We start from the raw sequence: 230,686 nt of genomic DNA, 5'->3' as shown, positions 1-230,686 counted from the left end.
TATCGGAGAGGATGTCGCCCGCCAGATTCTTCACTACCTGGTGAACTCTTACCTCTGTCTTGCCATCTTCGCGTTCGATAACCTCGATCGGCTCCACATGAGGATCAAACTCGCTCCACTGGCGTTGCCAATAGGAACGGATCTCCTCTTTTCCGACGACACGACCACCCTCGGATGCCTTGGGCCAACTGACGTCCTCACACATGAGCGCAAGCGCGCTTTCGATGTCACGTTGATTGAAGGCTTGGTAGGCGTTGGCTATCAGCGTCTTCGTGCACATGGTGAAACCTCCAGATTGCACTGTTGCGGGTGAGATTAGCTCCAGTCGTCGCGGACGGCGGCCTGGTCGGCGATGACCTGCTCGAAGCTGTCGGACTTCTTTACCAGAATGTCCCCGAGCTGCTGCATTTGGCGCAGCACAATGGCCTGCAGACGAACGAGTTCGAGCATGGCGAGGAAGGTGCAGATCAGAGCTCGCTCGGATTTGCTATTGCCAAGCATCTTCCGCAGACTGATCGGGCGATCTTCCATGATGAGGCGTTGTTTGACGAACTGAATCATCTGCGCAACGGTGACCGATTCCTCGTCGATGGAATGGATGGGGCGATCGCGCAGCCGCTGCAGGACATCTTGAAAGACACGGACGAGGTCTACGGTGTCAGCATCGATCTCGCGTTCTTCATCTGCGGAGACGATGCCCTGGTCCTTGAGAAAGGTCTTCAGTCCCGGTTGCGTCCAGGAAGCATCTTCGATGAGTTGCTTCTGCTGCAACATCTGTGCAGCCGCTTTGAATCGCTCGTGCTCCAGCAGACGTTCGACGAGCTCGCGGCGAGGATCGTCCGCTTCGCCGCCAGCGACCTCTGCGGGATCACGTGGCAGCAGCGTCTTTGACTTGATGTGGATGAGAAGTGAGGCGACGTAGATAAACTCACCTGCGGCGTCGACATCGGTCTGCTTCAGGTGGTGCGTGTACTCAAGGAACTGCGCGGTGATCTTCGCAATAGGAATGTCGTAGATATCGATGTTCTGCTTGCGGATCAGATCGAGCAGCAGGTCCATCGGGCCTTCGTAGACGCGGCCTACGGTGATGGAAAAGGGCGACTGCGAAGCCTCTTCTCGGGCTTTGTCTTTCTCATTGCCGCGACCGCGCGCAGGCTTTTCAGGCGTGGGTGGAGGCGTGGGCGGATGTTCCAGCGCGAAGGGGCGAGCCGGGTTCGCCGGCTGTGTGCCTTCAGGCGCGGCGTCTTCGGCCTGCGGTCTCTGCTGGTCTTCGACAGCCGCAGATGTTGCGGCCTCTTCGACTTGATCGGGCATGTTGTTCTCTTCGGGCATTGGTTAGTTGAGCCCCATGGCGACGTGGACCTCGTCGAGTGTCTGCTGTGCGCGTTTCGCGGCGCGTTCTTTGCCGTTGGCGAGCACGTCCTTGATGACCGATGGACGGCGCTCGAGGTCGTGGCGACGCTCCTGTATAGGAGTGATGCGGGTAACGATGGCATCAGCGACCCAGCTCTTGCACTCGATGCAGCCGATGCTTGCTGTGCGGCAGCCATCGGCTGCTTTCAGCTGGGTTTCTTCAGAACTGAAAACCTTATGCAGATCGAAGACAGGGCAGACGTCAGGGTTGCCGGGATCGTCGCGGCGGACGCGCGCGGGATCAGTAACCATCGTCTTTATCTTGGAGCGTACATCCGCGGGCGACTCTGAGAGCGAGATGAAGTTCCCATAGCTCTTCGACATCTTGCGGCCATCGAGACCCGGCAGCTTGGGCGATGGCGTCAGCAGCACTTCGGGCTCTGGCAGAATGTCGCGACGGGCAAAGCCAGAGATCTTCTTGGTTTGCTGCGCAGCCTCGAAAAGCTGGTGCGTCGAGAAATCGGTGCGTGTGGAGCTTTTGGGCTCGCCTGCAAGCTTGCGAGCCTTCTCAAAAATGGCGGCCATCTCCCACGGGGCGGCGTCGGGCGACAGGATGAACTCGCCAGGATAAAGCTGGTTAAAGCGGCGGGCCACCTCTCGCGTGAGCTCGACGTGAGCGACCTGGTCGGCACCGACTGGGACGAAGTCTGGCTTATAGAGCAGGATGTCCGCGGACTGTAGCAGCGGATAGCCGAGAAAACCGTAGGTCGCCAGATCCTTCTCGCGAAGCTGCTCCTGCTGGTCCTTATAGGTGGGCACACGCTCCAGCCAGCTTAGCGGCGTGAACATGCCGAAGAGTGTATTTAAACGATCGTGCTGATAGACATCCGACTGGCGGAAGATGACGCAGCGGCCGGGATCGAGTCCTGCGGAGAGAAAATCGAGTGTGATCTCCAGGGTATTCGCCTGCACCTTGCTGGGATCCGCATAGTCCGTGGTGAGGGCGTGAAGATCGGCGATGAAAAAGTAGCAGTCGTAGTCTTGCTGCAGATTGACCCAGTTGTAGAGCGCGCCCATGTAGTTGCCGAGATGCAGGCGGCCAGTGGGACGCATGCCGGAGAGGACGCGGGGACGGGGTGTGCGAAGTGCGGAGCTCATGCCTGGGTTGGGTTCTCGATCGTTAGTTCTGGGTTAGTCAGCCGCGCAGCGCGAGGCTGCCGTTAAGGATACATGGGCAACGCCGCGATGCGGAGCTCTGATAGCATTCGCGTATCCCTTGTTTTCAAGAGTTTTTGTCCGTTTTTCAAGAGCTCTATCGACTGCAGCAATCTCTTTGGAGGCTTGTTCCATGCGTATGCGTGTTCTCGTTGGCCTATTGGCCGTCTCCTTACCCTGCGTCGCTGCCCTGGGGCAGGGACGGAATACGAACATGACGGCGGAGCAGCGCGCCAAGATGATCGCCCAGCGCGAGGACGTGGAGAAGCAGCTTGAAGCTGTCGCCATCATCGACCGCAAGGTGATGGTGACCATGCGCGACGGCAAAAAGATGCAGGCGGACATCTATCGTCCGAAAGACGCGACGAAAAAGTATCCGATCATCTTCAGCCGTACACCTTACAACTTTAATTATTGGGACGTGAAGAGCGGCACCTACCGCGACATGTCCACCGAGCTGGACGCCGTGAAGCGCGGCTATGCGTTGGTGGAAATGAACGAACGCGGTCATTTCTTTTCTCAGGGGGAGTACGACATCCTCGGGCCGCCGCTGACCGACGCGGATGACGAGTTCAACTGGATGGCTAGGCAGGAGTGGGCTTCGGGCAAGATCGGGCTAATCGGCTGTTCGTCCACCGCAGAGTGGCAACTGGCGGCCGTGGCGCTCAACAATAAGGCGCTAACGACGTTTATCCCGCAAAGCTTCGGTGCAGGTGTCGGCAAGGTTGGGCCCTATAACGAACAGGGCAACTGGTATCGCGGCGGCGCGGTGCAGATGCTGTTCATCGACTGGCTATACGGCGAGCAGAATCAGGCGCGCCCACAGTTTCCGTCCGACATGAGCCAGAAGGATCTGCTCGAGGCTGGCAAGATGTTCGACCTCGCGGCGCAGATGCCTCCGGTGGACTGGGCAAAGGCCTTCGAGCACCTGCCGGAGAAGGACATCATCGCTGCTGTTGGTGGGCCCAAGGGAATCTACGCAGACAGAATGCCGGTGGCGACGGGCGGGGCGATGATCGAGAGGACGCCGGGCGATCCCGCGTGGCGCAAGGGTGGGCTGTGGCAATCGGACACCATGCCGATCAATCGGCCGGGCTTCTGGTTTATGACCTGGTATGACGTCTCGACCGGGCCCAACCTTGCGGCGTACAACTTCGTGCGCTCCTCCGCCAAAGGTGAGGTGAAGGATGAGCAGTACGCTGTGATCGCACCGACGCTGCACTGCCAGTACAAGCGCGCGACGGAGCACACAGTTGTTGGCGAGCGCGATATGGGCGATGCGCGTCTGGACTATGACTCGCTGACCTTCGCATGGTTCGACCACTTTCTCAAAGGCGAAGACAACGGCTTCCTGCAGAAGCAGCCGAAGGTGCAGTACTACGAGATGGGCGCGAATCAGTGGAAGAGCGCGAAGACCTGGCCGCCTGAGGGCGCGAAAGAGGTCAAGCTCGAACTCACGAGTGACGGCCATGCCAACACGCTGAAAGGCGACGGCAAGATCGTTCTCGCAGAGGGATCAAGCCCGTTGCTGAAGTTCAAGGGCGATCCGCTCAAGATGGAGTCGAAGGATGCGCCGGATACCTTCACCTACGATCCGATGCACGCCACGCCGAGCTATGGCGGTAACGTCTGCTGCGCGGCGAACACGATCCCTGGTCAGGGAGGAGCGCTCGATCAGCGAAAGATGGAGGAGCGCGACGACATCCTCGTGTACACGTCGGAGCCGCTGGCAGAAGGCATTGAACTCTCAGGGCCGATCACGGTGACGTATTACGTCTCCAGCGATGTGAAGGACACTGACGTGACCGCGAAGCTGATCGACGTGCTGCCCGATGGCAAGGCCTACAACCTCGACGAGACCATACAGAGGCTGCGTTACCGCGACGGCGATGCGAAGAAAGTGTGGATGGAGAAGGACAAGGTGTACAGGGTGACACTGACTCCGATGAACACCAGCAACTACTTCGGCGTAGGGCACCGCATCCGGCTTGAGGTCGCGGGTGCGAACTTCCCGCGCTTCGATCGCAACCTGAATACTGGCGGCGACAACTACAGTGAGACGACGAGTGTAATCGCGCATACGTCGATTCATCATTCGGCGGAGTATCCGAGCTCGATGACGATCACCGTGGTGCCCGAGACGAAGTAGAGCCCTTTGAATGCAAACAAGAAGGGCTATGACGTCACGTCATAGCCCTTCCTGTTTGCGTGGTTGCTTGTAGCCTCACAGCGTGAACAAAAGATTATTGAATACCGCGAAGAAGGGCCGGAAGAAGAGCATCACAATGGTGAAGCCGATGAAGAAAAAGATGAACATGAAGTACATGCTGAAGCGCTCGTAACTCTTCGCCATCTCGTAGGGCAGATAGTTTGTGAGGATCTTGCCACCATCGAAGAACGGGAACGGCACCAGGTTGAAGACGAAGAGCAACAGGTTCACGAGGATGACGTAGTAGAGAAGAAGCAGCACCGGAAAGCTGCCGGGCAGGCCTTCGGTGCCTACCGAGTGGCCGTTGGCGAGCATGGCGGCGATCACCAGCGGGCCACCTAGATCAGGGTTCGCGTGGCGCAGAACAACGAGCACGATGAGCGCGATAGTCGCCAGCAGGAACTGAGCGGCAGGGCCAGCGAGAAGCGCCAGGTTCTCATCGCGGCGCGGCCTGCGAAAGTTCCGCGAGGTCATCGGCACAGGCTTCGACCATCCCATCACGAAAGGAGGGCGCAGCACGGTGTAGATCAGCGGAAAGATGATGGTGCCGAGCAGGTCATAGTGCACTGCTGGGTTCATCGAGATGCGGCCCATCATCTTGCCGGTGGGGTCGCCGAGACGGTTCGCCATCCACGCTTGCGCACAGTCGTGCAGCGAAAGCGATAGGACCATCACAGCGAGTTCAAAGACCACAAGGGCGTAACTAGTCGGCAACATAGAGATAGTTTACGGGAGTGCGGCTACTCGATGGCGAAGACCGCATAGACAGTTGCCGACTTGGTGATGCGTTCGGGCGAGATCGCTAGCGGCTTGAGGTTTTTCATTCGTACGCTCATCGCCGCACTCTCCGTGTTGAGCGAGACATTGCCGAAGCCCATGTTGGCGAAGATGCCGCGCGGCGGCGTCTGATTGCTGGCATAGACGAGCGGCCCGAGCTTCGTGTTCAACCCCTTCGCCATCTGGTCTGCGATCTGGCGGGCGTGTTCCAGCGCTTTACCGGCAGCCTCAGCCTCCAGGGCATCGTCGTGGACGAGCTCCCAACTGATATCGCCGCTGTTGTTAGCCCCGTTCAAAATCGCAATGTGCAGCACGTCTGAGGCCTGCTCCGCCCGGACCGTGATCCTCCAACCCTGCGAGAAGGTGAAGCGCATCCCTTGTGCGTAGCGGGCCTTGTCGTCGTCGTTGTTGGGGCTGATTGGCCCGAGGTTCTGGTTAGCGCTCTGGATGGCATCCTTTTTGACACCGGACGCCGCAATGGCTGCAATGACTGCGTTCGAGGTCTTTGTCGCGTCGGCGTAGGTGGCGTCCTGGTCCTTGCCGTAAGTGGTGAAGCCGATGTTCACAATGGCTGTATCCGCCAGTGCGGAAGCTTCATCGCTCGTGGTGATGGCGATAGTTTTGTTCTCTTTGCTTATCTGAATTTGCTGCGCGGTCAGTGGGAGAGCCGAGGCAAGCATGAGTGCGGTTGTGAGTCGAAAAGTCTTCATCGAGAATCATCCTTGGTGAGCAGGTCGGCGAACGTTTCCTTGTGCTTCGGCTTCGCAGCCGCTTTTTCTTTGACGGTCGGCAGCGGTCGAGAGGGTGGCGGCGTGCCGACACGATCGCGCGCGTTGGCCTTCACAGCTTTGGTTATGGAGAAAGTCTTCTTTTTCGGCGCCATCGTACGTCTCCCAATCCTGTCTTCGCGATCAAGCCTACATCGAACGCAGTCTGATTGTGCAGCTTTGACGCAGTTTCGCAACAGAAGGTCCGCGGGCGTATTCTTGTGTGGGTTGTGGCTCATGTCGGGCTACTGCAAGGGCAAGGAGTAGACGGATGGATGAGCGCGAGTTTTTTGAAGAGCGGACTGAGCAGAAGGTGCACATGCTGGTCTGCCCGCATTGCAGCCAAGAGAACGAATACCAGGTGAACTGGCTGGTCCGGCGCAAGCGTCAGCAACCACCGCGGGGAGCTGACGATCTAACCCGCGCGAAGTTTGCCAAGGCCTCCAGCTACATGGTCCGCAGAGATGACGTGCTGGGTTGCAAGAACATCCGCTGCCGCAAACGTTTTGAGGTAACAAGCCTTCAATCGGTGGCTGAAATCAACGATACGAAGGTGGCTCATGGAGCCGATCGAGAGGCCCGCCTGCGGGCTGCCTTCGGGCGCAGGTCCCAGGGCTGACGATAGGGGTTTTCGTGCGGTTTTCGGTCACCGGCGGGACTTGTGATTTAATAACAGTGTAAGCAATGCAGCAGGAGAAGACGATCATGGCGAACATGTTGATTCCGATTGAAGAGCGCAACCTTAGCCCCGAAGAGGTGGCCCATCTCGACGCGCGTCGTCGTCGTGGCCAGCTGCTGATCGTGATCGGCTTTCAGACCGCCATCGTTGCTACGGTGCTGACGCTCTGGAGCGGTCAGGATGCGACCTATTCGCCCGGCTTCGCGCACCCGGTCCTTTATTGGAACCTGCTGGTTGCCGCTGTTTCGCTGACTTGCTTCGTCACCGGCCTGCGCCTTCGTCGCGGCCTCAACGAATTCTTCAGCTACTAATTTGTTCCTCGTGGAACCAGAGCGGCGAGCTTAGGCTCGCCGTTTGTCGTTAATTACAAAACCAGCCAAGTACATAAGGAAGACCATGTTCTCGCGTGTTCCGAAGTCGACGATGGTATTGCTGGCCTTCGGCAGCGTCTACCTTTGCTGGGGCTCAACGTACGGAGCGATTCGCATCGCGGGTGAGTTGTTGCCCGCGCCCGTGGTCTCCGGTACGCGCTCACTGATCTCAGCCACTCTGATTGTGGCCATCGCACTAGCCCGGGGCAAGAGCCTGCGTGTGCCGAAGAATGAAATCTGGAAACTCATTCTGGTTGGTGTCCTTTTTATGACTTGCAACAATATGGCGATTACCTGGGGCGAAAAGACGGTGCCCAGCGGCTTCGCGTCCCTGATCGTTTCGACCGTTCCGATCCTGATTGCGCTTTTGGAAATGGTGAGTGGCGGCGAGGCGCTAAACCTGCGCGGCTGGGCAGGGACGTTGCTTGGCACGATGGGTATTCTGGTGTTGGTTTGGCCATCGATTCATCGGCACGCAGATAGCCAAGGTCATGCAGGGTTGGCATTGCTAGCGGTGCTGTTTGCGGCGTTCGCGTTTGCGCTGGGTAGCGTGCTGAGCCGCCGCTTTCGCTTCAAGGCTGATACGTTTGTCGCTACCGGATGGCAGATCGGCGCTGCTGGTCTCTGCAATATGGCGATTGCACTGGGTGCTGGCTCGTTTCACCACGCGGTGTGGACGTGGCGCGGCATGAGCGCGATCTTGTATCTGTCGATCTTCGGCTCGCTGATCGGGCTGGTAGCCTTCACCTATCTGCTGCAAAACGTACCGGTGACAAAGGTAGCGACGTACGCATTTGTGAATCCGGTGATTGCGGTGCTGCTTGGAGTGCTCTTCCTGCACGAGAAGCTGGGTCCAGCCGAACTGGTGGGCATGGCGGTGATCGTGTGCGCGGTGGCTCTGGTGATCTACAGCAAGGTGGACCGCACCAAGCGCGCAGAGCAGGCGGCGGAGTTCGTCGGCACAGCAGGCGAGGCCATGGAATGATGCGCCGATGGTTGCTGGTCTTCGTTTGTGTATTACCGATGAGCGCGCAGCAGGTCGGTACGGACGCTCGCGCGGATCAGTTGATCCAGGAGCTGAAGCTGACGGTGCTGCGGAAAGAGTCAGGCTATCTGGGCATCATCGGTGTCACTCCGCAGACGGTACAGGTCAACGATCGCAGCCTCGCGGTGCAGAGCCAGAACTACTACATGCTCACGCGCGCTTTGCCCATCAACTATCTGCACAAGCTGGAGCCGGCTGACACGCACATCCTGATCGAAGGTGGGCCTGTCGATTACTACATCTTTCATCCCGATGGCCGCGTCGAGGTACAGACGCTGGGCATGGATATGGCACACGGCGAGCGGCCGGTGGTGGCCGTTCCTCCGGGCTGCTGGAAGGCTCTGGTGCTGCGCCAAGGCGCAAGTTATGCGCTGATGGCCAATGCGCTCTCCCCGGAGTTCACGCCGGATCGTGTACAGATCGGCGAAGGTGACGCGTGGGTGAAGCGCTTCTCGGCGAAGGCTCCGTGGGCAACGCCTGAGTTCCTGCGCATGCTGATCGGGCCCAACAAGAAGTAGCTCACTGCTGTTCCAGCGCGCTTACTACCGTTTCCAGCGAGTCTATTGCCGCTTCCAGCGGACACCATCCTTCGAGTCCTCGAGCAGGATGCCTTTTTCGAGAAGCTCGTTGCGGATGGCATCGGCGCGGGGGAAGTTGCGTTGCTTCTTCGCCAGCGTGCGCTCGGCAACGAGGGCATCGATGTCCGAGTCACTCAGGCTTCCGGCACCAAACTTCTCCAGCACTTCGGGCGAGACATCGGCCATGCGACCTTCGGTCTCGGCCCAGGCTAGAGCGGCCTTGGTCAGCTCGGCGTCGTCATCGACGAGAACAGCGAAGATGCTATCGAACTTGTCGAGGACTGCGAGCGTGGCCTTTGCGTCTGCTTCGGTCACCTTGCCATGATCGGCTGCGGTGTTTACGGCGCGCAGCATATCGAAGATCGCAGCGCGGGCTTCGGCCGTATTCAGATCGTTGTTCAGTGCGGCGATAAAGTCAGCTTCTGCCTTTGCGATGACAGGTGCCAATTCGCTTTCGCCAGCAGCCTCGGGCCACTTGCCCGTCTTGATACGTGTGGTGAAGGTGCGCAGGCGGTCGATAGCGTTCGTGGATTCCGTGAGGCCGTCGAAGGTGAAGTTCAGCTGGTGGCGATAGGGTACGCTGAGCATCAGGAAGCGGATGGCCGAGGCGCGATAGCCCTTCAGCAGCAGGTCGCGGAGGGTGTAGAAGTTGCCCTCGGACTTGGACATCTTCTTGCCTTCGACGAGCAGGAAGCGCACATGGAACCAGTGCCGCGCAAACTGCTTGTGCGTGCAGGCCTCGCTTTGGGCGATCTCATTCTCGTGGTGCGGGAACATCAGATCTTCGCCGCCAGCGTGCAGATCAAAGCTGTCGCCGAGATACTTCATCGCCATGGCGGAACACTCGATATGCCAGCCTGGGCGACCCGTACCGATGGCTGTCTCCCAGCTCGTTTCACCGGGCTTGGTGGACTTCCAGAGGGCGAAGTCGCGGGCTGAATCCTTCTCGTACTCGTCAGAGTCGATGCGCGCCCCGTCCTGAATACCTTCAAGATCTTTGCCGGAGAGCTGACCGTAGTTTGGAAAGCGCTTGATGCGGAAGTACCAGCTGCCGTCCTCGGTCTGATAGGCGATGTCTTCGGCTGCGAGGTGTTGAATCAGCGTGACCATGCCGTCGATGTTGTCCGTGGCGCGGGCGATGTCTTCGGGGCGCTCGATGCCGAGCGCGTCGAGGTCCTCGAAGAACGCCTTCTCGTACTTTGCCGAGTACTCACCGATTGGCTTGCCGGCGGCGAGGGCGTTGCGAATGATCTTGTCGTCCACGTCGGTGATGTTCATGACGTGGTGAAGACCGAGGCCGTTCAGGCGAGCGGTGCGGCGCAGCACATCGACATGCAGAAAGGTGCGGAAGTTGCCGATGTGGCCGTAGTCGTAGACGGTGGGACCGCAGCAGTAGAAACGCAGGGCTTTGCCGTCAGAGGCAAAGACGGGTTGGACAGTTCCGGAGAGGGTGTTAAAAAGTTCGAAGGCCACGCTGGGTCGGGATGCTTTCTAGAGCCTGTTCGGTAGCTCAGTTTTCGCTGCTTCGATTCTAGCTGAAAGGCGTGACCGAATAGCCTCTTAGCCAAGCCGAAGCTGTGGCGTCGGTTCCAGCGTGCTGGCGGCAAAGTCCCGGGCGACGAATTTGGGCCACGCGGCTGCGGCGATCATGGCGGCATTGTCGGTTGAAAGCGCAAGAGCCGGGAAGGCGATCGGCAACTTCGCGATTTGAGCCTTCGTGGTGAAAATTGTCCGAAGGTGGCTGTTCGCAGAGACGCCTCCGCTGACCAGGATGCCGCGTGCGCCGTAGCGTTCGGCTGCCTGGAAGGTCGAGCGTGCGAGGTTTTTGACGATGGCGTTCTGAAAGCTCGCGATCAGGTTGAGTGTCTGTGCATCGAGGCGCGGCAGAGCGAGAGCGAGATTCTCGGCGTTCGGGCTGGCTTTGTGGAGTCCTAACTCGCGCAGAGCTGCCTCGCGCAACGCAATCGCTGGTTGCATCTGGTGCAGCTCAACATAGCGGCGAACGGCGGTCTTGATGCCGGAGAAGGACATGTCGAAGCGTGTGTCCTCAAGGGCTTCGGAGGACTCGCGCGAGAGCTTTGGTGCGGTCTTTCCGGTGACCTTCTGCTTGATATGCGCGAAGGGAAAGAGCATAGTGTCCGCTGTACCGTGCGCGGCGAGAGCGTCCATCCAAGGACCTCCCGGATAAGGGAGACCGAGTAATTTGGCGACCTTGTCATAGGCTTCGCCAGCAGCGTCGTCGAGGGTCTTGCCGACGTTGCGGTACTGCCAGGTATCGTTCGTGCGTTCGGCGAGGTAGAGGTGCGTATGGCCTCCGCTGACGACGAGCGCAAGCAAGGGTGACTGTTCGAGGTCCGCTGCGTGCTGCATGAGGACTGCGTGGATGTGGCCTTCAAGGTGGTTGACGGCGATGAGCGGCTTGTTGAGTCCGAAGGCGAGCGACTTGGCGAAGGTGATGCCGACGAGTAACGCTCCGGCGAGACCTGGACCTTCAGTGACGGCAATGCCATCTAAATCTGAGTAGCGAAGGCCTGCCCGTTCGAGGGCTTCGCGGACGACGGGAACGATGGCGCGAAGGTGTTCCCGGCTGGCAAGCTCGGGAACAACTCCGCCGTAGTCGGCGTGGATGAGCTGCGAGGCAACGACGTTAGAGAGCAACTCGGTGCCGTTGCGAAGAACGGCTGCTGAGGTCTCGTCGCAGGAGGATTCGATGCCGAGGATGAGTTCGTTTGCCACTAGAGCTATCGTACTAGTGAAGGAGAGAAGGCTTTGGCGAGGTTGAAGAGTCCCACGTACGAAGCGGCGTTGCGCGTGGTGGTGAGACTGCGCGAACTGGCACATGCTGCGTACTTTGCCGGAGGTTGCGTGCGCGACATGCTGCTCGGCGTTGAGCCGCAGGATTTCGATGTTGCGACGGAGGCGACTCCGCAGCAGGTGATGGAGGCGTTTGCGCGCACGGAGGCTGTTGGGGCGCATTTCGGTGTGGTGCTGGTGCTGGACGAAGTAGCTGGTGAGCGAACGGTGACCGAGGTTGCGACGTTTCGGCATGACGGCGTTTACAGCGATGGCAGAAGACCCGATGCGGTGCGGTTCTCCCGCGAACCGCGCGAAGATGTGTTGCGTCGCGACTTTACGATCAACGGGCTGCTACTGGATGTGCTGAAGTACGAGGCCTGCGATCGGCTGGAGGACTGCATTCTGGATTATGTCGGCGGCCGCAGCGATCTGGAGGCGAAGCTTGTGCGCGCCATCGGCGAGCCGCAGCGGCGCTTTACCGAGGACAAACTGCGGATGCTGCGAGCGGTGCGGTTTGCGGCTCGATTGGAATTTGTCATCGAGCCGAGGACGATGGCTGCGATGCAGGCGCAGGTTGCAGAGATCGGCGTTGTTTCAGCTGAACGTGTTCGCGATGAGCTGACGAAGATCCTGACCGAAGGTCATGCGCGCCGCGGCGTGGAATTGCTGGACGAAGCAGGTCTGTTGCGACAGGTGCTGCCCGAGATCGTGAAGCTGAAGGGCGTCGAACAGCCGCCGCAATATCATCCTGAGGGCGATGTCTGGATACATACGCTGATGCTGCTCGAACACTTGCCAGCAGGCGCGAGCGCGACGCTTGCGTGGGGAATGCTGCTGCACGATGTGGGCAAACCGGCGACCTTTACAGCTCCCGATCCGACGAAGCCAGGCGATCGGATTCGCTTCAACGGGCATGTTGAGGTTGGAGTTGCGATCGCGCGGGCGATTCTGAATCGGCTGCGTTTCAGCAACGATGAGTGCGAGCAGATCCTATCGCTGGTGCAGCATCACATGCAGTTCGGCGACGTGATGAAGATGAAGCAGTCGACGTTGAAACGTTTCTTACGGCTGCCGAAGTTCGACGAGCATCTCGCGCTGCATCAAGCGGATGTAATGAGTTCGAACAAGCATCTTGAGCTTTACGAGTTTGCGAAGACGAAGCTCGCGGAGCTTGGCGAGGATGAAATTCGGCCCATTTTGCTGCTGAATGGGCGCGATTTGATTACCGCGGGTTACAAACCTGGAGGCGCGTTCAAGGAGATGCTGCTGATGGCGGAAGATGCTCAGCTGGAGGGTCGTGTGGCGACTAAGGAGGAGGCTTTGTCTTTTGTAAGGAGCCAGTTTCCACGATCCGGCTGATTACCCCCCCCTCCCCCCCCATTTTTGGCTTATAGTCTTCAAAATAGGTGAGTTACGAAGTACCGGAAGAGGAAAGTCTTCAAAAGAAAGGAGTTGTGGGCGCTTGTGCGAAACAGGCCTTCAGCTCTACTTCCTTCTCCACTTATTATAGCAGGTTGAGTCAAGGGGATGCAGGATATTTCTCCTTTTGAATGTGTTGTTTAGGGGTAATAGAGCTTGACAGCTTTTCTGTGAATCTGAACTCAGGCTTTCGGTTTGAACTGTCATACGGTCCAGCCGTTGGCGCTGGGTCGCGAGGCCAGAGATGTCAGACAGGTTGTAGTATGTCGTGCCATGCGTAGAGTGATGATTTTAGGCGTGGCGATGATGGTGGGGCCGATGCAGGCGGCGGTGATCGGGATGAATACGCCGGTGAAGCCGCTGACGGTAGAGCGGGTGCGGACCGAGGTGCCGAAGGGGGAACAGGCGGCGTGGCTGGCGTATCTGCGGCGGTCGACCGAGCAGATGGGTGCGGACAAGGCTGCGCTGGCGGCGGAGCGAGCGGGCATGACCGAGGTGCCGGGATTGCCGAAGCAGGGCTTTTCGGGGCGGGCGCTGCGGCTGCATGAGCCAGCAGCTTTTTATAAGAGCGAAGAGGCGCGAAGAACGGGGGAGATCATCCTGTCGTTCCAGACACCTGCGGGCGGGTGGTCGAAGAACCTGCTGATGGATGCGCCCCGCTTGAAGGGCCAGAGCTATGCGACGGCGAACCTGGCTCCGACGACGGCCTCTGGTGGAGCTGAGGGTGCTCCGAGTGACTTCGACACTCCGAAGGATGCGAAGTGGCATTACGTGGGAACGCTGGACAACGATGCGACGAACACGGAGCTGCACTTTCTGGCGAAGCTGTCGGCGGCGTGGCCGGGGGCTGAGGGCGATGGGTTTCGGGCGAGCTTTCTGCGGGGCGTGCAGTACCTGCTGCACGCGCAGTATCCGAATGGGGGCTGGCCGCAGGTTTGGCCGCTGGAGGGTGGATACCATGACGCGGTGACGTTCAATGACGATGCCGAGGTGGAGTCGGCGGAGTTGTTGACGCGGGTGGCTGGTGGTTATGGTCAGCTGAGAGATTCGCGTCCCACCCATCCCGGCGGTGAGGCTGCCGGTATGGATGGGGCACCCGGTCAGAAGGTACCCGGTGTCGAGGCTTCACCCGGCGTCGAGGCTGAGGAGGACTATTCGTTTGTGCCGGGGGCGGTGAGGCACGAGGCGAAGGTCGCGGTGGCGAAGGCTCTGGACTGTGTGTTGAAGGCTCAGGTGAGAGTGCCGATGGTTCCACCCGCGTCCCAGAAGCGGGACATGGGGCACCCAGATTCTCGGGGGGGCTCAGGTTCTGGTGTCGTCCATCCAGATGCTCGTGGAGTGCTCACGGTGTGGGCGCAGCAGTATGATCCGCTGACGCTGGAGCCGGTGTCGGCGCGGAACTATGAGATGCCTGCGCTGAGTTCGGGAGAGAGTGCGAGTGCGATGGCGTATTTGATGTCGCTGCCGAAGCCGAGTGCGGGGGTGGTGCGGTCGGTGGAGGCTGCGGAGGCGTGGTTCGAGGCGGACAAGATCATGGGTTATACGTGGAGCGGTGGGCGCGAGACGCCGGGTGGGCGGTCGCTGAAGAAGGTGGACGGGGCGGGGCCGCTGTGGGCGCGGTACTACTCGCTGACGACGGAGAAGCCGATCTTCGGGGACCGCGATCGGACGATCCATGACGAAGTGATGGAGATTTCGCTGGAGCGGCGGAATGGATATGCGTGGTACTCGGGTGGGGAGGAGAAGGTGCTGGAGGGGTTTGCGGGGTGGGAAAGAGCAGTGAGAAGACAGGAGTGAAGAGTGGAAGAGCAGATGCAGGAGCAAGGCAAAATCGGGCGCCTCATGTTGAAATGGTGCGCAGCATGAAACTCGCCTTCCTACTTCTTCTCGCGATCCCTTGCGTCTCTCTGCGCGCACAAGTTGCCAACCCCTGTGGCATGCCGACGGGTTATGTGGTCTCCCCAGCTGTATCCGACGGGAAGAGGCATACGGATGCAGAGATCAATTCGATCAACCGGCGGTTAGCCGCCGAGGGAAATATCGAAGCGAAGTTCCAGCTAGGCCTGGCTTACATGCAGGGAGTTGGAGTTAAGACAGATGCTGCGATAGCAGAAAGATACTTTGCGGAGGCCGCAACCACTCCGGAGAATACCGCATTCTGGGCGGGTTTCTACTGCACTGGATTGCTTCCCGAAAATCCAACTCGAGCCGCTGAACTGTTCCAGAAAGCGGCGCGCAGCGGAGATCTCTTCGAGGCCGCGCGAATCTATCAGGTGCTGATGCAGCCACCTGCTCTCGATAAGGCGATTGCGCTTTACAGGAAGCTACTGCAAGATCCGGCTGCTCCAGAACATCGGAGAGCTGAACTGGAGATGGGAAATCTTGTGCTGGACGGAAGATATAGTGCCGGTGATGACGCTGAAGGCCGTCAACAAAACCTGGATTGGGCGAGGAGTATCAGCCAGGAGCTATTAGGTCAGGTCGAATACACCATCGCTGTCGCTTACAGCGCAAGGGTAGATGGAGTTCCTGAAGATCGAGAGATGTGGCATCGTTTCTGTCGGCGTGCAGCGGCTTACGACATGGATCTCGCGCAGCGTTTTTATGCAGACGACATCTTCACGGGCAAGGTCCCAAACGCAAATGTATTTGAAGGGTATGCGTGGTTGCGTCTCGCTTCGGAGAAGCAAACTGGCAATAAAGTCGTCGTTGAGAAGTTAGAGCAACGCATGAGTCCACAGCAGAAGGTCGAAGCTTCTTCTTACTATGAGGGCTTGGTCGAGACCCGCGAGAAGGACGGTGCTTACTACTCTGCAGGTGATCCATTGCGAGAGCCAAGTCTAAGCGAACTTGCTGCCATGCCGCAGGACGATCCTGATGTTCAGTTGCGCGAAGCGTTCGCCCTTGGAATGCAAGGAGGCGCGGAAAATTACGTGCGGGCAATGCAGCTATATCGAACGGTCCGTGACCGTCGCGAAATCGCTATCAAAATGGTTTTGTCACATGATTATCAACAGGGAACGAATGGAGTTTCGAAAAACGAGAGGCTGTCCAAATATTGGATGGATAGTGCTTCAAAGCCGCATTGAGCGGATATGGTGTGAGAGCATCGAATCCGATATGAGTGATGCATTTGATGTGCTGGTGGTTGGGGCGGGGATGGCTGGGTTGGTGGCGGCTCGGGAACTGGGGCGGCGGGGGTTGCGGGTTTGTGTGGTGGAGGCGCGGGCGCGGGTGGGGGGGCGCGTCTGGTCGCAGGCGGTGGAGGGCGGGGTCGTCGAGCTGGGTGCTGAGTTTGTGCATGGGCGGGCGGCGGAGCTTTGGGCGCTGATCGAAGAGGCGGGGTTGACGACGGTGGAGCGCGAGGGCGAGATGCTGCAGGAACTGCCGGGTGGGGGGCTAGGTGTCGAAGAGGAGGATGAGGAGCGGTTTGGGCCTCTGGAGACGCTGAAGGAGTACGTGGGCGAGGATGTGTCTTTTGCCGAGTGGGTGAAGGGTGCGGGGCTGGCAGCCGAGGATGTGCAGGCGGTGTCGGGGTTTGTCGAGGGGTTCAATGCGGCGGACGCTGCGAAGATCGGGGTGAAGGGGCTGGGCGCGCAGCAGGTGGCGGAGGATGCGAGCGAGGGGATGCGGGCGTGGCATGTGGTGGGTGGGTATCAGCAGCTTGCGGAGTATCTGGCTGGGGAATTGAAGCGGCTGGGCGTGGAGGTGCGGCTGGGGTGGGTGGTGTCGGCTGTGCGGTGGAGCGAGGGTGAGGTGGTGGTGGAAGGGCGAGGGCAAACGCAACTGCAAACGCAGATTTCCTTCGGGAATGACAAATCAAAAAGTTCTGGGAATGACAGACTGGAAAACGTGCAGGTGAAGAAGTGCGTGGTGACGCTGCCCCTGTCGTTAGTGCAGGCGGTGAATCGCGAGGGTGGATTGAGGATGGTGCCGGAACCGCTGGCGGTGGAGCCTGCGCGGCGGATGGAGATGGGTGAGGCGGCGCGGTTCACGATGGTGTTTCGTGAGGCGTGGTGGCTGGGTTCGGGAGTGGCCGATCGAGAGCTATTGAGGAAGATGAATTTTCTGATGACGCCGGTGGGGATGCCTCCAGTGTGGTGGGTGGGCGATCCGACGGGGGCTCCGACGCTGACAGGCTGGGTGGGTGGGCCGCGGACGGCGGAGCTGGCGGGGAAGACGGCGGCGGAGCTGGGTGAGGCGGCTGTAGGGACGCTGGCGAAGGTGTTTGGGGTGAGCGAGAGTGTGGTGCGGGCGACGCTGGTGGGGACGTATACGCATGACTGGTCGGCGGATGAGTTTGCGCGCGGGGCCTACAGCTATGTGCCGGTGGGCGGGCTGGATGCGTCGAGGGAGATGGCGAGGCCGGAGGCGGGAACGATGTTCTTTGCGGGCGAACACACGGATGTGACGGCGAACTGGGGGACGGTGCATGCGGCGGTGCGGAGTGGACTGCGTGTGGCCGAACAGGTGATCCAAAACAGCGCAGCAGATGGGAAAAGGATGGGCGGGCGATGATCGATGTTGTTTCAACAACGATGCCGGTTGGCGTAGCATCCTAAGCATTATGACTAACCCGGAGATCGTCTCGAAGCCCCTGCTGAATACGCCTGTAGTTTTTATTGCCGATACGACGGTGCATGTGGATGGGGTGGCGGTGGCGGCGCAGATCGGTGAACCGCTGATTGCTGCGCTGAATCGGGCGGCGGAGTTTCGCGGGGCGGAGAAGGTGCCGCAGGTGTGTTATCTGCCAGCGATGGGGCCGATCGGGTCATGCGACACGTGCATGGTGGAGGTTGATGGCAAGCTGGTGCGGAGCTGCGAGGCGCGGGTGGCGGGAGGCGAGCGGGTGCTGACGCAGGAGTCCAGCGATACGGTGGATGTGGCGCAGCGCGAGGCGTTCGACCGGCTGCTGGAGAATCACGAGCTGTATTGCACGGTCTGCGACAACAATAACGGCAACTGCACGGTACACAATACGACGGCAGAGCTGGCGGTGAAGCATAACGCGCGGCCATTTCGGAAGAAGGGTTATGAGAAGGACATGTCCAATCCCTTCTATCGGTACGACCCGAACCAGTGCATTTTGTGTGGACGATGTGTGGAGGCGTGCCAGAACGTGCAGGTGAACGAGACGCTGACGATTGCATGGGACCGCGAAATTCCGCGGGTGTTGTGGGATGGTGGGGAGACGATCGACGGGTCGAGCTGCGTGAGTTGCGGGCATTGCGTGACGGTGTGTCCGTGCAATGCGCTGATGGAGAAGGGCATGCTGGGCAAGGCGGGGTATCTGACGAACACTCCTGAGGGCGTGCTGGATATGATGATCGACCTGGTAAAGAACATCGAGCCGTCGACGGGGTATCCGCCGATTCTTGCGCTGAGCGAGGTCGAGGCGGAGATGCGGCATGACCGGATCAAGAAGACGAAGACGGTGTGCACGTACTGCGGTGTGGGGTGCAGCTTCGACATCTGGACGCATGAGCGGGAGATTTTGAAGATCGAGCCGAGCGAGGGTGCGGTGAACGGCATTTCGACGTGCGTGAAGGGCAAGTTCGGGTGGGACTTTGCGAACTCGCCAGACAGGCTGACGAAGCCGTTGAAGCGAGTAAAGCGACAAGGCGTGCATGGAGCGATGGAAGAGACGTTCGTCGAGATCGAGTGGGACGAGGCGATTGCGCTGGTCGCGGATAACTTTACGAAGATCAAGAACGAGCATGGGCCGGATGCGCTGGCGTTTATCGCGTCGAGCAAATGTACGAACGAAGAGAGCTTCCTGATGATGAAGCTGGCACGCGCGGTAGTCGGCACGAATAACGTGGACAACTGCAGCCGCTACTGCCAGACGCCGGCGAGCAAGGGGCTGTCGCGCACGGTGGGGATCGGCGGTGATTCCGGTTCGATCTCGGATATTGAGACGGCGGGGCTGGTCATCATCATCGGATCGAATACGTCGGAGAGCCATCCGGTGCTGGCGACGCGGATCAAGCGCAGCCACAAGTGGCGCGGACAGCGGCTGATCGTAAGCGACATCCGCAAGCATGAAATGGCGGAACGGGCGGACCACTTCATTCGGCCGAACCCTTCGACGGATGAGGTCTGGCTGCAGGCGGTGACGAAGTACATCATCGACACGGGAAGGCAGGACCAGGCGTTCATCGATAAGTGGGTGAACAAGTGGCCGGAGTTCCAGGCGTCGCTTGAGGGGTACACGCTGGAGCATGCCGAGGCGGTGACGGGGATTCCTGTGGCCACGCTGAAGGAGGTCGCTAAGGAGATTCTGCAGGCGGACGGCGTGTGCATCTGCTGGGCGATGGGTGTGACGCAGCACTGTGGCGGTTCGGACACGTCGACGGCGATCTGCAATTTGCTGCTGACGACGGGGAACTTCGGTCGGCACGGGGCAGGTGCGTATCCACTGCGCGGGCATAACAATGTGCAGGGAGCGAGCGATTTTGGCTCGATGCCGGATATCTTCTCCGGCTATCAGAAGGTGGACGACTCGGCGATTCGCGGCAAGTTCGAAGCGGCTTGGGGCGTGACGCTGCCGACGACCACGGGGCTGGACAACCGGCAGATGATCTCGGCGGCGCTGGAGGGCAAATTGAAGTCGATGTACATCAAGGGCGAGGACACGATCACGTCGGATGCGAACGCGAATGAGGTCGCCGAGGCGTTCGGGATGCTCGACTTTATGGTGGTGCAGGACATCTTCTTCTCGGAGACATGCAAGTATGCGGACCTGGTGCTGCCCGCGTCGCCGTCGCTGGAGAAAGATGGCACGTTCGTGAACACGGAGCGCCGGATTCAGCGGTTGTATAAGGTGTGGGAGCCGCTGGGCGACTCGAAGCCGGACTGGGAGATCATTCAGCTGATCGCGCAGAAGCTCGGTGGCTCTGGCGGATGGGAGTACAAGCATCCGAGCGAGGTGATGGACGAGGCTGCGAAGCTGACTCCGAGCTTTGCCGGCGTGAGCTATGAGCGGCTGGAAGGCTACAGGACGCTGCAGTGGCCGGTGAAGGAGGATGGGACGGATTCGCCGCTGCTGTATACGGAGAAGTTCGCGCTGCCCGACGGCAAGGCGACGTTCTGGCCGCTGCAGTATGTTCCGCCAAGCGAAGAGGCGAACGAGATTTACGATCTGCACTTGAACAACGGCCGCCTGCTGGAGCACTTCGAACAGGGCAATATGACGCTGCGGGTTCCGGGCGTGCTGGAGATGACTCCGAATAATTTTGTAGAGGTGTCGCCCGAGCTGGCCGAGGAGCGCGGCATCCACAACGGAAGCTGGGTACGGCTGGAGAGTCCGTACGGCAGGGTGCGAGTGCAGACGGTAATTACCGACCGCGTGCGCGGCAAGCAGATGTATATGGGCATGATCTCGGTGGATGACCCCGTGAACAAACTGACGAGTTCGCATGTTGACCGCACTACGCATACTCCTGCCTACAAGGAACTGAGCGTGAAGCTGACGGTGCTGGAGGAGCGCGGCAAAAATCCGCTGCTACGCAGAAACTTCCGCAATGGCACGCGGACGCCGACGACCGGCGTCGAGGTGGATCGCAAGCGGTCTAGGGCGGACTACCATGTGCCGGGCACGATGGCGAAGGACAAGCTGGTGCAGATCGAGACGATGAAGCCGGTATAGAGCAGTGAGAAGAAATTAGTGAGAAGAATCAGAAAGGCAAAGACGAGATGGCTCATCCGATAAGTTTTGTTCCGCAGAAGCATGATCCGCAGAAGGAGTTGATGGCGCGCGTGGAGGCGGCTCCGGCGGCCCATGCGGAGGCGCTGTTGATGGCGTGGGAGGTGTTGCAGACGGCGCATGACAAGGGCATGCTGGATCTCGCCAAGGGGTTGATCGGCGGCAAGGACGTGATCACAGGCAAGCTGGCCGAAGCTGCAAATACGCCTGAGGTGGTGGCCGGGATTCGCAATGGCATGGCGGGAGCGCGGCTGTTGGCTTCGGTCGATCCGGCGATGCTGCAGAGGCTGGCGCAGGCGCTGGAGGGTGTGAATCGAGAGCATGCCGAGGAGAAAGAGCCGCCCAGTTTGTGGCGTTTGTTCCGGCGAAGCACGTCCAGGGATGCGCGGCGAGGGCTGTCGTACATGACGCGGGTGCTGGAGGCGCTGGGCAAGGCGACGGAGAGCAGCGAGAAATAGGCGATAGGTGAGTGAGGTCGGCTTGACCCTTTTGGGGCAGGCTGCGGCACGAAAAATCTGCGCAGACGGGAAGGCCACGCGGTACACTTCCGACATCTCCCAAAGATGTTGATGAGGTGTTGTATGGCAGAAGAAGTGGTGCTGGTAGAAGGCCCGGGCTTGTCGCAGATGGAGCGCGTGATCGATACGTTTGTCGCGCCAACGAAGACGTTTACCGATATTCTGCGCAATGCGACGTGGTGGTTACCGTTCGTGCTGGGTACGGTAGTGTCGTACCTGCTGGCGTGGGGCATTCAGACAAAAATAGGCTGGTCACAGATCGTGGACAACGCGATTCAGGCGAGTCCGGCGCTGCAGACCAAGCTGACGGCGATGACGCCGCAGCAGGTGGCGTTGAACCACAAGATCATGCAGGGCAGCTTTCAATACTCGTTCTATGCTGCGCCGGTGATCAATCTTTTAGCTTTGCTGATTGTCTCTGTAATTCTCTTCGCGACGATCAACTTCGGCTTCGGCGCGAAATCAGAGTTCAAGGCCGTTTTCAGCATGGCGAACTATGCGTTTCTGCCGGCGTCGATCAAGGCGATTGTGGCGGGCATACTGGTGCTGGCTGGCGCTGCGCCTGAAAACTTTACAGTTGAGAATATGCTGGGAACCAACCCGGGCTTCTTCATCAGCACGCCGGGTGCACTGAAGACGTTCCTAACCTCGCTTGATGTGTTCACCATCTGGGTGGTGGTGCTGATGTCGATCGGCCTGGCGATCGTCGCGCGAGCGAAACGCAGTCAAGGTTTCATCGTGGTGGTGGGCTGGTGGCTGGTGGTGGTGATCGTCGGTACCGGAGTGAAGGCGATCTTCGGGTAGGCAAATGGTTTTCAGAAACACGAAGGGCATCCGATGATTCGGATGCCCTTCGTGTTTGCGGGAAGTGGATTACTTGAGGAATTCGAGCAGTGCGGTGTTGACCTCGGTGGCATGCGTCCAGTTGAGGCCGTGGGGGCCGCCGGTGACAACGTGGAAGCCTGCGTGTGGGATGAGGTCTGCGGTGCGACGACCGGTGGCGTCGATGGGGAGCACCTGGTCGGAGTCGCCGTGGATGACAAGTGTGGGGATCTTGATCTGCTTGATGTCCTCGCGGAAGTCCTCTAGCCACGCATCGACGCAGTTGAGCATGCCGTAGTAGCTGGAAGTGGTGGCCACCTGAATGAAGGTGTGGATGGCTGCATCCGAGATGTCCGCACCGCCGACAAGCTGCTTGTTGTAGAAGTTTTTCGCAAAGCTGTGCAGGAAGTCGAAGCGGTCCTTTTCAATGCCCTGCTTGATGCCTTCGAAGACGCTGGGGTCGACGCCCTCGGGATTGTCGCCGGACTTGCGAAGTGCGGGGACGATTGACGACATGAAGACAGCCTTGGTGACGCGGCCTTCGTTGTACGTGCCGAGGTAGCGGGCGACCTCGCCGCCGCCCATGCTGAAGCCGACGAGCGTGGCGTCCTTGAGGTCGAGGGCTTCGAGCAGATGCCAGGTGTCCTTGGCGAGCGTGTCGTAGTCATAGCCTTCGGTGGGCTGTGAGGACTTGCCGAAGCCGCGGCGGTCGTAGCTGATGACACGGTAGCCGGCGGCGACCAGAGCCGCCGTCTGGCGCTCCCACGAGGCGCTGCTGAGCGGCCAGCCATGGATGAGGACGACGGGCTTACCGGAGCCGTGGTCCTCGTAGTACAGCTCGATGTCGGTGGAGTTTTCTTTTCCTACCTTCAGAAATGCCATTGTGTGCGTTCTCCTTGTGATGAGTTGGATGCTGGATAGGGGAGGGAGTAGGGAGTAGGGAATAGGGATTAGGCTTCATTTCAGTGAAAAAGCCCCGCTCGTGGGGAACGGGGCTTTGGGGGGAGCTGTAGTGATTCGGGAAAAGCAGATTCCCTGCGGGAATGACAAACAAAATCGGCAGGTTTCCTGCGGTAATGACAAAAATAGGAACAGCGATGCTAAGAAGCGAAAGAGCTACTCTGCGCCCCAGCGTTTGAAGACGAGGGAGCCGTTGGTGCCGCCGAATCCGAAGGAGTTGCTGAGCGCGTAGTCGATTTTGGCGGGCTGGGGCTTGTTGGCGACGTAGTTGAGTCGGCAGGCGGGATCGACGTTCTCCAGGTTCATGGTGGGAGGCGCGATCTGGTGCTGCATGGCGAGGATAGTGATGCCTGCTTCGAGTCCGCCCGCGCCGCCGAGAAGATGGCCGGTCATGGACTTGGTGCTGCTGACGAGGAGTGTGTGGTTCTTGGCTCGCTCGCCGAAGACGTTTTCGATGGCCTGCGACTCGAGGGCGTCGCCGAGAGGCGTGGAGGTGGCGTGGGCGTTGACGTAGTCGATCTTGTCGGGCGAGATGCCGGCGACCTTGATCGCTGCGTTCATGGCGCGACGGCAGCCGTCGCCTTCGGGAGCCATGCCGGTCATGTGGTAGGCATCGCCGGACATGCCATAGCCTATGATTTCAGCCAGGATGTTGGCGCCGCGTGCCTGGGCGAACTCGAGCTCTTCAAGGATGAGGATGCCTGCGCCTTCGCCGACCACAAAGCCGTCGCGGTCCTTATCGAAGGGGCGGCAGGCGTGGGTGGGGTCGTCGTTGCGGGTCGAGAGCGCCTTCATGGAGGCGAATCCGCCGACCGACAGAGGGGTGATGGCACCTTCAGCGCCGCCTGCAATCATCGCGATCGCGTCGCCACGCTGGATCGTGCGAAAGGCATCGCCGATGGCGTGGGCGGAGCTGGTGCAGGCGGTCGCGGTGGCCTCATTGGGGCCTTTGGCTCCGTACTTGATGGAGACATGGCCTGCGGCGAGGTTGATGATCGCAGCGGGGATGAAGAAGGGGGAGATGCGGCGAGGTCCGCCGTTCATCAGCGCGGTGTGCTCGCGTTCGATGACGTCGAAGCCGCCGATGCCGGAGCCGATGTGGACGCCGATGTTTTCGGCGTTCTCGGGGGTGACCTGCAGGCCGGAGTGCTGCATCGCTTCCTGCGAAGCAGCCATGGCGAAGTGGATGAAGCGGCCCATCTTGCGGGCTTCCTTCTTCTCGACGAACACGTGCGGGTCAAAGTTCTTGACCTCAGCGGCAAAGCGGACGGAGTGGCCTTCGAGATCGTAAGCTGTGATCTCGGCCATGCCACTGGTACCCGCCATCAGGCTGTCCCACACCTGGCTGGCGGTGTTGCCGACCCCACAAAGGAGGCCCATGCCGGTTACTACGACGCGGTGCTGCTGCTGCATTTTTTTCGTTCCCCATGGTTATGCGGGACCGTCTTCAACGAAGCCTGATCAAGCTGCTGTGTCGGTGAAACCCGGTCGAACCCGGATCGTTCTTCACGACAGGCAAACTCGATCAAGCTTGGTTTGAAGACAATATCCAGCGGTGGTTACTTCTTCTGGTGAGCCTCGATGTAATCGACGGCATCCTTGACGGTCTTGATCTTCTCGGCGTCTTCGTCGGGGATCTGGATGTCGAAGGCTTCTTCGAACTGCATGACCAGCTCAACGACGTCGAGCGAGTCCGCACCCAGGTCTTCCTGGAAGCTGGCGCCGGGGGTCACTTCGGCTTCATCCACCTGAAGCTGCTCGACAATAATCTGCTTCACTTTTTCGTCTACTGCTGCCATTGCACGATCTCCTAGAGTGTCCGGAAGGACGGGTGAACTACGAACTGATGGGGAGGGGAGAAGGAGCCGCTTACGGCGCCGCCTCCAGTTGACCGCCCCAGTGAGAAAGCATACCGGCGCATGGGAGCGAAGTAAAGCAAGCCCTGTTCCAGAAAAGAACACGGAATGAAGATTTTGGGCCGATACACCTTTAAGGGGATGGAACGCAGACTAGACTGTGACCATCATCAGGCGGAGGACTCAAAAGGATGATGGGCCAAGCAATCAGAAAGCACTCTTGCCCGAAGTGTGAGCAGGGTGAGTTGCGGCGGTTGAACCGGATCGGGTTTATGGAGCGGGAGTTGCTGCATTCCTTTGGAATCTTTCCATGGGAGTGCGTCCTGTGCCGCAAAAAGAGCTATATCCGCGACGATGGTCACGCTGAGATGTCACGACGTTCGGGCCGCAAGTCTGTTCCTCAGAAATCAACGGCTTAGGCCGTTTCAGACGTTATTCGAGAGTGTCGTCTTCGCTTGCGGCCAGCATCGGCAGCAGGCCATCGAAGGCTGTTGCCTTCCCTGCGGGTAGAGTGTCTGCCTGGGTGTCGAGGCTGACGTCGCGCAGTGTCCGGTTGATGGCCCGGGTGCGGACGCCGAGCTTGTCGATGGTGCCTTGGACCTTGCCTACATCGGCACTCATCTTGTCCATCAGCGTCTCAAAGGTGCCGAACTCCTTGCGCGCACTGGCAAGCACCTTCCAGACTTCGTCACCTTTTTCCTGCATCTGGAGCATGTGGAAGCCCATCTGGAAGCTGGAAAGAATGGCTGACAAGGTGCTGGGGCCAGCGATGGTGACGCGGCAGTTCTGCTGAATGTCCGACTGCAGGCCATCGCGGCGCATGACCTCGGCGTAGAGGCCTTCGGTGGGCAAGAACATGATGGCGAACGAGGTGGTGTGGGGCGGGGCGAGATATTTTTCGCAGATTTTCTTGCCTTCGTTGCGGATGGCGGTCTCAAAGGCCTTGCCTGCACTGGCGATCTCTGCGGCTGTGCCGGAGGCGTAGGCGGTTTCGAGGCGTTCGCCGGCCTCGCGTGGGAACTTGGAGTCGATGGGCAGCAACGCCTCGCCCTGCGGCGTGGGTAGCTTCACGCAAAATTCGACAATATCGTTCGAGTCGGGGCGCGGCTTCACGTTCTTCTGATACTGGTTGGGGGCAAGCATCTGCTTCAGCAGCATCTCCAGCATGACCTCGCCGATGGTGCCGCGCGATTTGACGTTGGTGAAGATGCGCGAGAGGTCGTCGACGCCTGCGGAGAGCTTGGTCATTTCTCCGAGGCCGGTGTGGACCTTGGTGAGTTGATCGGTAACGGCGCCGAAGCTTTCGGTGAGGCGCGTCTGCAGCGTGGCGTGCAGCTTCTCATCGACGGTCTGCCGCATCTCTTCGAGCTTGGCGGCGTTGGTGAGGTTGAGTGTGTCGAGGCGCTGCTCGACGGTGGCGCGAAGTTTTTCCTGGTGCTGCGACTGCGCAGTGCCAAGTTCGTTGAGGCGGTTCTGCAAAGCTTCGCGAGTGTCGGTGGCGTGGCGCGTGGATTCGGAGGCGAAGCTGGTGAGTCGCTGTGCGAGTGCGGCCAACTGGCCGTCGACGGCGAGGCGCAGTGTTTCGGCTGATGCTGAGTTGTCTTTGCGGAAGTCCTGCAGGGTGGCGCGCTGGGTTTCGCCAAGCGTGTTGATGCTGCCGACGATCTCGCTACGCAGAGCGGCGCTTTCGTTGCGTAGGGCCGTGCTGGAGGCGGTGGTTTCTGCGCGAAGGTCGGTGAGCTGGCTGCGGAGATGGGCGTCGAGCGCCTCGGAGCGGGCATCGACGCGGGTCATCTGCGTGGGCAGGTCGGCAGCGAGTAACTGTGCGAGGCGAGGGTCTTGAACGGCCTCTGCCGCCTGTGTTGGCTTGCGCAGGAGTACCAGGATGAGGGCAATAAGAGTGACGAGTTGGAGAGCTGCAAGAGCGTAGAGCATTTCGGTTTTCCTTCGCTTATCTGCTTGCTGGGAGGATAGCATCGCGTGGCCATGAGGAAGGTTGTGCGGAATGGGTTTGTGGATTCGGTATGCGAGGTGATTGAATACATCCAGAGCAACTTTGCTCGCAAAAGGGAAGCCATTGCGTCCATACGGTATGTCACGAGTTCTTGCTGCAGCTCTTTCTGTCACGATGTCCAGCCTGATGCTGTCCGGCGCTGCTGCGCTGGCCCAAACCGCTGTTGGGGGCACGGTGTCGCCGTTCAAGGACACCTCCATGCTGAAGCCGCCTGCAGGCGTGAAGGTCGCCATCATTGAGTGGGAAGATCTGGAATGCCCGGCCTGCGCGCACGCGTTCCCGCTGGTGCATCAGGCGTCCGATCACTACAAGATTCCGCTTCTACGTCACGACTTCCTGATCCCCGGCCACATCTGGAGCAAGGACGCGGCTGTGTACGCGCGCTATCTGCAGGACAAGGTCAGCGAAGGTCTGGGCACTGAGTACCGCCGCGAGGTCTTCGCGTCGCAGTTCAAGATTGCTAGCAAGGACGACCTCATGAAGTTCACGCAGGCGTTCTTCGCGAAGGCTGGCAAGCAGATGCCGTTCGTTGTCGATCCATCGGGGGCCTTGCTGAAAGAGGTTGACGCGGATAAAGCGCTTGGCGACAAACTGGGGCTGAATGAGACGCCGACCATCATCGTGGTGACGCCGAAGGCATGGATCCAGGTGAAGGACACGATGGATCTATACCAGGCGATCGACCAGGCGGAGGCGATGACGAAGGAGACGGCTTCGGCTGCTCCGGTACGGAAGACGACCTCGAAGAAGTAGTCGGCCTTAGAGGCTTCCGATGAAATGGTTCAGCCGTAAGAAAGAACAATACGCCGTCCGGATTGCTTGCGATCCGGACGGCGTTTCTGTTTTCGGTGCCAGTGGGGAAATCCATCGGATCGTCTGGGCAGAGATCGAGAGGGTCCTTGCTTATAAGAAGGACTGTTTCGGCTACGACCAGATCCAGGTCACTCTTATCGGTTCGAGCAAGACTGTTTCGCTCACTGAAGAAGAGGCGGGATTCACGGAGTTTGTGACGGACCTTCCGCAGTACCTGCCGCCGGTTCCGAGGGAGTGGTACGTGGCTCTGGTCGCCTCCCCTGCCTTCGATGCGACCATCCACACGCTATATCAGAGAAGCTAGGACGGCCAGTTCTTCAGGGCTAGATCAGTCACGTGGAGGAGCTGTTCGCGGGTGAAGCCGCTAGCCGCCTGCACAGAGAGGCCGTGCATCATGCTGGTGATGTAGAGAGTGAGGGCTTCGGTGTCGGTGGTGGCGGGGAGGTCGCCGTCGGTGCGGGCGCGGTCGAAGCGGGCACGGATGCTGGCGATGCCTCCGGCGCGAACGTCGCGGAGGGACGACTTGATGGGGGCGGCTTCGGGGCTGGTGGCGAGCGCGGACTGAACCCAGAGGCAACCACTGGGGTTGGCGGGATCGGTGGCCATGGCGACGGCACCGCGTAGCAGAGTTTCAGCGACGAGGCGAGCGGTGGGCTGGCCGAGGGCTCGGCGAACGTAGCGGCCGGGGCCGACGCCGTAGAGGGCGACGGCCTCACGGAAGAGAGTGGCTTTGTCTCCGAACGCGGCGTAGAGGCTGGGGCGATTGATGCCCATGGCCTGGGTGAGTTCGGTGAGGGAGGCGCCTTCGTAGCCGTGGCTCCAGAAGACGCGCATGGCGGCATCGAGGGCCTGATCGCGGTTGAAGCCGCGGGGGCGGCCAAGGCGGGGCTGCGAGGTCAGCGGTGCGGGGGCGGTGCTCATAAAACTATTAGAACGCCGATTGAGCGGCTCGTGAGCGGCAGGTATACCAGACGGTACATATTTCTGCTGGAGGCTGAAAGGAGGGAGCGGAGTGTTTACCAGTTTGGTTCCACGTGGAACACTCGTCCGCTGTGTGGAAAATGCGGCGCCAACGAAAAGCCCGCTCTAAAGAGCAGGCTTTCTTGTATCTTGTTGAAAGGATTAGTGAATCTGAACCAGATCTTCGCCGTGACCAGCTGCGCCCGGGGTGGTGGTGCTGGTCTGCGGGGCACGCCAATGGTCAATGTAGCTGACTTGGTGGACGCAGCTGATGGTGCAGTTGGGAGCGCAGGTTTTTTCGGTGAGGAACTCGCGCTTGACGTCGGCGGTGGTGTATTCCGCGACGGGGATGCCGGGATAGCCGCGCTGCTGCGAGCAATAGCTGACGATGCCGTTCTCGTCGACGTAGAGGTAGCGCGAACCGGCACGGCAGCGCCAGTCGTTGGGCTGACCGTTGGCGATGGCTTCCTGGAAGTGGTTGAAGCGTGAATAGCTGCGGCGGGTAAGGCGGCGGACTTCGTCCCAGACCTTGCGTTCGGCTTCGCCGAGGGGCTTGAGCTGACCGGAGCCGTCGTGGATGATGCCGATGGTGGAGCTGAAGCCGAGTTCGAGCGCGCGCTTGGAGATGGTGAGCGCGTCTTCGGGATTGGCTGTGCCGCCACCTACGACGGAGTTGATGTTGACGTGGAAGTCGGCGTGCTCGGCGAGCATCTGCAGTTTCTTGTCGAGAACTTTGAGGGACTTCTTCGAGACATCGTCGGGCATGACGTTGTCGATGGAGATCTGCATGTGGTCGAGGCCGGCTTTGTTCAGGCGCTCGATGCGATCGGGCATCAGGAAGTAGCCGTTGGTGATCATGCCGGCGATGGCGCCGGTCTTGCGGATGCGGGCGATGATCTGGTCAAGCTCGGGGTGCAGCAGGGGCTCGCCGCCGGAGATGGTGATGACGGAGGTGCCGAGGCGGCCGAGATGGTCGATGCGACGAAGCATCTCGTCGATGGGGGTGGGGTTGGAGACATCGTCGAACTCGTTGCAGTAGGTGCAGGCGAGGTTGCAGCGGCGCATGGGCACGATGTGCGCCATGTATGGATGCGAGGTGGAAGCGACGGCCGAGGCGATGGAGCCAAGCTCCCGCATGCGGCGCGAGGCCGCGATGATGCGGCGACGGGCGGTCATGCGACGCGCGGTCTTGGGGAGCGTGGGAGCGGCTGGCGGGGTACGGGGCTCTATCGGTGTCTGGGTCGGCATACGGCTGTCGTTATTCTATCGCGATAGCGCAGTACACTGGGGTTCTGGAGGAGCTGACGATGGCTCGTGAGATTAATTGGACCGACACGCTGGAGATTGGCATTCAACTGCAGGAGATGTATCCGGACACAGACCCGTACTCGGTGCGGTTTACGGACCTGCACAAGTGGGTGACGCAGTTGCCGGGATTTGTGGGCGATCCGACGAAGTCGACCGAGGGCATTCTGGAAGCGATCCAGACGGCCTGGCATGAAGAGTATGTCGACGCAAAGGATGCTTAGAGGTAGGGATTAGGGAATGATGCGTGTGGTGCTGGCGAAGTCTTAGCTGGCGGCGGAGGATCGTTACCTCAGGGGCTGAAGCCCAATCGCTTTCAAAAGGAGTCTGATGTACGGGCTGAGGCCCGTACCCTTCAACGCTGCAGGCGGGGTGCAGGGTTTAGCCGCGGCGCAGGATTTGTCTGGGGAGCTTGCTGCCGGTGGCTACGAGCACGATAGCTGCGGTGACGAGCCAGGCGGCGGAGCCTGCGGAGAGCATCAGGAGATCGCCGAAGTGGGTGGTGACCGAAGGCAGCTTGTGAACCAGCGCGTAGGCTGCGATGAAGCTGACGATCGCGGCGATGAGGGCTCGGGCAAGCTCGGGGTATTCCAAGTGAGACAGAGAGACGAGCCGCTTGCCGTGGAGCAGGATGGCGAGTGCGGCCGTCTGGACGAGCATCGCGAGATCGGAGGCGATCGCCAGCCCGGTTAGTCCGTGAAGCTTGAAGAGCAGCCAGTAGAGCGGGATTGAGACTACCGTGGCGAGGATGCCGGTGAGCGCCGGGGTGAGGGTGTTGGCGGCGGCGTAGAAAGCCCGGGCGTAAATGCCTTGCACTGCCCAGATAGCCAGCGTGATGGCGAAGATGGAGAACAGGAACGAGGTCTCTTTCGCGTCACTGCGATGGAAGGCTCCGCGACGGAAGAGGTCCATCAGCCACGGAGCGAGGGCGATCATGCAGGCGCTGACCAGCATGCCAACGGCGAAGAGTCGCGAGACGGAGCGCGAGACCGAACGCGAAAAGTCTTCTAGACGCTCCTGCTGAAAGAGCGAGGCAAAGAAGGGGAGCGAAGCCGCACCTGCCGCCGGGCCGATGATGTTGAACGGAGCGTTGAAGAGGTCTTTCGCGGTCTTGATGATGGTGAGGTTGCCGACGCCGGCAGAGGCGAAGTAGGTAAGAATCCACTCATCGGCTTTGACGAGCGAGACGCCTAGCAGCAGTGGTAGTGAGAGCAGGAGCCACTCGTTGAAGATGGGATGGCGGAAGTTGATCTGCGGACGGAAGCGGAGGCCGGTGCGGAGCGCTCCCAGGGTGTTTAGCAGCGTGGCCCCTAGAACCACGCCTGCGACAGCACCGACCGCGAGTGAGTAGATGTGGAGGCGTGTGTGCAGCAGTAGCGCACCGAGGATGATGCCGGCGTTGTAGATCAGCGGTACGAAGGCCTGGTAGATAAAGATCTTGCGCACCTGCAGGTGCGCGCTCATCATGCTGCCAAAGAAGAAGAAGAGCTGCACCGGTAGGAGGATGCGCGTGAGCGTGACGCACATGACGAAGCGCGGCGAGCCAACGACAAATCCCTTGATGAAGATGCGGACGTAGAGCGGAGCAAAGATTTCGGCGAGAAGAACTCCGGCGATCAGCACCGCCATCATGGAGGAGAGGATTACGGAGAGAGCTTCGTGGCCGCCCTTCTCATCGCCTTTTTCTCGGTAGCGGTTGAGCAGAGTAACGAGCGAGATGGACGCGGCAGAACCTGCGAGGAAGTAGGCGAGCATCTCCGGCAGCTGGAAGGCCGCGCGATAGGCGTCCTGCTCTACGCCTGGACCCCAAAGGTCATTGATGTAGGCGATGCGGACGAGTCCGAGCAGGCCGGAGCAGAGAGCGCTCGCCATGAGGAGGGCGGCGGCTGAGCCTGCGGTGTGACCTTTTTTTGGGGAGACAGAGACTTGCTGGGGCGAGGTCATTCGGCGGAGAAGAGGTCCTGCTGATCGAAGAGGACGGGGCCGAGCTTGGGGGCTGCGGGCTTTGGCTCGAGGCGTGGCCGAGGTTTGACCTCGGCCACGAGGCGGGGGCGTAGCGGGGTGGGTGCGAAGGTTTCGCTGATGGTGATGGGTGCGGAGAGCTGCAGGTGCAGCGCGCGGAGTTCTTCGCGGAGAGCGTGGAGCGCCGGGATGGAGGCGATGCCGGGTATCTGGGCGGAGGGGAGCGCTTCGGTGTTCTTCGACTGCGATAGCTCGACTCGCTGCGCGCTCTCGGGGGTTTCGCTTAGGGTGATGGCGTGGCTGGCGGCGGGAGCGAGCTCCGGGGTGGCTGCTGCGAGAGCTGCGGGCGGGGTGGCTTCGGTGCCGGGCTTGCTATCGTTTTTGAAGACCTGGCGAGCGCCGGGGATGGTGTAGCCGAGGTCGTAGAGGAGGTGCTTGATGCGGAGAGCTGTCTCAACGTCCTTACGACGGTAGAGGCGCTGGCCGGTGCCACCTTTGTTGGGCTTGAGATTGGGGAACTCGGTCTCCCAGAAGCGGAGGACGTAGGCAGGAACTTCGCAGAGTCGGGCGACGTCGCCGATGCGGAAGTAGAGCTTGTCCGGGATGACCGGAGTGGGTGCGGCGACGGTCTTACGGATTGGGTGGTGGGTAGCCATGCGCGAATCTCAGCTTCGGAGTTCTGGATATGGCTCCGCTTGCGAGCACTGAAAAAAGTATAGGGCTCTGCCGAGGTTCAGAGGAAGTCGTCTGCTAGATACCCCCTTTGTGGTGAAGGGGTTGGCGGTGGAACCAAGGGAGTTAACCCGAGTTGAAGTGCTGGTTTAAGTTTTGGGCGCAAATGCGATTTGAGGTCCTTCGGCGGAGGATCAAGCCGGAGGACCTCAAATCGATTACTTCGTGACGGCAGGTAGCGGTTCGCGTCGCGAAGGCTTGCGGACAGCGGCACGCTCGTACTGCTTGGGGTAGCTCGGTGTCTGGTGAACTTCTTCGGCGGCGTGGAGGGGCCAATAGGGGTTGCGCAGCATCTCGCGGGCAAGCAGCACGACGTCGGCCTGCCCGGTGCGGATGATCTGGTCGGCCTGTGCGGGCGAGGTGATCATGCCGACGGCTCCGGTGGCGAGGCCGGTTTCGCGGCGGACGGTCTCGGCGAAGGCCACCTGATAGCCAGCCCCGACGGGAATCTCTTGGCGCGGATCGTTGCCGCCGGAGGAGACGTCGAGCAGGTCGATGCCTTCGGCTTTGACGAGGCGGGCGAAGTCGGTGGTGTCTTCGATCGTCAGACCGCCTTCGACCCAGTCGACGGCCGAGACGCGGACCCAGACGGGGAGATGCTGCGGGAAGGTCGCGCGAACGGCTCGGATGACTTCGAGGGGGAAGCGGGCGCGGTTGGCGAGCGAGCCGCCGTACTCGTCGGTGCGGGTGTTGGAGACGGGCGAGAGGAACTCATGCAGCAGGTAGCCGTGGGCGTTGTGGACTTCGACGACGAGGAAGCCTGCCTGCTCGGCGCGCTTGGTAGCGGCTATGAAGTCGGCGACGACTTTATCCATGCCTGCGCGGTCGAGCTCGCGGGGGACGGGGTAGGTATCGGAGAAGCGCAGCGCGGAAGGGGCGACGACGTTGGTCCAGCCGCCTTCTGCGGGGGGCAGGGTGCGGGGCTCGTCCCAGGGTTTGGCCATGCTGGCTTTGCGACCGGCATGGGCGAGCTGCATGCCGGGGACGGCGCCGTTGAACTTGAGGAAGTCGGTGATGCGGGAAAGCTGGGGGATGTGGTCATCAGACCAGATGCCGAGATCGCCGGGAGTGATGCGGCCTTCGGGGGAGACGGCTGCGGCTTCGGTGAAGACAAGGCCTGCGCCGCCGACAGCGCGGCTGCCGAGGTGGACGAAATGCCAGTCGGAGGCGTGGCCGTCGACGGAACTGTACTGGCACATGGGCGAGACGGCGATGCGGTTGGAGAAGGTGACAGAGCGCTGGGTGAGCGGCGAAAAAAGGTGGTTCTCGGTCGTCGGCATGGTGATTAGATGACGCCGGAGAGCCAGGTGACTTCGATACCTACGATTCCTTGATGCTGCGTCCAATAGAATAGAAGAGATGAGTGCTCCTGCCATTCCGAGTTTGCCGCCTGCTCCGGCTACGATCAACAGTTGTCCGCAGTGTAGCCATTGGCTGCCGGATGGGACGCTGGCGTGCCCGGACTGCAGTACGCTGACCTATGGGCAGTACCTGAGTCAGCTGGCGTTCGAGGCTCAGCAACTGGAGCAGCAGCAGAAGTGGAACGAGGCCCGTGCCATGTGGCAGGCGGCGCTGGGCTGGCTGCCGACGGACACGCAGCAGGCGGCGAGCATTTCGCAACATGTGGCACGGATCGATGCTCGACTGCTGGCGGAAGAGGATCAGAAGGCTCGATGGACGAAGCGGCTGGGGCCTCTGGCTCCAGTGGCGTTGTTTCTGCTGAAGGCGAAGTCATTTATCTTCCTGGCGTTCAAGCTGAAGTTCCTGCTGAGTTTTCTGCTGTACCTGGGTATCTACTGGGCGTTGTTTGGGCTGCCGTTTGCACTCGGGTTGACGGCGTGCATTCTGATTCACGAGATGGGGCACTACTTTGCGGCCAAGCGTCGCGGGCTCAAGGTGGATATGCCGATTTTTCTGCCGGGCTTTGGCGCATATGTGCGCTGGTATAGCAACGGCGTATCGCTTGTAGACATCGCGAGCATCGCGCTGGCGGGACCGCTGTTCGGTCTGACGGCGTCACTGGCGTGTGGAGCGCTGTACTGGGGAACGCACCTCAACGTTTTCCTGGTGCTGGCGCACCTTGGAGCTTTCTGGAATCTGTTCAACCTGCTGCCGATCCTCGGGCTAGATGGCACGCATGCGACGTTTGCATTATCCCGGATACAGCGGGCGATGATTGCGGCGACATGCCTGCTGTTCTTTGGGCTGACGGCTTCGGCAGGCAATGTGGGCGGCGACCTGATCGGGCCCAATGCGCAGTGGATGTTCCTCATCGTGGGTCTTGGGATGGCGTGGCGTTGCTTTACGCGCGACCTGCCTGAGAAGGGCGAGACGAAGGCGTTTGTGTACTTTCAGGGGCTCGTGGTAACGCTGGGCTTCCTGATGTCGTACACGTATCCGCTGGTGGACAAGATCCAGAAGTAATGACTGATATCGCACGGAGGGTGCGGTGATATCATCGTCTGAAGGTCGGAGGAAGTCATGCCAGCGATCACAGTCCGGAATATCTCGTCTGAGGCGCATGAGGCCTTGAAGCAGCGAGCCAGGCTGCGCGGCACGAGTGCGGAGGCTGAGGTGCGCGCGATGATTGAAGAGGCGGCGTTTCCAAAGGGTGAGGGCTTTGGGACGAAGCTGCACAATATCTTCCGCAAGAGTGGAGTCACTTTGCCAGAGATCAAGCGCGACCAAAGACCTTCTGAGCCGGCGATCTTTGAATGATTGTTCTCGATACCAATGTGGTGTCGGAGATGTCCAAACCATATCCAAACACTCGGGTATTGTCGTGGGTGAACCGGCAACCTCAGGAGCTGCTCTACCTGACAGCGGTCAGCGTAGCGGAGTTGCAAGAAGGACTACTGCTATTGCCGGAAGGCAAGCGGAAAGGTCTTCTACTCAGCCTCATGGAGAACATCACCGACGGCTTTGTAAACCCGGTATTGGTATTCGATAGAGAGGCGGGATACAAGTACGCCGAACTAGTCATTAAGGCGAAAGCTAATCGCTATACGTTGCCGATAGCAGACGGATATATTGCGTCTATCGCAGCTATACATGGCTTTGCGGTAGCAACTCGAGATATAGACCCTTTTCGGGCTGCGGGTGTGCCCGTCATCAATCCGTGGGAAGAGTAGACCTTAGCCGTAGATGACTTTTGAGCTGGCCTTACGGACGACGCGGCCCATCACGACGGAACGTTCGTTCATGCGCGTAAGCACGGTGCGGGCCTTTTTGAGCAGGGCTGCCGGGACGACTGCCACCAGACCGATGCCCATGTTGAAGTGCCCGTACATCTCCTCATGATTCATGCTGCCGAGTGATTGCAGGTGCGTGAAGAGCGCGGGCGGATCCCAGGTGGTGAGGTCGACCTGTGGGGCCAGGCCTCGGGGGAAGATGCGCGGGAGGTTTTCCGTGATGCCGCCGCCGGTGATGTGGGCGAAGCCGCTGACGACCTCGGCCTGGATGAGCTTGCGGATGGGCGCGAGATAGCTGCGGTGGGGACGCATGAGCGCAGCGCCGACCTTGTCACCGAGTTCATTCACATATTGCGTGGGCGCGTAACCAGCGGTCTCGAAGAGCAGCTTCTGCGCAAGGGTGTAGCCGTTGGTGTGCAGGCCGTTTGAGGGTAGACCAAGGAGGCAGTCGCCTTCGGCGATCATTGCGCCTGTGAGCAGGCGAGGGCGGCTGACGACGCCGGTGATGAAGCCCGCAAGCTCGTAGTCGTTGGGCGCATAAAGCGAGGGGCGTTCCGCTGTCTCGCCGCCGAGCAGGGCACAGCCATTGGCTTTGCAGGCGTCGACGAGGCCGCTGATGATCTGCTGAACGATCTCGGGATCGAGGCGGCCGGTGGCGAAGTAATCGAGAAAGAAGAGAGGCGTGGCGCCCTGGATGGCGATGTCGTTTACGCAGTGGTTGACCAAGTCGGCACCAATGCTGGCGTGCAGCCCGAGCTGCGCGGCAAGCTGCAGCTTACTGCCGACGCCGTCGGTGGAGGAGACGAGTACGGGGTCGGGGAATTTCTCAGCGTCGAGCGAAAAGAGGCCAGCAAAGCCGCCGATCTCGGAGATCACGTTCTTATTGAAGGTGCGACGGGCGAGGCCCTTGATGCGATCGTTCGCGAGCAGGCGTGGATCGGTCGGCATGAGGCCGCGGTCATCGTGCTCGGCCGCACGTGCAGAACTGGAGGGGATACCGGGCTCGAGGGGATGCTTCACTACGGGGGCCTCTTACGGTTAAACACAAGGCTGAGGGTTTGGGCGTGGCGAAGGCCGCGTCCTGAAGGTGTACAGGAGATGAGTCTGGTGCCTGTTCCGGGTGGGAAGAAGTCAGTCAATGAGGCTTGTTGGGCAAGTGTATCAGCGACTTCTATACTGGAGGTTATGAGTCTTTCATTTTCGCGTTCCGAGGTATTGCAGAGGCGTGCAGAGGGTTTCTTGCCGGGTGGCGTGGACTCGCCGGTGCGGGCGTTTCGTGCGGTGGGCGGGCATCCGCCGTTTGTGGAGAGCGCGGCTGGGGCATACCTGACCGATGCGGATGGCAACAGATTCGTAGATATGTTCGGCAGCTGGGGCCCGATGTTGCTGGGCCACGCATATCCGAGCGTGGTGGAGGCGATTCAGCAGGCGGCAACGAAGAGCGCGTCGTTTGGAGCGAGCACGGCGGCTGAGGCTGATCTGGCCGAGTTGGTGCAGCGGTGTTATCCGAGTGTGGAGAAGCTGCGGTTTGTAAGCTCAGGCACGGAGGCCTGCATGTCGGCGATACGGCTGGCGCGCGGCTTTACGGGCAGAAACTTCTTCATCAAGTTCGAGGGGTGCTATCACGGCCACTCGGATGCGCTGCTGGTGAAGGCTGGCAGCGGCGTGGCGACGTTCGGGATTCCCGGTTCGGCGGGTGTGCCTGCGGATACGGTGAAGCATACGATTGCGCTGCCGTACAACGATCTGGCAGTGGTCGAGGCGGAGTTTGCGGCGCGGCCCGAAGAGATTGCCTGCGTAATCCTAGAGCCTGTGGTGGGCAATGCAGGAACGATTGCGCCTGCGCCGGGTTATCTGGCTGGACTGCGGGCGATTACGAAGAAGTATGGCGCGCTGCTGATCTTCGACGAGGTGATGACGGGCTTCCGGCTGGCTCCGGGTGGAGCGCAGGAGCTATACGGGTTTACCAGCGGCGAGACTGCGCCAGATTTGACGACGCTGGGCAAGATCGTCGGCGGGGGGCTGCCGGTGGGTGTGTTCGGTGGGCGGGCGGAGATCATGGATTATCTGGCTCCGCTTGGGCCGGTATACCAGGCAGGCACGCTGAGCGGCAATCCGCTGGCGATGGCTGCGGGGATGGCGACGCTGAAGGCGTTGCTGGCGGGCAAAGATTCGATGTATGCGGGGCTGGATAAGACGACGGCTGCGATGGCGGACGGTGTGGCGAAGATCGCTGTGGAACTCGGCATCGGGATGACGACGAACCGGGTGGGCAGCATGTTTACGTGGTTCTTTACACCGCAGCCGGTGACGGACTTTGCGACGGCGGCGACTTCGGACACGGCAGCGTTCGCGCGTTTCCATCGCGGCATGTTGGAGCGCGGCATATGGCTGCCGCCGAGCCAGTTCGAGGCGGCGTTTGTGAGCGCGGCGCATGGCGAGCGTGAGGTGGAATTGGTGCTGGAGGCAGCGCGAGGAGCTTTGAAAGACGCTGTGAAGTAGAGCGTAGAGATCTCCCGTTATGATGTTGCGTGCTCGAGAGAGCATCTTCGGGAGATCTCTATGCGATCGCAGTCTCTTCTTCTTTCGTGTGTCGCTGTAGCGCTGATGAGTGTGCCGGGCAGTGCGGCGCAGACTGCGTCGGTGGCGTGTTTTCCGGCGATGCGTGCGAAGGATATCAATCCGGACACGCACCTGGTGCTCACGTTTGCGAGCGCACCGACGGTGGGGACGTCAGGGAAGATTCGTGTCTACGATGCGGAGACGCATCAGCTTGTAGATACGCTCGATTTGAGTGTGTCAGCAGGGCCTGATCCGGCGCACCGTGTTGCTATAGCGGGGCAGGAGATTGATCCGAATCCGCCGACACCTACGACCACGACGCCTGCGGTGAAGACGGCTCCGCCGGATCTGAAGAAGTATCAACTGAATACGATCGGCGGACTCGCGGACTTCCACTTTTATCCGGTGATCGTGCACGGAAATGTGGCGACGATCTATCTGCATAACAATGTGCTTCGATATCACCATCGGTACGTCGTGCAGATGGATGCGAGTGTGTTGACGGTGGCTAGCGGTCGGTTCGAGGGATTCACGGACGACAAGGCGTGGACGTTCTCGACGAAGGCGGCGGGGCCGAAGAGCGATGCGACGCGGCTGGTGGTTGCGGCCGATGGCAGTGGGGACTTCAACACGGTGCAGGGAGCGATCGATTCTGCGCCTGCGGACCCGACGAAGCGGGTGACGATTTTCATCAGGAACGGCATGTATGAAGAGATCGTGTTCTTTCAGCACAAGTCGAACCTGACGATTCGTGGGGAGGACCGCGAGAAGGTGCAGATCGGCTATGGGAACAACAGCGCGTTCAACCCGCCGATGCCAGGACCTTCGCGACGGTGTGCGTTCTCGGTGTATGACTCGAACGGGATTACACTGGAGAACTTTTCGGTGACGAACTATCTGTTCGGTCAGGCTGAGGGGCTGCTGGTCTATGGGTCGAAGGACATTGTGAGCCACGTGAACATCAAAGGCTCGGGCGACGCATTGAATCTGCGCGGGAAGATTTATCTGGCGGACAGCAGGATCGTTGGGGATGGCGATACTGTGCTGGGCGTGGGAGCGGCGTTCTTTTATCGCTGCGTGCTGGAGTCGATGGGGCCGTTCATGTGGATTCGCAATACCGACGGCAACCATGGCAACGTGTTTGTGGAGTCGACGTTTCTTGCGCGCGACCGTCCGGCTGTGACGCCAGCAGCAGGACAAAGTGCACCGGTGCATCCGTTGAGTACGGCGTTCTTTGCGCGGCTGCCGATCAATCATGGACTGAACTATCCGTATGCCGAGGCGGTGCTGATCCGCTGCAAGCTGAAGGACATCCCGGCGATTGGGTGGGGAACGATCGAGGGCGATACGTCGCATCTGCATCTGTGGGAGTTTGCGAGCACACACCTCGATGGGAAGCCAGTCGATGTGACGCAGCGTCATGCCGCGTCGAAGCAGCTGACGCTGCCGCAGGATGCGAAGACGATTGAGGAGTACAGCGATCCGGCGTTCATGCTGGGTGGATGGAAGCCGATTGTGGAGTAATCGAGTTACACGGCGGGGTGGGCTTCGGGCTCCATCCAGAGCTTGCCCGCTACGATGAGCACGACGAGCATCGCGGTGCAGATACCGAAGACGGTGCGCACGCTGGTGTAGTTGGCGAGGATACCCGAGAGCAGAAGGCCGCCGATCTGCGCGCCGAAGATGGAGGACATTGTGGTGGAGCCGACGCGTCCCATGAGCTCGGCGGGGGTTTCCATCTGTATGAGGGTCTGGGCTGGAACGATGATGCCGGCGCAGGAGAAGCCGATGAGGAAGCAGCCGAAGACGGTGATGACGATGGGCAGGGCAAGGTGCGTGAAGGGCACGTTGATGTCGGCAAGGGGCGCGGCTGCGAGCAACAGCGTGCCGACGGCGATGCCTCCCAGCCCGAGGTAGACCTGGGTGGTGTTGGCAACCTTCTTGGCGAAGGAGTTCAACACGTTGATGCCGACCAGCATGCCGACGCCTATCATGGCGCTGGTGACGGCGAAGAGGCTCGGAGGGGCGTGCAGGGTGTCGCGCACATAGATAGCGATGAGCGGACCGAAGCAGCCCATGACGAACATGCCCGCGGCGAGCGAGGCGATGACGAAGAAGAGCGCGGCGTGATGGAAGATGAAGCTGGCGCCGACCTTCATGTCGGTCAGGATGCCGCCGATGGCGCCGGTGTTGGGCTTTGCGGGCGTGACTGGCTTCTTGGGGACGATGAGCGTTAGCGAGGCGATGAGACAACCGGAGGCGAGGAAGCTGGCGGCATCGATGCCATAACAGGACCTGGCACCGAAGACCTTGACGATGGTGACGGCGATGGGGCCGCCAAGGATGCGCATCATCATCATGACCTGCTGCAGCAACGCGTTAGCGGAGCGCAGGCCGTTCAAGGGGACGATGGAGCGGACGGCGACTCCCTGGGCGGGAGAGAAGAAGCTGGAGAAGATGCTGATAGTCGCCATCACGACATAGAAGCCAATGATGTTGTGGACAAAGAACAGTCCCAGGCAAAGCGTTGCGCGGATGAAGTCGCTGCCGACCATGGTGAGCTTGAGCGGCCAGCGATCGACGAAGACGCCGGAGAGGATGCCGAGCACGGCGATGGGCAGCAGGTAAGCAATGTTGAGGCCGGTGACCTGCTGTGGTGTGGCGTGCAGGTTGAAGGTCATGATGTCGATGATGGCGAAGAGTGCGAGGAAGTCGCCAAAGGTGGAGACGATCTGGGCGTACCACATGCGGCGCATGGCCGGGATGCGCAGGACCTCGCCCATGCCGAGAGGTTCGGCGGTGACGGGAGGAAGGGGAGTGGGCACCTCTTCGTTGTTGAGCGCGGCTTCGAGTGGTGTGGGTTCGCTCATGGACATTCTTCTTTACCTATACACATAGTTGGTGCGATTCTTACACATAGAGGTGCGGTGATGCGAACGAACATTGAGATTGACGATCTGCTGATGAAGCAAGCCATGAAGGCAAGCGGAGCCAAGACGAAGAAGGCGGCGGTAGAGGAAGCTTTACAGATGTTTGTGCGGATCAAAGGGCAGGGAGAGATTCGCAAGCTCTTCGGGAAGGTGAAGTGGGAAGGGGACCGCGACTGGTCCGGAAGCAAGGATAAGTGGGCAGAGTCAGAACAGCGTGAGCGTGAAGCGAAGAGTTCCAGCCGCAACCGCACAACGGCTGCATGACAGTCATCGAAACCAGTGTATGGATCGACAGCTTTCGCGGGGTGCTGAATCCTCAAACGGCGTGGCTGAACGAGCACATGGATCTTGAAGAGATTGCTTTGACGGACCTTATTTTCTTTGAAACGCTTCGAGGATTTTCGGACACTTCTCAGTTCAAACAAGCGTCGGGTTACATGTCGAGGTTTTCAATACTCGATACGGGCGGTGCTGTGGTGGCGGCCAAAGCTGCCGAGTATCACCAGGTGCTCCGCAAACGCGGCATTACCGTGCGCAGTGGTATCGATTGCGTGATTGCAACGTATTGCATCCGTGAGGGGCACAGCCTGCTGCACAATGATCGTGACTTCGAGCCTTTTGAAAAACATCTGGGGCTGCGGGTGATTCACCCGTAGCCCCAGATGTTTCTGGTTTAAGGAAAGGCCTCAGTCGACGAGTTCGACGAGGATGACCTGTTCGTCGTCGTCGATCTCTTTCAGCTTGACCTCAATGATCTCGCGGCGGCTGGTAGGGACGGTGCGGCCGATGAAGCGGGCCTCGATGGGTAGCTCGCGGTGGCCGCGGTCGATGAGAACGAGAAGCTGGACGCTCTTGGGGCGGCCGTGGTCGAAGAGTGCGTCGAGCGCGGCTCGGATGGTGCGCCCGGTATAGAGGACATCGTCCATCAGGATGATGTCGCGACCATTCACGTCAAAGCCGATGTCGCCCTTTTCGACGACGGGCTTTTTATCTTTGGTGGAGAGATCGTCGCGGTAGAAGCTGATGTCGAGGACGCCGGTCTGCACGGGTGCCTTCTCGATGGTTTCGATGAGCTTGGAGATGCGTTGGGCCAGCGGCACGCCGCGGCGCTTGATGCCGACGAGGCCGATGTTGGAGGCGCCGTTATTGCGCTCGACGATCTCATGCGCAAGGCGGACGAGGGTGCGTTCGATCTCCGAAGCGGAGAGAAGACGACCTTTTTCGCGGAAACGAGGCTGGGCGGAGGTGCTGGCGGTTTCGCTCATGACTGGAATGATGATACCAGCGGAGTGTCAATGCACGATTGCGCAGGGACCGGGGTGGACTACTTTGCCGTCGAGCGCGAGCGCAGAGCGCCGGAGAAGGCACCCGCGGCAGTGGAGTAGACGGAGTAGAGGATGACGACAAGGGCGCAACCAGCAAGTGCAAGGCCGGCGTGGAACTCGGGTACCTTCAGCATATCGAGCATGTACTGAAGGGTCGCAGGATCATTGGGTGAGACCTGGGTCAAGGTGGTGCGCATCTGGTCGAGCGAGGCGCCGAACTGGCTGTCTAGCTCTGCGCCGTGATGCAGAATAAAACGTTCGACAAACATCGCAAGGATATCGACGGTGATAAAGGTGGAGCCAATGGTTAGGCCGGAGAGCAGGCCAAGCCGAGCTCCAAAGGCTGTCGTAACACGAGTTGCCGGGTTCTTCGCGCAGTAGATGCCCAGCAGGATGATGGGCGCGCCGAGCATCCAGAGCAGCACAACCAGCACCAGCGGCGGCAGGGCCAGCATGAGCGTCATCGCTGCGGCGAAGATGGCGCCGGCGAAGGCGATGAGGTTAAGGGCGCGGGGCCATACAACGGCTGAGGGATCGATGACGACAGGCTCGGCGGACTCAGGCGGAGGTCCTGCGGGAGTGATGCCGTCGGCTGCATGCTGCGCTGCCAGCTGCTGCTGCTCGAACTGCTCGCGAAGCTCTTCGGAGAGCTGAATCTGCGCTGCTCCGCAGTGGGGGCAGTAGGTCAACTCGCCAGTATCTTCGGTCGAGAGGTCGTTATGGCAGCGAGAGCAAAGACGGAATGGCACAGATCAAAGGGTAGCAGAGCGACAGAGGAGAGGAGGTAGCGGAGGTGGAGAGTGATGAATCGCTTCTCTCCTTCTCCGCCCTTCTCCGCTGCTTTACTCTTCGCTCTTTTTGTTGTGATCGGAGAGGTGCGAGGGCAGGTCGAGTAGCACTAGACCGATCTTTGTACCGCCGTCGTGACGTTCGACACCGACGATGTGCTGGTGCTGCTGTGAGCCTGCGCGGAGTTCGAGATTCGACTTGTCGTCGTCGCTACTGGTGATAGAGAAACCCTTGTGGCCTTCTTTATCGCTGGTGCTGATGTGGTTCTTGTCGCCATCCTCGCAGGTGAGGCCCTGGCTGGTGCGGGCAGGAGAACCGACGGTATCGTGACCGCGGCAGGCGATGACGTCGCCGTAGCGGCTGGCGAGGTCCTTGCGATAGAAGGCGAGGACCTTGTCTTGGGAGTCGGAGGTCTGAAAACTGGCGGCTTTCACGCCGAGGTGGAAGTCTCCGAAGCTGAGATTGACGTCGGCGTTGTTGCCGTCTTTATCGTCGCCATCCTTGACGGGAGTGGCTCCGGGGTAAGCGGTGAGGCCGATGGCGGAGGTATCTCCGGTATTGCTGGTGTTGACCTTCATAGAGCCGAAGGGAGTGCCGATGTCGACGTTTTTCTTATCGCCGTTCTCGTTGGTGGTGACGTGGCAGCCGGTGAGGAGAGCGCAGCTAAGCGAAGCAGCAGCGAGTATGCCAAAAGCGAATGAACGAGAAGCGGTCGAGTACGCAGAAAACATGGTTCCTCCAGAAGCGAGTTGCGTGATTGGGCCTCGACTTCGGGGCCTGACATGAGAAGCATACGCAGGGTAGAGCGGAGCGGTTCCAGAAAAAGTACGGAAATGTGGAGACGGCTCACTGGAAACAGAATCGCGGTAATGAGCGGCTGTAGGTAGCAATGACCGAACGTAGGCGGTCGGAGATTTGTGTCTTGTCCCGCTACATCTTTTGATTTCAAAGAGGGTTACACTTGCTGCGCGTTGAAATGCGCGACAGAAGGATGGCAGCTATGAACGAGGTTATCGGCAAAAAGGGGCAGCAGACGGTTTGGATGGCGGTGTCGGTGGGCGCAATGCTGCTTTATGGGACCGCAGGGGCACAAAGCTATAGCCAACCGGGGTATCCGCAATCCGCGGGATACGGGCAAGTGGGCTATGACGACGCGCAGGCAGGTGATCCGCCATCGCGAGTGGCCCGTGTCAGCGTGGTGGTGGGCAACGTGTCGTTCGAGCCTGCGAGCGTGCAGCAGTTCAGCGTGGCCGAGACAAATTATCCGATGACTTCAGGCGATCGCATCTATGCGGACCTGGGAGCGAATGCGGAGATACAGACCGGGCAGCTGGCGGTGCGGATGGGACAGCAGACCGACCTGACGGTGACGGCGATGACGGACACTGTGGCACAGTTCGGGCTGGCGCAGGGCAGCGTGCATCTGCGCAGCTTCGATCTGGACCAGGGCGAGGTTGTGGAGCTGGATACGCCGAATGTGTCGCTGACGGTGCTGGAGGCGGGTGATGTGCGCGTGGATGTGGATGCCTATGGCAACACGGCGATCAATGTCATCAGCGGACAGGTGCAGGTGGATGGCAACGGGGTGCAGGAGGTGCTCTCGCAGGGCGAGCGGATTTACCTTGTGGGCAACAATCCGGTGCAGGCGCAAAATCTGCGTGGCATGCGGGCGGACGGGCTGGATCGCTTTTCGCAGCAGCGGGATAGCGTGTACGAAGGCGCATATGCGGCGGAGCAGAACTACTTGAATCCCGGCACCATTGGGGCAGAAGACCTGACGGCGTACGGAAGCTGGGACAACGATGCCGATTATGGCGCCGTCTGGTACCCCACCACGATCGATGTGGGCTGGCAGCCGTATCGCAATGGGCACTGGGCTTATGTGGGCCCGTGGGGATGGACCTGGATCGGAGCGGAGCCGTGGGGCTTTGCACCCTATCATTACGGACGCTGGAACCGCTTCGGCAATCGCTGGGGATGGATCCCAGGGCCGCCGGTGGTGCGTCCTGTGTACTCGCCTGCGCTGGTGGCGTTTGTGGGCGGCGGAGGTTTCGGTGCAGGTGTGACGGCGTGGTTCCCGCTGGGGCCGCGTGAGGTCTATCAGCCGTGGTACCAAGCCAGCCCGCGATATGTGAACCGCGTGAACGTCAGCAACATCTACAGCCGCGATAGCAATCAGGTGCGCAGCATCTACAACCAGCGGTCTGTCGTGAGCATGTACGCGAATACGGGCAATCGTCCGTACGCGAACCGCATGGGCGCGACGGTGGCGGTTTCGCAGGAGAACTTTGCAGGCGGACGGCGCGTGGACCAGTCGATGGTGCGGCTGAATCCGCAGCAGGTCGCGGGCGGGCAGGTGATGGCGCAGCCTCCGATGGTGCGGCAGCGGCCACAGGGCGGGCAGGCTCCGGCGCGGGCGGTGCCGCAGCAGATGCAGCGTCCGGTGCTGGCCTCGCAGGGAGCAGCGGATCGGCGGCAGGGCAATGGCGGCCCGCGGATGCCTCAGCAACAGCAGCAGTCTGGACAGCAAGGGCAGCAACCACAGCGCGGACAGCCGAACCAGCAGCCAGGACAGTTCCAGCAACCTCAGCCGGTGCAGAATCCTCAAGGGCAACGGCAGCAGGGGCAGCCCGCTCAGGTGCAGCAGCAGGCGCCAATCCAGCAGCAGCAGCCTGGCCGTGGACAACAACCACAAGGCAACGTGAACAATCCGCATCAGGTTGTAGAAGGGGAACAAAACCCGCAGAGCTACCGTCAGCAGCCTGTCCAGGCGCAACCGCAACAGCCCAACCGCCAGCAGCCGTCGCAGTCCATCCAGCAAGCTCCGGTACAGCAGGCCCCTGCGCAACAGCCACAACGACCGGACCGCTTACCGCAGCAGCCACAGACGGATACTCAGAACAACGTGTATCGTCCGCGCACGGAGCAGGAGCGCCAGCCAGGACAGCAGTTCAATCGTCCACAGCAGCCACAGCCTGCTCAACAACAGCAGCAGCCGATGCAACCGCCGCACGTCGTGCAGCAGCAGATGCAGGCTCCGATTCAGCCCCAACAGCCACAGCGCGTCCCGCAGCCGATGCCCCAGCCGCAACCGACACAACCTCAGCCCCGTCCCGAGCCGGCGCAGCCGCAACCGCGTCAGCAATTTCAGCAGGCGCCATCTCAGCCAAGGCCGCAGGCTCCAGTTGGAGCGCCACCTCCGCATGCCGGTCCGGTGCAGCCGGTCAACCAGCAGCCAAAGCTATAGTGCGCTCGAAGGGGAGAGCCTGCATCTCACCAGAGGTGTGGGCTTTTCCAATTGAGGTTGATTAGACAAATCCAGCACGGAACGTGAATCCTGGAAGCATTCGCAGTCAGCCTGTTGAGCGTTTACAGCCAAACTCCAGCGGCACGAGTACACTGGATAAGCACTTGAAGCGACGCCTTCAGGCGCACGGTGAGTTCGTGCGCGCGCAAACCCTAAGATGAGGACAGTAATGAGCGACCAGCAGCAGCAAGATGCACTCGATCAACTTTCTATCAACACCCTCCGGCTTCTGGCCGTCGACCAGGTGGAAAAGGCGAAGAACGGCCATCCGGGAGCGCCTCTGGGCTGCGCTCCGATCGCCTACCTGCTGTACCACAAGTTCATGAAGTTCAACCCTGCCGATCCGCTCTGGAGCGACCGCGACCGTTTCGTTCTCTCGAACGGACACGCCTCGTCTCTGCTGTACGGCGTCCTGCATTTGACCGGCTATGACCTGCCGATGGAGCAGTTGAAGCAGTTCCGCGAGTGGGGCTCGCACACCGCCGGTCATCCGGAATCGGGTGAGACGCCGGGTGTGGAAGTCACCACCGGTCCGCTGGGACAGGGCTTTGCCGAGGCCGTCGGTCTCGCCATCGCTGAGAAGCACCTTGCTGCTGTATATAACCAGGCGGGCGACACCTCCAGCGGCTACAACACGCACACGCCGGTCGATCACCATACGTACGTTCTGTGTGGCGATGGCGATCTGATGGAAGGCATCTCGCACGAGTCCGCTTCGCTCGCCGGAACGCTGGGCCTGGGCAAGCTGATCGTGCTGTATGACGACAACCTGATCTCGCTCGACGGTCCCACGGACTTGAGCTACACCGAGGACGTGACCAAGCGTTTCGAGGCCTACCACTGGCATGTTCAGATGGTGGACGACGGCAACGATCTAGTCGCTCTGACGAAGGCCATCGAAGCTGCAAAGGCAGAGACGACCAAGCCCAGCCTGATCCGTGTGCGCACGGTCATCGGCTACGGTTCGCCGAAAGCTGGAACGAACAAGGTCCACGGTGAGGCGCTGGGTGAGGCTGCCACGAAGGAGACCAAGATCAACCTCGGCTTCGATCCGGAGAAGAGCTTCTTCGTCCCCGAAGAGGCTGGCAAAAACTGGCTGCAGGCTGTCGAAAAGGGCAAGAAGGCGCAGGCCGAGTGGAACGAGAAGTTCGCGGCTTACACCAAAGCCTACCCGACGCTGGGTGCGCAATACTCGCGGACCACGGCAATGGAGTTGGCTGAGGGCTGGAACAAGGACATCCCTGTCTTCCCGACAGACAAGCCCGTGGCTACGCGTAATGCTGGCCAGGTGGTGATGAACGCGCTCGCGAAGAATGTTCCTGAGCTGTTTGGCGGCGCTGCCGATCTGACGTCTTCGACCAAGACGATCTTCAAGGACTCGCCCAGCTTCCACGTGGACCCCAAGGGCCGCAACGTGTTCTTCGGCGTGCGTGAGTTCGGCATGATGGCAGCTGTGAACGGCATTGCTGCACACGGCGGTCTGATTCCCTTCGGTTCGACGTTCTTTACGTTCAGCGATTATTGCCGTTCGGCGATCCGCATGGGCGCACTGCAGAGCTCGCACTCGCTCTACATCTTTACGCACGATTCGATTGGTCTGGGCGCCGATGGCCCTACGCACCAGCCGGTCGAGCACCTGATGGCGTTGCGCGCGATTCCCCAGCTCACCGACTTCCGTCCTGCGGACGCGAATGAGACGGCTGTGGTGTGGCAGCTCGCCCTGGAGCGCAAGTCGGCCAGCTTCATGGCCCTCAGCCGCCAGGACCTGCCAGTGCTGGATGCCGTGAAGTACAAGATCAACGAGGGCGTTCGCAAGGGCGCTTACGTGCTCGAAGCGTACGGCAAGGACGTGATCCTGGTCGCGGCTGGCTCCGAAGTGGAGATCATTCTGAAGGCTGCTGAAGAGCTGAAGGCTGCGGGCATCAACGCAACCGTCGTCTCGATGCCGAGCTTCCGGATTTTCGAGGAGCAGAGCGCAGAGTACAAGGACTCGATCTTCCCGCACGGTGTGCCGAAGATCTCAGTCGAAGCCGGCGCCACGATGGGCTGGTGGAAGTATATCGGTCGCGATGGCGTGGCGATCGGCGTCGATAAGTTCGGCGCTTCGGCTCCGGGTCCGCTCGTGATGGAGAAGTACGGCATCTGCGTATCGAATGTCGTCGATCACGCGAAGAAGCTGGTGAAGAAGTAGCTTTTAGCTTCTGGCTACTAGCTGCTAGCTTGTTAGGGCTGGATGAGATCTCTCATCCAGCCCTAACCGTTTCTGGGTTTTCAAATGGTTTTAGCTAAAAGCTGAGAGCTGGGAGCTTTTTTATATGACACAGGATGAGGCAAAGGCACTCGTAGGCAAGCGCGCAGCGCAGCTGGTGGAAGACGGCATGGCCGTTGGGTTGGGAACCGGCTCTACGTCGACGATGTTCATCAAAGCGCTGGGCGAGCGCGTGAAGAACGAAGGTTTGAAGATCCGGTGCGTCGCTTCAAGCGATGCCAGCACCGAGTTGGGGCTTTCGCTGGGTATGGACGTCGTGACATTGAACGTGCTGCCGGAGCTGGATCTCTACATCGACGGCGCGGATGAGGTGGCTCCGGGTTTCGCCCTGATCAAGGGCGGTGGCGCTGCGTTGCTTCGCGAGAAGATTGTGGCCAGCTCGGCGAAGAAGTTCGTCTGCGTGGTGGATTCGACGAAGCTGGTCGAGAAGCTAGGGAAGTTTCCGCTGCCGATCGAGGTCATCAAGATGGCCTTGCCGCTGGTGGAGAAGCGGCTGAGCGAACTGGACCTCAATCCGAAGCTACGGATGCTAAAGGATGGCAGCGGCCCGCTGCTGACGGACGAGCAGAACTACATCCTCGACTGCCATTGCGGCGTGATTGAAAATCCGGAAGAGACGGCTGCGGAGATTCGCAACATTGTGGGCGTGGTGGAGCATGGGTTGTTCCTCGGCCTGGCGAGCATGGTGCTGGTGGCAGGCGAGGATGGCGTGACGGAGATCACAGAGTAGTCGCAAAGAGTTGATTCGGTTGCATCGTTGACCCGTGTGAGAGCGTCTCATCTCTATGAGCGAGCAGGCACGTCAGCAAGTTTGGTTGATTACAGGAGCTTCCAAGGGTTTCGGTCTTGATTTGGCCGAGACCCTTCTTCATACAGGGCACAGGGTGGTGGCGACGGCGCGCAGGCCAGAGGGCAATCTGGCTGCGCTGGTCGAGAAGTATGGAGAGCTGGTACTGGTGCTGGAGCTGGATGTCACGAAGTCGGAGCAGGTGGATGCCGCGGTGGCCGCGGCGACGCAGCGCTTAGGACGAATCGATGTGCTGGTGAACAACGCGGGCTATGGCATGGTTGGTGCCATTGAAGAGTCTGACGAGCGCGAGTATCGGCCGATGTTCGAGGCCAATGTCTTCGGGCTGATCCGCATGACGCAGGCAGTGCTGCCGCAGATGCGTGCGCGGAAGTCAGGGCACATTGTGAATCTGTCCTCGATTGGCGGCCTGGTGGCGACGCCGGGCTTCGGTATGTATAACGGCACGAAATTTGCGGTCGAGGGCATCTCCGAGGCGCTGGCGGCGGAGGTGAAGCCGCTGGGCATTACCGTTACCATCGTCGAGCCGGGACCGTTCCGGACAGATTTTCTTGCGCGGCAGGACATGCCCGCGTCGCACCACATCGCCGATTATGACCAGACAGCCGGAAAAATGCGGGAGTATGCCGAGAAGCAGAACGGCGTCCAGCCAGGCGATCCAAAGCGAGCGGTAGCCGCGATTGTGAAGGCGGTTGAGGGTGAGAATCCACCGCTGCGCCTGTTGCTGGGAGCGAGCACGATTCCTCGCCTGCAGGGCAAGATTGACGCACAGTTGAAGGACGTTGCCGAGTGGCGCGAGACGACGATCGGGGCGGACTTCCCGGCAGGAGAATAAAGAGCAAATAAACGAGTTTGGCGTTCTTTTAATCGCCTATGCAGATTTCAATAGACAGGTTGACGTGCCGTTGACAGCGATTCGGATTACTCTCTAAGAGGTGTTCTTTCCACCGACTGGCGTCGGCTGGAACGTCCCGCTCGGTTTGCGGGCGCAATCTCAAACACGAAGTTTTGGAAGAAGGAAACTGACATGGAACTTGGAATCATCGGACTCGGCAAGATGGGCGGCAACATGGCGGAGCGTCTCCGCCTCGCGGGACACCGCGTCATCGGCTTCGACTTCAACAAGGATGCAGTCGCAAAGTTGACAGCCGCCGGTTCGGTTGGCGTGAACTCGTTGAAGGAGATGGACGAGGCCTTCACTGGCCGCCGCGCAGTGTGGATCATGGTGCCCGCAGGAGATCCCGTCGACCAGACGATCGCTGGTCTCAAGGCGTTCATGGAGCCCGGTGACATTTTCATCGACGGCGGCAACTCGAACTACAAGGATTCGCAGCGTCGCCACGACGAGCTGAAGAAGGAAGGTTTCGAGTTCGTCGACGTAGGCACGTCGGGCGGCATCTGGGGCATCACCGAGGGCTATTCGATGATGATCGGCGGTGATGAGGATCCGGTTGCATATCTCACGCCTATCTTCGAGGCGCTCGCTCCTGCTGCGCACGAAGGCTGGGGCCGCGTGGGTCCGGCTGGCGCGGGTCACTTCGTGAAGATGGTGCACAACGGTATCGAGTACGGCATCATGCAGGCGTATGCAGAAGGCTTCTCGATCATGAAGGCGAAGACGCCGCTCGCTCTCGACCTCGTGCAGATCTCCGAGATTTGGCGCTATGGTTCGGTTGTGCGTTCGTGGTTGCTCGACCTGACCGCCGATGCATTGAAGAAGAACCCGACGCTCGATGGACTCGAGGCCTATGTGCCTGACTCCGGCGAAGGTCGCTGGACTGTGTTCGAGGCGATTGATCTGAACGTGTCGGCTCCGGTGATTACAGAGTCGTTGATCCGCCGCCTCCGTTCGCGTGAAGACAACAACTTCACCGACCGTATGTTGAGTGTGATGCGTAACGAGTTCGGCGGCCACGCGGTCAAGAAGTCGTAAGGAACCTGGGTCAGAAACAACCGTAAGGAGTAGTGATGGCAGACGATGTGAAGACCGCCCAGACGGGCGTAGGAAAGAAGCAGGAGCGGATTCCGGAGCCCTGCGTCGTTGTAATCTTTGGCGCTTCGGGCGATCTGACCAAGCGCAAGTTGTTGCCCGCGCTGTACCACCTCGAGCAGGAAGGTCTTCTGCCACAGGACTTCGCGGTTGTAGGCGTTGCCCGCCGCGATCTTTCGGCGACCTTTGCTCCGGATATGCAGGACGGCATCATCAAGGGCGGCGGTGTGGAGCAGGACGATCCCAAGCTCAAGCCCTTCATGGATCGTGTGCGGTACTTCACGACCAACTTCGACGACGACAACGGCTTTGCCGGGTTGAAGGTGTTCCTGGAAGGCATCGACAAGGAGCTTGGCACGAAGGGCAATCGCCTGTTCTATCTCGCGGTGGCACCGGAGTACTTTGCCGATGTAACGCAGCGTCTGTCCAAGCAGGGCATGACGAACCCGGCGGCCCCGTCGTGGGCACACGTCATCATCGAGAAGCCCTTCGGCACCGATCTTGAGTCGGCGAAGAAGTTGAACGATGAGATCAACGCTGTACTGCGCGAGGATCAGATCTTCCGCATCGATCATTACCTGGGCAAGGAGACGGTGCAGAACATCCTCGTCTTCCGCTTTGCGAACGCCTTGTTCGAGCCCATCTGGAACCGCAACTACATAGACCACATCGAGATCACCGCTGCCGAGTCCATCGGCATTGAAGGTCGCGGCCCGTTCTATGAGAAGGCCGGCGCTCTGCGCGATGTTCTGCAGAACCACGTGATGGAAGTGTTGAGCTTCGTCGCGATGGAACCGCCAGACAGCTTCGAAAGCGACGCTGTTCGCACCGAGAAGCTGAAGGTATGGAAGGCAATCGAACCGATACCTGTTACCGATACGGTGCGCGGCCAGTACGGTCCCGGCAAGGTCGACGGCAAGGACGTGATTGGCTACCGCCAGGAAGACCGCGTCAACCCCGAGTCGAACACCGAGACCTTTGCAGCGATGAAGTTACAGATCGAGAACTGGCGCTGGGCCGGTGTACCAATCTACATCCGCGCAGGCAAGCGTCTCGCGAAGCGCGTGACCGAGGTGACGGTGACCTTCAAGCAGCCGCCTCTTCACCTCTTCAAGGGCAACGACCAGACCACGAAGGTACAGCCGAACGTGCTGCAGCTTCGCATCCAGCCGGATGAGGGCATCAAGCTCACTTTCGGAGCGAAGATCCCCGGACCGACCACGAACGTGAAGCCAGTGGATATGGACTTCAGCTACGCGGAGAACTTCGGCAAGAGCTCAGCGAACGGCTATGAGCGTCTGTTGCTCGATGCCATGCTGGGCGACGGCACGCTGTTCGCTCATCGCGATGGCGTGGAAGCGACCTGGGCGCTGATGACCCCGATCCTCGAAGCATGGGAGAAGACCGCAGCTGCGGGCTTCCCTAACTATGAGTCGGGCAGCTGGGGGCCCGAAGAAGCGGATGACCTGCTTCGTCGCGATGGCCGCAAGTGGCACAAGCTGTAAACAGGCATAGAAGCATTCAACAGGGAGTGGCAAATTTTATTGCTGCTCCCTGTTGATCGTTACAGCGATTATTGCAACGGCCTCTAAGGTTGTTGTTGGAGTAAGGGCGCAGATTTTACTTCAAGGAGTTTGTTGAGCTATGGCACGTTCGGTCACGGTGACATACGAGGTTTGGTCGAAAAAAGAAGACACAGCGCTGGCTGTTGCTCGGCTGTTTGCAAAGCGTACGGAAGAAGCCATAGCGACGCGTGGCGTGGCTCGCATCGCGATCTCGGGTGGGTCCACTCCTCAGGCGAGCTTCAAACTACTGGCCGATCCCGCAGGCCCGTTCCTCAACACAATCCCTTGGGATAAGCTGCATCTTTACTGGGTCGATGAGCGCTGCGTGCCTCCGACCGATCCTGAGTCGAACTACGGGGTGTGCAAGGAGTTGCTGCTCGACAAGGTACCGCTGCCGGCGGGGAACGTATACCGCATGGAAGGCGAATTGGACCCTGAAGAGGCCGCGTCACGCTACGAGAGCTACCTGCGCAACAGCATGAAGCTGGAGGGTGCGGAGTCGCCTGCGTTTGACTTGCTGCTGCTGGGCATGGGGCCGGACGGTCATACCGCTTCGCTGTTTCCTCATACGGAAGCGTTGGAGAACATTACGAACCTCGTTCTCGCGAATCATGTTCCGCAGAAAGATACGTGGCGCATCACGTTGACAGCGCCGGTAATCAACCAGGCGAAAGAAGTTGTTTTTGCTATTGAAGGCGAAGGGAAGGCCGATGTTCTTGCTGAGGTGCTCACCGGGCCGCGCGACATCGATCGTCTGCCTTCGCAGCTGATTCGGCCCTCGAACGGCAAGCTGCTGTTCCTGCTTGACGAGGCTGCGGCGGCAAAGCTTCCCTCGCCGAGTATCGACACGGGCTCGCACAAGATTGGCACCCTGGAGCTTTAACTCAGACAGTGGAGGAAAGACAGTAGACAGCGGTGTATTCCGTTCACTACTGTCTTCCCCTCTACTGTCTAACTAATTTTTGAGGCGCAAATGATTCTGGCAGGCGATGTAGGCGGCACGAAGGTCCATCTGGCGTTGTATAACTTTGTCGGCGGCAGGCTAGCATCTGTGCGTGACCACAAGTTTCCCGCGCATGAGTACAAGTCACTCGACGATGTGGTGAAGGCCTTCCAGGCGCAGGGCAAGGATGAGCCTGAGATTATTGCTGCCTGCTTTGGCTGTCCCGGCCCCGTCCGTGATGGCCGCTTGAAGCTGACGAACCTGCCGTGGACGCTGGACGCGCGCGACCTGCAGAAGTCGCTGGGCATTGAGCATATCTTCCTCATCAACGATCTCGAAGCCAATGGCTACGGCATCCCGGAGCTCGCGCCGGAGAGTGTCTTCACGCTGATCGAAGGCGATGCGAAGTCCGTTGGGCATCGCGGGTTGATCGCTGCGGGTACAGGCCTGGGCGAAGCGCTGCTGATCTATGACGCGAAATCGCATACACATCTACCGTTGCCCTCCGAGGGCGGTCATGCGGATTTCCCAGCACGCAACGAGCGCGAGATCGCGCTGCTCGAATATCTGCAGCGCACGCTCAATGGTCGCGTCAGCAGCGAGCGCGTCGTCTCCGGTATCGGCATCAAGAACATCTACGCCTTCCTGCGCGACGATGTGAAGATGGAAGAGCCGCAGTGGTTGAAGGACCGCCTGGAGAAGGAAGATCCCAATGCTGTGATCGGTCAGTGTGCCGAGGATGGCTCCAGCGAGATCTGCGCGGAGACGATGCGGCTGTTCGTGTCTGCGTATGGAGCGGAGGCTGGCAACATCGCTCTGAAGGTGCTGGCGATGGGCGGCATTTATCTTGGCGGCGGCATTGCGCCGAAGATCCTGAAGACGCTTCAGAACGGCGAGTTCACGAAGGCCTTCCTCGATAAAGGACGACTCTCGCCGCTATTACACGCGGTGCCGGTCCGGGTGATCCTGGATGACACCTGCGCTCTTTTGGGGGCCGCAGCCTTTGCGGAGGCACGCGCGGCGGAGCTTTCTGGACGTTCCGAAAGAGCAGGTTCGTAGCCCGTAAATACCTATTGAAACAACGCCTTACACAGATGACGCCCCGGAGATCGACATCCCGGGGCGTCATTGCTGTTTGACCGCCTTCATTTCCGACTTGACATGTTTTACAGCGAACGCGGATAGTGTTCAACGCGAGAGAAACAGTATCTCTGAACCTGCTGAGCGTCAACTGTTCCACAGTGCGTATCAACAGGCTCCTGCAAGACCTTTTAGGAGTCCATGTGAAGCATCCATTGTTTTCCCCTTCTGTCCGTCGCGCGCTACGCGTACTGATCAACCCGATCGGTGTAGCCTGTCTGACCGCCTTCCTGATGATGGCTGCCATGCCAGCGCAGGCGCAACTTGCCGGTAAAGGTGCCGTCTCCGGCACGATTCAGGATCCGACCGGCGCCTCCATCCCTGGCGCAACGATCGTCATCACAAACACGGCGAACAACATCTCCACTACGACCACCAGCACCTCGGCGGGCGACTACTCCGTGAACACTCTGGATCCCGGGGTGTACACGATCACTGTGACGGCTCCCGGCTTCCAGAAGCTGTTGCAGAAGAACGTTCAGGTCAATGCTCTCGAGACGCAGACCTTTAGTCCGAAGCTGCCTGTTGGCGGAAGCGATCAGGAGGTCACGGTATCGACGCTGCCTCCGCAGCTCGAGACGACGAACGCGACGCTCGGCGCAACGATGGAGAACGAGATGTACTCCGCGCTGCCGATCGAGATGGGCGCTTACGGCCAGCCCGATCAACGCCGTGCTACCGACTTTGCGTTCCTGATGCCCGGTGTGCAGGGCAACAACACCAGCGGTAATCCCACGACCAACACCGGCATCGTCAACGGCTCCGGCAGCAAGGGCGCTGTCTCTGATGTTTATGTAGACGGCGTGGCGTTTGTGCGTGCCGGCGGTAACGGCGATCCGCGCTACGTGTGGACGGCCATCTCGGTAGATGCTGTCGACCAGTTCCAGGTGCAGACAAGCGGTTATTCGGCCATCTACGAAGGCCAGGGCATTCAAAACTACACCATCAAACAGGGTGGCACGAAGTACCACGGAAGCGTGTATGAGTTCTTCCGCAACACGGCACTGGACACGTATGGATTCTTCGGCAAACTGCCGAACGCACTCGGCCAGGTGAAGAAGCCGGTTGAGAACAGCAATGAGTACGGTATCAACCTCAGTGGTCCGCTGGTGCCTTTTGGCAAGTGGAAGGAAAAGCTCTTCTTCTTCGGTAACTACAACGGCTTCCGCTATGCCAGCGCAACACCCACCTACAACACGTTCCCCACGCTTGCACAGCAGGGCGGCGACTTCAGCGCGACGGGCATTGCTATTTACGATCCTTCTACGCAGACGGCCTGCACGGCGCACAGCACCACTGGCCCTTGCCGCTATCAGTATGGATATGGCCCTGGAGCAGCTACGGGTCCCGCTGGAAACCCTGTCGCTACGGGCGCTGCGGTCAACGTGATTCCAGCCAGCGAGTTCTCTACTGTCGCCAAGAATATGCAGCAGTTTATTCCGACGCTGACCAACCAAAACCTACAGAACAACTACCTCGCTCCTAACAAGACGGGCCTCGTCAATTGGTCGACGACCGACCGCATCGACTATGTGATCAATCCCAAAGACACGGCCGCCGTGGGTCGCCAAGCCAGCTCTAACCCTGTTGGTCAGACAACCGCCGGTCGTGGCGTTGGCCCGCTCCCCTATAACTACGGTCAGGCGTATGCTCCAAAAACCGTTGTGGCGGTTGTAGAAGAGTCGCACGCTTTCACCGAGCACCTCGTCAACCAGTTCAAATATGGCTACGCTCGCTACAATGGGCCCACATTCGACTCCGATCAAGCTCCTACCTACGCCGCAACTGCGATGGGCATCAGTGGACAGCCCAGCGGTCCGGCCAGCTCCGCCTTTCCCATCACGACCTTTGCCGGTACGGACGCGCCCACGCAGTGGGCGGGCACGACGCCCGGCGTCACACTCGCTGAGAACTATACCCTTGTTGACAACCTGCAATGGCAGAAGGGCAAGCATACGCTCACCTTCGGGGGCCAGATCCAGTGGATGCTCTACAACGTGGTTAACGCCACGGGCGGTAGCACACCTCTCACGCTGGCAACGGCGGTGACGGAAACGGCGGGCCTCACGCCTTCCACGAATGCCTCCCCGAAGTATTCAGCGCTTGCGAACACCGGTCTTGCTTACGCCAGCTTCCTGGTAGGTCAGATCGACAAGACGAGCTTTACAAATTACCTTCAGCAAGAGTTCGGCGCGCGCTTCCGTCCTATCTCTCCTTACGTGCAAGATAATTGGAAGATTACGTCGAAGTTGACCGCTGACCTTGGTCTTCGCTGGGACTACTATCCTTCAGTCCGTGAAGTTCACAACGCGGGCAGCTTCTTCAACCCAAACCTTGCGAACCCAGTTACTGGCATCAATGGGGCGCTTCAGTTCACTGGTACTGGCCCGAACACCTGCAACTGCTCGACGCCGGTACAGAACTGGTACAAGAACTTTGGTCCGCGCATCGGCCTCGCCTACCAGGTTGATCCGAAGACCGTCATCCGTGCCAGCTACGGTGTGATGTTCTCGCACGGTGGAGCTGTAGGCGGTGGCGCGAGCAGCCTGGGTACTCTCGGTTTCTCGTCTGCGCCTTCTTTCGCTTCGAATGGATCGCTGCTGAGCACCGCCCCCTTCACCGGAGCCAATGGCGCAATTCCTACCTACCCTGTGGCTTCTGGAACAGCGTCGGGACCGCAGTATGGAACCGGCTACACGACGACCTCTGGATATACCGGCACACCGTCCAGCATCGGCTACGACGATTCTTATTACGGTTCGCGTGCGCCTGAGTTCCTGAACTACAACTTCGGCTTCCAGCACCAGTGGACGAACGCTTTCACTTCGACTATTTCGTATGTCGGTTCGCAGGGCCACTTTCTGCCTGTCGATAGCGGCAGCCCTCGTGGCTACTGGTCGAACGGGCTAGATCCGAAATACCTTGCTCTGAAGTCCAACCTGACTTCGCTTGCGACTACGGCAAATTGCACGGCAGCGGGTGTCACCTGCCCGACAGGCTTTACTCCAACCCAGGCGATCTCGGCAGCTCTCAAGCCCTTCCCGTTCCAGGGGGTATCGGATACGTTTGGCTACACTGCAAACGCTAACTACAACGCACTGCAGGTGTCGCTCAACATGCGTCCTTCGCATGGGCTCACCTTCATGGCGAACTACACCTGGTCGCACTCGATCGACGATGGCGGCACCTTCCGTACAGGCTATGCCATCCCCGCGGGTACGATTGCAAACGAGCCGAATGTCAGCTTTGCTGCGGACCGGATCGAGCGCTCGAGTTCAACGACAAACCAGCCTCATCACATCGTAGTGACGGGTGTGTGGAACCTGCCTATCGGGGACAGCATTCTCGGAACGAACCACCTGGAGCGCGCTGTTCTTGGAGGCTTCAAGTTTTCGGAGACCTTCCAGGCATTCTCCGGCTCGCCTCTTTCGATCACGTCCTCGGCATGCCAGACCAACCCGGCGCAGAGCTGCAATGAAGCGAACTACAACCCGAACTTCTCGGGCCAGGTCCGCGTCAATGGCAAATGGGGTCAGGGCATTACGGCAGCCAATCCTACCGCCATCTCCTACATTGCTGCCAGCGGTGGAACGCAGGCGGCTCCAACCGGTCCGTTCATTGCGCCTTCGCAGTTGGCCGCATCCACGGCATTTCCCAATGGCTCGCCATTCGCACCTCTCTATACGTTTGCGAATGGAGCGCGCACGGCCGCTTATGGTCTCTATGGTCCTGGAAACTACAACCTCGACGTCGCCCTGGTGCGCAGCTTCCCGCTGCATGTCACGGATACGACACGGTTGAACTTTCGCGCAGAGTGGTACAACATCACGAATCACACGTGGTTTGCTGTTGCGAGCTCTCAGCTTGGCAACGCCGCTTTTGGCACCGTCACCAACAATCTCAGTGCAACCCGGAAGTCAGTGCAGTTGTCGGCTCGTATCGAGTTCTAACCTCAACGCAACTCTAAACAGCGAGGCCATCCGTTCGCGGATGGCCTCGCTGTTTGTGCGTTACATGATGCGGAAGCGTTCTCGCATCAGCCGCTGGAAACGCGGCTTCCAGATCAGATCGTAGGCGAGTTCCTTGCCGGGAAACATGGCAAGGGCGGCGTTGCGGCTGTCGGCGATCATCTGTGAAGCATCGTCGACGCTGAGAGAACTATCCTGCGCGATCGTCTGCATCACAAGGTTCATCATCAGCTGCAAACGACGAATCAGCTTGGCTTCTTCAAGTTCTTCCTGTGTCTTAGGAGTCTTGATGGGTGAGGTTGCGGCTGTGAGGGTCGAAGGCTTTTCCATAAGTCTCCTGCGCGGTTGGCGTGCGTTGGATTTGGAGCGTCCCGTTCAAGCTCAGCTTGCTGGCATTCTAGTCCCAGGGCTCTGTGGAAACAGACAGCGGAACAAGCGCGGAACTGGCGGTGATCGCGCCGTCTCTGTCGAGCAGGAAGGTCTCCACACCGTTACGGTCCGTGCGATAGGTGCGGGTGTGCGCTGCTTCCAGGCGCTCGAGCACCTCAGCGCGCGGATGCCCGAAGGTGTTATGGCGGCCCACGCTGATGACGGCAGCGCGCGGTGCGACGGCATCGAGGAACTCCGCAGTGGTGGAGCTCTTGCTGCCGTGATGGCCCACCTTCAGCAACGTGACTGGGGAAAGACGATGGTGGTTCAGCATCGCGTCTTCGCTGCTGGCTTCCGCGTCGCCTTCGAGCAGCGCGCTGGACCGATCGTAGTCGATACGGAGTACGAGAGAATCGTTGTTTACAGGAGCGCGATCATTGCCATAACCCAGTTCAGGCGCGAGCACCGCAATTTGAGTGTCGCCCCAGGCAAAGGTGTCTCCCGCACGCAAGTGTCTTACAGGAATCGACAATCGCTGGGCCTCGTCGAGTAAGGCCTTGAGACCTGGCGAATCGGCAGGCTCAATGCTAAGCCACAACTCACGCGGGCGGAGGTCACGTAAGACCGCTGGCATGCCACCCATGTGGTCGGAGTGCGCATGCGTGAGAGCTACGACGTCGAGTCGCCGGATGCGTCGCGACCATAGATACGGTGCGACGATCTCTTCGCCGATGTCCCAGCTGCTGATCGCGGTGCCTCCGCCGCGACCGACCGGGCCGCCTGCGTCGATGAGCAGGGTGTGGCCATCGGGCGCGACGGTCAGCAGCGAGTCGCCCTGGCCAACATCGAGCGCTGTGATCTCGAGCACGCCGGCATGGAGAAGGGGTCTTGCCGGGTACAGCGTTACAAGAGGAACGAGTAAGGCTAGAGTGGTTCCAGCGATGACGAGCGTGCGGCTGCGTTCGCACAAAAGGATGCAGCCTGCAGCGATCATCGCGATGGCGACTGCGATTGCCAGCATGGATGGCGCGGGCATCCGGATATCTGCGAGAGGTGCGGTTTGCAGGTGCAGCACCGTGAAGCGCATGGCGTGCAGTAGCAAAGCGGTGAGAGCTGCGGGGATTGCTGCGAGCCAGTTGCTGATCAGAGCTGCGCAGAACATCGTTAGAGCTGCACACAACAGAGCGGCAAGCAGGGGTATATTCAGCAGGTTCAGAGGCAGCGCCAACAGTGTCGCGCGGTGGAAGTAAATCGCCATCGGTATCACCAGACAGAGCTCGGCGGCGAGGCTCACGATACAGGCTTCGGCGAGGTGATACATCAGCCGCAGCAGCCAGATCGGAAGAGAACGAAGCGGGCGACCCAGCAGGCTTTGAGCGAGGATGCAGAACATCCGAACACGCACGCGGAACTGCGCAAGCCGTGGCGGAAGGAAGGCATCGAGTGCGAGAACATGCAGCAGCTTGAGTGATCGCGCATACGGATGCAGTGTGCGTTGAATGATCGGCGCGGCGACGCCTGCGATGGCGACGATGACGAGGAAGGTCATTTGAAAGCTGGACTCGAAGAGGCTGCGCGGATCGAGCAGCAGCACGATGCAGGCAGCGAATCCCAGCGCGTTGAGTGCATTGCTTTCGCGGTCGAGCCACAGTGCAAGCAGATAGAGCGAGGTCATCAGCAGTGCGCGTTGTGCTGGTACACCAAAGCCGGTGAGCAGAGTGTAGGCGGTCGTCAGGGTGATGGTTGTGACGACGGCTGCGCCTTCGGGTAGTCGCAGGCGACGAAAGATCCAGAAGAGACCGCTCGCCAGCAGGGCGACGTGCAGACCTGAGACAACGAAGAGATGGAAGGTGCCGGTGCGCTGAAAGGCATCCCGCAACGTTGTACCGAGTGCGGTGCGATTGCCAAAGAGCATCGCGTTCAACATGCCTGCGTCTTCGCGGCTTATCCGCAACGTCGCTGGCAGCGTTGCGTTGGCGCGCGAGGCGAAGTAGGTATCGAGTCGCTCGCCAGCCCATGCCTGTGCAGCGTAGATACGGCAGCGGACGCTGGCAGATGCGGCGTCAAGTTGCACGACGCGGTTCGGCTTTGTACTTGCCGTAAGGTCGATGCCTTCGCTGAGCAACTGGTTCGCGTAGGAGAAGGCTCCGGGGTCGCGATAGATGTCCGGTGTTCGCAGGCGCAGCGGAATCTCAACGACGTTGCCGCAGTGCAAGGGCAAGGTGCCGCCGGTCAGCAGCACGCGGACGCCGCCGGAGTTGGGCTGCATGATGTCTGTGTCGGGGGTCATCTCTTCGACAGCGGAGATGTCGAGGTCGACCGACTGCAGCGGCGGATTCGTGTCGGTCTCCCATCCGCCGGGTTCGATCTCCCAGGGATGCAAGGGCCGTTCCTGCATGGATTGCTGTGGAGGCAGCAGGCGCACGCGCACGATGCGGCCACGCACGATGCGATTGAGGCCGTCCGCGTAGGTTTGCAGGGCACGGTGCTCGGCGAGTGGGGGTTGCATTTGCGCGCACCAGCAGCCAGCTGCACACCACATGGCGAGAGCTGGCACCAGCACTACGCACGGAGCAATGCGCATACTTATTAACGTGAGTACCAGGAACAACGCAATGCATAGTGCGAGCAATAGCGTCGGCTGCCAATGGCGCGCAAGTATCTCACCTGCGGCGAAGCTGATGGCAGCGCACAGCATGGGCACTCGTCGCAGGCGCAAGGGCTCTACGACTAAAGGTTCGTTCATCCAATGAGTCGCAGCGCCGACTGCCCGCATGAGAAGCGCCTAAAAACCAGGATCAGGGATTAAGGATGAGGACCCGCGTGGAGGGATGCGATAAGTTTAGCTTGTTCGGCTGAGGATGGCGACGGTCTCGAGATGCGAGGTCTGCGGGAAGAGGTCCATCAGGTGCAGCGCGTCGATCGTGTAGCTGTTTTGCAGCACGGCGAGATCGCGAGCGAGTGTCGTTGGATCGCATGAGACGTAAACGATGTTGCTGGGTGCGATGCGCAGCAGCAGTTCACAGGCTTCGACACCTGCGCCAGCACGTGGCGGATCGAGCACGACCAATTCAGGGCGTTCGCGCTGGAGGTTGGCCTTGCGTAAATAGTCGAGGACGGTGGCTTCGACTGCGGTGTACGCAGGGCCAAGCTTGCGGAAGGTGTTGCGCAGATCGGCAATCGCGCCGGGATGCGACTCCACGGCAGTGACCTGCGTGAAGCTGCGGGCCAGCACGCGAGAGAAGAGGCCGACTCCGCTGAAGAGGTCCCAAGCCAATGCGCCTTTGCGATCATCGCAGACGAGGTCGACAAGGGCTTCCAGCAGGAAACGGTTGATCTGAAAGAAGCCGCCGCGGGTGATCCAGTAGGTTTCGTCGCCGACGCGGTAGTTCAGGCCGGCTGCGCCATCTTCGGCGAGCGTGCGACCTGTTGGGCCGGTGCGTGGATCGCTGGCGATGGCTCCTGCACCGACGAGCGTAATACCTTCCGGTGCGTGGTTGCGGAACGTCTTCAAGGCGCGGATGAAACTGCCCTGCGGCGACTTGGTGCGGGGAGCGCAAAGCAACGTGAGTTGAAGCTGCGTCGCGTCATGATTGCAGAAGAACTCGACCTCGCTGGCAGCGGCGAGCCAGAAAGCTGCGTCCCGATCCTCGTTCGCAGCGGCGAGGAGTGACTGCGCGGTGTTCCAGAGTGCAGGTGCCGCGATGGGGCAGGTGGTGATCGGCAGGAACGTTGTCGTGCCGCGCTCGTTGTAACCGAGCTGCAGCTCGCCGTTCATCGTCTCGACGCGGAGACGGATGCGATTGCGATAGCCGTAGGGCTCGGATGCGTGTGTCTGGATCTCCGCAAGCACGTTTACACCAGCACTGCGAAGCAGCTCGGCGAGTGACTCTCGCTTGAGCGAAAGCTGGGCTTCGGTCGAGAGGTCCTGGTACTGACAGCCACCACAGCTCCCGAAGTGCGGACAGCGCGGCGTTAGGTATTGGACTGGCTCGCTCATTCTTCGTGGCCCATATAGAAAAGACTGAGGCGTGGAATAAGGAAAAGCTCAAGCAGCCTCTTGTGCAGGAACTGTGTCTGCACCTGGCGTAGCTGCACGGTGCTCATCTTGCTGCGGTAGGGCGCGAGTTCTCTGTCGGCCTGCGTCTTCAAAGCGACGAGTTGTTCTTCTGTGGCTGCTGCCTGCAGCGACGCGAAGAGCTTTTCTTCTAGCACCGTCAATGTGCGGTCGAGATCGTCAAGCGCGATCGGCGCCTCAGAACGCATGGTCGCTGCGAGTTCGCGGAGGCGTGTCGCAGTGGAGGTGATGCTTTCCCATGTCCGAGAATCCGGACATGGGGCACCCAGATTTTTGGAGGACTCCAAGGCGGCTGCGTTGCGTTCGAGAAAGATTGCGACGCGTTCGGTCTCGAAGCCGCTCTCCTGCGGCTCGCGTTTGGCGGGCGCGGTACCGGTGGCGGCTTCGACCATCTCCTCGGCAGCTTCCATCACGGCCTGCGAACACCAGGCGAGGCCGTTGACCTTGCGGTTGCGGCTACCGGCCTTCTGCGTCTTCAGATCGTGCTTGTCGAAGGCGTTGTCTATGCCGCGCAGGACGGCTTCGAGCGGAATGCCCGCTTCGCGCCATGTCTCGATCAGCGCCCAGTCGAGCGTGCTCAACAGCAGGATGCTGCCGCGCCGAGCGCTGAAGCGCTCTTCGATTTCGGAGAAGTATTCAAAGTAATTCATGAGGGGCAGTGAGAAGACAGGAGTGAGAAGACAGGAGTGAAGGGCGTTCCCTCTTTTCACTCTTGTCTTCTCACTGCCTTACCGTCGGCGGTGCCGATCCTGATTGCGTTCGTAGATGATGCGAAGACCGTTGAGTGTGAGGCGTTCGTCGACCTGGTGGATGTACTTGCTATCGGCGGCGATGAGCTTGGCGAGGCCGCCGGTAGCAACGGTCTTGGTATCGGGACCGAGCTCGTGGATCATGCGTTCCAGGATGCCGTCGACGAGGCCGATGTAGCCGTAGTAGAGGCCGATCTGCAGATTGTCGGTGGTGCTGGTGCCGATGAGCTTGGCGGGTTTCTTAATCTCGACGCGCGTAAGGCGTGCGGCGCGGGCAAAGAGTGCATCGGCGGAGATGCCAAGGCCGGGAGCGATGGCACCGCCGAGAAACTCGCCCTTAGCGCTAACGACGTCGAAGGTGGTTGCAGTGCCCATGTCGACGATGATGGCTGGCCCGCCGAGGAGTTCGAAGGCGGCAACGCAATTGACGACGCGGTCCGCGCCGACCTCGCTGGGATTGTCGGTGAGAATGGGCAGGCCGGTTTTTACGCCGGGCTCGATGAAGAGCGGCTTGACGTTGAAGTAGGTCTCGCAGACGCGACGCAGTGTGGAATCCAGCGGCGGAACTACGGAGGAGACCGCGACGCCGGTGACGACCTCATGCTTGATGCCGCGCATGGCGAAGAGCGTCTGGAAGAGGACGCCGAGTTCATCGGCAGTCTGCTTGTACGGAGTCGTGATGCGCCAGTCAGCGACAAGCTGGGCGGGAACGCCTTCCGCTGCGAGCTGGTATAGCCCAAGAACAGTGTTGGAGTTGCCTACATCGAGTGCCAGTAGCATGAGCCTTCTTGCCTCGTCCTTCGTGATGTTGAGTGATCCGCACCGAGGGTTCTGCGCTAGATGAGGTCGCGAACGCCGCCCGAAAGGACGGTGCGTCGTGTGCCGTCATCGGCGTCGACGAGGAGGAAGCCCCGGCTGTCGAGACCTGCGGTCGTCCCAGTATAGCCGCCTTGTTCGGGCACGCCGACGCGGCGTCCGTGAACCCATTCGGAGGCCTTGGCGAAGCGGTCGAGCACGGACTCCTGCTCGCCGTTTGCGTTCGGGGCATTGGCTTCTTCGAGCAGCGTGAGTTCACGGTCGAGCGCGCGCAGCAGCGTGATGAGCACCGACTGGCGGTTTTGCGGGTTGCCGGTGACGAGGCGGACCGAGGTGGCGAGTGGATAGAGCTCTTCCGGAAAGCTGGTGTGGTTCAGGTTGATGCCGATGCCGATGACTGCGTAGTGGAGCGGGGCGTCGTTGCCGGAGCCTGCGGAGGTTTCGACGAGGATGCCGCCGAGCTTCTGTTTGCCGATCAGCAGGTCGTTCGGCCAGCGGAGGTCGACGTTGATGCAGGCTGCGGTGTGGATCGCTGCTTTGGCTGCGAGACCTGTGGCGAGCGAAAGCCAGAGAGCTTCGCGCAGCCGCAGGGAAGGCTTGACGAGGACGCTGAGGTAAAGACCGTCGTCTGGAGCGGAATGCCAGTTGTGGCCGCCGCGACCGCGACCTGCTGTCTGCTCGTCGGCGACATAAACAGTGCCTTCAGGCGCGCCTTTGGCGGCGGCTGCGATCAGCGCGGAGTTCGTGGAGTCGATGGTGAGGAAATGATGGAGGTGGTTGGCAAAGCGCGTTCCCACCAGCGCGGCCCGAAGTTCTTCGTGATGCAACATGTGCGATGCCGTCCGAGGGAGGGTACCCCCCCCTCCCCCCGTACTTTTCCGATCAAAGTCTTGATTCGAGGTTGGTTAAGTCTGGGTTGAGTCTGTTCCATTCGGGTCGACTCCGTGAGCCATCCGAAGAGAGGTTCGTTTCTCTTTTTCACCCTATAAGTTAATTCTACCGAATGGAGAGGGGTGAAAGTGCAATTTTTATCGCTTTTAGAATGTTGGAGATAAGGGGTACCGGGGCTTGACAGGAAATTCGCGGGCGGAGGGGTGGGAAGTGTGGAACCACGGGAGTTAACACCCACCTCAAGCTCTACTTTAAGTGTTGGGTGAGGGCGTCAGTGGTCTTGGCGATGCTTTTGGCTGAAGCCCGATTTTTGGGCGATGCGGAGAGTCTGCGCCAAAGCCCAGACTTATCCAGAAGCAAGAGCAAAGGCAGAAGCAGATTCCCTTCGGGAATAACAAACCAGAAGGCAAAGGCAAAGGCAAAGGCAAAGGCAAAAGCAAAAGCAGAAGCAGAAGCAGATTCCCTTCGGGAATGACAAACCAGAAGGAGATGCAGATTCCTTCGCTTCGCTGCGGAATGACAAAAAGGGGCGTCTTTGCTGCAGAATGACAAGGAATAGAGGTGGAGGCAAAGGTAAAGACAACAGCAGATTCCCTGCGGGAATGACAACGAAAGAAGAGAAGCTGCTTTAGCCCGGAGGCCATGCCATGTGGCGTTTGCCGAGGATGTGCAGGTGAAGGTGGGGGACGGTCTGGCCGCCGTCGTCACCGGTGTTGATGACGGTGCGGAATCCGTTTTCGAGTCCCTGCTGTTGCGCGACCAGGTTGGCGGCGACGAGGAGCTGGCCGAGGAGTGGGGCATCGGTGGCGGAGGTGTGTGCGAGCGAGGTATGGTGCTGCTTCGGGATCAGGAGGACGTGGACGGGTGCCTGGGGGTTGATGTCGGGGAAGGCGAGAACGAGCTCGTCCTCGTAGAGCCGCGTGACGGGGATGGCGCCGGAGGCGATCTTGCAGAAGAGGCAGTCCATGGTGAGTTGAGAGTACGGAGTCGGGAGTGGAGGGTCAAGTCGGGATTCGGTTCAGCGCAGAGCGAAGAGTGCTTGAGCTGGAGTGGGTAGGCTCGTGCTTCGCACATCGCTACGGAGATACAGGGGTCTCTCCACTACTCGCTGCGCGCTTCGGTCGAGATGACATCTTTGGGGTGGGTGTGATGTGGGTGGTGTTGAGATACTGCGAACCCAGTTCCCGGAAGCGGGACATGGGGCACCCGGGTCTACTCACTTGCCCACTGCTCACTGCTTTTTGAAGTACTTCGGTTCCATGCCGAGGGCCCAGGGGTCGTAGGCTGTGGCAAAGGCGGCTCGGCGGCCGATGGCGGGGTGGCTGTAGGTCCAGAACTCGTAAAGGGGGCTGGGATTGGGATCGGCATAGGAGATTTTGCCGAGTACATCGAACGCACCTTTGGCGACGGCCTGCGGATCGGCGACGAGACCGTGGACGGCTTCCTGCCCATAGACGTCGGCGGCATGTTCGTCCATGCGGCTGAAGGAGTTTTCGATGGGTTCAGAGATCACCCCGAAGATGGAGAAAACGAGGAGCAGGACGGCGAGCGCAGCCCAGTCATTTTGAGAGGAGATTCCCCAGCGGGGGCCAAAGGTGCCGATGGCCCACTGAACGAAGTAATAGGCGAAGAAGAAAGAAAGGAAGAGGCCCATGATCGTTGCGGCGAGTCCTGTTTCGATGTGACCGAGGACGTAGTGGCCGGACTCGTGGCCGAAGACGAACAGAATCTCATCGGGTGTCATCTTGCGTGTCGTCGTATCCCAAACGACAACGCGTTTGCTGGAGCCAAAGCCTTCGACATCGGCATTGAGCGTGGTGACCTTCTCACTGGCTTTCATGAGGTACATGCGCTCCGGTGGGATATCCATGTGGCCTTTTTTCACGACCTGTTCGAGCCGGGTTACGAGCTCTGGATTGGACTGCTGTAGCGGCTCGTAGTGATTGAACAGGTGATTGATGTAGGGGACAGCAAACATGATCAGGAAGACCAGCGGGATGGTGAAACCCCAGAAGACAACCCACCAGCGCCGGGGGTATTTCCGGATGATGTAGAAGAGCAACATCATGATCAGGCCGCCAAAAAACCAGGTGAGTCCGAGACTCTTGGAGGTGTCGCCGAGCCAGCTCGGCCAGCTCTGCACGGAGAGGCCGTATTGCAGCGAGAGTCGCTGTTGATAGACGTCGAGCGGCAGACTGACGAGAAAGTCCACCAAAAGGTAGAGGAGAAGAAACAAGAAACCCTGCGCCCAGCGGCTACCCGGGAAGCGCTTCACGGCAACCTTCTGCATCCAGGCGAAGACACCCAGTCCCAGGAGGATCAGCAGGCTGAGGATGTTCCAGGCTTCCTCAACGAAGTGGAGGGTGACTCGAATGGTACTGAGCTGCCGGGACTTCGCGAGCTCATCCGGAGACAGCGAGTAATCGGGGATGTTGGCATGGCGCGGAGCAGCGTCGAGCTCTTGCTGGGCGTAGACGCTGGCGGCGTGCTCGGCTGGGGTTTCGCTGGCGCGGGCGCCGAGGGTGAAGGTCAGGAAGAGGCAGATGAGGAGGAGGCGGCGCACGCGCATGCGAGGTTCCTTTTGAGAGCGAGGTGTAATGAGTCTGCATGGTGCGGGCGCTGTGGGCAAGCAGATTCGTGAGATAGCGGCCCAGATTGTGTCTGGCGCGTTGGACGCCTGATGCATCTTGCTACGGCCCAGTTTCTGTACACTCAGAAAGACGAGCACACTACGCAGGGAAGTTGGTTTTCTACTTGATCTCTCACCGTCCGTTCTCCTCTCTCTCTCCCCTATCTCTTCATCCATCGTCGCGCGCAAAATCCGTGGGCAGGTTTTCGTTGGTGGCTTTGCTGATGGCACTCGCTGCGAGCCAGGCGAGCGCTGCGGACAAGACGACTGCCGACGGCGGGCAGGCTCCCGCTGACCCTGTGCTGGTGCAGGCGATGGAGGCGGAGCTGCATCGCGCGATGGCGGAGCTGGGCAATACGCCTGCAGCGAACAGCAAGCAGCCGGCGTTGAAGCCGTACTTCGTGAGCTACTCGGTGGCCGATGCGGAGACAGTGGTAATCAACGCGCAGTATGGGGCGATCATGAACTCGGCCACGCGTCATGCGCGCACGGCGGATGTGCAGGTGCGCATTGGATCGCCGACGCTGGACAACACGCATGACACGCACCGCACGAGCGCGCTGACGACGTATGCGCTGCCGCTGGCGGACAACCAGATGGCGATCGAGCGGACGCTCTGGTATGCGACGAACAAGGGGTATGGCAAGGCGCTCGATGCGCTGGAGAAGGTGAAGACCGAGCAGCAGGTACGAGCGAAGGAGGAGGATTCTTCGGGCGATTTCTCTACGGAGAAGGAGCACGACGATGTGCTGCCGCCAGCGTCGAAGCTGGATGTCGATAAGGCTGCATGGGAGCAGCGGCTGCGCGAGATCAGCGCGGTGTTCCGGGGCTACCCGCATATCTTCTACGACACGGCAGCGCTGCAGGCGACGCATGAGACGGACACGTTTATCTCCAGTGATGGGACGAAGGTGCAGGCACCGAACCAGGTGGCGCGGCTGGTGATTGTGGCGCGCACGCGAGCGGCCGATGGCATGGATCTGTTCCGCGCCGAGACGTTCGAGGCGGACTCGACCGGTAACCTGCCGCCGCAGAGTGAGGTGCTGGCGAAGACGGTCGCGATGGCGAAGAACCTCGATGACCTGCGCGTGGCTCCGATTACGGAGCCTTACAACGGACCGGCGATTCTTTCAGGACGTGCGGCGGCGGTGTTCTTCCACGAGGTGTTGGGACATCGGCTGGAAGGACAGCGGCAGCGCGGCGATGAAGAGGGACAGACGTTTACGAAGCTGATGGGCAAGCAGATTCTGCCGAAGTTTTTATCGGTGGCGGATGATCCGACGCTGGCGACGTATGACGGGCATCCGCTGAGCGGGCACTATCTTTTTGACGATGAAGGCCAGCCAGCGCGCAAGGTGAACCTGGTGGATGATGGCGTGCTGAAGACGTTTTTGATGTCGCGGCTGCCGGTGGCGAGCGTGGCGCAGAGCAATGGGCATGGGCGCGCGGAGACGGGCAAGATGCCGACGGGACGACAGGGCAATTTGATCGTGACTTCGACAAAGGCCGTGAGCGATGCGGAGCTGCGCGAGATGCTGAAGGCCGAGGCGAAGAAGCAGGGTAAGGCGTACGGGCTGTTCTTCGAGGACATCAGCTCGGGGTTTGCGGTGACGACGCGGCGGAGTCCGCAGGCGTTCCAGGTGATACCGCTGGTGGTGTATCGGGTGTATGTGGATGGTCGACCGGATGAGCTGGTGCGTGGGGTGTCGATTGTGGGCACGCCGCAGGCTGCGCTGAATCGCATTGTGGCAACGGGCGATCACGATGACATCTTCAACGGCGAGTGCGGAGCGGAGAGTGGCACGGTGCCGGTGAGCGCGGTGGCGCCGGCGATGCTGGTGTCGGAGATTGAGACGCAGAAGCAGGCGCAGGGTTCGGCACGGCCACCGATTGTGGAGCCGCCGCCGCTGGGTGCGCCGATGGTACAGGGAGGTGCGCGATGAGGATCTCCTCCGGGGCTAAAGCCCTGTTTTCTTCAGGCGGTAAGATGGACGGGCTGAAGCCCGCCCCCTTCAACGCGGTGAGTTTAATTCTTATGGGCGTTGCCGCGAGCGGTATTGCGGCTTCTGCCCAGGTCCCAAAATCGGGACCTGGGGCACCCGCAGTTTCAGCCGTGTCTACACCCGCAGCTGCATCTGATCCGTTGCTGGTGGCGATGCAGCAGGAGTTGAAACGTGAGCAGGAGAAGCTGTTGTTGCCGGGGCTGCAGCGGCCTTACTTCATGGAGTATCGGCTGGAAGATATTGCTGCGTATGACGCGGTCGCGAACTATGGCGCGTTGAACAGCGAGAGTGACAGCCATCAGCGCGTGGTGCGGGTGGAGGTGCGGATCGGGGATTATGCATCGGACTCGAGTTCGTCACGCGGCGAGGGGTCGCTCGCGCTGGCGCCTCAGGATAACGATCTGGATGTGCTGAAGTATGCGCTGTGGACGGCGACGGATGAGGCGTACAAGAATGCACTGCGGGCGTATTCGGCGAAGCAGGCGGCGCTGAAGCAGTTTCAGGCGGGGCCGACGGCGGATGACTTTACGCCAGCGAAGGCGGTGGTGTTGATTGAGCCGCTGGCAGTGCTGGAGATCGATCGCGAGGAGTGGAAGAAGCGGCTGATCGAGGCGAGTGGATTGTTTGCGACGGCACCGGAGGCGAAGTCGTTTGCGGATGCGGTGCAGGGTTCGACGGCGAGTTTGAGTGCGGTGGCGGTGAATCGCTACACGGTGAACACGGAAGGCACGGTGCTGCGGCACAGCTACTCGGCGTATACGGATTCCATCAGCATTGCGGGGCAGGCGGCGGATGGGATGGAGCTGGCGAGGAGCAATGGGTCGAATGCGGCGACGGCTGCTGGGCTGGAAGATGCGGCGGCGCTACGCAAGCGGACGATCGCGAACCTGCTGAGCTTCAATGCGCTGCGCAATGCGGCGATTGTGGAGGCTGAGGATTATCACGGGCCGGTGCTGTTTTCGGGCGATGCTTCGGCGGATGTGTTCAACCGGCTGTTCGTGCCAAACGTCGAGGCGGACCGTCCGGATATTGGAACGAATGCGCGGACGCAGGGAGCGTATCAGTCGAGTCTGAAGACGCCGGTGCTGCCTGCATTTCTCAGCGTGGTGGATGATCCGACGATGAAGAGCTTTGAGGGCAAGACACTGCTGGGTGCGTACAAGGTGGATGACGAGGGTGTGCCGGTGGAGCCGGTGACGATCGTCGATCATGGCAAGCTGGTGAACTACCTGGTGGGGCGCGAGCCGGTGAAGGACTTTCCGGTATCGAACGGGCATGGGCGCGCGGCGCTGGGACAGGCTGCTCATTCGAAGGCGGGCGTGATCTTGATCAAGAGCAGCCAGACGCTGACCGAGGCGGCGATGCAGGCGAAGCTGCTGGCTGTGGCGAAGCAGCAGGGACGCGATGTGTACGAGGTGGAGACGCTGGGGGGCGAGCTTTCGCCACGGCTGCTGTATCGCGTGACGCCTGCAGGCAAGCGAACGCTGGTGCGTGGTGCGGTGTTCGATGAGCTCGATCAACGGGCGATCCGCAGCGGTATTCTTGCTGCTGGCGGTAAGCCGTATGTGGCGCAGATCCTGGGGCCGATACCGCAATCGACGATTGCGCCTGAGGTTTTGTTCGAAGATATTGGGGTGAAGCGAGCGAACGATCAGCAGCAGAAGCTGCCGTATTATGCGCCGCCTGCGGTGCAGTAGGTTTGGGCTTCTAGCTTAGCTAAAGGTTTGAGGCCACGGCATCTTCATCCGAGGTATAGCCGTCTAGATCAGGCCTCCGGCCCTCTCGTTTCTTATGGACGCTTACGTGGGGCTGCGCCCACGCTGGTATAGAACGGGCCTCCGGCCCTGAAGGATGGACTACACCTGCGGGGAAATTGCTATAAAAGCTAATGCAGATTCCTCCGCTTCGCTGCGGAGTGACAAAGCAGACGGCTAGGAGCTAACCTTTAGTCGATTCTTACGAGGTAAGGCAGGGCGCTGGGGTCGGGTTTGCCGATCCAGTCGAGCATCACCTCGGCTTGCTTGCGTTCGTGGGTAGCTGGGTCGATGCGAACCCAGAAGCCGGTGGGGCCCTGGAACTCGGAGACGCGCGATCCCGGATAGCGGTCGATGAGCGCGGACTTGAGATCGAGTGCATCCTGCTCTGTTTTGAAGGCGCCGGTTTGCACGGCCCAGCGACCGAGGGGGTCGGTGCTGACGTGGGCGAAGGCTTCGACCTTTACCTTGATGATGCCTGCACGCACGCCGCCGATGGCATCGGCTGCGCCCTTGGAGAGATCGAGTATGCGATCCGGAGCGAAGGGGCCGCGGTCGGTGATGCGGACCAGTACCTGTTGGCCGTTGGTAAGGTTCGTCACACGCACGGTGGTGCCGAGTGGCAGGGTGCGATGAGCTGCGGTCAGTTCGTTCTGGTCGAAGGTGCTGCCGTCTGCGGCGGCATGATGGTGGTAGTTGGGGCCGTACCAACTGGCATTGCCAGTCTCCGTGAGTACAGGCTTGCCGCTGATGTCGTCGTAAAAGCCCGGAGGTGCTGTGGACTGCGCGGACGCAGGATTGCCGAGCGAGGCACTGTTATCTGCGGGACGGCTCGGCGAGGGACGATCTGGCGTGATGCGTCTGGGCACGAAGACCGGAGGGGCCTGATAGGCCGTCTGCTTCGGGCGGTGATGACATCCGGTAAGCAGCACGAAGGCAGCGCTTGCAGCCGCGTTCATTATGGCTTTCGCGGCCAGACTCCGCGTGTTCGATAGACCCGTCTTCATGCGACTTCACTCTCGTTTCCTGCTTCTATGATTCGTGTGCGCCGAGGCCTGCGTCAACGACGAGGTGTCGAGGAGGGTACGTGCCAAAGCCATTGTGGGGCGTTAGTCGGGGGTGGCTCCAGGGGGTTTCAGCCACAGTACAACCTATGTCCGGTGGCAGGCGTCCTTTTTCATTAGATAGAAGAAAGTATTGAGTATTGTGCAAATGGTTGTGAACGGCGGATGGATGGGCCAAGAGTTTTCAAAGAAAAAAAATCTAGCTGTGGTGGCCCTGTGGGCGGCACTCGCTTGTACCGCAGGAGCACAGGAGGCAGGGGTGGTGGATGTGAATGCATTGCCGGACGCTCCGAGTGTGCATATGGCGGTGCCCGCAGCGACGGTTTTGCAGGGAGCGCAGGTGGAGCAGCTCGCCGGCACGACGCGACCGGTTGCGAAGAAGACGGACAAGTTCATTCCAGCTGGATTTCAGGCACAGCCGCTGACGGCGCGCGATAAGGTGAACGTCACGCTGCGTGACATCTTCAGCTGGGAGAGTGGGGTTGGCTTCACCCTTGCTGCGGGGTACTCGCAGGTGACCAACGGCCATCCCGACTATGGATCGGACAAGGGTGCTTTTGGAGAACGGCTGGGAGCGGCAGCTGCTCGCGATACCTCACAGGACCTCTTCAGCGGAGCTATCTTCGCGCCGATTCTGCATGAAGATCCGCGTTACTACGTGGAGGGTGACAGCTACGGCGTGGTGCATCGGACGCTGTATGCCGTGACGCGGCCGCTGATTACGCGAAGCGATAGTGGGCACAGCCGCATCAATGGATCATTGCTGCTGGGTTATGCGGCGGCGGCGGCGCTGACGAACGCTTATTATCCTGGTAATGAACGTACCGTGAAGGACACGGCCCGCACGTATGGAGCTTCGATTGGCGGAGCGGCGTTGGGCTTCTTCTTCCAAGAGTTCGTGGACGATGCGCTCGAGGCGGTTCACCTGCATAAGCGGCAGTTGCAGTGAGTTCAATCAGCGAAATCCTCCGGCGAGCTGACCGGATATACCAATGAGGACGAGAAACATCATGCCCGCACGAGAAAGAACGAAGTTGGTGATCACGCCGCCCCTTGAAGCAGAGGGGCGGCATGTCCTGTCTGGAGCGAGGCCGCTTGGAGCGGCGATGCTGTTGGGAGTCGGGCTGCTGGCACCGATGGCGGCGGGCGCGCAGGCGCTGCCCGATGCTCCGAGCGCGGTGCTGATGGCGGAGTCGCAGCCAGTGGATGCACCTCTGCAGGAGTCCAAGCAGCAGCCAACGCCGCCGAATGTAGCGGAGTCGCGGTCGTACCAGGCGCAGAGCGCGCTGGCTGGGCCTGTGCCGTGTCCGCATATGAACTGGGGATGGAAGTTGAAGGACGAGCCACGCGCGGCGGACGGCAGCTGCACAGAGAACCCGCTGCAGATGGTGGTGCAGAACCCGCAGGTGAAGCCGCTGACGTCGACGGACAAGGCTGTGCTCGCAGGCAGGAACATCATCGATCCGTTCAACTTGATTACGATCGTGGGCTACTCGGGGCTGTATGTTGCTTTCGAGTCGCACTCAGCGTACGGGCCGGGCGTGGCAGGCTGGGGAAGACTGACGGGCTACAGTCTTGCGGAAGATGTGCAGGGCGAGTTCTTCGGGGTGTATGCGATCCCTAGCCTGGCGCATGAAGACCCGCGCTATCATCGCATTCCGGGACGGCCGCTGAAGATTCGCATTCTCCACGCGCTGGCGCACACGGTGGTGTCGCAGCATGACGATGGGTCGCTGATGCCGAACTATGCGACGCTGCTGACGTACCCGATCAGCGCGGAGCTATCGAATGCGTATGTTCCGGGGATCTCGACGACAGGCTCGTCGACGCGGAACCGGATTCTGCTGGGGTATGCGACGGACCCGGCGGGTGCGCTGGTGGCGGAGTTCCTGCCGGATGTGGCGAAGCATGTGCATGTGCGGGTGGTGTTCGTGCAGCAGATTCTGAACCAGATTGCTACGCGGTCGGGGAATCAGCCTTAGAGGCAGACAGAAGTGAGTAGACAGAAGTGAGAAGTGAGAAGACTAGAGTGAAGGACAAAAGCAGAAGGCCCGCTCGATTGAGCGGGTCTTCTGCTTTTCACTATTGTCTTCTTACTTCTCTCTACTGTCTGCTTAGAACGTTGTCGAGACTGTCAGGCGGAAGGTCTTACGCGGTTCGCGCAGGATGTAATCCGCACCGTACAGCTGGACTGCCTGCTGGTAGGTGTAGAGACCGGCTTCCGAGGTGGGGAAGAGGTTCTTGAAGCAGGCCGTCTGACCGACTGCGCAGGTCTGAGGCAGAGCAAGCTGCTGCGGCAGGTCCTTGTAGAGGCGGAGCGGGTTGTAGGCGTAGTAGAGACGCATGGGAGCGTTGACGATCGGCAGGATGACCTGCAGCTCGGCACCGTTCGACATGCGCGGGACGAAGTTGGTTCCCTGCACTGTCTTGAGGTAGAGCGGGAAGTTGACGTTCTGTCCGCCGAAGCAGGAGCCGTTGACGATCGTCGGGCAGCCATAGAGTGGGCTGGTGAGGGTCGAAAGACCTTCGACGCTCTGGCGCAGCTGCGAGCCGGAGCTATTGAAGACCATGCCGAAGTCGGTGAAGAAGGCGAAGGTGACCTGGTTCACGATCGGGATACGGTACTCGAGGTTGGCGGTGAAGTTGGTGTCGCCACCGACGGCTGCGAGGCGGTAGATGGGCAACGGAATGGTGACGTTGCTCAGCGTCGGGTTGGTGGGATCGCGCGGTACGGTGCTTCCATCCGGATTGGTGAGGTTGAAGTTCACCTTGGTCGGGATGAAGACGTAGGGCGAGCTCGAACGAATGTCGAAGCCGCGGACTTCGTTTTCGCCGCCGGAGTAGATACGCGAGAAGGGAGGAGCAACCTGTCCACCGTAGCCTGCGATGTTCGATAGCAGCAGGCGGTAGCCGAGGACGTTGTGACCTTCCTTGTTGATCTTCAGACCCTTCATGGGGAAGAACTGACGGTAGCTGATGGTGGGCGAGTAGTACTTGGTGTTGCCGCCTACGCCCGCCATCTGGAACGCGATGTTGAAGTCCTTACCGTTGTGCGGGCCGACGGCGCGATCCAGCGTGGAGAAGCTGAAGGTCGGCGTGACGATGGAGGTCACGATGCCGTTGAGCTGGTTTGCGCCAGCGATGCCGGAGCGGAAGGCCAGCGTCTGGAAGACGTTCAGCGTGTTCTGGTTGAACGTCGTGATACCTGAGCGCGACAGCGAGTACGAGAGGCCGACACGCGCCACACCGGAGCGGCGGAACAGCTTGCGCAGCGCCGTGCTGGTGGAGACGGTGACGCCCTTGGTGGACTGGTTGTAGTTGTTCAGCAGCGAGTTCTGCGCGTTGGTCAGGTTGGCACTCTGACCGTTGGCGATCGCGTAGCTCTTCGACGGGTTGTAGTCGAACTTGCTGTTGAACACCTGCACGCCGAGCGAGACGGGCTTGTTGCGTAGGTAGGGCTCAGTGAATCCGAGGCTGAGGTTACGCGAAAGGTCGCCGATGTTGGCGCTGACCGAGAGCGTTTCGCCGAGGCCGAGGAAGTTGTTAGTCTCGTAGTTGGTGCCGAGGAACGAACCGGACAGACCGCTGACACCGCCATTGAGGCCGATGGAGTTCTTACCCTTTTCGTGCAGCTTGATGAGGAGGTCGACGGTGCCCGCGTCGGCGTTCTGGCGGGTTTCGACGTCCTGCTCGGTCTTCAGCGTATCGAAGTAGTTCAGCTGGTTGAGGCGCAGCAGCGAGAGATCGACGAGACGGCTGTTGTAGACCTGACCTTCTTCCACCAGAATCTCGCGGCGGATGACCTTGTCGCGGGTGATGGTGTTGCCGGTGAACTCGATGCGCGATACATAGAACGGCTTGCCTTCGTCGATATCGATGTTGAGATAGACGAGCTTCTTGGCTTCATCAACACGCGGGGTCGGGGTGCCGACCATGTTGATGTAGCCGCCTTCGCCGTAAGCTTTGCGGAGCTGCTCGAGGCCCTTGCCGAAGAGCGTTGCGTTGAAGTATTCGCCATCCTTGACAGCGAACTGCGCACGCAGCGCCTTCACGTTGGAGTAGGCCTTGTTGCCGCTAAAGGTGATGCCGCCGAGGCGATAGCGCTCACCTTCATCCACGGGGATGAGGATGTCGACGCGCTTGCCGGTGGAGGGATGCAGCGTGAGGGGATTGATGCCGCCGGCGTTGCGCACGTTGGTCTGCGGCTCGCCGGTAAGGGCCTTGAAGTAGCCGCGGTCACGGTAGGCGGCGCGGACACGCTCGGCATCTTCGTCCAGCTTGCTGGCGTCGAAGGTGCGCGGGAAGATGTTTTCGAGGAAGATCGAGTGCGGGATGCCGATGGGCTTGAGGTTCTTCATCGCCGCAACGAGGGTGCGGTGATCGAGTGCCTTGTTGCCCTCGAAGGCAATGGTGCCGACCTTGACCGTTGGGCCTTCCTTCACGTTGAAGGTCAACGCGATGGCGGCAGGAGGAATGGTCTTGATCTCGGTCTTGATGACGGCGAACTGATGTCCGTGCTCACCCAGCATCTGCTGGATGACGACTTCGGCGCGCTTGACCTTGGTGGGGTCGAACTGGCTCTCAACAGTGAGACCGACCTTCTCCTTTTTGAAGCGGTCCAGAATGTCGGACGTGGAGATGGCGTTGATGCCCTTGTAGTTGATCTCGCGGATGGTGGGTTTTTCGCGGACATAGATTTCGAGCTGCAGACAGGTGGGCGTGTTGATGCGCTCGATCTGGATGCTGTCGAAGTAGCCGGTGTTCCAGAGCGAGTTGAAGTCTCGCTCCACCACAGCGGGGTCAAAGGCGTCACCCGGTCGCGAGAAGAGACGCGCGAGGATGGACTCCTTAGGGATACGGCGGTTGCCGATCACCTGGGTCTGGCAGAGCACCTGCGGCGCGTTTTCGGCGCTGAAGCGGGACTGCGCCTGGACCTGCGCGGCGGCAGACGGCGTAAACGCGGGGACGAAGGCCAACACGGCGACGGTGCCCGCGACGGTGCCAACAACGGTGCCAAGCGCAGCGCGCAATCCATGGCCAAAGAGGCCAGGGTGGCTCGAGCGCGCAAGCACAGGCTGTGTCTTGCAGGGCTGAATCTTGCTATTCAGGGAGCTTGCGCTCACTCGCATTCCGGAAAAGATAACCACACCCTCACTGCTCTTTAAATCTGTTGATCTTATGAATCGCTTGCCCTGCAATCTGCAAAGGGAAGAGTCTTGATTATAGGCGACCCGCCGCACTGAGAGCGACCTTGGGGGTCAGTTCTGAGTGCTTTCTGCGCAGCCTCCCCACTTTCGGGGCAAAGGTATGAGCAAAGCGAAGCAGCCCCCGGCGTCGGCGCGCGCGCCATTCCATGCGCGGTTGCTGGCAAAAGAGCGAAAGTCGACCGTACCAGGGTGTCGTTTGGGCAGAGTGGAACGCGGGTGCCGGGGCTGTTGCCTGATAAAGAGACCTTTGGCCTTTTAACGCTGGCTGTACGGCTTGGTGAGCGTGACGAGGTCGATTTGGTGCAGGAATCGTGTGAGCGTCGCTGCGAGCTTCGGTTCAGCCTCGCTGGTCGGAGCAAGCACATCGGTCGAAGACACGCGTAGAAGTACCGGAACAGGGCGGTTCTGATCGGCCTGCAGAGGTACACCGCGGTGGGGGCGCGCATAGATGAGGGTGACGTGTTCGCTGGTCTCGGAGTACTGACGGCAGGCGCCGTTGTCGCAGACGGTGGAGGCTTCGAGCTTCTGCTGCACACCGTTGTTGTAGGTGGCGGCCGTGAGATCGATCTCGCCGTTCTGCGAGTCGGCGGTGATCTGTCCGTGCCAGGTGGGATCTTCCCCGCGAGCGATGTGGCAGATCTCGGCGTCGTGCATGGACATCTGCGGGGAGATGCCGAGATCGACGTTGGCAGAGGTTCCGCCGGGGACTGCGGGCGGTTCGGCGTACTCGCCCCAGGTGTAGACGACGATGCCATCGAGCAGGGTGTCGTTCCAGGTACGTACCAGCGTAAAGTCGCCGATGTGTGCGGGCAGAGCGGGAATGGCCTGAGCAGCGCGGGCTGCCTGAGCTTCGACGCGATACTCGTGTGCGACCTCAAAGCCGAAGATGGCGGAGAGAGCGATGAGGGCGGCGACCTTGGCGAGATAGGTTTTGACGGGTGCGGTGGGTTGCGGCGGAGCGAAGGGCAGGGGGTCGCGGCGGAGTTTGCCTGCGACGGTGAAGAAGATGGCCAAGGCGCAGAGGAAGAGCGTGCCGCCGATGAGGTAGTCGGCAATCTTGGCATGGTGCTGCAGCCACGGGTAGGGCAGCGCGATCTTGTAGTAGATGACCAAAAGGCAAAGCCGAAGGAAGTTGAAGATATAGCCGAGAGCGACGGCTCCGATGACGACGGGTACGTAGACTTTGGCGCGGAAGCGATAGAGGTAGCCAACGACGACGGCGGCCATGCCCAGCGTGATGGCACCACGAATGCCGTTGCAGCCGGGCGCGATGAACATGCCGAAGTCAGGGGTGAACATGAGACGCAGCTTGTCTTCGGTAAGCTGCTGGCCGAGTGCATGAGCAAAGGCGCGGGCAACGTGCGCTGAGGCGTGTTGCAGCGGCAGATCGATGCGGCGGCTGAAGGTCTGCGGCACGGGGATGACGGCCCACATGAAGAGCACCGGGAACCAGGCTGCTCGTAGCAAGGGTTTGCCGCCGAAGAGCAGGACGAGGCCGAGGGCGTAAAGAACGGCGAGCAACGGAAGCGGGGGAAGCTGCAGCAGCCAGTCTTTATTGACGGTGATGATGAGCAGGGTCTGATCGCGCAGGAACATCAGAGCGGCAGTGGCGGCGAGGATGCCGAAGCCCCACCAGGAGCCGTGGGCTTTCCAGCCGATGGAGCGCCAGGCTCGCAGGATAAGAAGGTAGCTGATGAGGGGGACGACGAGTCCCATGGACTTGAGGTCGTCGGTGAGCCAGATGCCGACGAGGGAGCGGGCGGAGTCCCACACGGTGAGCAGACCGACGAGTGCGCAGAGGGTAGCCAGCGCGGCGACGGTCAGGGGGGAAAGGGTCGCTGCAGCGGGGCTGCGATCAGGGGATGGGTCTGTAGCGGAATGAAGTGCGGGGCTGGACACGCGTTTCAGGCACCATCCCGGAGGTGGGTTCCAGGCTTTGGAAGAACACACCCGACCTTCCACCAGAAGTGGGTATCCTCCCAGAAATGGGCATAGCGAAAGCTACGAGAGAACGTCTGAGGGTTACAGGTTTTTGTTGGTGCGACGGGCGCGCACGCGGGTGCGCAGAGCGGAGACGGCGTAGGCGCCACCGGCAAGGCTGGCGAGGATAAGCGTCGGATTTTCAGGCGAGTCATCGCAACCTCCCTGGGCCTGAGCCGGGATAGCGACGAGGAGAGCTACAACAAAGGACATCAATAAAAGGTACTTCTTCATGTGGTTCCCGTTTCCGCCATAGATCGCTAGCCAGTGGCTGGAGGAGGTGACTGATACAGGAAAGCTTCCCGGACTTCCAATCGGTGTCTTTGAAGTCAGGTGGATCAGGAGATTCCCTAGACGAACTATACCAAGGATAGGGACAGGTCCAACGTAAAGTCAACGCGAAGTTTCGTATGATTTTGGTACAGATACATGCCCTTGGTAACGTTTTACAAGGGAATCTGGATGCACAGAGAGTTGCTTCGCGCGTAGGAAGGCTCGCTGTAGAATCGTCGAGTAGGGAAGTCAGAGCGGCAAGGCCAAGTAAAAGCTCGTCTTCCAGGGAGGCAGGAACACAATGGCATCGGTCATGGCAGGAATGGAAGCCCTTTCGGGCGTATATGACGACCTAAAGTCACGTATGAGCAAGACGGTAGATGATTTTCGGACGAGCCTGGCCGGGGTACGCACGGGCCGCGCCTCGGTTCATATGCTTGATAACGTGAAGGTCGATTACTACGGTACGGAGACAGCGATCGCCCAGGTGGCGCAGGTGACGACGCCTGAGGCCAATCTGATCGTGGTGCAGCCGTGGGAGCAGTCGCTGGTGACGGTGATTGAGAAGGCGATCCGGACGAGCGGACAGGGCTTCAATCCGATGCATGACGGCAAGATCATCCGCGTGCCGGTGCCTCCGATGACGGAGGACCGTCGCAAGGAGGCGGTAAAGTCGCTCTCGGGCACGGTGGAGGACTATAAGACCTCGATCCGCAATATTCGTCGCGATGGTAACGAGACGGTGAAGAAGGCGGCGAAGGACAAGCTCATTTCGGCTGATGACGAGAAGCGGGCGAACGAAGAGATTCAGCAGCTGACGGACCTGGAGATCAAGCGACTGGAAGAGCTCTTCAAGGCGAAGGAAAAGGATTTGCTGACGCTGTAGGACGAGTTTCAGTTTGGAATTACCAGAGAAGGGCTGCTCCGGTTTGTGCCGGTGCAGCCCTTTCTGTCTTGATTGCGTGAAGTTGCGTGTTCCTATCCGGCGGCTAGAAGGGCGTCGGCGATGGCGGCGGCTTCGCGGGCGGGTTGAAGCTCGTGGACGCGAAGGATGTGGGCTCCTGCGAGGATGGCGGCGGTGTTACCGGCTACGGTGGCCATGCGGCGGCTGTCGGCCGAGGACAGGCCGTGCGGCTGGAGCGTTTGCACGGCTTCGCCGAGGAAGTGCTTGCGTGAGAGGCCTGCGAGGATGGGGCGGTCGAGCTGATTGAGTCGGCAGAGTTGGGCGAGGAGGGTGAAGTTCTCCTTGCCGCGTTTGCCGAAGCCGAAGCCGGGGTCGATGACGAGGCGATCGGTGTCGATACCGGCGGCCTCCGCTGTGACGACGCCTTCGCAGAGGCCGCCGAAGATGGAAGGCAGCAGCTCGTCGGGTGGGAGCGGGGCCTGCTTGCGCCACTCGTGCGGACGGCCGCGGGTGTGCATGAGGACAAGGCCGCAGCCGGAGTCGGCTACGGCATAGGGCATTTCGAGATCCCAGAGCAGGCCGGAGACATCGTTGATGATCTCTGCACCGAGGCGGGCGGCGGCGCGGGCTGTCGCCGCGTGGTAGGTGTCGACGGAGAGGATGGCAGCGGGGCGCTCGCGGAGGACGGCTTCGAGGACGGGGAGCAGGCGGTCCTGCTCCTGTTCGGAGGTGAGCGGAGTTGCGCCCGGGCGGGTGGACTCGGCACCGAGATCGAGAATGTCGGCGCCGTTATCGAGGGCGTTGATGGCGGCGTTGATGGCGAGTTGGTTGGTGGCCTGCCGCAGGGCGGTCAGAGGCACGGTTGAGACCGGGGTCGGGTCATCGTCCACGGGCTGCACGAGATGGCCGTCGCCCGAGAAGCTGTCGGGGGTGACGTTGATGATGACCATCAGGAGAGTGCGCTCGCCCAGGGCGAGGCGGCGAGACCGGAGCTGCCAATCGTAGGGGGTGCGCGCGTGCAGGAGGCTCATGGGGTCACGCTCGCGGAGGACGTGCGTTCGCGAGAGCGTGGATGGCCCTGAGGGGGAATTTGGAGCAAGTGGGAGCGGTGGGTTTCCAGAGGCAGGCACTTGCGACATTGTAGACTTGCGCCCATGCGGATGAAATCGGTTCACCTCGTCGTGATGGGGCTGCTGTTTGCCGGGATGAAAGTACCATCGGTTACATCAAATGCGCCAGCGCAAAGCGCGAATATGACAAGTTCGACATTGTCTGTGTCGTCTGGATCGACGCCTGCCTATGCCGGGTCGTATCCAACAGAAGCGAGTTCGGATCTGGGGCGTCAGATTATGACGCTGCTGGCGGAGCCGACGGCGGCGCGGGCACACTGGGGCATTGCGGTGACTGCAATGGACGGGACCCCGATTTATGGGCTGAACGAGGGCAAGCTGTTTCGGCCTGCTTCGAACGCCAAGCTGTTTACGACGGCGGCGGCGATGACGCTGCTGGGACCGGAGAGTGTGACGCGGACCGAGGTGATTGCTGACTCGCTGGGCAGCGACGGCGTGGTGCGCGGGGATGTTTGGCTGCGCAGTACGGGCGATGCGAACCTGTCGGGGCTGGCGTTTCCGTATACGCCAGTGGCGGGAGAGACGCCTGCTTCGAGTGATCCATTGAAGGCGATCGATGATCTGGCGGCGCAGGTGGCGGCGCGGGGAGTGAAGCGTATTGCAGGCAAGGTGATCGGCGACGATACGCAGTGGATATGGGAGCCGTATCCAACGGCGTGGGCGATCGATGACATGCCGTGGGGGTATGGAGCCCCGGTGTCGTCGCTGACGGTGAACGACAGCGAGATTACGCTGACGGTTCATCCTGGGTTGAGGGCGGGGGATGCGGCGACGGTGACGCAGTCGCCGGATGCGGGGTTTTACACGCTGAACGTGCATGTAAATACGACCGCGGCGAAGTCTGCGAACCGGATCAACGTGGAGTGGCCGGTGGGTTCGAAGCTGGTGTCGGTGACGGGTGAGATTGCCGTCGATGGCAAGGACACGGAGACGCTGGCGGTGAGCGATCCTCCGCTGTTTGCGGCGGAGGCGTTGAAGGCGCGGCTGATCGCGCATGGCGTGGCGGTGGAGGGCGAGGCCAGTGCGAGTGAGCGGCCTTCGACGGCGGTGGATGGATTTACGAAGCAGTCGCGGACGCCGGTGGACCTGCCGAAGCCGGGTGAGCCGCTGAAGGTGGCGACCGAGGTCTGCAACGACGGATGCGGGGAGGTGCTGGCGAGCCGTGTGTCTCCGGCGCTGCTGCAGGACGTGACGTACACGCTGAAGGAGTCGCAGAACCTGCATGCGGAGATGCTGCTGCGGCGGCTGGGACGGAACTACGGGACGGAGGCGTCGTCGGCACAGGGAGCGCGGGTGGTGCGGCAGTTTCTGCTGAACGCGGGGCTGAGCGGGGATGACTTTTTGTTCTATGACGGCTCAGGGTTGAGCGATCACGACCTGGTGGCTCCGCGGGTGACGGCGCAGTTGCTGCTGTGGGCTTCGAAGCAACCGTGGTTTGTGCAGTGGAAGGCGGCGCTGCCGCTAGGTGGCGTGGATGGCACGCTGGCGGGGCGGTTCAAGGAGCCGGAGCTGAAAGGCAGGGTCTGGGCGAAGACGGGCACGCTGGGCGAGTCACGCGGACTGGCTGGGTATGTGCAGACGGCGAGCGGGCGCTGGGTGATCGTGGCTATCTATGTCGATAACCATGCGACGTTTGGGTCGATGGACCGGGCGGTGATGGACAAGATTGTGGCGGCGGTGGTGAAAGCCGAGTGATACGTGACAAGTGCTAAGTGGTAAGCAGGTGATCCATTCGGCACGTGGTTCACTTATCAATTACCACTCGTCAGTTGCTTTTTAGGGCTGGCTGTTCTTCTTGATGAAGTCGCGGAGGGCGAGGTTCTGCTCGAGGGCCTTGGTCACGCCCGAGTCCAGCATCTTGAGCCATTCATCAGCGGGGGCCTTGAGTTCGGCCATGCCGAGGAGGTAGCTCGTCTGCACGATCACTTCGAGGGAGTTGGAGAGTTCGTGCGCGATTCGGCGCATTTCGATGGCGGTGTGTTCGGGGATGTACTGGGCGGTAGAATCGGGCATGTAGTTTTTAGCTCTCGGTGCTGTAGGACGAGGATTCCTCGTCGAGGGATTCGATGAGTGTATAGGGTATAGATGCCGCGAGCGGGTCTGGAAGTTGGAAAGAGGGATAAGCTCTGGTACACTAAGTTCTCACGCAGCAGTTGTGCGGCAGTATGCCAAGACGCGCTGAAGTGAGCCGAAATGGCGGAATTGGCAGACGCGCGTGGTTCAGGTCCACGTTCTCGCAAGGGAGTGGAGGTTCGAGTCCTCTTTTCGGCACCAAAATTTTGAAGTATCGCAAAGCCCACTCATGTAGTGGGCTTTGCTGCATTTGGGGTGGGGATGAGCGTTTTGGGGCCGCTACAAGAAGCAGGTCCTTCGCTTGCACCCCAACGAACAAAGAACGTTCGCTGGGGGCCCCGCCTGTGCTCAGGAGGACAATGCATTTGTTTCGGTTTGGTGGTGGCGCAGGCGGCTGTGTAGGATGGGCGGCAGGAGATTCCCCCCTTTGATTTCTTTGAATCGTTTGAAAGCTGTCGTGCTGGGCGCGAGTGTAGCCGTGGGCGCCGCCTGTCCCGCGTGGTCGCAGGTTGGTGCGGATGCCGCGAAGCCTTTGACTGAAATGCCGTATTCGCCGTCGCTCGATCTGACGAGCATGGATAAGAGCGTCGACCCGTGCACGGATTTCTATAAATACAGCTGCGGCGGTTGGATGAAGAACAATCCGATCCCGGCGGACCAATCGACCTGGAGTGTGTACGGCAAGCTGACAAACGAGAACCAGCAGTTTCTCTGGGGAATCCTGACGGAAGATGCGAAGCCGAGCGCGACGCGCACGCCGGTGCAGCAAAAGGTCGGCGACTACTTTGCGGCCTGCATGGCGACCGATGCGATCGATAAGGCGGGCGATGATCCGGTGCGCGTGACGATCGCGCGGCTGCAGGGATTGCGAACTCGCGAAGAGATCGACGCGCAGATTGCGCAGTTGCATCGCGGCCAGATGGGCACGTTCTTCTTCAACGCAGGCACGGAGCAGGACGCGGCTGATTCGTCGACGATCATCGTGGGCGTGGGTGGCGGTGGACTGGGTCTGCCGGACCGCGACTACTACACGAAGACCGATGCGAAGAGCGTTAAGCTGCGCGCACAGTATGTGACGTACATCAAGAAGGTGCTGGAGCTGCTGGGTGAGAATGCCGATCAGCAGAACGCGGATGCGGCGGCAACGCTGCGTATCGAGACGGACCTGGCAGAGGCGCAGCTGACGCGGGTAGAGCGGCGCGATCCGCATGCGATTTATCACATGATGACACTGGCGCAGCTGCAGGCTATGGCTCCGGCGATTGACTGGAAGAACTACTTCCAGCTGCAGGGAGCGCGGAATGTGGAGTCGTTGAATGTGTCGCAGCCGAAGTTCGTGCAGGCGGTGCAGACGGAGTTGACGACGGAGCCGCTGGCTGCTCTGAAGGCTTATCTGATTTTCCATGAGATTACGGCGGCTGCGCCTTACCTGGCGAAGCCGTACCGCGATGCAAACTTCGATTTCTACTCGACGACGCTGCGGGGTGTACCGCAGATGCCTCCGCGCTGGAAGACCTGCACGCGTGCGGTCGATCGCAACCTGGGCGAGGCGCTGGGGCAGGAGTTTGTGGCACGGACGTTTTCGGCGGACATGAAGGCGAAGACGCAGCTGATGACCGAGCAGATCGAGCAGGCGATGCAGGCGGAGATTCAGGGGCTGACGTGGATGAGCCCGGCGACGAAGCAGGAGGCGCTGCGGAAGCTGCATGCGATCAAGAACAAGATTGGCTATCCGGAGACGTGGCGGGATTACAGCTCGCTGACGGTGAAGCCGGATGATTACTATGGCAACTCCCTGCGAGCGGAGGAGTTTGAGAACTATCGGCAGTGGCACAAGCTGGGCAAGCCGGTGGACAGGAACGAGTGGGGCATGACGCCTCCGACGGTGAATGCGTACTTCGATCCGCAGATGAACGACATCAACTTCCCGGCGGGCGTGCTACAGCCACCGCTGTATGACCCGAAGATGGACGACGCGCCGAACTACGGCAATACGGGCGCGACGATCGGGCACGAGCTGACGCATGCCTTCGACGATGAAGGACGGCAGTTCGATGCCGAGGGCAACCTGAAGGACTGGTGGACGGCGGCGGATGCGAAGGGCTTTGAAGACCGCATCAACTGCCAGCGTAACCAATATGCGCAGTACATCGCGGTGGACGACATCCACATCAACAGCAAGTTGACCAGTGGCGAAGATGTGGCCGATCTGGGTGGCACGCTGCTGGCATACATTGCGTGGAAGAAAGAGACGGCGGGGATGAAGCTGGGCAGTGTGGATGGGTTCACGCCGGACCAGCGATTCTTTGTCGGCATGGCGCAGTGGGCTTGTGAGAACGCTCGACCGGAGGACCTGCGGCTGCATGCGGCGACGGATGAGCACTCGCCGGGGTTTGCCCGCATCAATGGAATTGTGAGCAACATGCCGCAGTTCCAGAAGGCGTTCAGCTGCAAGGTGGGACAGCCGATGGTGCACACGCCTAGTTGCAAGGTGTGGTGAGACAGGGAGTAGGGAACAGGAAGCAGCGAGTAGAAGAGCGATGGGGAGAGGCTTTGGCCTCTCCCCGTTTGTTTGTGTGGATGCCTGGTCGCGCGTTGGCGTCGATGTTTACCGGGGGCTTTTTTGCCGGTACTGTGATGATTTGCGTATAGACTGGCAGCGTCATTCGGACCAATTTTTGTGCGGTACGAAATCCTTTTCGAACGATGGAGGATGTATGCAAATCACTCTCACGCGCCGTTGTGTCGCTGAGTTTTTCGGAACCTTCTGGCTGGTCTTTGGCGGTTGCGGCTCAGCGGTGCTGGCCGCGGCGTTTCCGCAGTTGGGCATCGGCTTTGCCGGTGTCGCACTGGCGTTTGGCCTGACCGTGTTGACGATGGCGTATGCCATTGGACACATCTCGGGCTGCCATCTGAACCCGGCGGTGACGCTGGGTCTGGTGGTTGGCAAGCGGTTTCCGGCGAAGGAGCTGGTGCCGTACTGGGGGGCGCAGGTGGTTGGCGGCATCGCGGCGGCTTGGGTGTTGTATGGCATTGCGAGCGGCAAGCCGGGCTTCGTAATTGGTGGCTTCGCATCGAACGGCTATGGGGTGAACTCGCCCGGCGGCTACAGCCTCGCGGCGTGTCTGCTGGCAGAGGTTGTGCTGACGTTCTTCTTCCTGATGGTGATTCTGGGCTCGACCGACCAGCGTGCGGCCAAGGGCTTTGCACCGTTGGCGATTGGGCTGTGCCTGACGTTGATCCACCTGATCGGCATCCCGATCACGAACCTGTCGGTGAACCCGGCGCGGTCGACTGGCCCGGCGCTGGTAGCAGCGTATGGTGGCGGCACCTGGGCGGTGGCGCAGCTATGGCTGTTCTGGTTGGCGCCACTGGTCGGAGCAGCAATCGCCGGCGTCTTTTACGAGCTGGTACTGGCGGAAAAGGAACGGCCTCCGGTAGAGGAAAAGCCTGTCGCCTACGCAGCTTAGCCGTGACTTGTTGCTGGGCGGTGGCGATGTGAAACAGAATGGGGAGAGGCTACTGCCTCTCCCCATTTCTGTTTGTTGGCAATGCTGTTTACTGGAGCGAGCCGCCGTCGTCGTCTGCTTCGCCTTCGCCGTTGCCCTTGGGCGCGGGAGGCGTGCTGGCGGTGCGGACGGTGGGGTACTTGATGCCTAGCTGGTCGAGGTAGGTGGGGTACTTCGAGGCGTCGTAGTAGAACTTCTTCAGCTCAGGCTTGTACTTCTCCATGATGGCCTTGTTGAGGAAGGTGGAGGGCTTGTCGGTGGGGCGCAGGAAGGGGATGTAGTGCGCATCCTTGGTGGTCTGATTCTCCTTGAAGTAGGCCTTCGCGTTGTCGAGCAGCTTGGGCTGTGTCATCAGTGCGAAGAGCGTGAGGGCCTGTACCTTTGCGCCTACGATGGCTCCCTTGTGGGCGATGGGCGTGGCCATGGCGATGCCGTTGGCCCAGTTGTGGCCGGGGAGGTTCGGGATGTTCGAGGGATAGCGCAGGACGATGGTGGGGACGTTCCAGCTTATGTCGCCGATGTCGTCCGAGCCACCGCCGTAGTAGTCTTTGGCTTCCTTCGGGGTCTTCAGTTCGTCGAGTTTGTCGGCGAGTCCCTTCTGCTCGACGCCGAGTTCCTTCTGGAGAGCCTTGGCGAGGGTCTCGTCGTCGTCGGACCACTTAGGCAGGCCGATGAGCTTGGCGTTGTTGGTGACCTCTTCGGCGATGGGCTTGTTGAAGAAGCCGGGCCAGGCTGCGCCGATGAGGTTGGAGTCCCAGCTGACATTGGCCATCTCAGCTGCGCCGGCTGCCATGTGGTTGCCGGCGTCCCAGAGGCCCTTGATGTGTTCGTAGTCGGCTTCGCGGAAGAAGTACCAGTTGGAGGCGGACTGCGGGACGACGTTTGGCTGATCGCCGCCATCGGTGATGACGTAGTGCGAGCGCTGTTGCAGGCGGAGGTGCTCGCGGCGGAAGTTCCAGCCGACATCCATCAGCTCAACGGCGTCGAGAGCGCTGCGACCGCGCCAGGGAGCAGCGGCGGCATGGGCGCTCTCGCCGTGGAAGTGATACTGGACCGAGACGAGGCCGTTGGTGGAGTTGCCTCCGTAGGAGGCACCGAGGTTATCGCCGACATGTGAGAAGAGGGTGGCGTCGACGCCCTTGAAGTAGCCGTCGCGGATGTAGTAAGCCTTACTGCCGAGCTCCTCTTCGGCGACGCCGGGCCAGATCTTGATGGTGCCGGGGATGTGGTTCTTTACCATGATGTCCTTCACGGCAAGGGCGGCGACGATGTTGACGGCGTTGCCGGAGTTGTGGCCTTCGCCGTGGCCGGGAGCGCCGGGGACGATGGGATCGTGATACGCGACGCCGGGCTTCTGCGAGGCCTGCGGGATGCAGTCGATGTCGGAGCCGAGCGCGATGACCGGGCCGCCGGTGCCGTTCGACCAGGTGGCCATGTAGGCGGTGGGAATGTCGGCGATGCCGCGCTCGACCTTGAATCCGTTCTTTTCAAGCAGGGCGGTGAGGTACTTCGAGGTTTCGAACTCCTGGAAGCCGAGCTCGGAGAAGCTGTAGAGAGTGTCGATCATGACCTGAACGAGCTTGGCGTTGCCGTCGACCTTGGCGATGATCTCTTTGCGGAGGGCTTCGGTCTGCTCGGGGGAGAGCGTGGAGGCGGCTGCGGTGGGTGCGGCTTGTGCGAAGACGGGTGTAGCGGCGGACCAGAGCAGGGCCGCTAAGGCGAGGCCTGCGGTGAGCTTTCTGGCGAGAGGACGAGTGGGTTGAGTCATGTTCGGTTCCTTCGAAGTGAGGTGGATGGGGAACAAGAGACAAAAGACGCGATGTTGCCGACAGGTTTGCCGAGGAGAGGAAGCTTCTAAGCAGAACGTCAAGGTTCGCCGAAGGGGTCAGAGGCCTGCAGGTACAAGGAATGCGGGTGGATGCTTCGAGTTTTGCCGCAAAGACGGTGCCTGTCAACTCTGAGGTAGTGGGCGCTATGGACGGTATAACTAGAGAGCGCAGGATGGATGCTGCGCGAGGGATCGCGTGGCTGAACGTGCAGACGAAGGATTGCCGAGGTTGCTGGCTGCGCTGACCGCGCCGATGTGCGCGTGGTCGACGCTGGCGCGATGGATGGCGATCTTCGCGGCGGTGCTTCTCGGTGTGGGTACGACGCTGATGCTCGTGTCGCTGCCGACGGTATTTCACTCGCCGGACTCTTCGCACTATCTGCAGATTGCAAATGGGCACACGATCGACGTAATGCAGCCGTTTGCTTCGAGACAGCTGGGTGCGCGGGTGGCGGCGTGGCTCGGGCGGTTATTCGGCGGCGATGTGCGGCTGGGGTTTCTGGTGCAGGCGGGGCTGTCGCTGGTGTTTGCTATGGGGGCAACGTGCTGGCTGGCGGCGCGGACGACCGCTCCGCGCTGGCTGCTGGTGGCACTGATGCTGGTGCCGAGTTGGTCGGTGTTGGTGCAATATCTGGTGCTGCCGGACCTCTGGTATGCGGCACTGCTGGCGGGGTTGCTGGTGCTGCTGGCGAAGGAGCGCTATCTCTGGGCGGCGCTGATGATGTGGCCGCTGATGCTGTCGCGGGAGAGCACGTCGCTGACGCTGGTGTGTTTTCTGGCGGCGGGCTGGGCGCGGTGGCAGCGACGCGAGCGGTGGATGTACGCGGGCACGGCGGTGGCGAGTGCGGGGATTGCCAGTGTGGTTGTAGGGCGACTTGCGGCGGGAAGTCCGGGCAACAAGGAACACCTGCCGCAGATGGTGTACCTGTTTGCGAAGGTGCCGTGGAACTTTCTCCGCAACGTGGTGGGTATGCAGCCTTGGAGTGATGCCAATACCGACCTTTGCAGGGTGCCGGTATGGAGCATCCCCGTGCGTATCGGGTCGATGCATGCCGTAGGGACGTGCGGTTTCTCGCTGGTGCAGCAGTTGATTGCGGTGGAGGGGACGCTGACGAACTTCGGGTTGCTGCCTCTGCTGGCGGCGGTGCTGTGGTGGCGGCATCGGCGATGGGCGGGACGAGAACAGAATCCAGCGCGCAGCGTGCTGTTGCGGTTTGCGCTGCTGTATGGAGGGGTCTGCTACGTGCTGGCTCCGGTGCTGGGAGCGGGTTTTGTGCACCTCATGCAATATGCCTGGCCGCTATTCCTGGTGGCGGTGCCTCTGCTGTTGGAGGAGTTTCGGCGGGAAGATCTGGACACGAGGCAGAAGGTGGCGCAGATCGGATTTCTGGCGATGCATCTGCTGGTGCCGCTGGTACTGCTGTGGCCGTGGTTTTTGTCGCGGCAAGTGTTTGCGCTGGCGATTTGGGGGGCAGGTTACCTGCTCTTGAGGGAGTGGCTAGGATTGCCGATCACCGAAACTGTTTCTGCCACTGTGAAATAGCGGATTTATGCAGGATTGACGCGGGGATTGTGCAGATTTCAATGGGCGGGATTCACAGCATCCGCGTGGTAAAATCATGACAGGGAAAACCACCTTAGGCGGCGTTCTTCCCCCTGTACTTTCAGCGATTTCGGTCGTGTTCGAAGGTACGTACCTTTCACGCCGCCAGCCGGAGTTCGATTGTCAACGCAAACCCCTCTGCCGGACCCACAAGATCCGAAGAACGCGATTCCTGAAGCCGGTTCCTATACCGGCGAAAACATCACCATTCTGGAAGGCCTGGCGGCCGTCCGCCTGCGTCCTGCCATGTACATCGGTTCGACCGGTGAGCAGGGCCTGCATCACCTGGTGTACGAGGTCGTTGACAACTCGGTGGATGAGGCGCTGGCTGGCCATGCGACGCGGATCGATGTGACGATCCACTCGGACAACTCGATCACGGTGGTCGACGACGGGCGTGGCATCCCCGTGGACAACAAGACGCTGCCTACCGGTGAGGTGCTGCCTGCGGTGCAGGTGGTGCTGACGATGTTGCACGCCGGCGGTAAGTTCGATGCTTCGAACTACAAGGTTTCGGGCGGTCTGCACGGCGTCGGTGTGAGTTGTGTGAACGCCCTGTCGCAGGAGTTCGACGTCGAGATCTGGCGCGATGGTTTTACGTGGACGATGGATTACAGCAAGGGTGACCCCATCAGTGAGCTGCGCAAGCTGGGCCCTACCAAGCGCCGTGGCACGAAGGTCCACTTCCTTCCTGACAAGTCGATCTTCACGGTGACCGAGTACAACTACGACACGCTGGCGAACCGCCTGCGTCAGCTCGCCTTCCTGAATAAGGGCATTGAGATCTCGCTGAGCGATGAGCGCCAGCTGGATGCCAAGGGCGAGATGAAGACCCAGAACTACAAGTACTCCGGCGGCATCGCGGAGTTCATCAAGCTGCTGAACAAGGGCAAGCAGGTACTCCACGAGAAGCCCATCTACATGGAGGCCGAGGTCGGCCAGCTGGTGATGGAGATTGCGCTGCAGTACAACGACGCGTACTCGGAGACGGTGTTCAGCTTCGCGAACAACATCAACACGGTGGACGGCGGCACGCATCTTTCGGGTTTCCGCACAGCGCTGACCCGCACGATCAACGTGGCTGGAGCTTCGCTGGGTCTGTTCAAGGATGTGAAGGAGAACCTGAGCGGCGATGACGTGCGCGAAGGCCTGGTGGCCGTGGTGAGCGTGAAGCTGCCGCAGCCGCAATTTGAAGGACAGACGAAGGGCAAGCTGAACTCGGATATTGCAGGCCAGGTTCAGGCGTTTGTGAACGAGCGCCTGGGAGCGTTCCTCGAGCAAAATCCGCAGGTAGCTCGCCGCATCATCAATAAGGCGATCGACGCGGCCCGCGCTCGTGAGGCTGCCCGCAAGGCACGCGATCTTACGCGCCGCAAGGGTGCGCTCGATGGCGGCGGTCTGCCGGGTAAGCTGGCGGATTGCTCCGAGCGTCGGCCTGAGATGTGCGAACTCTATCTCGTCGAGGGTGAGTCGGCCGGTGGTACTGCGAAGCAGGGCCGCGATCGTAAGTTCCAGGCGATCCTTCCGCTGAAGGGCAAGATTCTCAACGTCGAGAAGGCCCGCTACGACAAGATGCTGGGCCATGAAGAAATCCGCGCGATGATTACGGCGCTGGGTTGCGGTATTGGCAAGGACGACTTCGATATCGCGAAGCTTCGCTACGGCAAGCTGATCCTGATGACCGATGCCGACGTCGACGGATCGCATATTCGTACCCTGCTACTGACGTTCTTCTTCCGCCACATGAAGGAGCTGATCGATCGCGGGCATGTGTACATCGCGCAGCCGCCGCTGTACCGCATTAAGAAGGGCCGCTTCGAGCAGTACATCAAGGACGACCGCGAGTACGAGCAGGTGATGATCAAGCGTGCCAGCGATGGCATGGTGATCCGCTATGGCGATGCGGGCGGACGCATCGAGGGCAAGGACCTGACCGAGTACATGAAGTCGCTGAGCGACTACCATGCGGTGTTCGACAAGGTGCTGAAGCGTATCCGCAACGAAGAGGTCGTAACAACGTTTGCGGAGATCTTCGCGAGCGATAAGAAGGACGCCGATCGTCGTTTGGATTTCGAGTCGAAGACGAAGCTGGAAGAGATGCGCAAACGCTTGAAGGACATGGAGCGCACGTATCAGTTCAAGTCGGTGTCGGATGTGCAGTTCGATGAGGAGCACCGTTTGTACTCGGTGAGCTTTGTGGATGCACAGGGCGCGGAGCGTCGCATCGACTGGACGTTGGCGCTGGGTGCGGAGTCGCGAATGCTGCTGGCGCGGCAGGCGCAGATGGGTGCAACGCTGACGGGGCCTTTCCTGATTGAGTATGCGGCGAAGGGCGCGGCTGCGGCTGCGAAGACCGATGCCGAGGCTGCAGAGCAGGTGCTCGAGGACACGGAAGAGGTCGAACTCGAGGGCGCACAGGATGTCGGCGCAGAGCCGGTTGCCGCGAAGCCTGCGAAGAAGAACGCAAAGGTTTCGCAGGACCCGGTTGAGAAGAAGAGCGCTCGCGAGGTCTTCGAGTACGTGATCGAGCAAGGCAAGAAGGCGTATGACGTACAGCGCTACAAGGGCCTTGGCGAGATGACGTCTTCGCAGCTATGGGATACGACGATGGACCCAGCCCGCCGCACACTGGTGCAGGTGAAGCTGGAGGACATTGCTGCGACCGAAGAGATCTTCACGACGCTGATGGGTGAGGATGTCGAGAGCCGCAGAAAGTTCATCGAAGAGAACGCGCTGGATGTTCGGAACCTGGACGTCTAGTTGGTTTTGAAGGGGCTGGGCTTTAGCCCAGCCGTCAAATGTATTCAAACGTTCTACCTTGCACCTGTTCGCCTATGGCGAACAGGTGCAAGGTTCTTTTATGGGTATACCTATGGCTGGGCCAAAGCCCAGCCCCTTCAAAGCTCATTCATCTAAGCCAGAAGTATGTGCGGAGGTGCAATAATTTCGGCATGACCCCTGATGCGAAGTTGTCCCCCGCCGATGAGACGCGCCGCCGCTTCCTGACCCTCTCGACTGCTGCTGGTATCAGCAGCACTTTGTTTCCCGGCGTGCTGCTGGCACTGGCCGCGCACACCGCGGGCGCGGAAGATCCCGCGACATGGAAGCCGATTACGCCGGAGATGGTGGAACAGGCAGCGGCGATTGCCGGGCTGAGCTTTACAGAGGAGCAGCGGAAGGAGCTGGCGGGTGGGCTCGCCTCGTTGCAAGGCGGCATTGATGACGTGCGGAAGCTGAACCTGCCGAACTCGGTTGAGCCTTCGCTGGTTTTTGATCCGGTGCCGTCGGGCATGGTGCTGGAGACGGAACGCAAGCCGATGAAGCTGGGGCCTGCGCCGCGTGTCGAGGTGCAGGTCGATCCTCATGCCGAGACGGCGCAGGAGTCGCTGGCGTTTCTGACAGTGCGCGAGCTGGGAGAGTTGGTGCGCACGCGCAAGGTGAGTTCGACTGCGCTGACGAAGATGTACCTGGCACGGCTGAAGCGCTATGATCCGCTGCTGCACTTCGTCATCACGTTCACCGATGATCGCGCGATGAAGCTTGCAGCGCAGGCGGATAAGGAGATCGCAGCGGGCAAGTATCGCGGGCCTTTGCATGGCATCCCCTGGGGAGGCAAAGACCTGCTTGCGGTGAAGGGCTATCCGACGACGTGGGGAGCGGGGCCGTATATGGACCAGCACTTCGATGAGGATGCCGAGGTGGTGAAGCGGCTGGATGCGGCGGGTGCGGTGCTGATCGCGAAGCTGACGCTGGGTGCGCTGGCGCAGGGCGATCTGTGGGGGTCGAAGGAGCGCAATGGCCGCACGCGGAATCCGTGGAACCCGAAGCAGGGTTCGAGTGGCAGCTCGGCGGGCAGCGCGAGTGCGGTGGCTGCTGGTTGCGTGGGGTTTGCAATTGGGACGGAGACGCAAGGGTCGATCTCGTCGCCAAGCACGCGCTGCGGCACGAGTGGATTGCGGCCGAGCTTTGGGCTGGTACCGCGCACGGGGGCAATGGCACTCTCGTGGTCGATGGACAAGATCGGTGCGATCACGCGGTCGGTTGAAGATTGCGCGGTGGTGCTGCATGCGATCTATGGGCCGGACCAGCATGATCTTTCGGTGCAGAACGCGGCGTTCAATCCGGACTTTACGGTGGATGTGAAGAAGCTGCGCGTGGGCTACATCAAGTCTGCGTTCGATATGCCGGAGTTGCAACTGCCGGAGAAGCCGAAGGACGCAACCAGCAAGCAGCTTGAGGCGTATGAGCTGCGCGTGGAGCGAGTGAAGGCGGGTCATGCGCGTGAAGCGTATGACATGCAGTATGCGACGAAGACGCTGGATGTGCTGCGTGGGATGGGTGTGGCGTTGACGCCGATGGAGCTGCCGAAGTTTCCGTTCGATGCGATTACGCCGATGCTGACGGCAGAGGCCGCAGCGGCGTTCGATAACCTGACGCGGTCGGGGAGAGATGCGGAGTTGGTGGGGCAGCTGCCGTTCGATTGGCCTGCGTCTTTCCGGCGAATGCGGTTCTACTCTGCGGTGGACTATATCAACGCGTCACGTGCGAGGTCGCTTGCGATTCAGCAGATGGCCGCGGCGTTTGCGCCGTTCGATGTGATCGTGACACCGAGCAGCGGGATGCAGCTTTCTGCCACGAACCTTTGCGGGCAGCCAGCTGTGATTGTGCCGAATGGTTTGCGTGGGGACGATGCTCCACCGTCGCCGAACAATGGTGACGGCGATCGCCAGAATGCGGGCGGCCCGGGCACGCCGGTGTCGATTACATTCCTGGGGCAGCTGTATGGCGATGCGAAGGCGTGCGCACTGGCGGCGGCGTATCAACAGAAGACGGGATTTCACAAACTGCATCCAAAGCTGGGGTAGTTTGCTGCCCCGGCTGGGGTGGGGACGTTCCATCCGCCGTCGAGATATACTCGTGCTGTGCAGCGCTTCCGAGCCATCGCCGCGATACTGATGTTCGTCGTGATGATGCCGTTGGCGCATGAGTGCACGGTCGCCTCGGGTGCTGCGACGGCTCAGCGCGATTGCTGCAAACACAAAGCTGATGCTTGCTGCGATGGGCCTTCCAGGGTCTGCTGCGCGACGCAGGCGCCCGCCGATAACTCTTTGCTTCCATCTCAGGACGTTTCGCGGCTGGTCCTGCCGCCACTCACTATCGCGGTCGAGTACACGGACAGCGGCGATAGCTTGCATGTGCGTTTTGCCTCCACACGTTTGCCTGCGGAGCACTCGCCGCCTGGCCTGATGATCGTGGCCACAACTATTCTGCGTATCTGATAACACCTTCGATTGCTTGCGACCTGCATGCACCCGCATGCCTGCGTTCCATTTGAACCGAAGGAGTTTTATGAAGCACTTTTTTCTGCCGGTGATGCTACTGGCGTGTTCGCCCGTCGTTGCCCAAGCGCAGATGGTGATGTCTTCGAAATCGTTGATAGAGGCTGAGCAGCAGCATGGCTCATCAGGCACGAGCATCGAGCCTGCTAGCAGTCCCGTGCCGATGATGATGACGAACAAGGATGGCTGGCAACTGATGCTGCATGGCAATGGGTTTGCTGCGAACACGCAGCAGCAGGCCAAGAACGAGCGCGGTCGCGATGCCTTCTTTTCGACGAACTGGATCATGCCGATGGCGCAGCATAAACTGGGGCCCGGTACGCTGACGGTGCGTACGATGCTTTCGTTGGAGCCAGCGACCGTCGGCAGACGGAATTACCCTGAGTTGTTTCAACAGGGAGAGACGGCGTATGGCGCGCCGATTGTCGATGGACAGCATCCGCATGATTTTGTGATGGAGCTGGGTGCGCTGTATGACGTGCCGTTGGGCAGGAGTGTGCTGTTGAGTGTATATGCTGCGCCGGTGGGTGATCCCGCGATTGGGCCGACGGCGTATCCGCACAGGCAGTCGGCGAGTGAAGATCCAATTGCCGCACTGGGGCATCATCAGGAGGACTCTACGCACATTGCGTTCAACGTGGTTACGGGTGGCGTGACCTACAAGTGGGCGCGTGTGGAGTTGTCGGGCTTTCATGGTGGAGAGCCTGATGAGCATCGCTGGGCGTTCCAGGGATCACCCAATGGACACGCGGTGGACTCGGTGGCGACGCGGTTGACGATGTCGCCGACCGCGGACTGGACGAGCCAATACTCGATTGCGCACATTCATTCGCCGGAGGCGCTGTATCCGGGCGAAGACCAGCAGCGGCAGACGGCTAGTGTGATGTATCACCACACGTTCTCGCGGCAGTCGATGCCGAAGATGAGCGGCGATATGGGTGGCATGGATATGTCGTCGATGCCGGGCATGAAGATGGATGCTGCTCCAAAGGTAGCGCCAGCGATGTCGATGGAGGCCGAGCCACGTACCGATCTTTCAGCGACGGCGATCTGGGGACGCGCGAAGTCGCTGACCGATAACAGCAAGGAGAACAGCTACCTCGCGGAGGCGCTACTGCGGTTCGCGTCGCAGAACTATGTGTGGACGCGGATGGAGAATGCGGGGCGTTCGAATGAGCTGGAGTTGACGCCAGGTACACTGCTGTCGAAAGGCTTTCAGGAAGGCCCGATCGGGCATGTGGCTGCGTATACCGTGGGATATGATCGCGACTTCGCTTTGGGGCCGCACCTGCTCGCCGCACCGGGAGCGCAGTTCACGGTGTATCGCACACCCGAAGTGTTGAAGCCGATCTATGGCGCTACGCCGACGGGTGAGGTGCTGTTCGTGCGGTTTCGGCTGCGCTGAGGTTCAGCGACAAGACAGGCCCTATACTTAGGCGGATAAAACTTGGGCTGTTCTGCGAGTGCCCGGAAACGAGATTGAGACGATGGCAGTGAGCAAAGGTCTGAGACTTTCAGAGAGATGGTTTCAGCGCGGTCTATGGCTGATCGCCATCATCTTCGCGGGTTTTCTTATCGGGCTGGGCAGGCTGGTGGTTGGCGATCTGCCGAAGGTAGAGAAGCCGATCTCCGCCGAGAGCTTCATGGACCCGGTGCCTTTGCATGACGCACGTTTACGTCTTGGCAACGACGAGGACGCTCTCAAGCAGAACGACGATGCGCTGAATACGGCGGAACTGAACACACAACATGCGGCAGAGGCGACTCAGACAGAGCAGGGAAGTTTCGACAACTGGGTCGCTACGCGGTCGGCTACAGAGCAGTCGAGTCAGAATCCGGAGCTGGTTCGCCGGACCAAGCGGCTGGATGAGGTGAAGGCTGCAGAGCGGTCGTTGCAGCAGAAGCAGGATGCGCTTGAATCAGCACATCTGCAGTTGCAGCAGGCGCGCGACGCGGACCAGGCAGCGGAGCAGCGAGTGGAGGCGGCTGGGCAGGTCGGATACGAGCGCGAGGTGCGCAGGAATGAACTGCACGTCTTCCTTCTGCGACTTGCGATCACTCTTCCGTTGTTGCTGCTTGCTGGTCTGCTGTTCGTAAAAGCGAGAAAGAGCTCGCAGTGGCCCTTTGTCTGGGGCTTTATCTTTTTTGCACTCTTCACGTTCTTCGTGGAGCTGGTGCCGTATCTTCCGAGCTACGGCGGCTATGTCCGCTATATTGTGGGCATCGTACTCACGCTTGCCGTCGGCAACTATGCCATTCGCGCACTGCGACGCTACCTGGAGAAGCAGAAGGCGGAGGAGTTGAAGCCGGAGCAGGAACGGCGTAAGGACCTTTCGTACGATATGGCCCAGCTGCGTTTGAGCAAGAGGGCCTGTCCTGGCTGTGAGCGCCCGCTGGATTTAGCAGACCCCACCAGCAACGTGTGCGTCCATTGCGGTCTGCTGGTCTTCGATACGTGCCAGCAGTGCGGAACGCGCCAGACGGTGTTTACGCACTTCTGCCGGATGTGCGGGCTTGCGAAGGCAGCACGACCGCAAGCCTCGCAAACAACTTTATAAACTTGATGATTGCGAAGGGCGAAGGCTGCTTATGCCTTCGCCAGTTCTTCTCTTACTAGCTCGCTGACGAGCTTGCCGTCGGCGCGGATGCCATCGGCGAGGATGCGCTGCTGCGCGACCTTCATGACCGCACCCATATCCTTGGGGCTGGGCTTAGATCCGCCGTTGTCCTTGGTGATCTGGGCTACCGCTCCGGCTACGATGGTAGCGATGTCTTCGCGGCTGGCGGCCTGAGGCATGTAAGCGTCGATGAGTTTGATCTCGACCTCTTCCTTAGCGGCGAGTTCGGGGCGACCACCCTTGGTGAACTGTTCAATGGATTCGCGGCGCTGCTTCAGCAGAGTCGTGATGATGGACTGCTCTTCGGCGTCGGTAAGGGGCTCACGCTTGTCGATCTCTCTGGACTTGAAGGCGGACTTCACCATGCGCAGGGTGGTGAGCTTGTCTGCTTCGTGTGCCTTCATCGCGGTGATGATGTCTTTGCCGATTTGTTCGCCGATTGCTGCCATGATGCTTGCCTCGTTCTCTTTCGTTTGCGTATCCAGTTTAGTAGATGCCGGGGAGGAGGCGCTTGGTGGTGCGGCTGTAGTCGATGTACTGTTCGCCGAAGGCGCTGGTCAGGGCGGCCTCTTCTACATGCATGCGATAGAGCAGGGCGAGAAAAGGTGGTACGACGAGGATTACGATGGAAAGCCAGTTTTGACGGCGCAGGGCGATGGCGAGAAAGATAAGCATCATGCCCGTGTACGAAGGGTGCCGCATGTAGCGGAAGAATCCGGAGGTATTGAGCTTCTGTGTGTCGTGGATGGCGACGTTGGCGCTGAAGGAGCGGCCAAGCGTAATGATGGCAGAGAGCCGGATGTAGAGGCCGACGGCAAACAGTGCGAGCGCCGGTGTACGCAGCCACTCCGCGTTGTGGATCATTGTGGGTCTATAAGTTTCGCCGAGCGCGCTGCCTAACGAGATGGAGACGCCGATGACGATCCAGAGAATGTAAAGAGAGCCGCGGTCGTCGATCTTGCCACCGCCGCTGCGCGTGCGGGTGATGACTGCAACATAAATTTCGGTGAGCAGCCAAGACCCGTAGAGGACCTTCCAAAGCAGAGACAGGAGCATGGCTAAGTTTCTCCCATGCTCCCGTGTGAGACAAGCGGTTTGTGATGCTAAAACTTATAGCCGACGCCGATGGAAAGAATGGGGAAGAAGCGCAGGTTGTGAATGTCGTCGTTGATGATGGCCTGCTGAGCCTGCACGTTGGCTTGCGTTTCCGTGTCTGTCTGCACATTACCGCAGCCGTCGGAACTGCAGGCGCTGCCGGTGAGGCCCAGATTGATCTTCGGCGGTGAGATGTACTCGAAGCCGATCTCGAAGGGGACGCTCCAGTGCTTGCCGCTGCGCGGGATGATGTTGCCCCATCCAGTGGTAATGGTAGGTCCGACTCTATTACCGAAGCGGTTATTCGGGGAGTTGAACGTAGCGACGAGGGGATCGGTGGGATCGCTGGTGTAATCCGTGTCGTTAAGCGTGATGGTACCGCCACCGGGAACAGTTGCGGTGCCGTTGAAGCGGTTGCCGTTGTAAAGCATGATGCCGGGACTCACGCGGAATCCGTTGTTGAAGGGAAACCAGTCGACGCTGGCATTGACGGAGCGGAGCGTGAGGTCGCCTTTGATGTTGAAGCCATCTTCCACCAGGTTGTCGACGGTGTAGCCGAAGAAGCTGGCGCCACCGCGAAGGTTGAGCTTAGGTGCGAGGGGTGTCGCAACGTCGAAACCGATGCCGTTGGCGCCCACTTTTGCGTCGGCACCAAGAGCCGAGAACGGCCTTATGGCGCTTCTGTAGATAGCGGTAGGCTGAGGGGGGATGACGGTGCCGGGCGCATCCGGAAGAGAAGAAGAGGTCTGCGCCAAGGACTGCAGAGGAAGGCAAGAGAACAGCGCGCTAACGACGTACAGAGCAGCTGAACGAGAGGTACGACCCATGAGTTTCTCCGTTCGGTTGATCGTGATGGAATTGTTGTGCGTAAGTGGTTGGCGAAGGATGGAGTACACCGCCATCGTGGGCGGTGTGTCGAGTGTGATGCGCGAAAACGTGAGAAAGCTGTTGTGAGCGCGGATTCGCTTGTGAAAAGACTTCAAGCCATGGTCGATTTGGGACGGGCCCTGGGGTTGGCTGTATCTCATACAATAGAAACATCGGATTCGCAGAACATGGAGCAAGGTTCAGTGACGTCGCTACCACCGCTAGATGTGCAGTTGAGTTCGACACTGCTTGCATATACGCGAATCCGCAAAAGTGTCTAACTTATTGAAGACAGAGGGATGGCTTTGCGGTTTTCTCTTATATCCCATCCCTGATTTCCCGCCTTTACACATTGCATCCACAGCGTTTCCGAACGGTAGTCCTCAGGACTTCCACCTAGCCTTAACTCTTCACTTGTCGCTTTCTCGCGCAGCATGTGCGTCCCTGTTATGCCTCGGATGACGAGGTCGAAAGAAGTTTCTCTGTATGGCTCTACAATCAATGCCCGCTCCGATGGGCGACGGCCTTCCGGCGTCGATCCAAACTGAAATCACCGTGCTGGGAGCCATGCTGCTCGATGCGGTGGCGATCACCGATGCGACGGCGAAGTTGCGTGCGGAAGACTTCCTGCTGGACTCGCATCAACGCATCTACCGCGTGATGATCGACCTGATGGCTCAAGGTCATGGCGTCGACACCATCACGGTGATGGAAGAGCTGAGCCGCAAGCGCGAGCTCGACTCCGTTGGCGGCGCTGCGTACCTGACGCACCTGATGTCGGGCATTCCGCGCAATCCGAATATTGAAAGCTACGTCCGCATTGTCAAAGACAAGAGCCTGCTGCGTGAGCTGCTGGGCATTTTCAACGATGGTATGGTGGCGGCGAGCGACCAGAGCGAAGACGCTACTACAGTGTTGAACGATGTTGAGATCAAGCTCGCGGCGGTGGCAGACTCGGCCATTCAGCGGGGATTTTCGAACATTGCGGATATCGTTGCTAGCTCGTTCGGATCGATCGATGCATTGTATGAGCAGGGGCGCGAGGTAACAGGACTCGCTACGCATTACATCGAGTTCGACAAGATGACGAGTGGTCTGCAGAACTCGGAGTTGATCATCATTGCGGCGCGTCCTTCGATGGGTAAGACCGCATGGGCAATCAATATTGCGCAGAACTGCGCCGTGAAGGACAACAAAGTTGTGGCGGTCTTCTCGCTTGAAATGTCCAAGGAGTCGCTGCTGCGACGCATGCTTGCGAGTGAGGCCATGGTCGGCAGCCGCAAGTTGCAGACCGGCTTCATCCCTCGTGAGGACAAGGGCAAACTCATCGCTGCGCTGGATCGCCTGATGACCTCGCGGATGTACGTCGACGATACGCCGGGCATCACGCTGGCGGAGATGCGAGCGAAGGCGCGGCGACTGAAGCAGCAGGAAGGTCAGCTCGACCTGATCGTGATCGACTACCTGCAGCTGATGACGGGCGCGAAGCAGGGCGGCAAGGGTGCGGAGAATCGTACGCAGGAGGTCGCGGGCATCTCGCGCGGCCTGAAGGCGCTGGCGAAGGAGATGCAGGTGCCTGTCATCGCGCTATCGCAGCTGTCGCGTGGCAGTGAGCAACGAACCGGCGATAAGAAGCCGTTGCTGAGCGATCTGCGCGAATCGGGATCGATCGAGCAGGATGCCGACGTGGTCGCGTTCATTCATCGTGAAGAGTATTACGATCGCGAGAACGAAGATGTGAAGGGGCAGGCGGAGATCATCATTGCCAAGCAGCGTAACGGACCTACGGGCACCGTGAAGATGGCGTATCTTGCGGACTTCACACGCTTTGAAAACCTCGATCTACAGCACGGCGATGGTGGTGGTGACGCGTACTAGCTGCTAACCGTCCGTCAATAATTGCCTCTCCTGACAGGCTCCTGACAGTATGCTGTCAGGAGTGGTTTCATACTCTGCTTGTGTAGCTGATGCCCACTTCGCGGCACGGAGAGATCGCCATGAGCAAGTTTGAGAACAATGCCATCACCTGGTTCGAGGTGCCGACGACCGACATCGAACGGGCCACGACCTTCTACGAGACGATTCTGGATATGAAACTATTGGCGTGGCCGGGGCCTGAGCCTTGCCAGATGTTCCCCATGCAGCCGGGTGGTGTGGGCGGATGCCTGGTGCAGCGCGCGCAGCAGCGACCGGCATCGGACGGGGCTCTTGTGTATCTCAACGTCGATGGCAAGCTGGATGCGACGTTGAAGCGCGCGGAGAAGGCGGGTGTGAAGGTGCTGGTGCCGCGCACGGAGATTCCAGGTGGCTATGGCTACTATGCGCAGATGCAGGACTCGGAAGGGAACCACATTGGCTTGCACAGTCGCTTGTTCTAAATCCGAGGCGCGCGCGTGAGGCGTGCCGACAGGCTCTTTCGCATCGTGCAGATGCTGCGCTCCGGGCGGCTGAAGACAGCCCGCGCGCTGGCGGAGCGACTGCAGGTGTCGGAGCGCACGATCTATCGCGACGTGCGTGATCTACAACTTGCCGGTCAGCCGATTGAAGGCGAAGCCGGTGTCGGCTATACGCTGCGACGCGAGTTCGACCTGCCTCCACTTATGTTTACTCCACAGGAATTAACGGCGCTGGTGCTGGGCGCGCGGCTGGTGAAGGCGTGGGGCGGTGCGGAGAGCGTGGTCGCTGCGAGCTCCGCGCTGGCCCGCATTGAGGCGGTGTTGCCTGCAGAGTTGGCGGCAAAGCTGGATGCGATTGCGCTGTATGCGCCGGACTTCGTAATGACCGCAGCGCAGCGCAAACTGCTGGATCAGCTTCACGCTGCCTGCCTTGATCGCATCGTGACTGAGTTCCGCTACACCAAGCTCGGCGAGGACGAATCGCAGGCGAAAAATCGCAGGGTGCGACCACTTGCGCTGACGTTCTGGTCTGGCGTATGGACGCTGGCAGCCTGGTGCGAGCTGCGCGACGACTTCCGCATCTTCCGCATCGACCGTATCGCGGAGTTTAGGCTGACCGGCGAAAATTTCACGCAGAAACGCGGACAGCGGCTCGAGGATCTGAGCAAGCTGATGCGCGCGAAGGCCAAGGCCGGAGATACTACTCAGTCTCTCCGGCTACAAGGGTTGGGTTGATCTTCGCGGGGCCCTGCGCGTAAGGACGTCCCTTGGCGAGCGCCGTATTCAGGTCCTTGTCGTAACCGTAGATGTCATTGAAGAAGTGCATGGTGCCATCTTCATCGGCCATCGCGGTCATGTAGGTCAGCACGACAGGCAGCGGGGTTTTGAGGCCGTATGTCTTGTTGTTCTCGTCCTCAGCGTTCATTGCGTCATGGATGCTGTCAGCGTCCCATCGCGTCTGGTTCTCGGGGTCCTTCTGATCGCCACCGAGCACCCACAACGCCATCTGGTCCGCATGCTGTAGTCGCACGCAGCCGTGTGAGCGATCGCGGCGGGTGAGGTTGAAGAGAAATAACTCCGGCGTTGAGTGCATGTAGACGTCGTACTCATTGGGGAAGAGGAATTTGACGAGGCCCAGCGAGTTCTTCGGTCCGGGCTTCTGGCGCACGGCATAGCGCAGATGTTCGATGTCGGAGACGCTTGCGCTGGTGACGACCTTGCCACTGTGGTCGGTCATCTCGTAATCGTGCGAGGTGAGGTAGCCGATGCCGCTCTTCTGCACGTGCGGTACGATCTCCTTCTTGATGATCGAAGGCGGCAGGTTCCAGTAAGGGCGGAAGACAACGTAGCGCATCAGGCGAACGAACATGGGCGTGTCGTGGAAGCCTTTAGCCTCACCGTCGATGACGAGCATCTTGAAGGCTAGAGAATGATCGGTTCCATAAGCGCGCAGCATGAACTCGGGCAGGTTCACGAAGACGCGTGGTTGCTGATAGTTGTCCGGCAGCCAGCGCCAGCGCTCGAGAGCGTCGTCGATGGACTTTACGCGATCGTGCAGCGGCACGTTCATCGCGTCGATGGTGCCCTGACCAAGCTTGCCGTCGACAGTGAGGCCGTGGCGGCCCTGGAACTTCTTTACTCCGTCAGCTAGCGCTTTCGTGTAGGCGGTCGATGCTGGCTTCGCAGCTGCGTTTGCGTCGTTTGCAGGTGAGGCTGATGTCTCGGAGGCATCGGAGTCGCCTTCGAGCTGCAGGCGCGTGAGCAGAGCATCGGTTGCGGCGTAGTGACCGCCCGCTTCGATAGGTTTCGCTCCGTTCAGGCCGGGCAGCGGATCGGTTGGGTTTGCGTCCTGCTGCTTCGCGAGTTCGAGGTAGTGCGGAAGAGCAGCCTCGGTGTTCTTGTAGAGCGGGTTCTGCGGCTCAATAGAAGCGACGACATTGGCGACATCGCTGCTGGAAAGCACCTGGTCGTTGAGCAGCTTCACGACATCGAACGCGGCGCGCTTGCCGGGAACATCGATGTCGAAGTTGAGCGTCTGCGGATTGATGCGGCCGAGATGCAGGTCTGAAAGATAGCGGATTGCACAAACAGTGAGGGCTACATCGAACTGGGCTACATCGCGCTGCGCGTCAGAGGAGGTGTCGCTCTTCTTTCGGATGTCTGCGATTCGTTGCAGGCGCGCGGGCCAGCGAGAGGCGTCGTAGTCTTCGGGGTCAAGGCCCTTCTGCGCGGCATCGGTGAAGATCTGGATCATCTGAGTCGCTGCGGAGGTCGGAGCGATCTCGGAGGCCTTATCGCCATCGATCCAGGCTGTGCCGCTATCGCGCCCGTTGTAGAGGTCCTGCACCTTTTGCTGATACTCGCTGTAGTTTGGCCAGCGCAGGTCGGCCAGCTGCGAGGTGGTTGTAATGGCCTGAATCTGACCGGGATAATCGGTGCCGGAGAATGCGGCAGTGATGCCGCCCTTCGCGTGGTGCTTGCAGCCGGAGAGACTCAACAGGGCAAGAGACAGGGCGAAGGTGAGGCGCGTTGCAGTGGTGTGTTGCGTGTTCACAGAAATAGCCTCAGTCGTACAGGAACTCGTTGCAAACGTGCAGCAGCTAACGCATTGGATGCGTCGGTGGAAGGCTGCATGGTGGATAACGCTGAACGGAGTCTTGCCACCATGTTTTCATACTTTGGTCTGTGCGGAGAGGCTGATCTTCACGCCAAAGTAAATTCTTCGTTTACGCGCCGATAAGGCCGTAGATCGTGCTCCAGCAAAGTCCGGCCTGGGTGATGACGATGGCGATGGTCAGCACGAGGAAAAGCTTTCGCTGACGGGTTTCGAGAACGTCGGCGAAGACACCGCCCGTGAAGGTGAAGAGAAAGGGCAGCGCCCAGAACCAGGGAGCGGTGATGACTTGAGTGGTGATGAGCGGCAGCAGTGCGAGCGAGATCAACAGCGGCGTGGTATTTCCGAAGTAGCGGCTGCGGCGGCTTGTTGCATAGACCAGTAACGCGACCGCGGCAGCGACCAGGATGCCCGCGTTGCTAAGAGTGAAGAGCTGTCGGCTGACGAGGTCGAGCGAGAACCAGAAGCGGCCCGAGCCTCCGGTGAAGATGTACAGGAAGGCCGAAGGACGGAAGTTGAAGCTGGCGATATCGAGCACCAGCGCTCCGAGCGCGGCGAAGATGAGAATCTGCGAGACGTAAGCGCGGCGTCGCTCGGCAACGTAGAACAGGAAGATCGCTCCGGCGAGGAAGCCGAGCATAGCTGCCAGTAGATGCGCGGTGGCGGTAAGGCCGAGCGCGACGGTAAGCAGGAGGATGCGGGGCTTCCATTTGCTGCGCGGGCCCTGTAGCGCGTGCGCGACACCGATGGCTGTGTAAACCAATCCGTAGAGCCCCCACATCGCGAGGACCTCATTGTTTGGGTGCGTCGCATAATGGATGACCGCGGGGCTGAATATGTAGAGCGCGAGCGCGAAGGCTCCGCCTTCCGGGCCGAAGAGACGCTTCGAGACCCACCAAAGGCCTCCGCCAAGCCAGATCGCAAAGAGTACGAAGGGGATGCGCAGCAGATACTTCACGTTTGTCAGCTCGTGACGAGCCTCCCAAGTGGTACCGTTCAGGCTTCCTTCAGCGTAGAGGCGGTTCTCCGGCTTGCGCAGGTGATCGATGCCGAGGAGCACGAGTCGCTGTGCGGTTAGAGGAAAGCCTGCGAGGCGATAGGCGAAGGTGCCGTCACCGTTCAGATTGCCGCAGGTGGTGAAGTAGCCTTGCAGGACGGACGGGGCTTCCCACATCTCTCGGCCGCAGTGCGCGTAACGATAGTCGTTGGCGTCAAGCGGCTGTTCATGGATGGAGATGAGGCACTCGGCGAAGAGTACCAGCAACAGGAACGCAGCGACACGCTGAGCTCGACCTATATAGAAGCCACGCAATCTCATTCAGTTAACAGGGTATAGGAAGAGGGCGCAGAGAATGGCGCTGCGCGTGGCGGTGCCTGAAATCTGCCGTTCCTTTACCCTATAGGTATGGATTCGCTTACGTTTACCCCCGGTCGTGCCTTTCTGTCTTCACCCTCCCCTGCGGTGCCGTGGACTGCTGTGTTTGAGGATGAAGGTCCTGCCGGGTACTTCTATGCGTGCGATCGCTCCTACGAGGACTATCAGGATGCGATCCTCGACTCGATGCTGATCTACAACAAGTCCGCGTTGCAGGAGCCCGAGAAGGAGCGTCTCGCAGCGATCCAGTGGTCGCGCGACGGGCAGCAGTGCGTGCTGTATCTCGATGGCACGGCGCAGGCGCTGATTGATTTTGCCGCTAAGCAGAGCTTCTGCCGGATGGACTTCCCCAACTTCATGGGGCAGCAGGGCGATCCGTGGCGAAAGGAATCTCACGCCTGGGACGAGGCGAAGCTGCAGCAATTTGAGGCGGCCAGCTACTCCTAGAACTTAGCTCTTCTGGGCCGATTCGTGGTCGTAGCTGATGACGCGGGTCAGCTTCCAGACGCCATCCTTGTCCTGCCAGATCATCACGAACTTGCCCATGCCTACGCCTTCGGTGTCGTCGTGTCCGGGATGGTGGAACCAGTGTTCGCCAATCTCGACGGCTCCAAAGTTCTTGAGCTGGTGCGCTTCCAGGGAACCGGGCTTCAGGCTGCGTTCGACCTTGCCGCAGATGTTCTGCTTGATCGATGCGAGGAATGGTGCTTTGCCGACGGCGAGACCAGTCTGATCGTGGTAGAACTCGAGGTCGTCGGAGACCATATCGCCGAGCGTCTTCAGATCGCAGTGGTTGTAGGCGTCGAAGAGCTTTGTATCCAGAGCGGAGACGGTGGCTGTGAGGGCATCCTGCTCGGCCTTCGGAGGCGGGGCCTGGGCGAGCGCGAGGCCGGTGATCAGCAGAGCGAGGGCAGTAGTGGTCAACAGGCGCAGGAACTTCATGGATGTGTCTCGCTTTCAGTGTTGGAGGACTCTACGCGCAAAGGAGGCTTGCAGTTCCATAGTTTCCCGATCTGTAGCGGGTGCGAGACAATGGAGAGATGAGACTTTCTCTTCCTCCTGGTGACTTCAAGGCTTACCTCTTCGACTGCGACGGCACGATCGTCGACTCCATGCCGCTGCACTTTGTGGCCTGGACCAAGGCGCTGGCTGAGTATGGGGCTACAAATTTCACGGAGCAGTATTTCTACTCCATGGGTGGCGTCACGGTAGGAGCCACGGTCGAGGCGATCAACAAGCGCGACGGGCTGAATATCCCCGTGGAACCGTTCGCTGTTCGTAAGGAGCAGCTTTACTACGATCTGATTCACGAGCTGAAGGCCGTGCCGGAGGTGCTGGAAGAGATCCATCGTACGCATGGCACGATTCCGTTTGCGGTGGTCTCCGGCAGTACACGAGAGTCTGTTGAGAAGTCGCTGAACATCCTTGGGATTCGGCACCTGTTTGATGTGCTGGTATGTGCGGGCGACTATGAGCGCGGCAAGCCCGATCCACAGCCGTTCCTGATGGCGGCGGAGAAGCTGGGTGTCCCAGCGAAGGACTGCCTGGTCTTCGAGGATGCCGAGATCGGCATCCGTGCAGCGAAGGCTGCGGGTATGGCGTCGGTGCGGATCGCGCAGCCGCATGAGCGGGTACTGGTGTAGCCGCAACCGGCAGAAATGGCCCTCCGAGCTATTTCTCGGAGGGCTTTTTATGTGGTCAAGGACAAAGTGTTCGGCCAGTCCTTGAATGCTCCCGGCATCTTTATCTAGCGTTTCACTGCTTCAAAGGGCAGAAAGAGCGTAAAGACCGTCCCTCGGCGTCCAGGCCGACGCGAGCTTCGAACACGCAGTGTGCCGGCGTGGTTTTCGACGATTTGCTTGCTGACCCACAGTCCTAGCCCATTGCCGATGGCGCCCTTGGTCGTGAAGAAGGCGTCAAAGATCCGGGACAGCGCGACCGGATCTATGCCGCTGCCCGAGTCTGCAACGGTCATGGCAATGCCCACTCGCTGGGTGCGGTGGTCGGTGGCCGCGCGACTGCGGATCAGAAGGCGCCCTCCCGTGCCCAGCGCATCCACTGAGTTGCCGACGAGGTTGTTGAGGACCTGGCGAATCTCTCCATCGAAACAAAGGAAGGACTTATTCGTGCGGTCCTTGCGTTCAACCTGAATCTGCGCGGCGTTGATCTTGCCGTGGTGGACGGCAAGGACCGTTCCCATCAGATCGTCAAAGGTGACCTCGCGCGGTGAGCTGGATTGCTTATAGAAGCGGAGCGTCTGGCTGCTGATGACCGAGACGCGCTGAAGTTCTCCTTCGGCGGTCGTGATGTAGCGCTTCATCTCCTCGGTTTGATCGCTTTCCTGTGCGAGGTACAGCAGATTCGTGACGGCCTCGAGCGGGTTATTGATCTCGTGGGCGATGGAAGCAGCTAGTCTGCCGACGGCGGCCAGTTTCTCCGTCTGGATGAGGGCGCTGGTCGCCTGCTTCTGCTGGGTGACATCGCGCGAGAAGGTGACGATGCCGTCCGCCGTTGGGTAGACCTCGATCTCCAGCCAGATGTTCAGCGGCTCCGGGTAATAGGCCTCGAACCTGCCGGAGATGCCGTCATTCATGGCACGGTTGTAGTGCTCGACATAGGGCGATCCTTCGTACACGGCGCCCGGGAAGCGTTCCCAGAGATTTTTTCCAAGAACTGGGCCGCCCGCGGAATAGATCTCTTCGGCCCTGGGATTGATGTACGTAAGAACCCAGTTGCGGTCGACGATAACAATGGCATCGGTGGTCACGCGCATGATCTGGTTGAGGCGGGCGTTCAGACCGTTGCGCTCGCGCTCGGCGCGGCGGCGTTCGCTGATGTTGCGGAAGACGAGCACACCGCCGAGGATCTTTCCATCCTCGTCGCGGATGGGAGCGCCGCTATCGTCGATGTTGATCTCGGTGCCGTCGCGGGCGATGAGGATAGTGTGGTTGGCGAGCCCAACGACCTCGCCGACGCGGATGGCCTTCTCAGAGGGAATTTCGACGAGCTCACGGGTGGTTTCGTTGACGATGTGGAACACCTGCGCCAGTGGTAGCCCTTCTGCCTCCTGCTGCGGCCAGCTGGTCAGCTGTTCGGCAATGGGATTCATACGGGTGACGCGGGAGGCGGCATCGGTGATAATCACGGCATCGCCGATGCTTTGCAGCGTGCGCACGGCTCGGGCTTCTGACTCCTGCAGGCGTTGCCGGGCCCTGACGGCGTCGGTTGTGTCGAAGGCGATATTGAGGATGCCTTCGATCTTGCCGTCGGTACCGTACCAGGCGCTATAACTGTAGTTCCAGTAGATGTCCTGCATTTTGCCGTCACGAGCGATGGGCAACAGAACGTTGGTGTAGTTGACAGACTCGCCGGTGGTCAGCACCTTGTGCATCTGGGAGCCGACGATAGGCCACGCTTCTGCCCAGCAGATCCGGGCAGGCTGGCCGAGTGCGGTTGGGTGCTTATGGCTCATGATGGGCATGAGGGCGTCGTTATAGATGACGACGTGCTCAGGACCCCAGAAAATTTGCATGGGGACCGGCGCTGCGAGAATCATGTTGATCGCGCTGAAAAGGGTATCGGTCCAGGTCTCGGCGTGACCGAGAGGCGTTGTCGACCAATCCAATTCGCGAATGAGCTTGGTCATCTCGCCGGATCCACAAAACTGTCGCGCGTTCTCACCCCGGGGGGCAGGGATGGGTGCAGATGCTGAGAAGGGTTCCAAGTCCTGTGTTTCCTTTATGAACAGATCTTAATCTCTCAATCAGATGCCGGATTATTGCAGAGCGTCGGCTGATGGCCTGCAAGAAGGACGAGGTTGGGGATGGATCAGATTGTGGAGAGTCAGAAAAGGGAGAAGTGCGCCCGGAATGCTCAAAAACCTGCTATTCTAGAAGACGTTGTCCAATAGCTGTATCGAGCAGGAAACCCAATGCCAAAGTTGAAGACACACTCCGGCGCCGCAAAGCGCTTCAAGAAGACTGGTACCGGCAAGTTCAAGCGCGGCCAGGCGAAGATGCGCCATATCCTCACCTCGAAGTCGAATCAGACCAAGTCCAAGCTTGGCAAGATCGTCCTCGTATCGGTGGCGGATACCCCGAAGATCGCCCGGATGCTGCCCTACGCCTAAGGCGTAGCGGTATTTAGAGTTTTTCGAATCAAGCCAATAGAAAAGAAAGCAGAATTGCTGGATTTCTATAGAAAGGGCCGCAAAATGCGTTCAGGCCCCTGGATTAGGCCAAAGCCAATCCACTGAGATTCGGAGTTGTAGGCGAGAGAAGAGGCCACCTTACCTCCATCCGCTCAAACGAAACACGCAAAAGGAGATCACCATGCCCCGTGTAAAACGGAGTACAAAGCGTAATGACCGCCGCAAGAAGATTCTCAAGCGCGCGAGTGGTTACTTCCTCACCAAGTCCAAGCTGTACCAGGCTGCTCAGGAAGCTGTAGAGCGCGGACTGAAGTTCGCCTACATCGGCCGTAAGCAGAAGAAGCGCCAGTTCCGCTCGCTGTGGATCGTGCGTATCAATGCCGCCTGCCGCATCAACAACATGAGCTACTCGACGTTCATCAACGGCCTCAAGAAGGCTGGCAACGGTCTGGACCGCAAGATTCTCGCCGATATCGCAGCAAACGACGCAGCAGGCTTTGCCGCTCTGGCCGCTCAGGCCAAGGCAGCTCTCGCCGCTGACAAGAAGGCTCGCGCAACCGCGTAAGTCTTTTGCACGAAACAACAAAGGCGTGGCTTCGGTCGCGCCTTTGTTGTTTCTGCACGCGGAGACTCTTCGCATTACACTGTGGCGATGAAGCTGTTCCGGATCCTTGTCGCCGCAGTCGTTTTCGGCTCGGTATGTGTCGCCATTGCACAGACAAAAACGCCGCAGGTGGCGTTTACCTTTGACGATCTCCCCGCGCATGGACCGTTGCCTCCAGATGTCGCAAGGCCGGAGGTGGTGCGGTCGATCCTCGCGACCTTGAAGGCCGAAAAGATGCCGCCGGTGTATGGCTTCGTGAATGGCTTTCGGCTAACGGGCTATCCCTACCAGGCTGATATTTTGAAGGACTGGGTGAAAGCTGGGGAGCCGCTGGGCAGCCATACTTTTTCGCATTTGTCGCTAGATGTAGTGTCAGCGGAGAGATTTGAGGAAGACATCGCTGCTAACGAGCCGATCTTGAAGAGGGTGGACCCGAACGGTGACTGGCACTGGTTTCGATATCCGTTCCTGGACGAAGGTGACACACTGGCGAAGCGACAGGCCGTGCGTGGCTATCTAAACGCTCATGGATACAAGGTAGCCGAGGTCACCATGGACTTTGAGGATTACCTTTGGAACGAGCCGTATGCGCGCTGCATGGCAAAGCATGATGACGCGGGCGTGGCGTATCTGGAAAAGAGCTACCTGGAAACGGCGGACGAGTTCATAGGAGTATTTCGTGATCTTTCCAAGCAGTTATATGGCCATGAAATCCCCTATGTCCTCCTGATGCACGTAGGCGCGTTCGATGCGAAGATGTTGCCGCGATTGATCGCGCTGTTCCGGTCAAAGGGCTTCGAGTTTGTAACGCTGGAGCAGGCGCAGAAAGACCCGGCGTATAGCTTCGACCCGAACATCGGGTATCCCGGTGGCGGGACTCTGGAGGAACTGGTGGCCAAAATCAAGGGCGTGAACTTTCCGGACAATACGAAACCCTATAAGAAGTTGGAAAAGCTCTGCCAGTAGTCAGGTTGCCGAATGTCGGTTGAGCGGGAAGGATTGCCCCGGAAAGATGCCTGTGCAGTATTTGCGGGTGAACCTTAGAAGGGGATCAGGAATCTAACTCGTATGCAGATCTCTGGCAACACCATACTTATTACCGGCGGAGGCTCCGGCATCGGCCGAGGGCTCGCCGAGGCGCTGCACGCGCTGGGCAATCACGTCATCATCGCCGGACGGCGCAAGCCGTTGCTGGAAGAGGTGGTCGCCGCCAATCCGGGCATGAAGTCGCTTGTGCTGGACATTGAAGATCGTAGGACAATTCACGGGCTCGCCGGAAGGCTGGCTTCGGAGTTTCCGGCGATCAACGTACTGATCAACAACGCCGGCATTATGCGAGCTGAAGACCTGCTGCACCAGCAGGATGATCTGAATGATGCCGAAGCGACGATCACCACGAACCTGCTGGGACCTATCCGGCTCACGGCGGCGCTGCTCCCTCTCCTACGCAAGCACGAATCGTCGACGATCATCAATGTGTCGTCGGGGCTGGCCTTTGTTCCGCTGGCATTTACGCCGACCTACTGCGCGACAAAAGCAGCTCTGCATTCGTATACGCAGTCGCTGCGCTACCAGCTGAAGGACACCACGACTGAGGTGCTGGAGATTATTCCGCCCTACGTGCAGACGGACCTGATGGACGGTGCGGAGGACGAACGAGCGATGCCATTGAAGGCGTTCATCGCCGAGACGATGGAGCTGCTGAAGCAGCAGCCGACGCCGCAGGAGGTCTGTGTGGAGAACATCGTAGCCCGCCGCCGCGGCATTCAGGAAGGCAAGTTCGACGCCATGTTCCAAGGTATGAACGAGGCCATGCGCGAGAGATTCACCAAGTCGTAGTGTCGTAAAGCTCAAAGCCTGAACGGCATACCTGCATCAGCTATGCTTGAGGTATGTCGTTTGAGCAAGAAGCAGGCCCGGTGAAACCTCCGTTTGAGTCGTGGGGGCGCTATCCGTCTTATGACGCCACGTTGAAGCCGTTGCACTGGCAGGGCGACTTTCCCGCTGTTCTTGAGGGAGCTCACTCCGGAGCGCTCGCTGTGGGTATGGGCCGAAGCTATGGTGATGTGTGCCTGTTGAATGAAGGCACGCTGCTGCCTACGACATCGATGAATCGCCTGCTGGGTTTCGATGCTGAGACGGGTTTGTTGACAGCAGAGGCTGGCATCACGCTCGCGCAAATTCTGGACTTCGCCGTGCCGCGCGGCTACTTTCTGCCGGTGACGCCGGGCACGAAGTATGTAACGCTTGGCGGCGCGATCGCAAACGACATCCACGGCAAAAACCATCATCTCGCGGGCACCTTCGGCAACCATGTAACTCAGTTTGAGTTGGTCCGATCGGACGGCGAGCAGATGCACTGTTCTCGGACAGATAATCCCGATTATTACGCTGCCACGATCGGTGGCTTAGGACTGACCGGCGTCATAACGTGGGCTCAATTGAGACTGAAACCGATCGTGAGCCGCAGGATCGACTTTCAGGGCATACAGTTTCACGGTATCGACGAGTTCCTTTCGCTGACGCAGCAGGCGGCGCACATCGAGTACACCGTGAGCTGGATCGATGTCACCTCGACAGGCAAAAACTTCATGCGCGGGGTCTTCATGCAGGGCGACCACTCGCAGGTGCCTGCGGCGCTGAAGCCCTCGCCGAAGCCGAAGCTCGTCTTCCCGTTCGAGCTGCCGGGCTTTGCGCTCAACCGCTACACGGTGGGCGCATTCAACACGTTGTACTTCCACAAACAGATGAAGCAGCGTGTGAGTGCATTGCAGGACTACGAGCCCTTCTTCTATCCGCTGGACATTGCACAGCACTGGAACCGCATGTACGGCAAGCGCGGTCTGCTGCAGTTCCAGTACGTGATCCCGTGGGAGCATGCGCGCGAGGGGACCATCGCGTGTCTACAGGAAGTCGCGAAGTCCGGCCTCGCCAGCTTCCTCGCCGTGTTGAAGGTGTTCGGTGAGGTGGAGTCGCCGGGGCTGATGAGCTTCCCGAAGCCTGGCATCACGCTCGCGCTCGATTTCCCGATCAAGCCAGAGAAGAGCTTCGCCCTGTTTGATCGACTCGCCTCCATGACGCAGGAGTTTGGCGGACGTCTCTATCCAGCCAAAGACGCGCGCATGACTGCGCCCCAGTTCCAGGCCTTCTATCCTCAGTGGGAAAAGCTAGCGCGCTACAAAGACCCGGCGTTGACCTCGGGATTCTGGGAGCGCGTCGTAGGTGCCGATGGAGGTGCGCGATGAGCTTTGATCCGAAGCTGCAAAAATCGGAGCCGCAACTCGCGCTGCGTTATGTGCCGGAGTCCGAGGGTGAGGCAGCGTCTTCACAACCGGACGGCCAACGGCGCATCCTCGTGCTGGGGGCGACCTCTGGCATTGCTGAAGCGACCTGTCGGCTGTGGGCTGCGCGTGGTGACAAACTGTTCCTCGTCGGCCGCAGCGCAGACAAACTGAATGCCGTCGCTGCCGATTTGAGCGTGCGTGGCGCGAGCTTCGTGGACACGACCGCAGTCGATCTCGATGATTGTTCGCGTCATGCCGAGGTGCTCTCCCATGCGGTGAATGCGCTCGGAGGACTCGATGTGGTGTTTATCGCACTCGGCGTGCTCGGCGATGCTACCGAAGCAGAACATAGCTTCGCTGAGGCGCAGAAGATTCTGCAGACTAACTTTGTGTCAGTGGTGAGCCTGCTTACGTGGCTCGCAGGCTACTGCGCGCAGCGGCACCATGGAACACTGGCTGTACTGTCGTCGGTTGCGGGAGATCGAGGCCGCAAATCGAACTACGTATACGGCTCGTCGAAGGCAGGTCTGAGCGCGTACGTCGATGGCCTGCGCAATCGCATCGACCGCGAAGGCGTGTCGGTGATGACGATTAAGCCAGGCCCGGTGCAGACGGCGATGACTGAAGGTATGAAGGGCAGTAGTAAGTTCGCCGATGTCGAGACAGTCGCCGCGACGCTGGTGAGGGCCATCGATAAGGGAACGGATGTAGTCTACGTGCCCGGCATCTGGCGAATCATCATGGGCGTGATTACGCACATTCCGGAGTTTGTATTTAAGAATCTGAATCTGTAGGACCAGCGTTCGAAGCGGAGAGCTTTGCGCAGTACAAAGAGAACGGCCCTCGGTGGATATCCACCGAGGGCCGTTTGTTGTCGTTAGCGTTAGAACTCGATACGAGCCGAGAACTGACCTACGCGCGCAGAACTCGCCGTGCCGCCGATCTGCCCAAAGGCAGAAGCGTTGTTCACGATGTTGACTCCGGGGTTTCCAAACGACGGGTGGTTGAGGATATTGAAGGCATCCGCGCGGAAGATCAGGTTGAGATCCTTCGAAGGGATGATCGGGAACCTCTTGGCGAGGCCCATATCCAAGTTGAAGTAGCCAGGTCCGCGAAGCAAATTACGGTTGCCGTACTCGAGGCCAACCGGTCCACGGAACTCATTGAATACCTTGGTAGCGCCAGCAGCGCCGCCGGCAAAGCCGTAGACGATGTTGGAGCTGTGGTCGGTGTTCACGTGCATCTTCAAATCACCCTTATTGCCGCCAATGTAGATAGCGGGGTCAAGGTTGTCGAAAGAAGCAAGGTAGGCGGAGGAGTACGGGGTGACAGCGAGACCGGTGCGCCACGTGGGCAGACCTGAAACGCTCCAGCCACCAGCAAGCTCTTCAGCCCAAACGGGAGCGTGGTTCATGTACTGACGCTTGCGACCGAAAGGCAGGGCATACACGAAGTCCGAGGTGATGATCTGCGTTACATCGAAGTCCGAGTTTCCACGGCAAGCGCGGGGGTGAAGCACATCGCAGATGAAGCCGCTGTTGGAGAAAAGAGCATTGCCGTTCGCGCTGAGCGACGTGTTGTCGATCGAGTGCGACCACGTGTAGTTGAAGTCGAACTTCAGACCGTATGACGTGCTCTTTTCAAGGGTGAGCAGCAGAGCGTTGTAGTTTGAGTTGCCCTGGTTGGTGAGGAAGGTGTTGGAACCGAACTGCGAGGGGATGCCGATGTTTGTGGGCAGGAAATTGGTGTAGCCGGCATTCACCGAGTAATAAGCCATCGCTTGGAGTGCATCCGAGATATCGCCGCGAATGATCTTGTTGCCAGCCATTGCAGCGGCGAGCGCTGTCTTACTGCCGCGCGATTTGAAGTTACCCAGCACATCTTCGAACCATGGCTGGGGGGTTAGAGTTTGGCCAGCACGAGCCTCCGTGGTGATAGCGGCGAATGCCTGAGCCATGGTCTGGGTGGACTTGCCAGTGTAGTCCGGCACGTCAATGACTTGGCCACCGTCCGCATCGGCCAGCAAACGACGGCCAAGGCGACCGGCATAGCTGAGCTTTAACAACAAGTGATCATTGAACTGCTGCTCAATGCCTGCATTGAAGGCGATAGAATAAGGATCCTTGAGGTTCGGGCTGATGATAAAGTTTGTTTCGCCCGAAGCAAGGCCGTAAAGCGTGTTCGGAGTTTGGTTCAGGGATCCATTGGCATCATCAAGGTATGGTGTGTACGGCACAGCTAGAGCGGCCGGCGCCGGGATCAGGCTCGTGTTGAAAGCGGCCGTGGTGCTTGCAATCGTGCCACTGATGCGAGGAACACCACCAGTGGCGGCATTCGTGGACGCAAGCGATCCATCCACGGTGGCTCCACCGAAGTTATTCACCTGCGTATTCGAGAACAGATAGGAAATCTGATCCTGCAGGAAGTTGATGGCATTGATGACCGTACGGTCGTACACGAGACCCGCGCTGCCATTGATGACGGTGCGGGGAGCCGCGTGGTAGGCGAAGCCAAAGCGAGGAGCGAAGTCTTTGTACGAGGGGTTGTAGAGGGGCTGAGCATTGTTAGCTTTGCCACCGAGTATGACGCTATAGATAGGCAGACCAGCATTTGTCGTGTTGCCAGCGTTCTGTTGGGCGAGGCGGGCCTTTACATAGGCATCGAGCGTGGTGTGGTTGTGATCCGTGGAGTTGGTTTGCTCGATCGACTCCTGGCCGTGTGCTTCGTACGGTACGGTGTAGAGCTGGTAACGCACACCGTAGCTGACGCTCAGCTTAGGAGTGATCTTCCAAGTATCGCCCGCGTATGCTTCGGTCTGGAAGTAACGGTAAGCACGCGGGCCACCGCCCCCCTGGGCCAGCGCGGCGCCGCCGACGGCGTAGTTATAGTTTGACGAAATGGTACCGATGGTACCGAGCACGCTCGTGAAAAGGTTGTCGTATTCGAGTTGCGCGTTACTGTCGCCGCTAATGTTCGTTGGGCGTACAGCCGCGTCAAGACCATTGCCGATCACGGGACCGGTAAGGCCCACACCAGCGAAGTTGAAGTTATTGATCAGATTGCTGTTGGTCTTGATGAACTTGAAGAGGCCGCCGAAGGTGATGCTGTGCGTGCCAATCTGCCAATTGAAGTCGTCGCGAACCTCCGGGATGGGAACGCGGCGCTTCTGCCCATCCGTACCCGTGTAGGGACCACCAAGGCCACTGAAGCTATACTCATTGGCACCGGTCGGGTTGTAGGCATTTGGGAAGCTCAACTTGGAGATGTTATCGCCGTAGTAGAACTGGTTGACCTTATTGTTGCCAATCGTCCAGATGTGGCTGACGACATAACCGTAGCTGCGGTCGATGTAAGGATGAGAGACCGGATCCGTGTCGAATATAGGCAGACTGGAGATAGCATTGCGCCGGTTGATGGTCGCGCGCGCGAAGACGTGCTGCTTGGGGGTCAGGTTGTAGTCGACCTTGGCAATGTAGGTGGTGTCGATGTCCGGGGTGGGGACAGTGAAGCGATAACCGCCAGTATTCACCCCATCACCCGCGCCTGTGTCGTTCACAGCGTGGGGTTGGTAGCGGGCGTTAAGGAACGTTAGCACGGAGGAGTTGAAGCCGAGGTTAGCAGGATCGAGTGCCTGCACTGCCGCTGCATTCAAGGAGCTGATGCAGGTGGGTGCCGTGGTAAGGCGGGCAGTCGAATCGCATTGCTGGCCGGTAGCAGGATTGGTCGTATTGTTGATGTAGTTGAGAGTGGGGTTAGCTCCGTAGAGGTTAGCCAAGGGAACGATGGTCTCACCCGTGCTCGATTGGATGATGCGAGAGTCATTCAGTTCGAAGAAGAAGAAGAGCTTATCGTGCAGGATAGGACCGCCGACGTTACCGCCGAACTGGTTACGAATGAGCGGGGTGCGCTTGACGGTATCCAGGTTATTGAACCATGAGTTGGCAACGGTCGTTGTGTCGCGATGATATTCGTTGATGTTACCGTGCCAGTGGTTTGTGCCGCTCTTGGTGACGAGCTGGAACTGACCGCCGCTACCAGTACCAATAGCGGGCACAAGGCCAGCAACTGTTCCGCCGAACTCTTGAACGGAGTCGATGGGAGCGGTTGAAATGATGGCGAAGGTTGCTCCAGACGCGATGTCGTTGACGTCAATGCCATCAAGGGTGACTTCGGTCTGATCGATACGGGCACCTGTGACGGAGCCTGAATTGAAATCCACACCAGCCTGGAGGCTGAAGAGAGTGGTCACGCCGCTGGTACGGTCCTGAACAGGTAGCTCATTGAGTTGCTCGACATCGACGTTGTTGCCGATGGAGGCATCGGTGGTATTCAAAGTGATGGAGTTACCGATGGAGACTTCCACTGTGTCCGTGTTGCCCGCGACCAGCTTCACATCCTGGGTGCGGGGCGTAGCGACCTCAACGGGAAAGTTTTCAACCTTCCGGGTAGCAAAACCGTTATGGGTGAAGGTGATGGTGTAGCCCTCGTGAGCTGGCACACTGGTGAAGCGGTAACCGCCCTGTTTGTCGGTAGTCTGCTTGAGTGACACGTTCGAGGCAGGGTTGGTCAGCAAGACGACCGTACCTGGGATGACGGCACCACTGGAATCGGTAACGGTGCCAACTACGGTAGACGAGTCCTGAGCGCGGACGATAGAGGCCGAAAGGACCAGTACGAGAGTTAGAAAAAGTAGTTTATTCAACCAGGTTTTCATGCTTGGGAATGTCTCCTCAAATAAATACGACAGTGTGATCGGTCGGGAGTGCACAACTGAATTGACTTATAAATGGCAAGTGCAGGCCACGATGGATATGGAATTCATCCTTATTGAGAGCAATTCGTCTGCCAAAACGCTTCAAAAACCCCAGCTGCCTGCTTTTTGTGCAATTTACAAACAACAGCGGCGGTTAGTCTGGAGGCATCCAAAGAATCGCCCGACGACGCGAGTTTGGTGAGCAGCATGAGGTGCGATCAAGACAAGAAAAGCCAGGTATGTCGAAGGTCGATACACTTTTCTAGCTTTTCAGGGCACGTAACTATGAAGCATGGATGGTTGGGCGTCCCAAAATACGGGAAAATGGATATTTTAATATCCGTCTGAAGACTTTGAGGCTTAAGAGCCCAAATTGAAAAGGGTCAGCATCTCTGCGGATGCTGGCCCTTTGGACTTGCTGATCGATCCTTTGGAGCTACTGCTGCTGCGACTGCTGCATCTGGCGCCTGGATAGTGCGGGTGGGGACTGCGGCACGGCCTGTGCCTTTTCTACCAGCATCGACCAGTCTTCTGGGACCGGAAGTTCGCGGTCGAGAGAGGGGATGCCTTCACTGGGCTCTACCCGTACAGCAACGCTCAACTCACTCTTCGTTCGACCGCGGAAGATACCGTGCGTCGGGGGCACGTCAGCGTAATCACGGCCGATCGCGGTGCGGATATGTCGGTCGCCAGCGACGAGGAAGTTGGTGGGATCGAAGCCGACCCAGCCGTATTCGGGCAGGAACGCTTCCACCCAGGCGTGCGTAGCCGAAGCGACGGAACGGTCCTTCTCATCGCGGTGGAACAGGTAGCCGCTGACGTAGCGACAGGGAATGCGCAGGCGCGAACGCACTAACGCGATCATGATGTGCGAGAAGTCCTGGCATACACCTGCTCGCGCCAGCAGCGCCTCGTCGATGTGCGAGTCAGCCGTGGTGGACTGTGGCTTGTAATCAAAGTAGCGGAAGAGCTGCTCGTTGAGGCGATGTAGCACGGAGAGCGGATCGTCGCGGCGGCGCAGGTCGAGTTGATCCGCGAGGGCTTCGAGCGCGGGCGTGGGTGTGGCGAACTCGCTGGGCAGTAGCATCTCCCAGAAGTCGCCCTCGCTGACGAGCTGATCGAGCTCATCCCACGCGGAGTCAGGCATCGATGGCGGAATCTCGATGTGCGGTTCAACTTCGACGAGCGATTCGGCGACGATGACAAGCTGTCCGTGCTGGCCCGGGATATCGAAATGATGAACCTGGTTGGAGAGGTGATCGCGATAGCTGAATACGCGGCAGCGAGGGCTGACAGAGAGCTGGAAGGTAAGGCAGCGCTGCATGGCGTCGGAGCGCGGATGCATGCGCGTCTCCATGATGCTCTCACTCACAGGCGTCTTATAAAGGAACTTCGTCAGGTGGCGGATCGAGTAATACATCGGGCGCTCCATGATGCTTCGAGATAGCGAGTGCAGTTAACCAGCCAGTGCGGTCTGGATTGAATAGTTCACATACAGCTCATAGATCTCGTTGTGAATAGCGTTACATTGCTGCTGAATGCGGCGCAGGTAGCCAACGACGTCCCGGTCGAGAATCTCATCGATGCTCGCGAACGCTAGACTGGCGCTGAGCTTGCCGGCCAGGCGCTGCACCTCGTCTGCGCGACGTTTGCCGGATTGCTGTTGAATAGCGCCGAGAGCGGCGTGCAGGGCGTCAATGGAGAAGCGCACTGAGTGGGGAAACTCGGGGTCGAGCAGGATGAATTCGAGGATACGTTCAGGCGTTAGGTCTGCGGTGTAGACCTTACAGTACGCCTCGAAGGCCGTGGCGCTACGGAGCAGGCCCATCCATTCGAGATACTCGTTGCCATCGACGGCACGATCGGGATGCGCCCAGAGATCTTCGTGGTACGCCTCCAGCAGGAAGGTCGTCGCGGTGGCGCGCTCTAGGTAGCGTCCCACCTGGATAAAGTGCCAGCCCTCGCCGTGAGACATGGTGGAATCCGTGACCCCTTGAAACTGGTGGACGGCCTCCATCACCTGCTGCAGAAAAGCGACGGGACCTTCTGTGGAGCTCTCCGCGTCGAGCTGCATCTCTTTCTTGAAGCCGGGGCGCGTGACCTCGAGATAGAGCGAATTCAGGCGGTGCCACTGCTCGGTGGAGATCTGCTCGCGCATATGGCGAGCGTTCTCTCGCGCCGAGATGACGCAGGCGACGACCGAAGCTGGATTCGTCAGATCGAAGGTGAGCGTATGTGCGAGCGTGTAGGGATTGCCCTCCCATTTCAAGCGGCGAGGGCGTCCCAGCGATTGCAGCAGACGAGGCCAGCGATGATCCGCGCTGTTGCTGGTCTCATCGAGCATCAGGTTCAGGTTTACATCGAGCAGCCGCGTGGTGTGTTCCGCACGCTCCAGGTAACGGCTCATCCAATAAAGCGAGTCAGCGACACGAGACAGCATCGAGTCGGCTCCTTTCCTGCCTAATGCGAATGGTTGTGCATTCACTTTACACGTTCCGAGGGCAGTGGCGGCGAAGTCGGCAGCGGTTCCGCTTTCATCAAATTCACAAAGAGTGTGTTGAAGCGGGTGGAGTCGAGGTCCTGCTGCACGTGCACCGGTGTCATCGCGCGTTTGGGTTTGTTGGCTGCTGTCCATGTAAGGGTGTCTCCGTAGTTGGGGCCACGGCCGGTGTCGACGTCCACGTAAAGCATCTGCTCTTTGGTGATAATCTTCGGGTCCAGCAGGGACGCGGCTTCGAGCTCGTCCCACAGGTAGTAGAACTCGCCGGTATAGCGCGCGATGTACTGCGCGGCGGGAGAAGGTGAGGTCTTAATGTCGGCGTACATCGCTTCAGTGAAGCGTGTTTTGACGCTGATATCTACGGTGGTGAGATCGATGCGCGGCCACTTGGCGCGGAAGGTGAGGTGCGCGGCCTCGGGGTCGAACCAGAAGTTGAACTCATGGCGCGGATGTGTCGCGAACTCAGGATCATCGGTGATGGGCATAAGGCTGCCGCCCATGATGACGATGCCCTGGGTCAGTTCGGCAAACTGCGGATCGATGGCGAGCGCTAGTGCAATGTTCGTGAGCGGGCCACCGGCATAGATCGTTACCTGGTGTGGATGCGCGTGTACCTGCCGGATGAGAAAATGCGCGGCATCTTCATCGAGCGGCTTGGTGGTGGGCTCGCCTTCGGCTTGCTTCGGAACGACGAAGGGGCCGTGATACGGCTGTGCGCTGGTGCGCTCGCTGGTCTTCGTGGCAACATCTCCCCACGCGCCATACCAGGGCTGCGTGCCGAGCGTCGCCTTTTCTTCGTTGGACTCTTCTTCCGTGCGCAGCAGAGGGAAGACAGCACCTGGCACAACTGGAACGTCGGTGCGATGGATCAGCTCCAGCATGCGGAGCGTGTGGTTTACCTCTTCCGGCTCCCACGCATTACCGCTAACCATGGTGATGCCGAGTACCTTTACCTGCGGTGATTGCAGCAGCACCATCATCGACATCTGGTTGCTGCCACCGGGGCCAGAGCCGTCCTGATCAATCAGCACGACCTTCTGCGCGGGGGCGGCGAGGCTGGCAATCATCAGGCCACAGCAAAGGGCGCTGGTCCGTCTGGATATAGACAAGCTGGACATACTCAAGCGTATCGCACGAGATATCGCAGCACCATCATTCGGCACTATTCCTTCTCCGGAATCTCGCTGCGGACCTTGAAGTGGACGAGCACCGCAGCATGACCAGCAGGGCAGCCGAGTATGCCCAGTCCGCGGCCATCACCTCGAAACGAGTAGCTTACGTGCGCGACGCCATTGGGATCGATCTTCGTCACAATCGGGTCAGTCACGTCACGAATCTTCTGGCGATCGACAAGCTCCGCCGTTGCGCTCAGCACGTGCTCATGCAGGCTCGGGTCGAGCGCCACAGGTACCTGAAGATCGTTGCTCGATGCCGTCTTGTTGCAGTCGACGTTGAGACCGCCAACCTTGTAGTCACGCATGGACTCAGTGATGTCGAGGATTGGGTTCGCATGGTAGACGCGCGAGAAAAAAGCATAGGCGTCGGAGTTGCGGTCCGTAGGCTTCACGATGCCGATGTGGTCGGCGTTGATCTTCTGCGGCGGCGTGTCCGTGTCGCAGCCGTAGGTGGCGCTGTAATAGCTGACAACACGCGTGTGCGCTCGCAGATAACGCCCAATGCCTTCGCCTGCAGCAGTGTCGAGCGTCTCATACGCGCAGTAGCGATGAATGCGCACATCCACTGGATTGCTACGCCACTGCAACTCCAGATTCTGCAGAAAGCTGTTGTCATTGCTGTCGCTCAGATCGGTCAGCAGGGGATCGCTGTCGTAGATCTTCGCGAAGCTGGCGACAAACGAGCCCTCATGAGGCGTGGCATACGAAACGATGAAGCGCGTCTTCGCAGCCTCGGCCGGATGGCTGAGCAGCATCTCTTCCGTAATCAGCCCGCCCAGCGAGTGAGCGATAAACACGACCTCGCGATGATCCCAGACGCGGTTATCTTTTAGTTGTTTCCAAAGCCGATCCGCCAGTTGCTTGGTGGAGTACTGTCCACTGGAGGAAGGTGTGGGATAGGCGGACACGAAGACATCGGACTTTTGAAAGCGCGGATCGACGCGCAGCATATCGGGCCAGTAAGAACCGTTCGCTCCCACCCAGGTCTCGCGGTCACCATGCAGGCCGTGGACGAAGACGATGACGCGCGGCTTCAGGTCGTCGGCGTGGGCACAGCGCACTCCCAGCACAAGGCACACCAGAGCGATTGCTCTGACTGAGGAGAAGATGTTTCGAACCACCGTACCTGCTCGCATACCCCTGTTCCTGTTGGGCCGTGACTGCGTAGGCCTCTGCGTCTAGTTTATCGCAGCTAGCTCAGCACCCAGGTGTCCTTACTGCCGCCACCCTGCGAGCTATTTACAACAAGCGAGCCCTGCTTGAGAGCAACGCGCGTCAGGCCACCGGGCACGATGCGCACTTTATCTCCGTACAGCACATAGGGGCGCAGATCGACATGGCGCGGTTCGAACTCGTCGCCGATGAGGCACGGAGCTCGCGAGAAGCTGATCGTCGGCTGAGCAATGTAGTTCCGTGGATTCGCCTTGATCTTCTCAGCGAAGACCTCGCGCTCCTTTTTCGAGGACTGCGTGCCGATCAGCATGCCGTAGCCGCCGGATTCGCCCACCGCCTTCACCACCAGCTTGTCGAGGTTGGCGATTACATAGTCCCGCTCTTTGTCGATCGCGCAGAGGTAGGTCTTCACGTTCTGCAGGATCGGCTCTTCGCTGAGGTAGTACTTGATGATGCTCGGCACGAATGCGTATAGCGCCTTATCATCCGCGACACCGGTGCCAAAGGCATTCGCCAGCGTGACGTTGCCAGCGCGGTACGCATTGAAGAGACCAGCCACGCCAAGGATCGAATCCGGACGGAAGCTGAGCGGATCGATAAAGTCGTCATCCACGCGGCGATAGATCACGTCCACGCGGCGCAGGCCGCTGGTTGTCCGCATGTAGCAGATGTTGTCGTGCACTACAAGATCGCGGCCTTCGACCAGCTCGATGCCCATCTGGCGCGCAAGGTACGCGTGCTCAAAGTACGCCGAGTTGAAGACGCCCGGCGAGAGCAGCACGATGTTCGGCTCGGGGCGGCCCTCCGGAGAGAGTGAACGCAGCGTGCCCAGCAGCAACTGTGTGTATTGCTCGATCGGCTTCACGTTGTAATGCCGAAAGAGCTGCGGAAAGATCCGCTTCATCACGCGCCGGTTGGTGAGCATGTAGCTCACCCCCGAGGGCACGCGGAGATTGTCTTCGAGCACGACGAAGTCGCCGTTTTCCAGGCGAATCAGATCGGTGCCGCAGACCGCAACATACACATTGCGCGGCACTTCGAGGCCCATCATCTGGCGGCGATACTGCGGGCAGCTATACACCAGCTCTCGCGGTACGATGCCGTCCTTCAGGATGCGGCCATCGTTATAAATATCTTTCAGGAACAGGTTCAGCGCGGTGATGCGCTGCGTCAGGCCGCGCTCGACCCTCTCCCACTCCGCAGAGGTGATGATCCGCGGGATCAGGTCATACGGAAAGATCTTCTCCGTGCCCTCTTCGCGACCATAGACCGTAAAGGTGATCCCTTGATTCAGGAAGCTGAGGTCCGCAGCCTGCTTCCGGCGCTGCAACTCATCGGGCGGCAGCGAGCCGAAGTGGTCCAGCAGCGGCATATAGTTTTCGCGCAGCTGTCCCGGTGCGGCAAACATCTCGTCGTACGCGTGGTCGAGCGCATACTTCTTCAGCGCAGCGAGATCTATTTGGCCAGATTGAACTTTCTGCAGAGCATCAGCCGAGATATTGTCCATGAGCGTTCAGTATAGGGGATGCTCACGGAGTTCGGGACGTCCTCCGCAGCAGAAATCCCGCCCTCCAAAATTGTGATTCATCGGCTATTGAAGCGAACAGGCATCGAAGACAGGGTCGTCTCAGGTAGAATAAAGGTGACGCGCTCTTCGCCATTTTGTCCTGTTGTGAAGACCCGCGAAGACCCGCGCGAGTCTGCGTACGATCCTTGGCTGACGCTCGGTGCGTGCCGCCTGTACGCGGCAACTCCGTAAAACGAGACTCCCGTACTAGCCAACGATTTTCCAGACCGCAACACCAGACTGTCAGAATAGGAAACCCCCTCCGCTGTGAGCACTTCAACAGAAGCCATTCGTAATATCGCCATCATCGCCCACGTCGATCACGGTAAGACTACCCTCGTCGACGCCATGCTGCGCCAGTCCGGTACCTTCCGCACAAATGAAGCCGTCGTCGAGCGCGTCATGGACTCCAACGACCTCGAAAAAGAGCGTGGTATCACCATTCTCGCCAAGAACACGGCCATCCACTACAAGGATTCGAAGATCAACATCGTCGACACCCCGGGCCACGCCGACTTCGGCGGCGAAGTAGAGCGCGCTCTCAAGATGGTCGACGGCGTCGTTCTGCTCGTGGATGCTTCGGAAGGTCCGCTGCCGCAAACCCGCTACGTGCTCTCAAAGGCGCTTGAAGCGAAGCTGACCCCGATTGTCGTCGTCAACAAGATCGATCGTCCCGATGCACGTCCCCAGGAAGTACTGAACGAGGTCTATGACCTGTTCATCGATCTCGATGCCGACGAGTCAGTTCTCGACTTCCCGGTCATCTACACGAACGGCAAGGCTGGCACCGCGACGATGGACCTGGCTGTACCGGGTACCGATCTGCAGCCGCTCTTCGAGCTGATCTTCAAGACGATCCCCGCAGCGCCTGGCACCGCTGATGGCGACCTGCAGGTGCTGGTCACGAACCTCGACTACTCCGATTACCTCGGTCGTCTCGCCATCGGTCGCGTCTTCAACGGCACGCTCAAGATCGGCCAGGAGATCAATCTCTCGAAGGTCGACGGCAAGCTCGAAACCGTAAAGATCACCAAGCTCTTCACCTTCGACGGCCTCAAGCGCGTTGACACCACGGAGACCACCGTTGGCGACATCATCGCCGTAGCCGGTATCCCCGAGATCACCATCGGCGAGAGCTTCTGCGCTCTCGAGAACCCCAAGCCGCTGCCGATCATCAAGATTGACGAGCCGACCATCGCGATGGTCTTCTCGGTCAACAACGGCCCCTTCGCCGGTAAGGAAGGCAAGCTCGTCACCAGCCGTAACATCAAGGAGCGCCTTGAGCGCGAGCTGCTGACCAACGTCTCCATCCGCGTGGAAGACACAGGTACTCCGGATAACTTCAAGGTGCTGGGCCGTGGTGAACTGCAGCTCTCCGTGCTCATCGAAATGATGCGTCGCGAAGGCTTCGAGCTCATGGTTTCGCGTCCCACCATCGTCACCAAGCGTGTCGATGGCGCTCTGATGGAGCCCTCCGAAGTCCTTACGGTTGACGTTCCTGAAGAGTTCTCGGGTACGGTCATCCAGAAGTTGGGACCGAGAAAAGGCGAGATGACCAAGATGGCGAACCACGGCTCCGGCCGTATCCGCATGGAGTTCAAGGTCCCGTCGCGCGGCCTCATCGGTCTGCGCAACGAAATGCTGACCGAGACCCGCGGCACCATCATCATGAACTCGATCGCAGGCGAATACATTCCCTACCAGGGCGAGATCCCGCAGCGTCCTTCCGGCGCGCTGATCTCCGATCGCCAGGGCATTACGACCCTGTATGCCCTCGATGGAACTCAAGAGCGCGGCATCCTGTTCCTCGGCGACGGCGTGGAGGTCTACGAGGGCATGATCATCGGCGAACACTCGCGCGATAACGATCTTGACGTGAACTGCGTTCGCGAAAAGAAGCTGACCAACATGCGCGCCTCTGGCTCGGATGACGCGGTCCGACTCGTTCCGTTCAAGGCTCTCACGCTGGAGCAGTCAATTGAGTTCATCGCAGACGACGAACTCGTCGAGGTAACGCCGAAGTCGCTCCGCATGCGTAAGAAGATCCTCGCGGCGAACCGTCGTCCCAAGGGTACGCGCGGCGGCAGCACACTCGAGTAACCTTCGCCATCACCAGTAATCACAAAGGCCCTCCATCGCGGAGGGCCTTTGTGATTACTGGTGATGGCGACCTCTTAGCGAAGATTGCCTCGGATCGCGTCATCCAGCTCGATGTGATTTTTCTCCAGCAGATCGCCCAGCGCGTAGTCGAGTTGAATGCGTGCCTTGATCCAGTTCGATCGCGCCGCAATTTCAGTCGATCGCGCTTGCGCCAGGTAAGCCTCATTCTGCAACACGTTCGCAGCAGTGGATTGCCCTACCGAGAGCTTGTCGCGCTCTGCGTCGAGCAGCTGCGACTGATAATCGCGGCTCTGCGCTGCAGCCTCATAAGAGGCCTGCGCCGTCTGTAGAGCAACTACCGCCGTCTCTACATCCTGGCGCACCGTCGCAGAAAGCTTCTCCGTGCGGCTCTGCACCTGCCGCAACTGCACGGTATCGCGAGCAGCATCGCTCTCGGCTACCCGATTGCGCAAAGGCAGCGTCAACTGCACGCCCGCCTGGTAGATCGTCGAAACCCGGGTGCCGCCCGTGGAGAGCAGCGTCGGGTTCGTCGGCAGGCCCGTGCCAGTGCTGCCGAGCGTCTCGTACGGCTGTTCGCTGGCAGAGCGTGTTGCTGCATTCGCGTAAACGTTCAGCTGTGGCAGCGCAGCATTACGGCTTGCACGCGCGCTGATCTTGCCAGCTTCCACCTGCAGCGAAGCCTGCGCCAGGTCCGGACGTTGCGTCAGCGCTTCACCCACCAGCGTCGGCACGTTCAAATCCTCAAGCTGTGCAGGAACGGTGATGGTGTCGGTCGGCACAATCTCTTTGAAGCTGTCGAGCTCTGCCTGGAACACAGGCGAAGCAGAGCGTAGCAGCTCATTTCGCAGAATGATCTCTTCCTGCTTGTACAGTCCCTGTGCCTGGATCAACGCGAAGCGCGTGGAGCTCTCGAGCGCTCGTGCACGTGTCAGCTCAATCGGAGCCAGCGTGCCCTGCTGCTCCTGGTTCTCATCGTCCTCGCGTACCTTCGTCGCGGCACGCAGCGACTCTTGCTGCACACGCACGTTCTCGCCCAGCGACACCAGATCGAAGTACAGCCGCGATGTGCCATAGATGGTCTCCATCACCTGCTGCTCAAAGAGCAGGCGAGAGATCTTCTTGTCGGCGCTTGCGATGCGGAGGTAACGAAGATTCACGCCTCGACCAAAGCCGCGCAGCAGAGGCTGCGTCAGCGTGACCGAAGCGCTGGGAGAAGAGAAAGGATCAAGCTGCTTTGTCGACCCATACTGCACAGCGGAGGCGTTGTTGCCGAGCGCCTCCAACTGCAGGCCAGTCGAAAATCCCTGCAAATACGCGGCGTTCGCAGCGACAAAGTCCAGCGGCTGCGTCTGAACGACTCCGCTCGTGGAACCTGTGCCAGTACCAGTCCCAGTTGCGGTAGTCGTCGAAGTGAGCGTCACCGAGTTCGAGCGGCGCAGGTAGCCACCGTCCAGAATGAACTGCGGATCGAACAGTGGAATGTTCGGACCCGTGGCATACGCTGTCGTCGTCTCGGCGAGCGACTGCGTCTGCTGTGCTGTCGAATTCAAACTCGTAAGGTCGGTCACCGTCGGCGTCGTCGGATTCGGATTGACGGTGCTCGCATTCAGCAGTGGCGAACCTGGGCCGCCCACGCCGTTCGGCGGTAGTTGCACGGTGTAGTCGATCCCGCGAAGGCTTCCACCACCAGCCGCACGGACGCTGTCGGTCTGCGCCAGTACAAGGTTATAGCGCTCGGTCTCTACGTCGAGATTGTTCTCTAGTGCAAGCGCGAGTGCATCCTGCAGCGTGAGGTAAAGTTTGCCATCACGCACCAGCGCCTTTAGTCGAGTAGCATCGCCGGGGAACAGCGGCGGCACGGTAGCAGGATGGTACGGCCCGAGGAAGCCGAGAAACGACGGCGTCAGTCCCCGCACAGCCTCGCGCGTGGGCGCAGCGTTCGTCTCCTCCGCGTGACGCATCTGCGGCGTGGGTGCATCCGGCGTCTGTACGCGGCCAGCGAGCGGGCTCACGATAGTCTGCGGGTTGTTCTTCGCAGGATCAGGCGGTACCGAACTCTGCGTCGGCGCCGGGCTTAGCGCGGGGAGTTGCGTCTGCGGCGGCAGCGCCGGCGAAGGCGACTGTGCTCGCATCGCGCCGCCGGTCAGCATCAACGCCGCTGCCAGCGCGCCCTTTCGGTATGCATACTTATTACGAGGGGTCATGGTTTGCTCGCGCTGCTCTTGCTTTTGCTGTTGTTGCTGCCCTTACCCTGATTCTGCTGCGTCTGCTGTCCCTGCAGATTCTGGTCAGTGATGCCCTGATTGCCGTACTGTGTGCTGCCACCGGGCGGTGTATTTTGTGCCGGTGCCGCCATCGGCTTCTGCTCCGGCGACTTCGCCTCATGCACCTCTACCGGAGCGCCCTCGACCACATCATCGGTCACATCGGTTACGACCACATCGCCGGCCTTCAGACCAGTCATAATCTCGACTGCTGTGCCGAAGTCGCGGCCGAGCGTCACTGGCACATAGTGAATCTTGCCATCGACCACCGTCGCCACAGAAGACTGATCGTGCCGAATCGCAATCGCATCGCCACTCACCAGCAGAGGAACCTGCGTTCCTGCGGCAGGCGGGAAGGTGACCACGGCATACATACCGGGGATCAGCTTGCCCTGCGAGTTATCCAGCTGCAACTCCACCAGCATGGTGCGTGTGTTTGCGTCGATCGAGTTCGAAGTACGGGAAACCTCCGCGTAGACCGGTGCTCCCTGAAGCTCCTGGAAAGCGACTGGAGCTTGCTGGCCGGTGTGGATGGCAGCTGCATATCCTTCCGGTACCGAGACCAAAATCCGCAAGCGCTGCACCTGCGCAATGCCAAACAGCGGGCCGCCCTGTCCGGGTGTCTGCGCGGAGGTCGCTGTCGATGCGGAGCTGCCCGAGCTTCCTCCGCTGTTCGATTGTCCCGCCTGCGCAGAGCCGCCGGTGCTAGAGCTCTGCCCCTGCGGAGCTGCTGCCGGAGCGCCCGACGTCCCGCCCGCAGCCGAGATCAGTGCGCCTTCATCTACGTCGCGCTCGGTGATCACGCCAGCGAATGGCGCGCGCACCTGCTCGTAACTTTGCAGCGCCATTTGGTGCTGCAGATTGGCCTTATACGCATCGACGTTGCGCTGTGCGGCGGCAACATTCGCGATGGCAGAAGCGTAGTTCGTCTCCTGTTGATCGCCATCCTGGCGGCTGAACACACCCTTCTGTACCAGAACACGATACCGTTGCACCGTCACGGTCGCCAGGGCCAGCTGCGACCTCTGCTGTTCCAGCTGCTGCTCCGCCTGCGCTACCTGCTGCCGTGCCTGCGAGACCTGTGCGTCAAGATCGGGCGCATCGATGATCGCCAGTAGTTGGTTGGCTTTTACTTTGTCGCCGATATCGACGTACCGCTTCTTCAGGTAGCCGTTGGCGCGCGCGTACACGTAAGCCTGCGTCAGCGGGATCGTCGTACCCGGCACCACCAGGCCGGCTTTGGAGTATGGCTGCTGCAACTTTGTCGCTTCGACGATCGGCTTCGCGTTCTTCGCCGCGTCTGCACGCTTCTTTGTGTCTTCGCTATCGCCGTGCCGCTCCATCCATCCGAAGAACAGGACCGCGATGACCAGCAGCAGGAAGATAACGACAAACCAGAACAGCGGCTTGCGGCTGCCGTGTCCTTCCTTGTGCTCGCCGCTTTGACGTGCAGGCGGATAGTAGTCGTGCCCGTCGGTCAGCGCGTGCGCAGGCCCGCTCTCCGGCGGTGCAGGAAGGCGATGCTCGGTGTCGGTGTGGTCGTGTGTGTCGTAACGCTCGTCGGCCATTAGCTTCCTTGCTCCTGCGGTCTGTCGTGGTGGCCACCCGCTTCCGGATGTCCGCTCAACTCAGGACCAGCCTCTTCATCAATTTCTTTCGAATAGTCGATCGGTGCATGCTTCTTCAGCAGCGAGTAGATCGTCGGCACCAGGAACAGCGTTCCCAGCGTCGCGAACATCAGACCGCCGATAACAGCCCGACCCAGCGGAGCGTTCTGCTCGCCACCTTCACCCAGTGCCAGCGCCATGGGCAACATGCCAATGATCATCGCCAGCGCCGTCATGATGACTGGCCGCAAACGCGTGTGCCCCGCATTGTGAGCAGCCTCTCGCTGGCCCTTGCCTGCGAGCCTTTCATCGTTGGCGAACACCACCATCAGAATCGAGTTAGCCGTTGCTACGCCGATCGTCATGATCGCGCCCATCAGGCTGGGAACACTGAACGTCGTATGCGTGATGAACAGCATCCATAGAATGCCGCAGAACGCGCACGGAATCGCCATCAGGATAATCAGCGGATCGAGCCACGATTGGAAGTTCACCGCCATCAGCAGGTACACCAGCATGATCGCGAAGATGATGCCGATACCCAGGCGAATGAAGGAATCATTCATCGTCTTCACTTCGCCGCGTAGTGCGAGTTGCGTCGTCTTCGGCAGCGTCTTGTTCGTGTCGTCGATGATCTTCTGGATCGAACTTGCTACGCTGCCCAGATCGGTCTTGTCCACGTCAGCATAGACATCGAAGACCTGCTGAATGTTGTAGTGGTCCACGATGATCGGCGAGCGGTCGCGGCGGAAGCTCGCAAGGTTGCCGAGCAATTGCGATGCATTGCCGCTGGGCGAGGTAACCGGTGTACGCGCCAACTCCTGCAGGTTGCTGTTGCGATAGATTGGCGTCTGCGTCACGATCTGGTAGTTCACGCCCGTCGCCGGATTCAGCCACTCGTTCGGTGCCGTCTGCCCTGTACCGGTCAGCGAGATCAGTGTGGACTGCGCCACGTCCTGCTGCGTAAGTCCAATCTGCCGAGCCTTCGTTCGGTCCACGTTGATCTGCATCGTCGGGTAATCGACCTGCTGATGCAGATGCACGTCGACCGCACCCGGTATCTCCGCTACCTGCTTCTCCAGCTTCTTCGCCAGCTCGTAGTTGCCCTTGCCGTTGCCAATCACCTGCAGGTCGATCGGAGCGGGCAGACCGAAGTCGAGGATCTGGTTGGTCATGTTCGCCGGTGTGAAGAAGAACGTAGCATCCGGAAACTTCTTTGTCAGATCGTCGCGCAGAATACGCGTGTACATCTGCGTGTCCTTCGATCCCGGCTTCAATGCGATGGAGATGTCACCGTCAGAGTTCGAGATCGTCGTTGAATTACCGAACGCAAGATTGATACCGCTGCCTGGCAGGCCGATGTTATCGAGAATCAGGTCCACGCGATCAGCAGGAATCTGCGTACGAATCTCCTTCTCCACCGCCGCGAAATACTGCTCCGAATCTTCAAGGCGCAGACCCTGTGGCGGATTCACATGCAGCTTCATCTGCCCGGAGTCGACATACGGGAAGAAGTCGCGGCCGATAAAGAAGATCATCGGCAGACTCACTACCACCAGCAAGCCAAACAGACACAGTGTGATGGTCGAGTTCTCAAGGCACCAGTCCAGCAGGTTCGCATACTTATGCGCAAACTTCTCGAACTGCCGCTCGAACTTGGAATGCCACCGCCAGATGAAGCTCCTCCGCTCCTCTTCCTCTGCAAACTTCGGATCCTGGTAAAGCTTGATCTCGCTACCCAGTAGGAAGTGCATCATCGTCGGCAGCAGCGTTCGAGAAAGGAAGTAGCTGGCCATCATCGCGAAGGCCACAGCCTCTGCCAGCGGGGTGAACAGGAACTTCGCTGCGCCGGTCAGCAGCACCACCGGGACGAACACGATGCAGATCGATAGCGTCGATACGAACGCCGGCGCTGCCACTTGCTGCGCCGAATGCAGAATCGCCTTCGTCAGCGGCAGCTTCTCCTGCATGTTGCGGTGCGTGTTCTCGATCTCGACGGTCGCGTCGTCGACAAGAATGCCGACGGCCAGAGCGAGACCGCCCAGCGTCATTACATTGATCGTCTCGCCCAGCGCCGAAAGAATGATGAGAGACGTCGCGATGGATAGCGGAATCGAAATACACACGATCACCGTCGACCGCCATGAGCCGAGGAACAGCAGGATCATCAGGCCCGTCAGCACGGCAGCGATCGTAGCTTCACGAACGACCTCGCTGATCGAACTTCGTACGAAGATCGACTGATCGAACAGCGGCGTAATCGTCAGGTTGCCGAGGCCCGCCTTCAGCCGCGGAATCATGTCCTTCGTCTGCGACACGATATCCAGGGTTGAGGTGTCGCCGTTTTTCAGCACTGTCAGCAGGGCAGAGCGCTTGCCATTTTCGCGGACGATGTTCGTCTGCTCGGCAAAGCCCATGTGGACCTGCGCCACGTCCTTGATGTACACGACTGCCCCGTTCGCAGCCCGCACCGGCAAATCGTTCAGCGCGCTCAGTTCGTCGGGGCTCGAGTTCGTCTTCACGACATACTCGCGGTCGCCCATGCGCGCGGTGCCGGCCGGAAGAATCAGGTTCTGCTGTGCAATCGCCGTGCCCACATCGGTGGCACTCAGATGGTGCGAAAACAGGAGGTTCGGATCGGTGTCGACCATCACCTGCTTCACCTTGCCGCCGAAGGGCAGAGGAACGCTTGCGCCCTTTACATTCGCCAGGCGAGGCCGAATGAACTGCAGGCCGTCGTCGTAAAGATCGGACTCACTCAGCCCTTGCCCGCTCAACGCCAGCTGCAGAATTGGCACCGACGAGGCATCGTACTTAATCACAAACGGCGGAAAGCTACCCGGCGGCAGCGTACGCAGAATTGTCTGCACAATCGCCGTCACTTGCGCCAACGCCAGCTCCACCTTCACATTCGGCTGGAAGTACACCTTGATGATCGAGACACCCTGATAGCTCTCGCTCTCAGTGTGCTCCATATCGTTTACGGTTGTGGTCAGGGCGCGTTCGCAGGGCGTCACCACCCGTCCCGTCATCTCCGCCGGAGTCAGGCCGCTGTACGTCCACACGATCGTGACCACGGGAATGTTGATGTACGGAAAGATGTCCTTGGGCGTTTCAATTGCCGAGCCGATACCCAGCAGCGCGATCAGGATCGACAGAACGACAAACGTATAAGGGCGGCGAAGCGCCAGCCGGACAATCCACATAGGTGCCTCAAGGAGTTGATGATTCGCTCAGGGATGAGACGCGAAAGACGCATCGCACGACTCTGTCGCAACACGATATTCTGTGCGGTAAGCGGCATTGTCGTGCGAAGTTGACTACTCTACTTATCCGAACAAGCAGATTGTGCCTTCATCCTACCGTGTTCCCGCGCGTCGCGCTTATGATTTTGACACGACGTCTTCTAACGATCACTCGTTCAAAAAGACGGCGAAGAGGTATTCATGCGCTGTAAAACCTTCCGCTCTTCCGCTCTTGTCCGTCAGTCTGCAGCACTTCTGACCGCACTTTGCAGCTGCCTCTTGATTACGGTCCCGGGCTCCTCCCAGATGAGCATGTCCGGCCATGACATGGGGAAAATGGTCGCGGTGCCTCCGCCAGAGAGCCTGCCCGCGCCCCTCAGGATCGACGGCCTCGGCAACAGCCACCTCAAGATCATCGCAACCCCCGAAGCGCAGATGTGGTTCGACCAGGGACTGAACGAGCAGCACGATTTCTGGAACTACGAGGCCGCCCGCTCCTTCGAGCAGGCCATCCGCGTCGATCCCAGGTGTGCCATGTGCTACTGGGGACTCTCCGGCGCGATGGGTTTCTACCACACAGATAACAAGAGTAGTTACGCGAAGAACGCGCTCGATAAAGCGGTTGCACTGAAGAGCCACGCCAGCAAGCAGGAACGGCTCTACATAGAAGCCACGGTCGCTGACCAGGATCAGGGCAGCGCACCGCCCGACCCGAAGGTCGAATCGAAGGCCACCCAGCTCTGGCGCAAGGCCGTCGCGAAGGACCCCAAAGACAATCAGGCGAAGATCTTCCTCGCTCTATCGCTCGAAGACGGTTACACCGATGCAGGCGACCCTAAGCCCGGCACGCAAAAGGCTATCGAGATCCTCGCCGACGTCCTCAAGACCGACCCGAACGACTCCGCCGTCAACCACTACTGGATCCACGCGATGGAGCCCAGCAATCACCCCGAGCGCGCTATCGAAAGCGCCAAGCGCCTCGCGAGCCTTTCGCCCGCCTCCGGCCACATGGTCCACATGCCCGGCCATATCTTCTATCGCACCGGCGACTACGCCGATGCCGACATTTGGTTTGCGAAGTCCACCGCCGTTGATGAAGCCTACATGCGCGCACAGCACGTCGCGGTCGACGACGACTGGAACTACGTCCACAACCTCATGTACGGCATCGACAACCTCATGCAGGAAGGCAAGCTGCAGGAGGCTTCCTCGCTGTCCGGCAAGCTCGCTGGCGCTCGCGGCGAGTTCGTCGACACGCTCTACACCTTCGCTCCTCGCGACAGCATGACGCGCGTCAACACGCAGCTGCCTATTGCTCTGCGCACGGGCAACTGGCGCGCCGTCGAATCACTGCTCGCCGATAGCAAGCCCGATGCGAAGCTCGAGAACCTCGTCTTTCTCTCCGGTGAACTGAAGACCTTCGCTACCGGCATGTTGGCGGTGAAGAGTGGCGACCTCAAGACCGCACAGGCGACCTCGAACGAACTCGACGCCGATCTCTGGCACAAGACCCAGGCCATCAAGGACGAGCTGAAGCCTGAGGAGAAAAAGCCCAAGCCCGGTGACCCTGTCATGGCGATGTCCATGCCGGATGCCATGCCCGAGCCGCTGCTCGCCAGCCTCTCCATCATGTCGCTGGAACTCCGAGCTTCCATCCTGGCGGATCAAAAGAATTTGCCGGAAGCGAAGAAGCTCTTCACCCAGGCCGCGCTCGAAGAGAAGAAGTTAGGCTACCGCGAGCCGCCAACCTACATCCGTCCCGTCGGCGAAACCGAAGGCTTCGCCCTGCTTAACGCAGGCGACGCGGAAGGCGCGCACGCAGCCTTCGCTGCAGCTCTCGCCGACCGCCCCAACTCCGGTTTCGCGCTCTACGGCATGGCTCTCAGCAGCGAGGCTGAACACCACACCGAGATCGCCCGCGACGAATATGTGAAGTTCCTTGACGCCTGGCGCAACGCCGACGCCGCCGCTCCGGAGCTGGCCCACGCGCACCAGTACCTTACCGGTCAGTCGGTCATGGCTTCAGTACATCGATAAGAAAGGCTCTCACCACAAACGAAGAGGCCGCCCCAAGGCGGCCTCTTCCGTTCCAGCGAAACGCTACTTTTTCGCCGTCGCGAAACGCTTGTTCACTTCGGCCCAGTTGATGACATCCCACCAGGCTGCGAGGTAGTCGGGGCGCTTGTTCTGGTACTTCAGGTAGTACGCATGCTCCCAGACGTCGTTGCCCAGGATCGGGTACAGGCCATCGGACAGCGGCGAATCCTGATTCGGCTTCGTCACGATCTCCAGCTTGCCGCCCTTGAACACCAGGAAGCCCCAGCCGGAGCCAAACTGCTTTGCGGTCGCCTCGTTGAACTTCTTTTTGAAGTCCGCAAAGTCACCGAAGTCGGCCTTGATCTGGGCAGCGATGTCGCCGCTCGGCTCGCCACCGCCACCGGGCTTCATGATCTCCCAGAACATGGTGTGGTTTACATGGCCGCCGCCGTTGTTGCGGACGACAGTACGCACGTCCTCAGGCACGCTCGCCAAATCGGACACCAGCTCTTCAGGCGTCTTCGAGCCGAGGTCGGGATACTTCTCCACCGCGCCGTTCAGGTTCGTCACGTACGTCTGGTGGTGCTTGTCGTGGTGCAGCTTCATCGTCGCTTCGTCGATCGTCGGTTCGAGTCCAGCGTAGTCATAAGGAAGGGGAGGTAGTTCGAAGGCCACGGAGTTGCTCCTTTGTCGTTCGTCAAAATGTGTTTCGGTTGCGTTGAGGCGCGGTCAACAGGACCGCCGCCAGTAGTAGCGGAGGGCATCCTCCGCAGATCCTTGGCTCCACGAGTCTTAGCCCGGTAGAACCCACATCACCGATTGGATGCATATCGGCATCGCCTCGGCGTGACAAATTGAGCCTACCACCGCCCCATCAACATCGCCCTCTCCGTGTTTCCGATCCCGCTGTGCGGTAAGCGTAACTCGAGGTTAATTTCTGCTGACATCCTGTATCCGAACCGCGACGGCTGTAGTCTTAAGCGCAATGAGCGATTCGATCGGAAACTATCGGTGGCTGGACGACGACGGTCCCGCCTTTGGAGGCCCCGGCCTCGAGCCACGTTGGACCTCCAGCCGCAAAGACGCCGTCGCCACAGCCTACGCCGCCAGTAGCCGCATCTGGTACACCCTCTCCCATGGCACGCTGAACGAGATCTACTATCCCACCATCGACCGGCCGCAGACCCGCGACATGGAACTCCTCTTCACGGATGAGGCCACCTTCTTCCACGAAGAGAAGCGCAACTTCGATTACGACTTCGAGTACATCGACCACAACGCGCTCGCCGTTCGTGTAAAGGCCACAGACCCCACCGGCCGCTACACCGTCACCAAGGAGTTCATCTCCAACCCGCACCACGCCGTCGTGCTGATGAACGTGAAGATCACCGGCGACGAGTCTGTACTCTCCAAGCTCAAGTGTTACGCCCTGCTCGCGCCCCACCTCGATGGCGGCGGCAACGGCAACTCCGCCCGCTCGCTCGATGTCGCCGGTAAGCGCTGCATGCTCGCCTGGAAGAACCGCTTCTCGCTCGCCTTCGGCGTCAGCTGTGGTTTTTCTCGCTCTAGCTGCGGCTACGTCGGCACCAGCGACGGCTATCAGGATCTCCTCCACCACATGCGCATGGCCTGGAACTTCGGCCAGGCGCTCGAGGGCAACCTCGCGCTGATGGGTGAGATCGACGTCGCCCGGTATCGCGAGTTCACCATCGCCATCGCCCCCGGCGAAGGCCACCACTCCGCTCTCACCGGAATGATGGAGTCGCTCGCGCAGCCCTACGACGATCTCCGCAAACGCTTCATCGCCCAGTGGCAGCGAGCCCTGCCCCCGGTCCAGCTTGAGGCGGCCTCCACCGACGGCGGCAAGCTCATGCGTGCCTCGCATGCTGTCATCCTCACCCACGAAGACAAGAGCTACTCCGGCGCCTTCATCGCCTCCGCCTCCATTCCCTGGGGAGCCTCCAAGTCCGACGACGACCTCGGCGGCTATCACCTCGTCTGGACCCGCGACATGGTGCAGTCCGCCACCGCCATGCTCGCCTGCGGCCGCGTTGATACCGCTCTCCGCGCTCTGCTCTACCTCGCCTGCACCCAGCATCCCGACGGCGGCTTTGCGCAGAACTTCTGGATCGACGGTACGCCCTACTGGCAGGGTATTCAGCTCGACGAAGTCGCGTTTCCCATCATGCTTGCGTGGCGTCTCTGGAAGGCCGACGGCCTCGGCAACTTCGACATTCTGCCGTTCGTCGCCGCCGCCTCCTCCTTCCTGGTGCGCTACGCTCCGGTCACGCAGCAGGAGCGCTGGGAAGAGAACCCCGGCTACTCGCCCTCCACTCTCGCCACCGTCATATCCGCTCTCGTATGCGCAGCGGACATCGCCAGCGCGCAGGGAAGCGCAGGGAACAACGCAGCCCAGTCCGAGCTTGGCCAGTTCCTGCTCGACTACGCCGATTGGCTCGAAGCCCACCTCGATGAGTGGACCACCACGAACCGCGGCATCCTCGACCCCGACGTGCCGTACCACTACATGCGGATTCGTCCGCCTGCTGAAGGCGAGCCGTTCCACAATAACGACATCCCGCTCGGCATGTTGCACATCTCCAACCGCGAACCCGGCGAAAAATTTGACTTCGAAGCCCGCGAGATCATCGACGCTGGCTTCCTCGAACTCGTCCGCTACGGCGTACGCCGCGCCGATGACCCGCTCATCATCCACTCGCTGAAGGTCGTCGACAAGATCCTCAAAATCGACACTCCGTACGGCCCCTGCTGGCGTCGCTACAACCACGATGGCTACGGTCAGCAGAAGGATGGCGGACCGTACAACGGCTCCGGCCAGGGTCGCGCATGGCCCATCATGACCGGCGAACGAGCTCACTACGAACTCGCCGCAGGCAACGATGTCTCGCTCTACATCACCGCTCTCGAGCAGTTCAGCTCTCGCGGCAAGATGCTGCCCGAGCAAATCTGGGACTACGCCGATATCCCCGACAAGGGCATGTTCTTCGGTCGCTCCGCAGGCTCAGCTCAGCCCCTCGTCTGGGCCCATGCCGAGTACCTCAAGCTGCTCCGCTCCGTCACCGATGGCAAGGTCTTCGACCGCATCTCCGTCGTCGAAGAGCGCTACGCGGTGCCTTCGGGCAAGCGCACCTTCAAGAGCAACCTGCAGATCTTCCAGCTCTCGCGGCCCATCAGCGCGATGGCGTGTGGCGGCACACTGCGCATCATGGATCCCAACCCCTTCCGTGTGGTTTATACCCTCGACAACTGGGCGACCAAAAACGCAGCGGACTCCCGCAATGTCGGTCGCGCCGGCAGTTATCTCGACATCCCCACCACCGGCGATGGTTGCGGCAACATCGTCTTCACCCTGCATTGGGCCGACGGCGATCGCTGGCTCGGCCGCAACTACGAGATCGACCTGCTTACCGAAGCTCCAAAGCAGGGAACCGCAGCCGATAAACCGAAGGCCTGACCTCAACCGCATCTCGAAATCCCCGAATCGGACAGTGCCATCAAAAGCCTGTCCGATTCGTCATTTAGGCCGTCGCGCTCATGCTTCAAAATAGAAATATGAGCGAAATCCTCTCTGACCTCAGTAAGCTCTCCGGCGCCAACGGAGACGAAAAGCAGTTCCTCCTCCGCGTCGTGCAGCCAGGCCTCTCTGGCCTCATGGACGGCTCCGTTTCCACGCTCGCCCCCATCTTCGCGACGGCCTTCGCCACGCATAAATCCCACACCGTTCTGCTGGTCGGCCTCGCTGCCGCCGTCGGCGCGGGCATCTCGATGGCTTTCTCAGAAGGTCTCTCCGACGACGGCGCGCTCACCGGCCGCGGGAACCCAGTCGCGCGAGGCCTCATCACCGGTGGTATGACCTTCCTCGGCGGCTTCCTGCACACACTGCCGTTCCTCATCCAGAACGTCCACACCGCGCTCACCCTCGCCTACCTCGTCGTCGGGCTGGAGCTGCTGGTCATCTCCTGGATTCGCTACAAGTACATGGCCACCGGCTTCGCGCTCTCTTGCATTCAGGTCATCGTCGGCGGAGGCCTCGTCTTCGCCGCGGGCGTCCTCATCGGCAACTCTTAGGCCACAGACTTCCCCGGCTCTTCCACCGCCACCAGCCGCTCCGGCCCCGTCACCTTCAGCGGATGCGCCCGCAGCAACCCCCACGCCCATCGAATCCCGATCGAAGCAAAGAAGATCTCCGTCGCGCCCAGCTGAAAATGCCCCAGAAACAAATCGGCTACAGGAGCCAGCGCCAGAGCCGGATACGCCCAAAACGGCAGGTCTGCCACCGCCAGCGTCATGGCTGAAAACACAACGGTGATCGCGACATACGTCAGTACCGCAGCGGTCCATTGATAGCGCCTCCCGCCTGCGCCTCGTGCACTCTGTCGCATCGCATAGCCAATCGCGTAGCCCACGCCGATCGCTCCAAAGGCCATAACAAATCCATAGCGATCGAAGCTCATCAGCCGCACCAGCATCAGGTACACCAGGCTCGCAGCTAGAGCTGTCAGAACCCCTGCACCCGCAGCTCGCGCAAACACATTGCGGTCGTTGCGCGGCAGTGCCGCCCGCGCCCGCTCCGCACACACCGCACAAATCATGTCCCCGTTCGCGCGAAAGAACTCGCCATCAAGGCCACGTCCGCACCAGCGGCAACGCATCATTGAAATGGCTTCGCCTCCATACTCGGCGCGGTGAAAACTGATAGGTGCTTGCGGAGTCATCGTAAAGCGCAGACTACCAGAAGCAGCGAAGCGCTACATCTCCGGCCCCGGAACGCTCACCATCCACTCCACACCGAACTTGTCCTTGCACATGCCGAACAGAGGCGTCCAGAAGGTCGGCGTCAGGGGCATCTGCACGCTCCCGCCCTCACTCAGTGCGGCGAAGATGCGCCGCACCTCGTCCTCGTCCGGCATGTCTACCGAAATATGGAATCCGCCCATCTTCGGCTCGCCCATATGCGGCGGAGCATCGCAGCCCATCAGAGTCATGCTCCCCAGCGGCATTGCCGTATGCATCACCAGGTCTTTTGCTCCCTCGGGCGTTGGCATCTCCGCAGGCGCTTCGCCGTACGTCATCTTGAAGGTGCTCTTGCTCTGGAACACCGTCTCGTAGAACGCAAACGCCTCTGTACAGCTCCCGGGAAACACCAAATGCAGGTTGGTCCTCATGGCACTCTCCTATTGCTTTCTCTGGAAACCCCACCGTTATACGCCCACCCTGCACTCGGTGCCTATCTCCCTCTTCGTAACGCAGTCTCGCCCAAACAGGAACGCCATTCCCATTTGCGAACGTGAGGCACGAACGAATAAACGCCGCCAGATAACGAGCGACCTCAGGCAGCCATCCGATGAATATGGTTGCCACTTTTCCGAAAATGCAAGCCGACCAGACTTACGCTATCGCCCGGGCCCTCGCTGATCCGTACCGGTTCGCCATCCTGCAGCAGATTGCGTCCAACGCCAATCTCCCCACCAGCAAGCTCTATGCGCATGACCCCTTCCGTCCCGCCACCATCGCCCATCACATCCGAGAACTCCGGGACGCAGGCCTGATCGAGATCGCCACCGCAGGCCCCCATCCCTCCTACCGGCTCGCGCGCCACGTCTGGCGGGCTTATCTCGACGAACTGGCTCGCTTCATCGGCGACTAGGCCCCGCCCGCAAACTTGTTTCGACATTTATCGAAACGTTCCGCATCCTCTGGCTCTTCTCCGACATCAATTCGATGTGCGTCGAATTATCCGGCGCTTTCCGAATTCGAAAGAGAAGAGGTTCACCCCATGAGCAAGCTCGCAGGTAAAGTCGCCGTCGTCACCGGTGCGTCCAAAGGCATCGGCGCAGGCATCGCAAAGTCCCTCGCACGGGATGGCGCCTCCGTCGTCGTCAACTACTCCTCCGACAAGTCCGGCGCGGATAAAACCGTAGCCGAGATCGAAGCCGCCGGCGGCAAGGCCATCGCCGTGCAAGGCTCGGTCGCGAAGTCCGCAGACGTCACCCGCCTCTTCACCGAGGCCCTCAAGACCTACCAACGCGTCGACATCCTCGTGAACAACGCGGGCGTCTACGCCTTTGGCCCGCTCTCCGCCTTTACCGAAGACGAGTATCGCCGCCAGTTCGACACCAACGTCCTCGGTCTCCTTCTGGCCTCGCAGGCCGCCGCATCTGCCTTCGGAGACAAGGGTGGCAGCATCATCAACATCGGCAGCGTCGCCAGCCACGTCAACGGTGCTGGAACCTCGATCTATGCGGCTACCAAGGCTTCGGTCGACACCATCACCCAGGTTCTCTCGCGTGAACTTGGTCCCTTGAAGATCCGCGTCAACTCTGTCAACCCCGGCCCAGTCAACACCGAAGGCTTTGCCTCCATGGGCATCAAGATGGACGATCCCTTCGTAGTCGGCATGCTCGCACAGACGCCGCTTGGCCGCATCGGCGAGGCCTCCGATATCGGCGACGCCGTCGCGCTCCTCGTATCGGATGAAGCCCGCTGGATCACCGGCCAAGTAATTCGAGTCTCCGGCGGCCTCCAGTAATCCAATCAGCAGAGGGAGTGCGGACTCCACGCCGCCTCCCTTCTTTCCTTCCTTAGGTTCCGCCTCACGAAAAATTCTATGTAACTCTTCGCTCCCGTCGAGCGTCTATACATACATAAGCACGCAGCCACAAGCGTGCGTCACCTGAAACCTTCAACCTTTCCGGCACGAACACCCTTTAGGAGGGCGTATGGATATCCTTTTCCTTCTTTTGCCTGTATCTCTTGTTGCTGCTGAATACTTCGTCGCAAAGAACCGCAAGTCTGCCGCTCGGCAGGAACCCTGCGGCGAGTGCTTCTAAGCACAGGCTCACCTACCCTGATCGACCCACCTTTTTTCACGACCAGGGCCGGACTTCTGTCCGGCCAGCACGTTTAAGCCAGCAAAATCGCCACGATTCACGCGGCTGCCTTCATCACTGGCCCGCGTCCATGCGAAAATAGTAGTGATGATTTCTGTATCCAATGTCACCATGCGCTACGGCGCGAAGCTCCTCTTCGAAGACGTCTCCGTGACGTTTACTGACGGCCGTCGCTACGGCCTCACCGGCCCCAACGGCGCCGGCAAGTCCACCTTCATGAAGGTCCTCACCGGCGAAATCGACGCCCAGAAGGGCACCGTCGTTCGCCCCCGCAAGTTCGGCGTCCTCAAGCAGGACCAGTACGAGTTCGACGCCTACCGCGTCATCGACACCGTCATCATGGGCAACAAAGCCCTCTGGGCGGCCCTCGAAGAGCGCGAGGTCATCTACAACAAGCCCGAGATGACCGACGAAGACGGCTCCCGCCTCGGCGAGCTCGAAGGAACCGTCGGCGATGAGGACGGCTACGAAGCCGAAGCCAATGCAGCCGTCCTGCTCCAGGGCCTCGACATCCCCGACGAGCTCCACGAGCGCAAGATGTCCGAGCTCCAGGGCGGCCAGAAGGTCCGCGTCCTGCTCGCGCAGGCCCTCTTCGGCAACCCCGGCGCCCTCTTCCTCGATGAGCCTACGAACTATCTCGATCTGGAATCCATCCACTGGCTCCAGGACTTCCTCGTCCGCTACAAGGGCACCGTCATCACCATCTCGCATGACCGTCACTTCCTGAACAATGTCTGCACCAACATCGCCGACATCGACTACGAGACGATCATCACCTACACCGGTGGTTACGACGAGATGGTCCTCCAGAAGACCGAAGTCCGCAGCCGCATCGAGAGCCAGAACGCGCAGCGCGAAAAGAAGATCGAGCAGCTCAATGAGTTCATTGCCCGCTTCTCCGCCGGTACACGTTCTTCGCAGGTGAACTCGCGTAAGAAGGAAGTCGAGCGCCTCGCCACCAGCGATCTTGCCCGCTCCAACATCGCGCGCCCCTACATCGCCTTCAAGCTGGAGCGCCCCTCCGGCAAGACCGTCCTCGAGTTCGAGAAGGTCAATAAGAGCTACGCCCAGCCCAACGGCAAGACCGAGCACGTCATCAACAACTTCTCCGGCATCGTTCAGCGCGGGGAGAAGGTCGTCCTCATCGGCCGCAACGGTCAGGGTAAGACCACGCTGCTCAAAGCCCTGCTCGCCAACGGCCCTGGCGTCGAAGAGAAGGACGTCTCCATCGACTCCGGCACCGTCAAGTGGGGCCACGAGGTCTCCATCGGCTACTTCGCTCAGGACCACAAGGGCAGCATCCAGATGGGCATGACCGCCCAGGACTGGCTGCACCAGTACGACCCCAAGGCCGCCAAGGAAGACATTCGCGGCATCCTCGGCCAGATGCTCTTCAAGGGCGAAGAGGGCCTCAAGAAGACCGACGCGCTCTCCGGTGGCGAAGCCGCCCGCCTGCTCTTCTGCAAGATTATGCTGCAGAAGCCCAACGTCCTCGTCCTCGACGAACCAACGAACCACTTGGATCTTGAGAGCATCAACGCCCTGAACCAGGCCATCCAGAAGTACGAAGGCACCGTCTTCCTCGTCACGCACGATCAGGACCTGATCGAAGAGGCCGGCACCCACATCTGGCACTTCGAAGGCGGCCCCGACAACTTCCACATCACCGACCATAAGGGCCCCTACGAGGAATACCAGCAGCAGTTGGCCATGACCTCCAGGTAGCTTTAATCCAATCTTTTCTCTGCATACGGTACGGCCCTTGGCCGTACCGTATGCTTTTGGAAGACAATCCGCTCCACTAAGCCTCCAAATCGCAAAGGCAACCATCGACATGAAACTCGCATCAAGACTCGATGGAGTCCGTATGAGAACGAGCGGTTGGTATCGCGTCGCGATGTTCGGCGCGATGATTGTGGTGTTGCTCAACACCCTGTTTGCGGTCAAGACCCTGCACACCCTCTTTCTGGTGCAGGGGTGGCGCGCTCATACCCTCGAAGTCATCACCCACACCCGCGCAATCGATCTCGAAATCAGTCAGGGCAACAGCGCCGTCCGCGCCTACCTCCTCACCGGCTACCCTTCCTACGTCGAGCGCTTTCATCAGGCCAAGGGCACCATCGACTCCGAGCTTGTACAACTGCAAAAGCTGACCATCGATAATCCTGCTCAGCAGAACCGCATCCTCTATCTCAAAAAGCGCATCCTCATCAAGCGTGCCGCGCTGGAGACTGCCGTCGCCATGCGCAGCGGCATGGCGGGGCCGCTCGATATGACCGCGCTGCAGCCTTCCCTCTCTGATTCGCCCGACGGCCTACCCAGCGTCTATTACTGCATCGATCGGATCGAAGAGGAAGAGCAGCGGCTGCTCAACGACCGCACCCGCGAAGTCCACCACGCGGAAGTTCTCGTCTGGGTCAGCTTCTTCAGCGCCTCTCTGCTCGATATCTTCCTGCTCGCCGCCGCCGCTGAGCTGCTCATCCGCGTCCTGCGCGACCGTCAGACCCTTGCCGACCGCGCCGCCGAGATCGCCCTCCTCAATACCGATCTCGAAAAGCGCGTCGAACTCCGCACCCGCGAGCTCGAATCCTCCAATAAAGAGCTTGAGGCGTTCAGCTACTCCGTCTCCCACGATCTTCGCGCTCCGCTCCGCACCATCGACGGCTTCTCCCTCGCGCTGCAGGAGGACTTCGCCGACAAGCTCTCCGGAGAAGGTCAGGATTATATCAATCGCGTCCGCGCAGGGGTTCAGCGGATGGGCTCGCTGATTGACGCCCTCCTGCAACTCTCCCGCGTCACCCGCACCGAGCTCCAGCACGAGGACATCGATCTCTCCCAGATGGCCACGCTCGTCTTTCAGGAGCTCAAGGGGGCCGAGCCAGCACGGTCGGTCACCTTCACTGCACAGCCAGGTCTGCACGCCAACGGCGATTCCCGCCTGCTGCGCAATGTACTTGAAAACCTCATCGGCAACGCCCTCAAGTTCACCTCGAAGGTCTCCGATCCGCAGATCGAATTCGGCGGCCGTCCCGGCACCGGCGAGCTGGCAGGGAAGACCGTATACTTTGTTCAGGACAACGGTGCCGGCTTTGACATGCAGTACGTTGACCGCCTCTTCACCGCTTTCCAGAGGCTGCACGGTGATCGTGACTTCAAAGGCTCGGGCATCGGGCTCGCGACCGTCTCGCGCATCATCCGCCGTCACCATGGCAGCATGGGCGCCTTCAGCGAGCCTGGTAAAGGTGCCAACTTCTACTTCACCCTCGCCGACGGCCCCATCGCCGGCTGAACCTAACACGCAGTACTCACCGTCTTGAGAAATAGCTGATGCCCATGATCCTACTTGTGGAAGACGATCCCGATCACGAAGCTCTGGCCATTCGCGCCCTGCGCAAAGCCAACGTTGCTAACGATATTCACGTAGCCCGCGACGGCGCCGAAGCCATCGCTTTTATGCAGGAGATCGTTGACGGCAAGCGCAACGCGCCCCAGCTCGTCCTGCTCGATCTCAAGCTGCCCAAGGTTGAAGGTCTTGAGGTCCTCCGCAACATCCGCGCCAGTGATAAGACCGCGCTGATGCCCGTTGTCGTCCTCACCTCATCCGACGAGGAGCGCGACATCGTCTCCAGCTACCGTCTCGGGGTTAACAGCTATATCCGCAAGCCGGTAAACTTCACCGACTTCGCAGAGGCCACGCGGCAGCTCGGCATGTACTGGCTGCTCCTGAATCAATGCCCACCGACGATCTAAATCCGAATACCAGGCCTCTGCGCGTCCTCGTCATCGAAGATTATGAGGAGGACGCTCTCTTGCTGCGCCGTCACTTGACGCGCGCCGGTTACGACATCGACTTCCGTCGTATCGAAACCGCCGACGCCCTGCGCGACGCCCTCGCGGAGCGTAAGCCGTGGGACCTCATCCTGGCTGATTACACGCTTCCCAGCTTCGGTGCCCGCGATGCCCTCAGCATCATGCAGCAGCTGGGCCACGATATCCCTTTCATCATCGTCTCAGGCACCATCGACGAGGTCTCCGCCGTCAGCGCCATGCGCGCCGGCGCCCACGATTACGTCCTCAAGGGACACCTCGAGCGCTTGCTTCCCGCCATCGAGCGCGAACTCTCCGACGCCGAACGGCGTCACGAACGCCTCCGCACCGAAGCCGAGCTGCGACTCGCGCAGCAGCGCTTCTCCGCCACCTTCAACCAGGCTGCCGTCGGCATGGCTCACACCACCACCGATGGCAGGTTCCTGCTCGTCAACCAGCGTCTCGCCGAGTGCCTGAACGTCCCCCACGATCAGCTCCTCCAGATGAACCTGCACGACTTCCTTATGACCGGCGAAAACGCTATCGAAGCCGAGCTTTATGCTGAGCTCCTCGCAGGCAAGCGCAGCGGTTATCGTGTCGAACGCACCATCGTCTGCTCCGACGGCAGCACCCTGCCAGCGCAGCTCACCGTCTCCATGCTCAACCACGACGGCGACGGTGACGGAAACGGAACCACCACCGTCCTCTGGGTCGTCGAAGACATCTCCGCTCGCAAAGTAGCCGAGCAGGAGACTGCCGACCTCATGCAGCGGCTCATCAACTCCGAGCGCCTCGCCGCCGCCGGCCGCATGGCCAACACCCTTGCGCACGAGATCAACAACCCCCTCGAAGCCCTCACCAACATCTTCTTTCTGCTGCAGGACCAGGAACTCACTCCGCAGGCGCAGGAGTTGCTCGGCATCGGTGCCCGTGAGCTCGAACGCGTCGGCCACATCACGCGCTCCACGCTCAGCTTCTATCGCAAGATCCCCGGCCGAACCCTCGACCTCCGCTCCATGCTCGAAGAAGTCGTGCAGCTCTTCGACTCCCGCTCCTCGCAGCACAATATCACGCTGCATACGCGTTATGGCCCCGGCATCGAAAACGCCCACTACGAGCCCTCGCTCCGCCAGGTCTTCGCCAACCTCGTCGCCAACGCCCTCGAAGCCATGACCCACTCCGGTGGCGACATCTACATCCGCGCCCGCCTCGTCAACTCCGCAACAGAAGGCGACATGGCCTCCATCGTCATCGCCGACAACGGCCACGGCATCGATGCCTCCAACCTCGCCTGCATCTTCGAGCCCTTCTTCACCACCAAGGGCGAACGCGGCACCGGCCTCGGTCTCTGGGTCACCCGTGGCATCGTCGAAGAGCAGCGCGGTCATCTCCGCCTCCGCAGCTCCGTCGACCCCGCCCGCCGCGGCACCACCATCCGCGTCACCCTGCCGGTAGACCGGCAGACAATAGACAGCAGTGAGCAAACAGTCGCGTAATCACGCCGCGATCTCCTCTTCTCCGTTGCTTTTCACTCCTGTCTCCTCACTTCCGTCTGCTCACTCCGTTGTTCCTCTACAATCACCTCATGGCAACGACCGATCCGCAGATGGCTCCGAAGAAGAACGTGCTCGGCCAACCCCTCGAACCCTGCAGCGCTGACCCCGTCACCGGCTTCTATCGCGACGGCTGCTGCAACACCGGGCCCAACGATCTCGGCATGCACACCGTCTGCTGCGTCGTCACAGAGGAGTTCCTCGCCGTCTCCGCCCATCTCGGCAACGACCTCTCCACGCCCATGCCGCAGTACGGCTTCCCCGGCCTCCATCCCGGAGACCAGTGGTGCGTCTGCGCTGCCCGCTGGCTGCAGGTCGTCCAGGCCGGAGCCGCCTGCCCCGTCGTCCTCGAATCCACCCACGAGGCCACCCTGAACGTCGTCCCCTTCGAAACCCTCCTCCAGTACGCCGTCATCCCCAAAACCCTCCACTAGGGCTCTGGTTTTCCGCCCAGACGCCCCGCATTCCCCTCAGAACAATCGCCCTGCGACCTTCAATTCACGCGCTTTTGATTGACACTCCCCCGTCGATCAGAGAGCATAGTCTTGTCACTTAAAACCGAAATATCTCGCTAACTGAACCCGCAGGCGCACGATCGCCGTGGGATTCGCAAGGCCTCCCCGCAAGGGGAATCCCAATCGCAACACACTTCAGGAGTGCCAACCTATGTCTAACCTCTTCTCAGCCCGTCTGCGTACCGCCGCTCTCTGTTCGGCGTTTGCCTTCGCTGCTGCTCTACCGCTTGCCGCCCAGACCTCTGGTAACGGCAACATTACCGGCACCATCACCGACAATGGGGGCGCTGCCGTCCCCGGCGCCACGGTCATCGTGACCAACACCGATACCGGCGTCTCCCGTACGCTCACCACCGACGGCGCCGGCCTTTACAACGCCCCATTCCTCGTTCCCGGCCACTACACCGTCAGCGCCACCGGCGCCTCCTTCGGCAAGGTCGACCAGAAGAACCTCCTGCTCACCGTCGGCCAGGTGCTCACCATCAACGAGACCCTGCCCGCTGGCTCCGTAGCCTCCGTCGTTGAGGTCACCTCCGAGACCCCCATCCTCGACACCCAGAAGACCGAAGTCTCGCAGACTTTCGATCCCGCTCTGCTTGAGAACCTCCCCGTCGCCACCCGCAACTGGTCGGCCTTCGTTCTCAATACCCCCAACGTCGTTCAGGACGGCGGCTCCGGTCTCGTCAGCTTCCACGGCATCTCCGGCCTCTACAACCAGAACTACGTCGACGGTTCCAACAACAACCAGATGCTGTTCTCTGAGGCTCGCGGCCGTTCCTCCGGCGCACCCTACGTTTATTCCATCGACTCCATCAAGGAGTTCCAGGCTGAAACCTCGAACTACTCCGTCGAGTTCGGTCAGGCTGCTGGTGGTCAGGTCAACGCCATCACCAAGTCGGGTACCAACGCCATCCACGGCGATCTCTTCTACCTGCTCCGCTACCCCGACCTCAACGCGCTCGATCCCTACAGCAAGTTCCAGGCCCTGCACAACGGCGGCACGCCCTTCCTGCTCACGCAGCCCATCCACCAGCAGAACCAGTTCGGTGGCTCCATCGGCGGCCCGATCATGAAGGACCGTCTCTTCCTGTTCTTCACCTATGACGGCTTCCGCAAGGTCGGCCGCGTCCTCTACTCGGACTCCAACACCATCACCCCCACCTCCACCGGCTCCTACACCACCAACAACACCGCGTCTCCGGCGCAGTGCCCGGTCGTCGGAACCACCGGCTACACGCAGACCTTCGGCATCACCGCCACCCAGTGTCTCTCCGCTATCACCTTCCTGCAGGCGCAGTCCAGCGCAGCCCCCGGCCGCTTCCAGAAGCAGAACCTCTTCTTCCCGCGCGTCGACTGGCACATCAACTCGAAGAACGATGCCTTCGTTGACTACAACTTCGTCGACTTCGATTCCACCTACGGCTACAGCCCGGCGAACACCTTCACCAACAGCTCGCCCTCGACCAACGCGCCCACCAGCTACCACGAGCGCTTTCTCGTCGCCGGCCTCACCACCCAGATCGGCAATAATGCCGTCAACCAGATCCACTTCCAGTACGGTCGAGATCTTGAGACCGCCGGTGCCAACGCTCCCGGACCCTCGGTCGGCACTGGCCTCGTCACCTTCGGCATGCCCAACGCTCTGCCCCGCGTAGCGGAGCCCGACGAGCACCGCATCCAGTTCACCGATGTCTTCTCGCTGACCCACGGTCACCACACCTTCAAGTTCGGTGGCGACTACAACAACGTCCACGAGGTCATGATCAACCTCTTCCAGGGCGGCGGCATCTACAGCTACTCCGGTACCAACAACAACGCCAACTTCCAGTCCTACGTGCAGGATGCGTTCGCTGGTCAGGCAGGCGATACCGATCCCTTCGCTGGCTACCACTACACCAGCTTCGTCCAGACCGTCGACCGCATCAACACCGCAGCCGGTCAGCAGGGTAAGGACGACTTCTACATGAACATGATCGACGGCTTCGCCGAAGACACGTGGAAGCTCGCTCACAACTTCACCCTCACTGCTGGCGTCCGTTACGACGTTCAGCTCACCCCCGCTCCGCAGTACACCACCCCGCCCGCGGGCATCAACCCGCTGGTCTACGGCAACCCGTTCCCCACCTATAGCCAGCAGATCAAGAACGTCCTCAACCGCGTTCAGCCCCGCGTCGGCTTCTCATGGGAGCCCTACACCGGTACCGTCGTTCGCGGTGGCTACGGTCTCTTCTCCGCTCTCAACCAGGGCAGCACCTACTATGCTGACCGCGTAGAAAACGGCGTCGTCCAGATCAACTACAACTACGCCGGTTGCGGTGCTACCAAGACTGCCACCACCACCGTCTCCTGCAACGCTGTCCCCGGAACGGGTACGCAGGCAGCTACGCTCCGCTTCCCCAACGTTCCCTTCCAGCCGACCGGCCCTTCGATCTCGGGTTCGCTCGTTCCGAACGGCGGCACCGTTCCCACGGTCAACGGCCCTGCGCTCGCCGGTGCTCAGAGCTTCCACGGTCTGGACCCCAACTTCGTTCCGCCCTACGCGCACGAAGCAGATCTCTCCGTCGAGCAGGCGCTTCCCGGCAAGATGTCCCTCTCCGTTGGCTACGTCGGCACCCGCGGTATGCGTCTGCCGGTTTTCATCGATGCCAACCTGCTCGGTCAGACGCCCCACGGTCTCCGCACCTACAACGTGCAGGACATCAACAACAACGTGACGAAGCAGCTGACTGTTCCCGTCTACCTGCCCTCTGACCGTATTAACCCGAACATCGCTACCTACAACGTCGGCTTCTCCAAGGCCAACACCTGGTACAACTCGGCAGCCGCAACCGTCCGCCGCCCCTTCGCCAACGGCTTTGAGGCCATCCTCAACTACACCTGGTCTCACGCCAGCGATACCGGCCAGGTCGGCGGCGCGAACGGCACCTTCTACGGCGGCGACCCGGCGCTCGATCCCAACAACCAGCGCGCAGAAAACGGCCTGTCCGACATCGACATCCGCAACCGCTTCACCCTCACCTTCGTCTACAAGCCGCGCCTCTTCGAGAGCAACCGCATCCTGAAGCACGCTATCGACGACTGGACCTTCTCCGGTTCGGAGATCGCTTCGGCCGGTCAGCCTCTCTTCCTCTCCATGAGCGGTACGGTCTACTCCGGTTCGACCAGCGCCTCCAGCTACGGCGACGACGGCGGTATCTACGGCGGCGCGATGAGCTCTGGCTCGGGTGTAGCCACGACCGGTCGTCCTCCCCAGGTCGGTCGCAACAGCATCATCGGTGTGGGCTTCAACGACTTCGACTTCCGCGTCTCCCGCGACTTCCCCATCCACGGCAAGATCTACATGCAGTTCCAGGCGGATGCCTTCAACCTCCTGAACCACACCGTCGTCACCGGCCAGGTGGCTACCCTGTCGCAGTACCTCAGCGGCGCAGGTACCAGCTCCACCGGCACCGTCACCGTCACCTGCCAGAACACATCGGTCCCCACCGGCTCTGTCCTACAGGGCTGCATCGCCCCCAACCCGAACCTCAGCACTGGCACCACCGTGGCGCAGCGTCTCGCTGCCTTCGGCGCCACCAGCGGCACGAACAACGGCCTCTACACGGCACGTCAGATGCAGTTCAACGCCAAGCTGTTCTTCTAAACCTCACCTGAACCTGGAACGGCCCGGAGCTTCCAAAGCTCCGGGCCGTTCTGCTTCTGCTCTGGTCTGCTGGAGTTCCGTACCGTTGCCCTAATCGGAAGCTGTCATCCTGAGCGGAGTTTGGCGCGGCATCTTGCGACAAACGAAGTCGAAGGACCCCGCAAACGCCCATCGCTGTGCATACCGCTTGCCTCTTTCCAACCGATACCGCCGCAATGGACTTGGAGGCCGCCAACGCCACCAAAACCTGTCGACCCCCAAATCTTCTAACCAACACATTCAAAAGAGAATAGCAATGGATGTTTGCCCATCCCAATCTTCTATAATTAAGTAAAGGCGCAAAAGCAAGACAGTTTTCACTGCAGTCTGCTGGCCCGAAGTCCAGACCTAACCCACAGCCCGTCAAGACTTTAGGACTTAAAGTCAGGGGGAGAGGGGGGAGGGGTCAGGCAGTCTGCCCATTCGCGGTTTCTTTCGCATCCGACAGCGTCACCTTGAACGACATCTTCTTCTGTCCCCGGAAAACCACAATCGTCACCACATCGCCAGGATGATGCTCATTCAGCGCGTTGCCAAGATCCTGCGGAGAAGCAACCTCATCGCCGTCCATTCCGACGATCAGATCGCCGCCAAGCATCACCGGCTCGTTACCCATATACATGCGCTGCGTTCCGCCATGAATGCCCGCAATCTGGGCTGCTCCGCCCGGAAGTACTCGTTCCACAAGGATTCCCGGCATCGAAGGCAAGCCAAGCTCCTCCGCAATATCCGGCCCAATCGGAATCGTCACAATGTCCAGCGAAGGCCGACGAACATGACCGTATTTGGCGAAGTCGCCTAGAACAGCCTTCGCCGTAGCAATCGGGATCGCAAATCCAATACCAGCAGACTGATCCGCATTGCCGTTCGGATTGGTCGCAATCATCGTCGTGATGCCGATCACATCTCCATGCGAGTTCAGCAGCGGCCCGCCGGAATTGCCCGGATTCACCGAAGCATCCGTCTGGATCGCATTGTCGATTTTCACGCCACTCGGCAGCTGCACCGCACGCAGCGCCGAGATGATGCCGCGCGTCATCGTGCCCGAGAAGCCAAACGGATTGCCCAGCGCGTACACACGCTGTCCTACCAGCAAGCCAGCTGAATCCGCCAGAGTCGCAGGCTCCAGGTTCGTTACGTTATGGATCTGGAGCAGCGCAATGTCGTGCGTCCTATCGACAGCTACAACAGTCGCCTTGTACTTCTTCTGATTCGAAAGTGTTACTTCGACCTGCTGCGCGCCTTCGACCACGTGGTTGTTGGTCAAAATGTGCCCGTCTTTGTCGAGAATGAAGCCGGAACCTTGTCCCTGCTGTGGATACGCGCGGTAAAAGAAGTCGTACGCGACCTGCGTCGAGGTGATGTTCACCACCGAAGGCAGCGCCTTCTTGTAGACGCCGATATTTTGCTGCTCCTCCGCATCGACGGTCGGCGCGGCGTTGGCTTCGGTGAGACCGAAGTGGTTGATCGGTCCACTCACGATCAGGCCCTTTGTCTCGGCCAGCTTGTGTTCCATGATGTCAGCCAGCGCGCCCTGAGGAATCAGCCGCGACGTCAGGTAGTAAAAGCCAGCCAGGATCAGGAGAACCAGAACAACGGGACGCAGTTTCATCGAGCGAGGACCTGTAAGCGCAGAGGCGCGCTGCCAAGAAGCAGCTACGTCAATTTTAGACGCCTTTACGCCGAACTTGTTGCGGTCCGGACCTCGTTAGGACTCCTGCTCCATCTCTAGAAGTTGCCGCTTACGCTCCGTACCCCAGCGATAACCGGTCAGTCGACCATCGGCCCCCACCACGCGATGGCAGGGAATCACCACGGCCAGCACGTTCGCTCCGCAGGCTGTTCCTACAGCGCGCACAGCCTTAGGAGAGCCGATCGCTTCGGCTATCTCGGCGTAGGTTCGCGTTTCACCGCGTGGAATAGCCAGCAGCGCCTCCCACACGCGCCGCTGGAACGCTGTAGCGCGGACGTGGAAGGGAAGCGTGCTTGCAGAAGAGCTCTCGTATAGCCGGTCCACCACAAACTCGACGGCGTCCTTCAGCTCGGCATCGTCACGCCGCAACACTGCCTGCGGAAACCGCTCGCGCAGATCCACTGCTGCCTCTGCGTCGGACTCGGCAAACAGCACGGCGCACAGTCCGCGCTCGGTCGTCCCCACTAACACGCGGCCCAGCACAGACTCTGCCATGGCGTAGCGAATCGTCTCCCCAGCGCCGCCCAGCTTCATCGCGGTTGGACTCATGCCCAGCAACGCGTCAACGTTTTCATAGACCCGACTGCTGGAGCCGAATCCCGCCTCGTACACGGCGTCGGTTACGCGCAGCTTCGGTTCACGCACCTTGTCGCGGAAACGGTCCTTGCGCTGCTCGCGAGCGAACTCCGCAGGCGTAACACCCAGCACGCGCTTGAAGCCGCGCTGCAAGGCAAAGCGGCCCAAGCCGGAAGCCTCTGCGACCTGGTCCAGCGACTTGCGCTGTCCCGCATGTGCGGCCATGTACTCGGCAGCTTTCTTGATGGCGTCCGCCTGCGGATCTTCCTTCGGCGCGGCGAGCAGCGGCTCGCAGCGCAGGCAGGCGCGAAAGCCAGCGGCCTCGGCCAGCGCGGGGTTCGGGAAGAAGCTGACGTTCTTGCGCTCCGGCTTGCGGCTGGCGCAGCTTGGCCGACAGTAGATTCCGGTGGACTTCACGGCATACACGAATTGTCCGTCTGCGGACGCATCGCGGGCCAGCACCTGCTGCCACGCCTTGCCCGCAAAGACCGGGGTCGCCGCATTGCTGTTCTGTTTTGCCATAGTCGTAAGTCCTGTCTCAGCGCTGAAAATACTCGAAAGATTCGTCATAACCAGTATGCTGCACCGCGAGGCCGAGCGTCGCACTCCGTTCCTTGCAGCCAAAGTGTTTTCCCGTTCGCGGCTGGGCTTGTTTCGCATACACTCAACTCACGCTTCACGTAGGAGACCTCTGCTATGCGCCTTGCAGCCCTCGCCTTACTTGCCTTCAGCTCTATCGCCGCCTTTGCCGCACCCGCGCCGGACAGTCGCCTCGACGGTGCCTATAAGTTCGACGAGGGTGGTTGGACCTACGTTCATCTTGCTGGGACGCCGGAACAGATCGGGTTTCAGCATGGGTATCTGCTCACCGCGCAGATCGAAGACAACCTCCATGTATTCCAACTCGAGAACAAGACGACGCTACACAAAGACTGGGCCTTCTTTCGCGACGCGGGCAAGACGGTGCTGTGGCCCCACCTCGACCCTGAATATCAGGCCGAACTGCAGGGCATCGCGGATGGCTTGAAGGCGCACGGCTCCAAGCTTGATGTCTGGGACGTTGTGGCGATGAACGGACAGCTTGAACTGACGGATTACTACCTTCCGTGGATGCTGCAGAAGCAGAAGAAGCCTGTGCCTGCTGGAGCGAAGGCTCCCGGCAAATGCAGCGCCTTTATCGCTACGGGGTCTGCGACGAAGGACGGCAAGATCGTGATAGCGCACAGCAACTGGTCTTCGTATGCCGAAGGCGAGCGCTGGAATTACATCTTCGACATCGTGCCCAGCAAGGGCCAGCACTTCCTGATGGACGGCGCGGCGGGCATCATCACCAGCCAGGACGACTTCGGCGTCAATGCCAGCGGGTTGATGATCACTGAAACCACGCTGCCGCAGATCAACGTCTTCGATCCCAACGCTACGCCGGAGTTCCAGCGCTCGCGTAAGGCCATGCAATATGCGACCTCGATCGACGAGTACGCGGCGATCATGCGCAAGGGCAACAACGGCGGCTACGCGAACTCGTGGATGATCGGCGATCGCAAGACGAACGAGATCGCCTACCTCGAACTGGGACTTCACCACACGCCGCTGACAAAGAAGAAGGACGGCTACTTCGTCTCGGCGAACTTTGTTGCCGACCCGGCGATCATCAAGGACGACACCAGTGGCTTTGATCCGAAGAACATGTCGAGCTCGATGAACGCGCGCCATATCACTGCCGAGCAGTTCATGCAGAAGCACTATGGCAAGCTCGATACCGCTCTCGCTGAGGCGTACCTCTCCGACCATTACGACAGCTTCGATAAGAAGATCGAAGCCGGCAAGCGCAGTCTGTGCGGACATGAAGAGACCTCGTCGATCGGCGAGCCGGTGTGGGACAATCCTCCCTTCGCTGCTTCGGGCGCTGTTACAGGCAAGGTGATGGACGCGAACATGGCGGAGAAGATGAGCTTCATTGCGCGCGCAGGACATCCCTGCGGAGAAGACTTTTTCGCAGCACCGTACTTTGTGGAGCATCCTCAGTTCGCCTGGCAGAAGCCGATCCTGCATGATATGAAGGCAGGCCCGTGGACGAACTTCCATGCCGGAGAGAAGGCTTCTCCGATTGCAGTGGCTTCTCGCTGAGGAACTAGTCGAGCTCGATGGAGAGACGCTCCGAGATTTCGGGGCGTCTTTTTTGGTTACACGGTAAGAAAGAATTTTGAAAATAATTTCAGCTCTGACCTAACCGTCTTTAGGATAGGTGGTCTAAACGCGCAGATAGCATTTCAGTTAGCTCTCCAGGAAAGTTTATGAAACGTATCCCGCAACTTCTGTGCGCATGCCTCTTCGTGTTGTGCCGCTCCAGGCTGTCCTTTGCGCAGAAGGCTGCGGCGACGGGCGAGATCGTCGTCAGTGGTGCGGTGCTCGATCCTTCAGGCGCAGCGATTCCTCATGCAACGCTGCACCTGCACTCTCCCAGTCAAGATAGCGAGACGAACACGGACGAAACGGGACATTACAGTCTGCAGGTTCCAGCTGCAAGCTATCAGCTGATCGTCTCAGCGGAAGGCTTTCGCACAGTCATTCGCAACGCCGTTTCGCTTTCGGTAAAGAATGCCACGCTGAACGTTACGCTCTCGGTTGCCTCGGAAGAGGAGCAGGTGCAGGTCAACAGCGAAGAGGGTTTGAGCACGGAGGGTGGGGCTAACAAGAGCGCGCTGGTCTTCTCCGGCAAAAAGCTCGACACCTTCTCGGACGATCCGGCCGTGATGACGCAGCAGTTGAATGCTCTGGCGGGTACCGATCCGACGAACCCGCCGCAGATCTTCGTGGATGGATTTTCCGGCGGAGCGATGCCGCCGAAGGAGAATATTCGCGAGATTCGCATCAACCAGAACCCAATGTCGGCACAGTTCGATCAGTTCGGTGGCGGCCGCATTGAGATATTCACCAAGCCCGGCACCAACAAGCTGCAGGGCGATGTTGCAGGCAACTTTGGAGACAAGGCGCTGAATGGCAACAATCCGTATAACAACGGCCCTGAGCCTGCGTATCACAACAGCTATATCAACGCAGACCTCAGCGGGCCGCTCGGCAAGAAGAGTTCTTATTTCTTCTCGATGACGCGCAACGATCAAGCTCAGAATGCAGTCGTCAACGCGACGACGCTCAGTGGTCCTGTTTCGCTCGCGGTGTCGGCTCCGATCCTCAGTCAGATGTATACGATCCGTTTCGATCGTCAGTTCGGCACGAAGGACACCTTCATCGGACGCTACATCTTCAACGATGTCAGTACGACGAACGGCGGTGTTGGTCAGTTTGTGCTGCCAGAGGCGGGATTCAACAGCGATTCCCGCACACAGACGCTCCAGATGACGGACACGCATGTCTTCTCGGCGAAGGTCGTATCGGACTCTGCGTTCCAGTACATCCGCACGCGAAGCCGGCAGGACCCGAACTCGTCCGCGACGGCGACTGTGGTGCAAGGAGCGTTCACCAGCGGTGGTAACTACTCGCAGGCGCTGGACGACAACCAGGACCGTTTCGAGTTTCGGGAGGAGTTCTCGATCACCGAAGGCAAACACTTCATCCGCACGGGCGGCCGTTATCGGCTTACGCGCGATGCAAACCTTTCGAGCGCGGGTTACAACGGGCAGTTCACCTTCAACAGTCTTACGGCGTATCAGCTCACGGAGCAAGGGCTGGCCGCAGGTGCGAGCGATGCAACTATCCGAGCCACCTGCGTGATCGGCACCGATGGGACGCCGACCTGCGGCGGAGCGACGCAGCTCACGGTGTCGAAGGGACAGCCGTCAGCTTCGCTCCTCACCGGCGATCTGGGAGTGTATACCGAGGACGAGTGGAAGGCTACGCCGAACCTGACGCTCACGTATGGGCTGCGCGTTGAAAGCCAGTCGGCGATCCCCGACCATCTCGACCTTGGGCCGCGACTTGAGTTCGCGTACTCCTTCAAACGTAACGCCAAGGCGAAGGAACCGATATTCGTGGTGCGGGGTGGAGCGGGCTTCTTCTACACACGCTTCACCTCTTCAAACATCCTGCAATCGCTACGGCAGAATGGTGTGTCGCAGCAGGTGTACTATCTCGCGAACCCAAGCTCGGACCAATACAACCCGAACACGACGACACCGCCTAGCACGGCGGGGCTCTCGGCTTCGGCTTCAACCGTGTATCAGATCGACCCACACCTGCGCGCTTCGCAGCGGATGCAGGGGCTGCTCTCCGTCGACCACTCCTTGGGCAAGTGGGGCAGTCTCTCCGTGATGTACATGCAGCGGCGCTCGATTCATCAGTTCGATTCGCTCAATATCAATGCGCCTCTGCCGAACGGCACGCGTCCGCTGGGCGGGCACCAGAATGTGTATCAGTTTTCCTCGGGCGGCGTCAGCAACGGCCACACGCTTGGCTTCAACCCCAATTTGAACCTGACGAAAAAGCTGTCGGTGTGGGCCTGGGGAGGACTTTCACACCAGGACGCCGATGCCTTTGGTGCAAATGTCTTCGCATCGAACAGCTATGACCTAGCAGCGGACAAAGGTCCGTTTGCTGGTGGATACTCGCCGCGGCAGCTGTTCACGGGCTTCAACGCGGAACCGGGATGGGATGTTCAGATCAACGGCTTTGTCGCACTCAGTGGGCATACATACTTCGACATCACCACGGGGCAGGACAACAATGGCGATACCATTTACAACGACCGCCCTGCGTTTGCTACAGACCTCACGCGCAGCTCGGTGGTGAAGACGGCGTTCGGGAACTTCGATACTAGTCCGATAGCGGGCCAGACGATCATCCCAATCAACTATGGCAACGCTCCGGGTCTTGCCTATACGGAACTTTATGCAAGCAAGAGCTTCCACTTTGGACCGCGTCCACCCGCCCCACCGTCGCCTCCTGCCAAGCCAGGTGATGCCGCAACGCCCGCGAAGCCGGTTGCGAAGGCTGACCTTCCTCCGAAGCGCTATCGCCTACAGATTGGCATGGGTATCGACAACGTATTTAACCATGTGAATCCGGGGCCACCGATTGGGGTCCTCACGTCGCCATACTTCGGCAAGTCGACGACACTGACCTCATTCTTTGATGCAAACCCGGCGGCGAACCGCGTGATCCGGTTTCGCTCGGCGTTCTACTTTTAGGTGGTCGCAGTCGTCGGCTGGGGAGGCACGGCGTTGTCCGCGGTGAACTTCACTGGAAGCGGGACAGGTTTTCCTTCAGCGTCGATTTCGACGGAGTCCACCCAGAACTTACGCAGGTCCGCATTGCCGAAGCTGGTGGTGATGGCGACGTCGGCAGCATCGCGACCAACGGCCATCAGCGTACGGCCGAAACGAGGATCATTGTGGCGAGCATCCATGTCCCACCACTTGCCGCCGAGCCAAACCTGATACCAGGCGCTGAAGTCGCCAACGCCGCTATAGGGCAGGCGGATGTCGCCGAGGTAACCGGTCACGTAGCGCGCAGGAATATTCATGCAGCGTGAGAATGTCACGGCGAGATGCTGGAAGTCGCGGCAGACGCCGACGCGCTCGGTGTAAACGTCCATGGCGGTCTTGGTGGCGCGTGCCATCTGATAGTTGAAGCTCACCTTTTCGTGCACCCAGTCGCGGATGCTGGCGGCGAGAGCCCAGCCGCTACCCAGATGTCCAAACGTATCCTGCGCGATGGCGCCGAAGCGGTCGACTTCGCAATAGCGGCTGGGTACGAGGAACTGCAGCACATCGGAGGGAAGATCTTCCACTGGCGTGGTGGGCAGGCCGAAGCCCTGCGGGTCACGCAGCTCGGGAGACTCAGTGATGTAGCTCCCGCGCAGCATCAGCAGGCCCGGAGGCGCGACGAAGCGCGAACAGCGGTTATCGAAGACATCTGTATATTCTGTGACGGCGATTGGCGCCGCGCTGCCTGAGGACTCGACGGTGCAGTTCTCTACGCCCTTCAGGGTCGGCAGCACGCTGGTATGGAGACGCAGCATCGAGACGATGGGCGTGGGCTTCTGCAACTCGAAGTGGATGTCGTATTGGGACTGGATTCGCAAATGGAACCTCGTGCAGAAGTGGAGTTAAGGACGCAGACAAGTGTATGAGCCTGGAGAATTAAGATGCCCGGAAGAGGATGCGGGGTGCCTTCGCGCGCAGACGGGGCGCGGAATGTGTGTGTCAGCCGACGATATCACTTTCGCATTAATGGCAAATCTCGTGGGAGGCCGTGATATCACAGAGGGATGCACAAACCGAGGTTTTTCTCTCTCGCTACTGGCGTCGCTTTCCTCGTGTCGCTTCTCAGCGTTCCCCACGGCGCGGCGCAGGGCCATCGAACGGCGAAAGGCCATGTGATTGTCGAGCCGACAGGGCCGATGGCAGTCTTCGACACGTCGTCGGGACGTGTCGTTTGCAGGCTGTACAGCAAGCAGGCACCTATCACGACGGCCAACTTCATCGCGCTGGCGCAAGGGAAGAAAGATTGGGCCGACGCCTCCAGCGTCGTGCAGCAGGGCAAGCCGTTTTACGACGGCACGCAGGTCTTCGGTATGACGGTTGGCATCACCGCTGGTGACCGCGCGGCGGTGGGTACAGGCATCGCGGGGCCGTCCGTAACTCCAGAGAAGACAGGGCTCGATGTCGACCGTGCTGGGCGCCTGATTGCGATGGTCGTGAAGGGTGCGCAAAGCAGCTCGATCATCGGGATACTTCAGGATGCAGATCTGGAATACAGCAAGCGTGCGGTGGTCTTCGGCCAGTGCGACAAGGATTCCATCGAGGTGGCGCGCAGCATCTCGCATGAGCTGATGAGCACAGACAATCATCCAGTGAAGCCCGTGGTGCTGCGTCGGGTGGTCATCGTCGCAGAAGGCCAGCCGCTGCCTGCGCCTGCGGGGCCTATCGCGGGGGAAGCGACGCTCTCAGTGCCCCCGTTGCCTGCGCCGGCTGTCGCACCGCCGGAACCGACCGGGCCAACCGTACAGATCGAGACGAGCAAAGGAACCTTCACTTGCAGGCTGTTCAGTAAAGAGGCGCCGATCGGGGTGGCGAACTTCATCGGACTTGCGCAGGGTACAAAGCCATTCAAGAGTCCCGCTACGCATGCGGAGGTGCGTGGCAAGAAGTTCTACGAAGGGTTGAGCTTCGGTCGCGTGATCCCTGACTTCATGGTGCAGAACGCGGACATGCCCGGCGATCCTGAAGGTGGTGGCAGCCTCGGCTTCAAGTTCGACAACGAGATCGTGCCGGGGCTTACCTTCGATCGCCCTGGGCGGCTGGCCTATGCGAACTCTGGACCCGGAACGAACGAGAGCGAGTTCTTCATCACCGAGCACACCGTGCATCGCCTGGACGGCAATTACACGATCTTCGGTCAGTGTGACGACGCCTCGGTGAAACTGGTGGAAGAGATCGCGCGCGTGCCTCGCGACGCCCACAACAAACCGCTGACACCGGTGGTCATCAGGCATGTATCGATCGAGAGTGTGCCCCGCTAAGGTCATGACCGAAAGAACAAAGTGGACAAGATGAAGATGGAAACAATTGGTGGCGAACTTCTATTGATGGCGGTATAGTTTTGCTATCTTTCCCCACGCCGCCCAAGGAAGTTTTATGCGTCTCGCGTCTCCTGTCTCCTGTCGAGTTCTGCTGGCAGTCGCCTTCGGTCTTTTCGCAGCCTCTGGTCCAACGCTTCCCATGCATAGTCAGGTCTCTCTCAAGACTCCTGTGCAGAGGGACCGCATTCCAGCACACGCCAACCTTTCTTCGCAGGCGATATTGAAGGGGCATGTGCCGGCCTGGGTAGGGAGCGAAAACCTCTCTCCCCTTCGAGTCGACCTTTTGACGACGATGCACGTATCGTTCATCCTGCAGCGCGATCCAAACGTGCAGGCGGCCTTTGAGCAGCTTCTTGCAGATCAGCAGAACCCTGCATCACCGCTCTATCACCACTGGCTAACCCCGCAACAGATCGGGCAGATGTATGGGCCGACACAGGCGGATGTCAGTGCTATCGCTTCCTGGGTTACTGCGCAAGGGCTGACGGTGGATGACACCTCACCGAGCCGCATGGTGCTCCGTGTCACGGGGCCGGTATCGAAGATTGGCAGCGCGTTTCAAACCAGCTTCAGCTATTACGGAAGACAAGGCAGAGAGCATCTTGCTCTCAATAAAGAGCCGTCGATGCCCGCTGCGTTTGCTGGCGTACTTCGGTACATCGACGGCCTCGACGATTTACAGCCTGAGCCAGCTGCCTACGGCGGGGTGGGACATCTGGAGCAGAGTTCGGCGGCCGTCGGCGAGAACCTTCGTCCCTTCTATACCGCCAGCAATGGAACGCACCTTATTACGCCGAACGACTTTAGCGTGCTGTATGACATCGGCAGTGTCTATGCCAGCGGCAACACCGGGGCAACGATCGGTGGAAACGCACAGCACATTGCTGTCATAGATCGCTCTGACGTTGCAGCGACGGATATTTCTGAGTGGGCCGCAAAAGTTGGGGTGACAAACTATAAGTTAAACACGATTCTTGCAACGGGTACGGACCCAGGACAGACGGGCAACGGTGACCAGCTCGAATCGACGCTTGACGTGAACCGCACGCTCAGTACAGCTCCGGGAGCGGTCACTGATCTTGTGGTGGCGCCCAATTCAACAGGGGGCATCATGGCAGCGGCTTCGTACAACGTGAACACGTTGCTCGACCCCGTTATGTCCATCTCGTTTTATGGTTGTGAGGCCGTGCATACCGCCGCGAATACGGCGGCCTGGGACACCCTCTTCCAAACCGCGGCAGCGGAAGGCATCTCCACGTTTGTATGCGCTGGAGACTCCGGGGCGGCTGGGTGTGCCTCGGATTTCGCTGTTGCGCCTGCGAACACTCCGGTCCGCAGCGTGAACTACATTTGTTCTTCAAGCTATGACACCTGCGTGGGAGGCACCGAGTTCAACGACGCAACAAGCGCGTCGCTCTACTGGTCGTCTACTAACTCCTCCGGACTTTCCTCGGTGCTGTCCTATATCCCGGAGGGCGCATGGAACGAGCCAGCGAACGTGTCCAATGGCGTGACGAGCTACGATGTGCAGGCGGGTGGTGGCGGCGTCAGCCAGTATATTGCCAAGCCCACGTGGCAGACAGGCGTCGGCGTTCCGGCAGACGGCTTTCGCGACCAGCCTGATGTCTCCTTCAGCTCTGCCGTGCACGATGCCTACTACTCGTGCCTGGCGTACTCCGGCGGAAACTGTGCAAATGGCTATTACGAGTATCTAGCTGGCACCTCGGCGGCTGCGCCTGCCATGGCCTCGATCACCGCGCTGCTCAATACGAAAGCTGGCGCAGCCCAGGGCAACCTGAATCCGTTACTATATCGCGTGGCGCAGACGGCACCATCTGCCTTTCACGACGTGACCGTGGCTACCTCTGGCGTCAGCAACTGTTCTGTCTCGGTCGCGTCTATGTGCAATAACAGCACGCCAAGCTCCACCGCTCTCACCGGGGGGCTTGCGGGTTACGCGGTCATAGCAGGATATGACCAGGCGACCGGGTTGGGCTCGCTCGATGTGGCAAAGTTCATCACCGCTGCCACCACGCAGTTCAGCGTTGCGGCAAGCACTCCTTCGCTGAGCTTCATTTCAGGCGCCACGTCAGGCAATACTGACGCCATCGTCATCACGTCGGTAAACGGCTTTGCCGGGTCCGTTTCGCTAAGTTGCTCGGTCAGCACGAGCACCGCGGCGTATCAGCCAAGTTGCGCGATCAGTCCTGGCTCTGTCACCTTGACGGCCACTGGCAACGCGAACGCAGTTGTGACCATCTCGTCGACCACGGCAACGGCTTCGACACCAGTATCGATGCAGCACAACTCTATCTACGCCGCCACACTGGGCGGAGGCGCAATCTTCGCGCTGCTTATGGCCTTCGCACCCCGACGCCGTTCCTGGCCGAGCCTCGCGTTGATGGTCCTTGCTATGTCGTCTGTCGCGACACTGATGGGTTGCAGCGGAAACTCCGGGACTACGATCTCAACGCCTGTTCCCAAGAGTAGCGCTGGAAACTACACCGTCACCTTAACGGGCAGCTCCTCTTCGGCGACAGCTAGCTCCATCTTTGCTGTCACCATCAACTAGAGCTGTCATCTTCAAAGCAAAACGGGCGATCCTGGCGGATCGCCCGTTTTGTTTTCGTACTGACTGACTACTTGGCAGCGAGCTCAGCCTGAGCGCCAGCCTTCAGCGCCTCAGCCTTGTCGGTTGCTTCCCACGTGAAGGAGTCGCCCGAGCGGCCAAAATGGCCGTACGCAGCGGTCTTCTTGAAGATCGGGCGGCGCAGGTCGAGGCTCTCGATGATGCCCTTCGGCGTCAGCTTGAAGTTCTCGCGGACCAGCTCGATGAGGCGAGCTTCCGAAGCCTTGCCTGTACCGAAGGTGTCGATGCGGATCGAAACCGGCTCAACCACGCCGATGGCGTAGGCAAGCTGTACCTCGCAGCGGTCTGCGAGACCCGCAGCGACGATGTTCTTCGCAACGTAGCGCGCCATATAGGCAGCCGAGCGATCGACTTTGGTCGAATCCTTGCCGCTGAAGGCGCCGCCGCCATGACGGCCCATGCCGCCGTAGGTATCGACGATGATCTTGCGACCAGTGAGGCCGGTATCGCCCATCGGCCCACCGATAACGAAACGACCGGTCGGGTTGATGTGGTACTTGGTGTTCTCATCGAGCAGCTCGGCAGGGATGACGGCCTGGATGACGTTCTTCAGGATGTCGGCGTGCAGCTGATCGTTGGTGAGCGTGCTCTTCGGGTCCTTATCGCTGAACTCAGCGTGCTGCGTCGAGATGACGACAGCGTCCACGCGGACGGGCTTATAGTTCGCGTCGTATTCGACCGTAACCTGGCTCTTGCCATCGGGACGGAGGTAGCCCATCAGGCCGGACTTGCGGACCTCGCTCAACTTCTCAGCGAGCTTGTGAGCCAGCGAGATCGGCGTGGGCATCAGCTCAGGGGTCTCGTTGGTGGCGTAGCCGAACATCATGCCCTGGTCGCCGGCGCCGCCGGTATCCACACCCTGCGCGATGTCGGGGCTCTGGCGGTTGATGGTGGAGATGACGCCGCAGGTATCGCAATCAAAGCCCTTGAGCGCATCGTCGTAACCGATCTCGCGGATGGTCTCGCGAACCAGCGTCTGGAAGTCGACGTAGGCCTTGGTGGTGATCTCACCGGCAACGACGACGAGGCCGGTGCAGGTCAGCGTCTCGCAGGCTACGCGGCTGTAAGGATCCTGTGCGAGGCAAGCATCCAGAATGGCATCGGAGACCTGGTCGGCGATCTTGTCGGGGTGACCTTCGGTCACAGACTCACTGGTAAACAGAAAACGATCGGTAGTAGACAAAGAAGTGGTACTCCATAAGTTTGAGATAGCCGGACACGCTCGTGTCGATGTAAAGAGGGACCCTGAGCGCCCGACGACCTTCCATCTCACCGCACACGTCCGCGAGGCATCGCGTGCAGATTTGGGAGACTCCGGTCGCTCCAAAGAGCCGAAGGATTCGGGCAAAACTAAGGCCGAACTCCGGATACAACGGAACCTTACTATTCTACCCGTCCGCAGGGCTGCGTCCAAGGGGGAGCACCGGGAGGCGGAAATCCGGGCCTGAGCGGCGCTCCCGTCGTTTGAACGGGCAAATGTACGGTGCAAGACAAAGGCGCCCGCCGTAGCGGACGCCCTTTGGGTTGGTGTTGCATGAGTGTTAGAAGCTGATCTTGCCGCCGAACTGCAGGATGCGAGCATCGCGGTAGCCGGTCACCTGTCCGAAGGTGGTGGACGATCCGATGCTTGTTCCGATCGAGTTCACATTCGTGTGGTTAGCTACGTTGTAAGCCTCCGCGCGGAACTGGAAGTTCAGGCGATCGTAGACGCGGAAGTTGCGGAAGATACCAAGGTCGGCCTGGTTAAAGCCGGGGCCCTGAATCGTTCCACGCTTTGCTGTTCCGGGGTTGTTTGTAACCGTGGGGCTGGGAGCAGCGAACGCGCCGCTGTAGAACCAGAGGGCGTTCTCGTACGTTTTGTTATGGATCTTTACACCGTGACCGCTGTTTGGGTCTCCAAGTTGGTTGGGGCGAAGACCTGCATTGGTGTTGCCGAGCACGCCGATACCGGCGTTGTCGGTGATGTAGCCTGTCGTTGTTCTGCCGTTGAAGACGCTGGTGACGCCGCTGGGCAGGTTGTATGAGGGTGAGTAGGCTGAGCTGGCCGATACCGTGAGCGGTAGGCCGGAGTTGATGGAGTAGATGAGCGAGATCTCCCATCCACCGATCAGATGGCCGGTCAGACCCTTCTGCTCGCGGTACCAGGGAAGTTCGTATACGCCATCCATGGTCAGTACATTGGTGCGGTCCGCAGCGGCACGACCGTAGTCGGCGTTTACGTTGTAGATGTTTTGGATGAAGCCGCTATAGTCCGCAGGAGCATTGGTAAGGTCGCGCGACCAGGTGTAGTTTGCGTCGATGTATGTCTTACCACTGAAGTGCTTGGTGACCTTGGTCTGCAGCGAATTGTAGTTTGAGCTGAAGATCGACTGCATCGCATCGATCGCGAAGTAGCCAAGGTAGGGTCTGATCTGGTTTAGTACGCGATCGCAGGTTGAGTTCAGGAACGATTGCGCGTTGGTGTCAGGATCGATGCAGGCGCTACCGGAGTTGGAAGGTTGCACCTTGCCCACCCAGGAACCCGGAACCGGTTGGTTGATCTCTTCTGCACCGAGCAGGTGTGTGCCGTGATCACCGAAGTAGCCCACGTCAAGAATCAAGGTAGGGGTGATTTGCTGCTGAATATCAAGCGAGTACTGCTGCACATAAGGCGTCTGATAGTGCAGCGGGACGGCCTGGATGCGGCCCGGCGTCGACGATAGAGCCGTGAGTGCGCCGCCTGCGGGGCTGTCGAAGGAGGCCTGACCAACAGAGTACGTTGCCACAGCCGGAGGATTGTTGAAGACCGTTGTCTCGTAGTAGCTGACCTCGGTATCGTCGAACGACCAGCCGTAGCCGCCGCGGAGACTCGTCTTGCCATCACCGAAGACGTCGTAGGCGAAGCCGAAGCGAGGAGCGAAGTTCGTGTTTTGCGCCATGCCTACCTTGTTGCCGTAAGGGGACGCCTGGTTATTGTTCGCAGAACTGGGACCATTAAAGATCATGCCGTTGATGTAGTTGATACCGGCATAATCCGCCGAAGCATTCGGCGATGTGGAGAGTCCAGCGTTGCTGTTAGCTTGGCTGCAGGTTCCGGTGAAGCAGATAAGGCCTGTCGTAGCAATGGTCGGGGCTGCAGCAGCGGAGTACTTTGAAGGATCAAAGTTGCTCAACTGGCCGCGTGCGTCCCACGGTTGTCCGTAGTACTCGTAGCGGACACCGAGGTTCAGTGTGAGGCGAGGCGTGATCTTCCAGTTGTCCTGAACGTAGGCCTCGTACAACGCTGACTTGATGTCGGTGATGGGGTCCTTCGATAGCTGGGTAAAGCCGCTATTTGCGTTCCCTATGAGGAAGTTCGCGAAGCCCTGGGCTTCGGCTGCTCCGGAGGCACTGTTGGCCGGTACGCAGCCAGCCGTCGGTGTAGCACCGCAGGCGTACTGCGTATCATTGCCGAAGCTGAAGCTGCCGTTCGTGCCGGTCGTGTTGTTCTCCAGCTTCTGGTAGTGGCTGTAGGAAAAGCCGGTGATGAAGGTGTGGTTGCGCCACGTCTTCGTCACGTCGCCGAAGGCCTGGTGGTTCGTTCCGTGGTCGGTGTACGCAAGGCTGCCGCTCAGCGCGCTCATACCGCTGGTGGTGATCGCCGGGACAAGGCCAACGGTGTTGGCGTAAGGCTCTGGGATGTTGATGTCTGGGGATTGTGAAGACGCGAGGAAGCCAGCCGGAGTGCTGATGATGTTGCCGTTCGAGAAGGCATACCCAACATTCAGCAACAGGGTTGGACTGAAGACGTACGTACCGTGAGCAAGATGCTGCGTGCCGGGGTTCACAACCGTAGTGGGGTTTGCGCCGGGGATCGGGCTCGCCGTGCCAAACTGACCCTGGCTTAGGTACTCAGGCAGCGTGTCATGCAGGTAACGGTAGAAGATGTTGATCTTCTGCCCGAACTGCTGATCGATGCGGACGACCGTGTCCGTATTGTTCTGAGTGTTGCGGAAGGTGTTCAGGATGGTGTGCGGGTCAAGGTTGTGTGCAAGGTCATAGGCCACGTTCGGCACGGGAATCTTACTGTAGATGTCCTTCATGTAGGCCTGTGCAGTAGGCGACAGAGTCGTTACCTGTGTGCCAGAGGCGGTACAGCTGTTTACCTGTGTTGCCGAATTATTTGAGTATGCGGTGCAGACGCTGACGGGACCTGTCGTCCAGGTGGTGCCATTCTTAATGCCCGACTGCGTAAAGTCGCCATTGCGCTCTGAAGCCATCGGCACAAGACCCTGCACGTTCGCGTTGTAGATGACTTCGCGCAGGAAGTCCTCGGAGACAAAGAAGAACGTCTTATTGCGGCCATCATAAATCTTTGGAATATAGACCGGGCCGCCGAAGTAGAAGCCAAAGTCGTTGTAACGGTAGGGGGAGATCTTGGTGCCAAGGAAGTCGTTGTAGTAGCCGTTCGCGTCGAAATCGTCATTGCGAACGTACTCGTACGCTCCACCGTGAATGCTGTTGGTTCCCGACTTCGTGACCACGTCGATCTGGCCGGAGGCATTTCGACCGAACTGTGCGCTGTACTGTCCGCGCTGTGTCTTGAACTCGGCGATAGAGTCCGGGCTGGGATAGGTGTAGAGCGTCAAGTTCGCTCCACGGTCCAAGTTGTCAGCGCCATCGATCGTCCAATTGTTCGAGGTGGTACGACCGCCATTGACAGAGAACGCCACGGTGCTCGAAGAGCCATCGACGCTGAGCGGGCCCCGTGCCAGCTGATTGCTGCCGCCGCTGAAGGACACGCCGGGCTGCAGGTTCATCAGACTCTCGTAGTTCCGCGTCGAAAGCGGCATTTCGTTGATCTGCGTGCTGTTGATAAGGCCCGCTGAGCTTGCATCTTCGAGGTTCACGCGCGCCTGATCGGCGGTGACGGTGATGCTCTGGCTGGAGTCGCCAGCTGTCAAAGCGCGGTTGACCGTCAGGGCATCGCCGACATGCAGTACGAGTCCGGTGACGGACGACGTCTTGAAGCCACCATCGCTGATCTTGACGGAGTAAGTGCCGAGAGGCAGCGAAGTCGCACTATAGGTACCGGCGGAGCTGCTCGTCAATGTGCGCTCGACGTGGTTGCGGTCGGTGTTGGTCAGCAAGATGGTCGCGCCTTTTACGACGGCACCGGTGTTGTCGGTCACCGTTCCGCTGATGCTGCCGGTAGTGGCGTCCTGCGCATACACACTACAGAGAGTGACAGCAAGCAGGGCTGATAAGGCGAATGCCCGGGTAAGTTTTGTAAAACGATGCATCTGAAGCCTCCTCGGAAGTGGTGCAAAGTGAACGGCACGTCGTGGCTGCGATCGAGCTGGAGTTTGCCTGGCTGCCGCATCTTGTGCGGTCCGCCGACGTGTAAGGACAGTTACAGGTCGAAAGACATAGAGCTGTCGCCGGCGCAGTCCGGAGTTTTCCCGGAATGCAGCGCAAACGTATGACTAAACGTCAGTAAATCTCAACTTGCCTGTAATGAGTGTCTATTATGCGCCTAAATGGTCAGTTTTGTGAGCCCCATTCAAACGGCATGTGCGCGGTATTCGCGCAGCGCGGATCAGGCAAGAGAGTGCTGTGTTTCAGGATTTTGCCACATTGAGCGTTTTCGAAAGAATGAGGTGGCCGGCCTGCGGCACAACCGCCATGCGCGGCTGCAGCACGAACTTCCAGGCGGCCCAGCCCAATACGACCAACGCCATCAGCATCACCAGCACTCCCAGCCACTGTGCGCCTGTCCGTGAGCGGCGATTCACGCGGCTGCGGCGCACGTTTTCTGCGAAGGACTCCCAGTCCGGCTCGGATTCTACTGCAAGGACGCTGGGGAACTTACCAAGCCACTCCTGCTCGTCGAGCCCGAGGTAGCGGCAGTAGCTGCGCACGATGCCCTTGTTGAAGACGCCGCCGGGCAACTGCGCATAGTCCTCCTGCTCCAGGGCGCGGAGATGCCGCGTTGGCACCTTGGTGCCTTCGGCGATGGATTCCAGCGTGATCCGGCGCCGTTGGCGCTCTAATTGCAGCTCTTTACCAAACGACAAAGCGTGCTCCGTTGGCCCGTGCTTACCGGCTCTTTCCTGCTTACATTAGATCGGCGCACCGAACTCGACGGCTCTATGGAAACAGCGCGACGCTCCCATGGAAGGATGCCACGGTTTCGGTGCAAATTGCCACTCCGTGAATCCAGAAGGGTACGCCTCAGTTGCGGGGTAGAGCGTTGACCGGAATCAAGGCAATTTGCCTCAGGGCCAGCTCCAGGGTCAGGGGTAGCGTGACCAACGCCATGGGTAGAAAGATGCGCACCTCGTCGAGCCGGCCCATGGTGATCCAAAGCAGGAGATGAAAGAACGCCGCCAATATGAGGGAAGCGCCTGCTCCTTCTCCCCAGCAACGCTGGCGGAATACTTGAGAGAGGGTCCAGAGAAACGGGGTTATGTAGACCAGGCAGGAGACCCACAGCACCAGTTGGCGATAGTCGTGTAAGAGCATGAACACGGGCACGCCGTCGTAGCTGGCGTTGGGGTAAAGCACCCGGGAGAGATAGAGCTGTACAGCCACGGAGAGCAGTATGCCGAGAGCGCTGGTCGTTAGTGCGGCGCGGCGTGAAAGCGACAGTTGCTGTGGCAGATGCAGCGCGCTGGCAATAAATACGCCCAGGCACATCGTCAGCGCGAGGTCAGCGCGGATAAAACTCTGCAACACAACCAGCGCAAGCAGCGCTGAGGCGATGGCGGCGGCTCTACCGTAAGTGCTCCGGGTGCGCTCTGCGGACGGAGACCATAACCAGGCCATCAGGGCTACTAGGACGGCGCTAGGTAGCGTACCGACCTTCTGGTACCAGAGTGTCCAGTCAAGCGCATAAAGCGCCAGCGCGACAAAGCCTGCGGAGCCGCTATGCCTCATCTAAGCCGGTTCCTTTACGCGGCGGTAGCAGTTGCGTACACTCCGTTATAAAGTGTTGATTCAGCTGCCTGATCGCATCTCGTTGGCGAAGGCCGTCCTTTTTGGCGCGGTGCTTTTTTGCGTACAGCAAGCCCAACACACAGATCTCACATTCAGTGTTTTATTCTTTGGGTATCTGATCCTCAGCGTCATAACATTCAATATTGCCGGGGGCTTTTCTAAGGCTTCGGGCGCATATGTGTTCCTCTCGATGGCCCTTACTGTGGGCATTGGCGTGTTGTGGAAAGCGATACTTGGAGAGCCCGCAGACTCAAATCTACTGGTCCCCCAGTTTGATATGGCTTGCTATACGGCGAGCATGTTCTCGTTGCTGCTTGTTATTGTGGCAACTAAAAAGCTTGTAGGCTTATCGCGAGGTATAGCTCCTGTTGAGCCCAATTACACTCTGTCTGCTACGGGTTGCCTGATAGTCGGAATACTTCAGACGATTTTGAATAACTTTGCGACTGGTGGGACTGGGAGCTTTATGTCTGCATTTAATCAGCTCAGCCAGTTTTATCCACTAGCAATTATCCTTGGTACTATCGGTGCGATCCGTGAGAGCGGCGGGCGGCGCTCCGTGAATTTTGTCAGCAGCATGGCTATGGCCCTTGTGTTTGCCAGCGGCACCTTGGTTTTCAGCAAACAGGGGATGCTGATGTCTGGAGCTTGCTGGATTGTTGCCGCCGCCTTCACCCGTTACAAATTGCGATTAATAAACGTGATAGCTCTTGCTCTCTTCGGATATTTTGCTTTCGCTATATCACCCACGATTGCGGCAGGGCGTCAACGCATAAGAGAGGGTGCCGGAAACCTCGATCGGGCAGCTCTTGTGTACGAGATTGTCACTCACATGCATGAGTTTAAGGAGATTGAGCAGGAGTCAGAAGAACACGTCCTAGAAACGCAGGGAAGGAGCGGTTACTACAACGAGCACCAAGGGCTTGTTGACCGACTTTCCATGTTGTCAGTTGACGATACCTTTTTCAATTATGCGAGCAAAAGTAATCATATCGATTACAAGCCCGTTCTAGATAACTACGAGAATCTAATTCCACATGTAATCGACCCCGATAAGCCCGTGCCTCTGAGCGGCAATTATTATGCACATCAGATAGGTGGTTTTCTGGCTGGCGATGATGACTCCACCGGTATCTCATTTAGTCCAATTCCTGAAGCGTTTTATGTTGGCGGATGGGCGGGTATCTTCTTGTTGCTGCCGTTCATATGGCTTTGCCTCTTTTGCACCGTTGACTACATTTGTGGTGATTTGCGGCGTTATCCATGGGGACTTTTCATGGTCGTCGTCTTTGCTCATTCTGCCCCAGAGAGTTTACTTGGGGGGCTAATCTGGTTGACTGGCTTCGGGAACTTAGGGCTCGTTATAGGTATCTTGTTTTGTACGTATGTCACCCCTGTCATCGGAGCGCTCTTCTCTGGAAAAAACCGCTTTGCAGAGCGCGCCTCCAAGACTCTCGACCTCTCCGGTCAAGGCGTTGTCCCGCTGACCGCGCCATTGATGAAGAACCCAAATCGTTGGATATCTTAGGCCCCATGTCTTTCGCTCTCAAACCTCGCCGCGATCGCTTCCTTTGTGCTGCTGCTTACGTGCTGGTCTTCCTCATGTTGGCCTCTGTGCTGCATGGCCAGTGGGGGTTTCCGCTCGACGACTCGTGGATTCATCAGGTCATCGCGCGCAACTTCGCTCAGACGCACCACCTCGGATTCATCCCCGGACACCTGACTGCCGGATCTACAAGCCTGCTCTGGAGTTGCCTCTTGGCGACGTACTGGTGGGCTTTGCCCGGCGTCTGTCCTGTGTTGCTCTCGACACTCACCAGTCTTCTGCTGCTGGCCGGTGTCGGCTATACGCTTAAGGCGCTCACGGAAGAGGACAGGCTTCCGCTGACGTTGGGCTGGTGCTTCGCGCTCGCGCCGCTGGCCAGTGGAAACTTTCTGTGGCTCGGGCTCATTGGCATGGAGCATCTTCTCTTTGTGCTGCTGGCGCTCTGCGTTTTGCGCCGCTGGTTTCAGCCGGAGCGAGGTCGCGGAGACCTTCTGCAGCTAGGTCTTCTTTCCTTCCTCTTCGTTCTCACCCGACCGGAGGCGCTCTTCCTTTGCGTTTTCCTTCTGCTGAGCTCGCGCCTGGCGCATCGAAGTTTTCGCGCTGTCCTCTCTGTTCTCTCGGGAGTACTGGCCGCGTCCGTCATCTTCTGTGCCACCAACTGGGCCATCGGTCATCATCTCTCGCCCCAGACCATGCAGGGACGGCAGTTCCTCTATCGAGTCACCCCGCAGGCTGGCCTCACGCTGCGGCTGGAGTTCCTTGGGCAGATCTTTGCGCGCTTTCTAAAGACCTGGAGCTTCGACGCATCGCGCAACTATCTTCATCACGGGGGGCTTCTGATTGGCGTCCCTATCGTCTGCGCGCTGGCGCTGTTTGCCATACTTGGCGTGCGGGCTCTGTGGAGTACCAAGGCGACGCGGCTACTGTGCTTATGTGCCTGGGCAGCTCTCATCATCGCGCTCTACACCGTGATCCTGCCGTCCACCGGACATGGAGGACGCTACCTCGCTCTCCCGATGCTGCTGTTTCTTCCGCTGGAGTTTCTGGGTTTCTATCACCTTTTGCTGCTGCTGCCACCGCTCCGTGCGCGAGCAGGTATTCTCACCTTGCTGGTTGCGTTGAGCTCGGCGGTCTGGTCTATCCACTCCTGGCGACAGGCACTGACCTCGCAGGTGAGGCAGATAGAGACCGAGCACGGCGGCATGGCGACCTGGTTGCAGACGGCCCTTCCACCACAGGCGCTCGCACAGAACCAGGTAGCCATATTTGATATCGGTCGCATGGGCTTTCAACTCAACGGGCACCTTGTCGATCTCGGCGGTCTCGTAGACCCCCAATATTTCGAAGACCTCAGCCATGGCCGTCTCGCAACATATCTCTTCACCCACAACGTCCGCTACATGGTGCTCCCTTCCATGAAGGACGACGACAGCGCGGAGTGGAAGGGCAGGCTTGGTCTGACGAGTAATAAGCAGGTAAAACTCGTTCCGCTGCACAGCGTATGCGCGAGCCCCGCAGATGACGACCTCGCAGAATCTTCGGCAAGTACGGCCTACGGCTGTCAGCGAGCCTATAGACTTATCTATAACGACGAACCGTCTCAATAGGAACTACGAAGCGCCCATGAACAAACTGATTGTCGGAAATCTGGTCCACCGTCCTCTGCGCTCGATCATCAGCGCACTTGCTATTGCTATTGAGGTGGTGATGATCCTCTCCATCGTCGGCATCTTCAATGGCATCCTCAACGGCAGCCGCACGCAGAACGCGGGAACCGGCATGGACATGGTCGTGCATCCCGGAGCGTCCAGCGCGATCCTCAGCACCAGCTCTGCTTCCGCTGATGTGCGCGTTGCCAACGTCCTGCGCGATCTCCCGCACGTTGCTGTCGTCGCTCCAGTCAATATCAAGATGAACCTCTCCAGCTCCGTGGAGAATATCTTCGGCATTGACTTCAAAAGCTACAACGATCTCCGTCCCTTCACCTTTATCGCCGGCGGTCCATTTCAAAATAAGTACGACATGATCATCGACGATCTGCAGGCCTCTGCGAAGCCGAACATGCGCGTCGGAAGCACCATCAAGTCGCTGAACCATATCTTCACCATCTGCGGCATCGTGCAGCATGGTAAGGGCAGCCGCAAGTTCATCCCGCTTGAGACGATGGACGAGATTGACAATAATCCTGGCAAGGCCTCGGTGTTCTACCTCCGCACAGAAGGCGAGCCCAAGTTTCAGGAGCAAGTGCGCTCGGAGATCTCGCATACTGACGGTCTGCAGGACTGGAGTGTGCAGACGTTGAGCGAACTGCTTGAGAGCCTGACCCCTGACCACATTCCCGGCTTCAACATTGCTGTGCGTGTGGTGATCGGCATCGCCACCATCATTGGTTTTCTGGTCATCTTCCAGTCGATGTACACAGCCGTTATGGAGCGTACTCGAGAGATTGGCATCCTCAAGTCGATGGGCGCGGGCAAGTTCTCTATCGTATCGATGGTGCTTCGCGAGACCGGGCTACTGGCCTCAGTTGGCATCGCGCTCGGCATTATCTTCTCGTACATTTTGAAGAACTTCCTCCACGCGCGCTTTCCGACGCTCAGTTTCCAGTTGACCGGCGCATGGGATGTGAAGGCGATCCTCATCGCGCTTGCCGGTGCAATCTTTGGCTCGCTCTACCCGGCGCTCAAAGCTGCGCGCAAAGACCCCATCGACGCGCTGTCATACGAATAAAAGAATGGAGGGCCGTCTTGCGCAGAGCTGTCACACTCTTTCTTCTGCTGCTGGCCACCACGCACTGCGTGCTCTCCATTTTCTTCGTCAATCTCTCCTATCTCGATCTGCATCGGTATGGTGCGGGGCTTGAGTCGCTGCCCTTTCAGCGCCGTCTGCTACTAGTTCCCTTTGTGCGCTGGGCGGAGTCATCGCATCTGCTGGCGTCTGCAGCTTCACGCTATACACGCTACTTGAACCAATATGAGCTCTTTACGGCAGCGAAGCTGGGATGCCTGTTGCTGGGTATTCTGGCGGTCAATGCGCTTGGCCTCTTCAGCCTTCGTTTTGCACGCAGACAGGGGCTTCGTTGCGAGTGGCTTCCGTGGGCTATGCTGCTCGTCATCGTGTATGCCAGCTACGCCGCGCGCTTTGAGCAGGCGCTCTGGTATCCGTACGACCTGCCGCATCTCGCGCTTTTTGGCGCCGCCACGCTTTGTCTGCTGGGTGACGAACCATGGCTCTTCCTCTGCTTTATGGCCGTCGATGTGTTCACTCGCGAGACGTCGCTCTATTTGATAGTCGTCACTTTTGCCGCGCGCTACGGTAGCGCGAAGTGGCGTGCGGTTTCGCTCACTGGCATGGCGCTCTGGATGGTCAGCTATTTAATCGGCGTGCATCTGTACCCGCATAATCCGTATCGGCTTAACGGTGTTGCCTGGTATCGTATGGCCGCGCCGTGGCACTGGCCTCAACTATTCTCGATTGTGGGTTTTTTGTGGATACCGGTGTTGCTGGCGCGGGGAGCGCTCTCTCCGCTGCAGCGCAAAACGCTCTACCTTGCCAGCCTCTGTATGGCCGGGACGTTCTTCTTCGCCACTTGGAATGAGACCCGCGCCTGGCTGGAGTGGTCCACCCTCTTCGCTGCCGTCGCTGCCGTCGAGCTTGAAGTGGCCCTCGGCTCGCAGCGGCAAGTTCCGCTCTTATAATCGGAAACATCCAACAGCTAGTTTTCGTATAAGCCTGTAATGACAGCAGCACAGGCATCCACTTTTCTTCTGTCGCCATCGTATCCGTTCTTCGAGCCTTTGTTTTTTCATGAACCCACAGCCCTCCTCACAATCCGCGCCGAAGAAAACCTCGAACTTCTCGCGTTTTGTCGCGTGGTTGCTTTTGGCCGGAGCTGGGCTCTTCTTTGTGCTGCACTTCTTGCACCTCACCGCTGACTTTCCGAATAATTCACCCTGGAACGACTGGTCGAAGTACACCGATGAAGGCTGGTACGGCGACGCCGCGATCCGTCATATGCTCTTTGGGCATTGGTACTTCGCCGGCGACTTCAACCCAGCCGCAGCTTTGCCCGTTTGGCCGTTGCTGGAATTACTTGCATTCAAGATCGGTGGCGTCTCCGTCACCTCGGCGCGAGCGTTCGCACTCGTTGTCTTCGCCGTCACGCTGGTGACGTTCTATCTGCTCATCGAGCGCCACGCGCGCCCGCGCAACGATCATTCCGGTCGGTCTCTGGCAGCTCCCATCGCCATGCTTCTGCTCTGCACCAGCCCGTTCCTGTTCGTCTTCGAGCGCATGGCTATTCTGGAGCCGTTGCTCATCGCATTGAATGCGCTCGGCATTCTCGCCGCCTCACATCTGCATCCGCTGCAGTTATTGCAGGGCAGCGCCGTGCCGCGTCCGACCAACTCGCAAAGACTCAAGTCGCTGCTGCCAACGCTGATCCTCATGTTGCTTATCCCGGCGGCGATCCTGACAAAGACGACGGCAGTCTTCCTACTGCCTTCGATCGCGTATATGATCTGGGCGCGTGCGGGCTACCGGTTCGGGCCAGCCCTCAAGCTCGCGTTACCACCGTTTGTGGGGGGATTCAGTCTCTGGGTTGCATACTTCGTGCTGCTGGTGCGCCCGCACTATCTGGAGGACTACAAGTACCTCTTCTCTGCGAATGCCTACACCGGCATCTCGCTTGAACCGTTGGCCACCGTTGTGCTCAATACGCTCTCGGACGGTTTATGGATGGGGCATGTTCTGTACCCGGTATTCTTCGCCGCCGTGGCTCTCACCTTCTTCTGGCGTCCGCGTCTGCTCGCGAATCCGCTTGTGCCAGCCCTGTGGCTTTGGATTGGCGGTTACTTTGCTTTCCTTGCGTATCACAACAATCTGCAGCCGCGTTATTATCTCGTCGTTGCAGTGCCCATTACGGTCTTTGTCGCCATCAGTATTGACGCCTTCCGGCAGCCACGTCATCCGGAGCAGGCCTCGGTTCCGCGCCGCGTAGTAGAGGGAATTCTTGCCACCGCCGTCATCCTCGCGATCGCACTCCCCGACGCAGTGCAACAGATCCGCTTCCTCCGCGACCCTACCTATGACTTTCTCGCTGCGGCGCAGTCCATTCGTAAGATCGTGCTCGACGATAAGACGCACCCTCACCTGATTCTCTCTATCTCCGGCTCAGACCTCACGCTGATGACGGGTCTGCCTTCCATCGACGACGACTTCGGCACCGACGACCTCGATGTGCGCGTCAGAAAGTATCAGCCCGGCTGGTACATCGCCTGGAACGATGTTGAGGATGACAAGGCCGATGCCATCACGCCTCTCTACAACATGGAGCGCATCGCTGCGTTTCCAGTAATGGATGATCCCGACCGCAACCTGCTGATCGTCTATCGTCTCGACCCCAAACCCCCAACGCCCGAGGTGCATCGACCGAAGAGACGCACGCCGAAGCCACTGGTTACGAAGCTGGGCCAGCAGCCAAGCGTCCCTCAGCTCGAGCATTAGAAGCTTGCCATAGCCAGAACTCACTTTGCGTTGCGAGGGCATCTGGCGCATCATGAAACCAGACATGGACGCGATACTCACGCCCTCACATAGCAAGCGCTTGTCCATGCCTTTACTCGCGTGGCTACTGGTCGCGGCCAGCGCCGTGTTAGCCGTGCTTTGGTTCTTCGCGGCGCTCGGCTATTGGGAGGATGACGCTTACATCCATCTTGAGTTCGCGCGGTCTCTCGCCGACGGCCATGGATTCTGCTTCAATCGCCATCTTGTCTACGGAGATACCTCGCCACTCTGGGTGTGGCTGCTGGTAGCCTTTCATGTCGTGATTCCGAGCTGGCTCGCGGCGGGCAAGACACTCACAGCGGCGGCTGCTGTCGTCACGTTGAGCGGGGTCTTCGCCTACGCACGTTCGCTCGTCAGGCGCTGGTTTGCAGATGATGCTGCTGATATCTTTGCCGCGTCCATGCTGCTGGTCTTCGTGCTGAATCCTTACTTCGGTTATTGGGCTTTCTCTGGCATGGAAGCGCTCGGTGCTGCGGGGCTCGTCTGCTGGACCTGCGTGCTTCTCGCGCCACGCCATCTGCGCTGGCCGCGACTGCTCGCTGCTGCGTTGTTGGCGGGCCTCGCGCCGTTGCTCCGGCCGGAGATGTCTTTCTTCACGCTGCTCGTAGCTCTGGTTCTCTTCCAGCGTCTTCGCCACCTACACGGGTCGCTCACGCTGCGAGTCGATACCTCCCTCGCCGCGCTGGCTTTTCTCAGCGCTCCCGCCGTCGGCTGGGGGCTATACGCGCTGCATACCTTCGGTAGCGTTCTGCCTAACACCAACGCAGCGAAGCGTGCAGGCCCTGCAGACTCCGTCCTCGCACGATTGGTCCATCTCTATGTCTTCGGCTATCCCGCGACGGTCCTCGGCTGTGCGGTGCTGCTGGTGGTGTTGTTTGGATACCTGGGGAAAAAGCACACGCAGAGTGATTCCCTTTTTTTTTCACTCCACGCCGGCGGCTGGCTGCTCTTTGCGTGGACCGCGATGAATGGCTGTTTCTACATCGCGAACCACACCCTGGTGCAGACGCGCTACATCTTCGTCACCGCTCCCGTGCTCACGATTGCGGTGCTAGCGCTGATGGCTCTTCGACTGCCGGTTTTCTATCGCATTCTGCTCGCCGTGGCCGTTCTCTTCGGGGCCATCACCAGCCTTACCTCAACGCGCCTGTCGATTCATAACAAAGTCATCGGCGATAACATCTACGCGCAGATGTCGTCTTTCCTCGAGACGCTCCCGCCCGGCGCTCCTGTGGCGCTTTATGCCATCGGCGAACCTGCGTTTCTCTCGCAACACCCCGTCATCGATACGGGTGGCATCACTCGGCCAGGGGTTATCCCCTACATTCACGACACCAACGACGATCACATCACCCGTTGGATCTATTCGCAGGGAGCGCAGTACCAGGTCATCGATCACGCCCCTGTGGCCGGGGCGCAACTCATCTGGTCGCGGGATCTGCCGTCGACTGGCTGGTATCTGGATCCGCGACGGTACCGAGCGATGGAACGGTTACAAATCTGGAAGTTGCCGATGTTCGCACCCCATAATGAAAAACGATCGGACAAATAGAGACTTTTGGATATCATTCAGTAACGCATTCTTAATCGACCTCTCAGCCGGTACGCTCCACGCTGTAGTGTCTTGGGTTGGTATCCATGCTTTACCTCAGGCGAGCTCGCTGTGCTTTTTGGCTCACCTTTAGCTGCCTTGTCGGAGTATCGCAACACGACTGTATATCGCAGTCGCAATCCCCCTTGGCGTCTGTCTCCGGCACAGTCTTTGATCCCTCCGGCGCACGCATTCCGCGTGCGGCTGTTCGCATTCAGAGCATTCATCTTTCACGTGATCTGGCTACTGATGGAGAGGGGCACTTCTCCGTGCAGTTGCCGGTGGGCGACTACCAGCTGTCCATCACGGCCAAAGGTTTTGCAGCTTATAGCGGGCCTCTTTCGCTGACCTCGGCTGCGACCGCCGTACATCTTGAACTCCCAATGGCCATTGAGGTCCGTCCCGAAGAGATTGCCGTCCCGGTGGATGATGCCGCTGACACCTCCGGTGCCGCCAATGCCAGCGCGTTGGTCTTCCAGGGCGCGCAGTTGGACGCCTTCTCGAACGATGATGCTACGTTTCAGAAAGAGATCGCTGCACTCGCTGGAGCGATTCCTGGAAAGTCGCCAACCTTTATCGTCGACGGCTTCACAGGCGGCCGCGTTCCGCCAAAGAGCTCGATCCTCTCTGTACGCATTAATCGGAATCCTTACTCCGCGCTTTACGATACGTTTGGCACTAACCGCATCGAGATCGCCACCAGGGCCGGGACCGAAAAGTTTCACGGGCAGGTTAACGTCAATGCGACCGACAGCCCATTGAACTCGCCGAATCCGTACATCACGGGGGCAGCGCCGCCATATTTCGTACTGAATCTCGATGGAAACCTCAGCGGCCCGATCGACAGGAAGACCTTCTTCGCACTCTCCGGAGTGTTCAACGATCAGCAGAGCAATGCTGCCCTGAACGCGATCACAGTCTCGAACGGCGTGCCGGTGTCGTACTCTCTGGGTGTTCGCGACCCGCAAACCGTCTCTACCTATGCGCTTCGCATGGACCGCCAGTTGACCCCGGCAAATCTGCTGACCGGGCGGTACGAGTTCAACCAAATCAATCAAGCCAACGGCGGTCTCGCCGCCCCGCTGACGCTCGCCTCGCAGGCTTTCGACAGCGGCTTCACGACGCAGACCTTACGCCTCTCGGACACGCAGAGCGTAGGCTCGCACTTCATCTCCGACGCTCACCTGCAGTACATCCGTTCCCGCCAGCGCCAGGACGCCCTGAGCTTAGCGCCCAGCCTTCTCGTAGAAGGTGCCTTCAACGGTGGAGGCAATCCACAACAGTCCCTGCGCGACGACCAGGACAACTTCGAGTTTCAGGAATCGATTTCGATCGATCGCAGTGCGCATTATCTCCGCTTCGGCGCGCGCTACCGCCTCACTCGCGATGCCAATCTCTCCACCGCCAATTACAACGGTCAGTACACGTTTTCCTCTATCGACTCATACATCGCTAATCAGCCCAGCCTCTACAGCCAGACCGTCGGCCAGCGAAGCTTTTCCGTCCTTACCGGCGATCTCGGCGCGTGGGCAGAGGACGAATGGCATACCGCTGATAACTTCACCCTCGATCTTGGGCTGCGTCTTGAAAGTCAGTCGGCCATTCCGGATCATCTCGACCTTGCTCCCCGCTTCGGAGCTGCATGGGCGATCCACCGCAAGAAGCAGAGCACACCCTTCATCACCGTGCGTCCCGGCGTCGGCCTCTTCTACAACCGCTTTGCCGCGGCCAACATTCTTACCACGGTTCGCCAGAACGGTGTCTCGCAACAGACCTTTGAGCTCTCGAATCCCTGCTACGACCCCAGTGGCGCACCTCCGACCACCGGAGCCTGCCCAGCACTCACCACCGTTTCGCCTACCCCGTACCGCATCGACCCCAACTTCAAGGCTGAATACGGCTGGCTCGCCGGTGTCTCCCTTGAAAAAATCATTTCTAGGTTCGGCACCGTCTCCGTCCGTTATCTCGCCATTCGCGGAGTCCATCAGTCCGACTCCCTCAACATTAACGCCCCGCTCCCTGGCACCTTCAACCCGGCCGTTCCTGGTAGTGGGGTGCGCCCACTCGGAGGCTCGCAGAACATCTATGAGTTTGCTTCGAACGGAATCTCCAAGGCGCAGATTCTCGCCTTCAGTTCGCGGCTCAATCTTACGAAGCGCGCCAACGTTTTCGTCTCCTATAACTTCAATCATCAGAATCAGGACGTCATCGGTGCCACCACCTTCGCCTCCAATTCCTACAACGTCTCGCAGGACTACGGTCGAGCTCCTCTACCTCGCCAGCAATTCTTTACCGGCGGCACCTTGCAGCTACCAGTAGGTGTTTCGCTGAACGCCTTCGCATCAGTAGCTGGCGGTATCCCGTTCAACATCACCACCGGCACCGACCTCAACGGTGACACCCTCTATAACGACCGTCCTGCCTTCGCGACGCATCCCACCTCCGCCTCGGTTCTCTACACCACCCGTTATGGCACGCTGGACGCCAACCCGCAGACCGGCGAAAAGATTGTCCCCGTGAACTACGGCAACTCCCCGAGCTTTTACTTTCTCGATCTCTCCGCAAGTCGAAGCTTCCAGATCGGTCCCCGTCCAGTGGTCCCGGTCGCCGCGCCCGGCGCAAAAACTGCCCCCCCACCCAATCGTCCCTACGCGATTACCTTCACGGTCGACGCCTACAACGTGCTGAACGCCCACAACCCCGGTCAGCCCGTAGGCGTCCTTAGCTCGCCCTATTTTGGTCAATCCGTCAGCCTGAACAACCCGTTCGGCTCCATCACGGCGGGGAATCGCATCGTCTATCTGCAGGCACAATTCAGCTTTTAGAACTACATTTTTCGACTTTCAGAAGATCCTGAAGTTTGACTCGACCGTTAGTTCCACCTTCACCGGCACACCGTCCCGCGTGGCGGGAGCAAATCGATAGCGCACGAGCGCGGCGATCGCTTGTTCGTCAAGACCAAGCCCTAACGGTTGCCGAATCACGAAATGCCCGAAATTGACCTGCTCGTCGACGATCATATCGATTGAGGTCGATCCTGAGACCTTCAACTCGCGGGCGCAATCGCTGAACGAAGGGTCAACAGACTTCAGCAGTTTCGGTGGCTTCACTGCTCCGCCAATTTTAACGACTCCGGCAGGTACTGGCCTCTCCGGCTCAACCACATTCAGGAAAATGCCTCCTCGCATACGGCTGCCAATAAGGCCGAAGAGAGGGCGCAACCTCAGCGAGCGATCCGGCGAAGATCGCGTCCAGCTCCTTGCTGAAATCACGGTCGCCCTGGCCGTCAATCTCAATCACGATCATCTCCGGACTCTTGCGAAAGATCCCTTTTTGAAAGATCGGGAGCCGCTTGACCGTGCCGACCTTCTCAAACTTCAGGCCGACTCGCTGCCCCTCGATGTGAAGGTGGTCGCCGTTCAAGGACACATTCTTCGCGTCGAAAGCTGATTCCGTGAAGGTGCCCTCGGTGTTCGCACCGACCGGGCTTCCCTTAGCATCGAACTGCAGCTTGTCGTCCATCCAGAACCCACGCAGTTGCAAGGGCTTACCCATCAGTCGAGCAGAAATCTCCGCCTCAGTGCTCTGAGCGGAAGCCACGCCGCAGCCCAAACCGAAGGCCAGAACCCATCCCATAACTCTTTTCATAGCTGCCACTTTACCCCAACTTCTTCGATACAATCGCCAAAGTCGTTGACTCCCACCCCAAACCTCGCATATTCTGAATACTCGCGCAGTCCCGCGCCCACACCTCCGTGTGCCCTGATACAAGCTTTTCAACAGGGCGGCAACGAGGCATACAGGCCCGAGACACCGAGGTGAGTCCCGCAACAGGGTAGGGCACAAATACGCCGACCCGCTCAGGCACCCACTCCCCAGCCCGCTATGTAGCTAGATGGTTTAGCTCCTTTAGGCTCTGTGCGCTCAACCGCAACTCCGGCTTTCAGCCTGCGCGGACAATCCTGTCCTCGTGCGCCCTGCCGCCAACATGCTGACTGCACTACGCTTCGAGCTTCAAGCCGCATAGTCGATTCACGAAGCCGGCAGAACCAAGGAGTAACCTACGATGAACCTCAATCAGACGACCACCATCCCCAGCGGCAAAGACATCAAGCGCAACTGGTTCGTCCTCGACGCCTCGGGTCAGACCCTCGGCCGCCTTGCTTCGCACGCGGCGCATCTGCTCGCCGGCAAGCTGAATCCCCTCTACACCCCGTACATTGACATGGGCGACCACGTCATCGTCATCAACGCCGAGAAGATCCACGTTACCGGCATGAAGGCGAGCCAAAAGCTATACCGCCGCTACACCGGTTTCCCCGGCGGCCTGCGTGAAGAGGAGTACACCAAGCTGCTCGCCCGTCGTCCCGAGAAGATTCTCGAAGAGGCCATCAAGGGCATGCTGCCCAAGTCCAAGCTCGGTCGCCAGATGGGTACCAAGCTCAAGGTCTATAAGGGTGCCGATCATCCGCACCACGCTCAGCAGCCCACCGCCCTCGCCGTTCTGGGTGGCATCAAGAAGGCTTAAGGGATTCGCCAGCTAACGCGGCACAAAGATTTTGCGAGCTATGGCTCGATGAGGATTTTCAAAATGGCAGATTTGATTCAATACTACGGAACTGGCCGCCGCAAGAGCGCAATCGCTCGCGTCTTCCTGCGCCCCGGTTCGGGCAAGTTCACCGTCAACGGCAAGCAGTTTGAGGAGTACTTCGTGACTCCCGCGCAGCGCATTGCCGCCAAGCGCCCCCTGGGCATTGCAGACATCAACGAAACCTTCGACATCCTGACCACGGTCAAGGGCGGCGGCATCAATGGGCAGGCCGATGCCGTCAAGCTCGGTATCACGCGCGCTTTGATGGAGTTCAACGTTGAGCTGCGCAAGGCGCTCAAGGCCGAAGGCTTTGTAACGCGTGATCCGCGCGGCAAGGAACGTAAGAAGTACGGCCAGAAGGGCGCTCGCGCTCGCTTCCAGTTCTCGAAGCGCTAGTTCTCTGTGGTTGTCAGTTCACAGTTTTCAGTTTTCAGTGAAGTTTTGCTGTTACTGACAACTGAGAACTGACAACCTCGATTCACCCGCATCACCCTCCGAAGCACCTACATCGGAGGCAGGACCTAAATCTCCCGACGCTTCATTGCCAGGGATTAATCCAGACCAGCCGCAGACGTCAAGCGTGCTCGGCCCGGTCTATAAACAGGAGCTTTTTATGGCTAGCATCACAATGAAGGAACTGCTCGAAGCAGGTGTACATTTCGGTCACCAGACCAAGCGCTGGAACCCCAAGATGAAGGAATACATCTTCGGCGAGCGCAACGGTATCTACATCATCGACCTGCAGAAGACCTTGAAGATGTTCAAGGAAGCTTCGAAGTTCGTGACCGACCTGACCTCCACCGGCAAGCTCATCCTCTTCGTCGGCACCAAGCGCCAGGCGCAGGATGCCGTGGCCGAGGAAGCGACCCGCGCAGGCATGCCGTACATCAACAGCCGCTGGTTGGGTGGCCTGCTCACCAACTGGGTGACCGTGCAGAAGTCTGTAAAGCGTCTCGCTGAGCTGGACGAAATGTCCACCGACGGCCGTTACGAACTGCTTACCAAGAAGGAAGTCATCAAGCTCGAGCGCGAGCGCAAGTCCCTCGCCACAAACCTCTCCGGTATCAAGGCCATGAAGCGCCTCCCCGATGCCATCTTCGTCATCGACTCGAACAACGAGGCGATCGCCGTAGCTGAGGCCCGCAAGCTCGGTATCCCGGTCGTTGCAGTGGTTGACACCAACTGCGATCCGACCGTGGTCGACTACGTTATCCCCGGCAACGACGACGCTCTCCGCGCCATTCGCCTCTTCACCACGAAGATCGCTGACTCCGCCTTCGAAGGCGTCCAGATGATCTCCGACAAGGCGTTCTCGCAGGAGTATGACGAGGTCACCCCGATCGCCACCGATTCGCACTTCATCGGTGAGGATGGTGAGGAAGTCGCTGGCGAAGTCCACGAGTCCGCTGGCGTCGCCGAGGCCTCGACCGAGGACGCTGCTGAGGACGAGAACATCGACCTCAACGCAGTCCTGGGCGGCGGCATCCGCAAGGCCCCGGCAGCAGCCGAGGCTGAGACTGAAGCAACTCCCGCCGAAGCCGTCACCGCCTAAGCGCTCCGGCTGCCTTCGTTCGGCAATGTCGAATGGAAGGAGCACGACATTAGTCGTGTTGTAACAGCCATCCAGAACAATGGTGGCGCGGGCTCAGAGCCCGCGCCACTTTTCACAACGGCCCACATCGCGCCGTGCAGAAAAAGGAACCTATGTCTACCACTGAAGCCGTAAAGATCGACGCCAAGCTCGTCAAGGAACTCCGCGAAAAGTCCGGCGCCCCCATGGGCGACTGTCTCAAGGCCCTGCAGGAAGCCAAGGGCGACATGGAAAACGCCTTCGTTGTGCTGCGCAAGCGCGGCATGGCCTCGGCCGCCAAGAAGGCAAGCCGCACCACCAACGAGGGTGCTGTCGGAACCTACATCCACGCTGGCGGTAAGATCGGCGTTCTGCTTGAGCTCAACTGCGAATCCGACTTCGTCGCCCGCACCGATGCTTTCCAGGAACTCCTGAAAGACATCGCGATGCACATCGCCGCTGTCGATCCGCGCTTCGTGGGTAAGGACGAGGTCACGCCCGAGGACATCGAGAAGGAGAAGGAGATCTACCGCGCCCAGGCAGCGGCCTCCGGCAAGCCCGCAAACATCATCGAGAAGATGCTCGAAGGCAAGATGGGCAAGTTCTACGAAGAGGTCTGCCTCCTCGACCAGCCGTTCATCAAGGACCAGTCGCAGACCATCGCGCAGGTCATCGCCACGAACGTAGCCAAGCTCGGAGAGAACATCTCGGTCCGCCGCTTTGCCCGCTTCAAGATCGGCGAGCCCAATTACACCGTAGCTTCGGCGAAGATCGTCGCGACGGAAGAAGCTGCTTCGTAAATTCCTAACCGGAACAGTAGCTCGGGACATATCGGAAGGGCCTAGCTTCAGCTAGGCCGCCAAAGCTACTCACACAAAACCAAGGCCCGGACTAAAGTCCGGGCCTTGGTCTGTTTCTGTCCGAAAACCTACTTATCTGTCTTTGAGGGCAGCACGCATCTTCTCGAGCTCTTGATCCTGAAGCTTGATCTGCACAATCCTTTGAACGTTTTCCCAGTGGGAACGGGATTTGCCCAACGCATTCAGCACATAACCCGCCTGTTGGCAGGCGTCTTTTGTAGTATCCATTACATCGATCGCTATGGAGTCCCAAAGCTCCTTGACTGCTGAAAAGCCACCAACCCACTCAAACTCATTACCGTTTCGGCTGATCATCTGCCGAAACGCAGCGAGAATCGGGAAAACTGCAGCAACATTCAAGCGATGCTCAACTTCCTCGCCAGTAAAAGGCATAACGAAGGGAGGGAGCGGCTTCTTACGCTTCTCACCCTTAGCATCCGTGTAGATGGAATCAACAAACTTCAAACCACCGAAACGCCCGCCATTTTCGTTGTAAACCTTCTTAGGCTGCGTCCGCACATAATCCTGAAATTCCAATATTTCAGTTAGTCGCGGTGCTAGCGCATGGTAACCCTCTAGATCACGGCGAAAGTCGTCGATAAGCCCGGTCTTGTAAGCATAGGCGTTGTGCGGTGTACGCTTGCGATCCCCAATGGTATAAACATCGCTACGAAAGCAAGTCATGGCTGCGATGATATCGTCCACCTTTACCCTGCCGACGTCTCCTTCGCGCCACTGAACGTCATTTTCCAGTCTCGTCCCCTTCAACACATCCTTTAGAGGTTCGAAAGCGCCCTTGAGTTCGAGAAGCGACTGAGCCTTGACCTGAACCGAAGTATTGTTTGCCCCGGCTACCTCGGGGATCACAGCGTTTGGCAGCCCAACGATTACGGTTACCTTGACGAAGTTAGGTGGCATCTCCGCGGCACCGGGATCCTGCTGGAGCTCACGCAAGATCGCGAGTCCGTGCCCCCCGTTCATCACTCCCTGACCGGGTTTGAAGTGGAGAGTGGCGAGATTCTTATCGGTTTCCTCCACGCGCTCGGCGATAACGTTAATACCCAAGTGCTTATAGCCGAAGAGCCCTGGCGTTGCGCCTTCATCAGGGTCAAGTGCACCGTCCAATGCTGCATTACGCACCGACTTGTAGACGCGGCGCAGCTTGGCCGCTTCGGATGGTCGCGCGTTAGCATCGGTAGGCAGGTCGGGAATTGACCGTGTGTCTACGCGGAACTCGTAGGTTGTGATTGGGTTTTCGAGGGGGTTGAATGGATCTGAAAGCTTGCGGGATGAAAGGAATGGAAGGGGAACGATAACGCTGTCTGACATATTAGCCTCTTAGTCGCTGACGGTGCAGCGCGGATTTGTTCTCGGCGACGATGCGACGGAACTCCTTTAGCGGAACATAATCCTCTGATTTTGTCAAAAAGAAGACCGCAAGACCGGTGTCTGCAAGCGTGAAGGCCTGGTCAAGCCCGAGATGATGCACGAGTGGATGCAGCGCTCGAACGTCGTCCTTAAGGGTGGAGGTCTGGACGAATCACCGCACTGTTACAAGCGCCTCACCGAGGTGCTTGCAGCTCATAGCAACACCATCCGCCTCCTGCACACGCTCACGCCCGTCGGCGTGGCCATGGCAGGAGCCAACGAGTTCGATCCCTACAAGGATTGATCCTGCATCACCCGAAAGGCCCGGACTACTCCGGGCCTTTCTTCATCTTTTCTCTACCTATCTTCGCGTCTGTATGCGACTCTTATCTCGTTGCCGTGTCTTTACCTGCAACGCGCCACCAACGAGGTCAGCATGCACCGCCGCATCGGTCCCGCATTTCTCGCCATCTCCCTCGCACTTCCGCTACTCGCCCAGGACGCCTCCAAGACCGTCACGGTCACCTCGCAGGAACCCACTCCCGCGCCCGTACAGACCGCGCCGCCACCCGTTCAAACCCAGCAGAACGGTCAGCGAAATGGAACCCCGACGCAGCCCACGCAGAACCCCGACGGCACCTACACCGTCCACGTCTCCACGCGCATCGTCGTGCTCGACGTCGTCGCTACCACCAAAGACGGCAAGACGGTGCAGGGTCTCACCAAGTCCGACTTCCACGTTACCGAGTCCGAAGACCCGCAGACCATCACCAACTTCGAGCTTGGCACCTCGCGCCTGCCAGCGCCTGAGGTCGATATCGAATCCACCGCCGACCTCGATCGCCTCGCCCCTCGCGCGCCCGTCAACATCATCCTGCTCGACGAGTTCAACACTCGCTTCGAGGACGAAGCCTTCGCCCAGTACTCGCTTAAGAAATACCTCGAACGCCAGCCCGACCACATGAGCACGCCCACGATGCTCATCGCCGTCGGCATCGATAAGTTCGATGTGCTGCACGACTACACGCAGAACAAGCAGCTCCTACTCGACGTGCTCAAGCACCACTTCAGCGGCAACCCCTGGCGCAACAACTCCATGTCCTGGGCTGCCGAGCGCTATGGAACCGCCTTCCTCACGCTCCGTCGCATCTCTGAAGCCTCCATCGGCCATCAGGGCCACAAGAACATGATCTGGATCGGTCGCGGCTTTCCGGCGCTGCGATTTGAAAACCAACCGGTCGATACGATGAACCGCATCAATAGCCTGCGCCAGGACTGCGTAAATCTAATGCGCGATGCCCGCATCACCCTTACCACCATTGACCCTGCAGGTTTGCTCATCGACCCCGGCGTCTACGGCGGGGCTGCTGCCTTTAACGACCCTTTCGGCGGCAACTATGAGTTCTCGCAGTTAGCCCAGGCCACTGGCGGCCGCACCATGTATGGCCGCAACGACGTCGACGTCCAAATCAATGCCGCCGCCGAAGAGGGCACAGACTTCTATACCCTCGTCTATCACCCCACCAACACCTCGCGCGATGCGTACAAGTTCCGCAAGATCAACGTCACGGTCGATCGTCCCGGCGTCACCATCTCTACCACCAAGGGCTACTACCTTGCCTTCCGCCCGCGCCCGGTCGATCCCAAAGCTCCTTCACGCCGTTTGATGTCCGATCTTGTCTCTGCCGCCGACAGCAAAATGGCCTATGACGGCGCCGAGATCAATGTCTCCCGTGTGGCCAACGACCCGAAGACGTTTCAGATCCATGTGGCTCCGCGCAGCCTCGCCTGGTCTCTTGGCACTGAGGCCGACCCCACTCGCAAAGTTGACATCGTGCTTGCTATCACTCAATTCGATAAGAAGAGTAAGCCGATCGGAAATCCCAAGGCATTCAGCATGAAGTTCAGCGCACCCGCAAAGGTTCCAGCCACAGGTCGCATCGAGGTTCCACTGAACTTCCAGCAGAAGGTCGATCTCGAAGGCAAAGCCACCCGCGCTCGCTTCGTCGTGCGCATCGGTTCTTCGGGCCGCATCGGCACCGCCGACATCGACCTCACGCAGCCGATGGCCACCAGCACCACGCCGCCAGCTGATACAACTGCTCCCCCGGCTGTGCCACCCCCATCTCCCGCTCCCACCCAGCCCTAAGCCTCTTTACAAGACAGCAGAGCCCGGGTCGTCGCCCGGGCTCTTTCTGTTTCCTTCCCCCAATCAATCTTGCGATTAGTGCGCGGTATGCCGATGTTCCACGGCATCCTTCACGCGATGCGTCACCCATGTCAGTAGCGCAGCGCCCACGGAAGCCACGATTACGGCCATCAGGAAACCCCAATTATTCACATGTTCAACACCGCGAACGGCGTAACCCGTCAGCAGTCCACCGATCAGCCCTGTAAATGCATCGATCCATGGCGAGTGGCTCTCGCACTTCATGCTCTTGCCAGTGACCCAGCCAGCCACCCAGCCCACCAATCCAAACCAGAAGTACGTATTCATGCCCATCGTCGTGTCCTCGATTCACGCTCGTCTCACGACGAGCCAGCGATCAGGATTGAACCACTTAAAACTAACCATCGTCCAGAAAAAAATATAAGAACTTTCATCCTGTCTCCAAACGATGCAGGCCCAGGCAAATCGCCTGGGCCTGCACGCTTGCTAGCGCCTCATGGAACTCATTCGCGTCCCGTGACCAGCCGGAACAGGAACGTCAGAAGAATCGCTCCGAGCGTGGCAATCAGAATGGAATACAACAGCCCGCCGGAGGCTGCAAAGCCCAGCTTGCCTGCGATCCATCCGCCAATGAGCGCGCCCAGGATGCCGATGACGATGTCGCCGATCACCCCGAAGCCCGAGCCCTTCATAATCTTTCCTGTCAGAAACCCTGCAATCAGACCAACCAGAATCCACCAGATCATTTCTTTGCCTCCCGGCATACTGCAGATTTAACCACGCTGCATTCCATCACGAATTGCTCGATCGCGTATAGCAGACAAGAACAAAGGACGCCGAGTCGGAATGCACACTTGTTTCGATGCCGAAAGTATCCTCTCCGCTGCCTCACCCCTTTGCCAGCCTTTGCACGAAATCCAGATACACCAGCGCAGCAGGAGAGTAGCCGCTCGGATCTTTCTTCGTAAACTCCCCGGTCAGCGGGTCCATCTGCTGGCGAAACTCCCCCGGCCCTCCCGGTTCGCCGGATTTCACAATGGCCGTCATCCAAGCCGTCATCAGCTGTCGCATCTCGGCCTTCTTGCCGTAGTGCTCCATCCATCGAGGAACGCGCAGCGCGGTCAGCGCCTGGGACGCTCCGCCCCAGCTATTGCGAGGGATCGGTCGCACAAACGCCGGATCATCCATCGCGATCGAAGGGAAGGGAAACGGCGCCCAGAATGCCTTCGGGTTGTGAAGCTGCCGCTCCCACACATCGTTGAAGATCTTTCGATCTCCCGCAATATCCAGCTTCAGCACGTGCTCGCCCATCACACGCGTGATCAGGTCGCCGCGGACCTTCACAAACTCACCCTTCGCGTCGAGATCGAAGAATGCAGCATCCTCTGGCGAGTACAACTTCTCGATAATCAGCCTGCGAATTGTTTCTGCATCCTGTTCCCACTTCGCGGCCTCATTCTTCTTGCCCAGCGCTCCGGCCATCGCTGCCAGAGCTTTCCGCGCCCCGTACACCGTCGCGGATAAATCCGGACAAAGTCTTGGCATCGTCGCAATCGGCGGGCACTTTCTCGCATCCGAGTCGGGGCAGCGATTGGGGATGCCCTGCCATCGCGGGCTGTTGTCGTGTCCGGTATCGTACGTACAAAATCCCTCGACTAGTCCGGTCTTGCGTGTATCGCGATACCGCCGCAGCCACGTGTCCCACCGGCTGCAAGCGGAGTATGCCGTTTCCAGCAGTTCATGATCGTGTGTCATCTGCGCGAGCTCCCAGGCTGTCGCAGCGATAGGTACCACCATTTGAATCTGTCCGAAGCCGGTTTCTCCGGAGAGCTTGTCGGAGGAGGGAATCTGCCCGTCCTCTTTCTGCACGGCAAAGAAGGCCATGTGTTCGGCACGAGCGACGGCGAGCGGGTCGGGCTGGCCCTCCCCTTGTGGCACATACCTGCGAAGTTGCGCGTAAACCAGCGCCTCCAACGGACCGCACTCCATCCACGCTCCGGGATAAACGGCACCTTCCATCAGCATGGGCTTGTCGTATTTGGGAACGGTTTTCACGTTGCCCGCCAGCAGCTTCAGAGCAGAGTCCCAAGTCTCCTGCCATGGCAGATTTCCACTTGGAAAGCGCGGCACCTCTACCTTTGTCGCTCCCCATGCGTGTTCACAACCGACCGCAGCCGTAGTCAGTCCCGCTATCCGAAGAAATTCCCGTCTTTGCATGGAGAACATTCTCTATGTTCCTTTGCGGCAATGGCTAGTCCACCTATGAAAATATTCCTGTGAAGAATTGCAGCATCACTTTCTCTGCGCAGAAGCCCATCCTTTCGACATAACGCGCAACTTCGAATGGAAACCCGCACCAAACTGGAACGTGTTCAGATACCCTCAGCAGCATCTACCCGTAATTCCGCATAGAATCTCGCTAAGCTTCTTGGATTCCAGAGAACAATATGGCTTCTCTTCAAGGCTGTTCAAACTAGCAAGTAACGGATTCTGCCCAGGGAACTCGAACGATGTTTTCGCACATACCTCTTATGCCGCACGCTGTCTGTTGGCGCTCGGACCCGCAACTTATATGGACTATGGTGATAGCCAACTCCATCACGGCGCTGGCCTACCTCTCCGTCTGCCTAACGCTGCTCTATCTTGTCCGACACACACGCCGTGTCATCGCCCGCGACTGGGCATACTTCGCCACCGGCTTTGCCCTCTTCATCGTCGCCTGCGGCTCCACGCACCTCATGGAAGTCGTCACTACCTGGGTGCCTTTCTTTTGGATAGACGCCAGCACGAACATCATCACGGCCCTGCTCTCAGCGTGGGTGGCTGTCCAGTTGATCCGCCGCGTTCGCACCGTCGGTGACAGCATCAACGATTACGCTGCTAGGCTTGCGAATAAGGAACAGGAGCAGCGCCAGATGCAGGAGAGTCTGATGGCCGCGCAAAAGCTCGAAGAATGGTCGCGGCTCTCTGCTATGGTGGCGCATGAAGTAGCCAATCCTCTCGACGCCATCCAGAACCTTCTCTACCTCATTCGTAACGACGAGGCCGCCACCCCCGAGATCAATCGCTGGGCCTCCGCCGCCGAAGAGGAAGCCAGTCGGGTGATCACAATCTCCCGCTCTACCTTGGACTTCTTTCGTAAAGGCACTCAGCCCGAATCGGTCAGCCTCTACGAGGCAGCTGAATCTGTTCGCTCCCTGCTCAAATCCTTGCTGCAAAAGCAGCAGCTAAACCTCGACCTCATCGCGAGCGGCGATACCACCGTGCAGGCACTCCCCGGTGAGCCGCGCCAGGTGCTGCTCAACCTCATGCGCAATGCTTGCGAAGCTATCCCGGAGCGTGGTCGTAAGGTCATAGTGGCTTTCAACGGCCAGCTTGAGGGTGTAGAGGTGCTTATCACCGATCAAGGCACGGGTATCCCGCCCACGGTGCTCGCAAACCTCTTCAGCTTCGGACTCACCACAAAGGGAGTGCAGGGTAACGGTATGGGCCTCTGGGCTGTCCTCCAGATCATGCAGCGCCACGGCGGATCCGTCGAAGTCATCGAGACCTCTGCGTCTGGCACGACCTTCCGCCTCTGGTGGCCTCGAAAGTACGCTTCAGCAAGTAAGTAGTGGCTTCGACGCTGATCTCTAGTCCCATCGGATGGCTGTTATCCGAACAAAAGCTTGGTAACAAAAAAACAAAGGGCGGACAGTCATGCTGTCCGCCCCTTGTTGACTTCACTCGCCGCTAATCACTGGGTCTTTTTACTGTCTCAAACCACCCAGTAGCTTCACCAGCCGCTGAAACCCTTCCGTGCGAGCTGCCGTATTTGGAGCGCTCGCGTCGGGGGCTTCGCCCGCACGCATGAAGCCATGGCCCGCACCGTTATAGACCACCGGGTCGTACGTTTTACCCGCAGCCTTCATGTCGATCTGCGTCTGCGGAACCGTCGCTGAAATGCGCGCATCGTTGCCCGCATAAAACCCGTAAACCGGCGCTGTGATGTTCTTCATCGCCTCAGCCGCTGGCGGAGGTCCATAAAACACGAAGGCGGCGCTCAAGTCCTTGCGATGCGTCGCGTAAAGAAAACTCTTGCCGCCACCCCAGCAGAACCCGGCCACATATAGCTTGCCGCTCGCCGCAGGCAGCTTCTTGCCATAATCCGCAGCCGCATCCAGATCGGTCAGGACGCCCTCGTTCGGCAGGGAAGACACCGCCTTTGTTACGGCACTCTGATCTCCGAAAGCTGCGGTGCCGCCAGGCATCGCAGGTACGAACGCTGAGCCCGGAGCCCCCCCGCCCATGTGCATGTGGTCTTCGCCGCTCATGCCTGCCATTGACGTGTCGGTCGCTGCCGCAGGTGCAGGTCCATAACCGCTCAGCAGGTCAGGAGCCACCACAATGTACCCTGCGCCAGCGATCTCGTCGGCCATCTCCTTGAACCAGTCGCTCTCGCCGAAAATCTCATGGATCAGCACCACGACCGGCGCTTTGTCCTTCACCTCGGGATACACGACGAACGCCTGAAGCTTCCGGCCACCCGGTTCACCGATCGTGACGTACTCCCCATGCCGCGGGCTCTTGTTCAGCGCAGCCTTCGCCCAGTCCTGCGCGCTGGCCGTGCCCGCGCAAGCCAACAAACCCAACACTACCGCCGGAGAGAGAACTTTCAGAATTCGTTTCATGCCAGCGAGTTTACGTTGCGCCTTTGGTTCACCGCAATCCATCATCACCCGCACTCCTCAAAAAGCACGATGCCGTCACAACATTCTGCGACGGCACCTGCCAGCTCAAACTCGCTTCATCATTTCGCGCGAACTAGACGTTGTAGCCGCTCTGCTCCGCAGCGAACCTCCCGATTACTGGAATCTTGAAAGAACCACCCTGCGACGCCTTGAGAATGCAGAGGCACCAGACCACGAATAGGGCCAGGTCGCCCAGCAGCACGAGTAGCAGGCCGAGCAGAGGAATGACGACCAGGAAATGGAGAATGAAGCCAATCACTGCCAATCCCAGACACTGGAAGCAGTGGAACTTCACAAACGGCTTGTCCTTATAAGGATCGATCAGCAGGAACACGATCGCCGGGATGATGGTGATGTACGCTATGGCTCCTGCCGCCGAATCGCTCAAGCCGCTACCGGCAGGAGCTATGGCATAGCCCTGCGGAGGCACTGCATACCCGCCCGGCGGTGGTGGGGGCGGTACCTGCTGATAGCCAGTCTCTACCGGTGTTCCCCAGGGCTTTTCGACTTCTGGTGCTCCAGCCTGCGGAGGCACATTTCCGAATTCATCGCTCATGGCAAAACTCCTTGTCTAAATGTCAGGCAGACACAAGAAAGACGTCGACCGGGATGGCAAAGTTGTACCACGCCGAGGCCACCCCGTGACGAGATTCGGAGCACAGAATGCAGTTTTTGCCTAATCGCGGGAGAACGCGTTGCGCCGATGCTCGAAGACTGGGTCACCGCAGTCGAAGTAGACCGATAGCACGTCAAAGCGAACTTTGACTGATTCGCGATGCAGCTCGGGAATCAGGCGCAGGTACGCTGAGGCCATCTTTCGCAACATCTCCTGCTTGTGCTCATCCACTGCCATCTCCGCAGGCGCAATGCCTCGCGAACTGCGCGACTTAACCTCAAAGATCACCAGCGTCGCTCCATCCCACGCCACCAGATCAAGATCGCCGGCGAGTCGGTCCGACCGCCAGCGTCGCGCTACGACCGTATAGCCAAGCGATCGCAGGTGAAAGAACGCAGCATCTTCGCCACGCTCGCCAAGCAGCAAGTGTGGCGGCAAGGAAGAACGACGATCCGCCAGTGCCCTGAGCCAGGTGTAAGTACGGCGTTCAAGGGCGAGGGAAAGCTCTGCAAAACCCATGCAGGCAGCATAAATGCTGGTCTTTCAGCTAGCTAGAGCGAACTGTCCCAATCTCCACAGCATCCGCGATATACTTGATCGTGCACACCGAGCACAATCCAAATATTCAATTGAAGAGGTCGCGGCTATGTCAGCAAAGTACATCTTTGTGACGGGCGGAGTTGTGTCGTCACTAGGCAAGGGGCTCGCTGCGGCCTCAATTGGTTGCCTGCTGGAGGCGCGTGGACTTCGCGTAAACATGATGAAGTTCGACCCGTATCTGAACGTCGATCCGGGCACCATGAGCCCCTTCCAGCACGGCGAGGTCTTCGTCACCGACGATGGCGCGGAAACCGATCTGGACCTGGGCCACTATGAGCGCTTCACCCACGCCAAGCTTAGCCGCGATAACAATCTCACCACTGGCCGCATCTACGAGCAGATCATCACCAAGGAGCGCCGCGGGGACTACCTCGGCAAGACCGTCCAGGTCATCCCACACGTCACCAATGAGATCAAGAACGCAGCCAAGAAGGTTGCCGCAACCGACAACGTCGACGTCGTACTGGTCGAAATCGGTGGAACCGTAGGCGATATCGAATCGCTCCCGTTCCTCGAAGCCATCCGGCAGATGCGTCAGGAGCTAGGCCGCGACAATACCTGCTTCGTGCACGTCACGCTGGTGCCGTGGATCGCTGCGGCGCAGGAGTTGAAGACTAAACCCACGCAGCACTCCGTCAAGGAGATGCTGTCGATCGGCATCCAGCCAGACATTCTTCTCTGCCGTGCCGATCGCGACGTTCCGCAGGAGATGCGCGAGAAAATCGCGGCGTTCTGCAACGTAGAACAGGCTGCCGTCATCATCGCCCGCGACGTCCCCAGCATCTACGAAGTTCCGCTGAACTTCGCCGAGCAGGGCGTCGACGAACTCGTCATGAAGTATCTGCGGCTTGACTCGAAGCCCGCCGACCTCTCCAAGTGGCAGGACATTGTCTACCGCAGCTACAACCCCAAGGACACCGTCGAAATCGGCATCGTCGGCAAGTACGTCGAGTACGAAGACAGCTACAAGTCGCTGAAGGAGTCGCTCGTGCATGGCGCGCTCGCCGAAAACCTCAAGCTCAAGGTCACTTGGGTCGAGGCCTCCGGTCTCGAGGTCGAAGACTACGCCTCGCAGCTCTCCGGCTTCGATGGCATTCTCGTCCCCGGCGGCTTCGGCAAGCGGGGTATTGAAGGCATGTTGAACGCCATCCGCTACGCCCGCGAGAACAAGGTGCCCTACTTCGGCATCTGCCTCGGCATGCAGACCGCCTGCATCGAGTACGCGCGCAATGTGGCCGGCCTGCAGAACGCCAACTCCGGCGAGTTCGACCCCGCAACGCCCTACCGCATCATCTACAAGCTACGCGAACTCACTGGCGTCGAAGAGATGGGCGGTACCATGCGTCTCGGTGCGTGGGAATGCGTCATGCAGCCCGACTCGCTCGCCGCCAAGGCCTACGGCACCACCAAAATCAGCGAACGCCATCGCCATCGTTACGAGTTCAATCGCGAGTTCGAAAAGCCGCTGACCGATGCTGGCCTGCGTCTCACCGGAGCCAGCGAAAGCGGCACCTACGTGGAGATCGTTGAGATCCCCGACCACCCCTTCTTTGTAGGGTGCCAGTTTCATCCCGAGTTCAAGAGCAAGCCGCTTGAGCCGCATCCGCTCTTCCATGCGTTTGTAAAGGCAAGCTACGCGAATAAGAAGGCCTAGGGAAACACGAACGCTGGTTGTACTCTAGCTGCGGAGCGATACGATGACGATGCAGTACTACCAATCCGGACGAAGCGGTTCTGGCACCTTCATGAGCGTGCTGGTATCGCTGGTGCTAGGCGCTGTACTTGTCGGCGTCTTCGTCCATAAGGCCCGTGTCGGTCTTGCCGGCAAACTCGCTTCCTACATCACGGGCGAGAAGGTCAACTTCATCTCCGATGGTGCGGTTGTCGAGCGCATCCAGCGCCTCAGCAAGCTCGAAACTGCGATGTATACACTCGATACCGTCGTCGAAGGCGATGAATCGAACACAATTCTTCCCGACGCGCTCACCGGCGATCATCTGCTGATGATCGTGCAGGGACAGACGATTGCTGGCATCGACCTTGGCCTGCTCAAGCCAGAGAACGTGGTCATCACCGAGTCCGGTGCAGAGCGCGACATCAAAATCACGCTGCCGCCTTCAACCGTCTTCAGCACCAACATCGATAACGACCACACGCGCGTCTACGCTCGCGAGACAGGCCTCTTCGTCAAGGCCGATCCTAACCTGGAATCGAAGACTCGCACCAAGGCGCAGGGCCAGCTTCAGGAGGCCGCGTTGAACGATCACATCCTCGATACTGCAACGAAGAACGCGCGGGCGACGCTTACAGCCATGTTGCAGGGGCTTGGCTTCAGGCACGTTGAGGTCCAGTGATCAAGGCAGGGGAAGAGGAAGAAAGAGCACGCACTTGTTCTTTAAAAGCCATCGGCGGTGGACTTGAGCGTTTAAATCCGCGTCTAAAAAGGTGCGAATGACGACAGCGATTGCACCCACGTCCACCGGCGAACAGGCCGCCGAGCTACAGCCGCCCGCCTATGTGCGAAAACCCGCCATGCCCGCTCTCACCGGACTGCGAACCTTGCTGGCGCTCACCATCGTGCTCTTTCACTTCACGCCTGCTGGGCTGCAGTGGGGATGGTTCTCGCTCTATCCGCTCATCAACATCGGCTACGTCTTCGTCAGCTTCTTCTTCCTGATCTCGGGCTTCATCCTCTCGTACAACTACGCCGACCGGCCCGGCGGCCTCAACATCGCCGACTTCTGGGTCGCGCGTCTCAGCCGCCTCTACCCGGTCTACTTCCTCACGATGCTCATCTCGATCCCTATGCTGATCGCTGAGTACCATGTGCGTTCGCACACCCAGTTCTGGGAAGGCGCACTCGCCACTCCGCTGCTGGTCCAGGGCTTCTTCCCCGACCTCGCCACCTTCTGGATGACGGTCACTTGGACCCTTAGCTGTGAGATCGCCCTCTATCTGCTCTTTCCCTTGCTTCTCAAGCTCCGCCTGCCAAAGAACCCCTGGCAACTGCTCGCGCTGGGTCTCGGCCTTTGGATGATCGGCCTCATCCCGCATACGATCTACGTCTTTACCGATCCCGACCACCTCGGTAAGATGGCCGACCGCTACAGCGGCGGCTACTGGCTCGAAACCCTCAAATATACGCCTTTGCCGTACCTTTGCACCTTTCTCGCGGGTCTCACGCTGGGGCGTCTCCACGAGGCCGCAAAGATGACCTCACGCAGCCGCGCCTTCGTCGGCCTCTGCGGATTCATCGCCGTCTGGTTCGTCGCCTATCACCTGGCAGACCGCCTGCCTTACATCCTCATCCATGGCGGACTGCTGACACCGCTCTTCGCCGCTATCATCCTCGGTCTCGGCGGCCCCAGTCCGCTAGCGAGCGTCTTCTCCATCCGCCCTCTGGTCGCTGTCGGCACCTCTACCTACTGTCTCTACCTACTGCACTTCAACGTCTTCGTGTTGCTGCACCTGAACCACATCCCCGAAAAGCTGCATGTGCAGCGGTTCGATCCGTGGATCAGCTACATCTTCGTGATCGTGCTGGCGCTGGCGGCGCGGCGCTTCGTGGAGCACCCCTGCCAGAAGGCCATCGGCGGCTGGTGGAAGCGGCGGCGCGAAGCGCAACAACCCGGAGCTTGAGAACTCTCAGAATTTTTTCCTCTTTGTCATCCTGAGCAACGCGAAGGACCTGCTTTTCGCCCACCATACAGATACGTGGGTGGGTTTTAAAGCAGGTCCTTCACTTCGTTCAGGATGACAATGAATCGGGTGTAGCTACGCCGTAACCAGCGAGCCCAGCTTCTCGCCCTGCACCACGCGCAGGATGTTCCCGCGCTCGCGCATCGAGAACACCACCATCGGCAGGTTGTTGTCCTTGCACAGCGACACAGCCGAGATGTCCATTACCTTCAGCCCCAGTTGAATCATCTGCATATAGGTGATCTCTTCAAACTTGATCGCATTCGCGTCCTTCTTCGGATCGGCGTTATAGATGCCGTCCACCGAGGTCGCCTTCAACAGGCAGTCCGCATTGATCTCCATAGCACGGAGAGCCGCAGCCGTGTCGGTCGAAAAGTACGGATTGCCGGTTCCTGCTGCGAACACGACGATGCGGCCCTTTTCAAGATGACGCACAGCGCGGCGACGGATGTACGGCTCGGCGATCTGATGCATCGCAATCGCCGACATCACGCGGACTGTCTGCCCTGTCTTTTCGATAGCATCCTGCAGCGCCACCGCATTGATCACCGTGGAGAGCATACCCATATGGTCGGCCGCGACACGATCCATGTGGACAGCCTGCTCGGCCACGCCACGGAAGAAGTTCCCTCCGCCCACGACGATCGCAACCTGGCAGCCAGTCGCCGCGACCTCGGCAATTTCCTGTGCAACCGCATTGATAAAGAGGGCATCGACACCGAAGCCACGACCGGCGGCCAGGGCTTCTCCCGAGAGTTTGAGCAGAACACGCTTATACATACTGCTACAGTTTAGCTGCTGCAAGGTCGGAAGCGTGAGGGTTATGGTCGATAGTCGCGTGTCTGTTCTCTTTGAGGAAGATACGGTGCCCTCCGCTCTAACTCGAAGCGTGAAGCTTCTCCTCCTGATACTGCCCAATGTGTTCGTAGACCTCCTCCGGAAACTTCAAATTGCGGTACAGATTGCCGCAATCAGGATCCTCCGGGTTGGGGAGAATTGGAAAATCCTGCTGGCTCTGCCACTCCAGGAGGCGTTCCCGCTTCGGCGGGTTGTAATCGCGGCCTTCGACTTGGCGAAGCATCAGGACAGCCTGCTCCTCAGTAAAATCCTTGTCGCGGGTAAGGTAGCCCAACACTCCTTCATGTGAAAGGAAGTGGCGAGCGACCATCGCGAAGACTAGTCTGCCGTAGTGCCCAATGTCCTTACCTGCTTCAAGCGAGTCCAGTAGATGAGCCATCATGGAATCCTTGCGCAACTCCTCAACCCCGCCTGCATCGGCTGAAACATCGCGATCCGCAAAGTCTTCCTCGCTGCGGCTGGATTCACCTTTGATCTTTGCGAGTTCTGCTTCCGCAGCCTCAGCGCGTTCAGTAGCGTGACGCAGCGCTTCGGAGGAAGCGTCCGTCATTTCAGGGATGTCAAGTACAACTCTCTGTTCTGCCATAGTGCCCTCAATCGAATAGTATTCGCTATTTCTTCGCTATAAGTTAGGACGGCCTGAGTCGCTTCTGAGTTGTCTCATAACCTCACACGGATCACTCAGCCCCAAAAGGTTCTGAAGAATTCCACGGAACCTGCGGGCCGGTGGCAGCGTAGGATATGGGGCGATGGGTGTTCGCAATGCCAGATCGCCCCAAGAGGAATGGAGAGACGATGCAAAGCAGAATTGTTGGGTCCACGATGCCGGTGCTGGAGTTCCTGCTGGAGCCGGGGGAGAGCGTCATCTCCGAGGCCGGAGAGCTTAGCTGGATGGGACAGACCATCGCCATGACTACACACACGCAGCTGGGTGGCGGCGGTGGTTTCTTTGGCGCGATTAAGCGCGTCGCTGGCGGCGGGACACTCTTTATGACTGAGTACACCGCGCAGGGCTACCCCGGTGAGGTCGCCTTCGCCGCCAAAGTCCCCGGACACATCGTCCCGCTTGAAATCGGTCCCGGCCACGAGATCATGATCCATCGCCACGGCTTCCTCTGCGCCACTTCGATGATCCAGCTCGGCGTCGGCTTCCAGCAGTCGCTCGGCGCGGGCATCTTCGGCGGCGACGGCTTCCTGCTGCAGAAGGTCTCCGGCGTCGGCACGGCCTGGCTCGAGCTCGGGGGCGAAGTGGTCGTCCGCGATCTCCAGCCTGGCGAGACGCTGCGCGTCCATCCCGGCCACGTAGGCGCCTTTCAGTCGAGCGTCAACTTCCAGATCACCCGCATCCAGGGCATCCGCAACATGTTCTTCGGTGGCGACGGCATCTTCCTCGCCGCACTCACCGGCCCGGGCCGCGTATGGCTGCAGACGCTGCCGCTCTCGAACCTGGCTCATGCACTCGAACCATACCTCCCGCAGAACCGCGGTGAAGGAGCGCGCAACGTCGGCACGGCCGCAGTACTCGGCGGCATCGTCGGCAGCATGTTCGATAACAATCGTTAGTCCACACAGCAACAATAGCCGCGGCCCATCTGGCCGCGGCTTGTTGCGTGGGTACTTTGAAAAAGTGCGATCCGACTTTCTATAACGCCCGGCACTTTGTTACCACCAGCGGTGTCTATGATAAGAGCAAGAGAGGACCCACCGCCGTGACCCTGCTGAACGCTCCAAACTACGACCCGACCCGCGACAATCGTATCCGCAACACCCTGGTCGGCACCGCCATTGCGCTCGTGCTGCTCTTCATTCTCTCCATGGCTGGCTTCGTCGCCGGCCACGGCTGGCTATTCTCCAACCTCGGCTACGAGCACCGCGTTGGCACCTTCTTCGACGCTCTCGAAGCCAAGGACTATGCCAAGGCTTATGGTATCTATAACGCCGACCCAACATGGCAACAGCACCCCCAGAAGTACATCGATTACCCACTCTCCCGTTTCACCGACGACTGGACAACGCACAGCCCCGTCAACGGTCCCATCGTCAACCATCACGTCGACATCTCCCGCACCGACGGCAGCGGCACCTTTGGCACCGGCGTCATCGTCGCGGTCCGCATCAACGGCGACCACCCCATCTTTATGTACGTGAATCGAGCGGACAAGACCATGACCTGGCCTGCCATCCACGAACTCAAGTACAAGTACAACCCGTAGTCTTGGCCGTCATGAATGTGACAGCGAACCCTTCCGGCAACGGAGGGGTTTGTCTTTGCAGCCCATTCGCACTGATGAACAGAGGTATTAAGCCGATAACACATTCACGGGTCAATCACTGAACATTCATCCCACGCTCACGACATCCTTGGGCTATTTTGAGACAGTGTTGGCAAGCACATACTGGGACCAAAGAAATGACCTCGCTGACGAGGGAAGGGAAGACCCACATGGAGACTCAACCAACGACGGGCCGCACCAGGAGCATCCTCCGCATCATCGCCGCTGGAGGCCTCTTTCTGCTTTCCACCACGCTGATGCTGGCATAACCGCACCGCAGCACCAGACTTTTAGATTTCGACAACGAAAGGCCCCGCCTCCTTCAACCGAAGGGGCGGGGCTGTTTCGTTGCATCAGGACTTTGGGAACTGGTGGGCCCGGAGGGATTTGAACCCCCAACCAAGGGATTATGAGTCCCCTGCTCTAACCGTTGAGCTACAGGCCCTTTGTGGGTGCAAGTTGAGGATAAATCAATCACTCGCTCGGCTATGCGGCGACTTTGATCCTTACTTGCAGAACCGTCGTGCCGGTTTCTTGCTGGTCTCATTCTCGGACTGACACATCAGCTTTACGGCAGCCAGTTCGTGAGACACGCTTAGGTGAGTGTACCGGACTACCGTCTTTGTGGCCTAGCATCGCAGGAGTGTGCGAAGCTCGACGCCCGTTATGACACGACGACTCGACTGCCACGGCGATTGACGACTAAGTTGCGCTCCACTGGAGCCGGGTCAGCTTCCGCAGGTTCCTTTATTCGCATCGTACATGTGCGACCATTTTCAAAAAGCAATACAAGCGGAAGGAGAATTTAAGAATGACTTGTCATCACTTTGAAGAGATAAAGAAGGTTCCTTCGTCGAAGGCCAGTTATGCGAAAGGCTGCCCAGAATGCCTCGCAATGGGGTCATCCTGGGTTCATCTGAGAGAGTGTTTGATATGCGGTCATGTCGGCTGTTGTGATTCCTCACCGAATAAGCACGCAACCAGGCACTATCACTCCTCGAAGCATCCGATTATGCGTTCGCTCGAGCCGGGAGAATCCTGGGGTTGGTGTTTTGTGGACGAAGTCACAACGGATTTGACGGGCCTGGCCTAGGCTTACCAGAACAATTTGGAATGACTATTGGAGGTTGCCGGGGAGCGTCGCATGAAGCCGGTGCGGACCCTATACCTCAGTGTCGGTCGCACGAATTTCCGGAGACCCCGCGAGTCGAAAATTCGGGGCCAGCTTCGATTCAAAACAGATTGCCTGCGACAACTTCGGCGATACGCTCCAGCGTTGTCCTTTGCAGCGCCTCGTCGGTTGAGTTTGTCTTAGCGGCTTCCAGCAAACATAAAAAGTATGTGCTCCTGACTCTTCCGCGAACCATGTCTTGTTGCTCGCCGGCAACAGTCTGGCTGCACAGAACGGCGTCTTCGCCTATCCCAGTCAGGCGTTCTCCCGCGGCGCATTCTTTCGGTGATGAATGACTCACCTCTATTCGCAGGTGAAGATTGGCTCTTGATGCAGAGGCCTTTGTCCCGCCATTTGTGTTGCTGACGAAGTCGCAGCCTCCTGTGCCTTCTGTGACATGCACAGTCACACTCACGTCTCCGCCGAGGAGCGTGGCAGCCGTACCTTGTGTGAGCCAGGGGCAGGTCGCTTCCGCGTGCGCTGGGGCGCAAAGGCTGACGAACAACAAGAAGGGCCATGCACGCCACATTAGACGTGTTTCTCCGGTGCTCTTGCCGCAGTCGAAGGCGTGGCAGGCTTCAGCGGTCCGCTCTTCAAGATCTTTCCACCCTCTTCAATAACGTAGAGCTGATTGGCCTGCAGATCCTTCACTCTATCTATTTGGCCGCTAAGCCAGCGAATCTCCACCATATCAACCGTCTTCGCATCGCCCAGACCAAAGTGCATGCGCAGATCGTTTTGCGAGAAGTAGCTTCCACCGCTACGCAACTCATCTGTCTGCTGAAGTGACTTTGTCGCCGTCGCCTGTGTTTTCGCAGTCACAATAACGCGGCTGCCGATACCGGTTCGGTTGGACTTGGTGCCCACCAACTTGATCTTGATCCAGTTGCGGTTCAACGTAGAATCGCAGCGCAGAAGTTGGGGTACCGAATTGATGCAGTTGACGACAACGTCGATGTCGCCGTCGTTATCGAAATCTCCAAAAGCACAACCCCGCGCGGGAGCGTTCTCCAGAATGCCGGGCCCACCCTGCTCGGTGACATCTTCAAAACCGCCATTCTGCAGATTCCGATACAGATACTTGTGCTCGGCGTACTTCAGGTCGGCCTTGGACTTGTCGACCTCTGGATAGACATGGCCGTTGGACATGAGAATGTCGAGCCAGCCGTCGTTATCCATGTCGAAAAAACCGACACCCCATCCGAGCAGCCTCGTATTTTCGCCCAATCCACCCGGATAGGTATGGTCTTCAAAGACGGCCTCGCCGAGATTGGTATAGAGCGAGTCCGTATCGCCCGCGAAGTTCGTCTTGACCACGTCCATGTTGCCGTCGCGGTTGTAATCTCCAATAGAGACGCCCATGCCAGCCTGCGGCTTGGCTTCGGCTGAGAGCGCTGCACCAGCTTCGATGGCGATATCCTTAAACGTTCCATCGTGCTGGTTCTGGTAGAGCGTTGCAGGCGCCGAATCGTTCGCAACGTAAATATCGGGCCAGCCATCGTTGTCCAGGTCGGACGCGGCGACGCTGAGCCCGTACGTGCCGACCGCGGTCCACATGCCGGACTTCTCGCTCACGTCAGTGAACGTGCCATTACCGTTGTTGTGATACAGAATGTTGCGACCACCGGGGAGTCCAGGCGGACCACACGCTACGAGCATGCCTTTGTAGGTGCATGGGCCGTCCTCTGGCTTCGGCGCGGTCTTCAGATCGAAGTCCACATAGTTTGCGACGAAGAGATCGAGGTGTCCGTCTTTGTTGTAGTCGACAAAGGTGCAGCCGGTGTTCCAGCGGATTTTGGGCCCTGGTTGCAGCAGGCCGGCCTTTTCAGTCACGTCAGTGAAGGTGCCATTGCCATGGTTGCGGTAAAGGGCGTTCTGTCCGTAGTACGTGACGAAGAGATCGTCGTTGCCGTCGTTGTCGTAATCGCCTACGCAGCAGGCCTGACCCCAACCAGTTTTGTGTTCCAGACCGGAGCCCTTCGTTACATCGGTGAATGTGCCATCGCGGTTGTTCTTGAAGAGATGACAGCGCGGCTCCTGACCGGCAGGAAAGCCCTCCAGGCGCCAGCCGTTGACGAGGAATAGGTCCTGCCAGCCATCGTTGTCGTAATCGTAGAAGGCGAGCCCGCAGCCCGTTGTCTCCAGCAGATATTTGTTCGTGAACTTGCCGCCATAGATCGTCTCAAGCGTGAGTCCCGCCTGGGCAGCTACGTCGACGAAGCTGACGCCCAGAGGAGTTCCTTCCACAGGCGACTTCGGTCCACTTGTGGGCGGTGGCGCAGGCCTGGCATCGTAGCTGCGCTCCTGAGGGCCGATCTTGACCGGCTTCTGCTGCTGTTGGGGTGGGGCCGCAAGCGCGAGGATGTCTGCAAATGGCAGCACCAGAGCAGTTCTGCTTAGTGACTTGATGAATTTTCTGCGGTTCAACTCGCTCACTGAGCTCCTGTTTTGCCGGTACTCATGACCTGCGCTTCGTCGGAATGCACATGCCAGGGCACGCTCTCATTCGAAATCTCAGGATGCTGACGCAGGTATTGAAGCGAATAGGTCGGCGCACCCGGATCGATCCACTTCATAGCGTACTGCGCAGACTCCTTCGCTGCTTCGGACTTCATACCGAGTCTCCGATAAAGCACGGCGAGGTTGTAATGCGCTGCAAGGTCATCGGGGTCTACTTCCTGCAACTTCTTGAAGGTGGCAACGGCCTCTTCGGCACGATGTTGCTGATAATAACTGATGCCCAGCTCTCGTAAAGCGTCACGTGCCTGCGGATACTGTGTCACGACCTCTTCGAGGTCCGCGATGGCTTGCTCCGCGTGGTGGCCGCGTCGCTCCACCAGCGCCATGTAATACAGGGCTCGAGCATCATGCGGTGCAAGCGACAGAGCTCGTTCGAGAGGCGCTCGAGCATCGGCGTATTTTTCCCACTCGATGTAGTTGAGTCCAAGGTTGATATAACCGTCCTTGTAGTCGGGGCGCAGTTGGATGACATGCTCAAAGGCGCTCATCGCCTCCGCATACTGGAGCTGATCGAGATACCCGATGCCGAGGTTATTCCAGCGCATCCAATCCGCATTGTCAGCCGGTACCGGCGGTGCCACGCCATTGTCCCCTGCCTTGATGACGCGGCTGCGCGAGGCGACCTCGACGACAGGATAGGCCGGATGATCCGCACCCAGGACATTATTGAGATAGCTCTGGCGCAGATGCCGATACTGCACGGACGCTTTGACGGTGATAGGCCAGCTGGCACCATCGGGCACGCGGAACCGATATCGCACCAGCGTTGAACGTCCCGATTGAATGGAGTTGTCATAGGCCACGGAGTGGATGGTCCAAACGCGGTGGTTGTCGACAAATTCACCGGCAGAGTTCACCGGTCGGTTCGTGAAACTGTGTGCCTCGGGGTCAAGCGTTCCATCTGGACGCAGATAACCGCTCTCATAGACTTTCTTGCCGTTTGCGTCGGTGACCTTGAACGACACCCACGCCTCATAAAGATCGCGCACCTCTGGAATGAGCGAATGGCCAATCGCTTTGCTCTGAATGACTACGTAGGTCTCTAGGGTCTGCCTGGGATCTACCTTGAACGGCACCGAACCCAGAGGTGCCTGCAGGTCGTCCGAACCGGCTGCCTTGATGCCGAACACATCCACATTGAGATAGTTGCCGGTCTGCAGAAAGTCTGTGGTCCGCTTCAGCTGTTCGTCAAAGCCGTAGTAGTACGGCACCGCGGTGTTACCCGCCAGCCAGCGGTGCGATGCAAGCATGCCCTTCTTCGATCCTGGATCCTTCAGAGTGATCACTTCGCGCTTCATGTGACAGCCCTGGCAGGTCGTGTAATCAGCGGTGTAAAACACCAGCGGGTTTTGTTTGGAATACTTCGAACCCTGCCACTCGTCGTAGGCGCTGAACGCCCTGATCCACTTGTAATCGTTCAACATCACCGGAAGGTTTGCCTTGTGGCATGCCGAACAGAACTCCGGTGACTGGTAAATCTTCTGCATGACAGCTGCGGAGTGGCGCTCAGGGTGCGCGAGTATCTCCGCATCCGGCACCATTCCCGGAATCCGCTTACCTCTCTCATCCACCATCACGGCGGGCACACTCATCACATAGCTGCCATTGCCAAGTTTGCTGTCCACCTGCTGAATGGAGTGGCAGGTCATACAGGTCAAGCCATCGCGATCAAAGCTTCGGTCACCCGTTGCATGTGCGTCCAGAGACCCCGACACCACAGCAATCGGGTTGTGGCAACTGTCGCAGTGCCGCGCAAAGGCAATCCCCTTTTCCTGAATGAGCAGGTTCACGCTCGTACGGTAAAACGGTGTGCGAAACGAATTGGAATGCAGTGCCTGACGCCACTGTGCAAAGGCTTCCTGATGGCAGTGTCCGCAGTATTCAGCTGTTGGAAAGGCCGTCGGTTCGATAAAGTCTGCGCCCTCGATGGACGCATTGCCCGGAAGCGAAAGTTTGCCCGTTCCATAGACTGATTCAGATTTGCCGGCTGAGATGTATGTATAGCTTTCGCGAACCTTATCCGCATAGATCTTCCGCGCCGCTTGCTCTTTGGCCGTCGTGTCCTCAGCCGCATGCGCTGTGCGAAAGATGGAAAGGCTGGACCAGGCAAACAGACCGAGTGAGCTGAACAGGAAGATCATCAGCAAGCATCGCCGAACCCGGGTTGATCTGGTCTCGTTCATCGAGCCGGATTATAGCGACGCCGTCATAGCGATGTACACGTGATTCGCTGCGTGCTGTGATGACAGCTATGGCTTGCTTGCGGAGGCCTTTGCACGTTCAGCAGCCGCCTCTGCTCGCTTTCCCTGCGCCTCATACACCTTTGCCAGCCCTGTGTGCGCATCTTTGTACGATGCATCGAAGCCCAGCGCGTCTTTGAACTGCTGCGTTGCACCTGCCAAGTCACCGCTCCTCAGCAGCGACTCAGCGGAGTGCGTGGCCACCTCCGCGCGTTGTCGGTTCATGTTGCCACGCATCAGCTCTGCGGCCTCCTTGCGCTCCGCTACGGCGTCTGCTGTCTTGCCTTCCTTGACGTAGACTGCAGCCAGCGTCAGGTGAGGGTCCGGTTGCTCCGGCAACTGCTGGATGGCGTTGTGCAGCGCGGTCTGCGCCTCTGGTAGCCGGTTCAACTTGTTATAGACGCTTCCCAGCGTGGCCCAGGCATCGCCGTCTTGCGGGCGCATCGCCAACGAGGCTGCGAGCTCTCGCGCCGCATCTTCATACAAGCCGCGCTGCATATAGAGCATGCCAAGCGCCAGCGGCGCCTCCGGTGCCTTTGGGTCGAGTGCTTCCGCCCGCTGCAGCTCCGGTGTTGCGTGCGCTGCGTCGTCCTGCATCTTGTAAGCAAGTCCCAGATCGTAGTGCAGCTGAGGCATATCAGGGGCCAGCCGCAATGCTTGCTGTAGTTGCAGCACGGCATCGTCGAACTGGTTTAACTGAACGTAGGCCGCAGCCAAATCCTCAAGAGCCGTCACACTCTGAGGAGCCAGCTCGACCGCCTTCTGAAGCACCGGTACCGCGTCCTTTGCCCGACGCTGCTGCGTAAGCGCCATACCCATGTTGATCATGGCATCGGCGTTTTGCGGCTGCGCTTTCAGCACCTTCTCGAAGAGCGCGACTGCCTCGGGCACACGGACACTGCGTTGCAAAGCCAGCGCCAGTTCATACTCTGCGCCGGCATTCGCCGGGTGCCGCATCAAAAGGCGCTTTAGCACGTCGATGGCGCGCGCATCATTCCCGGTTGCGGCCAGCGCTGAACCATATTGCAACGCAATGGCCTCGTCGAGTGGAGCGAGCTTCCAGGCGTGCTCGATCTCATCCAGAGCTCCGGGTTCCCCTTGGGCCTGCATCGCGAGACCCAGATGCAGGTACATCTCTGCATTGAGCGGTGACAAATGCGATGCGGCGGAAAACTCGGCTTCCGCCGAAGGCCATTGCTGCTGCTGTGCATAGAGTGAGCCGACACTGTCATGCAGGGTGGCGTTTTTCGGCTCGGTTGCGGAGGCCGCTTTCATCTCCTGTGTCGCCTCTTCCATCTTGCCAACCTTTGCCAACGCAAAGGCGTACCGCTGGAGGGTCAGCGCCGGGAGTGTTCTGTGTTGTTCGGCGGCTTGCGACACCAACTGTGCATAGAGATCAAGCGCCCGCTCGAACTGACGCGCAGCTTCAGTCTGCTGTCCCCGTGCCTGGGCGGCCTGTGCAGCCTGGAACATAGTATCCGCTGTCTGCTGCCCCAGGGCCAAAGATGAACAGAAACTGAGCAGGAGCAGCCATCGCATCACGCCAGACGCTGCCCTTGGATTTCTTCTCATAACGCCCATCTCGATTCGCACCCTGCGAAACGATAGCATTCACAAGATGCCCGGGGGAACCGGGTCGAATGTTCTAGCTGCAGCCACGTCAATTCCTTGAGAGCTCCCCGTCTCCTTTGCAGCGTACGGTGGTCGTCTTGGTGGCGGCTGCACAGACAGCGCACGGCCATAAAGAAATCGAGCCTGAAACACCCATCAGGGAGTCTTCAGGCTCGACCTATTTTCTGATTTGTCTTTCTACTTCGCTGCGGTGTGCCCAACCTCGACGCACGCCTCGAAGTACTCGAGCGACTTCGCCAGTCCCTCACGCAACGGTACCTTCGGCTCCCATCCCAGCAGTGCCTTCGCCTTAGTGATGTCTGGCTTGCGCTGCTTGGGATCATCCTGCGGCAGCGGCTTGTAGGTCAGCTTGCTCTTCGAGCCGGTGACCGCAAGAATCTCCTGCGCGCACTCGATCATCGTGAACTCGCCAGGATTGCCGATGTTCGTCGGATCATGCTCCTCGGACTTCGAGAGCAGCACAATACCCGCGATCAGATCGGAGACGTACGTAAAGCTGCGGGTCTGCTTGCCGTCACCATAGATGGTGAGGTCCTCGCCGCGCAGTGCCTGCATCATGAAGTTGCTGATCACGCGACCATCGTTGGCCTGCAGGCGTGGGCCATATGTATTGAAGATGCGGACCATGTGCGTGTTCACGTGATGATAGCGGTTGTACGCAGCCACCGAAGCCTCGGAGAAGCGCTTCGCTTCGTCATACACCGAACGCGGGCCGATCGGGTTCACATTACCCCAATAGGTCTCCACCTGCGGATGCACTTCGGGATCGCCATAGCACTCTGAGGTGGACGCGTGCAGATAGCCCGCACCGTACTTCTTCGCAATCTCCAGCGTATTCAGGGTTCCCGCAGAACCTACCAGCAGCGTCTCGATGCCGAGCCGATAGTAATCCACTGGCGAAGCAGGCGAGGCGAAGTTGAACACATAATCCACATGGCCGAAGTCGAAGGGTTTGGTGATGTCCGCCTCTTCGAGGCTGAATCGCGATTCGTTCTTCAGGTGAGCCACGTTGGCGAGGCTACCGGTGCAGAGATTATCTACCCCCAGCACCCGGTTGCCTTCAGCCAGCAGAGCGTCGCACAGATGCGAACCGAGGAAGCCGGCCGCTCCTGTTACCAGTATCAATTTCTCAGCCATCGTTACGCACCTACCGTCACAGCGCCGGGCAGAGCGTTGTGCGTCTCGCGCGAAGGCGTCACCGTTGGGCGACCGATGCTCAGGTACGTAAAGCCATGGGCTACCATCTGCTGCGGGTCATATAGGTTGCGGCCATCGATCACGATCGGGTAACGCAACGTCGTGTGCAGCTTCTGTAGGTCGAGCTTGGCGAAGTCCGCCCAGTCGGTCAGGATCAGCAGCGCGTCTGCATCCCTCGCTGCGTCCTCGATGCTTTCGGCGTAGCGCATACGGTCAGAGGCAGGAATCTCCTCCTCGGCACGCTTCATTGCAGCCGGGTCGTACGCAACGACGGAGCTACCCTCAGCCAGCAGCATCTCGACGAGGTCGATCGCCGGAGACTCGCGGATATCGTCCGTATCGCCCTTGAACGCAAGCCCAAGAACGGCGAGCTTCTTGCCGCGCAGCGTCCAGAGAGCGGAACGGACCTTGCTCAGGAAGCGCTTCTTCTGGTTGACGTTGATCTTCTCAACCTCACTCAGCAGGTTGAAGTCCACGCCCATCTGCTCAGCCACTGAACGGAACGCAGCCACGTCCTTCGGGAAGCAAGAACCGCCATAACCGATACCGGGGCGCAGAAACTTCGGTCCAATGCGCGAATCCAGGCCGATGCCGCGAGCGACCTGCTCGACGTTTGCATCTGCAGCCTCACAGAGGTTTGAAACGGCGTTGATGAACGAGATCTTCAGCGCGAGGAAGGCATTCGATGCATGCTTGATGATCTCGGCACTCTTAGTCGACGTGTTCAGCAGCGCAGGAGGCGCCTGTACCGAGCAGCAGCCCGGGACGATATCCTTCTGCTCATAATAGGAGCCACTTGTCAGCGGAGCGTACACGGCATTAAGCACAGCCGAAGCGCGATCGCTGTCTGCGCCGACCACGATGCGATCCGGGTGCAGGAAGTCTTCCACTGCCGTGCCTTCGCGCAGAAACTCAGGGTTCGAAACCACATCGAAGTCTTCGCGGCGAACGCCGTTGCGCTCGATCACGCGGCGAATCCACTCATTGGTGTACACCGGCACCGTGCTTTTTTCTACGATGACCTTATAGCCATTGATGGAACGAGCGATCTCGCTTGCGACCGCCTCAACATAGGAAAGGTCGGCATCGCCGGTCTCCGACTGAGGCGTGCCCACAGCAATGAAAATCGCATCGCTGGTGCGCGTCGCCTCCGCGAGGTCGGTAGTGAACTGAACGCGCCGGTTGCGGTAACGCTCCAGCAACTCGGGCAGATGGTTCTCGTGGATCAGCGTATCGCCGCCGCGCAGCGCGGCCACCTTGCGCTCATCGTTATCGACGCAAACGACGTTGTGACCCATCTCGGCAAAACAAACCGCGGCCACAAGGCCAACGTATCCTGAACCTACTACTGCAATCTGAACCGGTTGGCTCATTACGGTATCCAAATCTTTTCAAGGATTCAGGCGGAGTCAATCCAGCCTGTTTTACTGCCATCTTTCCTACCCTGTTGCTTAGGGATGCCGACTGCCTTTCCTGCGATTGCCGCGAAGCATGGGCCATCCCAAGCGGGTTTTCTACTGTTGAGCTTACTACGCAGCGGCGTTGACGGATGTAGGCTGTAGTCCCCGCCAACGGCAGAAGGGAACGAGCCAATGGCCCGTCCCCTCCTGGTACAGCCCTCTAAATACAGAATACAGATGGTCGTTATATCTTCGCAGCTTCGATGTCCAGCTCGATCTTGATGTCGTCCGACAGCACTGCGTCGCCCGTGCCGGTCTTGCCAGCCCAGAGCAGGCCGAAGTCCTTGCGGTTGATCGTTGTCGTCGCCGTAAAGCCACGCTTGGTGGCCTTTGGATCGACCTGCTCCTTGCCCGGAGTCTCCAGGCTGAGCACCACGCTCTTCGTTACGCCATGCAGCGTTAGGTCGCCGGTCACGGCATAGCCGCCCCCAGCCTTGGCGACATTGGTGCTCTTGAACGTCATGGTCGGGAACTTCGCCACGTCGAAAAAGTCCGGGCTCTTGAGGTGCGTATCGCGAGCAGCCACGCCGGTATCTACGGTATTCACATCGATCGAAGCCTCAACACCCGACTTCGTCACATTCGTGGGATCAAACTTGATCACGCCCGAAACGCCGCGGAACGAGCCATGCACCGTGCTAATCGCCATATGCTTGATCGCGAAGTCTGCCTCTGAATGTGCCCCGTCGATCTTCCACTCCGATACCTGGGCGTGCAGGCTGCCTGCACCTAGGGCGAGGGTCAGAACCGCCGCCAATCCGTAAATCTTCTTCATATGTCGCTCCTGAAAGTCGTTTGTTCCCGTGTGGGTACGATACTCCGTTGGATGGCCGAAGCGCGATTCCGTTTCATGAAATTAAGTGTTTCAACAACTATTTTTGTTCCACACGCGGAATCTTCCTCTTTTTGACCCCACACGACGTCGTTATCCGGCTGTAACCCCGCTCAGAGCATCGCACGTCTGATCTAATTATTCGTACGTAGTCCCAGTTGCAGCTTCGGGCCCAGTTGTATGAGCTGCTCTGGGGCTACGGCGAAGCCTCCAAATCTTGGCAGCTTTATGGCCTCAACATTGTCGAGACCGGAACCGATAGAACCCCTTACTTGCAGGATCGAGCCGAAGTTAGAACCCTATGAAAACCCTTCTGAGTCCCGCCCGTCTCCACCGCCCCGCTCCTCTTTCTGCTCGTTCCGCAGCCGCCCTCATCCTCGCCACGATCGCTGGCCTCGCTTCCGTCGCTCATGCCCAACGAGCACAGCCTGCTGACCGCATCTCCGGTGCCATCAGCAACGCCAGCCGCACGACCCTGGAAGGCTCCGCCTCGCCTCGCGCCCTGCGTTCTACTGATCTCGGCGCGGTTGATAGCAAAATGCAACTCACGGGCATGACGCTCGTCTTCAGCCGTTCCGCCGCCCAGCAGCAGGATCTCAACCAGCTGCTCGCCGCCCAGCAGAATCCTTCTTCTTCGCTCTATCACCAGTGGCTCACCCCCGCGCAGTTCGGCGCCCGCTTCGGCGTGTCAGACAACGACCTTGCCACCACCGAGAGCTGGCTTCAATCCCAAGGCTTCTCCGTCGTCTCCGTATCGCCCAGCCGCGACAGCATCACCTTTTCCGGCACCGCCTCCGCCGTCGAGTCCGCCTTCGGTGCCCCGCTGCATTACTTCCGCGCCACCAGCGGAGCCATGACCTCCGGCGCCGACAACCTCACCCATGTCGCGCCCGCGCAGAACCTCTCACTCCCCGCCGCACTCAGCTCTGTCGTGCTCGGTATCGGCCACCTCTCGGACTATCGGCCGCAGTCCCACGCCATCAAGCGGCCCACCGCGGCCTTCACCTCGTCCATCTCTGGCAGTCACTATCTCTCGCCCAAAGACGTAGCAACGATCTATGACCTCAACCCGGCCTACAGCGCCGGCTATTACGGCTCCGGCCAGACCATCGTCGTCGCCGGTCAGTCGCAAGTCGTCGCTACCGACATCGCCAACTTCCAGACCGCCGCCGGCGTCACCACCAATACCCCGAACTTCATCATCGTCCCGAGCAGCGGCTCGCCTGTTATCAGTACTGGAGATGAAGCCGAATCCGACCTCGATCTCGAGTACTCCAGCTCCATCGCCAATAAGGCCACCATCGACTTCATCTACACCGGTAGCAACAGCAATTACAGCGTCTTCGACTCCATCGTTTACGCCATCCAGAATAAGATCGGCACCATCATCACGGTCAGCTACGGCGAATGTGAACCCGACCTGGGGCAATCCAACTTCACCACGCTGGAGGCTTATCTGCAGCAGGGCGCCGCGCAGGGGCAGAGCATCATCACCTCCTCCGGCGATAGCGGCTCCACCGCCTGCTACGGAGATACCACAAGCACCACCGCGGCATCGCTCGCCAACGAGCAGCAACTCGCCGTGAACTATCCCGCCAGCAGTCTCTACGTCACCGGCCTCGGTGGCACAGAGTTCCCCGCAGCCGATGTCGCCGTGGGCAACAACACCTACTTCACCGCCCAGGGCAGCACAGACGTCATCAGCTCCGCCCTCTCCTATATTCCGGAGCAGGCCTGGAACGACGACTCCACCTCTGGCGGTCTCTCGTCCGGTGGTGGCGGCACCAGCATCTACGCAGCGCGACCCACGTGGCAGGCTGGCGTGACCGGCATCCCCGCAGGCTCCTTCCGTCTCGTGCCGGATATCTCCCTCGATTCCTCACCCAATAACGCGGGCTACCTCTATTGCTCCAGCGATACTGGCAGCGGTGGCGTCGGCTTCGCGGGTAGTTGCACCAACGGCTTCCGCGTCGCCACCAGCTATTCCAACGCCAACGGCGTCACGATCGCCGGTGGTACCAGCTTCGCTGCCCCAATCTTTGCCGGCATGCTCGCCATCCTCAACCAGGCCAAGGGCTATACCGCCGGTCAGGGACTCGTGAATCCCACCCTCTATTCGCTGGCCTCCAATACCGCGACCTACGCCGCAGCCTTCCACGACATCACCAGCGGCTCCAACGCCTGCGTCGTGACCTCACTCTGCGGTTCTGGCTCCGGCACGACGAGCTACATCACCACCACCGGCTACGACGAGGCCACAGGCCTCGGCTCCATCGACCTCTACAAGCTCATCAACGCCTGGACTCCAGGAACCACCTCGACGGCGAAGAGCTTCACCCTCACAGCTCCGGCCATTAGCGTGACGGCGGGCAGCTCTGTCACGGAGACGATCACGGTCACCCCCGTCAACGGCTACACCGGTACCGTCAATTTCACCCTCCCGACCAATGTCGGCGGGGCCACCAACATCTGCTACAGCAGCCCCGCAGCTGTCACTGTGTCTGGAACGGCTTCTGTCCAGACGAGCTTCACCCTCTACACCAGTTCGACCAGCTGCACGACCGGCGTAACGGCACTGCATGTCGCTTCACTCAGGGCTCCTTCTACTCCGCTGCCATCCTCTCCGTGGAAGCGCGTTCCAATCCCCGCTGCCTTCGCTGGCCTCGTCCTGATCGCTCTTAGCCGCCGCCGCTCGTGCCTACTGCGACTCTCGGCTACCCTCGGTCTGTCGCTGTTCGCGCTCGGCATCGCGAGCGTCGGCCTCACTGGCTGCAGCAACAAAACCGCCGGTGCCAGCACTACGGCCACCACCACTACGACCACCACAATGACAAACGCGAGCGCCGGTACCTACACCTTTGTCATCACGGGCACGGATAGCGCCACATCCACCCTCAAGGCGACCGCCAGCGTCAACCTGACCGTGAACTAGCGCAAACCACCTCAGGAAAGAGCAAGGGCACGGCGAAAGCCGTGCCCTTGCTCTTTTTTCTACTCCCTACTCCCTACTCCCTACTCCCTACTCCCTACTCCCTACTCCCTACTCCCCGCCTTATCCACATTTCCACCCGAAGACTTCAAAATACTGCCGTTTGCACAACTCTTGCGCCTTGTTCCGTAGGCCCTCCAGGTCTAGTCTTAAAAAGCTGGTTCACGGGATCGTAACAAAGCCAGTAAACACGCACCTTCCCGGAACTTTCCACACAAAAACCCCAGAAAAACCGATGTTCAGGCCCCCCAAACCCGCGCCACGGGAGTATCTACTTAGGCACCACAACATCTAGTTGTTTTATACTTGACTCGTACCACCTGTGGCGGTACTTTCGACTTCACCCGCAGCTTTGGTGAAGCGCCCGAACTTCGGGCTCACACCCAGACAAAGAACTGCCGACACGGGAAACGCTCGATCGTAGCCGTACCATCGCTGCCGCCCGTGCCGACTCAGCGTCGCTCCAGTTGTTACCCAAAGCCCGTGCTCGTGGGGCAAGTTTTCTCCTCCGGAGACCATCCCGGCGCAACACCGGTTTTCGTGCCGCACCTTATTCTTTGGCGCCAGCTTCAGAGTTTCTGCGGCCGCCCTGCAAGATCTGCCGTCCTCCTGCCACAACTGCTCGATCGATCGGCACCAGGCCCTTGCTTCACCGTTTTCCCGAGTCCGCTTGCCGGGCTCCGTTCGACATTTTCTTTCGAGGTTCCGCCCATGTCCGAATACGTCCAGACGCACCACGCCGAATCGACCTCCACCGAGCACTACTCCGAAAACGGACACCGCTCCGCTCCGGGCCTCCACTTCTCGCGCCTCTTCTCCAAGTCCGGCGTCAGCCCCTTCGACGAAGTGCAGTGGGAGCACCGCGATGCCATCATTCAGGATTGGAAGGGCAAACTCGTCTTCGAGCAAAAGGCCGTTGAGGTCCCCTCGGACTGGTCCGTTACCGCCACCAACATCGTCGCCAGCAAGTACCTGCACGGTCAGGTCGGCACCCCCGAGCGTGAAAAGGGCGTCCGCGACCTTATCTCCCGCGTAGCCGAGTCCATCCGCGACTGGGGTAAGCGCGACGGTTATTTTGCAACAGCCGAAGATGCTGACGTGTTTTTTGCTGAGCTCACCAGCCTCCTCGTCAACCAGCGCGTGGCCTTCAACTCGCCCGTCTGGTTCAACGTCGGCTGCGACCGCCTCGAGCCCAACTCCGATGCTCAGAACTGGCACTGGGACGCCACCCTCGGCAAAGTCGCCTTCTCCCGTACCGGCTACAGCCGCCCGCAGTGCTCGGCCTGCTTCATCAACTCCGTGCAGGACTCGCTCGATAGCATCCTCACCCTCGCCAAGACCGAAGGCATGCTCTTCAAGTGGGGTTCGGGCGCCGGTTCTAATCTCTCTGCCATCCGTGGCTCCATGGAGACCCTCTCCGGTGGCGGCACCGCCTCCGGCCCGCTCAGCTTCATGCGCGGCTTCGACGCCTTCGCTGGCGTCATCAAGTCCGGCGGCAAGACCCGTCGCGCCGCCAAGATGGTCGTGCTCAACATCGAGCACCCCGACATCGAAGACTTTATCGAGTGCAAGGTCAAGGAAGAGCGCAAGGCCTGGCACCTCATGGCGGCTGGCTTCGACGGCTCCGGCCCCGACTCCGAGGCCTTCACCTCCATCTTCTTCCAGAACGCCAACAACTCCGTCCGCGTCAACGACGAGTTCATGCAGGCAGTCGAGAACGATGGCATGTTCACCACCCGCACCGTCAAGGACGGCGCGCCCGTGAAGGAGTACCGCGCCCGCGACCTCATGCACAAGATCGCCGAAGCCACCTGGCAGTGCGGCGACCCCGGCATGCAGTACGACACCACCATCAACCGCTGGCACACCAGCAAGAACACCGCCCGCATCAACGCCAGCAACCCTTGCTCCGAGTACATGTTCCTCGATGACTCCGCCTGCAACCTGGCCAGCTTCAACCTCATGAAGTTCCTCACGCCCGGCGGCCAGTTCGACGTGCCCGCCTACCGTCACGCCATCTCCATTGTCACCACCGCCATGGAGATCATCGTCGACGCAGCCGGTTACCCCACCGAGCAGATCAGCAAGAACTCGCACGACTACCGCCCCCTCGGCCTCGGCTACGCCAACCTCGGCGCGCTGCTGATGGACCGCGGCCTGCCCTACGACTCCGACGCTGGCCGCGCCTACGCCGCCACGCTCACCTCCATCCTCTGTGGCGACGCCTACGCCCAGTCCGCACGCATCGCCTCCTCCGCGCCCAAGCTCGGAGCCGCCACCCCCATTACGCAGTCCGTCGACATCGAAGGCGGCGCCTGCCCCGGCTTCTACGTCAACCGCGAGCCCTTCCTCAACGTCATCCGCATGCACCGCGCCGAGGTCAACAACATCGACCGCGAGCTCAAGCCCACCCACCGTGGCGCTGAAGACGCAGCCGGCTTCGTCGCTCCGCAGCTCGACGAGCTCAAGGCCGCCAGCCAGGATGCCTGGGACACCGCCCTCGCCCTCGGCGAGCAGCACGGCTACCGCAACTCGCAGGTCACCGTCCTCGCCCCCACCGGCACCATCGGCTTCATGATGGACTGCGACACCACCGGCATCGAGCCCGATCTCGCCCTCGTCAAGTACAAGAAGCTCGTCGGCGGCGGCATGATCAAGATCGTCAACAACACCGTTCCCGGCGCTCTCTTCAAGCTCGGCTACTCCGATGCCGAGGTCCAGGGCATCGTCAACTACATCGACGCCACCGGCACCATCGAAGGCGCTCCCGCCCTCAAGGCCGAGCATCTCCCCGTCTTCGACTGCTCCTTCAAGCCCGCCAAGGGAACCCGCACCATCTCCTGGCTCGGCCACGTCAAAATGATGGCCGCCACCCAGCCCTTCCTCTCCGGTGCCATCTCCAAGACCGTCAACCTCCCCAACGACTGCTCCGTGCAGGACATCGCCGACGCCTACACCGAGTCCTGGCGTCTCGGCCTCAAGGCCGTGGCCATCTACCGCGACGGCTCCAAGGGCACCCAGCCCCTCAACGTCTCTGCCCAGACCGAAGACGACAAGAAGGGCACCAGCGTCGACCCCAACAAGAAGACCTCGGACGTAGGGGAGGACGTGGCCGCAGCCGCAGCCGCCGAAACCATTGTCATCCTGAGCGAAGCGAAGGACCTGCTTTCACAGCAGCTCGCCGCCACCCAGCAGCAGCTGACCGCAGCCCAATCCCAGCTCACCGAGATCGCCGCCGCCGCCACGCAAAACTCCGACGCCATCGACGCCCAGTCACCGCCCCGCGCCATGCGTCACCGCCTGCCTGCCGAGCGTGCCAGCATCACGCACAAGTTCGGCATCGCCGGCCACGAAGGCTACATCACCGTCGGGCTCTACCCGAATGGCCAGCCCGGAGAGATCTTCATCCGCATGGCTAAGGAAGGCTCCACCATCTCCGGCCTCATGGATTCGTTCGCCACGGCGATCTCCATGTGCCTCCAGCACGGCGTCCCCCTCAAGCTGCTCTGCGAGAAGTTCGCGCACACCCGCTTCGAGCCCTCCGGCTGGACCGGCAACGAGCAGATCGGCTACGCCAAGTCCATCATGGATTACCTCTTCCGCTGGATGCAGCTCCGCTTCCTCTCCGGCCAGCAGCTGGACCTCTTCGCAGGCCTCAAGCCCGCCGCAGAGCTTCCCACCAACTCTGTCATTCTGAGCGCAGCGCACAGCGCGGAGTCGAAGAACCCCGAAGGTCACTCACTCTCCGCAACCGCCGGGACCTTCTCCACCTCCACCCCGTCTCTCCCCGGCCTCGCAGAACCCACCTCCCTCGCCAACGACCCGACCCTCTTCAACGAGCGCCGCGCCCCCCAGCAGGGAATCGCCCCCGACCTCGCCGCCCGCAGCGGCTCTCCTGATTTGTCATTCCGCAGCGCAGCGGAGGAATCTGCATCTCTGCTCTCGACCCCCGACCGCGGCATCATCCACGCGAGTGACGCCATGAAGGGCATGTACGACATGGGCGACGCCCCCAGCTGCTCCACCTGCGGAGCCATCATGGTCCGCAACGGAGCCTGCCACCGCTGCATGGAATGCGGCAGCACCAGCGGCTGCAGCTAGGGCTTCGGCGATTGCGGATCGCGCTTCGCGCGCAAACAAAAGGCCCCGCCGTAAGGCGGGGCCTTTGCTTCTGATGCAAGGAGGAATGATGGGGAAGAAATCCAGAATCATTATGAACCGCAATGCGAGGAAGCAACACGTTATCTCGGAGATGCACTTTCGACACTTCAGTGATTCGAATGGAAATATTTATGTCTATGAAAAGGGCAAAGCTACAAGGAAAAGCACTCCTCACAATGAGTGTGTCATAAAAGATTACTTCGAATGTAAATTGCCCGGTTACGAGACGAACTTCGAAGTGGAGAACAGACTAGGAAAGTTGGAAACCGCCGCGGCCCCCATTTACAGGAATCTGATTGCCGGTAGAGAACTTACTTCTGTGCAAGCTGCTACTTGGGCTCTTTACGTTAGTTCCCTCTTCTTGCGATCCAGAAAAATTCGGGAAGAACTTTCACCTGGCACTTATGCAAACTTTGTCTCAGGTCAATTGGAAACAACCACGCTAAGGGATGACCAATGGAGAATATTTAACAAGTTTGGCCGGCTGATTCCGTTGGAAGAGATAAGGGAATATAAATCTCGCTTAGTGCAAACCTATGCCGATCCAGCGCTCCAGCAAATCAATTCAATGAACGATAGCACTCCAAACCTAGCTTCCGCTTTAGTGTCAAGGCATTGGCAAGTGGTACGTCCGGCAAATGGGATGTATTTTGTTACGAGTGATGCGCCCGTATTTACATTGCGACTGCATGAAAGAGGATCATCAGTCGGTGTCGGTTGGGGCTACAAGGACACCCACATTGGGTTTCCGCTCGACCCTCAGCACTTATTCATCGCAAGCCCCACTGGCGTGGAGTGGGTCTCACCCATTGATGAAACCAATACCCTGGCTTTTGTCGGAACAATGGCTCAGTTTTCGTACAGACACATTTACGCGCATCGAGACAGCGAAGATATAAGAGCGCCAATGGAAAGGCACTCTGGGACTATCCTGTTTGGTAGGGATGCTTACACTGTAGCTTGATAACAGAGTTGCCGGGTGGCGGGTGCCCCATCCATACGCAGCATCATCGCGGATGGGTGGACTCCTCTCTTCCTCTCTGCCGAAGGCCGGAGTGAAGCGAGCAGCCGCCAGTTCCTACACCACCACCCTCGAAGGGGCACGGCTTCAGCCGTACCAAACCCACCACTCACTATCTCGGGCTTTAGCCCCTGAGGTAAGCTTGGTCAAACCCCCATGGCCATCCCTACCAGAGCAACAAGCCACGGCACCTTTTTCATCTCCACCCAAACCTACAACCGCCGCCGACTCTTTCAAAAGACGGCCAACGCCGAACTCTTCCTTCAAACTCTGCAACACTACCGGTCAGAAGGCCATTACAAACTCCATGCCTTTGTAGTGATGCCCGAGCACATCCATCTGCTCCTCACCCCACAGGAGATCACTCTCGAGCGAGCCGTCCAGCTTATCAAAGGCGGCTTCTCACGCCAGCTTGAATCAAAGCTCCCCATCTGGCAGCGAGACTTCACTGATCGCCGCATGCGCGACCGCGACGACTACCTGAAGCACCTGAACTATATCCACCAAAATCCAGTCCGAGCCCATCTTTGTCAGCGCCCCGAAGACTATCCCCACTCATCGGCCTACCGCAGGCCAACCTCAGCGCCTGAAGGCGACGAGCTTTAGGCGCGATCACGGCATGGCTAAAGCCATGCCCCTTCGAACTAAGCTCACATTTCTATCTGTGACCTCAAATCGAAGGAGCACGACTCCAGTCGTTCCAATCCGGAGCCGGGTGCCCCATCCATACGCAGCCTTATCGCGGGTGGTTGGGTTCCTCTCTGCCGAAGCCCGGAGCGCAGCGCGTAGCGCGCAACGACTGACTTGCTTTCCTCTCCTCGCCACAAATACCTCTTGCATCGCGCACCCGCGTAAGCGACCCTGACTTATTCCGGGCCCAAACTTCACATCGGAGAAAGACTATGCGCATCGCGTCTCGCGTCGGGCTCCCTCTCGTTTTTTTGTTCGCCACCGCATCAACCCTATTGGCACAATCACCGAAACCAGCGAAGAGAAAGAATGTTGCTGATCCGCCTCCTGTCACCTGTCAGGGAGCGGTTCCGTATTTTCACTTCAGTGACGCCAACAAGACTGTGATCCCCGCAACGGCTCCCGCAACGCAGACGACGATCATTTACTCCGCGCGGCTCTTGATGGGTGCACCGAATGGAAATGGCACGGAATGTTCCGTCCGCCAGGTCCTCTTCTTCCTTCCAGACGATCTCGCCAACGGTCTCGATGAAACCGGCAATAATGCGCCTGTAGTCCAGATCTCCATCGACTCGCCAGACTCAATCGGCTATACAGAGGCTATGCTCCCTTACAGTTTGCAGCGTGTCGCCGGACCACCTACAGAATATGTTCTCGACGCGCAGGACATGATCCAGAGCCCTTACACCTATTACGCGAACATCACCATCATCGGACACCCCAAACTACCCTCGCGCAAATAATCGCTACGGCCGGGTGGGCGCTTCCACCCGGTCGCAGCAGCCTGTCCTGAGCGAAGTCGAAAGAGCTGAATTGCCTTCTTCTCCATGCCAAGCGAAGATTAGGCAGTCGCAGGAGCCTCTCTGACCCAGCCCCTCATCCTCACCCTCCAGCTCGACGACCCCTCCCAGCGCTTCTACCAGGACCTGCGCCGCCGCTTCTTTCCCCCGGAACGCAATCTCATCCCCGCCCACCTGAGCCTCTTCCACCAGCTTCCCGACAACGAGCGCACCCCGCAACTCCTTCGCGAAGCCGCCGCCTCGACCCCGGCTCTCCGGCTCACCCAGCCCACGCTGCGTTCCATCGGTCGGGGCGTTGCTGTCTTCTTCCACTCCGACGGCCTCGCCTCGCTGCACGCCACCCTCGCCGCCGCGTTCCAGCCGTATCTCATCCCGCAGGACCGCCAGCCCTTCCGTCCTCACATCGTCGTGCAGAACAAGGTCGACCCTGAAACCGCGCGCCACACCCTCGCGCAACTCGCGCCCGCCCCGCTACCCAAACCCCTCGGCATCGGTCTCACACTCTGGCGCTACCTCAACGGCCCTTGGGAGCACCTGCAGGACCTCCCGTTCTCTACAGCCGCCCTCGAATCTCCGCCACCCGCCGCGTCTTCACCAGGTCATCCTCGGTGAACGCCGGCAGCAGGTCGCACAGCAGCCGTTCCCCGCGCGCCACCGTGCCGCGAACCCGACACCGTGGACAGATCGGGTACGCCATGCTCTCCACCCCATTCAGATCGATCCGCGTCTCCGTCGACCAGAACCCCTCGAACTCCACGCCCGACCCGCTCCAGTCATCCGTCCACACCTTGATCAGCCCGGTATAGCCGCAGCAGGTGCACCGCCCCTCATAAATCTCCCAATCGCGCATCATGAGCCCCGCATCAGTCCGTGACCCAGTTTCGTCTTTTATTCGCTTTTTAGTCAAGCCCCTAAGCCCTCAGCGAAAACGCAAAACCCTCATGAACAAAAGCCATTCGCGCGAAAAATAAACTGGATTTTTACCGTGCCAGGTTGATATACTCAAGCCAGAGAACAAGCTTCCTCGACGTTAGGAGGTTTGCCATCGAAGTCCACGCTTAAGCCTAATCTTCCCAAGACTTTACCCCAAAAGTACGGGGGAGAGGGGGGCTCACAGAGGTCGAAGCAAAAGTGGTGCCGTAAGAGCATCGAGAGCCGATATCAAACTTCCGGTTCCATCATCTTGCGGCGGTCCCGCCCAGTTCACAGAGAAGTGTCCATCTGTTGTGCGAGCTTTGTCCCAAACGCTCTGTGCATTGGCTTCGAGCAGCCTTCGAACTCCAGCCGATGCAGATATTTCTTGCAGATCCCCCAGATTCCGCACCAGAATTCCCTTGAACTGAACTCCATCATCGCCGCACTTCGACTCGCATGGATCATGCAGCACATCTTGTGCGTCAGTCAGTTTCGACTGAACCGCATTCGCAATGCGGTTCGCGAGAGCCAACGCGGATGCATCACCAGTGATTTGGCTCAGCTGCGACAAACCAGTGAGAATCACGCCTTGGTTGTAGCTCCAAGTAGTCTGCTGATTGTTCCGACACGAACTATCCAAGCCGTCATTAACGAGACCATCCGTATTGATCATGCCCGAATGAACGAACCACTGTTCTTCCCGCTGCGCCCAATCCAGATAACGCGCCCGTTCTTCTCCTGAGCTCGCCTCTGCCAGCCGAACGGCAACAGAGAGGAAGAGTTCATTTGCAATGGCATTCTTGTAGTGTTCGTTCTTTTTCCACCAGATTCCGCCGCCGCATGTGTCGGACCAGCCTCCGCTCATGTCGGTAAAGATGGACTTGGACATCTCCAGATAGCGTGGATTCTTGTCGATCTCATGCACATCGAGCCAAGCCAGAGCCCACCAGCCTTCGTCGTCGTAGAACTCGTTCAGGAATCCCGGGCTCTTGTTTTGTGCAATGGTAAAGGTGTTTTGAAAGATGCCATTGAATTCACGCGTGTGCAGCTCCCGACCGACGCGGGCCAGAGCTGTAATGCCATTCGCTGAATTCCACCAGCCGGTCCCGCGAAAAAGTCCTGTCTTCGTGTCATAGGCGTCCGAAAGATTGTGGGCCGCTGACTCCACACGTCTTTGCTGCTCATCGGGTTGCCGGGTTTTGCTTGGTTGCGTACTGACCGGGGAAGGTGCAAAAAAACAAAAGAAAAGCAGTGAATTGAAAAAGACCGCTCGCACGCCTGAGTTCTCCTGCGTATGATTTAGCGCCATGGGATCGTTTCCACTAGGTGCCGCTTGCCATAGTACGACAAGTCGTCCTAAAGGCGTCGTGTTAAGCTAGGTCTCTTTGTGCGTCAGACATGTCGATGTACCGCTCTGTCCGGCAGTTGTTACTATCGAAAAACTTTCATCGTATAAATCCAGCGCGAATTGGGCAAAATGAAGACACGAAGTAAACACGCAACGTTGAGTGAGGTGGCGAAGTCTGCCGGAGTTGGCACGACGACGGTCTCTCGGGTGATCAACGGAGGTCAAAGCGTAGACCCGAAGACGTTGGCGCGCGTGCAGCGCGCTATTGAGACGCTTGGCTATATGCCGAGCCAGGCTGCGCGCATTCTGAAGGGCGATCGTACCCGCGCCATCGGACTCGTGATCCCGAGCATCGCCGATCCCTTTTTCTCCAGCTGCGCCGAAGCCGCGCAGGCGATCGTGCGCACGCATGACAGCGTTCTGATCGTGCTGACGACGCAGAATGATCCGAAAGAAGAGCTCGCCGCCGTGAACATGCTGATGCGGCATCGTGTGGATGGCC

183 protein-coding genes and 2 tRNA genes (1 of these 185 cut by a window edge) are annotated in these 230,686 nt (G+C 59.6%); 101 read left to right on the top strand and 84 right to left on the bottom strand.

Annotated features, from left to right (window positions below):
• The 3 genes in view from OHL14_RS16510 to trpS are tightly spaced (at most 35 nt apart) and all read right to left on the bottom strand, a layout consistent with a single transcriptional unit that may run on beyond the window.
• Window positions 1-280, bottom strand: partial view of a nuclear transport factor 2 family protein gene (locus OHL14_RS16510; RefSeq protein ID WP_263380475.1) — the 5' portion only. 113 nt of this gene lie to the left of the window's left edge; 280 of the gene's 393 nt are visible here — the first part of the coding sequence; its start codon is at window positions 278-280; its stop codon lies off the left edge, out of view.
• A gap of 35 nt (window positions 281-315) precedes the next feature.
• Window positions 316-1,314 (bottom strand): segregation and condensation protein A, encoded by a 999-nt coding sequence (locus tag OHL14_RS16505; protein ID WP_263380474.1) that lies wholly within the window; start codon window positions 1,312-1,314, stop codon window positions 316-318.
• A 21-nt stretch (window positions 1,315-1,335) separates the two neighbouring features.
• Window positions 1,336-2,511, bottom strand: coding sequence for a tryptophan--tRNA ligase (trpS, locus tag OHL14_RS16500; RefSeq protein ID WP_263380473.1), 1,176 nt, complete (start codon window positions 2,509-2,511; stop codon window positions 1,336-1,338).
• A gap of 190 nt (window positions 2,512-2,701) precedes the next feature.
• Here trpS and OHL14_RS16495 point away from each other — a divergent pair, with 190 nt between their 5' ends.
• Window positions 2,702-4,717, top strand: a complete 2,016-nt coding sequence (locus tag OHL14_RS16495) for a CocE/NonD family hydrolase (protein ID WP_263380472.1) — start codon at window positions 2,702-2,704, stop codon at window positions 4,715-4,717.
• A gap of 75 nt (window positions 4,718-4,792) precedes the next feature.
• Here OHL14_RS16495 and OHL14_RS16490 read toward each other — a convergent pair whose 3' ends face one another.
• Genes OHL14_RS16490 through OHL14_RS16480 form a run of 3 tightly spaced genes read right to left on the bottom strand, consistent with a single transcriptional unit; the run spans window position 4,793 to window position 6,437 of the window.
• Entirely contained in the window at window positions 4,793-5,494 is a 702-nt protein-coding gene (locus OHL14_RS16490; protein ID WP_263380471.1) for a site-2 protease family protein, read from the bottom strand.
• Window positions 5,495-5,517: 23 nt separating this feature from the next.
• A complete protein-coding gene (locus tag OHL14_RS16485; protein ID WP_263380470.1) occupies window positions 5,518-6,264 on the bottom strand; it encodes an SIMPL domain-containing protein in 747 nt (248 codons plus the stop codon).
• Window positions 6,261-6,437, bottom strand: a complete 177-nt coding sequence (locus tag OHL14_RS16480; protein WP_263380469.1) for a hypothetical protein — start codon at window positions 6,435-6,437, stop codon at window positions 6,261-6,263. Before OHL14_RS16480 ends, OHL14_RS16485 begins: the two co-directional genes overlap by 4 nt.
• Window positions 6,438-6,592: 155 nt before the next feature.
• On the opposite strand from OHL14_RS16480, the gene OHL14_RS16475 reads away from it, so the two are divergent.
• From OHL14_RS16475 to OHL14_RS16460, 4 genes are all read left to right on the top strand, one after another.
• A complete protein-coding gene (locus OHL14_RS16475) occupies window positions 6,593-6,940 on the top strand; it encodes a hypothetical protein (RefSeq protein ID WP_263380468.1) in 348 nt (115 codons plus the stop codon).
• Between the two features lie 86 nt (window positions 6,941-7,026).
• Window positions 7,027-7,311 (top strand): hypothetical protein, encoded by a 285-nt coding sequence (locus OHL14_RS16470; RefSeq protein WP_263380467.1) that lies wholly within the window; start codon window positions 7,027-7,029, stop codon window positions 7,309-7,311.
• Window positions 7,312-7,396: 85 nt separating this feature from the next.
• A complete protein-coding gene (locus OHL14_RS16465) occupies window positions 7,397-8,356 on the top strand; it encodes a DMT family transporter (RefSeq protein WP_263380466.1) in 960 nt (319 codons plus the stop codon).
• Window positions 8,353-8,934 carry a cupin domain-containing protein gene (locus OHL14_RS16460; RefSeq protein WP_263380465.1) on the top strand — a complete coding sequence of 194 codons (582 nt, stop codon included), beginning with the start codon at window positions 8,353-8,355 and terminating at the stop codon, window positions 8,932-8,934. Before OHL14_RS16465 ends, OHL14_RS16460 begins: the two co-directional genes overlap by 4 nt.
• A 42-nt stretch (window positions 8,935-8,976) precedes the next feature.
• Here the strand turns inward: OHL14_RS16460 and cysS are convergent, their stop codons facing one another.
• Window positions 8,977-10,467, bottom strand: coding sequence for a cysteine--tRNA ligase (gene cysS, locus OHL14_RS16455; RefSeq protein ID WP_263380464.1), 1,491 nt, complete (start codon window positions 10,465-10,467; stop codon window positions 8,977-8,979).
• Window positions 10,468-10,554: 87 nt separating this feature from the next.
• On the bottom strand, window positions 10,555-11,730 hold the full coding sequence (gene tsaD / locus OHL14_RS16450) for a tRNA (adenosine(37)-N6)-threonylcarbamoyltransferase complex transferase subunit TsaD (RefSeq protein ID WP_263380463.1): 1,176 nt from the start codon (window positions 11,728-11,730) through the stop codon (window positions 10,555-10,557).
• Between the two features lie 33 nt (window positions 11,731-11,763).
• Here tsaD and OHL14_RS16445 point away from each other — a divergent pair, with 33 nt between their 5' ends.
• The 7 genes from OHL14_RS16445 (at window position 11,764) to OHL14_RS16415 (ending at window position 22,236) form a co-directional block, all read left to right on the top strand.
• Window positions 11,764-13,149, top strand: a complete 1,386-nt coding sequence (locus OHL14_RS16445; protein WP_263380462.1) for a CCA tRNA nucleotidyltransferase — start codon at window positions 11,764-11,766, stop codon at window positions 13,147-13,149.
• A 333-nt stretch (window positions 13,150-13,482) separates the two neighbouring features.
• Complete coding sequence (locus OHL14_RS16440) at window positions 13,483-15,006, top strand: pectate lyase (protein WP_263380461.1); 1,524 nt, start codon at window positions 13,483-13,485, stop codon at window positions 15,004-15,006.
• A gap of 65 nt (window positions 15,007-15,071) precedes the next feature.
• Window positions 15,072-16,298 (top strand): tetratricopeptide repeat protein, encoded by a 1,227-nt coding sequence (locus OHL14_RS16435; protein ID WP_263380460.1) that lies wholly within the window; start codon window positions 15,072-15,074, stop codon window positions 16,296-16,298.
• 31 nt (window positions 16,299-16,329) lie between these two features.
• The gene (locus OHL14_RS16430) at window positions 16,330-17,727 is read left to right on the top strand and encodes a flavin monoamine oxidase family protein (RefSeq protein ID WP_317890428.1); all 1,398 of its coding nucleotides are present in this window, start codon (window positions 16,330-16,332) and stop codon (window positions 17,725-17,727) included.
• 49 nt (window positions 17,728-17,776) lie between these two features.
• Window positions 17,777-20,857: a formate dehydrogenase subunit alpha gene (gene fdhF / locus OHL14_RS16425; protein ID WP_263380459.1), complete on the top strand. Its 3,081-nt coding sequence runs from the start codon at window positions 17,777-17,779 to the stop codon at window positions 20,855-20,857.
• A gap of 47 nt (window positions 20,858-20,904) precedes the next feature.
• Window positions 20,905-21,372 (top strand): DUF1641 domain-containing protein, encoded by a 468-nt coding sequence (locus OHL14_RS16420; protein WP_263380458.1) that lies wholly within the window; start codon window positions 20,905-20,907, stop codon window positions 21,370-21,372.
• A gap of 123 nt (window positions 21,373-21,495) precedes the next feature.
• Window positions 21,496-22,236 carry a YIP1 family protein gene (locus tag OHL14_RS16415; protein ID WP_263380457.1) on the top strand — a complete coding sequence of 247 codons (741 nt, stop codon included), beginning with the start codon at window positions 21,496-21,498 and terminating at the stop codon, window positions 22,234-22,236.
• Window positions 22,237-22,305: 69 nt separating this feature from the next.
• On the opposite strand, the gene OHL14_RS16410 is transcribed toward OHL14_RS16415, so the two are convergent.
• The 4 genes from OHL14_RS16410 to rmuC all read right to left on the bottom strand — a co-directional run bounded on the left by OHL14_RS16410 (window position 22,306) and on the right by rmuC (window position 27,005).
• Complete coding sequence (locus tag OHL14_RS16410; protein ID WP_263380456.1) at window positions 22,306-23,136, bottom strand: alpha/beta fold hydrolase; 831 nt, start codon at window positions 23,134-23,136, stop codon at window positions 22,306-22,308.
• A 234-nt stretch (window positions 23,137-23,370) separates the two neighbouring features.
• Window positions 23,371-24,627, bottom strand: coding sequence for a beta-ketoacyl-ACP synthase II (fabF, locus tag OHL14_RS16405; protein ID WP_263380455.1), 1,257 nt, complete (start codon window positions 24,625-24,627; stop codon window positions 23,371-23,373).
• 146 nt (window positions 24,628-24,773) lie between these two features.
• A complete protein-coding gene (locus OHL14_RS16400; RefSeq protein ID WP_263380454.1) occupies window positions 24,774-25,013 on the bottom strand; it encodes an acyl carrier protein in 240 nt (79 codons plus the stop codon).
• A gap of 489 nt (window positions 25,014-25,502) precedes the next feature.
• Window positions 25,503-27,005, bottom strand: a complete 1,503-nt coding sequence (gene rmuC, locus OHL14_RS16395; RefSeq protein WP_263380453.1) for a DNA recombination protein RmuC — start codon at window positions 27,003-27,005, stop codon at window positions 25,503-25,505.
• A 157-nt stretch (window positions 27,006-27,162) separates the two neighbouring features.
• On the opposite strand from rmuC, the gene OHL14_RS16390 reads away from it, so the two are divergent.
• Together OHL14_RS16390 and OHL14_RS16385 are read left to right on the top strand one after the other, a co-directional pair.
• On the top strand, window positions 27,163-27,837 hold the full coding sequence (locus OHL14_RS16390) for a DsbA family protein (protein ID WP_263380452.1): 675 nt from the start codon (window positions 27,163-27,165) through the stop codon (window positions 27,835-27,837).
• A gap of 19 nt (window positions 27,838-27,856) precedes the next feature.
• Window positions 27,857-28,201, top strand: coding sequence for a dihydrodipicolinate synthase family protein (locus tag OHL14_RS16385; protein ID WP_263380451.1), 345 nt, complete (start codon window positions 27,857-27,859; stop codon window positions 28,199-28,201).
• Here the strand turns inward: OHL14_RS16385 and OHL14_RS16380 are convergent.
• Together OHL14_RS16380 and OHL14_RS16375 are read right to left on the bottom strand one after the other, a co-directional pair.
• A complete protein-coding gene (locus OHL14_RS16380) occupies window positions 28,198-28,818 on the bottom strand; it encodes a TetR/AcrR family transcriptional regulator (protein WP_263380450.1) in 621 nt (206 codons plus the stop codon). The genes OHL14_RS16385 and OHL14_RS16380 overlap by 4 nt on opposite strands.
• Window positions 28,819-29,019: 201 nt before the next feature.
• The gene (locus OHL14_RS16375; protein ID WP_263381143.1) at window positions 29,020-30,033 is read right to left on the bottom strand and encodes a radical SAM protein; all 1,014 of its coding nucleotides are present in this window, start codon (window positions 30,031-30,033) and stop codon (window positions 29,020-29,022) included.
• Between the two features lie 131 nt (window positions 30,034-30,164).
• On the opposite strand from OHL14_RS16375, the gene iscX reads away from it, so the two are divergent.
• Complete coding sequence (iscX, locus tag OHL14_RS16370) at window positions 30,165-30,386, top strand: Fe-S cluster assembly protein IscX (RefSeq protein WP_263380449.1); 222 nt, start codon at window positions 30,165-30,167, stop codon at window positions 30,384-30,386.
• Window positions 30,387-30,543: 157 nt separating this feature from the next.
• On the opposite strand, the gene murJ is transcribed toward iscX, so the two are convergent.
• The 3 genes from murJ to OHL14_RS16355 form a co-directional block, all read right to left on the bottom strand.
• On the bottom strand, window positions 30,544-32,106 hold the full coding sequence (gene murJ / locus OHL14_RS16365) for a murein biosynthesis integral membrane protein MurJ (protein ID WP_263380448.1): 1,563 nt from the start codon (window positions 32,104-32,106) through the stop codon (window positions 30,544-30,546).
• Window positions 32,103-32,780 (bottom strand): MerR family transcriptional regulator, encoded by a 678-nt coding sequence (locus OHL14_RS16360; protein ID WP_263380447.1) that lies wholly within the window; start codon window positions 32,778-32,780, stop codon window positions 32,103-32,105. Before OHL14_RS16360 ends, murJ begins: the two co-directional genes overlap by 4 nt.
• Window positions 32,781-33,014: 234 nt before the next feature.
• A complete protein-coding gene (locus tag OHL14_RS16355; RefSeq protein WP_263380446.1) occupies window positions 33,015-34,136 on the bottom strand; it encodes an NADH:flavin oxidoreductase/NADH oxidase in 1,122 nt (373 codons plus the stop codon).
• 79 nt (window positions 34,137-34,215) lie between these two features.
• Between OHL14_RS16355 and OHL14_RS16350 the strand changes: the two genes are divergently transcribed.
• Genes OHL14_RS16350 through OHL14_RS16340 form a run of 3 tightly spaced genes read left to right on the top strand, consistent with a single transcriptional unit; the run spans window position 34,216 to window position 35,987 of the window.
• Window positions 34,216-35,280 carry a site-2 protease family protein gene (locus tag OHL14_RS16350; RefSeq protein ID WP_263380445.1) on the top strand — a complete coding sequence of 355 codons (1,065 nt, stop codon included), beginning with the start codon at window positions 34,216-34,218 and terminating at the stop codon, window positions 35,278-35,280.
• Between the two features lie 57 nt (window positions 35,281-35,337).
• Complete coding sequence (locus OHL14_RS16345) at window positions 35,338-35,574, top strand: FitA-like ribbon-helix-helix domain-containing protein (RefSeq protein ID WP_263380444.1); 237 nt, start codon at window positions 35,338-35,340, stop codon at window positions 35,572-35,574.
• Entirely contained in the window at window positions 35,571-35,987 is a 417-nt protein-coding gene (locus OHL14_RS16340) for a type II toxin-antitoxin system VapC family toxin (protein WP_263380443.1), read from the top strand. Before OHL14_RS16345 ends, OHL14_RS16340 begins: the two co-directional genes overlap by 4 nt.
• A gap of 3 nt (window positions 35,988-35,990) precedes the next feature.
• On the opposite strand, the gene purM is transcribed toward OHL14_RS16340, so the two are convergent.
• On the bottom strand, window positions 35,991-37,067 hold the full coding sequence (gene purM, locus OHL14_RS16335; RefSeq protein WP_263380442.1) for a phosphoribosylformylglycinamidine cyclo-ligase: 1,077 nt from the start codon (window positions 37,065-37,067) through the stop codon (window positions 35,991-35,993).
• A gap of 165 nt (window positions 37,068-37,232) precedes the next feature.
• On the opposite strand from purM, the gene hemL reads away from it, so the two are divergent.
• Entirely contained in the window at window positions 37,233-38,549 is a 1,317-nt protein-coding gene (hemL, locus tag OHL14_RS16330) for a glutamate-1-semialdehyde 2,1-aminomutase (RefSeq protein ID WP_263380441.1), read from the top strand.
• Window positions 38,550-38,609: 60 nt separating this feature from the next.
• Entirely contained in the window at window positions 38,610-40,133 is a 1,524-nt protein-coding gene (locus OHL14_RS16325) for a pectinesterase family protein (RefSeq protein ID WP_263380440.1), read from the top strand.
• Between the two features lie 5 nt (window positions 40,134-40,138).
• Here the strand turns inward: OHL14_RS16325 and OHL14_RS16320 are convergent, their stop codons facing one another.
• A complete protein-coding gene (locus tag OHL14_RS16320) occupies window positions 40,139-41,479 on the bottom strand; it encodes an MFS transporter (protein ID WP_263380439.1) in 1,341 nt (446 codons plus the stop codon).
• Window positions 41,480-41,539: 60 nt separating this feature from the next.
• On the opposite strand from OHL14_RS16320, the gene OHL14_RS16315 reads away from it, so the two are divergent.
• Complete coding sequence (locus OHL14_RS16315) at window positions 41,540-41,803, top strand: type II toxin-antitoxin system VapB family antitoxin (RefSeq protein WP_263380438.1); 264 nt, start codon at window positions 41,540-41,542, stop codon at window positions 41,801-41,803.
• The gene (vapC, locus tag OHL14_RS16310; RefSeq protein ID WP_263380437.1) at window positions 41,800-42,195 is read left to right on the top strand and encodes a type II toxin-antitoxin system VapC family toxin; all 396 of its coding nucleotides are present in this window, start codon (window positions 41,800-41,802) and stop codon (window positions 42,193-42,195) included. The genes OHL14_RS16315 and vapC overlap by 4 nt, the downstream gene beginning before the upstream one ends.
• Window positions 42,196-42,225: 30 nt before the next feature.
• Here the strand turns inward: vapC and pyrR are convergent, their stop codons facing one another.
• The 3 genes from pyrR to OHL14_RS16295 form a co-directional block, all read right to left on the bottom strand.
• Window positions 42,226-42,804: a bifunctional pyr operon transcriptional regulator/uracil phosphoribosyltransferase PyrR gene (gene pyrR, locus OHL14_RS16305; protein WP_263380436.1), complete on the bottom strand. Its 579-nt coding sequence runs from the start codon at window positions 42,802-42,804 to the stop codon at window positions 42,226-42,228.
• Window positions 42,805-42,863: 59 nt separating this feature from the next.
• Window positions 42,864-43,613: a hypothetical protein gene (locus tag OHL14_RS16300; RefSeq protein ID WP_263380435.1), complete on the bottom strand. Its 750-nt coding sequence runs from the start codon at window positions 43,611-43,613 to the stop codon at window positions 42,864-42,866.
• Between the two features lie 93 nt (window positions 43,614-43,706).
• Window positions 43,707-44,384: a hypothetical protein gene (locus tag OHL14_RS16295; RefSeq protein ID WP_263380434.1), complete on the bottom strand. Its 678-nt coding sequence runs from the start codon at window positions 44,382-44,384 to the stop codon at window positions 43,707-43,709.
• Between the two features lie 269 nt (window positions 44,385-44,653).
• Between OHL14_RS16295 and OHL14_RS16290 the strand changes: the two genes are divergently transcribed.
• The 9 genes from OHL14_RS16290 to OHL14_RS16250 all read left to right on the top strand — a co-directional run bounded on the left by OHL14_RS16290 (window position 44,654) and on the right by OHL14_RS16250 (window position 59,625).
• Window positions 44,654-46,900, top strand: a complete 2,247-nt coding sequence (locus tag OHL14_RS16290; protein ID WP_263380433.1) for a DUF6600 domain-containing protein — start codon at window positions 44,654-44,656, stop codon at window positions 46,898-46,900.
• Between the two features lie 229 nt (window positions 46,901-47,129).
• A complete protein-coding gene (gene tkt, locus OHL14_RS16285; RefSeq protein ID WP_263380432.1) occupies window positions 47,130-49,151 on the top strand; it encodes a transketolase in 2,022 nt (673 codons plus the stop codon).
• Window positions 49,152-49,275: 124 nt separating this feature from the next.
• Complete coding sequence (rpiA, locus tag OHL14_RS16280) at window positions 49,276-49,959, top strand: ribose-5-phosphate isomerase RpiA (RefSeq protein ID WP_263380431.1); 684 nt, start codon at window positions 49,276-49,278, stop codon at window positions 49,957-49,959.
• Window positions 49,960-50,014: 55 nt separating this feature from the next.
• Window positions 50,015-50,872 (top strand): oxidoreductase, encoded by an 858-nt coding sequence (locus OHL14_RS16275; protein ID WP_263380430.1) that lies wholly within the window; start codon window positions 50,015-50,017, stop codon window positions 50,870-50,872.
• A 156-nt stretch (window positions 50,873-51,028) separates the two neighbouring features.
• Window positions 51,029-51,970: a phosphogluconate dehydrogenase (NAD(+)-dependent, decarboxylating) gene (gene gnd / locus OHL14_RS16270; protein ID WP_396271432.1), complete on the top strand. Its 942-nt coding sequence runs from the start codon at window positions 51,029-51,031 to the stop codon at window positions 51,968-51,970.
• 35 nt (window positions 51,971-52,005) lie between these two features.
• Window positions 52,006-53,532, top strand: coding sequence for a glucose-6-phosphate dehydrogenase (gene zwf, locus OHL14_RS16265; protein WP_263380428.1), 1,527 nt, complete (start codon window positions 52,006-52,008; stop codon window positions 53,530-53,532).
• Between the two features lie 139 nt (window positions 53,533-53,671).
• Window positions 53,672-54,475 (top strand): 6-phosphogluconolactonase, encoded by an 804-nt coding sequence (gene pgl, locus OHL14_RS16260; protein WP_263380427.1) that lies wholly within the window; start codon window positions 53,672-53,674, stop codon window positions 54,473-54,475.
• A 90-nt stretch (window positions 54,476-54,565) separates the two neighbouring features.
• Complete coding sequence (gene glk, locus OHL14_RS16255) at window positions 54,566-55,594, top strand: glucokinase (protein WP_263380426.1); 1,029 nt, start codon at window positions 54,566-54,568, stop codon at window positions 55,592-55,594.
• Between the two features lie 224 nt (window positions 55,595-55,818).
• Window positions 55,819-59,625, top strand: a complete 3,807-nt coding sequence (locus OHL14_RS16250) for a TonB-dependent receptor (RefSeq protein ID WP_263380425.1) — start codon at window positions 55,819-55,821, stop codon at window positions 59,623-59,625.
• A gap of 60 nt (window positions 59,626-59,685) precedes the next feature.
• Here OHL14_RS16250 and OHL14_RS16245 read toward each other — a convergent pair whose 3' ends face one another.
• From OHL14_RS16245 to OHL14_RS16210, 8 genes are all read right to left on the bottom strand, one after another.
• A complete protein-coding gene (locus OHL14_RS16245) occupies window positions 59,686-59,973 on the bottom strand; it encodes a hypothetical protein (protein WP_263380424.1) in 288 nt (95 codons plus the stop codon).
• Between the two features lie 67 nt (window positions 59,974-60,040).
• Entirely contained in the window at window positions 60,041-62,758 is a 2,718-nt protein-coding gene (locus tag OHL14_RS16240) for a DNA internalization-related competence protein ComEC/Rec2 (protein ID WP_263380423.1), read from the bottom strand.
• Between the two features lie 96 nt (window positions 62,759-62,854).
• Window positions 62,855-64,012, bottom strand: coding sequence for a class I SAM-dependent RNA methyltransferase (locus OHL14_RS16235; RefSeq protein WP_263380422.1), 1,158 nt, complete (start codon window positions 64,010-64,012; stop codon window positions 62,855-62,857).
• Window positions 64,009-64,740, bottom strand: a complete 732-nt coding sequence (locus OHL14_RS16230) for a hypothetical protein (protein WP_263380421.1) — start codon at window positions 64,738-64,740, stop codon at window positions 64,009-64,011. Before OHL14_RS16230 ends, OHL14_RS16235 begins: the two co-directional genes overlap by 4 nt.
• Window positions 64,741-64,818: 78 nt before the next feature.
• Complete coding sequence (locus OHL14_RS16225) at window positions 64,819-65,619, bottom strand: type III pantothenate kinase (protein WP_263380420.1); 801 nt, start codon at window positions 65,617-65,619, stop codon at window positions 64,819-64,821.
• 56 nt (window positions 65,620-65,675) lie between these two features.
• Window positions 65,676-66,485: a biotin--[acetyl-CoA-carboxylase] ligase gene (locus OHL14_RS16220; RefSeq protein ID WP_263380419.1), complete on the bottom strand. Its 810-nt coding sequence runs from the start codon at window positions 66,483-66,485 to the stop codon at window positions 65,676-65,678.
• A 689-nt stretch (window positions 66,486-67,174) separates the two neighbouring features.
• Window positions 67,175-67,513, bottom strand: a complete 339-nt coding sequence (locus OHL14_RS16215) for a histidine triad nucleotide-binding protein (protein WP_263380418.1) — start codon at window positions 67,511-67,513, stop codon at window positions 67,175-67,177.
• A 264-nt stretch (window positions 67,514-67,777) separates the two neighbouring features.
• Window positions 67,778-69,115, bottom strand: a complete 1,338-nt coding sequence (locus tag OHL14_RS16210) for a M48 family metallopeptidase (RefSeq protein ID WP_263380417.1) — start codon at window positions 69,113-69,115, stop codon at window positions 67,778-67,780.
• A 284-nt stretch (window positions 69,116-69,399) separates the two neighbouring features.
• On the opposite strand from OHL14_RS16210, the gene OHL14_RS16205 reads away from it, so the two are divergent.
• The gene (locus OHL14_RS16205; protein ID WP_263380416.1) at window positions 69,400-71,118 is read left to right on the top strand and encodes a metallopeptidase TldD-related protein; all 1,719 of its coding nucleotides are present in this window, start codon (window positions 69,400-69,402) and stop codon (window positions 71,116-71,118) included.
• Window positions 71,115-72,875, top strand: coding sequence for a metallopeptidase TldD-related protein (locus tag OHL14_RS16200; protein ID WP_263380415.1), 1,761 nt, complete (start codon window positions 71,115-71,117; stop codon window positions 72,873-72,875). Before OHL14_RS16205 ends, OHL14_RS16200 begins: the two co-directional genes overlap by 4 nt.
• Window positions 72,876-73,123: 248 nt before the next feature.
• Here the strand turns inward: OHL14_RS16200 and OHL14_RS16195 are convergent, their stop codons facing one another.
• Window positions 73,124-73,939, bottom strand: a complete 816-nt coding sequence (locus OHL14_RS16195; protein WP_263380414.1) for a septal ring lytic transglycosylase RlpA family protein — start codon at window positions 73,937-73,939, stop codon at window positions 73,124-73,126.
• Between the two features lie 190 nt (window positions 73,940-74,129).
• On the opposite strand from OHL14_RS16195, the gene OHL14_RS16190 reads away from it, so the two are divergent.
• On the top strand, window positions 74,130-74,945 hold the full coding sequence (locus OHL14_RS16190; protein ID WP_263380413.1) for a hypothetical protein: 816 nt from the start codon (window positions 74,130-74,132) through the stop codon (window positions 74,943-74,945).
• A 157-nt stretch (window positions 74,946-75,102) separates the two neighbouring features.
• A complete protein-coding gene (locus OHL14_RS16185) occupies window positions 75,103-75,978 on the top strand; it encodes a hypothetical protein (RefSeq protein ID WP_263380412.1) in 876 nt (291 codons plus the stop codon).
• 132 nt (window positions 75,979-76,110) lie between these two features.
• Here OHL14_RS16185 and bamA read toward each other — a convergent pair whose 3' ends face one another.
• The 3 genes from bamA to OHL14_RS16170 all read right to left on the bottom strand — a co-directional run bounded on the left by bamA (window position 76,111) and on the right by OHL14_RS16170 (window position 81,417).
• Window positions 76,111-79,125 carry an outer membrane protein assembly factor BamA gene (bamA, locus tag OHL14_RS16180; protein ID WP_263380411.1) on the bottom strand — a complete coding sequence of 1,005 codons (3,015 nt, stop codon included), beginning with the start codon at window positions 79,123-79,125 and terminating at the stop codon, window positions 76,111-76,113.
• Window positions 79,126-79,458: 333 nt separating this feature from the next.
• Window positions 79,459-81,102: an exosortase J gene (gene xrtJ, locus OHL14_RS16175; protein WP_263380410.1), complete on the bottom strand. Its 1,644-nt coding sequence runs from the start codon at window positions 81,100-81,102 to the stop codon at window positions 79,459-79,461.
• 123 nt (window positions 81,103-81,225) lie between these two features.
• The gene (locus tag OHL14_RS16170; protein ID WP_263380409.1) at window positions 81,226-81,417 is read right to left on the bottom strand and encodes a PExPT-CTERM protein; all 192 of its coding nucleotides are present in this window, start codon (window positions 81,415-81,417) and stop codon (window positions 81,226-81,228) included.
• Window positions 81,418-81,757: 340 nt separating this feature from the next.
• Between OHL14_RS16170 and frr the strand changes: the two genes are divergently transcribed.
• Complete coding sequence (gene frr / locus OHL14_RS16165; RefSeq protein ID WP_263380408.1) at window positions 81,758-82,342, top strand: ribosome recycling factor; 585 nt, start codon at window positions 81,758-81,760, stop codon at window positions 82,340-82,342.
• 92 nt (window positions 82,343-82,434) lie between these two features.
• Here the strand turns inward: frr and folP are convergent, their stop codons facing one another.
• Window positions 82,435-83,391 carry a dihydropteroate synthase gene (gene folP / locus OHL14_RS16160; protein ID WP_263380407.1) on the bottom strand — a complete coding sequence of 319 codons (957 nt, stop codon included), beginning with the start codon at window positions 83,389-83,391 and terminating at the stop codon, window positions 82,435-82,437.
• Between the two features lie 123 nt (window positions 83,392-83,514).
• Between folP and dacB the strand changes: the two genes are divergently transcribed.
• Window positions 83,515-85,185 (top strand): D-alanyl-D-alanine carboxypeptidase/D-alanyl-D-alanine endopeptidase, encoded by a 1,671-nt coding sequence (gene dacB, locus OHL14_RS16155; RefSeq protein WP_263380406.1) that lies wholly within the window; start codon window positions 83,515-83,517, stop codon window positions 85,183-85,185.
• 81 nt (window positions 85,186-85,266) lie between these two features.
• Here dacB and OHL14_RS16150 read toward each other — a convergent pair whose 3' ends face one another.
• Entirely contained in the window at window positions 85,267-85,503 is a 237-nt protein-coding gene (locus OHL14_RS16150) for a hypothetical protein (protein WP_263380405.1), read from the bottom strand.
• 174 nt (window positions 85,504-85,677) lie between these two features.
• Here OHL14_RS16150 and OHL14_RS16145 point away from each other — a divergent pair.
• The 3 genes from OHL14_RS16145 to aqpZ all read left to right on the top strand — a co-directional run bounded on the left by OHL14_RS16145 (window position 85,678) and on the right by aqpZ (window position 89,033).
• Window positions 85,678-85,764 (top strand) — tRNA-Leu (locus OHL14_RS16145).
• Window positions 85,765-85,990: 226 nt separating this feature from the next.
• Entirely contained in the window at window positions 85,991-88,063 is a 2,073-nt protein-coding gene (locus tag OHL14_RS16140) for a M13 family metallopeptidase (protein WP_263380404.1), read from the top strand.
• Window positions 88,064-88,280: 217 nt separating this feature from the next.
• Window positions 88,281-89,033: an aquaporin Z gene (gene aqpZ, locus OHL14_RS16135; protein WP_263380403.1), complete on the top strand. Its 753-nt coding sequence runs from the start codon at window positions 88,281-88,283 to the stop codon at window positions 89,031-89,033.
• 88 nt (window positions 89,034-89,121) lie between these two features.
• Here the strand turns inward: aqpZ and OHL14_RS16130 are convergent, their stop codons facing one another.
• A complete protein-coding gene (locus tag OHL14_RS16130) occupies window positions 89,122-90,840 on the bottom strand; it encodes an amidohydrolase (RefSeq protein ID WP_263380402.1) in 1,719 nt (572 codons plus the stop codon).
• Between the two features lie 256 nt (window positions 90,841-91,096).
• On the opposite strand from OHL14_RS16130, the gene OHL14_RS16125 reads away from it, so the two are divergent.
• The 6 genes from OHL14_RS16125 to OHL14_RS16100 all read left to right on the top strand — a co-directional run bounded on the left by OHL14_RS16125 (window position 91,097) and on the right by OHL14_RS16100 (window position 100,400).
• On the top strand, window positions 91,097-92,443 hold the full coding sequence (locus OHL14_RS16125) for a hypothetical protein (RefSeq protein WP_263380401.1): 1,347 nt from the start codon (window positions 91,097-91,099) through the stop codon (window positions 92,441-92,443).
• Between the two features lie 180 nt (window positions 92,444-92,623).
• Complete coding sequence (gyrB, locus tag OHL14_RS16120) at window positions 92,624-95,263, top strand: DNA topoisomerase (ATP-hydrolyzing) subunit B (RefSeq protein ID WP_263380400.1); 2,640 nt, start codon at window positions 92,624-92,626, stop codon at window positions 95,261-95,263.
• Between the two features lie 191 nt (window positions 95,264-95,454).
• A complete protein-coding gene (locus tag OHL14_RS16115) occupies window positions 95,455-97,368 on the top strand; it encodes an amidase (RefSeq protein ID WP_263380399.1) in 1,914 nt (637 codons plus the stop codon).
• 57 nt (window positions 97,369-97,425) lie between these two features.
• A complete protein-coding gene (locus OHL14_RS16110) occupies window positions 97,426-97,782 on the top strand; it encodes a hypothetical protein (RefSeq protein WP_263380398.1) in 357 nt (118 codons plus the stop codon).
• Between the two features lie 70 nt (window positions 97,783-97,852).
• Window positions 97,853-99,247, top strand: a complete 1,395-nt coding sequence (locus tag OHL14_RS16105) for a hypothetical protein (protein ID WP_263380397.1) — start codon at window positions 97,853-97,855, stop codon at window positions 99,245-99,247.
• 82 nt (window positions 99,248-99,329) lie between these two features.
• Window positions 99,330-100,400: a zinc ribbon domain-containing protein gene (locus tag OHL14_RS16100; RefSeq protein ID WP_263380396.1), complete on the top strand. Its 1,071-nt coding sequence runs from the start codon at window positions 99,330-99,332 to the stop codon at window positions 100,398-100,400.
• A gap of 29 nt (window positions 100,401-100,429) precedes the next feature.
• On the opposite strand, the gene OHL14_RS16095 is transcribed toward OHL14_RS16100, so the two are convergent.
• From OHL14_RS16095 to OHL14_RS16085, 3 genes are read right to left on the bottom strand one after another with little or no spacing between them, the layout of a single operon-like run.
• Entirely contained in the window at window positions 100,430-100,909 is a 480-nt protein-coding gene (locus OHL14_RS16095; RefSeq protein ID WP_263380395.1) for a GatB/YqeY domain-containing protein, read from the bottom strand.
• Between the two features lie 37 nt (window positions 100,910-100,946).
• Window positions 100,947-101,516 (bottom strand): methyltransferase family protein, encoded by a 570-nt coding sequence (locus OHL14_RS16090; protein ID WP_263380394.1) that lies wholly within the window; start codon window positions 101,514-101,516, stop codon window positions 100,947-100,949.
• A 47-nt stretch (window positions 101,517-101,563) separates the two neighbouring features.
• Entirely contained in the window at window positions 101,564-102,382 is an 819-nt protein-coding gene (locus OHL14_RS16085) for a hypothetical protein (protein WP_263380393.1), read from the bottom strand.
• On the opposite strand from OHL14_RS16085, the gene OHL14_RS16080 reads away from it, so the two are divergent.
• The 4 genes from OHL14_RS16080 to OHL14_RS16065 all read left to right on the top strand — a co-directional run bounded on the left by OHL14_RS16080 (window position 102,381) and on the right by OHL14_RS16065 (window position 105,553).
• A complete protein-coding gene (locus OHL14_RS16080) occupies window positions 102,381-102,509 on the top strand; it encodes a hypothetical protein (RefSeq protein WP_263380392.1) in 129 nt (42 codons plus the stop codon). The two genes, OHL14_RS16085 and OHL14_RS16080, sit on opposite strands and share 2 nt — an antisense overlap.
• A gap of 399 nt (window positions 102,510-102,908) precedes the next feature.
• Window positions 102,909-104,300 (top strand): replicative DNA helicase, encoded by a 1,392-nt coding sequence (gene dnaB / locus OHL14_RS16075; protein WP_263380391.1) that lies wholly within the window; start codon window positions 102,909-102,911, stop codon window positions 104,298-104,300.
• A gap of 119 nt (window positions 104,301-104,419) precedes the next feature.
• Window positions 104,420-104,800, top strand: coding sequence for a VOC family protein (locus OHL14_RS16070; RefSeq protein ID WP_263380390.1), 381 nt, complete (start codon window positions 104,420-104,422; stop codon window positions 104,798-104,800).
• 15 nt (window positions 104,801-104,815) lie between these two features.
• Window positions 104,816-105,553: a helix-turn-helix transcriptional regulator gene (locus OHL14_RS16065; protein WP_263380389.1), complete on the top strand. Its 738-nt coding sequence runs from the start codon at window positions 104,816-104,818 to the stop codon at window positions 105,551-105,553.
• Here OHL14_RS16065 and OHL14_RS16060 read toward each other — a convergent pair.
• Together OHL14_RS16060 and OHL14_RS16055 are read right to left on the bottom strand one after the other, a co-directional pair.
• Window positions 105,519-107,372 (bottom strand): L,D-transpeptidase family protein, encoded by a 1,854-nt coding sequence (locus OHL14_RS16060; RefSeq protein ID WP_263380388.1) that lies wholly within the window; start codon window positions 107,370-107,372, stop codon window positions 105,519-105,521. The two genes, OHL14_RS16065 and OHL14_RS16060, sit on opposite strands and share 35 nt — an antisense overlap.
• A 172-nt stretch (window positions 107,373-107,544) precedes the next feature.
• Window positions 107,545-108,750, bottom strand: coding sequence for a hypothetical protein (locus OHL14_RS16055; RefSeq protein WP_263380387.1), 1,206 nt, complete (start codon window positions 108,748-108,750; stop codon window positions 107,545-107,547).
• An 87-nt stretch (window positions 108,751-108,837) separates the two neighbouring features.
• Here OHL14_RS16055 and OHL14_RS16050 point away from each other — a divergent pair, with 87 nt between their 5' ends.
• Entirely contained in the window at window positions 108,838-109,254 is a 417-nt protein-coding gene (locus OHL14_RS16050) for a DUF2251 domain-containing protein (RefSeq protein ID WP_263380386.1), read from the top strand.
• 3 nt (window positions 109,255-109,257) lie between these two features.
• Here the strand turns inward: OHL14_RS16050 and OHL14_RS16045 are convergent, their stop codons facing one another.
• Entirely contained in the window at window positions 109,258-109,749 is a 492-nt protein-coding gene (locus OHL14_RS16045; RefSeq protein WP_263380385.1) for a nuclear transport factor 2 family protein, read from the bottom strand.
• Window positions 109,750-109,847: 98 nt separating this feature from the next.
• On the opposite strand from OHL14_RS16045, the gene OHL14_RS16040 reads away from it, so the two are divergent.
• Window positions 109,848-110,450: an HAD family hydrolase gene (locus OHL14_RS16040; RefSeq protein WP_263380384.1), complete on the top strand. Its 603-nt coding sequence runs from the start codon at window positions 109,848-109,850 to the stop codon at window positions 110,448-110,450.
• Window positions 110,451-110,554: 104 nt separating this feature from the next.
• On the opposite strand, the gene OHL14_RS16035 is transcribed toward OHL14_RS16040, so the two are convergent.
• Window positions 110,555-112,453, bottom strand: coding sequence for a PAS domain-containing protein (locus OHL14_RS16035; RefSeq protein ID WP_263380383.1), 1,899 nt, complete (start codon window positions 112,451-112,453; stop codon window positions 110,555-110,557).
• A gap of 285 nt (window positions 112,454-112,738) precedes the next feature.
• On the opposite strand from OHL14_RS16035, the gene rpmI reads away from it, so the two are divergent.
• The 6 genes from rpmI (at window position 112,739) to OHL14_RS16005 (ending at window position 117,639) form a co-directional block, all read left to right on the top strand.
• Window positions 112,739-112,936 (top strand): 50S ribosomal protein L35, encoded by a 198-nt coding sequence (gene rpmI, locus OHL14_RS16030; protein ID WP_263380382.1) that lies wholly within the window; start codon window positions 112,739-112,741, stop codon window positions 112,934-112,936.
• A gap of 202 nt (window positions 112,937-113,138) precedes the next feature.
• A complete protein-coding gene (rplT, locus tag OHL14_RS16025; protein WP_263380381.1) occupies window positions 113,139-113,522 on the top strand; it encodes a 50S ribosomal protein L20 in 384 nt (127 codons plus the stop codon).
• 87 nt (window positions 113,523-113,609) lie between these two features.
• The gene (locus OHL14_RS16020; protein ID WP_263380380.1) at window positions 113,610-114,527 is read left to right on the top strand and encodes a polysaccharide deacetylase family protein; all 918 of its coding nucleotides are present in this window, start codon (window positions 113,610-113,612) and stop codon (window positions 114,525-114,527) included.
• A gap of 102 nt (window positions 114,528-114,629) precedes the next feature.
• Window positions 114,630-115,400: an SDR family oxidoreductase gene (locus tag OHL14_RS16015; protein WP_263380379.1), complete on the top strand. Its 771-nt coding sequence runs from the start codon at window positions 114,630-114,632 to the stop codon at window positions 115,398-115,400.
• Window positions 115,401-115,453: 53 nt separating this feature from the next.
• Complete coding sequence (locus tag OHL14_RS16010) at window positions 115,454-116,806, top strand: FAD-binding oxidoreductase (protein WP_263380378.1); 1,353 nt, start codon at window positions 115,454-115,456, stop codon at window positions 116,804-116,806.
• Window positions 116,803-117,639, top strand: a complete 837-nt coding sequence (locus OHL14_RS16005; RefSeq protein ID WP_263380377.1) for an SDR family oxidoreductase — start codon at window positions 116,803-116,805, stop codon at window positions 117,637-117,639. The genes OHL14_RS16010 and OHL14_RS16005 overlap by 4 nt, the downstream gene beginning before the upstream one ends.
• Before the next feature lie 89 nt (window positions 117,640-117,728).
• On the opposite strand, the gene OHL14_RS16000 is transcribed toward OHL14_RS16005, so the two are convergent.
• From OHL14_RS16000 to OHL14_RS15975, 6 genes are all read right to left on the bottom strand, one after another.
• Window positions 117,729-121,559, bottom strand: coding sequence for a carboxypeptidase-like regulatory domain-containing protein (locus tag OHL14_RS16000; protein ID WP_263380376.1), 3,831 nt, complete (start codon window positions 121,557-121,559; stop codon window positions 117,729-117,731).
• Window positions 121,560-122,034: 475 nt separating this feature from the next.
• Window positions 122,035-123,018, bottom strand: a complete 984-nt coding sequence (locus tag OHL14_RS15995) for a transglutaminase family protein (protein WP_263380375.1) — start codon at window positions 123,016-123,018, stop codon at window positions 122,035-122,037.
• A gap of 36 nt (window positions 123,019-123,054) precedes the next feature.
• On the bottom strand, window positions 123,055-124,038 hold the full coding sequence (locus OHL14_RS15990; RefSeq protein ID WP_263380374.1) for an alpha-E domain-containing protein: 984 nt from the start codon (window positions 124,036-124,038) through the stop codon (window positions 123,055-123,057).
• A 41-nt stretch (window positions 124,039-124,079) separates the two neighbouring features.
• Complete coding sequence (locus OHL14_RS15985) at window positions 124,080-125,165, bottom strand: nucleoside hydrolase (protein ID WP_263380373.1); 1,086 nt, start codon at window positions 125,163-125,165, stop codon at window positions 124,080-124,082.
• Between the two features lie 95 nt (window positions 125,166-125,260).
• The gene (locus OHL14_RS15980) at window positions 125,261-126,409 is read right to left on the bottom strand and encodes an esterase/lipase family protein (RefSeq protein ID WP_263380372.1); all 1,149 of its coding nucleotides are present in this window, start codon (window positions 126,407-126,409) and stop codon (window positions 125,261-125,263) included.
• Between the two features lie 56 nt (window positions 126,410-126,465).
• Window positions 126,466-127,953, bottom strand: coding sequence for a circularly permuted type 2 ATP-grasp protein (locus tag OHL14_RS15975; protein WP_263380371.1), 1,488 nt, complete (start codon window positions 127,951-127,953; stop codon window positions 126,466-126,468).
• A 327-nt stretch (window positions 127,954-128,280) separates the two neighbouring features.
• On the opposite strand from OHL14_RS15975, the gene typA reads away from it, so the two are divergent.
• The gene (typA, locus tag OHL14_RS15970; protein ID WP_263380370.1) at window positions 128,281-130,113 is read left to right on the top strand and encodes a translational GTPase TypA; all 1,833 of its coding nucleotides are present in this window, start codon (window positions 128,281-128,283) and stop codon (window positions 130,111-130,113) included.
• A gap of 74 nt (window positions 130,114-130,187) precedes the next feature.
• Here the strand turns inward: typA and OHL14_RS15965 are convergent, their stop codons facing one another.
• From OHL14_RS15965 to OHL14_RS15955, 3 genes are read right to left on the bottom strand one after another with little or no spacing between them, the layout of a single operon-like run.
• The gene (locus tag OHL14_RS15965; protein WP_263380369.1) at window positions 130,188-132,338 is read right to left on the bottom strand and encodes a TolC family protein; all 2,151 of its coding nucleotides are present in this window, start codon (window positions 132,336-132,338) and stop codon (window positions 130,188-130,190) included.
• Window positions 132,335-133,966, bottom strand: a complete 1,632-nt coding sequence (locus OHL14_RS15960; RefSeq protein WP_263380368.1) for an efflux RND transporter periplasmic adaptor subunit — start codon at window positions 133,964-133,966, stop codon at window positions 132,335-132,337. The genes OHL14_RS15965 and OHL14_RS15960 overlap by 4 nt, the downstream gene beginning before the upstream one ends.
• Window positions 133,966-137,211, bottom strand: coding sequence for an efflux RND transporter permease subunit (locus OHL14_RS15955; RefSeq protein WP_263380367.1), 3,246 nt, complete (start codon window positions 137,209-137,211; stop codon window positions 133,966-133,968). The genes OHL14_RS15960 and OHL14_RS15955 overlap by 1 nt, the downstream gene beginning before the upstream one ends.
• Before the next feature lie 351 nt (window positions 137,212-137,562).
• Between OHL14_RS15955 and OHL14_RS15950 the strand changes: the two genes are divergently transcribed.
• Entirely contained in the window at window positions 137,563-139,287 is a 1,725-nt protein-coding gene (locus tag OHL14_RS15950; RefSeq protein ID WP_263380366.1) for a tetratricopeptide repeat protein, read from the top strand.
• Between the two features lie 63 nt (window positions 139,288-139,350).
• Here the strand turns inward: OHL14_RS15950 and OHL14_RS15945 are convergent, their stop codons facing one another.
• Complete coding sequence (locus tag OHL14_RS15945; protein WP_263380365.1) at window positions 139,351-139,962, bottom strand: superoxide dismutase; 612 nt, start codon at window positions 139,960-139,962, stop codon at window positions 139,351-139,353.
• A 310-nt stretch (window positions 139,963-140,272) separates the two neighbouring features.
• Here OHL14_RS15945 and OHL14_RS15940 point away from each other — a divergent pair, with 310 nt between their 5' ends.
• Window positions 140,273-142,762, top strand: a complete 2,490-nt coding sequence (locus OHL14_RS15940) for a glycoside hydrolase family 15 protein (protein WP_263380364.1) — start codon at window positions 140,273-140,275, stop codon at window positions 142,760-142,762.
• A gap of 98 nt (window positions 142,763-142,860) precedes the next feature.
• Window positions 142,861-143,376, top strand: coding sequence for a VIT1/CCC1 transporter family protein (locus OHL14_RS15935; protein WP_263380363.1), 516 nt, complete (start codon window positions 142,861-142,863; stop codon window positions 143,374-143,376).
• Here the strand turns inward: OHL14_RS15935 and OHL14_RS15930 are convergent.
• Window positions 143,373-144,023, bottom strand: a complete 651-nt coding sequence (locus OHL14_RS15930) for a hypothetical protein (RefSeq protein ID WP_263380362.1) — start codon at window positions 144,021-144,023, stop codon at window positions 143,373-143,375. The two genes, OHL14_RS15935 and OHL14_RS15930, sit on opposite strands and share 4 nt — an antisense overlap.
• Window positions 144,024-144,056: 33 nt before the next feature.
• On the bottom strand, window positions 144,057-144,473 hold the full coding sequence (locus tag OHL14_RS15925) for a VOC family protein (protein ID WP_263380361.1): 417 nt from the start codon (window positions 144,471-144,473) through the stop codon (window positions 144,057-144,059).
• Window positions 144,474-144,652: 179 nt separating this feature from the next.
• On the opposite strand from OHL14_RS15925, the gene OHL14_RS15920 reads away from it, so the two are divergent.
• The 8 genes from OHL14_RS15920 to OHL14_RS15885 all read left to right on the top strand — a co-directional run bounded on the left by OHL14_RS15920 (window position 144,653) and on the right by OHL14_RS15885 (window position 155,716).
• Window positions 144,653-144,955 (top strand): ArsR/SmtB family transcription factor, encoded by a 303-nt coding sequence (locus OHL14_RS15920; RefSeq protein WP_263380360.1) that lies wholly within the window; start codon window positions 144,653-144,655, stop codon window positions 144,953-144,955.
• Window positions 144,956-145,084: 129 nt separating this feature from the next.
• Complete coding sequence (locus OHL14_RS15915; RefSeq protein WP_263380359.1) at window positions 145,085-145,837, top strand: SDR family NAD(P)-dependent oxidoreductase; 753 nt, start codon at window positions 145,085-145,087, stop codon at window positions 145,835-145,837.
• Between the two features lie 448 nt (window positions 145,838-146,285).
• Window positions 146,286-147,923: an ABC-F family ATP-binding cassette domain-containing protein gene (locus OHL14_RS15910; protein WP_263380358.1), complete on the top strand. Its 1,638-nt coding sequence runs from the start codon at window positions 146,286-146,288 to the stop codon at window positions 147,921-147,923.
• Between the two features lie 142 nt (window positions 147,924-148,065).
• Window positions 148,066-149,487, top strand: coding sequence for a sensor histidine kinase (locus OHL14_RS15905; RefSeq protein ID WP_263380357.1), 1,422 nt, complete (start codon window positions 148,066-148,068; stop codon window positions 149,485-149,487).
• Between the two features lie 44 nt (window positions 149,488-149,531).
• Complete coding sequence (locus tag OHL14_RS15900) at window positions 149,532-149,948, top strand: response regulator (RefSeq protein WP_263381142.1); 417 nt, start codon at window positions 149,532-149,534, stop codon at window positions 149,946-149,948.
• Window positions 149,930-151,501: a hybrid sensor histidine kinase/response regulator gene (locus OHL14_RS15895; RefSeq protein WP_263380356.1), complete on the top strand. Its 1,572-nt coding sequence runs from the start codon at window positions 149,930-149,932 to the stop codon at window positions 151,499-151,501. The genes OHL14_RS15900 and OHL14_RS15895 overlap by 19 nt, the downstream gene beginning before the upstream one ends.
• A gap of 89 nt (window positions 151,502-151,590) precedes the next feature.
• Complete coding sequence (locus OHL14_RS15890; protein WP_263380355.1) at window positions 151,591-151,992, top strand: DUF2237 family protein; 402 nt, start codon at window positions 151,591-151,593, stop codon at window positions 151,990-151,992.
• A gap of 232 nt (window positions 151,993-152,224) precedes the next feature.
• Complete coding sequence (locus OHL14_RS15885) at window positions 152,225-155,716, top strand: TonB-dependent receptor (protein ID WP_263380354.1); 3,492 nt, start codon at window positions 152,225-152,227, stop codon at window positions 155,714-155,716.
• A 445-nt stretch (window positions 155,717-156,161) separates the two neighbouring features.
• On the opposite strand, the gene OHL14_RS15880 is transcribed toward OHL14_RS15885, so the two are convergent.
• Entirely contained in the window at window positions 156,162-157,367 is a 1,206-nt protein-coding gene (locus tag OHL14_RS15880; RefSeq protein WP_263380353.1) for a S1C family serine protease, read from the bottom strand.
• A gap of 96 nt (window positions 157,368-157,463) precedes the next feature.
• On the bottom strand, window positions 157,464-158,546 hold the full coding sequence (gene ada / locus OHL14_RS15875) for a bifunctional DNA-binding transcriptional regulator/O6-methylguanine-DNA methyltransferase Ada (protein ID WP_263380352.1): 1,083 nt from the start codon (window positions 158,544-158,546) through the stop codon (window positions 157,464-157,466).
• Between the two features lie 174 nt (window positions 158,547-158,720).
• On the opposite strand from ada, the gene OHL14_RS15870 reads away from it, so the two are divergent.
• Entirely contained in the window at window positions 158,721-160,151 is a 1,431-nt protein-coding gene (locus OHL14_RS15870; protein WP_263380351.1) for a C45 family autoproteolytic acyltransferase/hydolase, read from the top strand.
• A 167-nt stretch (window positions 160,152-160,318) separates the two neighbouring features.
• Complete coding sequence (locus OHL14_RS15865; protein ID WP_263380350.1) at window positions 160,319-163,168, top strand: TonB-dependent receptor; 2,850 nt, start codon at window positions 160,319-160,321, stop codon at window positions 163,166-163,168.
• On the opposite strand, the gene OHL14_RS15860 is transcribed toward OHL14_RS15865, so the two are convergent.
• Window positions 163,165-164,064, bottom strand: a complete 900-nt coding sequence (locus OHL14_RS15860) for a transglutaminase-like domain-containing protein (protein ID WP_263380349.1) — start codon at window positions 164,062-164,064, stop codon at window positions 163,165-163,167. The genes OHL14_RS15865 and OHL14_RS15860 overlap by 4 nt on opposite strands.
• Before the next feature lie 186 nt (window positions 164,065-164,250).
• On the opposite strand from OHL14_RS15860, the gene OHL14_RS15855 reads away from it, so the two are divergent.
• Together OHL14_RS15855 and OHL14_RS15850 are read left to right on the top strand one after the other, a co-directional pair.
• Window positions 164,251-165,504: a peptidylprolyl isomerase gene (locus OHL14_RS15855; RefSeq protein WP_263380348.1), complete on the top strand. Its 1,254-nt coding sequence runs from the start codon at window positions 164,251-164,253 to the stop codon at window positions 165,502-165,504.
• A 115-nt stretch (window positions 165,505-165,619) separates the two neighbouring features.
• On the top strand, window positions 165,620-168,136 hold the full coding sequence (locus tag OHL14_RS15850) for a S53 family peptidase (protein WP_263380347.1): 2,517 nt from the start codon (window positions 165,620-165,622) through the stop codon (window positions 168,134-168,136).
• A gap of 67 nt (window positions 168,137-168,203) precedes the next feature.
• On the opposite strand, the gene metK is transcribed toward OHL14_RS15850, so the two are convergent.
• The 4 genes from metK to OHL14_RS15830 all read right to left on the bottom strand — a co-directional run bounded on the left by metK (window position 168,204) and on the right by OHL14_RS15830 (window position 175,111).
• Window positions 168,204-169,397, bottom strand: coding sequence for a methionine adenosyltransferase (gene metK, locus OHL14_RS15845; protein ID WP_263380346.1), 1,194 nt, complete (start codon window positions 169,395-169,397; stop codon window positions 168,204-168,206).
• A 358-nt stretch (window positions 169,398-169,755) separates the two neighbouring features.
• Window positions 169,756-173,475 carry a TonB-dependent receptor gene (locus OHL14_RS15840; protein WP_263380345.1) on the bottom strand — a complete coding sequence of 1,240 codons (3,720 nt, stop codon included), beginning with the start codon at window positions 173,473-173,475 and terminating at the stop codon, window positions 169,756-169,758.
• Window positions 173,476-173,793: 318 nt separating this feature from the next.
• Window positions 173,794-174,249 (bottom strand): helix-turn-helix domain-containing protein, encoded by a 456-nt coding sequence (locus OHL14_RS15835; protein ID WP_263380344.1) that lies wholly within the window; start codon window positions 174,247-174,249, stop codon window positions 173,794-173,796.
• Window positions 174,250-174,406: 157 nt separating this feature from the next.
• A complete protein-coding gene (locus OHL14_RS15830; RefSeq protein ID WP_263380343.1) occupies window positions 174,407-175,111 on the bottom strand; it encodes a hypothetical protein in 705 nt (234 codons plus the stop codon).
• A gap of 52 nt (window positions 175,112-175,163) precedes the next feature.
• Between OHL14_RS15830 and OHL14_RS15825 the strand changes: the two genes are divergently transcribed.
• The 7 genes from OHL14_RS15825 to OHL14_RS15795 all read left to right on the top strand — a co-directional run bounded on the left by OHL14_RS15825 (window position 175,164) and on the right by OHL14_RS15795 (window position 186,698).
• Window positions 175,164-176,699, top strand: a complete 1,536-nt coding sequence (locus OHL14_RS15825; protein WP_263380342.1) for a hypothetical protein — start codon at window positions 175,164-175,166, stop codon at window positions 176,697-176,699.
• A gap of 5 nt (window positions 176,700-176,704) precedes the next feature.
• On the top strand, window positions 176,705-178,324 hold the full coding sequence (locus tag OHL14_RS15820; RefSeq protein ID WP_263380341.1) for a hypothetical protein: 1,620 nt from the start codon (window positions 176,705-176,707) through the stop codon (window positions 178,322-178,324).
• A 16-nt stretch (window positions 178,325-178,340) separates the two neighbouring features.
• Window positions 178,341-179,447: an ABC transporter permease gene (locus OHL14_RS15815; RefSeq protein ID WP_263380340.1), complete on the top strand. Its 1,107-nt coding sequence runs from the start codon at window positions 178,341-178,343 to the stop codon at window positions 179,445-179,447.
• 17 nt (window positions 179,448-179,464) lie between these two features.
• The gene (locus tag OHL14_RS15810) at window positions 179,465-180,415 is read left to right on the top strand and encodes a hypothetical protein (protein WP_263380339.1); all 951 of its coding nucleotides are present in this window, start codon (window positions 179,465-179,467) and stop codon (window positions 180,413-180,415) included.
• Between the two features lie 109 nt (window positions 180,416-180,524).
• Complete coding sequence (locus tag OHL14_RS15805; RefSeq protein ID WP_263380338.1) at window positions 180,525-182,222, top strand: ArnT family glycosyltransferase; 1,698 nt, start codon at window positions 180,525-180,527, stop codon at window positions 182,220-182,222.
• Window positions 182,223-182,328: 106 nt separating this feature from the next.
• On the top strand, window positions 182,329-183,834 hold the full coding sequence (locus OHL14_RS15800; RefSeq protein ID WP_263380337.1) for a hypothetical protein: 1,506 nt from the start codon (window positions 182,329-182,331) through the stop codon (window positions 183,832-183,834).
• A gap of 185 nt (window positions 183,835-184,019) precedes the next feature.
• Window positions 184,020-186,698 carry a TonB-dependent receptor gene (locus tag OHL14_RS15795; protein WP_263380336.1) on the top strand — a complete coding sequence of 893 codons (2,679 nt, stop codon included), beginning with the start codon at window positions 184,020-184,022 and terminating at the stop codon, window positions 186,696-186,698.
• 18 nt (window positions 186,699-186,716) lie between these two features.
• Here OHL14_RS15795 and OHL14_RS15790 read toward each other — a convergent pair whose 3' ends face one another.
• Both OHL14_RS15790 and OHL14_RS15785 read right to left on the bottom strand, forming a co-directional pair.
• Window positions 186,717-186,983, bottom strand: a complete 267-nt coding sequence (locus OHL14_RS15790) for an energy transducer TonB (protein WP_263380335.1) — start codon at window positions 186,981-186,983, stop codon at window positions 186,717-186,719.
• 46 nt (window positions 186,984-187,029) lie between these two features.
• Window positions 187,030-187,509 carry a hypothetical protein gene (locus tag OHL14_RS15785; RefSeq protein WP_263380334.1) on the bottom strand — a complete coding sequence of 160 codons (480 nt, stop codon included), beginning with the start codon at window positions 187,507-187,509 and terminating at the stop codon, window positions 187,030-187,032.
• 430 nt (window positions 187,510-187,939) lie between these two features.
• Here OHL14_RS15785 and rplM point away from each other — a divergent pair, with 430 nt between their 5' ends.
• The 4 genes from rplM (at window position 187,940) to tsf (ending at window position 190,834) form a co-directional block, all read left to right on the top strand.
• A complete protein-coding gene (gene rplM / locus OHL14_RS15780) occupies window positions 187,940-188,401 on the top strand; it encodes a 50S ribosomal protein L13 (protein WP_263380333.1) in 462 nt (153 codons plus the stop codon).
• A gap of 63 nt (window positions 188,402-188,464) precedes the next feature.
• Window positions 188,465-188,860: a 30S ribosomal protein S9 gene (gene rpsI, locus OHL14_RS15775; RefSeq protein WP_263380332.1), complete on the top strand. Its 396-nt coding sequence runs from the start codon at window positions 188,465-188,467 to the stop codon at window positions 188,858-188,860.
• Window positions 188,861-189,077: 217 nt separating this feature from the next.
• Window positions 189,078-190,016 carry a 30S ribosomal protein S2 gene (gene rpsB, locus OHL14_RS15770; protein WP_263380331.1) on the top strand — a complete coding sequence of 313 codons (939 nt, stop codon included), beginning with the start codon at window positions 189,078-189,080 and terminating at the stop codon, window positions 190,014-190,016.
• A 152-nt stretch (window positions 190,017-190,168) separates the two neighbouring features.
• Window positions 190,169-190,834 (top strand): translation elongation factor Ts, encoded by a 666-nt coding sequence (gene tsf / locus OHL14_RS15765; RefSeq protein WP_263380330.1) that lies wholly within the window; start codon window positions 190,169-190,171, stop codon window positions 190,832-190,834.
• A gap of 132 nt (window positions 190,835-190,966) precedes the next feature.
• Here the strand turns inward: tsf and OHL14_RS15760 are convergent, their stop codons facing one another.
• Entirely contained in the window at window positions 190,967-192,223 is a 1,257-nt protein-coding gene (locus OHL14_RS15760; RefSeq protein ID WP_263380329.1) for an AIPR family protein, read from the bottom strand.
• A 151-nt stretch (window positions 192,224-192,374) separates the two neighbouring features.
• Between OHL14_RS15760 and OHL14_RS15755 the strand changes: the two genes are divergently transcribed.
• Both OHL14_RS15755 and OHL14_RS15750 read left to right on the top strand, forming a co-directional pair.
• Window positions 192,375-192,566 carry a hypothetical protein gene (locus OHL14_RS15755; RefSeq protein WP_263380328.1) on the top strand — a complete coding sequence of 64 codons (192 nt, stop codon included), beginning with the start codon at window positions 192,375-192,377 and terminating at the stop codon, window positions 192,564-192,566.
• A 90-nt stretch (window positions 192,567-192,656) separates the two neighbouring features.
• Window positions 192,657-194,411, top strand: coding sequence for a VWA domain-containing protein (locus OHL14_RS15750; protein WP_263380327.1), 1,755 nt, complete (start codon window positions 192,657-192,659; stop codon window positions 194,409-194,411).
• Between the two features lie 75 nt (window positions 194,412-194,486).
• Here OHL14_RS15750 and OHL14_RS15745 read toward each other — a convergent pair whose 3' ends face one another.
• From OHL14_RS15745 to OHL14_RS15735, 3 genes are all read right to left on the bottom strand, one after another.
• Window positions 194,487-194,765, bottom strand: a complete 279-nt coding sequence (locus OHL14_RS15745; protein ID WP_263380326.1) for a hypothetical protein — start codon at window positions 194,763-194,765, stop codon at window positions 194,487-194,489.
• Window positions 194,766-194,935: 170 nt separating this feature from the next.
• On the bottom strand, window positions 194,936-195,178 hold the full coding sequence (locus OHL14_RS15740; protein WP_263380325.1) for a GlsB/YeaQ/YmgE family stress response membrane protein: 243 nt from the start codon (window positions 195,176-195,178) through the stop codon (window positions 194,936-194,938).
• Window positions 195,179-195,320: 142 nt separating this feature from the next.
• A complete protein-coding gene (locus tag OHL14_RS15735) occupies window positions 195,321-196,649 on the bottom strand; it encodes an MGH1-like glycoside hydrolase domain-containing protein (protein ID WP_263380324.1) in 1,329 nt (442 codons plus the stop codon).
• 362 nt (window positions 196,650-197,011) lie between these two features.
• Here OHL14_RS15735 and OHL14_RS15730 point away from each other — a divergent pair, with 362 nt between their 5' ends.
• Window positions 197,012-198,046 carry a sensor histidine kinase gene (locus OHL14_RS15730; protein WP_263380323.1) on the top strand — a complete coding sequence of 345 codons (1,035 nt, stop codon included), beginning with the start codon at window positions 197,012-197,014 and terminating at the stop codon, window positions 198,044-198,046.
• Between the two features lie 135 nt (window positions 198,047-198,181).
• On the opposite strand, the gene OHL14_RS15725 is transcribed toward OHL14_RS15730, so the two are convergent.
• From OHL14_RS15725 to OHL14_RS15715, 3 genes are all read right to left on the bottom strand, one after another.
• The gene (locus OHL14_RS15725; protein ID WP_263380322.1) at window positions 198,182-199,102 is read right to left on the bottom strand and encodes a dienelactone hydrolase family protein; all 921 of its coding nucleotides are present in this window, start codon (window positions 199,100-199,102) and stop codon (window positions 198,182-198,184) included.
• 133 nt (window positions 199,103-199,235) lie between these two features.
• The gene (locus OHL14_RS15720; RefSeq protein WP_263380321.1) at window positions 199,236-199,718 is read right to left on the bottom strand and encodes a DUF4870 domain-containing protein; all 483 of its coding nucleotides are present in this window, start codon (window positions 199,716-199,718) and stop codon (window positions 199,236-199,238) included.
• Window positions 199,719-199,838: 120 nt separating this feature from the next.
• Window positions 199,839-200,297, bottom strand: coding sequence for a YraN family protein (locus tag OHL14_RS15715; RefSeq protein ID WP_263380320.1), 459 nt, complete (start codon window positions 200,295-200,297; stop codon window positions 199,839-199,841).
• A gap of 127 nt (window positions 200,298-200,424) precedes the next feature.
• Here OHL14_RS15715 and OHL14_RS15710 point away from each other — a divergent pair, with 127 nt between their 5' ends.
• From OHL14_RS15710 to OHL14_RS15700, 3 genes are all read left to right on the top strand, one after another.
• The gene (locus tag OHL14_RS15710) at window positions 200,425-202,032 is read left to right on the top strand and encodes a CTP synthase (protein ID WP_263380319.1); all 1,608 of its coding nucleotides are present in this window, start codon (window positions 200,425-200,427) and stop codon (window positions 202,030-202,032) included.
• Window positions 202,033-202,075: 43 nt separating this feature from the next.
• The gene (locus OHL14_RS15705; RefSeq protein WP_263380318.1) at window positions 202,076-202,732 is read left to right on the top strand and encodes a DUF4230 domain-containing protein; all 657 of its coding nucleotides are present in this window, start codon (window positions 202,076-202,078) and stop codon (window positions 202,730-202,732) included.
• 97 nt (window positions 202,733-202,829) lie between these two features.
• Complete coding sequence (locus OHL14_RS15700) at window positions 202,830-204,017, top strand: acyltransferase family protein (RefSeq protein WP_263380317.1); 1,188 nt, start codon at window positions 202,830-202,832, stop codon at window positions 204,015-204,017.
• A 135-nt stretch (window positions 204,018-204,152) separates the two neighbouring features.
• On the opposite strand, the gene pyrH is transcribed toward OHL14_RS15700, so the two are convergent.
• Both pyrH and OHL14_RS15690 read right to left on the bottom strand, forming a co-directional pair.
• Complete coding sequence (gene pyrH, locus OHL14_RS15695; RefSeq protein ID WP_263380316.1) at window positions 204,153-204,857, bottom strand: UMP kinase; 705 nt, start codon at window positions 204,855-204,857, stop codon at window positions 204,153-204,155.
• Between the two features lie 97 nt (window positions 204,858-204,954).
• Window positions 204,955-205,521: a hypothetical protein gene (locus OHL14_RS15690; protein ID WP_263380315.1), complete on the bottom strand. Its 567-nt coding sequence runs from the start codon at window positions 205,519-205,521 to the stop codon at window positions 204,955-204,957.
• Window positions 205,522-205,730: 209 nt separating this feature from the next.
• Between OHL14_RS15690 and OHL14_RS15685 the strand changes: the two genes are divergently transcribed.
• Together OHL14_RS15685 and OHL14_RS15680 are read left to right on the top strand one after the other, a co-directional pair.
• On the top strand, window positions 205,731-206,498 hold the full coding sequence (locus OHL14_RS15685; RefSeq protein ID WP_263380314.1) for a TIGR00266 family protein: 768 nt from the start codon (window positions 205,731-205,733) through the stop codon (window positions 206,496-206,498).
• Window positions 206,499-206,644: 146 nt separating this feature from the next.
• Entirely contained in the window at window positions 206,645-207,148 is a 504-nt protein-coding gene (locus OHL14_RS15680) for a hypothetical protein (protein WP_263380313.1), read from the top strand.
• A 429-nt stretch (window positions 207,149-207,577) separates the two neighbouring features.
• On the opposite strand, the gene OHL14_RS15675 is transcribed toward OHL14_RS15680, so the two are convergent.
• A tRNA-Ile gene (locus OHL14_RS15675) sits at window positions 207,578-207,653 on the bottom strand.
• A 366-nt stretch (window positions 207,654-208,019) separates the two neighbouring features.
• Between OHL14_RS15675 and OHL14_RS15670 the strand changes: the two genes are divergently transcribed.
• Window positions 208,020-208,301 (top strand): UBP-type zinc finger domain-containing protein, encoded by a 282-nt coding sequence (locus OHL14_RS15670; protein WP_263380312.1) that lies wholly within the window; start codon window positions 208,020-208,022, stop codon window positions 208,299-208,301.
• A 139-nt stretch (window positions 208,302-208,440) separates the two neighbouring features.
• On the opposite strand, the gene OHL14_RS15665 is transcribed toward OHL14_RS15670, so the two are convergent.
• From OHL14_RS15665 to OHL14_RS15635, 7 genes are all read right to left on the bottom strand, one after another.
• A complete protein-coding gene (locus OHL14_RS15665; RefSeq protein ID WP_263380311.1) occupies window positions 208,441-208,788 on the bottom strand; it encodes a hypothetical protein in 348 nt (115 codons plus the stop codon).
• Window positions 208,789-208,907: 119 nt separating this feature from the next.
• Entirely contained in the window at window positions 208,908-210,815 is a 1,908-nt protein-coding gene (locus OHL14_RS15660) for a CRTAC1 family protein (protein WP_263380310.1), read from the bottom strand.
• Window positions 210,812-213,082, bottom strand: a complete 2,271-nt coding sequence (locus OHL14_RS15655; protein ID WP_263380309.1) for a tetratricopeptide repeat protein — start codon at window positions 213,080-213,082, stop codon at window positions 210,812-210,814. The genes OHL14_RS15660 and OHL14_RS15655 overlap by 4 nt, the downstream gene beginning before the upstream one ends.
• Window positions 213,083-213,148: 66 nt before the next feature.
• Window positions 213,149-214,612, bottom strand: coding sequence for a tetratricopeptide repeat protein (locus OHL14_RS15650; RefSeq protein ID WP_263380308.1), 1,464 nt, complete (start codon window positions 214,610-214,612; stop codon window positions 213,149-213,151).
• Between the two features lie 336 nt (window positions 214,613-214,948).
• On the bottom strand, window positions 214,949-215,908 hold the full coding sequence (locus OHL14_RS15645; protein WP_263380307.1) for a UDP-glucuronic acid decarboxylase family protein: 960 nt from the start codon (window positions 215,906-215,908) through the stop codon (window positions 214,949-214,951).
• A 2-nt stretch (window positions 215,909-215,910) separates the two neighbouring features.
• Complete coding sequence (locus OHL14_RS15640) at window positions 215,911-217,341, bottom strand: UDP-glucose dehydrogenase family protein (protein WP_263380306.1); 1,431 nt, start codon at window positions 217,339-217,341, stop codon at window positions 215,911-215,913.
• A 271-nt stretch (window positions 217,342-217,612) separates the two neighbouring features.
• Window positions 217,613-218,203 carry a YceI family protein gene (locus tag OHL14_RS15635; protein ID WP_263380305.1) on the bottom strand — a complete coding sequence of 197 codons (591 nt, stop codon included), beginning with the start codon at window positions 218,201-218,203 and terminating at the stop codon, window positions 217,613-217,615.
• Between the two features lie 358 nt (window positions 218,204-218,561).
• Between OHL14_RS15635 and OHL14_RS15630 the strand changes: the two genes are divergently transcribed.
• The 6 genes from OHL14_RS15630 (at window position 218,562) to OHL14_RS20270 (ending at window position 228,533) form a co-directional block, all read left to right on the top strand.
• On the top strand, window positions 218,562-221,192 hold the full coding sequence (locus OHL14_RS15630) for a protease pro-enzyme activation domain-containing protein (protein ID WP_263380304.1): 2,631 nt from the start codon (window positions 218,562-218,564) through the stop codon (window positions 221,190-221,192).
• 768 nt (window positions 221,193-221,960) lie between these two features.
• A complete protein-coding gene (locus OHL14_RS15625; RefSeq protein ID WP_263380303.1) occupies window positions 221,961-225,350 on the top strand; it encodes a vitamin B12-dependent ribonucleotide reductase in 3,390 nt (1,129 codons plus the stop codon).
• A gap of 85 nt (window positions 225,351-225,435) precedes the next feature.
• Window positions 225,436-226,374 (top strand): DUF4238 domain-containing protein, encoded by a 939-nt coding sequence (locus OHL14_RS15620; RefSeq protein ID WP_263380302.1) that lies wholly within the window; start codon window positions 225,436-225,438, stop codon window positions 226,372-226,374.
• Between the two features lie 213 nt (window positions 226,375-226,587).
• Window positions 226,588-227,037: an REP-associated tyrosine transposase gene (locus tag OHL14_RS15615; protein ID WP_263380301.1), complete on the top strand. Its 450-nt coding sequence runs from the start codon at window positions 226,588-226,590 to the stop codon at window positions 227,035-227,037.
• Between the two features lie 359 nt (window positions 227,038-227,396).
• The gene (locus OHL14_RS15610) at window positions 227,397-227,864 is read left to right on the top strand and encodes a hypothetical protein (RefSeq protein ID WP_263380300.1); all 468 of its coding nucleotides are present in this window, start codon (window positions 227,397-227,399) and stop codon (window positions 227,862-227,864) included.
• 120 nt (window positions 227,865-227,984) lie between these two features.
• On the top strand, window positions 227,985-228,533 hold the full coding sequence (locus OHL14_RS20270) for a 2'-5' RNA ligase family protein (protein ID WP_396271430.1): 549 nt from the start codon (window positions 227,985-227,987) through the stop codon (window positions 228,531-228,533).
• Here the strand turns inward: OHL14_RS20270 and OHL14_RS15600 are convergent.
• Entirely contained in the window at window positions 228,475-228,774 is a 300-nt protein-coding gene (locus tag OHL14_RS15600) for a hypothetical protein (RefSeq protein ID WP_263380298.1), read from the bottom strand. The two genes, OHL14_RS20270 and OHL14_RS15600, sit on opposite strands and share 59 nt — an antisense overlap.
• 258 nt (window positions 228,775-229,032) lie before the next feature.
• On the bottom strand, window positions 229,033-230,145 hold the full coding sequence (locus OHL14_RS15595; RefSeq protein ID WP_263380297.1) for a glycoside hydrolase family 76 protein: 1,113 nt from the start codon (window positions 230,143-230,145) through the stop codon (window positions 229,033-229,035).
• A 168-nt stretch (window positions 230,146-230,313) separates the two neighbouring features.
• Here OHL14_RS15595 and OHL14_RS15590 point away from each other — a divergent pair.
• A partial coding sequence (locus OHL14_RS15590) for a LacI family DNA-binding transcriptional regulator (protein WP_263377353.1) occupies window positions 230,314-230,686 on the top strand: 373 nt, incomplete at its 3' end.

The organism is Granulicella paludicola (genome assembly GCF_025685545.1).
GTDB classification, from domain to species: domain Bacteria; phylum Acidobacteriota; class Terriglobia; order Terriglobales; family Acidobacteriaceae; genus Granulicella; species Granulicella paludicola.
The sequence above is the reverse complement of the archived record's forward strand: the minus strand, read 5'-3'. Positions and strand labels throughout refer to the sequence as shown.

What these genes read in the sequence shown, in the direction of transcription:
- OHL14_RS16115 (WP_263380399.1), top strand. Translation starts at nt 95,455, where the DNA reads ATGACCCCTGATGCGAAGTTGTCCCCCGCCGATGAGACGCGCCGCCGC.
- OHL14_RS16010 (WP_263380378.1), top strand. Translation starts at nt 115,454, where the DNA reads ATGTCGTTTGAGCAAGAAGCAGGCCCGGTGAAACCTCCGTTTGAGTCG.
- OHL14_RS16210 (WP_263380417.1), bottom strand. Translation starts at nt 69,115, where the DNA reads ATGCGCGTGCGCCGCCTCCTCCTCATCTGCCTCTTCCTGACCTTCACC.
- OHL14_RS15715 (WP_263380320.1), bottom strand. Translation starts at nt 200,297, where the DNA reads ATGGGTTTTGCAGAGCTTTCCCTCGCCCTTGAACGCCGTACTTACACC.
- tsf (WP_263380330.1), top strand. Translation starts at nt 190,169, where the DNA reads ATGTCTACCACTGAAGCCGTAAAGATCGACGCCAAGCTCGTCAAGGAA.
- OHL14_RS16150 (WP_263380405.1), bottom strand. Translation starts at nt 85,503, where the DNA reads ATGCCCGATTCTACCGCCCAGTACATCCCCGAACACACCGCCATCGAA.
- OHL14_RS16315 (WP_263380438.1), top strand. Translation starts at nt 41,540, where the DNA reads ATGCGAACGAACATTGAGATTGACGATCTGCTGATGAAGCAAGCCATG.
- OHL14_RS16490 (WP_263380471.1), bottom strand. Translation starts at nt 5,494, where the DNA reads ATGTTGCCGACTAGTTACGCCCTTGTGGTCTTTGAACTCGCTGTGATG.
- OHL14_RS15710 (WP_263380319.1), top strand. Translation starts at nt 200,425, where the DNA reads ATGTCAGCAAAGTACATCTTTGTGACGGGCGGAGTTGTGTCGTCACTA.
- OHL14_RS16205 (WP_263380416.1), top strand. Translation starts at nt 69,400, where the DNA reads ATGGCACTCGCTGCGAGCCAGGCGAGCGCTGCGGACAAGACGACTGCC.
- OHL14_RS15965 (WP_263380369.1), bottom strand. Translation starts at nt 132,338, where the DNA reads ATGACCCCTCGTAATAAGTATGCATACCGAAAGGGCGCGCTGGCAGCG.
- OHL14_RS15685 (WP_263380314.1), top strand. Translation starts at nt 205,731, where the DNA reads ATGCAAAGCAGAATTGTTGGGTCCACGATGCCGGTGCTGGAGTTCCTG.
- fdhF (WP_263380459.1), top strand. Translation starts at nt 17,777, where the DNA reads ATGACTAACCCGGAGATCGTCTCGAAGCCCCTGCTGAATACGCCTGTA.
- OHL14_RS15645 (WP_263380307.1), bottom strand. Translation starts at nt 215,908, where the DNA reads ATGGCTGAGAAATTGATACTGGTAACAGGAGCGGCCGGCTTCCTCGGT.
- OHL14_RS16230 (WP_263380421.1), bottom strand. Translation starts at nt 64,740, where the DNA reads ATGAATTACTTTGAATACTTCTCCGAAATCGAAGAGCGCTTCAGCGCT.
- zwf (WP_263380428.1), top strand. Translation starts at nt 52,006, where the DNA reads ATGGCAGACGATGTGAAGACCGCCCAGACGGGCGTAGGAAAGAAGCAG.
- OHL14_RS16345 (WP_263380444.1), top strand. Translation starts at nt 35,338, where the DNA reads ATGCCAGCGATCACAGTCCGGAATATCTCGTCTGAGGCGCATGAGGCC.
- OHL14_RS16240 (WP_263380423.1), bottom strand. Translation starts at nt 62,758, where the DNA reads ATGAACGAACCTTTAGTCGTAGAGCCCTTGCGCCTGCGACGAGTGCCC.
- OHL14_RS15630 (WP_263380304.1), top strand. Translation starts at nt 218,562, where the DNA reads ATGAAAACCCTTCTGAGTCCCGCCCGTCTCCACCGCCCCGCTCCTCTT.
- rplM (WP_263380333.1), top strand. Translation starts at nt 187,940, where the DNA reads ATGAACCTCAATCAGACGACCACCATCCCCAGCGGCAAAGACATCAAG.
- OHL14_RS16095 (WP_263380395.1), bottom strand. Translation starts at nt 100,909, where the DNA reads ATGGCAGCAATCGGCGAACAAATCGGCAAAGACATCATCACCGCGATG.
- OHL14_RS15920 (WP_263380360.1), top strand. Translation starts at nt 144,653, where the DNA reads ATGAATATGGTTGCCACTTTTCCGAAAATGCAAGCCGACCAGACTTAC.
- OHL14_RS15865 (WP_263380350.1), top strand. Translation starts at nt 160,319, where the DNA reads ATGAAACGTATCCCGCAACTTCTGTGCGCATGCCTCTTCGTGTTGTGC.
- dacB (WP_263380406.1), top strand. Translation starts at nt 83,515, where the DNA reads ATGCGGATGAAATCGGTTCACCTCGTCGTGATGGGGCTGCTGTTTGCC.
- OHL14_RS15990 (WP_263380374.1), bottom strand. Translation starts at nt 124,038, where the DNA reads ATGCTGTCTCGTGTCGCTGACTCGCTTTATTGGATGAGCCGTTACCTG.
- OHL14_RS16185 (WP_263380412.1), top strand. Translation starts at nt 75,103, where the DNA reads ATGCTGTTGGGAGTCGGGCTGCTGGCACCGATGGCGGCGGGCGCGCAG.
- glk (WP_263380426.1), top strand. Translation starts at nt 54,566, where the DNA reads ATGATTCTGGCAGGCGATGTAGGCGGCACGAAGGTCCATCTGGCGTTG.
- OHL14_RS16040 (WP_263380384.1), top strand. Translation starts at nt 109,848, where the DNA reads ATGAGACTTTCTCTTCCTCCTGGTGACTTCAAGGCTTACCTCTTCGAC.
- OHL14_RS15870 (WP_263380351.1), top strand. Translation starts at nt 158,721, where the DNA reads ATGCGCCTTGCAGCCCTCGCCTTACTTGCCTTCAGCTCTATCGCCGCC.
- OHL14_RS15730 (WP_263380323.1), top strand. Translation starts at nt 197,012, where the DNA reads ATGGTGATAGCCAACTCCATCACGGCGCTGGCCTACCTCTCCGTCTGC.
- OHL14_RS15740 (WP_263380325.1), bottom strand. Translation starts at nt 195,178, where the DNA reads ATGATCTGGTGGATTCTGGTTGGTCTGATTGCAGGGTTTCTGACAGGA.
- OHL14_RS15840 (WP_263380345.1), bottom strand. Translation starts at nt 173,475, where the DNA reads ATGCATCGTTTTACAAAACTTACCCGGGCATTCGCCTTATCAGCCCTG.
- OHL14_RS15900 (WP_263381142.1), top strand. Translation starts at nt 149,532, where the DNA reads ATGATCCTACTTGTGGAAGACGATCCCGATCACGAAGCTCTGGCCATT.
- OHL14_RS16470 (WP_263380467.1), top strand. Translation starts at nt 7,027, where the DNA reads ATGGCGAACATGTTGATTCCGATTGAAGAGCGCAACCTTAGCCCCGAA.
- OHL14_RS15830 (WP_263380343.1), bottom strand. Translation starts at nt 175,111, where the DNA reads ATGAGGCATAGCGGCTCCGCAGGCTTTGTCGCGCTGGCGCTTTATGCG.
- trpS (WP_263380473.1), bottom strand. Translation starts at nt 2,511, where the DNA reads ATGAGCTCCGCACTTCGCACACCCCGTCCCCGCGTCCTCTCCGGCATG.
- OHL14_RS16495 (WP_263380472.1), top strand. Translation starts at nt 2,702, where the DNA reads ATGCGTATGCGTGTTCTCGTTGGCCTATTGGCCGTCTCCTTACCCTGC.
- OHL14_RS16055 (WP_263380387.1), bottom strand. Translation starts at nt 108,750, where the DNA reads ATGAGATTGCGTGGCTTCTATATAGGTCGAGCTCAGCGTGTCGCTGCG.
- folP (WP_263380407.1), bottom strand. Translation starts at nt 83,391, where the DNA reads ATGAGCCTCCTGCACGCGCGCACCCCCTACGATTGGCAGCTCCGGTCT.
- OHL14_RS15705 (WP_263380318.1), top strand. Translation starts at nt 202,076, where the DNA reads ATGACGATGCAGTACTACCAATCCGGACGAAGCGGTTCTGGCACCTTC.
- OHL14_RS15950 (WP_263380366.1), top strand. Translation starts at nt 137,563, where the DNA reads ATGTCCGGCCATGACATGGGGAAAATGGTCGCGGTGCCTCCGCCAGAG.
- OHL14_RS15625 (WP_263380303.1), top strand. Translation starts at nt 221,961, where the DNA reads ATGTCCGAATACGTCCAGACGCACCACGCCGAATCGACCTCCACCGAG.
- OHL14_RS16100 (WP_263380396.1), top strand. Translation starts at nt 99,330, where the DNA reads ATGGCAGTGAGCAAAGGTCTGAGACTTTCAGAGAGATGGTTTCAGCGC.
- OHL14_RS15855 (WP_263380348.1), top strand. Translation starts at nt 164,251, where the DNA reads ATGCACAAACCGAGGTTTTTCTCTCTCGCTACTGGCGTCGCTTTCCTC.
- OHL14_RS15995 (WP_263380375.1), bottom strand. Translation starts at nt 123,018, where the DNA reads ATGTATTACTCGATCCGCCACCTGACGAAGTTCCTTTATAAGACGCCT.
- hemL (WP_263380441.1), top strand. Translation starts at nt 37,233, where the DNA reads ATGAGTCTTTCATTTTCGCGTTCCGAGGTATTGCAGAGGCGTGCAGAG.
- OHL14_RS16235 (WP_263380422.1), bottom strand. Translation starts at nt 64,012, where the DNA reads ATGAGCGAGCCAGTCCAATACCTAACGCCGCGCTGTCCGCACTTCGGG.
- OHL14_RS15800 (WP_263380337.1), top strand. Translation starts at nt 182,329, where the DNA reads ATGCCTTTACTCGCGTGGCTACTGGTCGCGGCCAGCGCCGTGTTAGCC.
- OHL14_RS16245 (WP_263380424.1), bottom strand. Translation starts at nt 59,973, where the DNA reads ATGGAAAAGCCTTCGACCCTCACAGCCGCAACCTCACCCATCAAGACT.
- OHL14_RS16275 (WP_263380430.1), top strand. Translation starts at nt 50,015, where the DNA reads ATGAGCGAGCAGGCACGTCAGCAAGTTTGGTTGATTACAGGAGCTTCC.
- OHL14_RS16420 (WP_263380458.1), top strand. Translation starts at nt 20,905, where the DNA reads ATGGCTCATCCGATAAGTTTTGTTCCGCAGAAGCATGATCCGCAGAAG.
- OHL14_RS16090 (WP_263380394.1), bottom strand. Translation starts at nt 101,516, where the DNA reads ATGCTCCTGTCTCTGCTTTGGAAGGTCCTCTACGGGTCTTGGCTGCTC.
- OHL14_RS15820 (WP_263380341.1), top strand. Translation starts at nt 176,705, where the DNA reads ATGTCTTTCGCTCTCAAACCTCGCCGCGATCGCTTCCTTTGTGCTGCT.
- OHL14_RS15980 (WP_263380372.1), bottom strand. Translation starts at nt 126,409, where the DNA reads ATGCGAGCAGGTACGGTGGTTCGAAACATCTTCTCCTCAGTCAGAGCA.
- OHL14_RS16085 (WP_263380393.1), bottom strand. Translation starts at nt 102,382, where the DNA reads ATGGGTCGTACCTCTCGTTCAGCTGCTCTGTACGTCGTTAGCGCGCTG.
- OHL14_RS16340 (WP_263380443.1), top strand. Translation starts at nt 35,571, where the DNA reads ATGATTGTTCTCGATACCAATGTGGTGTCGGAGATGTCCAAACCATAT.
- OHL14_RS15650 (WP_263380308.1), bottom strand. Translation starts at nt 214,612, where the DNA reads ATGTTCCAGGCTGCACAGGCCGCCCAGGCACGGGGACAGCAGACTGAA.
- OHL14_RS16130 (WP_263380402.1), bottom strand. Translation starts at nt 90,840, where the DNA reads ATGACTCAACCCACTCGTCCTCTCGCCAGAAAGCTCACCGCAGGCCTC.
- OHL14_RS15735 (WP_263380324.1), bottom strand. Translation starts at nt 196,649, where the DNA reads ATGCAAAGACGGGAATTTCTTCGGATAGCGGGACTGACTACGGCTGCG.
- OHL14_RS16430 (WP_317890428.1), top strand. Translation starts at nt 16,330, where the DNA reads ATGAGTGATGCATTTGATGTGCTGGTGGTTGGGGCGGGGATGGCTGGG.
- OHL14_RS16325 (WP_263380440.1), top strand. Translation starts at nt 38,610, where the DNA reads ATGCGATCGCAGTCTCTTCTTCTTTCGTGTGTCGCTGTAGCGCTGATG.
- OHL14_RS15805 (WP_263380338.1), top strand. Translation starts at nt 180,525, where the DNA reads ATGAACCCACAGCCCTCCTCACAATCCGCGCCGAAGAAAACCTCGAAC.
- OHL14_RS16485 (WP_263380470.1), bottom strand. Translation starts at nt 6,264, where the DNA reads ATGAAGACTTTTCGACTCACAACCGCACTCATGCTTGCCTCGGCTCTC.
- rplT (WP_263380381.1), top strand. Translation starts at nt 113,139, where the DNA reads ATGCCCCGTGTAAAACGGAGTACAAAGCGTAATGACCGCCGCAAGAAG.
- OHL14_RS15850 (WP_263380347.1), top strand. Translation starts at nt 165,620, where the DNA reads ATGCGTCTCGCGTCTCCTGTCTCCTGTCGAGTTCTGCTGGCAGTCGCC.
- OHL14_RS15640 (WP_263380306.1), bottom strand. Translation starts at nt 217,341, where the DNA reads ATGAGCCAACCGGTTCAGATTGCAGTAGTAGGTTCAGGATACGTTGGC.
- OHL14_RS15885 (WP_263380354.1), top strand. Translation starts at nt 152,225, where the DNA reads ATGTCTAACCTCTTCTCAGCCCGTCTGCGTACCGCCGCTCTCTGTTCG.
- OHL14_RS16480 (WP_263380469.1), bottom strand. Translation starts at nt 6,437, where the DNA reads ATGGCGCCGAAAAAGAAGACTTTCTCCATAACCAAAGCTGTGAAGGCC.
- OHL14_RS15620 (WP_263380302.1), top strand. Translation starts at nt 225,436, where the DNA reads ATGATGGGGAAGAAATCCAGAATCATTATGAACCGCAATGCGAGGAAG.
- OHL14_RS16080 (WP_263380392.1), top strand. Translation starts at nt 102,381, where the DNA reads ATGAGTTTCTCCGTTCGGTTGATCGTGATGGAATTGTTGTGCGTAAGT.
- OHL14_RS16070 (WP_263380390.1), top strand. Translation starts at nt 104,420, where the DNA reads ATGAGCAAGTTTGAGAACAATGCCATCACCTGGTTCGAGGTGCCGACG.
- OHL14_RS16105 (WP_263380397.1), top strand. Translation starts at nt 97,853, where the DNA reads ATGAAGCACTTTTTTCTGCCGGTGATGCTACTGGCGTGTTCGCCCGTC.
- OHL14_RS16290 (WP_263380433.1), top strand. Translation starts at nt 44,654, where the DNA reads ATGAACGAGGTTATCGGCAAAAAGGGGCAGCAGACGGTTTGGATGGCG.
- OHL14_RS15940 (WP_263380364.1), top strand. Translation starts at nt 140,273, where the DNA reads ATGAGCGATTCGATCGGAAACTATCGGTGGCTGGACGACGACGGTCCC.
- OHL14_RS15890 (WP_263380355.1), top strand. Translation starts at nt 151,591, where the DNA reads ATGGCAACGACCGATCCGCAGATGGCTCCGAAGAAGAACGTGCTCGGC.
- OHL14_RS15935 (WP_263380363.1), top strand. Translation starts at nt 142,861, where the DNA reads ATGAGCGAAATCCTCTCTGACCTCAGTAAGCTCTCCGGCGCCAACGGA.
- OHL14_RS16000 (WP_263380376.1), bottom strand. Translation starts at nt 121,559, where the DNA reads ATGAAAACCTGGTTGAATAAACTACTTTTTCTAACTCTCGTACTGGTC.
- OHL14_RS15785 (WP_263380334.1), bottom strand. Translation starts at nt 187,509, where the DNA reads ATGGGATGGGTTCTGGCCTTCGGTTTGGGCTGCGGCGTGGCTTCCGCT.
- OHL14_RS16375 (WP_263381143.1), bottom strand. Translation starts at nt 30,033, where the DNA reads ATGACCGCCCGTCGCCGCATCATCGCGGCCTCGCGCCGCATGCGGGAG.
- pgl (WP_263380427.1), top strand. Translation starts at nt 53,672, where the DNA reads ATGGCACGTTCGGTCACGGTGACATACGAGGTTTGGTCGAAAAAAGAA.
- OHL14_RS16380 (WP_263380450.1), bottom strand. Translation starts at nt 28,818, where the DNA reads ATGAGCACCGCCCCCGCACCGCTGACCTCGCAGCCCCGCCTTGGCCGC.
- OHL14_RS16020 (WP_263380380.1), top strand. Translation starts at nt 113,610, where the DNA reads ATGAAGCTGTTCCGGATCCTTGTCGCCGCAGTCGTTTTCGGCTCGGTA.
- OHL14_RS15760 (WP_263380329.1), bottom strand. Translation starts at nt 192,223, where the DNA reads ATGTCAGACAGCGTTATCGTTCCCCTTCCATTCCTTTCATCCCGCAAG.
- OHL14_RS16400 (WP_263380454.1), bottom strand. Translation starts at nt 25,013, where the DNA reads ATGGCAGCAGTAGACGAAAAAGTGAAGCAGATTATTGTCGAGCAGCTT.
- OHL14_RS15915 (WP_263380359.1), top strand. Translation starts at nt 145,085, where the DNA reads ATGAGCAAGCTCGCAGGTAAAGTCGCCGTCGTCACCGGTGCGTCCAAA.
- OHL14_RS15905 (WP_263380357.1), top strand. Translation starts at nt 148,066, where the DNA reads ATGAGAACGAGCGGTTGGTATCGCGTCGCGATGTTCGGCGCGATGATT.
- OHL14_RS15895 (WP_263380356.1), top strand. Translation starts at nt 149,930, where the DNA reads ATGCCCACCGACGATCTAAATCCGAATACCAGGCCTCTGCGCGTCCTC.
- OHL14_RS15615 (WP_263380301.1), top strand. Translation starts at nt 226,588, where the DNA reads ATGGCCATCCCTACCAGAGCAACAAGCCACGGCACCTTTTTCATCTCC.
- OHL14_RS15655 (WP_263380309.1), bottom strand. Translation starts at nt 213,082, where the DNA reads ATGAACGAGACCAGATCAACCCGGGTTCGGCGATGCTTGCTGATGATC.
- OHL14_RS15755 (WP_263380328.1), top strand. Translation starts at nt 192,375, where the DNA reads ATGATGCACGAGTGGATGCAGCGCTCGAACGTCGTCCTTAAGGGTGGA.
- OHL14_RS16220 (WP_263380419.1), bottom strand. Translation starts at nt 66,485, where the DNA reads ATGTTGCATCACGAAGAACTTCGGGCCGCGCTGGTGGGAACGCGCTTT.
- murJ (WP_263380448.1), bottom strand. Translation starts at nt 32,106, where the DNA reads ATGACCTCGCCCCAGCAAGTCTCTGTCTCCCCAAAAAAAGGTCACACC.
- OHL14_RS15910 (WP_263380358.1), top strand. Translation starts at nt 146,286, where the DNA reads ATGATTTCTGTATCCAATGTCACCATGCGCTACGGCGCGAAGCTCCTC.
- OHL14_RS15690 (WP_263380315.1), bottom strand. Translation starts at nt 205,521, where the DNA reads ATGGCAGAACAGAGAGTTGTACTTGACATCCCTGAAATGACGGACGCT.
- OHL14_RS16320 (WP_263380439.1), bottom strand. Translation starts at nt 41,479, where the DNA reads ATGAGCGAACCCACACCACTCGAAGCCGCGCTCAACAACGAAGAGGTG.
- OHL14_RS16295 (WP_263380434.1), bottom strand. Translation starts at nt 44,384, where the DNA reads ATGTTTTCTGCGTACTCGACCGCTTCTCGTTCATTCGCTTTTGGCATA.
- OHL14_RS16390 (WP_263380452.1), top strand. Translation starts at nt 27,163, where the DNA reads ATGTCACGAGTTCTTGCTGCAGCTCTTTCTGTCACGATGTCCAGCCTG.
- OHL14_RS16440 (WP_263380461.1), top strand. Translation starts at nt 13,483, where the DNA reads ATGCGTAGAGTGATGATTTTAGGCGTGGCGATGATGGTGGGGCCGATG.
- OHL14_RS16200 (WP_263380415.1), top strand. Translation starts at nt 71,115, where the DNA reads ATGAGGATCTCCTCCGGGGCTAAAGCCCTGTTTTCTTCAGGCGGTAAG.
- OHL14_RS15815 (WP_263380340.1), top strand. Translation starts at nt 178,341, where the DNA reads ATGAACAAACTGATTGTCGGAAATCTGGTCCACCGTCCTCTGCGCTCG.
- OHL14_RS15595 (WP_263380297.1), bottom strand. Translation starts at nt 230,145, where the DNA reads ATGGCGCTAAATCATACGCAGGAGAACTCAGGCGTGCGAGCGGTCTTT.
- OHL14_RS15880 (WP_263380353.1), bottom strand. Translation starts at nt 157,367, where the DNA reads ATGAAACTGCGTCCCGTTGTTCTGGTTCTCCTGATCCTGGCTGGCTTT.
- OHL14_RS16225 (WP_263380420.1), bottom strand. Translation starts at nt 65,619, where the DNA reads ATGCTACTGGCACTCGATGTAGGCAACTCCAACACTGTTCTTGGGCTA.
- ada (WP_263380352.1), bottom strand. Translation starts at nt 158,546, where the DNA reads ATGGCAAAACAGAACAGCAATGCGGCGACCCCGGTCTTTGCGGGCAAG.
- OHL14_RS16435 (WP_263380460.1), top strand. Translation starts at nt 15,072, where the DNA reads ATGAAACTCGCCTTCCTACTTCTTCTCGCGATCCCTTGCGTCTCTCTG.
- iscX (WP_263380449.1), top strand. Translation starts at nt 30,165, where the DNA reads ATGGCTCGTGAGATTAATTGGACCGACACGCTGGAGATTGGCATTCAA.
- OHL14_RS16360 (WP_263380447.1), bottom strand. Translation starts at nt 32,780, where the DNA reads ATGGCTACCCACCACCCAATCCGTAAGACCGTCGCCGCACCCACTCCG.
- OHL14_RS15975 (WP_263380371.1), bottom strand. Translation starts at nt 127,953, where the DNA reads ATGGACAATATCTCGGCTGATGCTCTGCAGAAAGTTCAATCTGGCCAA.
- pyrH (WP_263380316.1), bottom strand. Translation starts at nt 204,857, where the DNA reads ATGTATAAGCGTGTTCTGCTCAAACTCTCGGGAGAAGCCCTGGCCGCC.
- OHL14_RS16475 (WP_263380468.1), top strand. Translation starts at nt 6,593, where the DNA reads ATGGATGAGCGCGAGTTTTTTGAAGAGCGGACTGAGCAGAAGGTGCAC.
- OHL14_RS15930 (WP_263380362.1), bottom strand. Translation starts at nt 144,023, where the DNA reads ATGACTCCGCAAGCACCTATCAGTTTTCACCGCGCCGAGTATGGAGGC.
- OHL14_RS16035 (WP_263380383.1), bottom strand. Translation starts at nt 112,453, where the DNA reads ATGACCAAGCTCATTCGCGAATTGGATTGGTCGACAACGCCTCTCGGT.
- OHL14_RS15635 (WP_263380305.1), bottom strand. Translation starts at nt 218,203, where the DNA reads ATGAAGAAGATTTACGGATTGGCGGCGGTTCTGACCCTCGCCCTAGGT.
- OHL14_RS15745 (WP_263380326.1), bottom strand. Translation starts at nt 194,765, where the DNA reads ATGGGCATGAATACGTACTTCTGGTTTGGATTGGTGGGCTGGGTGGCT.
- OHL14_RS16385 (WP_263380451.1), top strand. Translation starts at nt 27,857, where the DNA reads ATGAAATGGTTCAGCCGTAAGAAAGAACAATACGCCGTCCGGATTGCT.
- OHL14_RS16460 (WP_263380465.1), top strand. Translation starts at nt 8,353, where the DNA reads ATGATGCGCCGATGGTTGCTGGTCTTCGTTTGTGTATTACCGATGAGC.
- OHL14_RS16050 (WP_263380386.1), top strand. Translation starts at nt 108,838, where the DNA reads ATGGATTCGCTTACGTTTACCCCCGGTCGTGCCTTTCTGTCTTCACCC.
- rpsB (WP_263380331.1), top strand. Translation starts at nt 189,078, where the DNA reads ATGGCTAGCATCACAATGAAGGAACTGCTCGAAGCAGGTGTACATTTC.
- OHL14_RS16505 (WP_263380474.1), bottom strand. Translation starts at nt 1,314, where the DNA reads ATGCCCGATCAAGTCGAAGAGGCCGCAACATCTGCGGCTGTCGAAGAC.
- vapC (WP_263380437.1), top strand. Translation starts at nt 41,800, where the DNA reads ATGACAGTCATCGAAACCAGTGTATGGATCGACAGCTTTCGCGGGGTG.
- OHL14_RS15600 (WP_263380298.1), bottom strand. Translation starts at nt 228,774, where the DNA reads ATGATGCGCGATTGGGAGATTTATGAGGGGCGGTGCACCTGCTGCGGC.
- OHL14_RS16465 (WP_263380466.1), top strand. Translation starts at nt 7,397, where the DNA reads ATGTTCTCGCGTGTTCCGAAGTCGACGATGGTATTGCTGGCCTTCGGC.
- dnaB (WP_263380391.1), top strand. Translation starts at nt 102,909, where the DNA reads ATGGCTCTACAATCAATGCCCGCTCCGATGGGCGACGGCCTTCCGGCG.
- OHL14_RS16410 (WP_263380456.1), bottom strand. Translation starts at nt 23,136, where the DNA reads ATGGCATTTCTGAAGGTAGGAAAAGAAAACTCCACCGACATCGAGCTG.
- bamA (WP_263380411.1), bottom strand. Translation starts at nt 79,125, where the DNA reads ATGCGAGTGAGCGCAAGCTCCCTGAATAGCAAGATTCAGCCCTGCAAG.
- OHL14_RS16015 (WP_263380379.1), top strand. Translation starts at nt 114,630, where the DNA reads ATGCAGATCTCTGGCAACACCATACTTATTACCGGCGGAGGCTCCGGC.
- aqpZ (WP_263380403.1), top strand. Translation starts at nt 88,281, where the DNA reads ATGCAAATCACTCTCACGCGCCGTTGTGTCGCTGAGTTTTTCGGAACC.
- OHL14_RS15985 (WP_263380373.1), bottom strand. Translation starts at nt 125,165, where the DNA reads ATGATTGCCAGCCTCGCCGCCCCCGCGCAGAAGGTCGTGCTGATTGAT.
- OHL14_RS15725 (WP_263380322.1), bottom strand. Translation starts at nt 199,102, where the DNA reads ATGAAACGAATTCTGAAAGTTCTCTCTCCGGCGGTAGTGTTGGGTTTG.
- OHL14_RS16170 (WP_263380409.1), bottom strand. Translation starts at nt 81,417, where the DNA reads ATGAAGAAGTACCTTTTATTGATGTCCTTTGTTGTAGCTCTCCTCGTC.
- rpsI (WP_263380332.1), top strand. Translation starts at nt 188,465, where the DNA reads ATGGCAGATTTGATTCAATACTACGGAACTGGCCGCCGCAAGAGCGCA.
- rmuC (WP_263380453.1), bottom strand. Translation starts at nt 27,005, where the DNA reads ATGCTCTACGCTCTTGCAGCTCTCCAACTCGTCACTCTTATTGCCCTC.
- rpiA (WP_263380431.1), top strand. Translation starts at nt 49,276, where the DNA reads ATGACACAGGATGAGGCAAAGGCACTCGTAGGCAAGCGCGCAGCGCAG.
- OHL14_RS15925 (WP_263380361.1), bottom strand. Translation starts at nt 144,473, where the DNA reads ATGAGGACCAACCTGCATTTGGTGTTTCCCGGGAGCTGTACAGAGGCG.
- OHL14_RS15960 (WP_263380368.1), bottom strand. Translation starts at nt 133,966, where the DNA reads ATGGCCGACGAGCGTTACGACACACACGACCACACCGACACCGAGCAT.
- OHL14_RS16415 (WP_263380457.1), top strand. Translation starts at nt 21,496, where the DNA reads ATGGCAGAAGAAGTGGTGCTGGTAGAAGGCCCGGGCTTGTCGCAGATG.
- pyrR (WP_263380436.1), bottom strand. Translation starts at nt 42,804, where the DNA reads ATGAGCGAAACCGCCAGCACCTCCGCCCAGCCTCGTTTCCGCGAAAAA.
- frr (WP_263380408.1), top strand. Translation starts at nt 81,758, where the DNA reads ATGGCATCGGTCATGGCAGGAATGGAAGCCCTTTCGGGCGTATATGAC.
- OHL14_RS15670 (WP_263380312.1), top strand. Translation starts at nt 208,020, where the DNA reads ATGACTTGTCATCACTTTGAAGAGATAAAGAAGGTTCCTTCGTCGAAG.
- OHL14_RS15720 (WP_263380321.1), bottom strand. Translation starts at nt 199,718, where the DNA reads ATGAGCGATGAATTCGGAAATGTGCCTCCGCAGGCTGGAGCACCAGAA.
- OHL14_RS16355 (WP_263380446.1), bottom strand. Translation starts at nt 34,136, where the DNA reads ATGCCGACGACCGAGAACCACCTTTTTTCGCCGCTCACCCAGCGCTCT.
- tkt (WP_263380432.1), top strand. Translation starts at nt 47,130, where the DNA reads ATGAGCGACCAGCAGCAGCAAGATGCACTCGATCAACTTTCTATCAAC.
- fabF (WP_263380455.1), bottom strand. Translation starts at nt 24,627, where the DNA reads ATGCAGCAGCAGCACCGCGTCGTAGTAACCGGCATGGGCCTCCTTTGT.
- OHL14_RS16350 (WP_263380445.1), top strand. Translation starts at nt 34,216, where the DNA reads ATGAGTGCTCCTGCCATTCCGAGTTTGCCGCCTGCTCCGGCTACGATC.
- OHL14_RS16005 (WP_263380377.1), top strand. Translation starts at nt 116,803, where the DNA reads ATGAGCTTTGATCCGAAGCTGCAAAAATCGGAGCCGCAACTCGCGCTG.
- OHL14_RS16045 (WP_263380385.1), bottom strand. Translation starts at nt 109,749, where the DNA reads ATGAAGTTCCTGCGCCTGTTGACCACTACTGCCCTCGCTCTGCTGATC.
- OHL14_RS15955 (WP_263380367.1), bottom strand. Translation starts at nt 137,211, where the DNA reads ATGTGGATTGTCCGGCTGGCGCTTCGCCGCCCTTATACGTTTGTCGTT.
- OHL14_RS16195 (WP_263380414.1), bottom strand. Translation starts at nt 73,939, where the DNA reads ATGAAGACGGGTCTATCGAACACGCGGAGTCTGGCCGCGAAAGCCATA.
- OHL14_RS16215 (WP_263380418.1), bottom strand. Translation starts at nt 67,513, where the DNA reads ATGGACTGCCTCTTCTGCAAGATCGCCTCCGGCGCCATCCCCGTCACG.
- rpmI (WP_263380382.1), top strand. Translation starts at nt 112,739, where the DNA reads ATGCCAAAGTTGAAGACACACTCCGGCGCCGCAAAGCGCTTCAAGAAG.
- OHL14_RS15700 (WP_263380317.1), top strand. Translation starts at nt 202,830, where the DNA reads ATGACGACAGCGATTGCACCCACGTCCACCGGCGAACAGGCCGCCGAG.